General features: G+C 72.5%; 217 protein-coding genes and 5 tRNA genes (1 of these 222 running past the window's edge). 172 read left to right on the top strand and 50 right to left on the bottom strand.

Features of this window, described 5'->3' with window-relative positions; all coding sequences use genetic code 11:
- Positions 1 to 224: 224 nt before the first annotated feature.
- Positions 225 to 908, top strand: coding sequence for a metal-dependent transcriptional regulator (locus B056_RS0128730; RefSeq protein ID WP_020572759.1), 684 nt, complete (start codon positions 225 to 227; stop codon positions 906 to 908).
- Between the two features lie 201 nt (positions 909 to 1,109).
- Here B056_RS0128730 and B056_RS0128725 read toward each other — a convergent pair whose 3' ends face one another.
- Positions 1,110 to 2,372, bottom strand: coding sequence for a C40 family peptidase (locus B056_RS0128725; RefSeq protein WP_018505292.1), 1,263 nt, complete (start codon positions 2,370 to 2,372; stop codon positions 1,110 to 1,112).
- A 470-nt stretch (positions 2,373 to 2,842) separates the two neighbouring features.
- Here B056_RS0128725 and B056_RS0128720 point away from each other — a divergent pair, with 470 nt between their 5' ends.
- The 4 genes from B056_RS0128720 (at position 2,843) to B056_RS0128705 (ending at position 7,208) form a co-directional block, all read left to right on the top strand.
- Positions 2,843 to 4,126 (top strand): ammonium transporter, encoded by a 1,284-nt coding sequence (locus B056_RS0128720; RefSeq protein ID WP_026240250.1) that lies wholly within the window; start codon positions 2,843 to 2,845, stop codon positions 4,124 to 4,126.
- Positions 4,123 to 4,461, top strand: a complete 339-nt coding sequence (locus B056_RS0128715; protein ID WP_020463624.1) for a P-II family nitrogen regulator — start codon at positions 4,123 to 4,125, stop codon at positions 4,459 to 4,461. The genes B056_RS0128720 and B056_RS0128715 overlap by 4 nt, the downstream gene beginning before the upstream one ends.
- 165 nt (positions 4,462 to 4,626) lie before the next feature.
- A complete protein-coding gene (locus B056_RS0128710; protein WP_018505289.1) occupies positions 4,627 to 6,972 on the top strand; it encodes a [protein-PII] uridylyltransferase in 2,346 nt (781 codons plus the stop codon).
- A gap of 145 nt (positions 6,973 to 7,117) precedes the next feature.
- Positions 7,118 to 7,208, top strand: a tRNA-Ser gene (locus tag B056_RS0128705).
- Positions 7,209 to 7,797: 589 nt separating this feature from the next.
- Here B056_RS0128705 and B056_RS38360 read toward each other — a convergent pair.
- Complete coding sequence (locus tag B056_RS38360; RefSeq protein WP_018505287.1) at positions 7,798 to 8,442, bottom strand: DUF302 domain-containing protein; 645 nt, start codon at positions 8,440 to 8,442, stop codon at positions 7,798 to 7,800.
- Between the two features lie 321 nt (positions 8,443 to 8,763).
- Here B056_RS38360 and B056_RS39775 point away from each other — a divergent pair, with 321 nt between their 5' ends.
- Positions 8,764 to 9,264, top strand: a complete 501-nt coding sequence (locus tag B056_RS39775) for a hypothetical protein (protein ID WP_051105764.1) — start codon at positions 8,764 to 8,766, stop codon at positions 9,262 to 9,264.
- 35 nt (positions 9,265 to 9,299) lie between these two features.
- On the opposite strand, the gene B056_RS0128685 is transcribed toward B056_RS39775, so the two are convergent.
- Complete coding sequence (locus B056_RS0128685; RefSeq protein ID WP_018505286.1) at positions 9,300 to 9,938, bottom strand: nucleotidyltransferase family protein; 639 nt, start codon at positions 9,936 to 9,938, stop codon at positions 9,300 to 9,302.
- A gap of 51 nt (positions 9,939 to 9,989) precedes the next feature.
- Here B056_RS0128685 and B056_RS0128680 point away from each other — a divergent pair, with 51 nt between their 5' ends.
- The 4 genes from B056_RS0128680 to B056_RS0128665 are packed head-to-tail and all read left to right on the top strand — an operon-like array spanning position 9,990 to position 14,173.
- Positions 9,990 to 10,868: an AAA family ATPase gene (locus B056_RS0128680; RefSeq protein ID WP_035753104.1), complete on the top strand. Its 879-nt coding sequence runs from the start codon at positions 9,990 to 9,992 to the stop codon at positions 10,866 to 10,868.
- Positions 10,865 to 12,013, top strand: a complete 1,149-nt coding sequence (locus tag B056_RS0128675) for a vWA domain-containing protein (RefSeq protein WP_018505284.1) — start codon at positions 10,865 to 10,867, stop codon at positions 12,011 to 12,013. Before B056_RS0128680 ends, B056_RS0128675 begins: the two co-directional genes overlap by 4 nt.
- Complete coding sequence (locus B056_RS0128670; protein WP_018505283.1) at positions 12,006 to 13,154, top strand: XdhC family protein; 1,149 nt, start codon at positions 12,006 to 12,008, stop codon at positions 13,152 to 13,154. Before B056_RS0128675 ends, B056_RS0128670 begins: the two co-directional genes overlap by 8 nt.
- 47 nt (positions 13,155 to 13,201) lie before the next feature.
- Positions 13,202 to 14,173, top strand: coding sequence for an LLM class flavin-dependent oxidoreductase (locus B056_RS0128665; protein ID WP_018505282.1), 972 nt, complete (start codon positions 13,202 to 13,204; stop codon positions 14,171 to 14,173).
- A 196-nt stretch (positions 14,174 to 14,369) separates the two neighbouring features.
- Here B056_RS0128665 and B056_RS0128660 read toward each other — a convergent pair whose 3' ends face one another.
- Complete coding sequence (locus tag B056_RS0128660; RefSeq protein WP_026240249.1) at positions 14,370 to 14,609, bottom strand: hypothetical protein; 240 nt, start codon at positions 14,607 to 14,609, stop codon at positions 14,370 to 14,372.
- A 447-nt stretch (positions 14,610 to 15,056) separates the two neighbouring features.
- Here B056_RS0128660 and B056_RS0128655 point away from each other — a divergent pair, with 447 nt between their 5' ends.
- Entirely contained in the window at positions 15,057 to 15,911 is an 855-nt protein-coding gene (locus B056_RS0128655) for a helix-turn-helix domain-containing protein (RefSeq protein WP_018505280.1), read from the top strand.
- A gap of 123 nt (positions 15,912 to 16,034) precedes the next feature.
- Here the strand turns inward: B056_RS0128655 and hpnH are convergent, their stop codons facing one another.
- The 4 genes from hpnH to B056_RS0128635 form a co-directional block, all read right to left on the bottom strand.
- Positions 16,035 to 17,033 (bottom strand): adenosyl-hopene transferase HpnH, encoded by a 999-nt coding sequence (gene hpnH / locus B056_RS0128650; protein ID WP_018505279.1) that lies wholly within the window; start codon positions 17,031 to 17,033, stop codon positions 16,035 to 16,037.
- Positions 17,034 to 18,211: 1,178 nt separating this feature from the next.
- Positions 18,212 to 18,583: a hypothetical protein gene (locus B056_RS0128645; RefSeq protein WP_018505278.1), complete on the bottom strand. Its 372-nt coding sequence runs from the start codon at positions 18,581 to 18,583 to the stop codon at positions 18,212 to 18,214.
- 570 nt (positions 18,584 to 19,153) lie between these two features.
- On the bottom strand, positions 19,154 to 19,627 hold the full coding sequence (locus B056_RS0128640; RefSeq protein ID WP_018505277.1) for a peroxiredoxin: 474 nt from the start codon (positions 19,625 to 19,627) through the stop codon (positions 19,154 to 19,156).
- 810 nt (positions 19,628 to 20,437) lie between these two features.
- Positions 20,438 to 22,087 (bottom strand): NAD(P)/FAD-dependent oxidoreductase, encoded by a 1,650-nt coding sequence (locus B056_RS0128635; RefSeq protein ID WP_018505276.1) that lies wholly within the window; start codon positions 22,085 to 22,087, stop codon positions 20,438 to 20,440.
- Positions 22,088 to 22,384: 297 nt separating this feature from the next.
- On the opposite strand from B056_RS0128635, the gene B056_RS0128630 reads away from it, so the two are divergent.
- From B056_RS0128630 to B056_RS0128615, 4 genes are all read left to right on the top strand, one after another.
- On the top strand, positions 22,385 to 23,941 hold the full coding sequence (locus B056_RS0128630; protein ID WP_018505275.1) for a hydantoinase B/oxoprolinase family protein: 1,557 nt from the start codon (positions 22,385 to 22,387) through the stop codon (positions 23,939 to 23,941).
- Between the two features lie 144 nt (positions 23,942 to 24,085).
- Positions 24,086 to 24,826, top strand: a complete 741-nt coding sequence (locus B056_RS0128625) for an HD domain-containing protein (RefSeq protein ID WP_018505274.1) — start codon at positions 24,086 to 24,088, stop codon at positions 24,824 to 24,826.
- 152 nt (positions 24,827 to 24,978) lie between these two features.
- Entirely contained in the window at positions 24,979 to 25,893 is a 915-nt protein-coding gene (locus B056_RS0128620; RefSeq protein WP_018505273.1) for an ABC transporter ATP-binding protein, read from the top strand.
- The gene (locus B056_RS0128615) at positions 25,890 to 26,735 is read left to right on the top strand and encodes an ABC transporter permease (RefSeq protein ID WP_018505272.1); all 846 of its coding nucleotides are present in this window, start codon (positions 25,890 to 25,892) and stop codon (positions 26,733 to 26,735) included. Before B056_RS0128620 ends, B056_RS0128615 begins: the two co-directional genes overlap by 4 nt.
- 5 nt (positions 26,736 to 26,740) lie before the next feature.
- On the opposite strand, the gene B056_RS38350 is transcribed toward B056_RS0128615, so the two are convergent.
- Together B056_RS38350 and selA are read right to left on the bottom strand one after the other, a co-directional pair.
- Positions 26,741 to 27,379, bottom strand: coding sequence for a hypothetical protein (locus B056_RS38350; protein ID WP_195905962.1), 639 nt, complete (start codon positions 27,377 to 27,379; stop codon positions 26,741 to 26,743).
- A gap of 46 nt (positions 27,380 to 27,425) precedes the next feature.
- Positions 27,426 to 28,961 (bottom strand): L-seryl-tRNA(Sec) selenium transferase, encoded by a 1,536-nt coding sequence (gene selA, locus B056_RS0128605; RefSeq protein ID WP_018505270.1) that lies wholly within the window; start codon positions 28,959 to 28,961, stop codon positions 27,426 to 27,428.
- A gap of 409 nt (positions 28,962 to 29,370) precedes the next feature.
- On the opposite strand from selA, the gene B056_RS0128600 reads away from it, so the two are divergent.
- The 3 genes from B056_RS0128600 to B056_RS0128590 all read left to right on the top strand — a co-directional run bounded on the left by B056_RS0128600 (position 29,371) and on the right by B056_RS0128590 (position 31,646).
- Positions 29,371 to 30,096, top strand: coding sequence for a TMEM165/GDT1 family protein (locus B056_RS0128600; protein ID WP_018505269.1), 726 nt, complete (start codon positions 29,371 to 29,373; stop codon positions 30,094 to 30,096).
- Positions 30,097 to 30,150: 54 nt separating this feature from the next.
- Positions 30,151 to 30,831: a pentapeptide repeat-containing protein gene (locus B056_RS0128595; protein WP_230203236.1), complete on the top strand. Its 681-nt coding sequence runs from the start codon at positions 30,151 to 30,153 to the stop codon at positions 30,829 to 30,831.
- A gap of 440 nt (positions 30,832 to 31,271) precedes the next feature.
- A complete protein-coding gene (locus B056_RS0128590) occupies positions 31,272 to 31,646 on the top strand; it encodes a hypothetical protein (RefSeq protein WP_018505267.1) in 375 nt (124 codons plus the stop codon).
- A gap of 129 nt (positions 31,647 to 31,775) precedes the next feature.
- Here B056_RS0128590 and B056_RS0128585 read toward each other — a convergent pair whose 3' ends face one another.
- Positions 31,776 to 32,294 (bottom strand): hypothetical protein, encoded by a 519-nt coding sequence (locus B056_RS0128585; protein ID WP_018505266.1) that lies wholly within the window; start codon positions 32,292 to 32,294, stop codon positions 31,776 to 31,778.
- A gap of 506 nt (positions 32,295 to 32,800) precedes the next feature.
- On the opposite strand from B056_RS0128585, the gene B056_RS38345 reads away from it, so the two are divergent.
- On the top strand, positions 32,801 to 33,220 hold the full coding sequence (locus B056_RS38345) for an STAS domain-containing protein (RefSeq protein WP_407672431.1): 420 nt from the start codon (positions 32,801 to 32,803) through the stop codon (positions 33,218 to 33,220).
- Positions 33,221 to 33,361: 141 nt separating this feature from the next.
- Here the strand turns inward: B056_RS38345 and mshD are convergent, their stop codons facing one another.
- Positions 33,362 to 34,357, bottom strand: coding sequence for a mycothiol synthase (mshD, locus tag B056_RS0128575; RefSeq protein ID WP_018505264.1), 996 nt, complete (start codon positions 34,355 to 34,357; stop codon positions 33,362 to 33,364).
- A 429-nt stretch (positions 34,358 to 34,786) separates the two neighbouring features.
- Positions 34,787 to 35,530, bottom strand: a complete 744-nt coding sequence (locus B056_RS0128570) for a response regulator transcription factor (RefSeq protein WP_026240246.1) — start codon at positions 35,528 to 35,530, stop codon at positions 34,787 to 34,789.
- An 84-nt stretch (positions 35,531 to 35,614) separates the two neighbouring features.
- Between B056_RS0128570 and B056_RS0128565 the strand changes: the two genes are divergently transcribed.
- The 9 genes from B056_RS0128565 (at position 35,615) to B056_RS0128530 (ending at position 41,509) form a co-directional block, all read left to right on the top strand.
- The gene (locus tag B056_RS0128565; RefSeq protein WP_326828252.1) at positions 35,615 to 36,589 is read left to right on the top strand and encodes an alpha/beta hydrolase; all 975 of its coding nucleotides are present in this window, start codon (positions 35,615 to 35,617) and stop codon (positions 36,587 to 36,589) included.
- 9 nt (positions 36,590 to 36,598) lie between these two features.
- Entirely contained in the window at positions 36,599 to 36,853 is a 255-nt protein-coding gene (locus B056_RS0128560; RefSeq protein ID WP_020572758.1) for a MoaD/ThiS family protein, read from the top strand.
- 311 nt (positions 36,854 to 37,164) lie between these two features.
- The gene (locus B056_RS0128555) at positions 37,165 to 38,160 is read left to right on the top strand and encodes a hypothetical protein (RefSeq protein ID WP_230203233.1); all 996 of its coding nucleotides are present in this window, start codon (positions 37,165 to 37,167) and stop codon (positions 38,158 to 38,160) included.
- A complete protein-coding gene (locus tag B056_RS0128550) occupies positions 38,157 to 38,924 on the top strand; it encodes an LmeA family phospholipid-binding protein (protein WP_018505259.1) in 768 nt (255 codons plus the stop codon). Before B056_RS0128555 ends, B056_RS0128550 begins: the two co-directional genes overlap by 4 nt.
- An 81-nt stretch (positions 38,925 to 39,005) precedes the next feature.
- Positions 39,006 to 39,683 carry a thioredoxin family protein gene (locus B056_RS44905; protein ID WP_026240245.1) on the top strand — a complete coding sequence of 226 codons (678 nt, stop codon included), beginning with the start codon at positions 39,006 to 39,008 and terminating at the stop codon, positions 39,681 to 39,683.
- A 104-nt stretch (positions 39,684 to 39,787) separates the two neighbouring features.
- A complete protein-coding gene (locus tag B056_RS46245) occupies positions 39,788 to 39,865 on the top strand; it encodes an Ms5788A family Cys-rich leader peptide (RefSeq protein ID WP_407672432.1) in 78 nt (25 codons plus the stop codon).
- A 92-nt stretch (positions 39,866 to 39,957) separates the two neighbouring features.
- A complete protein-coding gene (locus B056_RS0128540) occupies positions 39,958 to 40,377 on the top strand; it encodes a DUF4395 domain-containing protein (protein ID WP_018505256.1) in 420 nt (139 codons plus the stop codon).
- Positions 40,374 to 41,207: a sulfurtransferase gene (locus B056_RS0128535; protein WP_018505255.1), complete on the top strand. Its 834-nt coding sequence runs from the start codon at positions 40,374 to 40,376 to the stop codon at positions 41,205 to 41,207. The genes B056_RS0128540 and B056_RS0128535 overlap by 4 nt, the downstream gene beginning before the upstream one ends.
- Before the next feature lie 2 nt (positions 41,208 to 41,209).
- Positions 41,210 to 41,509: a DUF1416 domain-containing protein gene (locus B056_RS0128530; protein WP_026240244.1), complete on the top strand. Its 300-nt coding sequence runs from the start codon at positions 41,210 to 41,212 to the stop codon at positions 41,507 to 41,509.
- 109 nt (positions 41,510 to 41,618) lie between these two features.
- Here the strand turns inward: B056_RS0128530 and B056_RS0128525 are convergent, their stop codons facing one another.
- Entirely contained in the window at positions 41,619 to 41,867 is a 249-nt protein-coding gene (locus B056_RS0128525) for a hypothetical protein (RefSeq protein ID WP_018505253.1), read from the bottom strand.
- 196 nt (positions 41,868 to 42,063) lie between these two features.
- The gene (locus B056_RS0128520) at positions 42,064 to 42,426 is read right to left on the bottom strand and encodes a DsrE family protein (RefSeq protein WP_018505252.1); all 363 of its coding nucleotides are present in this window, start codon (positions 42,424 to 42,426) and stop codon (positions 42,064 to 42,066) included.
- Between the two features lie 249 nt (positions 42,427 to 42,675).
- On the opposite strand from B056_RS0128520, the gene B056_RS0128510 reads away from it, so the two are divergent.
- Positions 42,676 to 43,317: a nitrobindin family protein gene (locus B056_RS0128510; protein ID WP_018505250.1), complete on the top strand. Its 642-nt coding sequence runs from the start codon at positions 42,676 to 42,678 to the stop codon at positions 43,315 to 43,317.
- Positions 43,318 to 43,334: 17 nt separating this feature from the next.
- Here the strand turns inward: B056_RS0128510 and B056_RS38335 are convergent, their stop codons facing one another.
- On the bottom strand, positions 43,335 to 44,021 hold the full coding sequence (locus B056_RS38335; RefSeq protein WP_018505249.1) for a helix-turn-helix domain-containing protein: 687 nt from the start codon (positions 44,019 to 44,021) through the stop codon (positions 43,335 to 43,337).
- Between the two features lie 33 nt (positions 44,022 to 44,054).
- A complete protein-coding gene (locus tag B056_RS39770; RefSeq protein WP_018505248.1) occupies positions 44,055 to 44,300 on the bottom strand; it encodes a hypothetical protein in 246 nt (81 codons plus the stop codon).
- Between the two features lie 423 nt (positions 44,301 to 44,723).
- Here B056_RS39770 and B056_RS0128495 point away from each other — a divergent pair, with 423 nt between their 5' ends.
- Together B056_RS0128495 and B056_RS0128490 are read left to right on the top strand one after the other, a co-directional pair.
- Positions 44,724 to 45,536: an alpha/beta hydrolase gene (locus B056_RS0128495; protein WP_018505247.1), complete on the top strand. Its 813-nt coding sequence runs from the start codon at positions 44,724 to 44,726 to the stop codon at positions 45,534 to 45,536.
- A 55-nt stretch (positions 45,537 to 45,591) separates the two neighbouring features.
- Positions 45,592 to 46,431, top strand: coding sequence for an alpha/beta fold hydrolase (locus B056_RS0128490; protein ID WP_018505246.1), 840 nt, complete (start codon positions 45,592 to 45,594; stop codon positions 46,429 to 46,431).
- Between the two features lie 118 nt (positions 46,432 to 46,549).
- Here the strand turns inward: B056_RS0128490 and B056_RS0128485 are convergent, their stop codons facing one another.
- Both B056_RS0128485 and mshA read right to left on the bottom strand, forming a co-directional pair.
- Positions 46,550 to 47,044 (bottom strand): type III secretion system chaperone family protein, encoded by a 495-nt coding sequence (locus B056_RS0128485; RefSeq protein ID WP_018505245.1) that lies wholly within the window; start codon positions 47,042 to 47,044, stop codon positions 46,550 to 46,552.
- A 24-nt stretch (positions 47,045 to 47,068) separates the two neighbouring features.
- The gene (gene mshA, locus B056_RS0128480; RefSeq protein WP_018505244.1) at positions 47,069 to 48,373 is read right to left on the bottom strand and encodes a D-inositol-3-phosphate glycosyltransferase; all 1,305 of its coding nucleotides are present in this window, start codon (positions 48,371 to 48,373) and stop codon (positions 47,069 to 47,071) included.
- Positions 48,374 to 48,564: 191 nt separating this feature from the next.
- Between mshA and B056_RS0128475 the strand changes: the two genes are divergently transcribed.
- Positions 48,565 to 49,392: a hypothetical protein gene (locus tag B056_RS0128475; protein ID WP_026240243.1), complete on the top strand. Its 828-nt coding sequence runs from the start codon at positions 48,565 to 48,567 to the stop codon at positions 49,390 to 49,392.
- Positions 49,393 to 49,462: 70 nt separating this feature from the next.
- Complete coding sequence (locus B056_RS0128470) at positions 49,463 to 49,969, top strand: DUF1269 domain-containing protein (protein WP_018505242.1); 507 nt, start codon at positions 49,463 to 49,465, stop codon at positions 49,967 to 49,969.
- Between the two features lie 280 nt (positions 49,970 to 50,249).
- On the opposite strand, the gene B056_RS0128465 is transcribed toward B056_RS0128470, so the two are convergent.
- From B056_RS0128465 to B056_RS0128450, 4 genes are all read right to left on the bottom strand, one after another.
- Positions 50,250 to 51,203, bottom strand: coding sequence for an aldo/keto reductase (locus B056_RS0128465; RefSeq protein ID WP_026240242.1), 954 nt, complete (start codon positions 51,201 to 51,203; stop codon positions 50,250 to 50,252).
- A gap of 99 nt (positions 51,204 to 51,302) precedes the next feature.
- Positions 51,303 to 51,773, bottom strand: a complete 471-nt coding sequence (locus tag B056_RS0128460) for a hypothetical protein (RefSeq protein WP_018505240.1) — start codon at positions 51,771 to 51,773, stop codon at positions 51,303 to 51,305.
- Between the two features lie 41 nt (positions 51,774 to 51,814).
- Positions 51,815 to 52,597: a helix-turn-helix domain-containing protein gene (locus B056_RS38325; RefSeq protein WP_035753037.1), complete on the bottom strand. Its 783-nt coding sequence runs from the start codon at positions 52,595 to 52,597 to the stop codon at positions 51,815 to 51,817.
- Positions 52,598 to 52,709: 112 nt separating this feature from the next.
- The gene (locus B056_RS0128450; RefSeq protein WP_230203232.1) at positions 52,710 to 54,053 is read right to left on the bottom strand and encodes a DUF349 domain-containing protein; all 1,344 of its coding nucleotides are present in this window, start codon (positions 54,051 to 54,053) and stop codon (positions 52,710 to 52,712) included.
- Between the two features lie 314 nt (positions 54,054 to 54,367).
- Between B056_RS0128450 and B056_RS0128445 the strand changes: the two genes are divergently transcribed.
- From B056_RS0128445 to B056_RS0128420, 5 genes are all read left to right on the top strand, one after another.
- On the top strand, positions 54,368 to 55,321 hold the full coding sequence (locus tag B056_RS0128445) for a carbohydrate ABC transporter permease (protein WP_020572757.1): 954 nt from the start codon (positions 54,368 to 54,370) through the stop codon (positions 55,319 to 55,321).
- A complete protein-coding gene (locus B056_RS0128440; protein ID WP_018505236.1) occupies positions 55,318 to 56,271 on the top strand; it encodes a carbohydrate ABC transporter permease in 954 nt (317 codons plus the stop codon). The genes B056_RS0128445 and B056_RS0128440 overlap by 4 nt, the downstream gene beginning before the upstream one ends.
- A 106-nt stretch (positions 56,272 to 56,377) precedes the next feature.
- Positions 56,378 to 57,736 (top strand): extracellular solute-binding protein, encoded by a 1,359-nt coding sequence (locus B056_RS0128430; RefSeq protein WP_018505234.1) that lies wholly within the window; start codon positions 56,378 to 56,380, stop codon positions 57,734 to 57,736.
- The gene (locus tag B056_RS0128425) at positions 57,733 to 58,971 is read left to right on the top strand and encodes an ABC transporter ATP-binding protein (protein WP_230203231.1); all 1,239 of its coding nucleotides are present in this window, start codon (positions 57,733 to 57,735) and stop codon (positions 58,969 to 58,971) included. The genes B056_RS0128430 and B056_RS0128425 overlap by 4 nt, the downstream gene beginning before the upstream one ends.
- 754 nt (positions 58,972 to 59,725) lie before the next feature.
- The gene (locus B056_RS0128420; protein WP_026240241.1) at positions 59,726 to 61,075 is read left to right on the top strand and encodes a hypothetical protein; all 1,350 of its coding nucleotides are present in this window, start codon (positions 59,726 to 59,728) and stop codon (positions 61,073 to 61,075) included.
- Positions 61,076 to 61,119: 44 nt separating this feature from the next.
- Here the strand turns inward: B056_RS0128420 and ygfZ are convergent, their stop codons facing one another.
- Both ygfZ and B056_RS0128410 read right to left on the bottom strand, forming a co-directional pair.
- Entirely contained in the window at positions 61,120 to 62,346 is a 1,227-nt protein-coding gene (ygfZ, locus tag B056_RS0128415) for a CAF17-like 4Fe-4S cluster assembly/insertion protein YgfZ (RefSeq protein WP_018505231.1), read from the bottom strand.
- 7 nt (positions 62,347 to 62,353) lie between these two features.
- Complete coding sequence (locus tag B056_RS0128410; protein WP_018505230.1) at positions 62,354 to 62,788, bottom strand: Fur family transcriptional regulator; 435 nt, start codon at positions 62,786 to 62,788, stop codon at positions 62,354 to 62,356.
- A gap of 416 nt (positions 62,789 to 63,204) precedes the next feature.
- On the opposite strand from B056_RS0128410, the gene B056_RS0128405 reads away from it, so the two are divergent.
- Entirely contained in the window at positions 63,205 to 63,942 is a 738-nt protein-coding gene (locus B056_RS0128405) for a phosphoglyceromutase (RefSeq protein WP_018505229.1), read from the top strand.
- Positions 63,943 to 64,082: 140 nt separating this feature from the next.
- Here the strand turns inward: B056_RS0128405 and phoU are convergent, their stop codons facing one another.
- The gene (gene phoU / locus B056_RS0128400; protein WP_018505228.1) at positions 64,083 to 64,727 is read right to left on the bottom strand and encodes a phosphate signaling complex protein PhoU; all 645 of its coding nucleotides are present in this window, start codon (positions 64,725 to 64,727) and stop codon (positions 64,083 to 64,085) included.
- A gap of 331 nt (positions 64,728 to 65,058) precedes the next feature.
- Between phoU and B056_RS0128395 the strand changes: the two genes are divergently transcribed.
- From B056_RS0128395 to B056_RS0128350, 11 genes are all read left to right on the top strand, one after another.
- Positions 65,059 to 66,378: a sensor histidine kinase gene (locus tag B056_RS0128395; protein WP_018505227.1), complete on the top strand. Its 1,320-nt coding sequence runs from the start codon at positions 65,059 to 65,061 to the stop codon at positions 66,376 to 66,378.
- Positions 66,379 to 66,531: 153 nt separating this feature from the next.
- A complete protein-coding gene (locus B056_RS0128390; protein WP_026240240.1) occupies positions 66,532 to 67,212 on the top strand; it encodes a response regulator transcription factor in 681 nt (226 codons plus the stop codon).
- 582 nt (positions 67,213 to 67,794) lie between these two features.
- Positions 67,795 to 68,763: a Ppx/GppA phosphatase family protein gene (locus tag B056_RS38320; RefSeq protein WP_035753093.1), complete on the top strand. Its 969-nt coding sequence runs from the start codon at positions 67,795 to 67,797 to the stop codon at positions 68,761 to 68,763.
- Between the two features lie 516 nt (positions 68,764 to 69,279).
- Positions 69,280 to 70,086, top strand: a complete 807-nt coding sequence (locus tag B056_RS0128380; RefSeq protein ID WP_018505224.1) for a sugar phosphate isomerase/epimerase family protein — start codon at positions 69,280 to 69,282, stop codon at positions 70,084 to 70,086.
- 72 nt (positions 70,087 to 70,158) lie between these two features.
- Positions 70,159 to 70,908 (top strand): class I SAM-dependent methyltransferase, encoded by a 750-nt coding sequence (locus B056_RS0128375; protein WP_026240238.1) that lies wholly within the window; start codon positions 70,159 to 70,161, stop codon positions 70,906 to 70,908.
- A 389-nt stretch (positions 70,909 to 71,297) separates the two neighbouring features.
- Positions 71,298 to 73,691 carry an acyltransferase gene (locus tag B056_RS0128370; RefSeq protein ID WP_035753090.1) on the top strand — a complete coding sequence of 798 codons (2,394 nt, stop codon included), beginning with the start codon at positions 71,298 to 71,300 and terminating at the stop codon, positions 73,689 to 73,691.
- Positions 73,692 to 73,785: 94 nt separating this feature from the next.
- A complete protein-coding gene (gene proC / locus B056_RS0128365; protein ID WP_018505221.1) occupies positions 73,786 to 74,667 on the top strand; it encodes a pyrroline-5-carboxylate reductase in 882 nt (293 codons plus the stop codon).
- Between the two features lie 117 nt (positions 74,668 to 74,784).
- Complete coding sequence (locus B056_RS41155; protein ID WP_003948845.1) at positions 74,785 to 74,883, top strand: 30S ribosomal protein bS22; 99 nt, start codon at positions 74,785 to 74,787, stop codon at positions 74,881 to 74,883.
- Positions 74,884 to 75,184: 301 nt separating this feature from the next.
- Positions 75,185 to 76,021 carry an SAM hydrolase/SAM-dependent halogenase family protein gene (locus tag B056_RS0128360; RefSeq protein ID WP_020572755.1) on the top strand — a complete coding sequence of 279 codons (837 nt, stop codon included), beginning with the start codon at positions 75,185 to 75,187 and terminating at the stop codon, positions 76,019 to 76,021.
- 172 nt (positions 76,022 to 76,193) lie between these two features.
- The gene (locus tag B056_RS0128355; RefSeq protein ID WP_026240237.1) at positions 76,194 to 77,234 is read left to right on the top strand and encodes an NAD-dependent epimerase/dehydratase family protein; all 1,041 of its coding nucleotides are present in this window, start codon (positions 76,194 to 76,196) and stop codon (positions 77,232 to 77,234) included.
- Positions 77,235 to 77,272: 38 nt separating this feature from the next.
- Entirely contained in the window at positions 77,273 to 78,358 is a 1,086-nt protein-coding gene (locus B056_RS0128350; RefSeq protein WP_018505218.1) for a lysophospholipid acyltransferase family protein, read from the top strand.
- Positions 78,359 to 78,421: 63 nt separating this feature from the next.
- On the opposite strand, the gene B056_RS0128345 is transcribed toward B056_RS0128350, so the two are convergent.
- Together B056_RS0128345 and B056_RS38315 are read right to left on the bottom strand one after the other, a co-directional pair.
- Positions 78,422 to 79,306, bottom strand: coding sequence for an HAD family hydrolase (locus B056_RS0128345; RefSeq protein WP_026240236.1), 885 nt, complete (start codon positions 79,304 to 79,306; stop codon positions 78,422 to 78,424).
- Positions 79,307 to 79,558: 252 nt separating this feature from the next.
- Positions 79,559 to 80,563 (bottom strand): sigma-70 family RNA polymerase sigma factor, encoded by a 1,005-nt coding sequence (locus tag B056_RS38315; protein WP_018505216.1) that lies wholly within the window; start codon positions 80,561 to 80,563, stop codon positions 79,559 to 79,561.
- A 338-nt stretch (positions 80,564 to 80,901) separates the two neighbouring features.
- On the opposite strand from B056_RS38315, the gene B056_RS44900 reads away from it, so the two are divergent.
- From B056_RS44900 to hemB, 6 genes are all read left to right on the top strand, one after another.
- Complete coding sequence (locus tag B056_RS44900) at positions 80,902 to 81,405, top strand: glutaredoxin family protein (RefSeq protein WP_018505215.1); 504 nt, start codon at positions 80,902 to 80,904, stop codon at positions 81,403 to 81,405.
- Between the two features lie 169 nt (positions 81,406 to 81,574).
- Positions 81,575 to 82,471, top strand: a complete 897-nt coding sequence (locus B056_RS0128330) for a redox-sensing transcriptional repressor Rex (protein ID WP_026240234.1) — start codon at positions 81,575 to 81,577, stop codon at positions 82,469 to 82,471.
- Positions 82,468 to 83,898 carry a glutamyl-tRNA reductase gene (locus B056_RS0128325; protein ID WP_018505214.1) on the top strand — a complete coding sequence of 477 codons (1,431 nt, stop codon included), beginning with the start codon at positions 82,468 to 82,470 and terminating at the stop codon, positions 83,896 to 83,898. The genes B056_RS0128330 and B056_RS0128325 overlap by 4 nt, the downstream gene beginning before the upstream one ends.
- Positions 83,895 to 84,995: a hydroxymethylbilane synthase gene (gene hemC, locus B056_RS0128320; protein WP_026240233.1), complete on the top strand. Its 1,101-nt coding sequence runs from the start codon at positions 83,895 to 83,897 to the stop codon at positions 84,993 to 84,995. The genes B056_RS0128325 and hemC overlap by 4 nt, the downstream gene beginning before the upstream one ends.
- 2 nt (positions 84,996 to 84,997) lie before the next feature.
- Positions 84,998 to 86,812, top strand: coding sequence for a bifunctional uroporphyrinogen-III C-methyltransferase/uroporphyrinogen-III synthase (locus B056_RS0128315; RefSeq protein WP_018505212.1), 1,815 nt, complete (start codon positions 84,998 to 85,000; stop codon positions 86,810 to 86,812).
- On the top strand, positions 86,809 to 87,825 hold the full coding sequence (hemB, locus tag B056_RS0128310) for a porphobilinogen synthase (protein WP_018505211.1): 1,017 nt from the start codon (positions 86,809 to 86,811) through the stop codon (positions 87,823 to 87,825). Before B056_RS0128315 ends, hemB begins: the two co-directional genes overlap by 4 nt.
- Before the next feature lie 106 nt (positions 87,826 to 87,931).
- Here the strand turns inward: hemB and B056_RS0128305 are convergent, their stop codons facing one another.
- The 4 genes from B056_RS0128305 to B056_RS0128290 all read right to left on the bottom strand — a co-directional run bounded on the left by B056_RS0128305 (position 87,932) and on the right by B056_RS0128290 (position 91,312).
- Positions 87,932 to 88,156, bottom strand: coding sequence for a heavy-metal-associated domain-containing protein (locus B056_RS0128305; RefSeq protein ID WP_018505210.1), 225 nt, complete (start codon positions 88,154 to 88,156; stop codon positions 87,932 to 87,934).
- A 144-nt stretch (positions 88,157 to 88,300) separates the two neighbouring features.
- The gene (locus B056_RS0128300) at positions 88,301 to 89,134 is read right to left on the bottom strand and encodes an ABC transporter permease (RefSeq protein ID WP_018505209.1); all 834 of its coding nucleotides are present in this window, start codon (positions 89,132 to 89,134) and stop codon (positions 88,301 to 88,303) included.
- Positions 89,131 to 90,246: an ATP-binding cassette domain-containing protein gene (locus B056_RS0128295; RefSeq protein ID WP_018505208.1), complete on the bottom strand. Its 1,116-nt coding sequence runs from the start codon at positions 90,244 to 90,246 to the stop codon at positions 89,131 to 89,133. Before B056_RS0128295 ends, B056_RS0128300 begins: the two co-directional genes overlap by 4 nt.
- Before the next feature lie 304 nt (positions 90,247 to 90,550).
- Positions 90,551 to 91,312 carry a PadR family transcriptional regulator gene (locus B056_RS0128290; protein ID WP_018505207.1) on the bottom strand — a complete coding sequence of 254 codons (762 nt, stop codon included), beginning with the start codon at positions 91,310 to 91,312 and terminating at the stop codon, positions 90,551 to 90,553.
- Positions 91,313 to 91,820: 508 nt separating this feature from the next.
- Here B056_RS0128290 and hemL point away from each other — a divergent pair.
- The 7 genes from hemL (at position 91,821) to ccsB (ending at position 99,679) form a co-directional block, all read left to right on the top strand.
- Complete coding sequence (hemL, locus tag B056_RS0128285; protein ID WP_026240232.1) at positions 91,821 to 93,170, top strand: glutamate-1-semialdehyde 2,1-aminomutase; 1,350 nt, start codon at positions 91,821 to 91,823, stop codon at positions 93,168 to 93,170.
- Positions 93,167 to 93,841 carry a histidine phosphatase family protein gene (locus B056_RS0128280; protein WP_018505205.1) on the top strand — a complete coding sequence of 225 codons (675 nt, stop codon included), beginning with the start codon at positions 93,167 to 93,169 and terminating at the stop codon, positions 93,839 to 93,841. Before hemL ends, B056_RS0128280 begins: the two co-directional genes overlap by 4 nt.
- 22 nt (positions 93,842 to 93,863) lie before the next feature.
- On the top strand, positions 93,864 to 94,775 hold the full coding sequence (locus B056_RS0128275) for a methyltransferase domain-containing protein (RefSeq protein ID WP_018505204.1): 912 nt from the start codon (positions 93,864 to 93,866) through the stop codon (positions 94,773 to 94,775).
- Between the two features lie 210 nt (positions 94,776 to 94,985).
- The gene (locus B056_RS0128270) at positions 94,986 to 95,543 is read left to right on the top strand and encodes a TlpA family protein disulfide reductase (protein WP_020572752.1); all 558 of its coding nucleotides are present in this window, start codon (positions 94,986 to 94,988) and stop codon (positions 95,541 to 95,543) included.
- Between the two features lie 7 nt (positions 95,544 to 95,550).
- Positions 95,551 to 96,519 (top strand): cytochrome c biogenesis CcdA family protein, encoded by a 969-nt coding sequence (locus B056_RS0128265; protein ID WP_018505202.1) that lies wholly within the window; start codon positions 95,551 to 95,553, stop codon positions 96,517 to 96,519.
- Positions 96,516 to 98,531 (top strand): cytochrome c biogenesis protein ResB, encoded by a 2,016-nt coding sequence (locus B056_RS0128260; protein ID WP_018505201.1) that lies wholly within the window; start codon positions 96,516 to 96,518, stop codon positions 98,529 to 98,531. Before B056_RS0128265 ends, B056_RS0128260 begins: the two co-directional genes overlap by 4 nt.
- Positions 98,531 to 99,679, top strand: a complete 1,149-nt coding sequence (gene ccsB, locus B056_RS0128255; RefSeq protein ID WP_018505200.1) for a c-type cytochrome biogenesis protein CcsB — start codon at positions 98,531 to 98,533, stop codon at positions 99,677 to 99,679. Before B056_RS0128260 ends, ccsB begins: the two co-directional genes overlap by 1 nt.
- 67 nt (positions 99,680 to 99,746) lie before the next feature.
- On the opposite strand, the gene B056_RS0128250 is transcribed toward ccsB, so the two are convergent.
- A complete protein-coding gene (locus B056_RS0128250) occupies positions 99,747 to 100,163 on the bottom strand; it encodes a PLD nuclease N-terminal domain-containing protein (RefSeq protein WP_020572750.1) in 417 nt (138 codons plus the stop codon).
- A gap of 337 nt (positions 100,164 to 100,500) precedes the next feature.
- Here B056_RS0128250 and B056_RS0128245 point away from each other — a divergent pair, with 337 nt between their 5' ends.
- The 8 genes from B056_RS0128245 to B056_RS0128210 all read left to right on the top strand — a co-directional run bounded on the left by B056_RS0128245 (position 100,501) and on the right by B056_RS0128210 (position 106,952).
- Complete coding sequence (locus B056_RS0128245; RefSeq protein WP_018505198.1) at positions 100,501 to 101,952, top strand: menaquinone biosynthesis decarboxylase; 1,452 nt, start codon at positions 100,501 to 100,503, stop codon at positions 101,950 to 101,952.
- Positions 101,949 to 102,878 carry a menaquinone biosynthesis prenyltransferase MqnP gene (mqnP, locus tag B056_RS0128240; protein ID WP_018505197.1) on the top strand — a complete coding sequence of 310 codons (930 nt, stop codon included), beginning with the start codon at positions 101,949 to 101,951 and terminating at the stop codon, positions 102,876 to 102,878. Before B056_RS0128245 ends, mqnP begins: the two co-directional genes overlap by 4 nt.
- Positions 102,879 to 102,886: 8 nt before the next feature.
- A complete protein-coding gene (locus tag B056_RS0128235; RefSeq protein WP_018505196.1) occupies positions 102,887 to 103,675 on the top strand; it encodes a UbiX family flavin prenyltransferase in 789 nt (262 codons plus the stop codon).
- Between the two features lie 18 nt (positions 103,676 to 103,693).
- A complete protein-coding gene (locus B056_RS44895; protein WP_230203230.1) occupies positions 103,694 to 104,092 on the top strand; it encodes a hypothetical protein in 399 nt (132 codons plus the stop codon).
- 140 nt (positions 104,093 to 104,232) lie between these two features.
- On the top strand, positions 104,233 to 105,381 hold the full coding sequence (gene mqnE, locus B056_RS0128225; RefSeq protein ID WP_018505195.1) for an aminofutalosine synthase MqnE: 1,149 nt from the start codon (positions 104,233 to 104,235) through the stop codon (positions 105,379 to 105,381).
- A 103-nt stretch (positions 105,382 to 105,484) separates the two neighbouring features.
- A complete protein-coding gene (locus B056_RS0128220; protein WP_230203229.1) occupies positions 105,485 to 105,751 on the top strand; it encodes a hypothetical protein in 267 nt (88 codons plus the stop codon).
- Positions 105,748 to 106,023 carry a hypothetical protein gene (locus B056_RS0128215; RefSeq protein ID WP_326828250.1) on the top strand — a complete coding sequence of 92 codons (276 nt, stop codon included), beginning with the start codon at positions 105,748 to 105,750 and terminating at the stop codon, positions 106,021 to 106,023. The genes B056_RS0128220 and B056_RS0128215 overlap by 4 nt, the downstream gene beginning before the upstream one ends.
- 68 nt (positions 106,024 to 106,091) lie before the next feature.
- Positions 106,092 to 106,952 carry a menaquinone biosynthetic enzyme MqnA/MqnD family protein gene (locus B056_RS0128210; protein ID WP_035753074.1) on the top strand — a complete coding sequence of 287 codons (861 nt, stop codon included), beginning with the start codon at positions 106,092 to 106,094 and terminating at the stop codon, positions 106,950 to 106,952.
- Positions 106,953 to 107,152: 200 nt separating this feature from the next.
- Here B056_RS0128210 and B056_RS0128205 read toward each other — a convergent pair whose 3' ends face one another.
- Positions 107,153 to 108,334 carry a helix-turn-helix domain-containing protein gene (locus B056_RS0128205; RefSeq protein WP_018505191.1) on the bottom strand — a complete coding sequence of 394 codons (1,182 nt, stop codon included), beginning with the start codon at positions 108,332 to 108,334 and terminating at the stop codon, positions 107,153 to 107,155.
- Between the two features lie 789 nt (positions 108,335 to 109,123).
- On the opposite strand from B056_RS0128205, the gene B056_RS44890 reads away from it, so the two are divergent.
- The 5 genes from B056_RS44890 (at position 109,124) to cobA (ending at position 114,729) form a co-directional block, all read left to right on the top strand.
- Positions 109,124 to 109,795, top strand: coding sequence for a response regulator transcription factor (locus tag B056_RS44890; RefSeq protein ID WP_020572749.1), 672 nt, complete (start codon positions 109,124 to 109,126; stop codon positions 109,793 to 109,795).
- A gap of 513 nt (positions 109,796 to 110,308) precedes the next feature.
- Positions 110,309 to 112,105: a nitrite/sulfite reductase gene (locus tag B056_RS0128190; protein ID WP_035753032.1), complete on the top strand. Its 1,797-nt coding sequence runs from the start codon at positions 110,309 to 110,311 to the stop codon at positions 112,103 to 112,105.
- A complete protein-coding gene (locus B056_RS0128185; protein ID WP_018505187.1) occupies positions 112,102 to 112,320 on the top strand; it encodes a hypothetical protein in 219 nt (72 codons plus the stop codon). Before B056_RS0128190 ends, B056_RS0128185 begins: the two co-directional genes overlap by 4 nt.
- Positions 112,320 to 112,991, top strand: coding sequence for a phosphoadenylyl-sulfate reductase (locus tag B056_RS0128180; protein WP_018505186.1), 672 nt, complete (start codon positions 112,320 to 112,322; stop codon positions 112,989 to 112,991). Before B056_RS0128185 ends, B056_RS0128180 begins: the two co-directional genes overlap by 1 nt.
- A 208-nt stretch (positions 112,992 to 113,199) precedes the next feature.
- The gene (gene cobA, locus B056_RS0128170; RefSeq protein ID WP_018505184.1) at positions 113,200 to 114,729 is read left to right on the top strand and encodes a uroporphyrinogen-III C-methyltransferase; all 1,530 of its coding nucleotides are present in this window, start codon (positions 113,200 to 113,202) and stop codon (positions 114,727 to 114,729) included.
- Positions 114,730 to 114,865: 136 nt separating this feature from the next.
- On the opposite strand, the gene B056_RS0128165 is transcribed toward cobA, so the two are convergent.
- Positions 114,866 to 115,423: a sirohydrochlorin chelatase gene (locus tag B056_RS0128165; RefSeq protein WP_018505183.1), complete on the bottom strand. Its 558-nt coding sequence runs from the start codon at positions 115,421 to 115,423 to the stop codon at positions 114,866 to 114,868.
- Between the two features lie 795 nt (positions 115,424 to 116,218).
- Between B056_RS0128165 and B056_RS0128160 the strand changes: the two genes are divergently transcribed.
- The 5 genes from B056_RS0128160 (at position 116,219) to B056_RS0128140 (ending at position 121,916) form a co-directional block, all read left to right on the top strand.
- Complete coding sequence (locus B056_RS0128160; protein ID WP_018505182.1) at positions 116,219 to 118,138, top strand: serine/threonine-protein kinase; 1,920 nt, start codon at positions 116,219 to 116,221, stop codon at positions 118,136 to 118,138.
- Between the two features lie 138 nt (positions 118,139 to 118,276).
- A complete protein-coding gene (locus B056_RS38295) occupies positions 118,277 to 118,621 on the top strand; it encodes a hypothetical protein (protein ID WP_018505181.1) in 345 nt (114 codons plus the stop codon).
- Positions 118,622 to 118,811: 190 nt separating this feature from the next.
- Positions 118,812 to 120,017, top strand: a complete 1,206-nt coding sequence (mqnC, locus tag B056_RS0128150) for a cyclic dehypoxanthinyl futalosine synthase (RefSeq protein ID WP_018505180.1) — start codon at positions 118,812 to 118,814, stop codon at positions 120,015 to 120,017.
- Between the two features lie 50 nt (positions 120,018 to 120,067).
- Positions 120,068 to 121,114 carry an adenosine deaminase gene (gene add, locus B056_RS0128145; RefSeq protein ID WP_026240229.1) on the top strand — a complete coding sequence of 349 codons (1,047 nt, stop codon included), beginning with the start codon at positions 120,068 to 120,070 and terminating at the stop codon, positions 121,112 to 121,114.
- A 4-nt stretch (positions 121,115 to 121,118) separates the two neighbouring features.
- Entirely contained in the window at positions 121,119 to 121,916 is a 798-nt protein-coding gene (locus B056_RS0128140; RefSeq protein ID WP_018505178.1) for a demethylmenaquinone methyltransferase, read from the top strand.
- Positions 121,917 to 121,924: 8 nt separating this feature from the next.
- Here the strand turns inward: B056_RS0128140 and B056_RS0128135 are convergent, their stop codons facing one another.
- Positions 121,925 to 122,641 (bottom strand): dienelactone hydrolase family protein, encoded by a 717-nt coding sequence (locus B056_RS0128135; RefSeq protein ID WP_018505177.1) that lies wholly within the window; start codon positions 122,639 to 122,641, stop codon positions 121,925 to 121,927.
- 584 nt (positions 122,642 to 123,225) lie between these two features.
- On the opposite strand from B056_RS0128135, the gene B056_RS0128130 reads away from it, so the two are divergent.
- The 16 genes from B056_RS0128130 to B056_RS0128055 all read left to right on the top strand — a co-directional run bounded on the left by B056_RS0128130 (position 123,226) and on the right by B056_RS0128055 (position 142,408).
- On the top strand, positions 123,226 to 124,524 hold the full coding sequence (locus B056_RS0128130) for a geranylgeranyl reductase family protein (RefSeq protein WP_026240228.1): 1,299 nt from the start codon (positions 123,226 to 123,228) through the stop codon (positions 124,522 to 124,524).
- 324 nt (positions 124,525 to 124,848) lie between these two features.
- Positions 124,849 to 125,211 carry an NADH-quinone oxidoreductase subunit A gene (locus B056_RS0128125; RefSeq protein WP_018505175.1) on the top strand — a complete coding sequence of 121 codons (363 nt, stop codon included), beginning with the start codon at positions 124,849 to 124,851 and terminating at the stop codon, positions 125,209 to 125,211.
- Positions 125,202 to 125,996 (top strand): NuoB/complex I 20 kDa subunit family protein, encoded by a 795-nt coding sequence (locus tag B056_RS46240; RefSeq protein WP_018505174.1) that lies wholly within the window; start codon positions 125,202 to 125,204, stop codon positions 125,994 to 125,996. Before B056_RS0128125 ends, B056_RS46240 begins: the two co-directional genes overlap by 10 nt.
- Entirely contained in the window at positions 125,989 to 126,678 is a 690-nt protein-coding gene (locus B056_RS0128115; protein WP_018505173.1) for an NADH-quinone oxidoreductase subunit C, read from the top strand. Before B056_RS46240 ends, B056_RS0128115 begins: the two co-directional genes overlap by 8 nt.
- 91 nt (positions 126,679 to 126,769) lie before the next feature.
- Positions 126,770 to 128,143 carry an NADH-quinone oxidoreductase subunit D gene (locus tag B056_RS0128110; protein ID WP_018505172.1) on the top strand — a complete coding sequence of 458 codons (1,374 nt, stop codon included), beginning with the start codon at positions 126,770 to 126,772 and terminating at the stop codon, positions 128,141 to 128,143.
- Complete coding sequence (gene nuoE / locus B056_RS0128105; RefSeq protein WP_018505171.1) at positions 128,143 to 128,973, top strand: NADH-quinone oxidoreductase subunit NuoE; 831 nt, start codon at positions 128,143 to 128,145, stop codon at positions 128,971 to 128,973. The genes B056_RS0128110 and nuoE overlap by 1 nt, the downstream gene beginning before the upstream one ends.
- Before the next feature lie 2 nt (positions 128,974 to 128,975).
- Complete coding sequence (gene nuoF, locus B056_RS0128100) at positions 128,976 to 130,319, top strand: NADH-quinone oxidoreductase subunit NuoF (protein ID WP_018505170.1); 1,344 nt, start codon at positions 128,976 to 128,978, stop codon at positions 130,317 to 130,319.
- 4 nt (positions 130,320 to 130,323) lie between these two features.
- Positions 130,324 to 132,825, top strand: a complete 2,502-nt coding sequence (locus tag B056_RS0128095; RefSeq protein ID WP_051105768.1) for an NADH-quinone oxidoreductase subunit G — start codon at positions 130,324 to 130,326, stop codon at positions 132,823 to 132,825.
- A complete protein-coding gene (gene nuoH, locus B056_RS0128090; protein ID WP_018505168.1) occupies positions 132,822 to 134,183 on the top strand; it encodes an NADH-quinone oxidoreductase subunit NuoH in 1,362 nt (453 codons plus the stop codon). The genes B056_RS0128095 and nuoH overlap by 4 nt, the downstream gene beginning before the upstream one ends.
- 3 nt (positions 134,184 to 134,186) lie before the next feature.
- On the top strand, positions 134,187 to 134,813 hold the full coding sequence (gene nuoI, locus B056_RS0128085) for an NADH-quinone oxidoreductase subunit NuoI (protein WP_018505167.1): 627 nt from the start codon (positions 134,187 to 134,189) through the stop codon (positions 134,811 to 134,813).
- The gene (locus tag B056_RS0128080) at positions 134,810 to 135,757 is read left to right on the top strand and encodes an NADH-quinone oxidoreductase subunit J (RefSeq protein ID WP_018505166.1); all 948 of its coding nucleotides are present in this window, start codon (positions 134,810 to 134,812) and stop codon (positions 135,755 to 135,757) included. The genes nuoI and B056_RS0128080 overlap by 4 nt, the downstream gene beginning before the upstream one ends.
- On the top strand, positions 135,754 to 136,053 hold the full coding sequence (gene nuoK / locus B056_RS0128075) for an NADH-quinone oxidoreductase subunit NuoK (protein ID WP_018505165.1): 300 nt from the start codon (positions 135,754 to 135,756) through the stop codon (positions 136,051 to 136,053). The genes B056_RS0128080 and nuoK overlap by 4 nt, the downstream gene beginning before the upstream one ends.
- Positions 136,054 to 136,260: 207 nt before the next feature.
- The gene (gene nuoL / locus B056_RS0128070) at positions 136,261 to 138,249 is read left to right on the top strand and encodes an NADH-quinone oxidoreductase subunit L (RefSeq protein ID WP_018505164.1); all 1,989 of its coding nucleotides are present in this window, start codon (positions 136,261 to 136,263) and stop codon (positions 138,247 to 138,249) included.
- 1 nt (position 138,250) lies between these two features.
- A complete protein-coding gene (locus tag B056_RS0128065) occupies positions 138,251 to 139,810 on the top strand; it encodes an NADH-quinone oxidoreductase subunit M (protein WP_026240227.1) in 1,560 nt (519 codons plus the stop codon).
- Positions 139,807 to 141,384 carry an NADH-quinone oxidoreductase subunit NuoN gene (nuoN, locus tag B056_RS0128060; RefSeq protein WP_026240226.1) on the top strand — a complete coding sequence of 526 codons (1,578 nt, stop codon included), beginning with the start codon at positions 139,807 to 139,809 and terminating at the stop codon, positions 141,382 to 141,384. The genes B056_RS0128065 and nuoN overlap by 4 nt, the downstream gene beginning before the upstream one ends.
- Positions 141,385 to 141,391: 7 nt before the next feature.
- Positions 141,392 to 142,408, top strand: coding sequence for a polyprenyl synthetase family protein (locus tag B056_RS0128055; RefSeq protein ID WP_026240225.1), 1,017 nt, complete (start codon positions 141,392 to 141,394; stop codon positions 142,406 to 142,408).
- A gap of 119 nt (positions 142,409 to 142,527) precedes the next feature.
- Here B056_RS0128055 and B056_RS0128050 read toward each other — a convergent pair whose 3' ends face one another.
- The 3 genes from B056_RS0128050 to B056_RS0128040 form a co-directional block, all read right to left on the bottom strand.
- The gene (locus B056_RS0128050; protein WP_154677278.1) at positions 142,528 to 144,120 is read right to left on the bottom strand and encodes a hypothetical protein; all 1,593 of its coding nucleotides are present in this window, start codon (positions 144,118 to 144,120) and stop codon (positions 142,528 to 142,530) included.
- Between the two features lie 335 nt (positions 144,121 to 144,455).
- Positions 144,456 to 145,517 carry a 2-oxoacid:ferredoxin oxidoreductase subunit beta gene (locus B056_RS0128045; protein ID WP_018505159.1) on the bottom strand — a complete coding sequence of 354 codons (1,062 nt, stop codon included), beginning with the start codon at positions 145,515 to 145,517 and terminating at the stop codon, positions 144,456 to 144,458.
- The gene (locus tag B056_RS0128040) at positions 145,514 to 147,400 is read right to left on the bottom strand and encodes a 2-oxoacid:acceptor oxidoreductase subunit alpha (protein WP_018505158.1); all 1,887 of its coding nucleotides are present in this window, start codon (positions 147,398 to 147,400) and stop codon (positions 145,514 to 145,516) included. Before B056_RS0128040 ends, B056_RS0128045 begins: the two co-directional genes overlap by 4 nt.
- Positions 147,401 to 148,503: 1,103 nt before the next feature.
- Here B056_RS0128040 and B056_RS0128035 point away from each other — a divergent pair.
- Together B056_RS0128035 and htpX are read left to right on the top strand one after the other, a co-directional pair.
- Positions 148,504 to 149,454 carry a Rossmann-like and DUF2520 domain-containing protein gene (locus B056_RS0128035; protein WP_051105761.1) on the top strand — a complete coding sequence of 317 codons (951 nt, stop codon included), beginning with the start codon at positions 148,504 to 148,506 and terminating at the stop codon, positions 149,452 to 149,454.
- A 94-nt stretch (positions 149,455 to 149,548) separates the two neighbouring features.
- Complete coding sequence (htpX, locus tag B056_RS0128030) at positions 149,549 to 150,421, top strand: zinc metalloprotease HtpX (protein ID WP_018505156.1); 873 nt, start codon at positions 149,549 to 149,551, stop codon at positions 150,419 to 150,421.
- 520 nt (positions 150,422 to 150,941) lie between these two features.
- On the opposite strand, the gene B056_RS0128025 is transcribed toward htpX, so the two are convergent.
- Positions 150,942 to 151,430, bottom strand: coding sequence for a YajQ family cyclic di-GMP-binding protein (locus B056_RS0128025; RefSeq protein WP_018505155.1), 489 nt, complete (start codon positions 151,428 to 151,430; stop codon positions 150,942 to 150,944).
- A 133-nt stretch (positions 151,431 to 151,563) separates the two neighbouring features.
- Here B056_RS0128025 and B056_RS0128020 point away from each other — a divergent pair.
- The 3 genes from B056_RS0128020 (at position 151,564) to B056_RS0128010 (ending at position 152,904) form a co-directional block, all read left to right on the top strand.
- Positions 151,564 to 151,648 (top strand) — tRNA-Tyr (locus tag B056_RS0128020).
- Between the two features lie 246 nt (positions 151,649 to 151,894).
- Positions 151,895 to 152,422 (top strand): orotate phosphoribosyltransferase, encoded by a 528-nt coding sequence (gene pyrE / locus B056_RS0128015; RefSeq protein ID WP_018505154.1) that lies wholly within the window; start codon positions 151,895 to 151,897, stop codon positions 152,420 to 152,422.
- Positions 152,423 to 152,460: 38 nt separating this feature from the next.
- Positions 152,461 to 152,904 (top strand): gamma-glutamylcyclotransferase family protein, encoded by a 444-nt coding sequence (locus tag B056_RS0128010; protein ID WP_018505153.1) that lies wholly within the window; start codon positions 152,461 to 152,463, stop codon positions 152,902 to 152,904.
- Positions 152,905 to 152,974: 70 nt separating this feature from the next.
- Here B056_RS0128010 and B056_RS0128005 read toward each other — a convergent pair whose 3' ends face one another.
- Both B056_RS0128005 and B056_RS45840 read right to left on the bottom strand, forming a co-directional pair.
- Entirely contained in the window at positions 152,975 to 153,760 is a 786-nt protein-coding gene (locus B056_RS0128005) for a DUF7144 family membrane protein (RefSeq protein WP_018505152.1), read from the bottom strand.
- Positions 153,761 to 153,933: 173 nt separating this feature from the next.
- Positions 153,934 to 155,886, bottom strand: a complete 1,953-nt coding sequence (locus B056_RS45840; protein ID WP_326828249.1) for a GH25 family lysozyme — start codon at positions 155,884 to 155,886, stop codon at positions 153,934 to 153,936.
- A gap of 348 nt (positions 155,887 to 156,234) precedes the next feature.
- Here B056_RS45840 and B056_RS0127995 point away from each other — a divergent pair.
- From B056_RS0127995 to B056_RS0127975, 5 genes are all read left to right on the top strand, one after another.
- A tRNA-Thr gene (locus B056_RS0127995) sits at positions 156,235 to 156,307 on the top strand.
- A 95-nt stretch (positions 156,308 to 156,402) separates the two neighbouring features.
- A tRNA-Met gene (locus tag B056_RS0127990) sits at positions 156,403 to 156,479 on the top strand.
- A gap of 94 nt (positions 156,480 to 156,573) precedes the next feature.
- The gene (gene rpmG, locus B056_RS0127985) at positions 156,574 to 156,738 is read left to right on the top strand and encodes a 50S ribosomal protein L33 (protein ID WP_026240223.1); all 165 of its coding nucleotides are present in this window, start codon (positions 156,574 to 156,576) and stop codon (positions 156,736 to 156,738) included.
- 330 nt (positions 156,739 to 157,068) lie between these two features.
- The gene (locus tag B056_RS0127980; protein ID WP_026240222.1) at positions 157,069 to 157,524 is read left to right on the top strand and encodes an FAS1-like dehydratase domain-containing protein; all 456 of its coding nucleotides are present in this window, start codon (positions 157,069 to 157,071) and stop codon (positions 157,522 to 157,524) included.
- Positions 157,525 to 157,616: 92 nt separating this feature from the next.
- Positions 157,617 to 158,045, top strand: a complete 429-nt coding sequence (locus B056_RS0127975; RefSeq protein WP_026240221.1) for a MaoC family dehydratase — start codon at positions 157,617 to 157,619, stop codon at positions 158,043 to 158,045.
- 186 nt (positions 158,046 to 158,231) lie between these two features.
- On the opposite strand, the gene B056_RS0127970 is transcribed toward B056_RS0127975, so the two are convergent.
- On the bottom strand, positions 158,232 to 159,440 hold the full coding sequence (locus tag B056_RS0127970) for a pyridoxal phosphate-dependent aminotransferase (protein ID WP_026240220.1): 1,209 nt from the start codon (positions 159,438 to 159,440) through the stop codon (positions 158,232 to 158,234).
- Between the two features lie 254 nt (positions 159,441 to 159,694).
- On the opposite strand from B056_RS0127970, the gene B056_RS0127960 reads away from it, so the two are divergent.
- The 9 genes from B056_RS0127960 to B056_RS0127915 all read left to right on the top strand — a co-directional run bounded on the left by B056_RS0127960 (position 159,695) and on the right by B056_RS0127915 (position 172,811).
- A tRNA-Trp gene (locus tag B056_RS0127960) sits at positions 159,695 to 159,767 on the top strand.
- A gap of 32 nt (positions 159,768 to 159,799) precedes the next feature.
- The gene (secE, locus tag B056_RS0127955) at positions 159,800 to 160,063 is read left to right on the top strand and encodes a preprotein translocase subunit SecE (protein WP_018505145.1); all 264 of its coding nucleotides are present in this window, start codon (positions 159,800 to 159,802) and stop codon (positions 160,061 to 160,063) included.
- Between the two features lie 230 nt (positions 160,064 to 160,293).
- Entirely contained in the window at positions 160,294 to 161,118 is an 825-nt protein-coding gene (gene nusG, locus B056_RS0127950; protein WP_018505144.1) for a transcription termination/antitermination protein NusG, read from the top strand.
- Between the two features lie 34 nt (positions 161,119 to 161,152).
- Positions 161,153 to 161,587: a 50S ribosomal protein L11 gene (gene rplK / locus B056_RS0127945; protein ID WP_018505143.1), complete on the top strand. Its 435-nt coding sequence runs from the start codon at positions 161,153 to 161,155 to the stop codon at positions 161,585 to 161,587.
- A gap of 152 nt (positions 161,588 to 161,739) precedes the next feature.
- Positions 161,740 to 162,453, top strand: a complete 714-nt coding sequence (rplA, locus tag B056_RS0127940) for a 50S ribosomal protein L1 (protein ID WP_018505142.1) — start codon at positions 161,740 to 161,742, stop codon at positions 162,451 to 162,453.
- A gap of 457 nt (positions 162,454 to 162,910) precedes the next feature.
- Positions 162,911 to 163,459: a 50S ribosomal protein L10 gene (gene rplJ, locus B056_RS0127935; protein WP_018505141.1), complete on the top strand. Its 549-nt coding sequence runs from the start codon at positions 162,911 to 162,913 to the stop codon at positions 163,457 to 163,459.
- 206 nt (positions 163,460 to 163,665) lie between these two features.
- On the top strand, positions 163,666 to 164,058 hold the full coding sequence (rplL, locus tag B056_RS0127930; RefSeq protein ID WP_018505140.1) for a 50S ribosomal protein L7/L12: 393 nt from the start codon (positions 163,666 to 163,668) through the stop codon (positions 164,056 to 164,058).
- Between the two features lie 1,240 nt (positions 164,059 to 165,298).
- Positions 165,299 to 168,724, top strand: coding sequence for a DNA-directed RNA polymerase subunit beta (rpoB, locus tag B056_RS0127925; RefSeq protein ID WP_018505139.1), 3,426 nt, complete (start codon positions 165,299 to 165,301; stop codon positions 168,722 to 168,724).
- Between the two features lie 196 nt (positions 168,725 to 168,920).
- Entirely contained in the window at positions 168,921 to 172,811 is a 3,891-nt protein-coding gene (locus tag B056_RS0127915; protein WP_018505137.1) for a DNA-directed RNA polymerase subunit beta', read from the top strand.
- Between the two features lie 178 nt (positions 172,812 to 172,989).
- Here B056_RS0127915 and mug read toward each other — a convergent pair whose 3' ends face one another.
- Positions 172,990 to 173,643, bottom strand: coding sequence for a G/U mismatch-specific DNA glycosylase (gene mug, locus B056_RS0127910; RefSeq protein ID WP_154677284.1), 654 nt, complete (start codon positions 173,641 to 173,643; stop codon positions 172,990 to 172,992).
- Between the two features lie 1,094 nt (positions 173,644 to 174,737).
- On the opposite strand from mug, the gene rpsL reads away from it, so the two are divergent.
- The 36 genes from rpsL to truA all read left to right on the top strand — a co-directional run bounded on the left by rpsL (position 174,738) and on the right by truA (position 198,465).
- On the top strand, positions 174,738 to 175,112 hold the full coding sequence (gene rpsL / locus B056_RS0127905; RefSeq protein ID WP_009740532.1) for a 30S ribosomal protein S12: 375 nt from the start codon (positions 174,738 to 174,740) through the stop codon (positions 175,110 to 175,112).
- Positions 175,112 to 175,582: a 30S ribosomal protein S7 gene (gene rpsG / locus B056_RS0127900; RefSeq protein ID WP_018505135.1), complete on the top strand. Its 471-nt coding sequence runs from the start codon at positions 175,112 to 175,114 to the stop codon at positions 175,580 to 175,582. Before rpsL ends, rpsG begins: the two co-directional genes overlap by 1 nt.
- A 6-nt stretch (positions 175,583 to 175,588) precedes the next feature.
- Positions 175,589 to 177,685: an elongation factor G gene (gene fusA / locus B056_RS0127895; RefSeq protein WP_020572746.1), complete on the top strand. Its 2,097-nt coding sequence runs from the start codon at positions 175,589 to 175,591 to the stop codon at positions 177,683 to 177,685.
- Between the two features lie 76 nt (positions 177,686 to 177,761).
- Positions 177,762 to 178,955: an elongation factor Tu gene (tuf, locus tag B056_RS0127890; protein ID WP_018505133.1), complete on the top strand. Its 1,194-nt coding sequence runs from the start codon at positions 177,762 to 177,764 to the stop codon at positions 178,953 to 178,955.
- Between the two features lie 289 nt (positions 178,956 to 179,244).
- The gene (rpsJ, locus tag B056_RS0127885; RefSeq protein ID WP_006539131.1) at positions 179,245 to 179,553 is read left to right on the top strand and encodes a 30S ribosomal protein S10; all 309 of its coding nucleotides are present in this window, start codon (positions 179,245 to 179,247) and stop codon (positions 179,551 to 179,553) included.
- A gap of 18 nt (positions 179,554 to 179,571) precedes the next feature.
- Complete coding sequence (rplC, locus tag B056_RS0127880) at positions 179,572 to 180,285, top strand: 50S ribosomal protein L3 (RefSeq protein ID WP_018505132.1); 714 nt, start codon at positions 179,572 to 179,574, stop codon at positions 180,283 to 180,285.
- A complete protein-coding gene (rplD, locus tag B056_RS0127875; RefSeq protein ID WP_018505131.1) occupies positions 180,282 to 181,001 on the top strand; it encodes a 50S ribosomal protein L4 in 720 nt (239 codons plus the stop codon). The genes rplC and rplD overlap by 4 nt, the downstream gene beginning before the upstream one ends.
- On the top strand, positions 180,998 to 181,294 hold the full coding sequence (gene rplW / locus B056_RS0127870) for a 50S ribosomal protein L23 (protein ID WP_018505130.1): 297 nt from the start codon (positions 180,998 to 181,000) through the stop codon (positions 181,292 to 181,294). Before rplD ends, rplW begins: the two co-directional genes overlap by 4 nt.
- 58 nt (positions 181,295 to 181,352) lie before the next feature.
- Positions 181,353 to 182,186, top strand: a complete 834-nt coding sequence (rplB, locus tag B056_RS0127865) for a 50S ribosomal protein L2 (RefSeq protein WP_018505129.1) — start codon at positions 181,353 to 181,355, stop codon at positions 182,184 to 182,186.
- Positions 182,187 to 182,261: 75 nt separating this feature from the next.
- On the top strand, positions 182,262 to 182,543 hold the full coding sequence (rpsS, locus tag B056_RS0127860; protein WP_018505128.1) for a 30S ribosomal protein S19: 282 nt from the start codon (positions 182,262 to 182,264) through the stop codon (positions 182,541 to 182,543).
- Positions 182,536 to 182,958 (top strand): 50S ribosomal protein L22, encoded by a 423-nt coding sequence (gene rplV / locus B056_RS0127855; RefSeq protein ID WP_018505127.1) that lies wholly within the window; start codon positions 182,536 to 182,538, stop codon positions 182,956 to 182,958. Before rpsS ends, rplV begins: the two co-directional genes overlap by 8 nt.
- The gene (gene rpsC, locus B056_RS0127850) at positions 182,958 to 183,935 is read left to right on the top strand and encodes a 30S ribosomal protein S3 (RefSeq protein WP_018505126.1); all 978 of its coding nucleotides are present in this window, start codon (positions 182,958 to 182,960) and stop codon (positions 183,933 to 183,935) included. The genes rplV and rpsC overlap by 1 nt, the downstream gene beginning before the upstream one ends.
- 6 nt (positions 183,936 to 183,941) lie before the next feature.
- Positions 183,942 to 184,358, top strand: coding sequence for a 50S ribosomal protein L16 (gene rplP / locus B056_RS0127845; RefSeq protein ID WP_018505125.1), 417 nt, complete (start codon positions 183,942 to 183,944; stop codon positions 184,356 to 184,358).
- Positions 184,358 to 184,609 (top strand): 50S ribosomal protein L29, encoded by a 252-nt coding sequence (gene rpmC / locus B056_RS0127840; protein WP_018505124.1) that lies wholly within the window; start codon positions 184,358 to 184,360, stop codon positions 184,607 to 184,609. The genes rplP and rpmC overlap by 1 nt, the downstream gene beginning before the upstream one ends.
- Positions 184,610 to 184,629: 20 nt before the next feature.
- Positions 184,630 to 184,938 carry a 30S ribosomal protein S17 gene (rpsQ, locus tag B056_RS0127835; protein WP_026240219.1) on the top strand — a complete coding sequence of 103 codons (309 nt, stop codon included), beginning with the start codon at positions 184,630 to 184,632 and terminating at the stop codon, positions 184,936 to 184,938.
- 156 nt (positions 184,939 to 185,094) lie between these two features.
- Positions 185,095 to 185,463, top strand: coding sequence for a 50S ribosomal protein L14 (gene rplN / locus B056_RS0127830; protein WP_018505122.1), 369 nt, complete (start codon positions 185,095 to 185,097; stop codon positions 185,461 to 185,463).
- Between the two features lie 12 nt (positions 185,464 to 185,475).
- Positions 185,476 to 185,793, top strand: coding sequence for a 50S ribosomal protein L24 (gene rplX / locus B056_RS0127825; RefSeq protein ID WP_018505121.1), 318 nt, complete (start codon positions 185,476 to 185,478; stop codon positions 185,791 to 185,793).
- Positions 185,794 to 185,822: 29 nt separating this feature from the next.
- Positions 185,823 to 186,392: a 50S ribosomal protein L5 gene (gene rplE, locus B056_RS0127820; protein WP_018505120.1), complete on the top strand. Its 570-nt coding sequence runs from the start codon at positions 185,823 to 185,825 to the stop codon at positions 186,390 to 186,392.
- Positions 186,393 to 186,395: 3 nt separating this feature from the next.
- Positions 186,396 to 186,581, top strand: a complete 186-nt coding sequence (locus tag B056_RS0127815) for a type Z 30S ribosomal protein S14 (protein WP_006539145.1) — start codon at positions 186,396 to 186,398, stop codon at positions 186,579 to 186,581.
- 76 nt (positions 186,582 to 186,657) lie between these two features.
- Positions 186,658 to 187,065 carry a 30S ribosomal protein S8 gene (rpsH, locus tag B056_RS0127810; protein ID WP_018505119.1) on the top strand — a complete coding sequence of 136 codons (408 nt, stop codon included), beginning with the start codon at positions 186,658 to 186,660 and terminating at the stop codon, positions 187,063 to 187,065.
- A 12-nt stretch (positions 187,066 to 187,077) separates the two neighbouring features.
- Positions 187,078 to 187,614: a 50S ribosomal protein L6 gene (rplF, locus tag B056_RS0127805; RefSeq protein ID WP_018505118.1), complete on the top strand. Its 537-nt coding sequence runs from the start codon at positions 187,078 to 187,080 to the stop codon at positions 187,612 to 187,614.
- A 10-nt stretch (positions 187,615 to 187,624) separates the two neighbouring features.
- Complete coding sequence (rplR, locus tag B056_RS0127800; protein WP_018505117.1) at positions 187,625 to 187,999, top strand: 50S ribosomal protein L18; 375 nt, start codon at positions 187,625 to 187,627, stop codon at positions 187,997 to 187,999.
- Positions 188,000 to 188,028: 29 nt separating this feature from the next.
- Complete coding sequence (gene rpsE, locus B056_RS0127795) at positions 188,029 to 188,637, top strand: 30S ribosomal protein S5 (protein WP_018505116.1); 609 nt, start codon at positions 188,029 to 188,031, stop codon at positions 188,635 to 188,637.
- Positions 188,637 to 188,822: a 50S ribosomal protein L30 gene (rpmD, locus tag B056_RS0127790; RefSeq protein WP_018505115.1), complete on the top strand. Its 186-nt coding sequence runs from the start codon at positions 188,637 to 188,639 to the stop codon at positions 188,820 to 188,822. The genes rpsE and rpmD overlap by 1 nt, the downstream gene beginning before the upstream one ends.
- Positions 188,822 to 189,316 (top strand): 50S ribosomal protein L15, encoded by a 495-nt coding sequence (gene rplO / locus B056_RS0127785; protein WP_018505114.1) that lies wholly within the window; start codon positions 188,822 to 188,824, stop codon positions 189,314 to 189,316. Before rpmD ends, rplO begins: the two co-directional genes overlap by 1 nt.
- Positions 189,317 to 189,712: 396 nt before the next feature.
- Complete coding sequence (gene secY, locus B056_RS0127780; protein ID WP_018505113.1) at positions 189,713 to 191,005, top strand: preprotein translocase subunit SecY; 1,293 nt, start codon at positions 189,713 to 189,715, stop codon at positions 191,003 to 191,005.
- Positions 191,005 to 191,658, top strand: a complete 654-nt coding sequence (locus B056_RS0127775) for an adenylate kinase (protein WP_018505112.1) — start codon at positions 191,005 to 191,007, stop codon at positions 191,656 to 191,658. Before secY ends, B056_RS0127775 begins: the two co-directional genes overlap by 1 nt.
- 407 nt (positions 191,659 to 192,065) lie before the next feature.
- On the top strand, positions 192,066 to 192,905 hold the full coding sequence (gene map / locus B056_RS0127770) for a type I methionyl aminopeptidase (protein ID WP_018505111.1): 840 nt from the start codon (positions 192,066 to 192,068) through the stop codon (positions 192,903 to 192,905).
- A gap of 233 nt (positions 192,906 to 193,138) precedes the next feature.
- On the top strand, positions 193,139 to 193,360 hold the full coding sequence (infA, locus tag B056_RS0127765; protein WP_006541558.1) for a translation initiation factor IF-1: 222 nt from the start codon (positions 193,139 to 193,141) through the stop codon (positions 193,358 to 193,360).
- Positions 193,361 to 193,415: 55 nt separating this feature from the next.
- Positions 193,416 to 193,529 carry a 50S ribosomal protein L36 gene (gene rpmJ, locus B056_RS0127760; RefSeq protein ID WP_003956441.1) on the top strand — a complete coding sequence of 38 codons (114 nt, stop codon included), beginning with the start codon at positions 193,416 to 193,418 and terminating at the stop codon, positions 193,527 to 193,529.
- 255 nt (positions 193,530 to 193,784) lie between these two features.
- Positions 193,785 to 194,165: a 30S ribosomal protein S13 gene (rpsM, locus tag B056_RS0127755; protein ID WP_018505109.1), complete on the top strand. Its 381-nt coding sequence runs from the start codon at positions 193,785 to 193,787 to the stop codon at positions 194,163 to 194,165.
- Positions 194,166 to 194,243: 78 nt separating this feature from the next.
- Complete coding sequence (gene rpsK, locus B056_RS0127750) at positions 194,244 to 194,648, top strand: 30S ribosomal protein S11 (protein WP_018505108.1); 405 nt, start codon at positions 194,244 to 194,246, stop codon at positions 194,646 to 194,648.
- Positions 194,649 to 194,683: 35 nt separating this feature from the next.
- Positions 194,684 to 195,313 (top strand): 30S ribosomal protein S4, encoded by a 630-nt coding sequence (gene rpsD, locus B056_RS0127745; protein ID WP_018505107.1) that lies wholly within the window; start codon positions 194,684 to 194,686, stop codon positions 195,311 to 195,313.
- A gap of 213 nt (positions 195,314 to 195,526) precedes the next feature.
- Positions 195,527 to 196,576, top strand: coding sequence for a DNA-directed RNA polymerase subunit alpha (locus tag B056_RS0127740; protein ID WP_018505106.1), 1,050 nt, complete (start codon positions 195,527 to 195,529; stop codon positions 196,574 to 196,576).
- A 123-nt stretch (positions 196,577 to 196,699) separates the two neighbouring features.
- Entirely contained in the window at positions 196,700 to 197,287 is a 588-nt protein-coding gene (gene rplQ, locus B056_RS0127735; protein ID WP_018505105.1) for a 50S ribosomal protein L17, read from the top strand.
- Positions 197,288 to 197,637: 350 nt separating this feature from the next.
- Positions 197,638 to 198,465, top strand: coding sequence for a tRNA pseudouridine(38-40) synthase TruA (gene truA / locus B056_RS0127725; protein ID WP_018505103.1), 828 nt, complete (start codon positions 197,638 to 197,640; stop codon positions 198,463 to 198,465).
- 33 nt (positions 198,466 to 198,498) lie between these two features.
- On the opposite strand, the gene B056_RS39765 is transcribed toward truA, so the two are convergent.
- Positions 198,499 to 200,178 (bottom strand): hypothetical protein, encoded by a 1,680-nt coding sequence (locus B056_RS39765; RefSeq protein ID WP_051105760.1) that lies wholly within the window; start codon positions 200,176 to 200,178, stop codon positions 198,499 to 198,501.
- A gap of 582 nt (positions 200,179 to 200,760) precedes the next feature.
- Here B056_RS39765 and rplM point away from each other — a divergent pair.
- From rplM to glmS, 4 genes are all read left to right on the top strand, one after another.
- Complete coding sequence (rplM, locus tag B056_RS0127715; RefSeq protein WP_018505102.1) at positions 200,761 to 201,204, top strand: 50S ribosomal protein L13; 444 nt, start codon at positions 200,761 to 200,763, stop codon at positions 201,202 to 201,204.
- A gap of 132 nt (positions 201,205 to 201,336) precedes the next feature.
- Complete coding sequence (rpsI, locus tag B056_RS0127710; RefSeq protein WP_018505101.1) at positions 201,337 to 201,744, top strand: 30S ribosomal protein S9; 408 nt, start codon at positions 201,337 to 201,339, stop codon at positions 201,742 to 201,744.
- Between the two features lie 159 nt (positions 201,745 to 201,903).
- Positions 201,904 to 203,313 (top strand): phosphoglucosamine mutase, encoded by a 1,410-nt coding sequence (glmM, locus tag B056_RS0127705; protein ID WP_018505100.1) that lies wholly within the window; start codon positions 201,904 to 201,906, stop codon positions 203,311 to 203,313.
- Positions 203,314 to 203,401: 88 nt separating this feature from the next.
- Positions 203,402 to 205,330, top strand: a complete 1,929-nt coding sequence (glmS, locus tag B056_RS0127700) for a glutamine--fructose-6-phosphate transaminase (isomerizing) (RefSeq protein ID WP_026240218.1) — start codon at positions 203,402 to 203,404, stop codon at positions 205,328 to 205,330.
- 256 nt (positions 205,331 to 205,586) lie between these two features.
- On the opposite strand, the gene B056_RS0127695 is transcribed toward glmS, so the two are convergent.
- Positions 205,587 to 206,582, bottom strand: a complete 996-nt coding sequence (locus B056_RS0127695; RefSeq protein WP_026240217.1) for a PadR family transcriptional regulator — start codon at positions 206,580 to 206,582, stop codon at positions 205,587 to 205,589.
- Between the two features lie 129 nt (positions 206,583 to 206,711).
- On the opposite strand from B056_RS0127695, the gene B056_RS0127690 reads away from it, so the two are divergent.
- From B056_RS0127690 to alr, 3 genes are all read left to right on the top strand, one after another.
- Positions 206,712 to 207,254 (top strand): SWIM zinc finger family protein, encoded by a 543-nt coding sequence (locus B056_RS0127690; protein WP_018505097.1) that lies wholly within the window; start codon positions 206,712 to 206,714, stop codon positions 207,252 to 207,254.
- Positions 207,255 to 207,355: 101 nt separating this feature from the next.
- Complete coding sequence (locus tag B056_RS0127685; RefSeq protein ID WP_018505096.1) at positions 207,356 to 208,888, top strand: NAD(P)H-hydrate dehydratase; 1,533 nt, start codon at positions 207,356 to 207,358, stop codon at positions 208,886 to 208,888.
- Positions 208,885 to 210,036: an alanine racemase gene (alr, locus tag B056_RS0127680; RefSeq protein WP_018505095.1), complete on the top strand. Its 1,152-nt coding sequence runs from the start codon at positions 208,885 to 208,887 to the stop codon at positions 210,034 to 210,036. The genes B056_RS0127685 and alr overlap by 4 nt, the downstream gene beginning before the upstream one ends.
- A gap of 93 nt (positions 210,037 to 210,129) precedes the next feature.
- On the opposite strand, the gene B056_RS0127675 is transcribed toward alr, so the two are convergent.
- The gene (locus tag B056_RS0127675) at positions 210,130 to 210,447 is read right to left on the bottom strand and encodes a hypothetical protein (RefSeq protein ID WP_018505094.1); all 318 of its coding nucleotides are present in this window, start codon (positions 210,445 to 210,447) and stop codon (positions 210,130 to 210,132) included.
- Positions 210,448 to 210,663: 216 nt separating this feature from the next.
- On the opposite strand from B056_RS0127675, the gene B056_RS0127670 reads away from it, so the two are divergent.
- The 6 genes from B056_RS0127670 to tsaD all read left to right on the top strand — a co-directional run bounded on the left by B056_RS0127670 (position 210,664) and on the right by tsaD (position 217,230).
- Positions 210,664 to 211,929, top strand: a complete 1,266-nt coding sequence (locus B056_RS0127670; RefSeq protein WP_018505093.1) for an alpha/beta fold hydrolase — start codon at positions 210,664 to 210,666, stop codon at positions 211,927 to 211,929.
- Positions 211,930 to 212,030: 101 nt separating this feature from the next.
- Positions 212,031 to 212,552 (top strand): tRNA (adenosine(37)-N6)-threonylcarbamoyltransferase complex ATPase subunit type 1 TsaE, encoded by a 522-nt coding sequence (gene tsaE, locus B056_RS38280; RefSeq protein WP_051105759.1) that lies wholly within the window; start codon positions 212,031 to 212,033, stop codon positions 212,550 to 212,552.
- Between the two features lie 720 nt (positions 212,553 to 213,272).
- Entirely contained in the window at positions 213,273 to 214,202 is a 930-nt protein-coding gene (locus B056_RS39760) for a TetR/AcrR family transcriptional regulator (protein WP_020572744.1), read from the top strand.
- Positions 214,203 to 214,798: 596 nt separating this feature from the next.
- A complete protein-coding gene (tsaB, locus tag B056_RS0127655) occupies positions 214,799 to 215,596 on the top strand; it encodes a tRNA (adenosine(37)-N6)-threonylcarbamoyltransferase complex dimerization subunit type 1 TsaB (RefSeq protein ID WP_018505090.1) in 798 nt (265 codons plus the stop codon).
- A complete protein-coding gene (gene rimI / locus B056_RS0127650; protein WP_018505089.1) occupies positions 215,593 to 216,156 on the top strand; it encodes a ribosomal protein S18-alanine N-acetyltransferase in 564 nt (187 codons plus the stop codon). Before tsaB ends, rimI begins: the two co-directional genes overlap by 4 nt.
- A 51-nt stretch (positions 216,157 to 216,207) precedes the next feature.
- The gene (tsaD, locus tag B056_RS0127645; RefSeq protein WP_018505088.1) at positions 216,208 to 217,230 is read left to right on the top strand and encodes a tRNA (adenosine(37)-N6)-threonylcarbamoyltransferase complex transferase subunit TsaD; all 1,023 of its coding nucleotides are present in this window, start codon (positions 216,208 to 216,210) and stop codon (positions 217,228 to 217,230) included.
- A 49-nt stretch (positions 217,231 to 217,279) separates the two neighbouring features.
- On the opposite strand, the gene B056_RS0127640 is transcribed toward tsaD, so the two are convergent.
- Positions 217,280 to 217,915, bottom strand: a complete 636-nt coding sequence (locus B056_RS0127640; RefSeq protein ID WP_018505087.1) for an FMN-dependent NADH-azoreductase — start codon at positions 217,913 to 217,915, stop codon at positions 217,280 to 217,282.
- A gap of 230 nt (positions 217,916 to 218,145) precedes the next feature.
- On the opposite strand from B056_RS0127640, the gene B056_RS0127635 reads away from it, so the two are divergent.
- The 4 genes from B056_RS0127635 (at position 218,146) to groL (ending at position 221,397) form a co-directional block, all read left to right on the top strand.
- Positions 218,146 to 218,859, top strand: a complete 714-nt coding sequence (locus tag B056_RS0127635; RefSeq protein ID WP_018505086.1) for a MarR family winged helix-turn-helix transcriptional regulator — start codon at positions 218,146 to 218,148, stop codon at positions 218,857 to 218,859.
- A 51-nt stretch (positions 218,860 to 218,910) separates the two neighbouring features.
- Positions 218,911 to 219,186, top strand: a complete 276-nt coding sequence (locus tag B056_RS0127630; protein WP_051105767.1) for a hypothetical protein — start codon at positions 218,911 to 218,913, stop codon at positions 219,184 to 219,186.
- Positions 219,187 to 219,310: 124 nt separating this feature from the next.
- Positions 219,311 to 219,619, top strand: a complete 309-nt coding sequence (gene groES, locus B056_RS0127625) for a co-chaperone GroES (protein ID WP_026240216.1) — start codon at positions 219,311 to 219,313, stop codon at positions 219,617 to 219,619.
- Between the two features lie 125 nt (positions 219,620 to 219,744).
- On the top strand, positions 219,745 to 221,397 hold the full coding sequence (groL, locus tag B056_RS0127620) for a chaperonin GroEL (protein ID WP_018505083.1): 1,653 nt from the start codon (positions 219,745 to 219,747) through the stop codon (positions 221,395 to 221,397).
- A gap of 481 nt (positions 221,398 to 221,878) precedes the next feature.
- On the opposite strand, the gene B056_RS41145 is transcribed toward groL, so the two are convergent.
- Both B056_RS41145 and B056_RS0127615 read right to left on the bottom strand, forming a co-directional pair.
- On the bottom strand, positions 221,879 to 222,211 hold the full coding sequence (locus B056_RS41145; protein ID WP_018505082.1) for a WhiB family transcriptional regulator: 333 nt from the start codon (positions 222,209 to 222,211) through the stop codon (positions 221,879 to 221,881).
- Between the two features lie 536 nt (positions 222,212 to 222,747).
- The gene (locus B056_RS0127615; RefSeq protein WP_018505081.1) at positions 222,748 to 223,164 is read right to left on the bottom strand and encodes a DUF5319 domain-containing protein; all 417 of its coding nucleotides are present in this window, start codon (positions 223,162 to 223,164) and stop codon (positions 222,748 to 222,750) included.
- A gap of 539 nt (positions 223,165 to 223,703) precedes the next feature.
- Here B056_RS0127615 and guaB point away from each other — a divergent pair.
- The 3 genes from guaB to B056_RS0127600 all read left to right on the top strand — a co-directional run.
- On the top strand, positions 223,704 to 225,335 hold the full coding sequence (guaB, locus tag B056_RS0127610; protein WP_018505080.1) for an IMP dehydrogenase: 1,632 nt from the start codon (positions 223,704 to 223,706) through the stop codon (positions 225,333 to 225,335).
- A gap of 173 nt (positions 225,336 to 225,508) precedes the next feature.
- Positions 225,509 to 226,639 carry a GuaB3 family IMP dehydrogenase-related protein gene (locus B056_RS0127605; RefSeq protein WP_018505079.1) on the top strand — a complete coding sequence of 377 codons (1,131 nt, stop codon included), beginning with the start codon at positions 225,509 to 225,511 and terminating at the stop codon, positions 226,637 to 226,639.
- A 118-nt stretch (positions 226,640 to 226,757) separates the two neighbouring features.
- Positions 226,758 to 227,998 carry the 5' portion of a hypothetical protein gene (locus tag B056_RS0127600; protein WP_026240215.1) on the top strand. It continues 184 nt past the right edge of the window, so 1,241 of the gene's 1,425 nt are visible here — the first part of the coding sequence; its start codon is at positions 226,758 to 226,760; the stop codon falls past the right edge of the window.

Genomic DNA, 227,998 nt, shown 5'->3' with positions numbered 1-227,998 from the left:
GCGTTGGCGGGCATCGTCGTGGGGCCGCGCGACGCCGTCCGTCGAGCGAGCGGTAGTCGCGACAAGTTGTGCTCACGTCGATACTCTGGGTGGGAGTCGGTCTGGCTGGCGACGCGGTGACGGAACGGGCATGGACATACCACACTCCGCCATCAGGACGCAGAGGAATGCGACTCCTCCTGCCAGGCGTTGCGGCGTACTCTGGTTGCGGACGAAGGAGACCGGTGACTGGACTGATCGACAGTACCGAGATGTACCTCCGGACCCTGTATGAACTACGGGAGGAGGGCATCACCCCGCTGCGCGCGCGCCTGGTCGAGCGCCTTCACGTGAGCGCGCCGGCCGCAAGTGAGTCGACCGCGCGCCTCGCGAACGAGGGCCTCGTCGCGCTCGCCGACGACCGGACCGTGCAGTTCACGGAGAAGGGCCTGGTCAGAGCAACGGCGGTCATGCGTAAGCACCGCTTGGCCGAGTTGCTCCTCACCAAGGTCATTGGCCTGGACTGGGCGCTGGTCCACAACGAGGCCTGCCGCTGGGAGCATGTGATCTCGGACGAGGTCGAGGCCCGGCTGACGGTCCTGCTCGGTGATCCGAAGCGGTGCCCGTTCGGGAACGAGATCCCGGCGCAGCTCGAGACGGCGCAGCCGCCGGGCGTGGCACCCGTGAGCCTGCTCACCTCGGCCGAGCGGAGCAACACGGGGACCAAGTCGGTGACGGTGGCCTGGATCTCGGAGCGCCTCCAGACCGACGAGGAGGCGATGCGGGTCCTGCGGGACGCCGCGATCGTGCCCGGGGCGCAGCTGTACCTGAACGCGCGCGGCGACAGGGTGTACATCGGCAAGCCGGACGGTGACAGCGAGGCCGAGATCGACCGCAGCACAGCGGCGCTCGTCTACGTCAATCACTGATCCGGGTAACAGCGGCACGTACGCACACAGCTCTCGTACGGAAGCAACTCGTACGGGAGCACCGGTAGGAATGTGGATCTGACTGTCGGGCCGGGCGCGGACGCCCGGCCCGTTTGTCTGTCCGCCGTCGGGGCCACCCGCTGTCCGGGGCCACCCCGGGGGCGGGCGCCTACCCGCCCACCGGGTGGCCTGCCGGGTGTGTCAGGCGCCCGGGCGGATGCCGCCCTGGAACGATGACCACCACACGTTCTCGATCCGTACGACCTCACCGGTCCGCGGCGCGTGGATCATCTGGCCGCTCCCGATGTAGATGCCCACGTGGTAGAGGTCGGCGCCGAAGAAGACCAGGTCGCCGGGGATCAGCTCGTTGCGGGTGACGTGCCGGCCGGCCGCCCACTGGTCGCCGGTGTAGTGCGGGATTCCGACGCCGGCCTTCCCCCAGACCCACTGGCTGAGTCCGGAGCAGTCGAAGCTGTTCGGGCCCTCGGCGCCCCAGACGTACGGCTTTCCGAGCTGGGCGCGCGCCTCCTGGACGGCGCGGGCCGCGCCGCCGCTGCCGCCGGTCGGGGGCGGCGCGGCCGGCAGGGCGGGTACCGCGGCGAAGGCGCTGCCCGCCGTCGCGACGAGGCCGGCCTCCCGGGCGAGCCGGTCGCGTTCCAGCGCGGCCTGGCGGGCGGTCTCGGCGGCGGCCGCCGCCTCGGCGGCCTTGCGGGCCCGCAGCGCGGCGGCCTCGCGTTCCCGGGCCTGGCGTTCCAGCTCCGCCTGCCGGTCGATCAGGTCGTTGAGCAGCGTGCCCTGCTCGGTGGCTGACTCCTCCAGCTCGCGCCGGCGCTCGGCAAGCGAGTCGACGAGCCGCTGGCGGCCGGCGTGGGTCTCGTCGGCGGCCTGCTTCGCCTCGGTCTGGTCGTGGCGGGCGAGCCGCAGGTCGGCTTCGGTGGCCCGCTGCCGCCGGGACAGCGCGTCGACGGCGCCGGCGCGGTCGAGCGCGGCACGGGGATCGCCGGTGAGCAGAATGGAGAGCTGTTCCAGCCCGCCGGAGCGGTAGGCCGACGTCGCCAGGCCGCGGTGCCGGTCGGTGGCGTGCCGGACGGCGACGTCCGCCGTGCGCAGCCGCTGGGTGGCCGTGGCCGCGGCGCGTTCCGCCTCGGCGAGCCGGATGCGTTCGGCGTTGTACTGCTCGGCGGCCACGGACATCTTGTGGCTGAGGTCGTCGAGGCGGGCCCGGGTCGCGGTGATCTGGGCGGCGATGCCGCCGAGATCCTCCGCGCGGCCGCCCTGTGATCCCGCGCCCGAGCTGCCGGAGCTGCCCGGGCTGCCGGGGGGCGCGTCGCCGCGGGTCTCGTCACCGCGGGTGGGCCCGCTCGGCTCCGCGCGGGCCGTCCCCGCTCCGATGCCCCCGCCCGCGCCGGTCAGGGAGGGCCCGGCGGCGAGAACGCCCAGCAACGTGATGAGGACCGGGCGCATGCCCCGCCCGTCAATGGTCCGGCGCGTTGCCGACCGGTGGGAACCTTTGTCTGTTTCGAGTGCCGGCGTACTTACATTGACGTTACCTGGTGGGTCCCCGGACGGGGACGAAACGGGCGGAGATGTACCCGATCGGGGGATAGTGCAGGCCTCGTGGGGCGGGCTGCCGGCGCTATGGCAGCCCTCCGTCGGAACACTGGTCACGACGTCGCACCGTAACTGTATGCAGTTGTACAGTCACGGAAGCACGCCGAACGACACGGAGAGTCCCGGAACGCCCACGCTGAGACCAACCTCGGGGAGCATGGGTCGCCCAATTAATCGATTTCACATGTCAGAAACAGGAAAGACACTAGATCGGAACAGATCTTATCGACTCTTCGGCCGAAGGACCGGGACGAGCGCAGCGTGGCCGGGGACCGGGGTAGCGCAGTCCGCGCGGTGCGCGCGGGGGGAATGACGGGAGAGACATGGACGAATTGAGCTCGGGCGATACCGCGTGGGTGCTCGTCAGCGCCGCACTCGTGCTCTTCATGACGCCCGGCCTGGCGTTCTTCTACGGCGGAATGGTCCGTGCGAAGAATGTGCTCGGCATGCTCATGCAGAACTTCTTCTGCATGGGAATGATCACACTGGTGTGGTCGGTCGTCGGATTTAGTGTCGCCTTCGGTGAAGGTAATGGTTTCTGGGGCGGTTTCGACTTCTTCGCGCTTCAGGATCTCACCGCGAGTGACGGGGCGATCCCGTACGTCGCCTTCGTCGCCTTCCAGATGATGTTCGCGGTCATCACGCCCGCCCTGATCACCGGCTCCACCGCGGACCGGATGAAGTTCAGCTCCTTCGCGATCTTCGTCACGCTGTGGTCGGTCCTGGTCTACTCGCCGATCGCGCACTGGGTGTGGGCGAGCAGCGGCTGGCTGTTCAAGCGGGGCGCGCTCGACTTCGCGGGCGGCACCGTCGTCCACGCGAACGCCGGTATCGCCGCGATCGTGCTGGCGATCTTCCTCGGCAAGCGGCGCGGCTGGCCGACCGGTGACTTCCGCCCGCACAACGTGCCGTTCGTGCTGCTGGGCACCGGCATCCTGTGGGTGGGCTGGTTCGGGTTCAACGCCGGGTCGGCGCTGGGCGCGAACAAGGTCGCCGCGATCGCGCTGCTCAACACCCAGATCGGCGCGGCCACGGCGATCCTCGGCTGGATCGCGATCGAGCGGCTGCGCGACGGCAAGGCCACCACGCTCGGTGCCGCGTCCGGTGCCGTCGCGGGTCTGGTCGCGATCACCCCGGCCTGTGGGTTCGTCTCGCCGATGGGCTCGATCGCCATCGGTCTGCTGGCGGGTGCGATCTGCGCGCTGGCGACGTCCGTCAAGGGCAAGGTCGGCATCGACGACTCGCTCGACGTCGGCGCCGTCCACCTGGTCGGCGGTGTGCTCGGTGCGCTGCTGACCGGCTTCTTCGCCACCCTCGACACCAACGAGGCCGGCAAGGACGGCGTGTTCTACGGCGGTCCGTGGAGCGTCGTGGGCGAGCAGGCGCTGGCCGTCGGCGCGACGCTGGGCTACTCGGCGGTCGTAACCGCCCTGCTCGCGCTGGCGCTCAAGTACACGCTCGGTCTGAAGGTCTCGGACGAGGACGAGGAGATCGGCCTCGACGAGGCGCTGCACGGTGAGACGGCCTACCGGCTGACGTCCATCGGCGGCAGCGGCTTCACCTCCGCCGTCACCGCGGCCAAGGTGCCTGAGGAGGCCAAAGCATGAAGCTCGTGACGGCAGTGATCAAGCCGTTCAAGGTGGACGACGTCAAGACCGCCCTCGAGGGCATCGGCGTCCACGGGCTGACGATCTCCGAAGTGCAGGGCTACGGACGACAGAAGGGCCACACCGAGGTCTACCGCGGGGCCGAGTACAAGGTCGACTTCGTCCCCAAGATCAAGATCGAGGTAGTGGTGGACGACGAGGCCGTGGACGAGCTCGTCACCGCGATCACGACGTCCGCGCAGACCGGCAAGATCGGCGACGGAAAAGTGTGGGTTGTCCCGGTCGACGCTGTCGTCCGTGTGCGGACGGGTGAGCGGGGCTCCGACGCCCTGTAAGACCGGGAAGAACATCCGGGGGCGCGCCTGTTACGGCGCGCCCCCTTTCTTTTCGGTTCGGTGAAGCCGCGGCGAACATCGTGGCGCGGAACCGTGAACATCGCGCGAGAAACCGCGACAGACTGCGTGGGCGGGGGATAGGACCCAGTACGACGGGGGTGGCGGGTGAACGACAGGCTCCAGGCCCTGCGGGGCAGGGTGGACGCTTTTCCCGATAAGACCGGGCCCGCGCTGCGGGAGGCACTGGTCGAGCTCGCCGACACAGCCCTCGGGGAGCTGTTCGGGGAACCGGGGCCCGGGATCGCGCTGCTCGCGGTCGGTGGCTACGGGCGGGGCGAGCCCGCGTTCGGCAGCGACCTGGACCTCGTGCTCGTCCACGACGGCCGGGAGGGCCGTGCCGGCCGCCGCGGCGACATCTCCGCCGTCGCCGACGCGATCTGGTATCCGCTGTGGGACGCCGGCGTCGGCCTGGACCACAGCGTCCGCACCGTGGACGAGGCCGTCTCCGTCGCCGACTCCGACCTCAAGGCGGCACTCGGCCTGCTCGACGCCCGCGTGCTCCACGGCGACGCGGCCCTCGCGGACACGCTGCTGGAACGGGTCCGGAGCCGGTGGCGGGAACGCGCGTCGCGCCGCCTGCCCGAGCTCGCCGAGGCGGTCGCGGAGCGGGCGCGCCGGCTGGGCGAGCTCGCCTTCCTGCTGGAACCCGACCTCAAGGAGGCCCGGGGCGGCCTGCGGGACGTCCACGCGCTGCACGCGCTCGCCGCCGCCTGGGTCGCCGAGGCGCCGCCGGAGCGGGTCCAGACGGCCTACCGGGTGCTGCTCGACGCCCGCGGCGAGGTCCGCCGGCTCAGCCACGGCCGCGCGCAGGACCGCCTGCTCCTGCAGGACGGCACGGCGGTGGCCGCGGCACTGGGCTACCCCGACTCCGTCGCGCTGTCCCGGGCCATCTCGGACGCCGGCCGCACGATCTCCTGGACCTGGGACACGACCTGGTACCGGGTGGCCGCCGCGCAACGCTCGAAGATCCGTACCCGGCTGCGCCGGCCGGTCCGCCGCCCCCTCGACGAGGGCGTGGTCGAACAGGACGGGGAGATCCAGCTCGCCCGCGACGCCGAGCCCGCCGCCGACCCCGGGCTGGTGCTCCGGGCGGCGGCCGCCGCGGCGCGCACCGGCGTCCCGTTCGGGCGTTACGCCATGGACCGCCTCGGGCGCGAGGCGCCGGCGATGCCCGAGCCGTGGCCCGAGGCCGCGCGAGACGACCTGGTGAGCCTGCTGGCGACCGGGGACGCCGCGGTGCGGGTGCTGGAGTCCCTCGACCAGGTGGGGCTGCTCGTGCGGCTGATCCCCGAGTGGGCGGCGGTGCGCAGCAAGCCGCAGCGCAACCCCTACCACCGGTACACCGTCGACCGGCACCTGATCGAGGCCGCCGCCCGCGCCGCCCCCCACACCAGGGACGTCGACCGGCCCGACCTGCTGCTGCTCGGCGCGCTGCTGCACGACATCGGCAAGGGATACCCGGGAGACCACACCGACGCCGGCATCGTCATCGTCCGGACGCTGGCGCCCCGGCTGGGCCTGCCACCCGAGGACACCGAGGTGCTGGTCGCGATGGTCCGCCATCACCTGCTGCTGACCGAGGCCGCGACCCGCCGCGACATCGACGACCCCGCCACCATCGAGTCGGTGGCGGCCGCGGCCGGCAGCGTGCGCGTGCTCACTCTGCTGCACCGGCTGACCGAAGCCGACGCGAAGGCCACCGGCCCGACCGCGTGGAACGCCTGGAAGGCCCGGCTCGTCGCCGACCTCGTCCACCGGGCCACCGCCGTGCTCGACGGCGAGGCGCCGCCGTGCCCGCCCGCGCTCACCGAGCGGCAGACCGCCCTGCTGGCCCTGCCCGACGACCTCACCGTGCAGGTCAACCCGCTCCCCGACGAGGGCATGTTCGAGATCGTGGTCGTCACCGCCGACCAGGTCGGCCTGCTCGCGACCACCGCCGGCGTCCTCGCGCTCAACCGGCTGGACGTCCGCCGAGCCTCCGCGCGGGGCGCCGACGGCCGCTCGCTGCTGCAGGCCGCCGTCGCCTCCGCGCACGGCCACCGCCCGGACCCGAGACGGCTGCGCGACGACCTGCGCGCGGCCCTGGCCGGCACCCTCGACGTCACCGCCCGCCTGGCCGGCCGGGAACAGGACTACGCCACCACCCGTCGGTGGAACACGCCGGGCGCGCCGCAGGTGATTTTCGACGACTCCGGCTCGACGACGGTCATCGAGGTGCGCGCCCCCGACCGCGCCGGGGTGCTGCACCGGATCACCGGCGCGCTCGCCGGGACCGGCCTGGACGTCCGCACCGCCATCGTCGCGACCCTCGGCCTCGACGTCGTCGACGCCTTCTACGTCGAGGACCCGGCCGCGACCGGCCTCACCGCACCACGGCTCCTGGACGGCGCGCGGCGAGCGGAGGTGGCGACCGCCGTCATGTCCGCCCTGAGCACCGAGACGCCCGGCTGATCTCCGGCGGTTCCGTGGCACAGGGCGGTTCCGCGGCGCCGGGTGGCGCCCGGTCCGCGCACGGGAGCGACATGTCGCGGCAAACGCCGGGAGGGGCGGGGTCTGGTTCGCCGCGCGGGACGCTATGCTTGGTGACGCACACTCAGGAGGCTTCGCCTAGTCCGGTCTATGGCGCCGCACTGCTAATGCGGTTGGGGGCTTATACCCCCTCCGGGGTTCAAATCCCCGAGCCTCCGCCCCTCGCGGTCGGGCCCGTCCACCTCGGACGGGCCGCTGGCCAGGCACTTCTCTTCCGCCCTGTGAAATCCCCGAGCTCTCACCACTGCTGGTGAGGACATGGTGCGGACGTCGCGTCGGGCGGGGGATCGCAGCGGCCACTGTCTCCGCCGCCTGCTGCCCCGCCGACCGCGGCAGATGGACGTACAGGTTCGCGGTGGTCGACGACGACGAGTGGCCGAGCCGCCTGGACATCAGGTACCGGAGCTGGACGGGCCCACCGCGCTCGTCGGGAAGCACCCCGTTGTCCCAGGCCGCGCCGACGGTCTCACGCTCGTCGTCCTGGACCGGCCGGTGCTTGAGATGGCTGACGAAGGCGCCGTCGAGGCTCTCGGTGAGCGCGAACCGGCGGCCGGGAGGAGAAGGAGGTGACCGTGGCGGACGTGTGGGGTTCGGCCCCTGCGGAGCTGTCAGCCGCGGTGGGTCGCGTGTGGGTCCTGGTGCTCCGTGGAACACCAGGATCGAGCCTGGTTCGCGGTGACCACGAGCCCGCGGGAGTCCCGGCGTGGTGTTCCGCGGAACACCACGATCAACTGCATGCAAACCTGTTCAGGGACGATTCCGGGAGTGCGTGTGGGCGGCTGGCCGGGTGGTGGGGCGGGCCCGGGAAGGCCCTGAGGCGCTGCCGCGGTTGTTCGGGGCCTCGGCCGCCGTTTCTGATTCGAGGGCGTCCGGGACCGGGACGTCCAGGTACTCCAGCAGCGCCGCGAGCTCGCGGTCGAGATCGGTTCCGACCTCGGTGATCGCGGGATCGCCGAAGCTCGCGAACCGGGTGCTGGGCTGGTCGACGGTGAACCAGATCCTGCCCTCGGGGGTGGTGTGTATGGCGGTGCGCAGTGGCGCGTAGAGCAGCACGCCGGGATTGTGGTGAAACATTCGCTGGGCGATGACATGATTGCCCATCAGGTACTCGACGCAGCGCCCCCGGTCGCCGGCGAGCTCCATGAGCGGCGAGCTGTCGAAGCTCCAGTAGATGATGAAACCGTGCGGCGCGTTCTCGTGGGTCGCGCGGACGACGGTCGCCCAGGCGGCGTTCTCCCGCGCGAGAGCGGCGAAACGCTCCTCGTCGAACCGGGGGACGGCACGCTCGTAGCGTTCGCGGAAGTCCTGGAACGAGGTGCCGACGTCCACCGCGAGCCTGTGCACCTCATGCGCGACGGTGTGAACCGGCTGACTGGTGATGGCGGGTCCCATGCCGTGGCTTGTACCCCGGGCACCGCCTCCTGAAGAACCGGATCAGACCCGTCCGCGCGGCGACGCACTCGTAAGTCATCGATGGATCAATGGAAGCACTCCGTTCCCCCAGGTTCCGCGGTTTTCGGCATCTTCTTGCCGTCGGTGACCATCCGCGGCGTATCGTCGCGATCGCTCTCGGTCGAGAGTCACATGCAGGGGGGTGCAGTGGGCTTTCTTCGGCGTGCCTGGCTTTGGTGCCGGCGCCATCCCAAGACCAGTGGGACGATCACGGTCCTGCTCGCTTTGTTCATTATCGTCGGTGCTACGTCTGATCCGCCCGTGAACGACGCGGCTTCCGTCCGGTCAGCCTCGCCGGCGGCGGTCACCTCGACCTCGACCTCGACAGCGCCGACGTCGTCCCCGACACCGGTGCGGGTGACGACACCCGCCGTGGTTACGTCCCCGGTGGCTACGCCGGCGGCCCCGCCGCCAGCGACCCACTCGGCGGTCCAGCAGCCGGTTCCGGCGGCCGCCGCCGCTCCGCCGGCCGCCGCCGCAGCCGCGCCCCAGCGGGTCGCCGCGCCACCGCCGGCCGCTGCCGCCGCTCCGCCCCAGCAGGCCGCTCCGCCCCAGCAGGCCGCCGCGCCCCAGCAGGCCGCCGCCGCTCCGCCGGCCGCCGCGGCGGCGGCTCCGGGCTGCCATCCGCTGAGCGGCGCCGGCAACTGCTACAAGGCCGGCCAGATCTGCCGCAACGCCGACCACGGCGTGCGTGGCGTGGCGGGCAACGGCGAGGCGATTGTCTGCGCGGACAACAACGGCTGGCGCTGGGTGGCGGCGTAAGGAGCGGCTGGCCCGGGACGCCGTCAGGCCGCGCCCTACTCCCGCCGGCCTCCGGCGCGAGCGGCGCGGCCTGACGCGGAACCGGGCCAGCGCCGCACGTCCTCCGGCGTGTCGAGGTCGGCGGGATCGCCCGGGACCGGCACCTCGTCGACCAGGTCCGGGTGCGCGGTGAGGAAGCGGCGCGCGCCCTCGTCGGCTCCGGCGAGCGCGATCGCCGCCCGCCACAGCCGCGGCGCCATGACGATCGGATGTCCGCGCCGGCCGTCGTAACGGCCGACGGCGACCCGGCCCGGCCGCCAGGCCGCGAGGACGGCGCGCACCGCGTCCGCGCCGATCCCGGGGGTGTCGACCAGCAGCACCGCCACCGCGTCCACCCCCGCCGGACCCCTCGCGCCGGCCGCGCCGGCCGCGGCGCGGTCCAGCGCGAGTGTGAGCGAGCTGCGCTGCCCGCGCCCGGGGTCGGGGTTCACGACGACGTCCGCGCCCGCGACGGCCGTGCCGTCCCGGACCACCGCGATGATCCAGGGGCAGCCGGCGTCCCGGGCGGCGGCCACCGCGCGATCCACCAGCCGGGCCCCGCCCACGACGAGCTCGGCCTTCGGCAGGCCCATCCGGCTGCCGCCGCCCGCCGCGAGCACTGCCGCGACGATCCGGGCCGGTGCGTTTCCGGTCATGCCGGCCAGTGTGCCGGGAGCCGGACGGCGGTGATGGGCATACTCGCGGTCATGCCGTTACGTGACTTCGCCGACCCGGCGGCGGTGTCCGGCGCGCTCGACGCGGCCGGGTACGTGCCGGACGACGGCGTCGCCACCGCCGCGTTCCTCGCCCTGCGGATGGGCCGGCCGCTGTTCGTGGAGGGCGACCCCGGTGTCGGCAAGACCGCGCTGGCGCACGCGCTGGCCACGATCTGCCGGGCCAGCCTGTTCCGCCTGCAGTGCTACGAGGGCATCGACGCGAGCCAGGCGCTGTACGACTGGGACTTCCCGCGCCAGGTCCTCCACCTGCGCGCCGCCGCCGGTACCGCGGACCCGGGCGAGATCGAGACCTCGCTGTACGACCGCCGGTTCCTGATCGCCCGACCGGTGCTGCGGGCGCTTGAGCGCAGCCCCGCCGTCCTGCTCATCGACGAGATCGACCGCGCCGACGACGAGTTCGAGGCGTTCCTGCTCGAGGTGCTCGCCGAGAGCTCGGTGACGGTCCCGGAGATCGGCACGATCCGGGCGGACGTCCCGCCGCTGACGGTGATCACCTCGAACCGGACCCGTGAGGTGCACGACGCCCTCAAACGCCGTTGTCTCTACCTGTGGCTGGACCATCCGGACTTCGCCCGGGAGGTGGAGATCGTCCGCCGGCGGGTGCCGGGGGCGGCGCACCAGCTCGTCGCGGACGTCGCCCGGGCCGCCGCGCGGCTGCGGGAGGCGAGCCTGCTCAAGCCGCCCGGCATCGCCGAGACGATCGACTGGGCGCTGGCCCTGCACACGCTCGGCCGGTCCCGCCTCGACGGGGCGGCGGCGCGGATGACGCTGGGGGCGGTGCTGAAGTACCGGGAGGACATCGTCCGTGTCGAGCGGGAGCTCGACGAGATCGTCGGCGGGCCGACATGAGCACCTGCCGTTCCGCCGGCCCGGACCCGCTGGTCGCCCTGACCGGGTTCGCCCGCGCGCTGCGCGGCGCCGGCGCGGCGGCGGACGCCAGCCGGGTCGCGACGGCCGTCCAGGCGCTCACCCACCTCGATCCCACCAGCGCCGCCGACGTGTACTGGGCCGGTCGCCTGGCCCTGTGCGCCGAACCGGACGACCTGGCGCGCTACGACGCGCTGTTCGACGAGTGGTTCCGTGGACGTCCCGCCGCGGGGCCCGATCGGCCTGGCCCCGGAGCCGGGGCCACCGCGCCGTCGTCCCGCGTGGTGCGGGCCTGGCCGTCCAGCCGGGCCGGCACCCCCGGTGACGACGGCGACGACAGCCGGGTCGACCCGCTGCCGGCCGGCGCGAGCGACGTCGAGCTGCTGCGCCACCGCGACGTCGCGGACCTGAGCCCGGCGGAGCGGGCCGAGATCGACAGGCTTGTCGGCCTGCTCGCTCCCCGGGTCGGTTCCCGTCCGAGTCGCCGGCGCCGGGCCGGTGGGAACCGCGGGCTCGACCCGCGTCGCACCGTGCGGGCCATGCTGCGCGACGGCGGCGAGCCCGGTGAGCTGGTCCGCGCCCGCCCACGGGTACGGCCCCGGCGGCTGGTGTTCCTCGTCGACGTCAGCGGTTCCATGAGCCCTTACGCCGACGTGATGCTGCGCTTCGCGCACGCCGCCGTCCGGGTCGCCCCGTTCGCCACCGAGGTGTTCACCTGCGGGACCAGGCTGACCCGGCTCACCCGTCCGCTGCGGCTGCGGGACGCGGGGGAGGCGCTGCGGGTGGCCGGCGAGGTGATTCCCGACTGGAGCGGGGGCACCCGCCTCGGCGAGTCGCTGCGGGCCTTCCTCGACCTGTGGGGGCAGCGGGGCACCGCCCGCCAGGCGGTCGTGGTCATCGTGTCCGACGGGTGGGAGCGTGGCGACGTCACCCTGCTCGCCGGGCAGATGGCCCGGCTGGCCCGGCTCGCGCACCGGGTCCTCTGGGTGAACCCGCACACCGGCCGCGCCGGGTTCACCCCGACCGCCGCCGGCATGTCCGCGGCGCTTCCCCACGTGGACGACCTGCTCGCCGGGCATACGTTCGAGGCCCTGCGCGGACTTGCCGAGGTGATCACCGATGCGTGACGTGCTCCCCGAGCTCGAGGGCTGGTGGCAGAGGGGGGAGACCGTGGGCCTGGCGACGGTCGTCGGCACCTGGAGGTCGGCCCCGCGTCAGCCGGGCGCCGCGATGGCGGTCGCCCCCGACGGCTCGGCCGTGGGCAGCGTCTCGGGCGGCTGCGTCGAGGGGGCCGTGTACGACCTGGCCGAGCAGTGCCGTTCGACGTCGGTCCCCGTCCTGCAGCGTTACGGGGTCAGCGACGACGAAGCGTTCGCGGTCGGCCTGACCTGCGGGGGCATCGTCGACGTCTTCGTCGAGGCGGTGAGCCGGCGGACGTTCCCCGAGCTCGGCGGGATCCTCGCCGACGTCCGGGACGGCCGGCCGGTCGCGGTCGCGACGCTGGTCAGCGGGGCGGGCAGCAGCATCGACGGTGCCGGTGCCGGCCCGGTCGGGTCCCGCCTCGTCGTCCGGCCGGGGTCGGTGGAGGGCACGCTGGGCAGCGCGCGGTTCGACGCGGCCGTCCGCGACGACGCGCGCGGGATGCTGGAGCAGGGACGGACGGGCATCGTCCGCTACGGCCCGGACGGCGAGCGGCGCGGTGACGACAGTGCCGTCTTCGTCGCCTCCTACGCGCCGCGGCCGCGGCTGATCGTCTTCGGCGCCATCGACTTCGCCGCCGCGCTGGCCCGGGTCGGCACCTTCCTCGGCTACCGGGTGACCGTCTGCGACGCGCGGGCGACGTTCGCCACCCGCAAGCGGTTCCCCGAGGCCGACGAGGTGGTCGTCGACTGGCCGCACCGCTACCTCGCCGCGACCGCGGTGGACGAGCGCACGACCGTCTGCGTGCTCACCCACGATCCGAAGTTCGACGTGCCGCTGCTGGAGGTGGCGCTGCGCCGACCGCTGGCCTACCTCGGGGTCATGGGGTCGCGCCGCACCAACGCCGACCGCGCGCGACGGCTGCGGGAGCTCGGCTTCTCCGCCGCCGACCTGGCCCGCCTGCACGCGCCCATCGGCCTGGACATCGGCGGGCGCACGCCGGAGGAGACCGCGATCTCCATCGCCGCGGAGATCATCGCGACCCGGCACGGGGGATCGGGCGCCCAGCTGCGGGAGTTGTCCGGCCCGATCCACCACGACCCGCCCGCGCCCGCCCAGGATGGCTGAGCCCCGCAGGCCGATCGCGCGGATCTGATTCCTGTTACTCTCCGGCCGTGCTGTTCGCCTTACGCTTCGACTTCCGTAATCCGGACCTCGCCGGTACGACTATGGCCGACCGTTACGCGGCGGCCCTCGACATGGCCGAGTGGGCCGACCAGCTGGGCTGCGTGACCATTGCGGTCTCGGAGCACCACGGTTCGCCGGACGGCTACCTGCCCAGCCCGATCCCGATGCTCGCGGCGATGGCCGCCCGCACCACGAAGGTGCGTTTCAATATCGCGGCGCTCATCGCGCCGTTTCACGACCCGCTGCGCCTCGCCGAGGATTTGATCTTCCTCGACAATCTCAGCAAGGGTCGCGTCGACCTGATCATCGCGGGCGGTTACGTCCGCGAGGAGTTCGCCCTGTTCGACGTCCCGATGTCCGAACGCGGGCGCCGGGTGACCGAGACGGTGACGACCCTCAAGGCCGCGTTCACCGGCGAGCCGTTCGAGTACCGCGGTCGGACGGTCCACCTCACCCCGGGTCCGTTCCGTCCCGGTGGCCCGAAGATCTCGCTCGGTGGCAGCAGTGAGCCGGCCGCCCGCCGCGCCGCGCGCATCGCCGACGGCTTCGTTCCCACGCTGCCGGAGATCTGGGAGTTCTACCGCGACGAGGTCCAGAAGCTCGGCCGGCCCGATCCCGGGCAGAGCCCGATCGGCGCCAACCGGGTCGTCGCGCTCGCCGAGGACGTCGACGAGGGCTGGAAGCGGATGTCGCCGTTCTTCCTGCACGAGACGAACGCCTACGGCATCTGGCAGGCCCAGAACAACGCGGCCTCCCCGTATCGCACGTCTCCCGACGCCGACCAGCTGCGCACGACCGGGCAGTACCGGGTGCTGACGCCCGAGCAGTTCGTGGCCGAGCAGAAGGCGGCGCCCTTCCCGTTCGCCCAGCTCCACCCGCTGTGCGGGGGAATGCCGCCCGAATCGGCGTGGGAAAGCCTCCGCCTGTTCGAGCACGAGGTGCTGCCGGCCTTCCGCTGATCCGCACCCACCTGGCCCGTGCCGGGCTGGCCCGTACCCGCTCGGACCGTGCTGATCCCTGACCCGAGGTTCCCGAAAGCCTGATGCCCGAAGCCCGAACCGGCTTCGGGCATCAGGCTTTCGGGACCCCGCAATCCCGCGTTCGGGATTCCGGCCCGCGTATCGGGTTCGTGTTCGTGGGTGGCGGCCGGTGCGGTCAGAGCTCCGTCTTGGCCGGGTCCACCCGCACCACGCGGAAGTCGGTGCCGACGATCCGCCCGTACATCTCGGCTGACATCGGGCCGGGGAACGTTCCGACGACGGAGGTGGGGGATCCGGCGTCGTCGACGAGCACGACGGCGTAGGCGCCGGGTGCCGCCCACTTCCCGCGCACGGCGTGCTCAGCGCGCCGCCAGCTCTCCTCGGACGGGGGGTGCAGAGGGCTCGGCGTCGTCACGTCGGCCTCGCTCTGCGAGAGAAAAATTCAGCTTTTTTGAATGAATTTAATGCCACTGCGTCGCCGTCGACGAGTGGGCGCCCCTTTGTCATGTATCGCTCCGGTCCGGGCGGTGTTCCTGCTGGGTGGCATCCCCTCTCCCCTCGACCAACGGTTCACCATCGCGGGTGATCGGGCGAGGGTGTGAGTGGCGTCATACTGCGGACATCCGGAGGAAGCGACACAGAGCCACCGGCGCGTCGAATGCGGCGCGGCCGATGATCCGGTCCGGTATGGCACGATCAGCGCGGGAGATCAGCGGACGAATTGTGGCGGTCCTGGCGGCCGGTGCCTCGCCCGCTTGGGTGTGACAGCAGTCAGACCAGCTGGAATCGGTCTGCGACGAACCAGAACCGAGGACCCCGGGTAGACGATGTGAAGCACATACAACCCTGTCTCGCCAGCCTGTTGGGTGAAATCGTCCAGCGCAGGAAGGCCGCCGGGCTCAGTCAAGCCCAGCTGGCCAACCGGGTGCGTTACCAACCGAGTTACCTCTCGAAGGCCGAGCGCGGCCTGCTCGGCGTGCCGTCGCAGTCGCTCGTGGCCGCGATCGACGCGGAGCTGAACGCCGGCGGTGTGCTCGTCGAGCTGCGCAGCCACGCGTGGCTGGAGGACAAGGGCGGTCAGGCTGGCGTCATCTGGCGGGGAGCCCAGGAGGAGGTGGACATCACGGATCGCCGACAGCTCATCGTCGGGGGCGGCGCCGTCGCGGTCGGGCCGGCAGCGGCCGCGGCCCTGCCGGTCGTGCCGGCATCGTCCGACGCGCCGGCATCATCGGGGCGCCCGGCACCGTCGAGCGCGCCGGGCGTGCCCGCGCCCCGGTCCGGACCGACCGGGCCCCCGGCACCGAGCCGGATCGACCTGTCGGGGCGGTGGTGGACGTCCTGGCAGACCTTCCGGGACGGTGCGGAGGTCCAGTCCTCGCAGGAGGTCAGCGTGGCGCAGTCCGGCGAGGTCCTCCACATCGAGGCGGTCTCGCGCGGGCTGGCCCTGGAGGACGGCGGCTATCTGTGGTCGGGCGAGCTGCGGGTCTTCGACAACGAGGTCGTCATGGGGTGGTACGCGGCGGTCGACGGCCCGGTCCGGTCGAAGGGCACGCTGTTCCTCTCGCTGCACCCGCACGGTGACCGGCTCACCGGTCGCTGGGTCGGCCTCAGCTACGACGGCCTGTTCATCGAGGGGTGGGGCGCGATGGCTCGTTCGGAGGAGGCCACCGTCACCCTCATCGACCGCCTCAAGAAACAGTTCCCGAAGGTGGCGTGACGGCCGCTGGAACCGGCGGGCCGCGGGCGCGTGGAGGACCTCGGCGCGGCGGTCGTCGCCCTCCGGTCGGAGGACGCGACCGCCGTCACCGAGATCGTCTTCCGCATCCGCTCGCCGAGGGTCTCAGCGCGTCGCGCGGATGGACTCCCGCAGCGAGGTCAGCGTGGCGGCGATGGCCGTCGGCTCGTAGCCGCAGTGCGCCATGCAGTTCTCACAGCGGGGGTCGCGGCCCCGGCCGTACGACTCCCAGTCGGTCGTCTCGAGAAGCTCCTTGTAGCTCGAGGCGTATCCGTCACCCATCAGGTAGCACGGCTTCTGCCAGCCGTAGAGGGAGTAGGACGGAATTCCCCATGCCGTGCAGGGGAAGTCGACCTTGCCCTCGAGGAAGTCGAGGAACAGCGGCGAGTGCTGGATGCGCCAGCGCTTGCGCCGGCCGTCGGCGAACGCCTTGCGGAAAAGCTCCTGAGTCTCCTTGACGCCCAGGAACTTGTCCTGCTCAGGGGCCTTCTCGTAGGCGTAGGCCGGCGAGAGCATCATGCCGTCGACGTTGAGGTCGTTGTTCAGGAAGTCCAGGACCTCGATGACGGTCTGCGGGGTGTCGGTGTTGAAGAACGTGGTGTTCGTCGTCACCCGGAATCCGCGTTCCTGCGCGTCCTTGATCGCGTCGACGGCCTGGGCGAAGACGCCCTTCTTCGCCACGGACTCGTCGTGGCGGTCCTCAAGCCCGTCGATGTGCACCGCGAGCGACAGGTACGGCGAGGGCTTCAGCTTGTCGATCTTGCGCGGGAGCAGCACCGCGTTCGTGCAGAGGTAGATGAACTTCTTGCGCTTGACCAGGCCTTCCACGATCTGCTCGATCTGTGGGTGCATCAGCGGCTCGCCACCCGCCAGACACACGACGGGCGCGCCGCACTCGTCGACGGCGGCCAGCGCCTGCTCGACCGGCATGCGCTGCTTGAGGACGTCCGCGGGGTGCTGGATCTTGCCGCAGCCCTCGCAGGAGAGGTTGCACGCGAACAGCGGTTCCAGCTCGAGCGTGATCGGGAACTTGTCTCGACGTGCGATTTTCTGCTTCAGCAGATAGGCACCGATCTTGATCGCCTGACGCCGCGGAATGCTCATATTCACCCTTCCGGTGTTGATCTACGTTCGCCTGGTGGGTGGAGTCGCGATGCCGTACCGCTCCCTTAAGTCTAAGGAGGCGCCTTATCTAGTTCCTGGAAAAATTCTTCGATGAGAGCTACTTAACCGGCCGGGCGAGATCTTCTTTCCGTCGGGCTATCTCGCCACCAGCCCGTTTACCGGAGTGAGATCCGGTTTTCACCTACCCGCCGGCTACCGCGGTCTCACGTCGAACTGGACCTTTGGGCCTGTCCGGGGTCGTCGTCAAGGGCCGCAGGCCCGTCGAATCGGTGGACGTCCGACTGCTCGCGCAAGCACCCGTGAAACCCGTTGCCCGGCCAGTCGGGCCCGGCGAAGCACGTCGGAGTCACGACCGTAACCCGGTGGGCGGAAATGCGCCGCGCCCGAACGTGCCGGGTCATCGGGCGGGCGGGTCACCGTGCCATCCGGTACCGGGACGGGGGCGGGCCGGCGGATGCCGCCGCCGGACTGAAGACCCCGGTCACGCGGTACGTCCCGGCGGGCACCGGCGCCGGGCTCGGGCCCCGGGGCGCAGCTGTGTCCCAGGGCGGCATCGGGGCGCCGATACCCGCACGGGGGGGCCTGCCGGAGTCGGTCCCGGCGGCCGGCGGAGGCGATCGACGTGTATGCGGGGGAGCAGACGCTCCGCCGTGGCCATCCCGGATCGGGGGAGACGGAGGAGGCCGCCGAGGCGACGGGCCCACCGGAAGGCGGAAGCCGCGGACGCGCGGAAGGCCGCGGGTGTGTGAAAGCCGAGGGCGCGGAGAAGGCGGCGGGCGCCGAACGGTGGAGAAGGTGGCGGGCGCGGAACGGTGGAGAAGGTGGCGGGCGCGGAACGGTGGAGAAGCCGGGGGCGTCGGAGGGGGACGCGTGCGCGGCGGGCCATGGATGGCCGCTCCGGTCGGGCGCGCCAGGAGGTTCGGAACCGGGGTCGCGTCGTAGCCGACGCGTTCCGGGCGGGTGCCGGACTGTGTCGTCGAGGCCGGTGGCCGGTCAGAGCCGTCGGGTGAGGGTCTGGGGTCGGTCAGTGTTGTCGGGAGCCGGTGCCGGTCAGCGTCGTCGGGGGCCGGCACCGGCGCACTCGTGGTTCGGCCCCGCCGCGGGAGCACCGCCCGGGCGGGCTGTGCCGGCGGCGGCCGACCACGAGCGGGCGGACGTCACATGTCCAGGCGCGACTCGATGGTGCGCAACCGGTGGCGGGCCATCGCCAGGTTCGCGCGGCTCTTGTCGAGCACCAGATACAGGAACAGGCCGCGCCCGGTGTGGCTGCTCAGAAGCCTGATCAGGTGGTACTGGCGACCCAGGGTGATGAGGATGTCCTCGACCGTGTCCTGCAGGCCCAGGCTCTCCATGGTGCGGATCTTCGACCGGACGACCTCGGTGTTCCCGGCGGCCGCGATCTCCAGATCGAAATTGTGGATGTTGCTCAGCTTGCCGAGCGTCATCCCACTCGTGAAGTCGACGAGGGCGACCCCGGTAGCTCCTTCGATCTCCAGCGATTCCTTCAGTGCAACGTCGACGCTGTTCATGTCGCCTCCCACGTGATCATCAACTTCTTCCAGGGCAGCCAGGTCACTGCCCTCGTCGTCGGCGGATCGGTCCGCTCGTGCAAACCACCAGGTCCCGAGCCTTATCCGCATTTCGCCCCACCTGAAAATGGGGGCACTCTCCGGGTCGTCGAGCGCCATGCCGTGGCGGCCCTCTCTCCCGGTAATGCCAACTCGCGGGTGCCTGTCAGGGTCATCTCACCAGGATTCGGGCAGATCTGACCCGTGCATTGGCGGAGCACTTCGCACAGTGATCGCCTGACTAGGCCATTAGAGTGTCGCGAGTGCATAATTTGAGAGGTCCGTGGGATTTTATACCTGAATTTGTATAATCGCAGGTCAGGTAGGTGACGAGACTCAGGAGCAGGCGGTGCTGGCGAGGCGGATGGGCGCCCCGGCTCGTCTGCCCTACGGCTGCGGCAATCGCGGCGCCCGCCGCGCGGCGCCAGGCCCCCACCCGACCGGTGATCCACAGTCGTTCCGTGGGCGGCCCGTCCGACCCGACAGCCGGACGGGCCGCCCACGACACCACAAGCCGTGCCGAGCACGCGTTCAGAACTGAGCGAGCTGTTTGGCGATCGTCTCCACATCGGAGTAGGTCACTCCGATCAGCCCGACCTGCTTCCAACGTAGTACGCCCTCCGCGTCCACGAGGAACACCGACCGGCGCAGCCCGAGCCCTGGCAGGGAGATGCCATACTGCTTCACGGCCTTGCGGTCGGTGTCCGCGAGCAGGGGGAAGCTGAGAGAATACGACCGGGCGAAGGCCTCGTGGCTGTCGAGTCCCTGCGGGCTGATTCCCCAGACCAGGGCCCCCAGGTCACGGAACACCTCGATGCCGGCGGCGTAGGAACACATCTGCTTCGTGCAGACCGGAGTGTTGTCACCCGGGTAGAAGGCGAGAACGACCGGGTGCCCCCGCTCCGCGGAGAGGGTGAACTCGGACCGGGTGGCCTCCTCTCCGGTCAGGGTCAGGCCGGGCAGCGTGAAGTCGGGCGCCGGCTGGCCGATCGCGGGCGTCGCCATCTCAGGCCTCCGCCGACTGGCCGAGCGGCCCGCCGGTCGCGGCGCGGCCGGGGTGGATCCGCCTGGTGGGATCGTCGAGGCGAGTCGACATCTGGTTTCCTTCCGGGTGCGCCGCGGCGGGACCGGGTACGGGACGCCGGTCGCTGGACCCGCACCCGTCCTGGATGACGGCCAGGCCGTGGTCGATGACTGAATTAGGTAACCGTACCGGTGTCGTAAAGCGGCGTGTCATGTTTTCGTCTGTTTCGCTGCCTTCCGTCCGTCTTCCGGTCACCCGGTCACCCGGCGGGTACGGGGGCGGGGCGGGGTTCGGCTGGAAGTGAGGCGGAGGAGCCCGGGACACCTGGGGCCGGCGCTCGTGAATCGAGAACTCGCGGGCACGCGGGCACGCGGGTGCGAGGGGGCCGCGGGCGCGCGGACCGCGGTGCGCCGACGGTGCGGAGCGCGGGGGCCTGTTCCGGGCTGGGCCGCGGCGTGGGGATTGGTGCCGCGGCAACGCCTGGTCATTGTTTCTCTGTTGCGGGACCAAGGACTCTGAACCGTGGCGATGGTCCCGGTTTCCGGGTAACGCAGTCAACTTGGCGTTCCGGGCCGGAAGAATGGCCGGCCGGGATTACCGACCTGGTACCGCTCCGGGCGAAGGCCGGCCGCTCAGGCCGGGATCCGCGGCAGGTCACCGGCACGCTGGAACAGCGGTGGGCTGGCATTTCCCGTTGTATCCGGAGAGCGTGATTCGTGGTTCCGGGGATTCCGCTGCCGCCCGGGCAGCGAGGTGTCCGGGCGGCAGCGGGACGCACGGACGCGGCAGGTTCAGAACGCGGCGGGTTGCGGAACGGCGCCGGTACGGGCCAGGAGCACGTCGAGGTCGTAGTCGTACCAGCGGCGCAGGGGTCGCGGCGAGGCCGAGCGCCCCCATTCGTACATCTGGCGCTGGGCGTCGAAGGAACCGTCGTGCCATCTGCGCAGGACGTCGCCCAGGCGCAGCGGCTCGGGCAGGAAGGCGGCGGTGCCGAGCAGGTCCGCGAGGCGCCCGACCGCCTCGGCGGGCGTCGCCCGGCCCTGCTCGACCTCGTCCAGCACACCGCCGAGCCGGCGGAACAGATCCTGGAACTCCGGCAGGTCCGGGCAGAAGGTGCCGGGGAAGGGGGCGTCGAAGAGCTGGTCGAACAGCGCCGGGTCGCCCCGCTCGAGGAAGCCGAAGTAGGTGCCGACGATCCGTGAGATGCCGAGGTTCCAGGCCATGAACCACACCTTGGACCATGCCCGCCACAGGTCGAAGTCCCGGAACGACGTGTACGAGCCGGCCACCAGCCGGTCGTTCACGTCGAGGATCGTCTGGTTGAGCTGGTCGATGGAGGCGAAGCGTTCGGCCGAGAGGTCGCCGTCGGCGAGGGCGTCCATGAGCATGGGCGCGAAGGCGTAGATGACCTGCATCGTGTTCGCCATGCCTCGGGAGAACAGCGCGTCGACGGCGCCGGCGGCATGGCTCATCATGGCCCAGCGGTCACCCACCGTCCGGGTGCTGGAGTACTGGGTGCGCCCGGTGGACACCCAGTCCCAGGTGGGCCGGGCGGCGGCGAACTGGCGCGCAACGCTGGGAAAACGGCCCAGGTAGGTCTGCCACTCCTCGTCCGCGGTGACACCGGGCTGTTTCGGGAAACGGCGGGTGTCGAGGTTGAGGCCGACGCTGCACAGCGGGTTGGTGGCGCGTTGGTGGTTGTCGAACGGGATCACCCACAGCCATCCGCCGTCGAAGATGTGGTGCAGCGTCCCCTGGTGCCAGGGTGAGGGCTGTCCGCTGGGCCGGGTCACCTCGTCGAACGGCCGCACCCCGACCATGTGGGTGAACAGCGTCCGCGAGTGGGTCCGGAACCGGCAGGGGTCCTCACGCAGGCCGTACTGGTTGGCCAGGACCGAGTTCCGCCCGGAGGCGTCGACGACGTAGCGGACCCGGATCCGCTCGCCGGCCCGGGTCGTCAGGGTGGCCGCGTCGTCGGTGATCTCCATGTGGTCGACGGAGGTCCGCTGCCGCGGGTGGGCGCCGTGGCGCACCGCCGAGTAGAAGAGGTAGGAGTCGATGTCCTGGCGGTGCATGTGCATCTCGGGCCCGTTCGGGAACTCCGAGACGCTGCACTGCGTGACCTCCTCCGGGTCCTGGACCTCCCCCTCCCGGTGGTAGACGAAGCCGAAATTGCGTTTCACGCCGCACGCGGACGAGACGTGCCGCCGGACGCCCTCGAAGCTGCTGACATGGCCGAGCTCGGGGACGTCGAAGCGTTGCGCGAGAAGTTTCAGCAGATAGGTCGTCTCGCCGATCGTCGATTCCCCGAGCGCGAATCGTGGATGTGTTCCACTGTCGATGAGTACCACGCTGTGACCGTGGCGGGCGAGGATGTTGGCCAGTGTCGAGCCGGCGATGCCGCTGCCGAGAATGGCAACCGAATAGTCGTACTCGCTCATTGCGTGACTCCCTGTACGCCGCTTTCGGAGATGATCAGCGGGTCTCGCTCCGCTTGTCGGCCCTCGAGATCCCCCGATCCCTTCACAGTCGCGTACTGAATCACTTATTCGTCCGTTGGTCTAGATAAACGCAATATAAACCCTGATGGATGGGTAGTTCTTCGGGTATCGGGTGTTATTTATCTTTTGCGGCAAAATTACCAATTGTGGCAAGTATCCAGATTTCTCGCGCCGGGTGGCGTCGTCGCCGGGCCCGGACCGGCGCTGCCGGGGCCGGCAAGCTGCCACGCTGGTGGCATGGATGCGGTGACGCTGTCGGTGGTGTCCAGTGCGCTGGGCGGCATCGCCGAGGAGATGGGGACGCTGCTCGTCCGGAGCGCGTACTCGTCCAACATCAAGGAGCGGCGTGACTGCTCGGCGGCGATCTTCGACGCGGACGCCCGGATGATCGCGCAGGCCGCCCACGTGCCGGTGCACCTGGGCGCCCTGTACGAATCGGTCCGGGTGGTCGCCGGGCGCGGGGCGCTGCCCGGCGACGTGTGGGTGCTCAACGACCCGTTCTCCGGCGGGAACCACCTGCCCGACGTCACGCTGATCTCCCCGCTCACGCTCGACGGGGAGCGCGCCGGCGAGGTCGTCGGCTACGCGGCCACCCGGGCGCACCACTCCGACATGGGCGGGATGCGTCCCGGGTCGATGCCCGCGGACTCGACCGAGATCTTCGCCGAGGGGCTGATCATCCCGCCGGTCCGGCTCGTCCGGGCGGGGCACTGGCAGGAGGACCTGCTCGACCTCATCTGCGCGAACTCGCGGACACCGGACCTGCGCCGCGGTGACCTGCGCGCCCAGGCGGCGGCGAACGGGCTGGCCGCCACCCGGCTGGCCGAGCTCGCGCGCCGGCACGGCACCGGGCTCGTCCTGGAGTCGTTCGCCGAGGTACTCCGCTACGGCGAGCGGCGCAGCCGGGCGGTGATCGCGCGGCTGCCCGACGGTGTCTACCAGGTGGAGAGCGAGCTCGAGGGCGACGGCGTCGACGACCGGGACATCGCGCTGCGGGTCGCGGTGACCATCGAGGGCGACGGCATCACCGTCGACTTCACCGGCACGTCACCGGCCGTGCGTGGCAACATCAACTGTCCGCGGGCCGTGACCCGCTCCGCCTGCTGCTTCGCGCTGCGGGTGCTGCTGCCCGACGACGTCCCGACCGGCGACGGCACCTACGCCCCGCTGACCGTGGTGACCGAGCCCGGTTCGCTGGTCGACGCGCGCCGTCCGTCCGCCGTTGTGGCGGGCAACGTGGAGACCTCGCAGCGCATCGCCGACACGGTGCTGGCCGCCCTGCGGCTGGCGGTCGGCACCGGGTCGGACGTCCTGGCGGCGCCCGGGCAGGGGACGATGAACAACCTGGTGATCGGTGGCGCGACCTGGACGTACTACGAGACGCTGGGCGGGGGCCAGGGCGCGTCCGCCCGCGGCCGCGGTCCCTCCGGGGTGCACGTGGGGATGACGAACACACTGAACACCCCGATCGAGGCGCTCGAACTGGAGTACCCGATGCGGGTGGAACGCTACGAGCTGGTCGACGGCACGGGTGGGTCCGGCCGGCACCCCGGCGGGGACGGCCTCGTGCGCTCGGTGCGGGTGCTGGAGCCGGCGACGCTGTCCGTCCTGACCGACCGGCGGCGGCACGCGCCCGGCGGGGTGGCGGGCGGTGGGCCCGGCGCGGTCGGCCACAACGATGTCGACGGTGTTCCGCTCCCGCCCAAGGCGAGCCGGCAGCTCCCCGCCGGGTCGGTGGTCACTCTGCGCACGCCGGGCGGTGGCGGATGGGGCCCGCCACCCGGCGACCTGTAGACCGGCTGGACCGGCGACCTATAAACCAGGCGACCTATAAACCAAAGGTGTGATCGACAGATCCGGGCAATCGGCTGCGAAAGGACCACGTAGCGTTCACGATCGAGGGTGACCCGACCGGGATGCGAGGGACCGGGAGGCCACATGGAGGCTGAGTTCGGTGTTGGTGTCGGCGTCGGTGGCGCCGTGATGGCGGCCGTGACCCTTCCCGCCGCGGCGGTGATCGCCCCTGCGCCACGCTCGCCGCTGGCCAGGGCGTTCGACGGCGCGCTGGTCGCGGTCGGTGCGACGGCCGACCCGGGGGAACGGGTCGCCGCGTTCGTGGATCTCGTCCGGAGGTATCAGGAACCCGGGCGGCACTACCACACCCTGCGGCACGTGGCGGAGACGACCGCCGCCTTCCACCTGCTGATCGCCGCCGACCGGGCCGAGGCCAGCGGGGTGCGGCCACCGGTCTGCCTGCTCGCCGTGCACTTCCATGACGTCGTCTACGACTCCCGCGCGCGGGACAACGAACAGCGCTCCGCCGAGCTCGCGGCCGGCGTCCTGACCCGCCTCGGCTGCCGGGCCGAGGCGATCGCCGACGTGTGCCGCCTGGTCGAGGCCACGGCGGGGCACCGGTCGGGCCCCGCCGACGAGGCGTTCGTCAACGACGCCGACCTGCGGGTGCTCGCGCGTCCCGCGCCCGCCTACGACCGGTACGTCCGCCGGGTGCGCCTGGAGTACGCCTGGGTCGGCGGCGACACCTGGGCCTCCGGGCGCGGCGCCGTCCTGCGGCATCTGTTGGACGGGGAGATCTACGCGACCTCCTGGGCCCGCCGGCACTGGGAGCCGGCCGCCCGGGCCAACCTCCACCGCGAGCTCTCGGCGCTGTCCCTGACCTGAAGGCTGTCTTTCGGCCGCCGGCCCGGATCGCCTTCCGGCCATCGTGGGACCACACGGAGACAGAGCCGGTAACGGAGACAGAGCCGGTAGTCGACGCGGAGTCGCCGTTCGGCGGATGTGCGCGGCCGGCAGCGGCCGGCACGATCATCGCCATGATTCGCGTCGAGTCGCTGACCAGACGTTACGGAGCGTCCACCGTCGTACGGGACGTCTCCTTCACCTGCGAGCCGGGGACGGTGACGGGCTTCCTCGGCCCGAACGGCTCCGGCAAGTCCACCACGCTACGGATGATCACAGGTCTGACCAGGCCGGACGCCGGCCAGGCCACCATCGACGGACATCCGTTCGCCGCGCTGCCCAACGCCTCCCGCGCGGTCGGCACGCTGCTGGACGCGTCCGCCACCCACCGCGGCCGCAGCGGCCGGGCGATCCTGCGGACGGCCGCGGACCTGGCCGGCGTCCCCCGCCCCCGGGTCGAGGAGATGCTCGAACTGGTCGGTCTGGCCGGCCCGGCGGCCGGCCGCCGCTCGGGCACCTACTCGCTGGGGATGCGTCAGCGGCTCGGCTTCGCCCAGGCGCTGATCGGTGAACCGTACGTCCTCATCCTCGACGAGCCGGCGAACGGCCTCGACCCGGAGGGCATCGCCTGGATGCGCCGGCTGCTGCGGGAGTTCGCCGCGCGCGGCGGGACGGTGCTGCTGTCCAGCCACCTGCTCGGCGAGGTGCAGGCGACCGTCGACCGGCTCGTGGTCATCGCCGCGGGCGCGGTGGTGGCCCGCGGGCGGCTGGACGAGCTGCTCGCCCCGGCCGGGGTGATCGTCGGCGCGCCGGACCGGCCCGGGCTGGCGGCGGCGCTGTCCCGGGCGGCGATCCCGTTCACCCCGAGCCCGGAGGGGACCCTGCTGGTGGACGCCTCGTCCGGCACGACCGCGGCGGACGTCGCCCGGGCCGCCGCCGGTGCCGGTGTGCTCGTGACCGAGCTGCGCCCGGCGGACCACGGAACCCTCGAGGACCTCTTCTTCTCGCTCACCACGGCCCGCCCCACGCGGACCGAGGTGGCCCGATGACCGCCGCGGCCCGCGCCACGCAGACCGCCACGACAACCGACGGCCCCGGCCCCGGCCCCGGCCCCGACGCCGTGACACCAGGGCCCGCCGCCGCACGGCCCGCCGCCGCGCCGATCCCGTTCGCCCGGCTGGTGCGGGTGGAGTGGGACAAGTGCCTGGGCACCCGGGCCACGCGCTGGCTGCTGGCCGTCGCCACCGCGGTGTCCGTCCTGTGCCAGCTGGTCCCGCTCCTGCTCCCGGACGACGTCGACCAGTGGGCGTCGGTCTACCTCGGCTTCGGCTCGGTCGGGTACGGCGTGCTGCTGCCGGTCGTCGTGATCCTGGCCCTGACCAGCGAGTGGACGCAGCGCACGGTGCTGGTGACCTTCACCCAGGAGCCGCGCCGCGCGCGGGTGCTGACCGCGAAGCTCACGGTCGGCGTGCTGTTGTCCCTGCTCGCGGTCGTCGCGACCTTCGCGATCGCGCTGGGCGGGATGGCGGTCGCCGGGTGGGGACTCGACCGCTCGGTCGTCGCCGACCACCCCTGGGGCCTGCTCGTCCTGGGATTCGTCCTCGCCTCGGTGGTCGGGACGGTCTCGGCGATGGGTTTCGCGGCGCTGTTCGGCTCGAGCGCGGCCGCGATCGTGAGCGTTTATCTCGTCCCGACCCTGTGGGGTGTCGTCTTCTCGTTCGGCGTCCTGCGGAAGCTGAGCCCCTGGCTGGACAGCGCGCGGTCGACGACCTGGATGCAGGAGGCGAGGTTCGACGGTCATCTCGGCCAGATGGCGGTCTCGTCCGCGCTGTGGGTCCTGGTGCCACTGGTGGCCGGCTTCGTCCGTACCCTGCGCCGCGAGGTCTCCTGACCCGCTCACCCGCCGCCGGCGGGCGTGCCGGCGGTCGGTGCGTCGGCGGTTGGTACGTCGGCGGTCGGTGCGTCGGCGCCGGCCGGTGTGCCGGCGGGCGGCGCGTCGCCGGTGGACCGGCGGGCCCGCCGCCGCAGGAACGCGGCGATGCCCACCCCGGCCAGCAGAACCCCGCTGAGTACCGGCCCGGCGACGAACTCAGCCGGGTCCGGTTCGAGGCCGGGCCAGACGAGGGCGAACAGCGCGAGCGAGCAGACGGCGCCGACCGTGCCGGCCCGCAGCGGGAACCGGCGGACGCCGGGCAGCCCGAGCAGCGCGAGCCCGCACAGGACACAGCCGAGGACCGTGCCGGTGAGCAGCGCCGCCCCGACGGATCGGACCACGAGGGCCGGCAGCCACTCCGGTTGCCACGACCAGGAGTCGCCGTTCCAGCGCAGGCGAGCGCCCCCGCCCGTGCCGCCCCCGCCCGCGTCACCGCTGCCCGCGCCGCCCCCGCCCGCGTCACCCGTCCCGAGCGGCGCTCCCGGCCAGACCAGCAGGTGCACCAGGCCGTGGGTGACGACGACGAATCCGCCGGCCCAGGCGGCGCCGCGGCTGACCAGGTCTCGGCTCACCGGGCCACGGCCGACCGGACCATGGCCCATCGGGCCTCCGTCGACCGGCCCGAGGGCCACGCTCATGCCGGTCCGCTCAATGCAGGGTCACCGCGTCGACGTCGGACCCGGCGTCGGTACCCGGCCCCGCCCAGTCCGCCGGCCCCGCCCAGTCGTCGGCCTCCGCGGGAGCCGCGGACCCCGGCGCGTCCACGGACAGCGCGTGGAGGTCGCCGGCGGTGGCGGTACCCGACTCGGCCGCGGCGGCCAGCACCGTCGCGGCCAGGACGGGATCCAGGTCCGGCGGAACCGACCGCAGGTCCAGCAGACAGCAGCCCTGCTCGACTCGGCCCAGAACGGACGGGCGGCCCCGGCGCAGGAAGGCGGCGAGAGTGGCGTCCAGCGCGACGGCCGCGCTCGGCAGGCCGCTCTCCCACACGTCCGGCCCCGGCCCGTAGTAGCCCGGGTGGCCGCTGTGGCCCGGTCCCGCCGTGACGGCGCCGCGGCGCACCGCGGCCCCGGCCCGGCCGGTGTCGTCGACGCCGTCCGAGCCGACGACCGCCCGGCTGGTCACCGCGGAGGCCGGGACCCCGGACTGCCGCAGCCAGGACGCCAGCCGCTCGGCCCGGTGCCGCAGCTCGGCGGGCTCGGCACGCAACGACCTGCGGACGGGGTTGTCCCCGGTGCCCAGGGTCGCCTCCAGCGCGGCCAACGTCAGCTTGCCCACCCGCAGGGCCCGGGCGAGCGGGTGCCGGCGCAGTCGGTCGACCAGGTCCGCGCGACCCAGCACCAGGCCGCACTGCGGCCCACCGAGCAGCTTGTCGCCGCAGGTGGTGACCAGGCTGACCCCGCAGCTCAGCCAGCTCGAGGCGTCCGGTTCGTCGGGCAGTACGGGCTCGGGGTGCAGCAGCCCGGATCCGGGATCGCCGACCAGTGGCACGCCGCGGCCGGCGCACAGCTCGGCGAGATCGGCGAGCGCCGGGGCCGCCGTCAGCCCGATCACCCGGTAGCTGGGCGGATGTACGCGAAGTACGAAACCGGTGCGTGGGCCGATGGCGTCGGCGTAGTCGCCGAGCGTGGTCCGATTTGTGGCCCCCACCTCGCGCAGCCGTGCTCCGGTCGACGTCAGCAGCTCGGGCAGGCGGAACCCGTCGGCCGTCTCGACGAGCTCGCCGCGGCTGATGACTATCTCCCGGTCGCCCGCGAGCGCCGCGGCCGTCAGGATGAGCGCGGCGGCGTTGTTGTTGACCACGTGCACGGCACGGGCCATCGGCACGGTCGCGGCCAGCGCGGTCATCGCCGTGCGACCGCGCCGGCCGCGCCGGCCGGTGGCCAGGTCGACCTCGACGTCGCAGGTCCCAGCAGCGGCGTCGAGCGCGGCGCGGGCCGCCGTGGACAGCGGCGCGCGGCCGAGGCCGTCATGCAGGAGGACGCCGGTGGCGTTGATCACCGGGCGTGGGCCGCCGGCCTGCCGGGCGGGCGCCACCAGCACGGCGGTCGGCGCCACGCCGGAGGCCGAACCGCCGGGGACCGGGCCGCCGGTGCGGGCCCGGCCCGGCTCGGCGCCGGGCGGCCCGGGCGTGGTGAGGAACCGCGTCGGCTCGGTAGGCGGTCGGCCTGGATCGGCGATCACCTTGAGTGATGCTAATGGTGCTTATCTGTGATGGATGGTCGGCGCTCCGTCGGGTGTCCCCGATGCGTGGCCTGGTTGTCGTCCCGCGGCGGGATTGTCACGGGTTTCCGTCAGGGCGTTGTTCGGGGTAGCTTCGGAGCCGAAGGGGAGTAGCCCCGCCGTGTGGCCACCGGCCGTGTCCGATCGCCGCCGCCCGTGTCATCGCGCTCCGTGCGCGGCGGACGAGCCGCGTCGGTCGGCTCGCTGGGCCGCCGCACGGCCCGACGTGTCGACATACTGGCCCGACCTGTGCGGGCCCGGCCGTCGGGCCTGACTTTCCGTCAGGTGGGCGAGACCTTCGATCTGGCTGTCATGCCGGGTCGAAGGCGGCTACCGTCCCGGCCCGGCTCCACTGAGAGGGACCCGAGCCGTGAGCCTCACCGCCGTACTTGTCACCTTCGGTGTGATCTTCCTGGCGGAACTACCCGACAAGACGATGGTGGCGAGCCTCGTGCTGGGCAGCCGCTACCGTCCCCTCTACGTCTGGACGGGCGTCGCGGCGGCCTTCGTGATCCACGTGACCCTGGCGGTCGCCGCCGGCAGCGTCATCTCGCTGTTGCCGGGGCGGGTCGTCGACGCGGTCGCGGCGCTGCTGTTCGCGCTCGGCGCGGCGCTGGTGCTCCGTGAGGGACGTGAGGAGACCACCGACGAGTCCGAGTCCGGCCCGGCCGAGTCCGGCCCCGCCGAGGCGTCGCCCGCGCCGACGGCCGCGGCGGTCGGCACGGGGTCGAGCCCGGCCGGCGTGGAGCCGAGTCCGGCCGGCCCGGGGGCCACGGGGAGCGCGGCCGGCGCGGGGACCACCGGCCCGTCGCGGTCCACGTTCCCGCGGGTCGCGGCGACGTCCTTCGCGGTCGTGTTCGTCGCGGAGCTCGGTGACCTCACCCAGTTCTCGACGGCGAACCTCGCCGCCCGTTTCTCCGCGCCGGTGGCGGTGTGGCTCGGTGCGGTCCTCGCCCTGTGGACCGTCGCGGCGCTCGCCATCGTGGGCGGGCGTGGGCTGCTCCGTGTCCTGTCGGTGAAGGTGATCACCCGGATCGCCGCGGTCGCGTTCACGGCGTTGGCGCTGATCTCGCTCGTGGACGCGATCCGCGGCTGACCGCCCGGCAGGGTCCGGGCTCGCCGGCGATGCGCGGCGCGACAGACTCCGCACATGCCACCGCGACGCAAAACCGACCTCTGGCAGCCGCTTCCCCCGGCCGTGGACGATCAGCCCGGGGGTGCCGCCGCGCCCGCGGGTGGTGGCCGCCGGGTCGTCCGCGGAACCGTCGACGACCTGGCCGCGGCCATCGGTGAACTCGACCCGGACGCCGGTGGCCTGACCGGGCCGACGGTGGAGTCGACCGTCCTGGCCGGCGCCCGGGTCCTCGGCGGTCGGGTCACGGGCCTGCGCCTGCGCGACGTCGTCGCCGATCAGGCCGTCCTGGCCGGCATCGTGCTCGACGGGGGCGGCGCGACGCGGGTCCGGGTCACCGGTGGCCGGGTGTCCGGCACGGTGTGGATCCGCGGGGAGCTCAACGACATGCTGTTCGACCAGGTGCGCGCGGACGGGCTCGCGCTGCGGGCCTGTCTGGTGCGCCGGGCGCGGTTCGTGAACTGTGATCTCTCCGGGCTGGACCTGACGGACACCCGGCTCGACCATGTGCGGTTCGAGGACTGTGATCTCAGCTCGGCGATCTTCTCCGGCGCGCAGATCGCGGCGGCTCAGTTGCGGGGATGCCGGTTCGACGCGGTGGTGGGAGCCGACGGCCTGGCCGGAGCCGAGATCGACTCGGCCGATCTGGCGAGTCTCGCCGGGCCGATGGCCGCCGCGCTCGGAATATCCGTGGTCTGAGCGTTTCCCCGGTACGGCGGTTGCGCCTGGTCGCGTTCGGAGTGGCGGCGATATCGCCGTGGGGATGATGAGGCGGAGCATGATCGAGAGGCCGCCCGCCGAGCGCGCGCGTGCCGGCCGGAGCCCTGGGGTACCCGCGCTCCGGAGCCTCGACCTGGGGTCCACCCAGCCACCCGATCAGGATGCTATTAGCGCGGATTCTCCTGATTCCGGGGGAAGGTGGGGAAGGTGGTGGCTCGCCGGAATGCAAAACATGATGAAAGGCGCGCGGGCCCATGAACAGGATGTTTCTGCCCTGCTGGGAGACCTCACGACGGTCCGTGCTTATATCGGTGCGTCGATCGCGCTTGTGGCGATGTGGACACGAAGAGTGCCCCAATATGCCCGATCGAACCGGTGGCGATGGGGCTCCGGCGGACAGCGGAGGGAACGGCGACGAGATGATCATGGAGGAGGGCAGCTGCGGAGCCTGGCAGCGCGTGCCCGAAGAGATAGCGATGCGGCTCGACGACGTGCCGGGGGCCGCGTACGAGGTGCCCGGCGAGGTGACCTGTGCGCTGCAGCAGGGCCACCCCGACAACCACATGGCGGTGTTGCAGGGATGGGGGAACGAGGAGGTCTGGCTGTCATGGTCCGCGCCGAGGACCGTCACGGCCCCCGGGTGCCGCGCCGAAGGGATGACCTGCCTGCTGCCGACCGGCCACCAGGGCCACCACTATGTGATCATGGCTGACGTGGTGGAGGACGAGGGCCCGTACTGGGTCGCTGACCGCGCCGATCTGGATACCCGGCGGGCCGGCGTCCCCGGGGGCTGACCTGACCCGGTAGCGCTCCGCGGCGGGAACGGCGGCCCGGTGGTTCCCGCCTCGGGCCGCGGCGGTTCCCAGGGTCGCCCGGTGGGCATCGGCGGTCTCCGGCCGCCGGTACCAGCGAGTTCAGGGCCGCTACTGGTGCGGGCTGAAGACGAGGACGACCTCGGCGTCGGTGACGAAGTCCGCCAACCGGGCCTCGGCCGGCACGGAGGCCAGCGCCTGGCGTAGGCCCGCGGCCGTTGTGCCCTCGGTCGCCACGACCGTGAGCCGTGCGCCGCCCTCGGCCAGGTCGGGTGCGGCCCGGAACAAGGCCGGCCGCGCCGAGACGATCGTCGTGAGGTGATCGACGATGCGGCGGATCTCGTCCGGTTCGAGGTCGGTGAAGGCGGCACGGCCCGGTTCCGGCGGTTCGATCCGCAGCCGCACGGTCACCTCCGCCGCGTCGTCGGGACCACCCTCGGACCCACCCGCGGGTCCACGCTCCGGGCGGCCCTCCGAACCGGGCGTCACGGTCACCGCGACGGCGGCCCCGTCGACCCGGCTGACGAAGATCGTGGTGTCGCCCGGGGACGTCGCGGTGTCGTCCGGGGGCGTGGGGGATGCCAGGGCGTCGGTCGGGGCCGTGGTCGGGCCTGGGGTGGATCGGGGCATCGTTACTCCTGTCCGCGGCCGAGGGATTGCTCGATCGCTGTTCACGGGACGACGCTCTCATGCGGATTTCGGCTATTACACCCCGCGAGGCGGGGAGTTTTACCCGGCGTTCGTCTTTCCCGACGGAGTGGCGGCGGAGGTCGGGCGGGTGGTCGCGGTCGACCGTCCCGGGGGAAACCGGCCCACAGGGAGACGTAAATTCCACCAGTCGGTTGCTCCATGTAAACCAGATTGCCTGAGGTGGCTGTTCTACGCCATCGGGTGTCGGCGTCATCGGGTGTCGGCGTCGGCCGGGAAGAGATCGCCGTGGCCGGGCCCACACCCGTCCACCGCGCGGATGCGGACGGGGAAAACGTGACGGACGCGCGGGTGTGAGCCGGATACCGCCGGGGTAGAGGCTGGATTATCGCGCTTGTCAGGAGCGCGTCGCGCCGTGGGAGGCAGGCCGGCCGTGCTTCCCGCCCCGCACCGTCGTCTCGGCCGACAGCGGAGCCATGGTCCCCAGCGTGAGTGTGGAAGTGACAGATCGTGACGCTGTCGTGGTGCACCCGGTAGGCGAGATCGACTACTCGTCACTGGAACCGCTGCGGGAGGCGTTGCTCGACGCCCGAATCGCCGGAGTTCGTGAGATCGTCGTCGATCTCGAGCAGGTCTCGTTCCTGGACTCGCAGGGGCTCGCCGTGATCCTCTACGCGCATCAGCGGCAGCGGTCCGCGGGCGGGCGGCTGATCCTGCGGAACCTGAACGAGAACACCTACCGGCTGCTCGCCGTGACCAATCTGACGACCGTGATCGATGTCGACCACGGTTCGACCGCCGTCCCGAACGGCACCCACTCCGGCACCGCGCGCCCGAACGGCACGCGGGCGAGCGGCGCGCGCGGGCTGGAGCGGTGGCCGGGAGTGGTGTCGCGCCGTGGCGCCTGAGCCGCTCGGCCGGGCGGGTCCGTCGCCGGATCCGTCCCGGCCGGTCCGGGCTCGGCCGACCGCGTAACGGCATCGGACCCGGACGGCGCCCGGCGGCCGACCGGGTACGCGGTGGGTACCCGGCTGACCGGGTACGGCAGGTTAGCCGCGCACCACGTGCCGGTAGGAGACGTCCGCGGCGTGCCGGCGGAAGCCGAGCCGGGTGTACAGGCGGACGGCGCGCGTGTTGTCCTCGTCCACGTAGAGCATCACCGCGGCCAGGCCGCTGTCACGCAGATGCCGCAGACCCACGATCGTCAGCGCCGCGCCCAGCCCGGCGCCCACCGCGGCCGAGGCCACGCCGACGACATAGACCTCGCCGATCGGCCCCGGCGGCCGGGATGACCGGTCCGGCGCGTCGGAGCGATCGGGAACCGGGTCCCGCGGGTGCACCTTCGTCCAGTGGAAGCCGAGCAGCGCGCCGGCCCGTTCGGCGAGGAAGAACCCGGCCGGGTCGAACCAGGGCTCCCGCTCCCGCGCACGCAGGTCGTCCAGTGTCCAGCGGCCCTGCTCGGGGTGGTCGGCGAAGGCCTCGGCGTTGACGGCGAGCCAGGCCTGCTCGTCCACACCCACCTCGAAGGCCCGGATCGTCACGTCGGCCGGGACGATCGGTCTGGGCAGATCATCCGGATCGCCGGAGCGGACCGGCGTCAGGGGCCGGCGCAGTTGCAGGAGCACCCGCTCCCGGTCGAATCCGTTACGCGCGGCCAGCGCGGTGGCCGCCGGTGTGTCCCCGTGCGCCCAGACGTTCAACGAGACCGGCGCCGGCCGCGCCGTGCGGTCCGTCGCGGACGTCGCCTCGAGGAGGGCGCGGACGAGCGCGGTGCCGACTCCCGCGCGGCGGTGGTCGGGATGGACGACCAGCTCGGCCTGGCGTTCGCCGGCCGTGCCGCCGAGTGCCGCGTAGCCGACGACCGCCGGGCCGGCGCGCGCGACCAGGTGCTCGACGCCACCGCCGACCGGGCCGGACCGGAGGGTGAGGCGGACGTCCTCGGAGACACCGCCGTTGCCGTCGGCCCGCTCGGCCGCGGCCAGCAGGTCGGTGATGGCGGCGATGTCCGCCACCTCGAGCGTGCGCAGCCAGCTCAGCGAGGTCACGAGTCGAGGTTAGTGCGTCCGGGCCGGACAATCGCCCGGCCCGGGGAGGTTCCCCGGAATGCCGATCTTCTCGGTACCGGCGTCAATGTGACGAGCGCCGGCGGGGGGCGCCGGCACCGGGACCTGAGTCCCGTCCGGTCAAGAGGAAGCCCGCGCCCGCAGGTGACCGTGAGGTTACGGCAGGCGTCAACGGGCGCCGGTCATGGCTGTCCGTGACCGCGACCGGAAGGCGCCGGCGACCGGCCGCTGGTGGCGGAAGACGCGTCCAGCCTCCGGAAGGGTCCGTCAGACGCCGAAAGGGTCCGGCGGCCGTCGTCACCGACGACCGTCGGACCCTTTCGGAACGCGCGCGATGGTGCTGGCGCGGGCCGTGCCTGTGGAGCGGGTGCCGCGGGTGTTACTGGTGCTGGATTGGTGCCGGTGGTGCGGTCAGACGCGCTCGGGGGTGCGGATGTCGTCCCGGTCGATGCGGCCGGCACCGGACTCGGGCAGCGGTGAGATCGGCGGCGCCACGAACTTGTAGCCCACGTGGCGGACGGTTCCGATCATCGCCTCGTGCTCGGGCCCGAGCTTCGCCCGCAGCCGGCGGACGTGCACGTCGACCGTGCGGGTGCCGCCGTAGTAGTCGTAGCCCCAGACCTCCTGGAGGAGCTGCGCGCGGGTGAAGACCCGGCCCGGGTGCTGCGCGAGGTACTTGAGCAGCTCGAACTCCTTGAACGTGAGCTCGAGCGGACGTCCACGCAGCTTGGCGGAGTACGTGGTCTCGTCGACCGACAGGTCGCCGGACCGGATGACTCCGGCCTCGGCCGTACCGCCGGCGGCGGCGACCCGCCCGATGGCCAGGCGCAGCCGCGCCTCGACCTCGGCGGGACCCGCGGTGTCGAGGACGACGTCGTCGACGCCCCAGTCCGCCGACACGGCGGCGAGCCCACCCTCGGTGACGAGAGCGAGCAGCGGTGTCGTGAGCCCCGTGGTGCGCAGCAGCCGGCACAGGCCCCGCGCGATCACGAGCTCACGGCGGCCGTCGACGACGATCACATCGACCGGCGGTGCGTCGAGCAGTGCGCTTGCCTCCAGCGGTGCCACCCGGACCGTGTGCGTGAGCAGGCCGAGCGACGGGAAGGACTCGGCTGACGGACCGGGGGCGTTGGTGAGCAAAAGGACGACGCTCAAGACGGCTCCTCCAGGTGCGGTGTGTGTTGGGGCAGCGTCGACCCAGCGATCCTTGTCTCCGGTGTCCCACGTTCCACGACCGTCATGGGCATGAAACGAGCACCGGTCCATGGGGAGGATAGCGGAGTGCCCTACTCCGCTCCTACTGTCTACCGACTTCTTCCCACCGCGGACGCTGAGATCCTGGCCACGGAGCTGCGTAATCGTGTTCCTGTGGTGACAGACCCGCACGCGGTCTGCGTCGTTCTCGTCCACGGGTTCTCCGGATCGATCGGGCGACCCGCGCTGCGTGCTGTAACAGCTGGATTGCGCCGGCACGGGAGTGTGCTGTCGATGGACCTTCGAGGTCACGGCAGATCGACCGGCACCTGCACTTTCGGGGACCGCGAAGTCCTCGATGTCGACGCGGCGGTGGGCGAGGCGCGCCGGCTCGGCTACCGCGAAGTGGTCACTATGGGGTGGTCCATGGGTGGTGCCGCGGTGGTGCGGCACGCGGGGCTCGCCGCCGGTGGCGAGCCGGTGCACGGGCACCGGCTCCGGCACCGTCCGGACGCGGTCGTCGCCGTCAGCGCCGCGAGCCGGTGGTTCGTCCGCGACACCGCGCCGATGCGCCGCATCCACTGGTTCGCCGAGACGGCGTCCGGACGGGCGGCGGCCCGGGTCGCCCTGGGCGTGCGCATCGCCGCGCGACCGTGGCCGGCGGTCCCGCTCTCGCCGGTCGAGCTGATCGGACGGATCGCGCCGACGCCCGTCCTGATCGTGCACGGTGACCGTGACTCGTACTTCTCCCTCGAGCACCCGCGCGCGCTCGCCGCCGCGGCCGGCCCGACCGGGCAGCTGTGGGTGGTCCCGGGCTTCGGGCACGCCGAGGCGGCCGCCACCGCGGGCCTGCTCGACCGCATCGGTGCCCATCTGCCCGACCTGCTGGCCGGCCGCCCCGAGTGGCCCGCGCGCGCGGGGCGCATCGCCGGGGAGACCTCCCCGATACTGGGCGAACCGTTCCCCCGGACTGAAATCGACGTGGACCGCGACGTGGACCGACTGACCGACGTGGACTGAAGGAGAGCCGTGGCACGCATCATGGTCAGGTACTGGGCCGCGGCCCGTGACGCGGCCGGCGTCGCCCAGGAGGAGCTCGACGCCGCCACGCTCGCGACCGCGCTGGCGGACGTCACCGAGCGCCGGGGCGAGCGGCTCGGCGCGGTACTGGCGCGGTGCGCCTTCCTCGTGGACGACGAGCCCGTGGGCAGGCGTGATCCCGGCAGTGTCACGCTGCGGGAGGGGGCGGTCGTCGAGGTGTTACCTCCGTTCGCGGGAGGCTGAGCCAGCCTCCCCCGGCACCTGGGACCGCGGGCCCGGCGCGGGGCCCGGCGCCGGGCGGTCGCGGCCGGCTGACGAACGGACACGTGCGGCCACCGTCGGGCCCTGGAATCTTCGCCGATCGACCGTGGCAGCATGGTGCGGTGCCCATGCCCGAGCCCGGTTCGCCCGGATCGCCGGAATCCGCCCGGCCGGTCGGCGCGGCACGCCCGGCCGAACCGGTCCCACCGGATCTGTCGATCGCGTCGGGTGAATCAGGTGAACAGGGCGAAGCGGCTGAAGCGGTCCCGGTTCTGTCGGGTGGGTCTGAGGCGGTGGCCGTCGGGGTGACGGTCGCGGTGCTGGCCACCGGCGCGGCGTTCGCGGCGGCCGCCGGTCCCTGGGTGCTGGCGGGCGTGCTGCTCGCGGCGCAGATCGTTCTCGGCTGGGCCTGGACGTGTTCCCTCGGCGCCTCGGCCGGAACCGTCGTCCTGGTCGCCGGCAGCGCGCTGGCCGGCGATCTCGCCGTGCTCTGGCCCGGCGACGGCGTGGCGGGCGGCCACGGCTACGACGACAACGGGATCGGCACGGTCGCCGGGGTCATCGGGGTCTCTCTCGCGGTGACGGTGCTCTACCAGCTCGCGCGGCGCGTGTACCGGCCCGGCCGCGCGGTGGCGTCCGCGGCCACCGCGGGCGCGGGAGACCCCGCCACCGGAGACCCCGCCACCGGAGCCCCCGCCACCGGCGACGCGGACCCAGCGGCGGCCCGGCCGTCCCGCGCGGCGGACCGGGTCAGCGGTGACATGGCTGCCGCGCTGGGCGGTGTCGCCGTCACCGCCTTCCTGACCGGGTTCCTGGTGCTGCGCTCGGAGGCCGCGGCCCCGAACCCCGCGGACAGCATGGTGATCGCCGGGCTGGTCGGGGTCGGGACGTCAGTGCTGGTCGGTCGACTGGTGGCCACGCTCGCCGACCTCGGTGGGGGTGTGGCCCGGGCCGTGGTCCTCGCCGGGGCGGCGGTCGGCGCCGTGGCCGGCGCGGGGGCGGGCGCGCTCTACGGCTCGCTCACCGACCTCGGGGCGGCCCGGGCAGCGGCCCTCGCCGCCGCCGGGGCTGTCGCCGCCGGCTGCGTGAGCCTCCTGCTGGGCCGGCCGGGGCCCGAAACGCCGTCGGGTGGGCCGGGGCCCGAAACGCCGTCAGCGCCCGACGCCGAACCACGAGCCGGGGTCCTCGCGCCGGGTGGCGCACTGGCCGGGGTGCTGCTGGGCGCGCTGCTCCCGATCGCGCTGGCCGCGCCCATGGTGTACCTGGTCGGCCGGCAGCTGCCCGGATGAGCCCCGGCGGCCGGCGCGGTCTGCGCATCTTCCTGATCACGATGGTCGTGGCTCTGGTTGTCGTCGGGGTGCTGGACCGGGTCGCCGCGCGCGTGGTCGCCGACCAGATCGCGACCAGGGCCCAGAACGCCGAGAACCTGGCCGAACGGCCGGACGTGTCCCTCGGCGGCTTCCCCTTCCTCACCCAGGTCGTCGCGGGCCGGTATCGCGACGTCGAGCTCGAGGTCCACGGCTACGAACAGGACGGCACGCGGGTCGACCGCGTCCACGCCGACCTGACGGGAGTGCGGCTCCCGCTCTCCGACGTCCTGCGCGGTGAGGTCGAGCGGGTTCCCGTCGACCGGGTCGACGCCGAGGTCGACCTGACCTTCAACGACCTGAACGCGTACCTGGCGAGCCAGAACTCCCAGCTGAAGGTCAGCCCGGCCGGTCAGGGGATCCAGATCGGCGGGACGGTCGACCTCCTCGGCACGCCCTACCCGGTCTCCGGGACGGCCGACATCGGTGTCGCGCCGGACGCCGTCACCTTCACCCCGCGCGAGCTGGCCCCCGATCTGGAGGCGTTGATCCCGCCGGGCCTGCTCGACACCGTCCGGTCGCTGCTCACGGTGCGGGTGCCCGTGGCCGGGCTGCCGTTCAACATGAAGCTGCGGTCCGCCACGGTGCGCGCCGACCGGCTGACGTTCGCCGCCGGCGGGGAGAACGTGCTGCTCGACGCCGACATCGCCCCGGCGGTCGCCCCCGCGCGGACGCCCGGCCTCTGACCCACGGCCGGGTGCCCTCCCGACCGCGCACCTGGGTGCGCGGGCGGGAAGGTTTCGTCGTCCCGGGGCGCTGCACCGGCCATGACCGGCGTGTGGGTCCTGCTGACGGCACTGGTGGCGGCGACCGGAGTCGGCCTGCTGACCAGGGCGAGAGACGGCAGGTTCCGGATGTCACGGGCCCGCGGTGGTCCCCGGGACGTCGGCGCGCGCCGTGGTGAGCGGCACGAGGAGCGGCACGAGGATCGGCACGAGGATCGGCACGAGGAGCGGCACGAGGAGCGGCACGGGGAACAGCACGAGGAGCGGCACGGAGGTGGCGAACATGAGGCTCGTCGGGACGCGGGCGCTGGTCCGAGCACGGGTCCGACGGCGGTGACCGGTGCCGGGCGCGGTGGACTGACGGCGGAGCTCGCCGCGTTGGGGCACGTGCCCGGCGAGGTCGCGACGCTGCTGCAGTTCTCGACGGCGTTCTGCGCCCCCTGCCGGGTCGCCCGGCGGGTGCTCGCCGACGTCGCCGCGATCGTGCCGGGGGTGCGCCACGTCGAGGTGGACGCCGAGTCGCACCTGGAACTGGTCCGCAGGCTGGGCGTGCGCCGGACGCCGACCGTGCTCGTCCTCGACGCGGCGGGTGTCGAGGCGCGCCGGGCGAGTGGCGCGCCGCCGAGCCGGGACGCGGTCCTGGCGACCCTCGCCTCGCTCGTCGAGCCGACACCTGACGGCCGGGCCGAGCGGACACCTGACGGCCGGGCCGACGCCTGAAGGTCACTCCGAAGACCATCGGAAGGAAGCCGACGGTGATTCGGTGGATCCTTTCCGTAACGCTTAACACAGACGTGACGTTCGCTGCTACCGTGGCAGGAACCATGTACAGCACTGAGCTGGTCAAGCGCCGCGCGGTCGACCTGTGCCGCGTGAGCAGCTGCTTGTGTCGCTTTTCCTGACAGCGCGTTGACGTAGGTCCGCGCCCGCGCCGGCCGGGTGTGGCAGCCCCGCCCGGCTGCCCGAGCCCGTTCGCACGTCAGGAGAAAGCAGCATGGTGGACCCACGTGGGCCGCGGTTCGCCGCGGCCGTGACCACTGTCGTACTCGCCATAACAATCATCACGGGCAGTCCGTGGCTTCTGCTCGCGCAGACCGTGGTCTTCCTGGTCGGCGCCGTCGCCGGGATCCGCAACGCCCCCTACGGACTGGTGTTCCGGTACCTCGTCCGGCCGCGGCTCGGCCCGCCCGCCGACCTGGAGGACGAGACGCCGCCACGGTTCGCCCAGGCCGTGGGTGCCGTGTTCGGCCTGGTGGGCACGGTCGGGCTGCTCGCCGGGCCGGCCGCGCTGGGCTACTCGGCGGCGGCCCTCGCCTTCGCCGCGGCCTTCCTGAACGCGGCGTTCGGCTTCTGCCTCGGGTGCCAGATCTACCTCGTCCTACGTTCCGCAACCGTGAAGGGAGCACGCACATGAGCCGTGAGAACGCGCTGGTCGACGCGACCTGGGTGGAAGCCCACAACGACGACCCCAAGGTCGTCCTCGTCGAGGTCGACGAGGACGTGTCGGCCTACGACAAGGGCCACATCCCCGGCGCCGTGCGGCTTGACTGGAAGTCCGAACTGCAGGACCCGGTGATCCGTGACTTCGTGAACAAGGAGCAGTTCGAGAAGCTCCTTTCGGAGAAGGGCATCGCCAACGACGACACCGTGGTGCTCTACGGCGGCAACAACAACTGGTTCGCCGCCTACGCCTACTGGTACTTCGTCCTCTACGGCCACGCCGAGGTCCGCCTGCTCGACGGCGGCCGCAAGAAGTGGGAGCTGGACGGCCGTGAGCTGACCATCGAGATCACCCCGCGCGCGGCGACCAAGTACTCCGCCTCGGAGGCGCGTACCGACATCCGCGCGTTCCGCGACGAGGTCATCACCGCGATCGGCGACAAGAACCTGGTGGACGTCCGTTCGCCCGACGAGTTCAGCGGCCGCCTGCTCGCCCCGGCGCACCTGCCGCAGGAGCAGTCGCAGCGGGCCGGCCACGTGCCGACCGCGAAGAACATCCCGTGGGCGCGGACCGCCAACGAGGACGGCACCTTCAAGTCGAACGCGGCTCTGGAGAAGCTGTACTCCGAGGCCGGGGTCGACCTGTCCAGGGACACCATCGCCTACTGCCGGATCGGGGAGCGTTCCGCGCACACCTGGTTCGCCCTGCACGAGCTGCTGGGTCTGGCGAACGTCAAGAACTACGACGGCTCGTGGACCGAGTACGGCTCCCTGGTGGGCGTGCCGATCGAGAAGGGTGCCTGATCATGTGTGGCGCGACCAGTGGTGGACCCTCGGTGGAAGGAATCGACGTGGCCAAGGAGACCGTGATCCAGGGCGTCGTGGTGCGGGACGGGTCGCCGGTCGCCACCGGCTACGCCCGGCTGCTCGACTCCGGTGGTGACTTCACCGCGGAGGTGCCGCTGTCGGCGACCGGCCAGTTCCGCTTCTTCGCCCGTCCCGGCGAGTGGACGGTCCGCGCGCTCGTTCCCGGCGGGAGCGGCGAGCGCAAGGTCGTCGCCCGGCAGGGCGAGCCGGTCGACACCCAGGTCGAGGTCGCGGCCTGACCTCGCCCGGCAGCGGTCGGGTCCCGGGGGGATCGTCTCTCCCGGCCCCGGCCGCCCCGGCCGGGGCGGGCCGCCGCCCCGGGTGGGGCGGGCGCGGCCACGGCGGTGGTCAGCTCGTGGCCTGGCGCGGGGCGGGAAACTCCGCGGCCGGCTCGGCACCGGCCGCGACGCCGAACGGGATGCTGGTGGGGACCGCGAAGGCCATCGGGCCCACGGTGAAGTGACGCAGGTCGTTGTCGACGGCGAAGGTCGCCGCGGCGCTGCGGTCGGGGAACGGCGCGACCACGCGACGGACCGTGTGCCGGCCCGCTCCCTCGAACTGCACCACGGCGAAGAGCATCTCGGACTCCGGCATCATGCGATCATGAAAGCGCATCCCGGTGTTGTGGTGAATGCGCGGCGTCGTGTGCTGTCAGTGGTCTGCCGTGCGCGTGCAGAAATGGCGCGCATTCCTGGTGCACGCGCGCCACGCATGTGCGAACAGGCATATACCGACGTCAGCGGGGCGGACGTCGGCAGACGAGCCTCGGCGGATGCGCGTCAGTAGACGAGTGTCAGTAGACGAGCGCCTGCACGTCGTCGGCGAGTGCCTCGCTCACGAAGACGGCTGCCCCGGCGATGCGGACCCCGGGCAGGACGTCGTCCGGGCCGATCGACCGGCGGGCGGCGCACTGCGTGCACAGGGTCACCCGGCCGGCGGCGAGAATCGCGTCGAGAAGATCGTTCAGCGGCGCGGCCTCCGGCAGCGAGAACTCCGCGGCGCGTCCCGGGAGCGCGAACCAGGCCGATTCGCCGGTGAGCCACAGGGAGACGTCCACGCCGGACGCCACGGCCACCGAGGCTACGGTGAAAGCCTGCGAGCAGCGTTCCGGGGCGTCGGCACCGGCGGTCACCTTGACGAGCAGCGAACGGGTCACCCGTCCAGTGTGCCGTGTCGGGCGGTCACGGGTGGGTGGCCGGTGGCGGGCGCGCGCCGGCCGGGCGCGGTACGGGGCAGGTGTCACGGAAAGCGCCGGAGTACGGCCTAGGCTGTGCTCCGTGCTGCATTACTTCATGAGCGGCCTGCTGGTGGCCATGGCGATGCTGATCGCCTGGTTCTCCGGCTACGCCGTCTACAAGCTGTACGGAGGCCAGCGCTGAGCGGCCGGGCGAGAGGTGGCAGACAGATGGCGGCGGACGCGACCGGCGACCGGGCGGCACGCGGCGACATCACGAGCGGCGGGGCGGCGAGCGGCGGGGCGCCCGGCGGCCCGGCCGGGAACACCGCGACGGTCGATCTGCACCCGAGCCTGCTGCCGCTGGCGTTCCTCGTCGGGACCTGGCGCGGCGAAGGCGTCGGCGGCTACGAGGGCATGGAGTCGTTCCACTACGGCCAGGAGATCACGTTCGCGGCGGACGGGCGTCCCGCGCTCGGCTACGTCTCGCACACCTGGTGGGCCGACGAGCCGCGGGACGGCCGGGAGCCCGGCAGCCCGCTGGCCACCGAGACGGGCTTCTGGCGGGTCCAGCCGCCGGCCACCGAGCCCGGCCCCGACGGGAAGGTGAACCGGAGCCCGGTCGTCGAGGTCATGCTCGCCCACCCGTTCGGCGTCGCCGAGATCTACGTCGGGACGGTCACCGGAGCCAGGATCGACCTCGACTCGAACGTCCTGATCAGGACGGCCACCGCCCGGGAGGTCACCCGGTCGGTGCGGCTGTACGGGCTGGTCGAGGGTGGCGACCTGGCGTACGCGATCGACATGGAGGCCGGCGGCAAGCCGCTGCAGTCCCACCTCTCCGCCCGCCTGCACCGGGCGACCTCGGCCTGACCAGGGCGGCGGCCCTCTCATCGCCCCGGGCCGGCGTCCTGGTGCAGTCGGCGCCACTCGCCGGGGCTCATGCCGTAGGCGGCTCGGAAGCGCCGGGCGAAGTGGCCCGGGTCGGTGAAACCCCACTGCCGCGCGATGGCGGCGATCGTGTCGCGCGGGGGGCTTCGCCGCAGGGCGTCCCGTGCGCCGTCCAGGCGTTGGCGGGCGATCCACCGTGACACGGTGAGGTCGCGTTCGGCGAAGACCATCTGCAGGTGGCGGACCGAGACGTTGTGCGCGGCGGCGATTCTGCCGGTGGTCAGGTCGGCCTCGCCGAGGTGCTGGTGAATGTAGGTGGTGGCCCGGGTGAAGAGCGAGTCGGCCAGCACCTCGCGCAGCTGGGACTCCTCGGCGGCCGAGACGATGAGCCCGCGTGTCAGCTCGATCGTGGCGGCGCCGACCATCGCCGCCGCCGCGCTGCCGTGGATCCGCCCGGCGACGGTACGCAGCCCGGCGATGTGCCGGCGGACCAGGCCGTAGAGCGGGCTGCCGGCCAGACGTGGCACCGCCCTGCGGACCACGTCGACCGGCAGGGCGAGCTGATCCAGGTCGACGAACACGGAGAAGGTATGGCCCGCGCTGCGGAGCTGGAAGTCGAACGCCGAGGTCAGCTCGACCAGCTCCAGCTCCCCCGGGGTGCTGGTCGCGGCGATCTCCCGGTGCACCAGGGCGCTCGTCCCGGCCAGCGGGATCGACAGCTAGATGCGCTCGGGGGCGATCACTTTCAGCTCTCTGGCGGTGCGCGCGATGCGGTGCCCGGAGGAGTGCATCTCCAGGACGTCCAGGGCCGGGCCGAGCTGGTGTCCCTCCAGCCGGCAGTGGATGCCACGCTGCTCGGTCACCACCTTCACCCGGGCCGGCATGTGGACCGAGCTGAGAGCGCCGTAGAACGCCTCGACCCGCTCGTCCGGCGCCAGCGCGGACGTGTCCAACAGCAGCGCCATTCCACGTCTCCTGCTCCGCGAACGAGGCCATGGGGCCACGGGGCCATCAGGCACGGGGCCACGAGACCACGAGGCCCGGCCGCCTTCTCCGTCTGACGGTGTCCGATCCGCGTACCGTCGTCAAGATTCGGTAATGATCTTTATTCGGTGGGGATAGTTCCTTCGCGTTCGTCCTACGGCTGTGCGCGATCAGCACATCGCACCGCCCCCGCCGGGGCCTAGGGTCCGAATCCAGGGCCCGCGAAGTTCGTCCCGGTGCCCCGTGCGGCCTGGGCGGGCTTCGAACGGGAGTCCACCGACGATGTGTCGCGGTTCATCGCGTCCTGAATCGCGCGCCTTTCAGTCCGTGCCGTCCGTGCCGTCCGTGCCGTCCGGGCGCGGGTTCCCGGCCGTCCGCGTTTCCGTGCCGAAGGAGTTCCAGCTATGTCCACCGGTCCCGACACCATCGTGCTGATTCATGGATTCTGGGTGACCCCGCGCAGCTGGGAGCACTGGATCACGCACTACGAGGCCAAGGGATACCGAGTGATCGCCCCGGCGTATCCGGGATTCGAGGTGGAGGTGGCGGCGCTGACCGCCGATCCGACACCGATCGAAAAGCTGGAGGTAGCCGAGATCATCACGAGCCTGGAGTCGGTGATCGACGGGCTGGCGGTGCCGCCGATCCTCATGGGGCACTCGGCTGGCGGGGCCTTCACCCAGATCCTGTTGGACCACGGCCGCGGCGCGGTCGGTGTGGCGATCAACTCCGCGCCGACCGAGGGCGTCAAGGTTGTTCCGCTGTCCCAGGTCAAGGCCGCGTTCCCAGTACTGAAGAACCCGGCGAACCGGCACCGGGCGGTCGGTCTCACCTTCGACCAGTGGAACTACGCGTTCACCAACGGTTTTTCCGAAGAGAAAGCCAGGGCCACGTATGAGCGCTACCATATCCCGGCATCTGGTCACGTTTTCTGGGGAAGCGCACTGGCTAACATCCATCCGGGTAAGGACGACAATTACGTCGACTACCGCAACGAGAAGCGCGCGCCGCTGCTGTTCATCTCCGGCAGTCAGGACCACCTGATGCCGCCGAGGATCCAGCGGTCGAACGCGGCCCACTACAGGGCCGCGGGCGTGGTGACCGACGTCAAGGAGTTCGAGGGCCCGCATCTGCTGCCGGCGAAGGACGGTTGGGAAGAGGTGGCCGACTACGCCCTGGAGTGGGCGGTCCGCCACGCCGGGACGTCCGGCGGCTGAGTTCCGCCGCGGCCTCGGGAACTGGACTTTTATTTTTCTGTTCAGGAGGTTTTTCGTGCGCCTGTCCCTGCTCCGCCCGCGCAGACCACTCGTCGTGCTCGTGGCCGCGATGCTGTGCGCGGTCGTCACCCTCAGCGCCTCGGCCGCCTCCGCGGAGGAGGCCGACGCCCGGCCGGGCGTCGCAAGACCCACGGTCGTGCTCGTGCACGGCGCCTGGGCGGACGGCTCCGGCTGGAACGCCGTGGTCGCCCGGCTGCAGCGCGACGGGTACCCGGTGCGCGTCCCGCCGAACCCGCTGCGCGGCCTGGCGGGGGACTCGGCCACCGTGGCCGCGTTCGTGTCCACGATCCCCGGCCCGGTCATCCTCGTCGGGCACTCCTACGGCGGGGCGGTGATCACCAACGCCGCCGCGGGCCTGGCGAACGTCAAGGCGCTGGTCTACGTGGACGCGTTCGCCCCCGCGAGGGGAGAGACCGTCCTGCCGCTGGCGGGAGCGGATTCCGCCCTGGCGGCGGATCCCACCACCGTCTTCGATTTCGTGCCCTACCCCGGTGCTCCCGAGGGCGACGTCGACCTGTACCTGAAGCGGGACGTCTTCCTGACCTCCTTCGCCAACGGCGTGCCTCGGGCGGACGCCTCTCTGCTGTACGCGACGCAGCGTCCGATCACTTACAGTGCCGGCAACGTCGCCTCGGGCGCCCCGGCCTACGAGACCATCCCGTCCTGGTACCTGGTCGGCACCAGGGACAAGATCATCACTCCGGCCCGGCAGCGGTTCATGGCCCGCCGGGCCAAGGCCACGACGGTGGAGGTCGGTGCCGGCCACCTGGCCATGGTCACCCATCCGGACGCGGTCGGGCGCCTCATCCAGGACGCCGCGCGTACCACCCGCTGAGTCGCCGGGACGGCAACGACCCTGCGCGTGGCCCGGAACCCGGGCGGCTTCGGCCACCCGGGTTCCGGGCCACGCGGATCGGGGGGCCGTCGGGGCGCCGGGCCGTCGGGGCGCCGGATCAGGTGGGGCGGGGGGCGGTGCCGGCGTCGGTGGCGAGCCTGGCGCGCCAGGCGCGTTCGCGCTCGATGGCGCCGGCGAAGCCGAGCGCGATGGCCGGGTCGAAGTTGTCGTCGGCGTAGGAGCCGACGCAGCCGAGGAGACGGTCGACCTCCTCGGCGCTGACCGCGGTCAGCGGGACCTGGCCGGTCAGGAAGATGTCGCCGACGCGGTCGATCGAGAAGTGCACGCCGTAGGTGCGGGCGTTCCGGCTGAGCAGGAAGCCGTAGGTGCCGGCGGCGTTCTCGGCGGGCGCGCGCATGAAGAACGCCTCGACGAGCAGCGTGTGGTCCTGGACCACGAGCCACGTCATGGTGCGCAGCTTGTGCTCGCCTTCGAGCGTGACCAGGAAGGCGCCGGTGTCGGGGTGCTCGTAGGCCACGCCGAGGTCGTCCAGCGCGGCGGTGATCAGCTTGTCGAGCCGTGCGCGTTCTGAGCCGTCGATGGGTGCCGTCATGCGCAGGGACGCTAGCCGACCGGGTCAGACGGCGACGGCCGCCGGTGAGATCGCCGCCTGGTAGCTCGCGAGGACGCCCTGCGCGGTCGCCGTCCAGCCGAAGCTCGCGGCGCGCAGGCGGGCGCCCGTCGACAGGTGCCGGCGCCACCGTTCCTCGGTGAGGATGCGTTCCAGGGCGTCGGCGTACCCGGCGGGCTCCCAGCCGTGGACGAGGACGCCGGACGTCCCGTGCGCGACGGCGGTGCGCAGGCCGCCGACCGAGGCGGCGACCACGGGGGTGCCGCAGGCCTGGGCCTCCACCGCGACCAGGCCGAAGCTCTCGCTGTGACTGGGGACGACGACTGCCGTCGCCGCGCGGTACCAGTGGGCGAGCTGCTCCTGGGGGACCGGCGGCTGGAAGCGGACGATGTCGGTGATGCCGAGCTCGGCGGCGAGCTTGACCAGGGAGTCCGGGCGTTCGAGCCCGGAGCCGCTCGGCCCGCCGACCACGACGACCGCCAGCCGGCCGCGGCGGGCGGGGTCGCGGTGGATGAGCTCGGCCGCGGCGGAGAGCAAAATGTCTGGTGCCTTGAGCGGCTGGATCCGCCCGACGAAGAGGAGGAGCTGGCAGTCGGGGTCGAGGCCGACCCGCTCACGGGCCGCCCGCGGGTCGCCGGGGCGAAAGACGTCGAGGTCGACGCCGGGGGCGACCACGTCCACCCGGCCCGGCGCCGCGCCGTAGAGCTGGGTGAGGTGGCGGCGCTCGGTCTCGGTCGAGGCGATGAGCCGCGTCGCCGCCTTGATGATCTCCTGCTCGCCCTGGACGCGTGGTTCCGGCTCGGGTCGGTCGCCGTCCGCGAGGGAGGCGTTCTTGACCCGGGCCAGGGTGTGGGAGGTGTGCACCAGGGGCACGCCCCACCGGCGGGCGGCCGACAGCCCCACCTGCCCGGACAGCCAGTAGTGCGAGTGGACGACGTCGAACCAGCCCGCGTCGTGGCCGGCCTCGGTGCGCAGGACGTCCGCCGTGAAGGCGCACAGCCAGGCGGGCAGCTCCTCGCGGCCGATGTCCTCGAACGGGCCGGCGGGCACATGCCGGACGATGACGCCGGGGGCGATCTCCAGGGCGGGTGGGAGCCGGCTGCTCACGGCCCGGGTGAAGACCTCCACCTCGGTGCCGAGCGCGGCCAGCTGCCGGGCGAGCTCGATGACGTAGACGTTCATCCCGCCCGCGTCGCCGGTGCCGGGCTGCTCCAGGGGCGACGTGTGCATCGACAGCATCGCGACCCGCGAGGGTGGCTTCGGCCGGACGGATTCGGGACGTTCCGGCGGCGCGCCTGGGACCAGATGCACCAACCACCTCCACACGCAGATCTACCTGACGACCGGCGCCAGAGCGGTTCAACACCGGGCGGTGGCCGTCCTATGCCCGCCCGGCACACTTGGTACGAGCTTGTATGTGCCCGGACCAGGTCGTTGCCATCCGACCGACCTTGTATGACAGGGTGCGTCGCGGTCGAGTCCTTCGAGGGGGTGTGAGGGGTGTGACAGTCGCGCGACGGCCGCCCAGGCTGGCGGCGGGGCGGGCGCGGGCCCTCGGTCTGCCCACCCGCGGCACGACGGCACCGAACCGGTTGCGCCGCGTCGACAGGTGGCTGACCTCGGCCGCCGGGCCGGTGCTGCGGCACGCGGCGGACCCGCTCGTGGTCGACCTCGGGTTCGGGTCGACACCGGTCACCACCGTCGAGATGTACGACCGGCTGCGGCCGGTGCGGCCCCACCTGCGGGTGGTCGGGCTCGAACTGGACTCGGAGCGGGTGGCCGCGGCGGTGCCGGCCGCCCGGCCGCCGGGTCTCGCCTTCGCCCGCGGCGGCTTCGAGCTCGCCGGCCTGCGCCCGGTGGTGGTGCGGGCGATAAACGTGCTGCGCCAGTACGACGAGGCGGCGGTCGGCGCGGCGTGGGCGGCGATGGCCGGACGTCTCCAGCCCGGCGGGCTGCTGGTCGAGGGGACCTGCGACGAGATCGGCCGGCGGGCGTGCTGGTTCACCGTCCCGCCCGCCGGGGTGCCGCGGACGCTGACCCTCGCGGCGCACCTGCCGAGCCTGGTCCGCCCGTCCGACCTGGCACCGCGGCTGCCGAAGACACTGATCGCCCGCAACGTGCCCGGTGAGGACGTCCACGAGCTGCTCGCCGCGTTCGACCTGGCCTGGGAACGGGCGGCCCCGCGTGGTCCGTTCGGGCCACGCCAGCGCTGGATCGGTGCCGTCGAGCTGCTGCGGCAGGACGGCTGGTCGGTGCTGGACGGCCCGCGCCGGTGGCGCCTCGGCGAGCTCACCGTCGCCTGGCCACCCCGCGCGGGGCGTTCCAGCTGACAGTAACGAGACCAGGGTGGGGCTCTCGGGGGGAAGGTCCGTTTGCCAGACGTCAACGGCCTGCGATGCGATGGAGGGCGTGGCGGAGTTGGTCGTACTCGGGTTCGACAGCAGGCGCCAGGCCGAGCAGGTCTGGGAGCTGGGTCGGCGGCTGTCCCGGCAGCGGCTGGTCGACCTGGCGGACCGGGCGGTCGCGTGGCGCGAGGACAGCGGCGCGGTGCACGTGCGGCACGGCGCGCGGCGGATCAGATCGGCGGCCGTGGGCGGCGCGGCGTGTGGGGCCACCGTCGGCGCCATCTTCCTGGCGCCGGTCGTGGGCCTGGCGATCGGCGCCGGCGGCGGGGCGCTCGCCGGCCGGCTCATGATGGCCCAGGTGATGGACACCGCCATGATCCGGCGGATCGCCGGCCACCTGCAGCCCGGCCGGGCGGCGGTGTTCGTGCTGGTCCGTGAGTCCCGGCCGGGGGCGATCGAGGCGTTGCGCGAGCACCGTCCGATGGTGATCAAGACCTCGCTGCCCCGGGAGCGGGAAGCGGCACTGGCCCGAGCCCTGCGCTTTCAGCCGGGCCTGGCCTGAGCCGCCGGGCCCGGTCTGAGCCGTAGGGGCCCTTGCGTCGGTCTGACCTGCGGGGCCGGGCGCGCCGGCCTGCGCCCATCTCGCCGTTTGGTTTCTTTCTCGCCATTTCGGGGGTCGAAGTCGGCGGATTTCGGCCTGAGAGGGCGAGAAGGAAACTAAACGGCGAGCAGGATGTCGGACAGGGCAGGCGTTTTGTCCTATAGGTGGCTATTTTTCCTGGCGATGTCGCAGGTCGCGGCGGGCCGCACGCTCCCGGGCACGCCGGGGTACACCTGAGGTGTCAGGCGCCCGGGCGGCGGGTGGGAGCGATCTTGTCGAGGACGGCGAGGTCGTCCGCGCGGGGCTGCCACTGGCCGGCCGCGGCGTTCGTTCGGACCTGCGCCGCGCTCGTCGCCCCGGCGATCACGGAGGCGACCGCGGGCTGGGCGGCCAGGCCGCCGATCGCGACGTCCAGCAGCGAGCGGTCGCGCTCCCGGGCGAAGGTCTCCAGGGTCTCCACCCGGTCGAACAGGTCGTCGGTGAGCTCGTCCTGGCGGCCCGCCATCCGGGTGCCGGCCGGCGGTGCCTCGTCGCGCAGGTACTTGCCGCTCAGGATGCCGTTCTCCAGCGGGAAGTAGGGGATGACCCCGATCCCGTACTTGAGGGCGGCCGGCACCAGCTCGGCCTCGACCTCCCGGACCAGCAGGTTGTAGTGGTTCTGGGCCGAGATGAACCGGGTGGTGCCGGAGGCACGGGCCGTCCACTCGGCGTCGGAGACCTGCCAGGCGTCCAGGTTGCACGAGCCGACGTAGCGGACCTTGCCCTCCTGGACGAGCTCGCCGAGCGCCTCCAGCGTCTCCTCGACGGGGGTGAAGGCATCCAGGTTGTGCAGCTGGTACAGGTCGATGTAGTCGGTCTGCAGCCGGCTCAACGACCCCTCGACCGCCTTGCGGATGTAGCGGCGGGAGGCGCGCGCGTTGAAGTCCTGGCCGTACATGCCGCCCATGTCGTTGCCGACCTTGGTGGCGAGGACGACGTCGTCGCGCCGGCCGCGGAGCACGTGTCCCAGCAGGGTCTCCGAGCCGCCCTTGTTCCCGTAGGTGTCGGCGGTGTCGAAGAAGTTGATCCCGGAGTCGAGGGCGGCCTCGACGACGGCACGGGTGCCGGCCAGGTCGACCCTGGACCCGAAGTTGTTGCATCCCAGCCCGACGACGGAGACCATCAGGCCCGAAGATCCCAGGGGGCGATAACGCATGCCCTTAATAGAACACGCGCACCACGAACCGCCAGCAGCCAGGGGCCGGGGTTCGTGGTGCGCGCGGTCGTTGTATTGATGTGCGTTGTTCTGTCGTTTTTAGTTCGGTGTCGCGGCGTTGCCGACGGCGCGGCCCGTGGCGGCGGCCGCCCGGCGGGTGGAGGTGCGCGCGGCCCGGGTCTGGCTGACGGCCGTCTTCGTCTGCTTCACCGCCTGCTCCGTCGCGGGGCTGCGGCGGATACCGGCGACACGCTTCTCGCCCCGGCTGGCGAAGGAGTTGTAGAGCTGGGTCGCCCGGCCCTGCAGGTCGGAGATCTGCGACCCGACGGTCACCGGAAGCGCCAGGACGGCCGAACCGACCTGGACGGGGACCCGGGCCGCCTGGGCCGGGATCTGGCTGACCCGGTCCGAGATGCGCCGGACCTCCGTCCCGTAGGCCGCGGGAAGGGTCAGGAGCTTCTCGACCGCGAGATCGGCGGCGCCGACCGACGCGTACAGGGGCTTGCGAACGTCGGAGCCCGCCGCGGGCGTCGCGCTCTTCGTCTTCGTGTCGGTGCGGGCGGTAGCCATGCGATCTCCTAGTGATCTCCGCTGGTTGTGATGGTGTTGGGTCAGGTGTTTGTCGGCCCCGCGGGCGGGGTCCGGGCCGTGGTGGCCTCGCCGGCACCGTCCTCCGGTGCCGCCGGGGCGCTCTTCGCACTGCTGCTACGCGGGCCGCGCCGGGCGTCCCCCGACTTGCGGGTCGCCGCGCGCCGCGGCGTGGACGTCGGCTCGCCCGGCGTGGTGGCGGTCCTGCGCCGGGGCGCGGCGGGCCTGGTCCGCCCGGCGGTCCCCGACCCGTCCCCGCTCGGGGCCTTCCCGTCCAGGGTGGTCCCGCCCGGAGTGGACGGCGCGGCCTCGGCCGCCGAGCCCGCCGCGGAACCGGTCTCGGCCCCGGCCCCGGTCTCGGTCGGAGCGTCGGCCGCGGCGCCGTCATCATCAACGGCGCCAGCGCCAGCGCCGGTCTTGTCGCCGGCCCCGGCCGGGCCACGCACGCCGGGGGTCAGCCCGGCGAGCGCGTTCTCCCGACGGAACGCGTCGTAGATGTCGACGATGACCTGCTTCTGGCGTTCGGTCAGCGTCTCGTCGGTGTGCACGGCGGCCAGCAGGTCCTCGCCGCCCTCGCGTTCCTCGAGGATGCCGGCCTGGACGTAGAGGACCTCCGCCGAGATGCGCAGGGCCTTGGCGATCTGCTGCAGGATCTCGGCCGAGGGCCGGCGCAGGCCGCGCTCGATCTGGCTGAGGTAGGGGTTGCTGACCCCCGCCTGGCGAGCGAGCTGGCGCAGCGAGATCTGCGCGCCACGCCGCTGCTCGCGGATGAAATCGCCGACATCCCGCACATGGATAGCCGCCACCGCCGTCGTCGACCTCCACAGGACAACCGTCAAGAGGAGGTCGACGATACGGGCTGATGCTAGCTGTGGCAAGCGGGCAGTTAGCGCAGTTGGCCCATTCGGTGCGCCGCGGTCAGCTTCCCTGCTCGGCCTGTGCCAGCCAGGCGCGCTGGGTCGCCAGCGCGTTCTCGGTCTCGGTGATCTCGCGGGCCCGGCCGGCGGCGCGGGCGCGCTCCAGCTTCGCCTCGAGCTTCGCGACCGACTCGCGCAGCTTCGTCAGGAAGGGGGACTCGGCGATGTCGCGGCGGTCCCAACGGGCGTCGGAGGCGTCGCGCAGCTTGTCGCCGATGGCGTTGAGCTGGCGTTCCAGGCTGCCGACGGCCTCGCGGGGCACCCGGCCGACCGCGTCCCAGCGCTCCTGGATCTCCCGGTACCGGCGCAGTGACCGCTCGACGTCGACCGGATCGAGCGCGGCGGCCTCGACGAGCAGCTCCTCCTTGCGCGCCTGGTTGGCGAGCAGCTCCGCGTCGCGCTCGGCGTTGACGGCGTTGCGCCGGCTGAAGAAGCCGTCCTGCGCGGCCCGGAACCGGGCCCACAGCTCGTCGTCGACGTCCTTGGCGGCCCGGCCGGCGGCCTTCCACTCGACCATCATCGCGCGGTACCGCGCGGTCGTCGGGCCCCAGTCGGTGGAGTCCGACAGCACCACGGCCTCGGCGATGATCGCCTCCTTGCGCTCGCGGGAGCGCGTGCGCTGGGTGTCGAGCGCGGCGAAGTGCGAGGTGCGGCGGCGGGTGAACTCGTCGCGGGCCGCGGCGATCCGCCGCCACAGCGCCGAGTCGGTCCGCTTGTCGACGCCGGTGATCGCGCGGAAGTCGTCGCCGATGGTCCGGAAACGCTCGCTCGTCACCTTCCACTCGGAGCTGCGGGCGAGCTGCTCGGCCTCGGTGACCAGCTCCTCCTTGGCGGTGACGGCGGCGGCGACCCGGCGGGCCCGCTCGGCGGCGAGCTCCGTGCGGCGGGTGTCCGTCGCGGTCAGGACGGCGTCGAGCCGGGCGGCCAGGGCGTCGACGTCGCCGACGACCGCGGCCTGGGCCAGCCCCTCCCGCAGCCGGCGCGCGCTGCCGGCGATGCCGCCGGGGTCGACGCCGCTCACGGTCAGCCGCCGCTCCAGCAGCACCACCTCGGCGAGCAGGTCGTCGTACCGGCGGCGGAAGTGGGCCAGGCCCTCCTCCGGGCTGCCCGCGCGCCACGAACCGACCGCGCGCTCGCCGTCGGCGGTGCGCAGGTACACGGTGCCGTCGGCATCCACCCGGCCCCAGTCGGCGCCGCTTTCGTCCCGCCCGCTGGAAGGTCCGTCCCCGTCATGGTGGTGGGCGGGCCCACCAGGTCCGGTGCCGTGGCGGCCGCTGTCATCGCGGTCGCCGTCGCTGCGGTCACTCATCGCGTTCCCGAAGATCGACATCAAGATGCCTGTCATTGTTGCAGGCATCCGGCCGGAAGGGGACCGCTGACGGCTATCGAATGAAGAAGGAGGTTCGCCGAACCTGCCCGCGCGGGTGTCACGGCCGGGCGTGTCGGTGGGCGTCGGCCGCCGGGACGTCGCCGGGATTCGGCCGGGATGTCGCGGTCGCGGGCGCCTGGCGGTGTGACCGGGCGGCGCGAGCGTCGTCACCACGGGGCGGCTCCGTCCGGTGTGTCATCAGGCGTCGGCCGGAAAAGACCTCGGGCGTTCATCTTTTTCCGCCCCCCGGTGTGTGCGGACCGGTCGCCGTCGGGCCAAGATGCGTAACCGTGGCGCAGGGGACGAGAGCCGGACGGGACGGCTGGCGGGCGGCCGCGCTGTTGACGCCGGCCTTTGTCGGGCTGTGCGTGTTCGTCATCGGCCCGGCGCTCGTGTCGGCCTTCGTCGCCGGCACCGACAAGAACCTCACCGGTCCGGACTTCCACTGGGTCGGGACGGCGAACCTGCGCGAGGCGCTGGCGGACCCCGATCTCGGGCAGGCCGTCCGCAACACGCTCGTCTACTGCCTGTTGACGGTCATTCCGTCCGTTCTGTTCGGCCTGTTGCTGGCGCTGGCGGCCGAACGGGTGACCCGCGGCCGGGCGGCCGTCCGATTCGCGTTGTTCCTGCCGGCCAGCGCGAACATCGTGGCGATGGCCGTGGTCTTCGAGTACATCTTCGACAGCAGCCCCGAGGGGCTGGCCAACACGCTCGTCGGATTCGTCGGCATCGACCCGGTGAACTGGCTCGGGGACCGCGCCACGGCGCTCCCGGTCGTCGCGCTGGTCGGTGGCTGGCGGCTGACCAGTTTCGTCTTCGTGGTCTATCTGGCCGGCCTGACCGCGATTCCGCGCTCGGTGTACGAGGCGGCCGACGTGGACGGCGTGCGCGGGCTCGCCCGGCTGCGCCACGTCACGCTGCCGCTGCTGGCCCCGACGACGGTGTTCCTGGGCGTGTTCGTCACCGTCCTGACGCTGCAGACGTTCGAGACGGTCGCGGTGCTCACCGAGGGTGGCCCGCTGGACTCCAGCACGACGATCATCTACTACATCTACAAGGTCGGTTTCACCGGTTCGTTCCGGATCGGCTACGCCTCCATGATCGCCCTGTTGCTGCTGGTCGCGGTGGTGCTCGTCGGCGCGGCCGGAGCGCTGCTGGGCCGGCGCGTCCGGGTGGCCAGGCAGCTCGACGGCGTGGGCGAGCCGGGCGCGCGGGGCGCTGTCGCCGAAGGAGGCCGGTCATGACCAGCGAGGCGGCGCGCCCGCGGCATCGCGCCGGAGCCGGCCAGGCGTCCGGCCGGGCCGGCGGACGCGGCCAAACCCACGGTCCGAAGCGTCCGGCCGGAGCGTCGCGGGGCGCCGTGCCGCGCTGGTCGTCGCTGTCGGCGGTGGGCCGGTTCGGGTTCCTCGCGGTCGGGATCACCGCCGCGCTGCTGCCGTTCCTCTGGATGCTGCGCACCGCCCTCGGGCCGCCGCAGAACGCCCTGCGGCTCTCGGCGAACCCGATCCCGTCCTCGGTGGGGTTCGGGGCGTTCGAGAACGCCTGGCAGGCGGGTGACCTCGGCCCCGCGCTGCTGACCGGGATCGGCGTGAGCCTCGCCGTCCTGGCGCTGCAGCTGCTCACCGGGATCCCGGCGGCGTACGCGTTCGCCTGGGTGCCGTTCCGGGGGCGCGGGCCGCTGTTCGCCGTCGTGCTGGCCACCCTGCTCGTCCCGCCGCAGGTGACCGCCGTGCCGAACTACGTGACGATCTCGGCGCTCGGGTTCGCCGACACCCGGGTCGGCCTGGTGCTGCCGTTCATGACACAGGCCGCCGCGATCTTCCTGCTCCGTCAGTACATGACGACGATCCCGGTGTCGGTGCTGGAGGCCGCGCGGATGGACGGCCTGGGGACGCTGCGCACCTTGCGCACCGTCGTCGTCCCGCTGAGCATGCCCGCGATCGCCACGGTCAGCGTCTTCAGCTTCCTGCTCTCCTTCAACGAGTACCTGTGGCCGCTGCTGGTCGCCCGCTCGCCGGACATCGCGACGCCGCCGCTCGCGCTCGCCGGGCTCGCCACCAGGACCTCGGCGTTCCCCGACTTCACCCAGCTCGCCGCCGGCTCGCTGATCATCAGCCTGCCCACCCTCGTCGTGTTCGTCGTTGCTCAGCGCCGCCTGACGGCCGGCATCACCGGAACCGGGCTCGCGACATGACCGCCGAGCGGCCGAACCGGCGAACCACCGACCGGCCGAACCGGCGAACCGGCGACCGGCCGAACGCCCCCGGGCCGACCGGCCGAGGCTCCCGAGAGGAAGATCCGTGATCCGATTCCGACGCGCGGTGCCGCTCGCACTGGCGGCGGCGCTGTTCCCGCTGGCCGCCTGCGGCGGGGGCGGCGGCTCGACGCCGTCCGGGCCGGCGCAGAGCCTGCGCCCCACCGCGCGCGCCGCGGCCGCCGGCGTGGACGACGTCGAGGGCGCGAAGGCGTCCCCGCAGTGCGCCGCCCAGGTGAAGACGCTGCGGATGTACGCCGTGGGGAACCTCAACGACGTGGCGAAGTCCGGCAAGGCGTACCTGGAGAAGGCGCATCCCGGCCTCACCGTCGACATCGTCGCCACCGCGCCGAACTACGTGGCGCTGGTCCAGCAGATCAGTGCGGACCGGGCCGCCCGCCAGCAGATCGACGTCGCGGTCGCCGGCTTCGACGTGCTGCCGGTGTTCGCCGACCAGCTCGGCGCGCAGGAACTCTCCCCGCGGCTGCTGCGGGCCTCCTACGACCAGCGGATGGTCCCGCTCGGCCAGGTCGGCGGCCGCCAGGTCGGCATTCCCCAGCAGGTCTCGACGCTGGCCCTGGCCTACAACCTCGACATCCTCGAGAAGGCCGGGGTCGACCCGAAGACGCTGACCACCACCGACGGCGTGATCGCCGCGGCCGACAAGATCAAGGCTTCCGGGCAGGACGTCCAGCCGATCGACATCCCGACCGGTCAGCAGTTCGGGCAGTGGGCGCTGAACACCCTCGCCAGCTCGAAGGGCGCACCGATCCAGGACGGGTCGGGCCGGCCGCGGCTGAACACCCCGCAGGCGCAGGAGGCCGCCCGGTTCCTGGCGAAGGTCGGGACGTACGGGCCGCAGTCCGACGACCCGACCAACCAGGGCCTGCTGCGGTTCGGCATCCGCAAGCAGACCGCGATGACGATGGTGACGGTCGCGGCGCTCGCCGGCGGCCTGAAGTTCATCCAGGACCAGGGCGCGCAGGGCTTCCGGGCCGGCGCGGTGCCGTTCCCGACGCTGCCGGGCGGGAAGCAGGCGCCGGTCGCGGGCGGCAACGCGCTGACCGTGCTGTCCACCGACCAGTGCCAGAAGGAGATGGCGACCGAGCTGGTCGTCTCGCTGCTCGCGCCGGACGTCCTGGCGGCGAGCACCGAGGCGTTGAGCTACCTGCCCGTCGACTCCGCCGAACTGGCCAAACTGGAGCCGTTCTACCGGCAGTACCCGCAGCTGCAGCCGTTCAACACCCTCGTCCCGTCGCTGGTCGCGCCGCCGTCGTGGGGCGGCGCGCGTGGCGGTGAGCTCCCGACCGCCCTGTCCGACCAGGTCGTGCGCATCATGGGCGGGGCGGACGTCGACAAGACCCTCGCCGCGGCGCAGGCCGAGGCCGAGACCCTGACCCGGTGACGGCGAGTCCAGTGTCGGGGAGCCCGCTGCCGGCGAGCCCGGGCACCGCGACCTCGGGGGCCCGCATCGAGGCGGTGGGCGTCGGCCGGGACTTCGGCTCCGTCCAGGCCCTGGCGGGCGTCGACCTGGCGGTCGAGGCCGGGGAGATCGTCGCCCTGCTCGGCCCGTCCGGGTCGGGCAAGTCGACGCTGCTGCGCATCCTCGCCGGGCTGGACGCGCCGACCTCCGGTGACCTGCTCTTCGACGGCGGCAGCCAGCTCGGCGTACCACCGCACCGGCGTGACGTCTCGATGGTCTTCCAGCACTTCGCCCTCTACCCACACCTGTCGGCGACGGACAATCTGGTGCTGGCCCTGCGTTACGGGCGCGGGATGTCCAAGGCGGCGGCCCGGGAACGCGCCACCGAGACGCTGCGGATGCTCGGCATCGCCGACCTCGCCCGGCGCCGCCCCGCCCAGATGTCGGGCGGGCAGCGCCAGCGGGTGGCCATCGGGCGCGCGCTGGCCACCCGGGCCCGCGTCGTCCTGTTGGACGAGCCGATGTCCGGGCTGGACGCGAAGCTGCGGGTGGAGCTGCGGGTGGAGATCGTCGGCCTGCTGCGCCAGCTGGGGACGACCGCCGTGTTCGTCACCCACGACCAGGCCGAGGCGATGGCGGTGGGCGACCGGGTGGCCGTGATGAACCGGGGCGCCATCGAGCAGATCGGCACCCCGGACGAGATCTACGACCTGCCGGCCACCCGGTTCGTCGCGACCTTCGTCGGCAGCCCGCCGATGAACGTCTTCGAGGGCACCTGGGCGGACGGCGTACTGCGCGGGCCGGGCTTCTCCGCGCCGGCGCCCGCCGCCGCGGTCGCCGTCGGGGTCCGGCCCGAGCACCTGCGCCTGGGCGGCTCCGCCGCGGACGCGTCCGGCGCCGGCTTGTCGTCCGGCGGCGGGGCCGGTGCGGGCGCGGGCGCGGGTCAGGGCCACGGTGTCGGTGCCGGGACGGCCGCCGGCGTGGGTGCGGGCGGCGGGTTCCGGGTGGAGGGCCATGTCGTCGTCGCCGAGCGGCTCGGCGCAGAGCGCACCGTCTATGTGCGATCGGCGGCCGGAACGCTCGGGGTGCGGGTGGCGGCCCAGGTCCGGGTCGCGCCCGACGAGCCGGTGACGGTGACCGCGCCGGCCTCCGCGCTGCTCTGTTTCGGCCCGGACGGCCGCTCACTGCCGATTCCCGCCGCCCGCCAGCCATCCTGACCAGACGCCACCCGGCCCGGCCCCTGCCTGCCCCGCCCGGCCCCGGCGGCCCGGGGCCCGCTCCGGGCCTGTGCCGATGTGAGTCGTCGTAGCGGCGGATGGGGCGGTTCGGTCAACTCGCTTCGACGGGCACCTCGCGGGACGCGCCCCGGGCGCGGAGATCCCCACGTCCGGGGCCTCGCCTGGCCCTGGTCGCCCCGGTCGGGCTGACCGCTTCGGTCGGGCTGACTACCTGGATCGCACTGATCGCCCGGGTCGGGCCGACTGCTCGGGTCGGGCCGCCTGTCCGAGTCGTGCTGGTTGCCCGGATCGGGCTGATCGCGCTGAGGTACCCCGAAGACTCTCGAAGTGGTCTTCCGGGGTCTTTCTGTTGTTCGGGAAGTGTGTTGACGGCCTAGGGAGCGGACCTTGGTCCCTGGTCGGAACCCGGCCGGATGGTGGAGCCTTATTTCAGGGCAAAACGATGTTTCTGGTGCGTGTTGCCGGCGGGCGAGATCCGCCGCTCCGGCCGGGCCGCCCTCGGGTGGGCGGACTTGTCTGGCCCTGTGCCGCATCTGGCGCCTACGGGACGATGCGGGCATCGTCGCAGGCGCTTCGGCGAGCGAACCGTGCAATTGCGCCGTCGAAGTGGTCCGTGCGTTACCTCTTCGCTCACATCGCACTCTCCATCGCTCTGGGACACGAAGATGTCGCGACATAGCGTTGCTAGCTGGTCACGCAAGCGACTGTGTCAGCGACTAGAGGAGAGACGTCGATGCTGACGGACAATGCCCACGCCTGCACCCATCCCCTCGCCTTCGTCCGCGCTCAGCGTGGGTGGTCCTACCAACGCCTGGCACGCGTCGTCGCGCGTCGTGCCCGAGATCTCGGCGTCGCGAACATGGCCGCGGAGCGGCAGAAGGTCTGGCGCTGGGAGCACCGCGGGGTCGTGCCGGACCGCGTCTCCCAGCTGGCGCTCGCCGCCGAGCTCGGGGTCCCCAGCGACCGCCTGGAGTCCCACCCGTGGCCGTCCTGGCTGCCGACCGGTGACGCGGTGCGCACGGAGTACCCGTGGACGGCCTCGGGCAGCGTCACCTCGCTCATGGACGTCGTCGAGGACGCGCTGACCGACCGCCGTGGCTTCCTGACCATCACCGGGCCCGGCGTCGCGGCGCTGTCGTCGGAGTGGCTCGGCCTCGAGTCGGCCCGGCTGCAGGCCGCGCTCGCCGGCGGCCGGGTGGACGAGCAGATCGTCAACCGGATCGAGCACAACATCCCCGGCCTGCGGGTGATGGACGAGCGGCTCGGCGGGGAGAGCGTGCGGCGGCTGGTGGACGCCGAGCTCGGCGTCGTCGCCGACCTGCTCGCCCGCGGCTCCTACACCGAGGGCATCGGCCGGCACCTGCACCTGGTCGCCGCCGAGCTCGCCCGGTTCGCCGGCTGGGTCTCCTTCGACGCCGGCTTCCAGACCGCGGCGCAGCGGTACTGGGTGACCGCGCTGCACGCGGCGCACGCCGCGGGGGACCGGATGCTCGGCGCGAACGTCCTGAAGAACATGTCGCTGCAGTGCGTGGACTTCGCCCGGCCGCGCGAGGCGGTCGACCTGGCGGAGGCCGCGGTCGCCAGCGCGCGGCGGGCGACCGGCCGGGTCGCGGCGATGCTGCAGATGCGCCGGGCCCGCGCGCACGCCGCGCTGGGCGAGGCGAGCGCCTGCGCCCAGGCGCTGGCCTGCGCCGAGGCGGCGTTCGTCGAGGCGCGGGCGGAGGACCCGGCCTGGTCGGCCTACTTCGACGACGCCGAGTACCAGGCACAGGTCGGCAGCTGCTACATCGACCTCGGCCACCTCGTGCACGCCGATCGCTGGTTGGAGAGCTCGCTGGCGATCCACCCGCACGCGCGCACCCGGGACCGCGCGACCTACCTGCTGCGGCGGGCCGCCGTCCAGATCGACCTGGGCAACCTCGACAGCGGATGCTCGCTGGCGAAGGAGGCCCTGCCGATGCTGGAGGCGACCCGGTCGAAGCGGAACAGCCGCCGGGCCGACGAGGTCCGGCGGCGGCTGCGCCGGCACTCGGCGGACCCGGCCGCGCGCGAGCTCGACCAGGTGCTGGCCCGCACGGCCTGAGCGCCCGGCGGCCCGCCGGAGGGGGTGGGCGGGCGGCCCGGCGGTCAGCCTCCGGTGTGCGGGTGCAGCAGGCGCCCGGCGGGCCGGGTCGGCTGCTCCGGGCCGGCCTCCGGGTCGATGCTCGCCGCCACCTGGGCACCGTCGGGATCGGTGACGACGAGCACGGTGTCGGCCGGCAGCGAGCGCTTCACCACGGCCAGCGCGATCGGGCCCAGCTCGTGATGCATCTCGGACGCCCCGACGAAACCGACGGTGCGACCGGCCGCGGTGACCGGAGTGCCCGGGGCCGCGACGGCGCCGTCCAGGTGCAGCAGCACCATCCGCCGGGGCGGTCGGCCCAGGTTGTGCACCCGGGCGACGGTCTCCTGGCCGCGGTAGCAGCCCTTGTCCAGGTGCACGGCGGCCGGCAGCCAGCCCACCTCGTGCGGGATGGTGCGGTGGTCGGTCTCCCGGCCCAGCCGCGGCCGGCGCGCGGCGATCCGCAGCGCCTCGAACGTGCTCAGGCCGGCCGGGGTGGCTCCGGCGCCCACCAGCTGGTCGGCGATCGCGGCGAGGTCCGCTCGTGCGACGAGCAGGTCCAGCCCGTAGGGCATCCGGCGGATCACGGGGGCGGCCGCCGCACTGGTGACCGGGTACGGGCCGGTGGTCACGGCACCGGCGGCGGTGCCCGCGGCCGGTGAGCCCAAGGCCGGTGAGCCCAAGGCCGGTGAGCCCAAGGCCGGTGAGCCCGCGGCCGACGGGCCGGCGGCCTCGTCCGGAAGGGCCGACGGGCCGAACACGGCCCGGGCGATGTCGTGCGCGCCCGGGCCGAGCAGCGAGAGGACGGCCGCCTCGGCGGTGGCGTCGGCCGGCTCGACGCGGAGCATGAACCGCATCGACTCCAGGAAGGACAGCAGCCGCGCGGCGCCCCCGGGCTCGACGTCGATCCAGGTGGTGCCGCCGTCGTCGGCGAGCACCAGATGGTGCTCGATGTGGCCGTGCGGGGAGAGCACCAGCGCCTCGGTGCCCCGCCCCGGGGCCAGCTGCGACAGGTGCTGCGAGGTCAGGCTGTGCAGCCAGGTGAGCCTGTCCGGACCGGTGACGCGCAGCACGCCGCGGTTCGAGCGGTCGACCAGCACCGCGGTGGTGACCGCCCGGCGCTGTTCGCGCAGCGGATCGCCGTAGTGGGCCGCGACTGTCGCGTCCGGCTCGGGGGCGGCGACCGCTCCGGGCCGCGTGAGCAGCGGAGACGGGGCCGGGGCCGGCCGGAGGGCCTGCGTGTCGGTGCTCATGTCAGCTCTAACGCCTTCCGGTCGCTGTGCACTCCGCGCACCGGCCCGCCAGTGTGAGGTGCTCCATGTCGACGGTGAAGCCCAGCTCCGCGCGCAGCTCGCCGACGATGCCCGCGAGCCGTTCGGGCGAGATCTCCAGGATGGCCCCGCAGGCCCCGCACACCAGGTGGACGTGCGGGTCGACCCCGGTGACGTGGTAGGTCGGCGCGCCGTGCGAGAGGTGCGCGTGCGAGACGAGGTCGAGCTCCTCGAGCAGGTCGAGGGTGCGGTACACGGTGGAGATGTTCACCCCGCTGGCCGTCTGCCGGACCTCGTGGACGATCGCCTCCGGGGTGGCGTGGCCCAGCCGGGCGACGGCCTCCAGCACCAGTTGGCGCTGCGGCGTCAGGCGATACCCGCGCGCCCGGAGCCGTGTGTGCCAGTCGTCGACCTTGGCCGCCATGGAGAAAGTCTAGGCCCCGCCGGGCGGATCCAGGCGGGTCGGACCACGCCGCGCTCCTCGCGGAGCGCCCGCGGGGAGCTCGCGGAAAAAACCGTTTGCGACGGCGGCCGGCCCGCGCGTAGCGTTCCCGGTACACGAGAAGGGAGGTGGTCCAGGCTTTGTATGCTCATAGGACTCGTGAGGTGACTGTCCGCTAGCCGGTCTCGTGGTCCTCACCCCTTGCCGGGTGGCCCTCGGGCACCGGCACCGGCGAGTACCAGGCAGACACCCGACCCCCGGGTGCCGTCGTTAGTCCCGACGGCCCGTCCCCGCCCTATGCGGGGCGGAGCACCCGGGGGTCGCTGCTTTTCCGGTCCCGCCCGGAGACCAGCGCGGGACACTGGCCGGGCACCGGGCCGAGCGGGCAGGATTCACCTATGCCGACGCTCGTCCTGCTCCGCCACGGCGAGAGCACGTGGAACCGTGAGAACCTGTTCACCGGCTGGGTGGACGTCGATCTGTCCGAGAAGGGCCTCAAGGAGGCCACGCGCGGCGGGGAACTGCTCCAGGAGGCCGGGGTCCTGCCCGACGTGGTGCACACCTCGCTGCTCACCCGGGCCATCCGCACCGCGTGGCTGGCCCTGGACGCGGCCGGGCGCACCTGGGTGCCGGTGCGTCGCAGCTGGCGCCTCAACGAGCGGCACTACGGCGGCCTGCAGGGGCTGAACAAGACGGAGACCCTGGCGAAGTTCGGTGACGAGCAGTTCCAGCTCTGGCGCCGTTCCTACGACACGCCGCCGCCGCCCATCGAGCCGGGCCAGCCGAGCGGCGTCGACGAGCGGTACGCAGACCTCGCTCCCGACGTGATCCCACACACCGAATGCCTGCTCGACGTCGTGATCCGCATGCTGCCCTACTGGTACGACTCGATCGTCCCGGACCTGCGCTCCGGTGCGACGGTGCTCGTCACGGCGCACGGGAACTCGCTGCGGGCGCTGGTCAAGCACCTCGACGGGATCTCCGACACCGACATCGCGAAGCTGAACATCCCGACCGGCATCCCGCTGCGCTACGAGCTGGACGACGATCTCAAGGTGCTGGACTCGGGCTATCTCGACCCGGCCGCGGCGGAGACCGCCGCCGCGGCCGTGGCGGCTCAGGGCAAGAAGAAGTAGTCGCCGGGCGGCGGCCACGGGTGGAGGGCTGGTGGCCGAGCGCGGGGGCTGAGCGCGAGAGCGGGTCGTCGAAGCCGGGTCGTCGAAACGGGGTCGTCGAAGGCGCGGGACGGGCGGCGAGAAGTCGGGCGGGCGGGTCCTCAGCCCGGCTTCTCGCCGGTGACCAGGTAGATCACCCGGCGGGCGACCGACACGGCGTGGTCGGCGTAGCGCTCGTAGTAGCGACCGCACAGGGTGATGTCGATGGCGGCCTCCATGCCGTGGGGCCACGGCTTCTCGATCAGCACGTGGAACAGGGCGCGGTGCAGCCCGTCCATCGCGTCGTCGTCGGCCTCCAGCTCCTTGGCGAGCTCGGCGTCCCGGCTGGCGATCACCGAGCCGGCCTTGGCGACGATGCGCTGCGCGACCTGGCCCATCTGCAGCATCGTGGCGTGCAGTTCCGGCGGGACCGCCCGCCCCGGGTAGCGGCGCCGGGCGACCTTGGCCACGTGCAGGGCGAGGTCGCCCATCCGCTCCAGGTCGGCGACGATGCGCAGCGTGGTCACCATCATCCGCAGGTCGGTCGCGACCGGGGCCTGCCGGGCCATCACGTCGAAGGCCCGCTCCTCGATCTCGTTGCGGAGCAGGTCGACGGTCTCGTCCGCGCTGATGACGTTCTCGGCGAGCTGGAGATCGGCGTCCAGGAGCGCGGTGGTGGCCCGGGCCATCGCCGACGCGACCATGCCGGTCATCTCGATCAGCGATTGGTTGATGCTTTCCAGTTCTTCCTGGAAGACGTCCCGCACAGACGGCTCCTTACAGCTAGGGAGGTTCGGAGCACCATTCGATCACAGTCGTTCGGTGGTCCTCTGAGGTTGAGGTCAGACGATGATGCGCAGCCGTCGCCGCCGGGTGAACATCGACGATAGGCAGGATGAACACCTGGCGACCATCGACGGTGAACCGTTGCGAGCCAGAGCGCGGACGACCTGGTGGCGCCTAGCATTCGGCACGTGGGGGACAGGTCGGACGATGACATGACAACCGGTCACGTCGCGTTTCGCGGGGGTTGGCCCGCCAGGGCTGGTACGGGTACCCCCGACGATCGGGTCGCGGCATCGTGGAGGGGACGCGGCGATGGCACGGCGGCCTGACTCGGCTGGTCGGGGCTCGGCTGATCGGGGCGGTGCGCCGCCCGCCGGCCCGCGCGGCGTCGCGGCGGCCGCCACCGGCCCGCACGCGCTGCCCGCCCACCTCGTCCGGCAGGTGATCGCCGGCCTGCCCTCGGGGCTGGTGGTGGTGAACGCCGAGGACGTGGTCGTGCTGGTCAACTCCACCGCCCGCCGGATGGGTGTCGTCGACGGTGACCAGCTCAGCGTGGGCGAGGTCGCGGACCTGGTGAAGGCCTGCCGGTTCGCCGCGGCCGAGCGCAACCGCCAGCTGGACCTGCCGCCGGTGCCCGAACCACCGCTGACCAGGGCCCGTCCGGACCAGACGGCGTTGGCCGTCTGGGCCTACGCCCGCCCGCTCGGTGACAGCGGGTACGTCTCGGTCCTGCTCGACGACATCACCGACTCGCGGCGGGTCGAGGCCGTCCGGCGGGATTTCGTCGCCAACGTCAGCCACGAGCTGAAGACGCCCGTCGGGGCGCTGCACGTGCTCGCGGAGGCGGTCAGCGAGGCCAGCGAGGACCCGGTGGCCGTGCGCCGTTTCGCGTCGCGGATGACGCACGAGTCCACCCGGCTGGCCCGGCTGGTCCAGGAGATCATCGACCTGTCCCGGCTACAGGGTGCCGAGCCGATGCCCGACCTGGCCCCGGTGCCGGTCTCGGTGGTGCTCGCCGAGGCCGTCGACCGGAACCGGTTCAGCGCGCAGGCCCAGGAGATCTCGGTCGCGGTCATCGGCGCCGGTGGGCTGCGGGTCCGCGGGGACGAGAACCAGCTGGTGACCGCGGTGGCGAACCTGCTGGACAACGCCATCAGCTACTCGCCGCGCGGCACGCGGGTCGTGCTGGGGGTCCGGCAGGTCGGCGCGACGATAGAGATATCGGTCGCGGACGAGGGAATCGGCATCGCCGAGAAGGACCTGGAACGGGTCTTCGAGCGTTTCTACCGCGCCGACCCGGCACGTTCCCGGGCGACCGGGGGAACCGGTCTCGGCCTGGCCATCGTGAAGCACATCGCGACCAACCACGGCGGTTCGGTGAGCGTGTGGAGCGCGGAGGGCCGGGGCTCGACGTTCACACTGCGCCTGCCCTCCGGTGCCGACAGGCCCAGAAAGACCGGAGTCGTCCCGGTCCGGCCGCCCGTCGAGGCGCCCGATCTCGACGATTCCGCGTCGCGCGGCCCGGTCCTGACGGAAACTGTGCACGAATCATCAGGTCCGACCCGGTCGGTGGCGGCTCCGGTCGCGTCCGAGAACTCCTCCGGAACCGGCCACGGCGGCCCCGGAACATGAGCTGGAGCCGGTATTCCGACCGGCTTTCTCGCGGTGGCCCCTGTTCCCGGCGCCGGCCGTAAAACGGTGTGGCGCAAGACGGTATGACATGGCGCGGTGAGAAATTTCGTCCCCGGAGATTCCGGCGGACGCGGGAGTACAGGGAGCGTGACGGTGACCAGGCTGCTCGTGGTCGAGGACGAGGAGTCCTTCTCCGATGCGTTGTCGTTCATGTTGGAGCGCGAGGGGTTCGAGGTCGCCGTCGTCGGTGACGGGCCGAGCGCGCTGGCCGAGTTCGACCGGCACGGCGCCGACCTGATCCTGCTCGACCTCATGCTGCCCGGCCTGTCCGGGACGGAGGTCTGCCGCACGCTGCGGGCCCGCTCGACGGTGCCTGTGATCATGCTCACCGCCCGGGACAGCGAGATCGACAAGGTGGTCGGCCTCGAACTGGGCGCCGACGACTACGTGACGAAGCCGTTCTCGGCCCGTGAGCTCGTCGCCCGGATCCGCGCCGTCCTGCGCCGCCGGGTGGAGACTGAGGAGGTGTCCGACGCCACGCTGGAGGTCGGCCGGGTGCGGATGGACGTCGAGCGGCACGTCGTCACGGTCGACGGCAGCCAGGTCGCGCTGCCGCTCAAGGAGTTCGAGCTGCTGGAGATGTTCCTGCGCAACGCGGGCCGGGTGCTCACCCGCGGCCAGCTGATCGACCGGGTGTGGGGGTCGGACTACGTCGGCGACACCAAGACCCTCGACGTCCACGTGAAGCGCCTGCGGACCAAGATCGAGGCCGAGCCGGGGGCGCCACGGCACCTGGTGACGGTGCGTGGCCTGGGTTACAAGTTCGAGCCCTGACCGGCTCCCGCCCCCCACTGGCCGGCTGGCCTGGCCGGAAACGTCACCAATCGGAAGCGGCACTAGGTTGGACGGGCGCCCGGAACGGACGGATTCCGGGGCAGGCCAGAACGCGGCCTCCCGGTCACGGGGCGTCGGCGGTGGCATACACAGGGGGGTGACCAGTCCGGTGACGAGCGGTCGTGGGACGGTCCGTCGCGGGGCCATCGGTCCGATGGCGATCCGGGCGGGAGACCGACGGTGCGGTTGAGGCCGGCGCTGGCGCGCCGGGGACCGGGCGGAGCCGCCCCAGCCGACGGGGCGCAGCGGGCGGACCGGTCGGGTCTGGCCGACCAGGCGGATCTGGCGAACCTGGTGGACATGGTCGGTGACGGCACCGCCGGCGAGGGAGGCCCGGACCCGCACGGCGCCGGCCCGCACGGCGCCGGCCCGGACAGCGCCGGCCCGGACAGTGCCGGTCAGGGCGCGCTGCGTGCGCTGGAGCGTGGTCCGCGGGCCCCGGCCGCGGACGCGGCCGGACGGGTCGTCGTCCCGGCCGCGGACGACCGGGTCGCCGCGCCACCCGGGCATCCGAACGGCCCGATGCGGCTCGGCGTGATCGACATCGGGTCGAACACCGTCCACCTGCTGGTGGTGGACGCGCACCGGGGCGGCCAGCCGCAGCCGGCCGCGAGCGTGCGCGTGCCGTTGCGCCTGGTCGAGCTGCTCGACGACGACGGGCGGCTGGCGGAGCGCGGTGAACAGGCGCTGACCGACTGCATCCAGCAGCTGCGGGCGCACGCGCAGGACCTGCATGTCGTCGACCTGGTCGCCTTCGCCACGTCGGCTGTCCGGGAGGCCCCGGACGGCGACGAGGTGCTGGCGCGGGTACGCGCCGACACCGGGCTGGAGGTCGCCGTCCTGTCGGGCGAGGCCGAGGCGCGTCTCACCTTCCTGGCGGTGCGCCGGTGGTTCGGCTGGAGCGCGGGGCGGCTGCTCGCGCTCGACATCGGCGGCGGCTCGCTGGAGATCGGCGCGGGCATGCACGAGGACCCAGAGGTCGTCGCCTCGCTCCCGCTCGGCGCGAGCCGGCTGACCAGGGACTGGCTCAGCGAGAACGACCCGCCCAAGCGTTCGGAGCTCAACGCGCTGCGCCGCTATGTCCGGGCGCAGATCGCGCCGGTCGTCGGGTCGCTGTACCACGTGGGCGAGCCGACCCAGGCGGTGGCGACGTCCAAGACCTTCCGCTCGCTGGCCCGGGTCGCCGGCTCCGCGCCGTACGGCCGCGGGCCCTACGTGCGGCGGGTGCTGCGCCGGGAGGACCTCGTCGAGGTCGCCGCGCGGGTGTGCCGGATGTCGGCCGCCGAGCGCGCGGCACTGCCGGGGGTCTCCGCGTCGCGGGCCGGCCAGCTGGTCGCGGGTGCGGTCGTGGCGGCCGAGGCGCTGGATCTGTTCAACCTCGGGGAGGTGGAGATCTGCCCCTGGGCGCTGCGCGAGGGGGTGATCCTGCGCCGGCTCGACCTGCTGACCTCGGGGCTGGACGGCCCGCGTTCACTTCCGCCGGCGCGGTAGCGATGACTTGCGTCACTGTGTGGTCTCGTCGTCGGCGAGTCTGAACGCGGGAGTGCCGCGGCGGACCGCCGGTCATCCACCGGTCACCCGCCGCCGCGTCGCTGGTCCGGCCGTCGGACCGCCGGTCCGGAGCCCGGGTTCGGGCCAGCGGTTCGCGCCGCCGGGCCGGCCCGGCGGCCGTCCTGCCCCCTCCTGGCGCAAAGGCCGGGGAGGCGGCGCGCCGGGTATGGCCTAGCCTGGATGACGGGGCCGGTTCCTCACCGGTCCGGGACGGGTCCGGTCACAACAGGCGTCCGGCCGTTCGGCCGCCGAGATCCTGATACGGGAGCCGAAGTGCAGCAACGCGGTGCCAGGGGGCGGCCGGTGGCGCCGGCGCCGCCGGCGGCGGGGTCCTCGTCGGCGACGCCTCCGTCAACGTCTCCGCCAGCCCCTCTGCCAGCGTCGGCTCCGTCCGGCCTGGTCGTCACCCCGCGGCTCGCGGCGCCGGCGGCCCCGCCCGCCGCCGGGTCGCAGCCGGTGGGCGGTGGGCTGGTGGCGCTGTCCACGGCGTCCACGTACCCGGAGTCGACGGCGACCGCCTTCGAGATGGCGGCGCGGCTCGGCTACGACGGCGTCGAGATCATGGTCTGGACGGATCCGGTCAGCCAGGACCCGCAGGCGCTGCGCCGGCTCCGCGACTACCACGGCATCCCCATCCTGGCCGTGCACGCGCCGTGCCTGCTGCTGACACAGCGGGTGTGGGGGACGGACCCGTGGGCGAAGCTGGAGCGCGCCCGGGCGGTGGCGGAGACCCTCGAGGCACCGACGGTCGTCGTTCATCCGCCGTTCCGGTGGCAGCGCGACTACGCCCGCGAGTTCGTCGCCGGCATCCACCGGATGGCCGGCGAGACGGACGTCCGCTTCGCGGTGGAGAACATGTTCCCGCTGCGGGCCCGGGGCCGGGAGGTCTCGGCCTACGCCCCCGACTGGTCGCCGATCGACGACGGCTACCGGCACGTCACCCTGGATCTCTCCCACACCAGTGTCTCCCGCTCCGACGCGCTGCTGATGGCGGACGAGCTCGGCGACCGGCTCGCGCACATCCACATGGCGGACGGCACGGGCCTGGCCAAGGACGAGCACCTGGTGCCCGGCCGCGGCACGCAGCCCTGTGCCGAGCTGCTGGAGCGCCTCGCGGCGAACGGGTTCGACGGCACGGTCGTCGTCGAGATCAACACCAGGCGCGCGGAGTCGCGTGACCAGCGGGAGGCCGACCTCGCCGAGGCGCTGGCCTTCACCCGGCTCAACCTCGCCGCGCCGGCCGAAGTGGTCCCGGTTCCCTGACGAGGCCCGCACCGTCCGTGGCGTATACCGCTGTCGGTGGCGGAACCGCGCCGTAGGGGCCACTATCGGGGCGTGTCCCCTGGATCACTCTTCGACCCGTTGGCCGACGCGTACGACCAGGCCCGGCCGGGCTATCCGGATCAGCTCTTCGCCGATCTGGAACTGCTCGCCGACCGGCCCGTCGCCGGCGCCGGCGTGGTGGACGTGGGCGCGGGCACGGGGATCGCCACCAGGGCCATGATCGCCCGGGGTGCCTCGGTGCTGCCCGTCGAGCCGGGCCCGGTGATGCTCGACCGGCTGCGGCGGCGGACCCCGGACCTGCCCGTGGTGCGCGGTGACGGGGAGGCGCTGCCGTTGCGCGCCGCCGCGGCGGATCTGGTCACCTACGCCCAGGCCTGGCACTGGGTGCGGGTGCCCGTGGCGGCGGCGGAGGCGGCCCGGGTGCTGCGTCCAGGCGGGGCGCTCGCCGCGTGGTGGAACGACGTCGACGCCGACGACTTCCACTGGTACCAGCGCCAGCAGGATCGGCTCGAGGCGATGAGCCCCGGCTACACCAGGGAGTACCGCAACCGGCCGTTCGCCGACGAACTGCGCTGGACGGGGCTGTTCGCCGAGGTGGCGACCGTGACCTGCCGGTGGCACCGGGAGCTGGACCTCGACCACTACGAGACGTGGCTGCGCTCCAAGTCGTACGTCGCCGCGATCGGCGACCGGCTGGAGGACTTCCTCGCGGCCGAGCGCCGCTCGCTGCTGCGCTCGTTCCCCGACGGCCGGATCATCGAGCCGTTCCGGACGTTGCTGGTGGTCGCGCGCGTCCCCTGACTCGCCGGTGATGCCGGCGAGGTGAACCGGTGATGTTCGCAAGGTGACTTCGTGCAGGTCGCGGCGCCGTGATGCTCTCTTGGCGTCGGACGGTCGGGCCGTTGGTGAACACCTTTCGTAGTCGTCCAACTCCTTTCGGATCCTTTAGAAACGCGTCAGAAGTATGCGACTGGAAGTCTGATATGGGGCTTCCGCTATCGTCGTGCGCGTTCGTCGGGTTCTGACCGACTCGCCCGTGCCGCCGCATGGCCGGGCGCGCCGGTCCTGATCCGGTCCATGGGGGTCGGGCACGGCGGGGCGGCCCGCGGCCGGACGGCGGTCCAGGGGTCTGCCGGGTGCTCGCACCCGGTCGCCACGTGCGTCCCTGGCTGGAGGAGGGACGCACGATCGTGAGAGCCGGTTCGCTTCCGACGACCGACGGCCTGCCCGGGGCCAGGCGGGTGCAGTCGACCCCGCGCCCCCCGGCCGGGCCAGCCGTGACCCGGCAGCCCACCGACGCGGAGGCGACGGCGGCGGCGAAGTTCTCCTACAACCCGGCGCTCGACGGTCTGCGCGTGATCTGCATCTACATCATTCTCGCCGGCCACATGGGCGCCGTCCACGCCAGCAACGTGGCCGTCGACATGTTCTGCGTGCTCAGCGGGTTCCTGATCACGACCCTGCTGCTCGCCGAGCAGGCCCGTACGGGCACCGTCTCGATCGGGCGTTTCCTCGTCCGGCGCGCGTACAAGCTGATGCCGGTGATGTGGGTCTACATCCTGGTGGGCCTGGCCATCACGGTCGCCTTCAAATGGGACGACATTCCCTACCGTGACGACTTCGTCAAGAGCGCCCTCGCGACGTTCTTCAACGTCAACAACCTGTACAAGGTCGAGAACCCGCTGGGCGGCGGGCGCTGGCTGCCCCACGTCTGGTCGCTGTCGATGGAGGAGCAGTTCTACCTGGTCTGGCCGTGGATCTTCCTGCTCTTCGTCCGTTCCGCGAAGCTGCGCCCGTACCTGTTGACGTTCCTGATCGCCTCGATCGGCCTGATCATGGGCTGGACGTACACGATGGCCGCCAACGGGGCCCCGCGCAGCCGGGTCTACCTCGCGCCCGACACCCACATCGCCCCGCTGCTCATCGGCTGCCTGGTCGCGGTCTGGCGGGACAACCGGTTGCGCGCGCTGGCCACCCCGGTGACCGGCCGGCCGGCCGGCGCGGCCGAGGGCGGCGGCAAGGGCGGCACGAAGGACGGCGGCCGGAAGGCCGCGACCGGAGCCCACACCGCGGCGACCGCCGCCGCCGTCGCGCGCTGGACGAGCGGACGGCGACTGGCCGCTCTCGGCCTGCCCGCCGGCGTCGTGCTGTTCCTGCTGGCCTTTCTCGGGCCGAACAAGGACCTTCCGGATCCGAACTGGATCGACTACGGGGCCTACGTGCCGAGCGCGGCGCTGGGGGCGCTGCTGATCATCGGCGCCGACGTCAACCGGGACGCCCGGTGGGTGCGGCTGCTCGGCTCGCCGAAGATGGCCTGGACCGGAAAGATCACCTACAGCATCTACCTGTGGCACTACCCATTCATCTCGGCCGCCGCCGGCCAGCTCGTGCCGCGGATCGGGCTCTGGCCGTCGGTGGTCGCGGCCGCCATCGGCACCACGATCACGGCCTACTTCTCGAACCGCTTCATCGAGAAGCCGATCATCGCGCGCCGTCCGAAGTGGGCGAACACCCCACGCGGCCCGGCCCGTCCCGCCACCGGCGCGGGCCCGGCCGGCGCCCCCACCCCGGCGCCCGCCAAGGCCGGCCCGCGGGAGCGGGACCTGTCCGAGCTGCCCGAGTCGCCGGAGCTGGAACCGGTGCTCGCCGGAGTCGGTACCGGTGCCGCCGGCGCCGAGCAGGGGGACGGGCGCGGTGGCCGGAGCGGCTCGCCGTCCCGGCCGGGAGACTGGTCGGACGGCGACGTCGACTGGGTGGACGAGGGCTACCCGGGCCGGGGCGGCCCGGCCGGTCCCGGGCCGGGACCGGGGCGGGCCGGCTACGCCCACGGTCCCGACTCGCAGCCGATGCCGGCCGTCGCCCACCAGAGCGGGCCGCGCGCCGGTGAGGTGGTCTACGACCGCACCGACGGCCCACCCGTGTACGAGCACGGGCCGGCGGTGGGCGCGGCGCACGCCGGCGGATTCGAGCCGACCCCCATTCCGGACTGGGCGGCCTACCCGGCCCTCAACCGCGGCCCCGGCGCCGTTCCGGACCCGGGGCCGGGGCCGGCCATGGGTGCTCTCCGGCCGGGTTCGGCGGCGCCGATGGGCGGCGACACCATGAACCTCCACCTGCCCGCCACGTTCGACCCCGGCGCGCCCCCCGGCCGCGGGACCGGGCCGCGGGCCGGCCACGACCGCCCGGGCCGGCCGGCGGATCCCGCCGGACCCGGCCGTCTGCCCGGTGTCGCCCACCCGGCCGGCCACGGCCACACCCCCGCGCCGGCGTACGGCCCGGGGAACGGGCACGGCCCGGCGCATGGTCACGGACCCTCGCACGGCCACGGCCACGGCCCGGCCTACGGGCGGGGCTCCGGGGAGAGCCGGGGCCCCGGGCACGACCCGGGCCCCGACCGTTTCCGCGGCGCCGGACACGGCTATGCCGGTCAGGGTGCCCACGCCGGTCAGGGCGCGCGTGCCGGCCAGAACGGCCCCGCCGGGGACGACGCGCTCGAAGCCGTCCGGGATCCGCGCGCCGGGCGCGAGACCGCCGAGCCCGACCCGCTGTTCGGCCCGGTCCCGGGCTCGGGCCGCGACTGGTGAGAGCGGTGGGACGTCCCGAGCACCCCGGGTCATAACCTTCATCGGCGTGGCCGCCGTCGGATGCGGCGGACACCGGAGTGAAGGGAAGTGTTCGGTGGCGGGTTCGAGCGTTGTCGCGATCGTCGGGGCCGGGCGGCTCGGCGGCGCCCTGATGTCCGGGCTGCTGCGGGCGGGGCGGACGCCGTCCGAGGTCGTCGCGGCGGAGCGTGACCCGGGCCGGGCCGCCGAGATCACCCGGCAGTACGGCGTCGAGGTGGTGGATCCCGCCGCCGCGGCGGCGAAGGCCGGCGTCATCGTCCTGGCGACCAAGCCGCAGGACATGGGCGCGGTGCTCGCCCAGCTCGGCCCGCACGTCGCGCCCGGGACGCTGGTCGTCTCGGTGGCGGCCGGGATCACCTCGGCGTTCGTCGCCGAGCGGCTGGCACCGGGCACACCCGTCGTGCGGGTGATGACGAACACGCCGCTGCTCGTCGGCGAGGCGATGTCGGCGGTGTGCGCCGGGCCCGGCGCCGGCGACGAGCACGTCGCCGCGGTCGAGGAGATGCTCCGGCCGGTCGGCCGCGTCGTCCGGGTGACGGAGGCCCAGCTCGACGCGGTCACCGCCCTGTCGGGCAGCGGCCCGGCCTACTTCTTCTACCTGATCGAGGCGATGATCGAGGGCGGTGTGCTGCTGGGCCTGCCGCGTGCGCTGGCGGCCGAGCTCGTCGTGCAGACGGCGGCGGGATCCGCGCGCATGCTGGCCGGTTCCGACCCTGGCTCCGACCCCGGCTCCAGCGCCGATTCCGGCTCCGGTAGCCCGGATGGCGCGGGCGGGGCCGCCGCCGAGCACCCGTCGCTGCTGCGGGAGGCGGTCACCTCGCCCGGTGGGACGACCGTGGCCGCGCTGCGGCAGCTTGACCGCGGCGGGGTGCGGGCGGCCGTCCTCGACGCGGTCGAGGCGGCCTGGGCGCGGTCCCGGGAACTCGGCGCCTCCTAGCCCCGTCCCGCGCCGGCCGGGATCGGCGCCGGCCGGGATCCGCACCGGTCGTCTTGCCGGGGGGTTCCGGCGGGTAGGCTCGCTCGGAAAAACCTCGTCAACAGATCGGTCGGGTACGTGGGTTCCGTAATCAAGAAGCGTCGCAAGCGTATGGCCAAGAAGAAGCACCGCAAGCTGCTCAAGCGGACGCGAGTCCAGCGCCGTAACAAGAAGTAGCGGCGGCGGGCCGGCGGACGCCGGGGCGGCACGGATCAAGGGGCGCGGATCCCGGACGTGCCGCCGCGTCGTCGGCGGGTCCCTTCCGGCTGCCGCGGTTCCCGCTGTTTCGCACGGTTCCCGCTGTCAGGCCGTCGGTGCCGCTGTCAGGCCACCGTTCCGGCGGGCTGGGTAACAGACCTGTTTCACGCTGTGTGCTCGTTCGTGCTGTCCTGGTGACCGTATGGCAGGCTGGTCGCGCGGCCGGCAACGACGCCGTCCGGGCACAGGGGGTCACATGGGCAGCGCGTGGATCACATTCATGTCCGACTACGGGGTCGACGGCGCCTGCGTCGGCGTCTGTCACGGGATCATCGCGCGGCACGCGCCGGACGCCCGGGTCCTCGATCTGTGCCACTCCATCGCGCCGCAGGACATCGGCCAGGCGGCTGTGACGCTGGTCGGCGCGGTCAGCTACCTGCCGAAGGGGATCCACCTCGTCGTCGTCGAGCAGCTCGACGCCAGCGGCTACACCCGGGGTGTGGTGGCCCGGGCCGCGGACGGATCGACGTTCGTCGCGCCGGACAACGGCGTCGCCTCGCTGGGCTGGGAGGCCCTCGGCGGTGTCGAGGAGGCCTACGAGATCTCCAACCCGGACCTCTGGCTCCCGCTGCCCACCGCCGTCTTCCGCGGCCGGGACGTCTACGCCCCGGTCGTGGCACGGCTCGCGACGGGCCTGCCCCCGGCCGACGTCGGCCCCAGGATCGACCCCGGGGAGCTGGTCGTCGTGGAGCCACGGATGTGCCACGTGGACGACGACCACGTTCACGGCGAGGTCGTCTCGGTGGACCACTTCGGGAACCTCTCGCTGAACATGACCAGGGCCGAGCTCGAGGCCGCCGGCATCCTGCTCGGGGACAGGGTGGAGGTGCGGGCCGACGGACGGCTGCTCACCATGCCCTTCGCGCACACCTACGGCGAGGTCCCGCCCGGTGAGATCGCGCTGTGCGAGGACGCGCTGCGCCAGGTGATGATCGCGGTGAACTGCGGCCGGGCGGCCGAGGTGCTGCGCCTGCGTCGCGGGGACGCCGTCGTCGTCGCCCAGGTCCCCCGGGACGGCGTCCGGATCCCGGTGAGCGCGGCGCGCGGCCTCGTCTGACACGGCTGGCATTTGGGCGTTGTGCGGCGTCCGGCCGATGTTTTGTCGCTCTCCGTATCTGTGTGGCGGGATTGAGGTTACGCTACGCAGCGATAGGGGTGGTGCGCGGCGTACGATGACCGCGCGAGGCCAGCCGCTGGCCGAGTCGGTAGGTCCTGCCGGGGAGGCGACCATGAGGCCACGTCGCGTGCTTGTGACAGGGGTGTCGCGTCCGCTGGGCGCCGAGGTCGCGGCCGCGCTCGCGGCCGACCCCGAGATCGTCGACGTGGTCGGGGTCGACACCATCGCCCCGACGGCGGATCTCGGCCGAACCCAGTTCGTCCGGGTGGACATCCGCAACCCGCTGATCGCGAAGGTCATCTCCACCGCCGACATCGACACCGTCCTGCATCTGAGTGTGCTCGCCACGCCGCTCGGCGCCGGCGGGCGCACGGCGATGAAGGAGATCAACGTCATCGGGACGATGCAGCTCCTCGCCGCCTGCCAGAAGACCCCCGGGGTCAAGAAACTGGTGGTGAAGTCGACGACGTCGATCTACGGCTCGTCGCCGCGCGACCCCGCGCTGTTCACCGAGGAGATGGAACCGCGCGGCCTTCCCGGCGGCGGTTACGCCAAGGACGCCATCGAGGTCGAGGGGTACGTCCGAGGCTTCGGCCGGCGGCGCCCCGACATCGCCGTGACGGTGCTGCGCCTGGCGAACGTGCTCGGCCCCGGAGTGGACAGCGCGCTCGCGCGGTACCTCGACCTGCCGCTGGTCCCGACGGTCCTCGGCTTCGACCCGCGGATCCAGCTGCTGCACTCCGACGACGCGATCGCTGTGCTCCTGAAGGCCACCCGGGAGACCCACGCCGGCACGTTCAACGTGGCCGGGGACGGCGTGCTCCTGCTCTCGCAGGCGATCAGGCGGGCCGGGCGGCCGCCGTTGCCGGTGCCGTTCCCCGCGATCGGCTCGCTGGGCAACATCGCCCGCCGGCTGCGGCTGGTCGACTTCTCCTCCGAACAGCTCGGGTTTCTCGCGCACGGACGCGCGGTGGACACCACCAGGCTCAAAGAGGTGTTCGGATACGTTCCTCAGTACACGACCGTCGCGACGTTCGACAGCTTCGTCCAGGACCGCGGACTGCGGTTCACCATCGACCACGAGCTGGTCTCGCGGGCGGAGCACGGCCTGCAGGGCGTGCTCACCCGCCGCCGGCGGCTCGGCACGTCCTGATGGGCACGCGCGACGCCAGTTCGGGGAGAGGGGCCCACGTGCCGATGCCACCGGATGGCCGCGCCGGTCCCCCGGGAGCGGCCGGTGTTCTGAACGGCTCGAGCGGTCCGAACGGTGCTGGCCGTCCACGTGATGCCGGCGGCGCCGCCGAACGCCCGCGCGGTGCTGACGCCGTCGACGGTCCCGGCGGGGCCGCGGGTGCCGGCACCGGGGCGGGTCCCGGCGACGGGGCGGATCCCCGTGACGGGGCGGTCGGGTCGCCGGCCGAGCCGGTCTCGGACGCCGGTGAGCTGGAGCGGGTGCTCGCCGAACTGCTCGCGTTCCTGCGGCGCCGCATCACCGGGGACTACACGGTGGACGAGCACGGCTTCGACCCCGACCTGACCGAGCACATCGTGGCGCCGCTGCTGCGCCCGATCTACCGGAACTACTTCCGGGTCGAGACCCGGGGCCTGGAGAACATCCCGGACAAGGGCGGGGCGCTCGTCGTCTCGAACCACTCGGGGACGGTGCCCCTCGACGCGCTGATGACCGCGCTGGCGATCCTCGACCACCACCCGGCCCACCGTCACCTGCGGATGCTGGCCGCGGACCTGGTGTTCGCCCTGCCGTTCCTCGCCCCGCTGGCCCGCAAGACCGGCAACACCCTCGCCTGCCAGGCGGACGCCGAGCGTCTGCTGGGCGCGGGGCACCTGGTCGGGGTGTGGCCGGAGGGCTTCAAGGGCATCGGCAAGCCGTTCAGCGACCGTTACAAGCTTCAGCGGTTCGGCCGCGGCGGCTTCGTCTCCGCGGCGCTGCGCACCGGGGCGCCGATCGTCCCGTGCACGGTCGTGGGCGCCGAGGAGATCTACCCGATGGTCGGCAACGCCAGGACCCTGGCGCGGCTGCTGGGGCTGCCCTACCTGCCGATCACGCCGACCTTCCCGTGGCTGGGGCTGCTGGGGCTCGTCCCGCTGCCGAGCAAGTGGATCATCGAGTTCGGTGAGCCGGTGGACACCACCGAGTACACGCAGGCCGCGGCCGAGGACCCGATGCTCGTCTTCGAGCTCACCGACCGCATCCGCGAGACGATCCAGCACACGCTGTACGGCCTGTTGATGCAGCGCCGCTCGGTGTTCTTCTGATCGCCGCGGCCCGACGGGGACGCGGGAGCCGCGGAAGCCCCGCGGACCCCGTCGCCCTGAGAGTCAGGTGCCGCCGTAGCGGCGGCGCAGCGCCATGCCGGCCGCGACGCCGCCGCCGAGGGCACCGATGCCGGCGGCCGTCGGGATACCGACCTTCATGGCCTTGCGGGCCGTCCGGAAGTCCTTGATCAGCCAGCCGCGCTCCTTGGCGACGGCGCGCAGGTCCGGATCCGGGTTGATGGCCACCGGATGGCCGACGAGGGACAGCATCGGCAGGTCGTTCACCGAGTCGGAATAGGCCCAGCAGCGGGACAGGTCGAGGCCCTCCCGCTCGGCCAGCGCCTGCACGGCCGCGCCCTTGGCCGGCCCGTGCAGCGGCTCCCCGACGAGGTGGCCGGTGTACTTGCCGTCCGCCACCTCGCTGACGGTGCCCAGCGCGCCGGTGAGGCTCAGCCGCCGGGCGATGATCGAGGCCAGCTCCACCGGGGTGGCGGTGACCAGCCAGACCCGCTGCCCGGCGTCGAGGTGCTGCTGGGCCAGGGCGTGCGTGCCCGAGTAGATCTGCTGGGCCATCCGCTCGTCGTAGATCTCCTCGCCGTAGCGGACGATGTCCGTGACGCTGCGCCCGGCGACGAAGGCCAGGGCCGCCTCCCGGGCGTCCCGCATCCCGTTCGGGTCCTCCAGACCACGCAGCCGGTAGCTGACGTGCTGCCAGCCGAACTTCAGCAGGTCCCGGGAATCGAAGAAGTCCCGGGCGGCCAGCCCGCGGGCGAAGTAGAAGATGGACGCGCCGGCCATCATCGTGTTGTCGACGTCGAAGAAGGCGGCGGCGGACTCGTCCGGCGGGGCCTTGGCCACTTCCTCGGCGGCCACCTTCAGCGCGGCCGTCGCCGCCGCCTCCGCGGCCTCGCGGCCACCCAGGTGATCCTTGCGTCGTCGCACTCTCATGGTCATCTCCGTGCCGGTCCGGTCGCCGTCGCCGGTGGCCGACCGGCCCGGTCGTGGCCACGCCCGCCGACATCCGGAGCGAATCTGGTTGCCCGGCCGCGTCGAGTGCCGCGCCGTGTGGCCACCCTACGACCCGCGGCGCCGCGGGGACCGCATGGTGGGCCACCCGTGGCCATCCGGTGCGAACGACCGGTTACCGCGAGCGGCTGGTCGGTGCGCGTGGTTGGTCGGCGCGAGCGGCCGGTCGCCGTCTCAGTCGGTGCGGGCCATGGGCAGGTGCCGGGCCAGCGCCCGCACGGCCCGCAGCTGCAGCGCGCGCACCGCGCCCTCCTTCTTGTTCATCGCCCGCGCGGTCTCCCGGACGGACAGCCCCTCGAGGAACCGCAGGGTGACGCACTCTCGCTGCTCCGGCCCCAGTGTCCCCAGCGCGTCGAGCACCTCGCGGACGTCCAGCGCGGCCAGCACCGCGTCCTCCGGGCCGGGGACGGCGGCGCCCGCCCCCGGGCGGCCGTCGGCCGCCGCGAGCAGGTCGGCGGTCGGGAACTCCAGCCGGGCCCGGCCCGAGCGGGCGAGGTCCACGATGTGGTTGCGGGCGATGGTGACCAGCCAGGCCCCGATGTCGCGGCCCTGCCACTCGAAGGTCGAGATCCGGGTCAGCGCCCGCAGGAACGTCTCGGAGACCACGTCCTCGGCGACCGCGCGGTTGCCGCCGACGCGGTAGTAGGCGTAGCGGTAGATGAACTCGGCGTACCGGTCGTAGATGAGGCCGAAGGCCTCCCGCTCCCCGCGGGTCGCCCGGCCGACGAGGTCGGCCTCGCCGCGCGGGTCGGGCAGGCCCAGGCCATCCGCGGGACCGTCGGTGAAGGGGTGGACGTCCTCGGCACCCGGCCCCGCCGGTTCGACGCGGGTGGAGTGCGCGGTCGCCGTCCGGGCGGTGGCCATCGCGGCGCCCAGCAGCACCGGAAGCAGGCCGAGCAGCCCGGTCCGGTGAACCCGGGCGATCTCCGCGCGCAGCACGGCGATGCCGGCGGCCAAGGGATCGTCGGGGTGGGACGGCGCGGCGCGGGACGGCGCCGGGCGGGACGGCGCGGCCGCGAGAGCCCACCGCGTCGCCGGGGGAGTCCGGCGGGGCACCGCCGGGGGAGCCCACCGCCCCGCCGCCGGGGCGAAGGCCAGTCGCGCCGCGGCCGGAGCGAGGGCCCACCACGCCACCACCGGTGCCGCCGGCAGGGTGGCCGGTGCCGCGGGCAGGCGCATGCGGGCTCCCGAACATGGACGTCGCGGGCGGTCGCGATCTTCGCGGGCGAGGGTGGCGAGGCGGGTCGGGTCGGGTCGCTGCCGTGGATCTCGACCGACCTGCCGTCGTGGCGCGGTGACTTCTCGTGTTCTCCTGGTGGCGGGTGGTGTTTTGGTGCCGGCCGGCGGGCGGAGGATGGCCGGACAACGACTCCACCATAGTCGTCGAGTAGCTGGCTGTAGCTGTTTGCGTGGCGGTGGGGGCCGGGGGCCGTACCGCGGCCCGGGCCGCCGGCGACCGGCGGGGCGGCCCCCGAACGGCGGTATCCCTGTCATGACGGGCGACTATCGTCGCTGGGATGACCGAGGCCACCGTCGGAGAGTCCGGGCCCAACCGTGAACTGGGCCCCCAAGGGGCCACATCGACCCCCGCGCATGTCGCCGGTGACCACGTCGCCGGCGGTGCCAGTGCCGCCGGCGGTGCCAGTGCCGCCGGCGGTGCCAGTGCCGCCGGCGGTGCCAGTGCCGCCGGCGACGACGGCGCGGCGCCCGGCGTCCGGATCACCCTGCTCACCCGGGTGGGCTGCCACCTGTGTGACGACGCGCGCCGGGTGATCGAGCGGGTGAGCGCCGACATCGGGGCCGGCTGGCGGGAGCTCGACGTCGACGCCGACCCGCGCACGGCGGACACCTACGGCGACCGGGTGCCGGTGATCCTGGTCGACGGCCGGGAGCACGGCTACTGGCGGGTGGAGGAGCAGCGGCTGCGGCGTGCGCTCGCCGGCGACCGGTGGTCCTGGCTGACCGGCAGGTCCGGTGGCTCAGGGCGGGCCGGCCGGAGCCCTGCCTCGGGAACTTCGTGAATCCCTTCACGAAGTCGTAGACTCGACGGGTCCGCAGACGCGGTCGTCGGCCGTGGTGACCGCTGGGCCGGGCACGCCCGCTCGGCCCGGGCCGGCATCCCGGCCGGCTTCGGGGTCGGTGCCGGTACAGCCGCCGGGCCGCACTGTCGAGCAACGTCGGGAGCCGCGGATGGGTCAACCTCGGCGGGGTGCCGGGCGGGTGCCGGGGCGGTCTCCGGTGCCCGAGGCGACGGTGGCCAGGTTGCCCCTCTATCTCCGGGTGCTGACGGCACTCGGTGAGCGCGGCCTGCACACGGTGTCATCGGACACGCTCGCCGCGGCCGCCGGTGTGACGTCGGCCAAGGTCCGCAAGGACCTCTCCCAGCTCGGCTCGTACGGCACCCGCGGAGTCGGCTACGACGTGGGTGTGCTCCTCGAATGCATATCGGCCGAGCTCGGCCTGACCGAAGACCGCTCGGTCGTCCTCGTCGGCGTGGGTAACCTCGGGCATGCACTTGCCGGATATGGCGGCTTCCATGCCCGTGGGTTCCGTATCGCGGCGTTGGTGGACGCCGATCCGTCCAGGGTGGGTGAGCGGGTCGGTGAGGTCGTCGTTCGCCCGGTCGACGAGCTGGAGGCGGTCATCGAGGACTGCCAGGTGACCATCGGCGTGATCTCCACGCCGGCGGCCGCGGCGCAGAGCGTCTGCGACCGCCTCGTGGCAGCGGGCGTGACCAGCATCCTGAACTTCGCCCCCACGGTGCTTTCGGTGCCCGAGGGAGTGGATGTGCGTAAGGTCGACCTTGCCCTGGAGCTACAGATTCTCTCCTTTCACGAAGCGCGTAAACGTCCGTCGTCAGGCCGGGCCCCCGGCGCGGGGGGCGTGGTGGTCGGCGATCAGCCGGGGTCGGGCGGGTTCGTGGATGACGAGGCTGGTGAGGTCGTGCGGATGACCCGTCGGATGGTGCCACCGTCATCACGGGTGGCACCGTCACCCCTGGCACAGCCGGTGGCGCGGCAATCGCGGCCGGCGCAGGTGCCGGAGGTGCCGATGCCGGCCGCCACGCGCAGGGGTGAGGCGCAGTGAGCCTGCTCGCGGTGGGCCTGAACCACCGGACGGCCCCCACCTCGTTGCTGGAGCTCGCCGCGGTCTCCGCCGACGACGCGCCGAAGGTGCTGCACGACCTCGTCGCCGCGGATCATCTCAGCGAGGCGGTGCTGCTCTCCACCTGCAACCGCACCGAGATCTACGCCGAGGTGGAGACCTTCCACGGCGGCCTGGCCGACATCTCCGACCAGCTGAGCCGGGTGTGCGGGGTACCGCTGACCGATCTCGCCTCGCACCTGTACGTCCATCACGAGGCGCGCGCGGTCAGCCATCTCTTCTCGGTGGTCTGCGGCCTCGACTCGATGCTGGTCGGCGAGACGCAGATCCTCGGCCAGGTCCGCGCGGCGTTCCGGCTGGCCCAGGCCGCGGAGGTGACCAGCGGCACGCTCGCCAACCTGTTCCAGACCGCGCTGCGGGTCGGCAAGCGGGCCCACACCGAGACCTCCATCGACGCCGCGGGCGCCTCGATCGTCTCGGTCGGTGTCCGGATGGCCGCCTCCGACCTGCACGCCCGCCGGCCGGACGCCCTCGTCGAACCCGTGGCGGGCCCTGGTCGCGACCCGGGTGACGCTGTGGAGGCACTGCTGCGTCCCGAGCTGACGGCGCCGGTCGAGGTGGCCGGCCCCGCCCCGCTCGCCGGGGCCCGAGTGCTGATCATCGGGGCCGGCGCGGTCGGCTCACTGGCGGCCCAGACCGTGCGCCGGGCCGGCGCCGGTGACGTCGTCGTCGCGAACCGGACGGCGACCCGCGCGGCCCGGGTCGCCGACCTGCACGACGCCCGCGCGGTCGGGCTGGCCGAGATCGCGCACGAGATCGGCCGCGCGGATCTCGTGATCTCCTCGACCGGAGCCGCCGGGCTGGTCGTCGGCCACGACGCGGTGCGCGCCTCGCTGGCGGGCCGTGGTGCTCGGCCGCTGGTCTTCCTCGACCTCGCGCTGCCGCGCGACATCGACCCGGCGGTGCGCGAGCTCCCCGGGGTGACCCTGATCGACATCGAGGCCCTGCGGGTCGCCCTGGACGGGGCGCAGGTGGCCCACGACGTGGAGGCCGTGCGGGCGCTCGTGGCCACCGAGGTGGCCGGGTTCCTCGACCGGCGGCGCGCCGAGCGGGTCGCCCCGACCGTGGTGGCACTGCGGGCACACGCGGCGGCGGTGGTGCGCGACGAGCTGGACCGGCTGCGCACCCGCCTGCCCGACCTTGACAACCGTGAGTGGGACATGGTCTCCGGCACGGTGCGGCGAGTCGTCGACAAGCTGCTGCACGCGCCCACGGTGCGCGTCCAGCAGCTCGCCGAGGCGCCTGGCGGTGACTCCTACGCCGAGGCCCTGCGCGAGCTCTTCGACCTCCCGCGTGACGTGCCGGCCATCGTCTCCGCCCCTGACCTGGATCTGGTGGAGAGAACGTGACAGTGACCCGAGGGCCCGAGGCACGAGCAGACGCGACGCCGGCGACGCGGCCGCTGCGACTGGGCACCCGGCGTTCCGCGCTGGCGCGGGCCCAGTCCGAGCAAGTGGCCGAGACGCTGCGGAGCCGACTGAACCGGCCCGTGGAGCTCGTCCTGATCGTCACCGCGGGTGATCAGTCGCAGGCGGCGATCAGCCAGATCGGCGGAACGGGCGTGTTCGTCAGCGCGCTGCGCGACGCGCTGCTCGCCGGTGAGATCGACCTCGCCGTCCACTCACTCAAGGACCTGCCGACGGCCACCCCGGACGGGCTCGTCCTGGCCGCCGTCCCGCCGCGGGTCGACCCCCGGGACGTCCTCGTCTCGCCCAGCGGCCGGCGGCTGCGCGAGCTGGGCCCGGGTGCGCGGGTCGGTACGGGCTCGCCGCGGCGGGCCGCCCAGCTGCGCGCGCTCGGCTACGGCTTCGAGGTCGTCCCGATCCGCGGCAATGTCGACACCCGCATCAAGAAGGCCATCGACGGCGAGGTGGACGCGGTGGTGCTCGCGCATGCCGGCCTCGACCGCCTGGACCGCCTGGACGCGGTCACCGAGATCATCCCGTCCGAGGTGATGCTGCCCGCTCCCGGGCAGGGCGCGTTGGCGATCGAGTGCGTGCGCACCCGGACCGGCGGCGGATCAGCGGCCGGCTACGGATCGGTATCCGGCGGTGGACCAGTTCACGGCCAGGCCGGACCAGATACGGGCCAGGGCGTCGATGAGGGACTCGCCAAGCTGCTACGGTTTGTGCTCGACGACGCAACGTCCTCCGTCGCGGTCCGAGCCGAGCGCGCCTTCCTGGCGGGCATCGAGGCCGGTTGTACCGCTCCGGTGGGTGCTCTGGCCCACGTGCTTTCGGGTAGCGACGCACACATGGTCGCGGGCGGTGACGATGCGCCCGCCGTGGGTGAGATCAGCCTGCGGGCGGTGGTCGCCGCGCCGGACGGAAGCAGGTTCCTGCGGCGCGAGCTCACCGGTTCTGCCGTCGACCCGGAGGCGCTCGGGCAGCGCCTCGCGGACGAGCTGTTGTCCGCCGGAGCACACACGCTGATGGGAACAAGCTGAGCATGGCCACCCGACGTACGAAGAAGCCCGTGTCCCCGGTCGCGCTGGTGGGCGCCGGTCCCCGTGATCCGGGGCTGCTCACGGTCCTCGCCGTGGAGACCCTCGCCGCTGCCGACGTGGTGGTCGCCGACCCGGACGTACCGTCCGAAGTGGTCGAGTCCCTGTCCGCCGAGGTGCTGTGGATCGGCGACCTCGACGCCCCGAAGCCGGTGCGTGACGCGGAGGCCGCGACCGCCGCGGTCGTCACCCGGGCCCGGGCCGGGGAGAAGGTCGTCCGTCTTTACGCCTCGGACCCGTGGCTGACCCGGATCGGCGCGGCGGACGCGCAGTCGCTGGCCAAGGCCAAGATCCCCTACCGGGTGGTCCCCGGTATCTCGACCTCCGCCGCCGTCGCGACCTACGCCGGCGTCGCGCCGGGCAGCCCGGTCACCTTCGCCAGCACGTCGGGTGTCTTCTCGTCCTCGGGCTCGGTCGCCTCGGCCTCGCCGTTCGGCGTCGGCGACCCGGTCGGCCCGCTCAACCCGCCCCCCTTCGGGGCGTCCCGTCTCGGCGGCCGGTCGATGCCGAGCCTGGGCGGCGGCCCGCTGGGGGTGGGCGGCGGCTTCGGCGCGCCCCTCGGCCTGGGCACCCCCACCGGCTTCGGTGGTCTCGGTGTGTCCCTCACTCCGGGCGACGTCGACTGGGGCGCGCTCGCGCAGGCCCCCGGCACGCTGATCGTCACCGCCGGCCCCACCGAGATCGGCAAGGTCGCGACCGCGCTGGTCGAGCACGGCCGCCCCGGCGACACCCCCGTCGCGGTCACCGTCGACGGCACGACCACCGACCAGCGCACCGTCGCCTCGACCCTCGACCGGATCGAGGCCGACGTCGCGCCGATGCTCAACGCCACCGCGAACCCGCCGAACGAGGTCATCATCTCGGTCGGCCCGGTCGTCGCGACCCGGGCGAAGCTGTCCTGGTGGGAGACCCGCGCCCTGTTCGGCTGGACGGTGCTGGTGCCCCGGACGAAAGAGCAGGCGGCGATCCTCTCCGACTCGCTGCGCGCGCACGGCGCGAGCCCGTTGGAGGTGCCGACGATCGCCGTCGAGCCGCCGCGCACGGCGGCGCCGATGGAGCGCGCCATCACCGGGCTGGTCTCCGGCCGTTACCAGTGGGTCGCGTTCACCTCGGTGAACGCCGTCAAGGCGGTGCAGGAGAAGGTCGAGGAGCGCAGCCTGGACGCCCGTGCCTTCGCCGGGGTCAAGGTCGCCGCGATCGGCGAGGCCACCGCGGACGCGCTGCGCGCCTTCGGTATCCGCCCCGACCTGGTGCCCGCCGGCCAGCAGTCCAGCGAGGGCCTGCTCGAGGACTGGCCCGAGTTCGACGACTCGCTCGACCTGCTCGACCGGGTCCTCCTGCCGCGCGCCGACATCGCCACCGACACCCTCGTCGCCGGCGTGAAGGACCGCGGCTGGCAGGTGGACGACGTCACCGCCTACCGGACGGTGCGCGCCGCGCCGCCGCCCGCGCCGATCCGCGAGGCCCTCAAGGGCGGCCGGGTCGACGCCGTGGTCTTCACCTCCTCCTCCACGGTGCGCAACCTGGTCGGGATCGCCGGCAAGCCGCACGAGACCACGGTCATCGCGGTGATCGGCCCGGCGACGGCCGCGACCGCCCAGGAGCTCGGCCTGCGGGTCGACGTCCAGGCGGCCGAGGCGTCGATCCCGTCGCTCGTCGCCTCGCTGGCGGAGTTCGCCGCCGAGCACCGCGAGGAGCTCGGCAAGGTCGGCCCGCTGGCCGCCAGGCTGCCCAAGCCGCGCCGGGGTTCCCGGCGGTGAGTGCGGGGCCCGCGCGGTCGGCCGCCGGTTTCCCCGTGGCGCGCCCGCGGCGGCTGCGCCGCGGGACCGCGCTGCGCCGGATGGTGGCCGACGTCCGGCTGCACCCCGCCGATCTCATCCTGCCGATGTTCGTCCGGGAGGGCGTGACCGAGCCGGTCCCGATCTCCTCGATGCCCGGCGTCGTGCAGCACACCCGTTCCTCGCTGCGCAAGGCGGCGGCCGAGGCGGCCACGGCCGGCGTCGGCGGGATCATCCTGTTCGGCGTGCCCGAGCACAAGGACGCCCGCGGCTCGTCCGCCGACGACCCGGCCGGCATCGTCCAGCTCGCCCTCGCCGACCTGGTGTCCGAGGTCGGCGGCGACACGGTGATCATGGCCGACCTGTGCCTGGACGAGTACACCGACCACGGTCACTGCGGCCTGCTCACGGCCGCGGGCGAGGTGGACAACGACGCGACCCTGGTCCGCTACGGCGAGATCGCGCTGGCCCAGGCCGCCGCCGGGGTCGAGATGATCGCCCCCAGCGGCATGATGGACGGCCAGGTCGCGGCGATCCGCGCCGCGTTGGACGGCGGCGGCCACACCGACATCCCGATCATGGCCTACTCGGCGAAGTACGCCTCGGCGTTCTACGGGCCGTTCCGGGAGGCCGCCCTGTGCGCCCCCCAGTTCGGCGACCGGGCCGGCTACCAGCAGGATCCGGCTCGCTCGGCCGGCGAGGCGCTGCGCGAGGTGGCGCTGGACCTGGCCGAGGGCGCGGACGCCGTGATGGTCAAGCCCGCCCTGGCCTACCTGGACGTCCTGCGCGCGGTCGCCGACTCGGTGGACGTGCCGGTCGCCGCCTACCAGGTCTCCGGCGAGTTCGCGATGGTCGAGGCCGCCGCGGCCAACGGCTGGCTCGACCGCGACCGCGTCATCATGGAGACCCTCACCGCCATCCACCGCGCGGGCGCCGACATCATCCTCACCTACTGGGCGACCGAGATCGCGCAACGGCTGTCCTCCCACCGCTAGCCGCCAGTCCGGGCGAGACGACGCGTGGCGGGTGAGTGAGCCCGCGGGCTCACTCACCCGCCACGTCAGATCGGCGTCGAAGCCCGGGCCGCGGCCAGGGCCTTGGTCAGAGGCGGCCGGTCAGGGTGTAACCGGCCTCCTCGACGGCGGCCTGGATGGCGGCGTCGTCCAGCTCGCCGGTGCTCGTCACGGCGACCCGGCCACTGGGAGCGTCAGCGTCCACGGACGTGACCACCGGCAGCCGCGAGATCTCCTCGCTGACCGCCGCGGCGCAGTGCCCGCAGGTCATCCCGGTGACGCTGTAAGTGGTCACGATGCTGGTGACGGACATGGCGACGCCTCCTCGCGATGCTTTCGTCCGAGCGATTCCCGATACTCACCGAACCCTACGCTCATACCCTCCCCCCGTAGGGTTCACCGGCGCGTCGCCCGGCCCACAGGGGGAGACCGCGAGGTTCCAGGACGACGGGGACCGTCAGAGCGAGCGTTGGTAGGCGCGGAAGGCCCGGGTGGCCAGGGCGGTGGCGGTGAGGGCGGCGGCGGCCAGGGCGGCCACGCGCCAGCCGGCCAGTGCCCAGTTCGGGTCGGCCGTGATGCTCTCCCGGGCGGCGGAGACGGCCCAGTCCAGCGGGTTCGCCAGCGCGATCGGCCGGATCCAGCCGGGCAGCAGGTCGCGGGACATCATCGCCGTCGAGAGGAAGGTAAGCGGCAGCGCGAGGAAGTTGGTCGCCGCGACCAGTGACTCCTCCCGGCGGACGAGCAGTGCCAGCGCCATGGACAGCGCGGCGACCACGGTGCCGAGCGCGATCGCGACCAGGACCAGGACCAGGACCAGGAGTCCGACGGCACCGCCCCCGTAGTCGGTTCCCAGCGCCCAGCCGAGCAGCAGGATGATCACGGTCTGCGCGGTCGTCATCAGGGCCTGGTAGGCCAGACAGCCACCGATGATCGCCCAGCGGCTCGCCGGGGCGGCGAGGATGCGGTCCATGACCCCGCGCTCCATGTCGGTGATGAAGCCCATCCCGGCCCAGCCGGCGCTGAAGAACGCCGACATCATCACCACGCCCGGTGTCAGGTAGTCGAAGTAGGAGTCGTCGCCGAATCCGGGTATGTCCGCGATTCCGCGGAACAGCGACCCGAAGAGCGGCAGCCACACCACCGCCTGGACCAGGCTGATCGACAGGTAGGCCGGCTGGCGCAGCAGCGCGCGCACGTTGCGGAGGAAGAAGGCGGAGAGCTGCCCGCCCCCGGACACCCGGACCGGTCCGGCGCTCCCCGTCGCCGGGCCCGTCAGCACCGAGCTGTTCATCGGGCGTCCTCCCGCATGCGGCGCCCCACGTGACGCAGGTAGACGTCGTCCAGGGAGGGCCGGGCGATCGTCGCCGACGCCACCGCCAGCCCGGCGCCGTCCAGCGCCGCGATGATCGCCGGCAGGGCCGCGGCGCCGCCGGACACCCGGCTGCGGACCCGTCGGCCCTCGACGGCCACGTCCAGCACTCCGGGGACGGCGGAGAGGAGCTCGCTCACCCGGGTCGCCTGCTCGGCGCCCTCGGCACTCCCGGCGCTCCCGGCCGCCCGGCCGTCCGACGGGTCGCCCGGCGGGTGGGCGGCGAGCTCGAGGTCCACCGAGTCGCCGTGCAGCTCGCCGCGCAGCGCGTCGGGGCTGCCCTCGACGACCACACGCCCGCCCTCGACGATCGCGACCCTGGCGGCGAGGCGGTCGGCCTCCTCGAGGTAGTGCGTGGTCAGCAGGATGGTCAGCCCGTCGGCGGTGAGGTCGGCGATCTCCCGCCACATGGCCGACCGGGCCTGCGGGTCCAGGCCCGTCGTCGGCTCGTCGAGGAACAGCACGGCCGGTCGGTGGACGAGGCCGATGGCGACGTCCAGCCGGCGCAGCATCCCGCCGGAGTAGGTGCGGGCGAGCCGGTCGGCGGCCGGGCCGAGGTCGAAACGGTCGAGAAGCTCGTCGACCCGACGGGTCAGCCGGGGGCCGCCCAGCCCGTACAGGCGGCCCTGCAGCCCGAGGTTCTCCCGGCCGGTGGCGTCGAGGTCCGCGCCGGACTTCTGGGTGACCAGGCCGATCGACCTGCGTACCAGGCCGGGATCGCGCCGGACGTCGTGACCGGCGACGCTGGCCGTGCCCGAGTCCGCGCGGGACAGCGTGCTGAGGATCTTGACGGTGGTCGACTTGCCGGCCCCGTTCGGCCCGAGCAGGCCGAACACCGTTCCCGCCGGAACCGTGAACCCGATGCCGGCCAGGGCCGGGACGGGCCGGGACCCGCGTCCGCGGCCGGGGTAGGACTTGTGCAGGTCGGCGACGGTTATCGCCGCGGTCGGGCCGGTCGGGCCGGTCGGGCCCGCGGCCCCCCGGGGTGTCGCGCCCGCGGCGGGTACGGCGGTCGCGTCGGACGGTGCTGCCATTCGATGTCCCTGGTGGTGATGCCGCCCGGTCGGGCGGCGGGCCCAGGCCGGCCGGGTGATCCCGGTGCGGCCGCTGTCAGGGCGTGCGCCGACCGCGTCCGGCCCCTGTCCGGGGCCGGACGCGGTCGGCGCCGCCGTTCGGGGCGAGCGGAGCCGGCCTTGCCGCGTACCAGGGACGGTTATCGTCGACCTGGGAAGGTGTCCGGTACGCGCGGTGGAGACACCGCGAGGTCGGGCGCGCTCGCCGGGCGGGTCCCCGGCGCCGGTGTTGCCGCACCGGCGCCGGGGACCCGTCGTCACGTCGTCATCGTGACCCCCCGTCGGTGGCGTCGCCGCCGCCCTCGATCGCCGCGGGCTGGCCGGAGAGCGTCTCCATCTCGGCGAGCAGCGCCGGTGTCAGCTCGCCCCACCGGCCTCCGGCGATCTTCTTCTTCGCCGCGGTGACCAGCGCGTCCATCTCCTCCGGCCGGGTGGCGTCGACGTGGAAGACGTCCCAGAGCTCGATGCCGTCCAGCTCGCGGGTGGTGATCGAGGTGATGAGGGCGTCCACGAAGCGCAGCTCGGCGTCCCGCAGGGCGTCGACGTACTCGCCCTCCAGGCGGAAGATCCGGGGCAGGTTCTCGACCTTGGCCAGCCGCGCGGTGGCCTTCGCCGCCTCCGCCTCCTCGAGCAGGCGCTGCCGCCGCTCGCTCAGCATGCGGACGGCGTCGTCCACCGGCAGCACGGGAAGCAGCGAGAGGGCAGCCTCGAAGCGGGTGTACTCCTTGACGGGAGTGCTGACGAGCTCCGCCATCCAGTCGTCCAGCTCGACCTGCCCGGCGTCGGTGATCGCGTAGATCGTCCGCTCCGGGCGGCGGCCCTCACGCACCGTCCTGGTCGCGACGATGCAGCCGGCGCGCTCCAGGCTCTCGACGACCGTGTAGAGCGAGCCGAAGTTGAGCTTGATGCTGTCGGCCTTGCGCCGCTCGCGCAGCGTCGTCGAGATCTCGTACGGGTGCATCGGCCGCTCGTTCAGCAGGGCCAGGACGGCCAGGGCGAGCGGATTCGACATCCTGCGCCGGGCCATGGGTCCTCCGACATCCATCCGCGGCGGGCGTTTTCGGGCTGCTTGGTGCCGATTACTCGTCGCCGAGTATCAGGGTTCGGATGGCTGAAGGTCAACCTCCGTTCCCGGGGCGGTGGGGGAGTCGGGCCGGTGGCCCGTGTGGGGAAGGTCGCCTAGGACAACCGCGCCTATCGATCATCGGGGTGGTCGGCGGCACCCCGGGCCCGGTTCCGGCATTATCAGGACATTCACCGGGCCCGCAAGGTCCGCCGGGCGACCGCCGAGTGCGCGGCGGGGGCATACCATCGTCACTGGCGGCCAAGCAAGACCCGGGCCGGTGAACGCTCAGGGTCTGGTTCGTCCCCGGTGCTCAGGCACCGGGTCGGGACGAAAGTTGGTAACCGGGAGCCGCCGCCGGTGGGCGGCCGGGGCAGACCCCCGTCCGCCGGCGGCCTCGGTCGGTGCCGACCTTCCCGCGCCAGCCCGGTGCCGGGCGCGGTCCCGCGGCGAGACCTGCGAGGATCGGGGCATGGTGGTTCCGTCTACCGCACCCGCATCCGATGATCTCTTCCGGCGGGCCCAGCGGGTCGTCCCCGGCGGGGTGAACTCGCCGGTGCGTGCCTTCCGCGCCGTCGGGGGCACGCCCCGCTTCATGACCTCCGGGTCCGGCCCGCGGCTCGTCGACGCCGACGGCCGTACCTACGTGGACCTCGTGTGCTCCTGGGGTCCGATGATCCTGGGCCACGCCCATCCCGACGTGGTCCGGGCGATCACGGCGGCCGCCGCCCTGGGCACCAGCTTCGGCACCCCCACCCCCGGCGAGGTCGAGCTCGCGGAGCTCATCGTCGAGCGGGTGGCCCCGGTCGAGCAGGTACGCCTGGTGAACTCCGGCACCGAGGCGACGATGAGCGCGATCCGGCTGGCCCGGGGGTTCACCGGACGTCCCACGGTCGTCAAGTTCGCGGGCTGCTACCACGGGCACGTCGACGCGCTGCTCGCGTCGGCCGGCTCCGGGGTGGCGACCCTCGGCCTGCCCGACACCCCGGGCGTCACCGGCGCGGCGACCGCCGACACGATCGTCCTGCCCTACAACGACCTCGCCCTGGTCGAGGCGACCTTCGCCGAGCGCGGCGACACGATCGCGGCGGTCATCACCGAGTCGGTGGCGGCGAACATGGGGGTCGTCCCGCCGCTGCCCGGCTTCAACGCCGGCCTGCGCCGGCTGTGCGACGCCCACGGAGCCCTGCTGGTGTTCGACGAGGTGATGACCGGGTTCCGGGTCTCCCGCGCCGGCTGGTGGGGCCTGGAGGGCGCGGTGGAGGGCTGGGTGCCCGACCTGTTCACCTTCGGCAAGGTGATGGGCGGCGGCCTGCCGGCCGCGGCCTTCGGCGGCCGGGCGGACGTGATGGCCCGACTGGCCCCCGCCGGCCCCGTCTACCAGGCCGGCACCCTCTCCGGGAACCCGCTCGCGGTGGCCGCCGGGCTCGCCACGCTGCGCGCCTGCACCGACGAGGTCTACGCGACGGTCGACGCGCGCGCCGCCGACGTCGCCGGCATCGTCTCCACCGCCCTGAACGAGCAGGGCGTCCCGCACCTGCTGAACAGCGCGGGTTCGCTGTTCAGTGTGTTCTTCACCGACGCGACGGCGGTCATCGACTACGCCGGCGCGAAACGGCAGGCCAGCGAGCGCTACGCCGCCTTCTTCCACTCCATGCTCGACGCGGGGGTCTACCTGCCGCCGTCGGCTTTCGAGGCGTGGTTCGTCTCGGCGGCGCACGACGACGAGGCGGTCGAGCAGATCGCCGCCGCGGCACCGGCGGCCGCCCGGGCCGCCGCCGCGGTGGGCGCGCCGGTCGCGGTCGGCGGGGGAGCCGAGTGAGCGGGCACCGCACCACCGGGTCCCGCAGCACCGGGCCGGAGGTCACCACCGTGCACCTCGTCCGGCACGGCGAGGTGTTCAACCCGAGCAAGGTGCTCTACGGCCGGCTGCCCGGCTACCGGCTCTCCGAGACCGGCGAGCGGCAGGCCAAGGTCACCGCCGAGTACCTGGCCGGCTTCGACGTCGCCGCGGTGGTGGCGAGCCCGCTGGACCGGGCGCGGCAGACCGCCACCCCGATCGCCGAGGCGCACGGCGTGCCGTTGCAGGTCGACCCGCGGCTGATCGAGAGCCGCAACGCGTTCGAGGGCCGGACCTTCGAGGCGGGCCCGGCGGTGTTCCGCTATCCGGCGATGTGGAAGCTGCTGCGCAACCCGCTGACGCCGTCCTGGGGCGAGCCGTACACGGAGATCGCCGGGCGCATGCTCGGCAGTGTCGCCGAGTGGCGGGACGCCTATCGGGGCCGGCACGTCGTCCTGGTCAGCCATCAGCTTCCGGTGTGGATCGCCCGGCGCGCGCTGGAGGAGCAGCACCTGTGGCACCGTCCGGACCGGCGGCAGTGCGCGTTGGCGAGCGTCACCTCGGCCGTCTACGTGTCCGGGGAGCTCCTCCGGGTGGAGTACAGCGAGCCCAACGGGCCCACCGCCAACGCGCCCGGCTCCGTCGGCGCGTGAGGGCCGCCCCCGACCGCGCCGGATGATCCATCCTGCCCTGCGCCCGCTGCGGTGCCCCGTCTGCGTGGCGCCCCTGGCCGACCCGGCCGGGTCGGCGGGCCCGGCGGGCCCGGCAGGCGCTGTGCGGTGTGCCGCGGGGCACTCGTTCGACGTCGAGCGGTCCGGCTACCTGAACCTGCGCACGGGCCGGGCCCGCCGGGTGTCCGGCGACACGGCCGAGATGGTCCAGGCCCGGGTCGACTTCCTCGGGCGTGGCCACTACGCGCCGCTCACCGCCCGCCTGGTCCAGCTCGCCACCGCCCAGGCGGTGGAAGGGAATCCACCCGGCGCGCCCGAGGTCGTGCTGGAGATCGGCGCCGGCACCGCCCACCACCTCGCGGCCGTCGTCGACGCGGCGCCGCGACGGTTCGGGATCGCCGTGGACGTGTCGAAGTACGCGCTGCGCCGCGCGGCCCGCGCCCATCCGCGGATCGGCGCCGTGGCCTTCGACGTGGTCGACCGCTGGCCGCTGCCGGACGCGTCCGTCGACGTCCTGCTGGACGTCTTCGCGCCGCGCGACCTCGCCGAGATGCGCCGGCTGCTGCGGCCCGGGGGCACGCTGCTCCTGGTGACTCCCGGCGAGGGCCACCTGGCGGAGCTGCGGGAGCCGCTCGGGCTGGTCGGCGTCCAGCCCGGCAAGCGGGAACGGCTGGCGGACGAGCTGTCCGGCCGGTTCGACCGGCTCGCCGCGGAGACGCTGACCCGCACCCTCCGGCTCGGCGTGGACGAGGCCGTCGACGTGGCTCTCATGGGCCCCACCGGGCACCACACGGGCCGGCCCGAGCTGCACCGGCGCCTGGTCGCGGCGTGGCCCCCCGGCCGGGCCACGCTGGACGTCACCGCCTCCTTCGTCCTGCACCGCGCGACCGTCGGCCCCACGGCCGCCCAGCGGTAGAACGAAGATCACGGCCATCCCCGGCCGGCCGGGTCGAAGGTCCCGGGACGGATGTCCGGGGCCTGCGCGGCCAAGCCCTGACGCGTGCGGCACACGGGGCACCTACTCTGGAGGGCGTAGTTCTACGCTTGGTCGTAGAAGGTCGGCGGCGCCGAAGGGAGCGGGCTCATCCTGGGCTGGGAGCGGGACACTGGGCGGGGACGCCGCGTGATGGCCGTGGTCGCCGTCGCACTGCTGGTCGGCGGCGGGCTCGCGGCCTGCTCGGCGAACGCGAGCAAGGTCGACGCCACGGGCGGCGGGGGCTACGGATTCGTCCAACAGGCACCCGGGCAGGACTTCGTGCCCGCCGCGGACCGCCGGGAACCGCCGGCGATGGCGGGCAAGACGCTCGACGGGAGCCAGCTCGACCTCGCCGCGCTGCGTGGCAAGCCCGTCGTGGTGAACTTCTGGGCCTCTTGGTGTGCCCCTTGCCGGGCGGAGACCCCCGGTCTCGTCACACTCGCCGGCGAGAACCCGGCCGTCGCCTTCGTCGGGGTGAACGAGAAGGACAACGCCTCCAGCGCGAAGGCGTTCACCCGCGACTTCAAGGTCGGCTACCCGAGCGTCGTCGACCGGCTCGGCACGCTGGCCGCCGGCTGGCCGGTCGCCCCGGGCCTGCCGTCGACCTTCGTGCTCGACGCGAACGGCCGCATCGCCGCGCGCTTCACCGGCGGCGTGCTGCCGGCGGAGCTCACCACCGTGCTCGACCGGCTCCGGACGGAGGTCTGAGCTCCGGATGGGTGCCGTGGACGTCGTCACCGACGGCCCGCTGCTGCTGGCGGCGCCCGTAGCGGTCGCGGCCGGCCTGCTGTCCTTCCTGTCGCCGTGCGTGCTGCCGCTGGTCCCCGGCTACCTGTCCTTCATCACCGGCCTGTCCGGCGAGGATCTCCAGCGCCGTCCGGCGGCGGCACCCCTCGCCGCCACCGCCGACACCCCTGACACCGCCGAGCTCGCCGACACCGCGGAGCCCGCCGTGGTCGGGATGGCCGCCGCGGGTGGCCCAGCGCGGGCGTCCGGTGCGTCGGCCGTCGGCGGTGGGCCGGCGTCCGGCGGTGCCGTGGCGACCGGCGGCGCGGGGCCGTCCGCGCTGGCCCGACGGCTGGGTGAGCTGCGCAGAGTCGGCCGGGTGACCGCCGGCACCGGGCTGTTCGTGCTCGGCTTCAGCGCCGTGTTCGTGACGTACGGGGCGGCGTTCGGCGGTCTCGGCCAGTGGCTGAACGTGCACCAGGTCGGGCTCGGCCAGGTGCTCGGCGCGGTGACGATCGTGATGGGACTGGCCTTCGCCGGGGTGTTCTCCAGGATGTCCTGGGCCAACCGCGAGTGGCGTCTCCACCGGCTGCCCAACCCGGGGCTGCTCGGTGCCCCGGCGCTCGGCGTGATGTTCGGTCTCGGCTGGACGCCGTGCCTCGGCCCGACCCTGGCCGCCGTGCAGGGGCTCGCCACGCTGAGCGCGACGGCCGGGCGCGGCGCCTTCCTCTCCGCCATGTACTGCCTGGGACTCGGGCTGCCCTTCCTGGCCGTCGGTCTGGCCTTCCGCCGTGCCGTCGGTGCCCTGAGCGTCTTCCGCCGCCACGCCCGACTCCTCGCGCTGACCGGCGGCGCCCTGCTGGTGACAGTGGGCGTCCTGCAGCTCACCGGAGCCTGGGCCGACCTTGTCGCCGAGCTGCGCCCCTACGCGCCCGGATTCTCGGAGACGCCCCTGTGAGCACACGTCCCACCGCACCGTCCGGGCATGTCGACGGGCTGCGCCCGGACGACCCGGCGGTCCTCGAGGCCCCCGAGGCGTTCGATCCGCCGGCTCCGCGATCGGCGTCCCGCCGCGCTCCCGCCGCCCGCGGGGCCGTCCAGCCCACCCCGGAGGCGGATCACGCCGCGGGGGCGGGGACCGGCTCGGAGCCGAAGCCGCGAACCGCCTCGGAAGCCGGCCCGGGAACCGGCGCCGACGCGCGGCCGGACGGTTCCGCGGAACCGGCGCCGCCGCGGGCGGACGGCCCGCGGCCACGGGCCGCCTGGCTCGCGCTGCTGGTCCGGTCCTGGCGGCAGCTCACCAGCATGCGCACCGCGCTGGTGCTGCTCTTCCTGCTCGCGCTGGCCGCGGTGCCCGGCTCACTCATCCCGCAGCGCAACCTCAACCCGCTGAAGGTCGAGGAGTACTCCACCGACCACCCGACGCTCGCCCCCTGGCTGGACCGGCTCTCCTTCTTCCACGTCTTCGGCGCGCCCTGGTTCGCCGCGATCTACCTGCTGCTGTTCATCTCGCTGATCGGCTGCCTCTGGTCGCGGGTGCACTGGCACGCGCGGGCGCTGTTCACCGCCCCGCCGAAGGCCCCGGCCCGGCCGGGCCGGCTGCCCGGTGGCAGCACCTGGACGAGCCCGCTCGACGCCCCGGACGCCGTGGACCTGGCCCGGGGGGTGCTGCGCGGGCGGCGGTTCCGGGTGGCGCCCGCGCCTGGTGACGCCCGCCGTCCCGACGGCTCGCCGGACCACTCGGTCGCCGCGGAGAAGGGCTACCTGCGCGAGAGCGGCAACCTGGTGTTCCACCTGGCGCTCGTCGCGCTGCTCGCCGGGATGGGGCTGGGCTCCTGGTTCGGCTACCAGGGCACCGTCCTGGTCGTCACCGGCAACGGGTTCGCGAACACCCTGATCTCCTACGACCAGTACAGCGGCGGCGAGCTGGTGGACGCGGCCGGCCTGCCGCCGTTCTCGGTCAACCTCGACCAGTTCTCGGCGTCCTACCAGGACAACGGCCAGCCCGCGGACTTCCGGGCCGACGTCTCCTACCAGTCGGACATCGACGCGCCCGTGCGCACCGACACGATCCGGGTCAACCATCCGCTGCGGATCGGCAGCGCGAAGATCTACCTGATCGGCCACGGCTACGCGCCGCACTTCGTCCTGCGTGACTCCGCCGGCGCGGTCGTCTGGGAGAGCTACGTCCCCTGCACGCCCCGGGACGGCATGTTCACCTCGACCTGCACGGTGAAGATCCCCGACACCGGCCTGCCGCCGACGGGGGAGCGCCGGGAACCGCAGCAGCTCGCCTTCAGCGGGGTGTTCACCCCGACCACCGTGCTCGACCCGGGGCACGGCTACGTCTCCACCTATCCGGCGGCGCGGGCACCCGGGCTCACCCTCACCGGCTTCGTCGGGAACCTGCACCTCAACGAGGGCATCCCGCAGAACGTCTACGCCGTCGACACCCGGGACATGACCCAGTTCACGATGACCGGGCCGGCCGGGAAGGACCGGATCGCCCAGGTCGTCGCCCTGAGCAACCCCGCGCAGCGGACGCTGACCGGCCTGCCCGGCGGCATGTCGCTCGAGGTGGACGGCCTGCACGAGTTCGCCACGTTCCAGACCAAGTCAGACCCCTACAAGGGCCTGGTGCTGGGCGCGGCCGTCGTCATCGTCCTCGGCCTGGTCGCGAGCCTGCGGGTGCGCCGGCGCCGGGTGTGGGTGCGGGCCACCCCGGTGGACGGCGGCGGCAGCACGGTGGAGGTCGGCGGCCTCTCCAGGTCGGACGCGCAGGGCTTCGCCGCCGAGCTGGCCGCCCTCAGCGAGGAGATCCGGCTCGACACCACCCCGGACGACGACCCGTCCGCGGGCGACCCGCCCGCGGCCGGCGAGGCACCAGACGGGGAGAAGCCGGCCGCCGCCATGCCGGCCGACCCCGCCACCAGCACGACCATCAGCGCCACCAGCGAACGGGAGCCTTGATGCCGGTCAATGAAGGCATGGCCAATCTGTCCGACCTGCTGTTCGGGACGTCGGTCGCCGTCTACGCGGCCGGGATGCTCGGCTTCGCGGCCGAGTTCGCGTTCAGCCGGCTCGGCGCGACGTCCGGAAAGACGGACGTCGCCGCCGGCGGTCAGCTGGACGCCGCCGGCGCGGTCGGCGCGCGGACCGACCGGCAGGAGGTCCTGGTCGGCGCCGCGCCGTCCGCCGCCGAGGTCGGCGGGGGCGCCACGGGCCTGGCCGACGCCGCCGGAGGCGCCGCGGGCTCGGCCACCGCGGGTTCGGCCCCCCCGGACTCGGGCGCCGCGGCGGGCGGCGACGATGCCGCCGGCTCCGGGTTCGCGCCCTGGATCGGCCGGATCGCGGTGGTCCTGACGATCGTCGGCTGGGTGGCGCACGTCGGTTCGGCGGTCACCCGGGCGATCGCGGCGGGCCGTGTCCCCTGGGGCAACATGTACGAGTTCTCGTCCATGATCTGCCTGATCGCGGTGACGACGTTCCTGGTCCTGATGACCCGCCAGCAGATCCGCTGGCTCGGGGTCTTCGTGATGGTGCCGGTCGTGCTCTCCATGGGCTTCGCCGGCACGGTCCTCTACGTCGCCGCGGGGCCGCTCGTCCCGGCGCTCAACTCGTACTGGCTGCGGATCCACGTCGCCGGGGCGATCGTCGCCAGCGGTGTCTTCCTGGTGTCCGCGGTGACGACGGTCCTGTTCCTGCTGAAGGACCGCTGGGAGAACCGGCTGGCGGAGGTGGCCTCCGGCCGCGCCGAGGCGTCGCGCGCCATGCGCAGCCGGGGCGGGATCGTGATGCGCCTGCCGTCCTCGGCCACCCTCGACACGATCACCTACCGGGCGATCGCGTTCGCCTTCCCGATCTGGACCTTCGCCATCATCGCCGGGGCGATCTGGGCCGAGGCGGCCTGGGGCCGCTACTGGGGCTGGGACCCGAAGGAGACCTGGTCCTTCATCACCTGGGTGATCTACGCGGCGTACCTGCACGCCCGCGCGACAGCCGGGTGGCGGGGACGGCGCGCCGCGGCGGTCTCGCTGCTGGCCTTCAGCGCCCTGTTCGTCGACTACTACCTGGTGAACCTGGTGATCAGCGGCCTGCACTCGTACGCCGGGGTCTGAGACCCGGCCGGGGGAGGTCAGCCGCGGGCGGGGGTCGCCGCCCGCGGGGAGGTCAGCGGCGGGGAGGTCAGCCGCGGGCGGGGGGCTCGGGTTCGCCGCCGCGGATGCGGTCGGCGAGCTCGCGCAGGAACTCGGGGTCGTCGTCCGGGCCGACGGGGCGGACGGCCTGGCGGCGCATCCCTGTCCGGGAGGCCCCGGAACGGGTGCGGCCGCCAGCGGCGCGCTCGGTTCCCCACGGCCCGCGGCCGCCGAACGCCGGGTGGTCGGAGGCGGCGCGGCGCTCGTAGCCGTCATAGCCGTGGGCGACGCGCGGCCGCCCGAACAGGAACCAGCAGACCGATCCGAGGAAGAAAAACACGATCAACACGATCAGCCAGATCGGTTTGGGTACAACCTTGACCGCGTCCACTGGTGTGCCGATCACGTCAATGACCGAAAACACCCAGACACCTATGATCAGGAATGTCAGCGCGAGACCCAGCACCGGCCGACCGCTCCTCTCACTCGCTGTGAGCGGCGCGCCGACGCGCACCTGCCCCGGGCACGCCGATCGGCGTGCCCCTGTCGAAGACGCACCGGCTCCTCGCGGCCACCGGTGCTGGACTGTTCACTCTCGGCCACCCGGACCCGCTCTGTCGGATCCACGGCTTCCAGGATGAACGTCTCGTGTGTCCCTAGTGTGCCTCCCGGGCGGACGCGATGTCCCGGCGGTCCGCGAAGGCGCTGTTCACCGGTCGCGAATGTGACGCGCCAGACGCTTGGAGCGCCCTGGGACAGGGTACGACCAGCGGCCGTTCCCCGGCGCTGCAAAGATGGATGCCATGGCCTGGGCCGATCTCCGTGCGTTCCTCACTCACCTCGACCGCGGTGGGGACCTTCGCCGGGTGCGGGTTCCCGTCGACCCCCGCCTGGAGGTGACCGAGATCGTCACCCGGGTCGTCCGCGACCGGGGCCCGGCACTGCTGTTCGAGAAGCCCGTCGGTGCCGACATGCCGCTGGCGATCAACGTGTTCGGCACCGAGGCCCGGATGGCCGCGGCGCTCGGCGTCGAGCGCCTCGACGACATCGGCACCCGCATCGGCGAGCTGCTGCGCCCCGAGCTGCCGGTCGGCTTCGGTGGCCTGCGCGGCGCGCTCGGCAAGGCCGCGCAGCTCACCTCGCTGCCCCCGCGCAAGGTCCGCACCGCCCCCTGCCAGGACGTCGTCCTCAAGGGCTCGGACGTCGACCTGAACCTGCTGCCCGGTGTGCACGCCTGGCCACGCGACGGCGGGCCGTTCCTCAACCTGGGGCTGACCCACACGAAGCACCCCGAGACCGGGGCGCGCAACCTCGGCATGTACCGGCTGCAGCAGCACGACGCCCGCACCGTCGGCATGCACTGGCAGATCCACAAGGACTCCAACGCGCACCACGCCGTCGCCGAGCGGCGCGGCGAACGGCTGCCGGTCGCGATCGCGTTCGGCTGCGACCCCGCCGTCACCTACGCGTCCTCCGCCCCGCTGCCCGCCGAGATCGACGAGTACCTGTTCGCCGGGTTCCTGCGCCGCGAGCGGGTCGAGATGGTCGACTGCCTGACCGTCCCGCTCCAGGTGCCGGCGAACTCCCAGGTCGTGCTCGAGGGCTGGCTCGAACCCGGCGAACGGCTGCCCGAAGGCCCATTCGGAGACCACACCGGCTTCTACACGCCGATCGAGCCGTTCCCCGCGCTGCACGTCGACGTGATGACCATGCAGCGCGACCCGGTCTTCCAGAGCATCGTGGTCGGACGTCCACCGCAGGAGGACGGGCCGATGGGCAAGGCGACCGAGCGCATCTTCCTGCCGCTGATCCGGATGATGATCCCCGAGATCGTCGACTACGACCTGCCCGAGGCCGGGGTCTTCCACAACTGCGCGATCGTCTCGATCGAGAAGCGGTTCCCCAAGCACGCCCAGAAGGTGATGAACGCGGTCTGGGGCGCGGGCCTGCTCTCGCTGTCGAAGCTGATCGTCGTCGTCGACGCCGACTGTGACGTCCACGACTACCACGAGGTCGCCTGGCGGGCGTTCGGCAATGTGGACTACGCGCACGACCTGCTCACCACGGTGGGTCCGGTCGACCACCTGGACCACGCCTCCTACGAGCAGTTCTACGGCGGCAAGATCGGGGTCGACGCGACCCGCAAGCTGCCCACCGAGGGCTACCGGCGCGACGGAGGCTGGCCCGAGGAGATCGTCATGGACGAGGCCGTCCGGGACAGGGTGACGCGCCGGTGGAAGGAGTACGGCCTGTGAGCGACGCCGCCCTGGCCCCAGGCATGCCCGGCCGGGCCTCCGGTGGCCCGACGCACGGCCCGGTGCGCGCGTTCCTGCGGCTCGTCGTCATCGAGCACTCCGTCTTCGCGCTGCCGTTCGCCTACGTGGCGGCCCTCGCGGCCTGCTTCGCGGTCTCGCGGTCGGTGCACTGGCGTGACCTGGCGCTCGTCACGGTCGCGATGGTGGCGGCCCGCACGTTCGCGATGGCCACGAACCGGATCATCGACCGGGCCATCGACGCCCGCAACCCGCGTACCGCCGGCCGTGAGCTCGTCACCGGCGCGGTGTCCGTCCGCACGGCGGTCGTCGGCTCGATCGTCGCGCTCGCGGTGTTCCTCGGCTCGGCCGCGGCGCTGTCCTGGCTGTGCCTGGCCCTGGCCCCGGTCGCGGTCGCCCCGCTCATCGTCTACTCGTACGCGAAGCGGTTCACCGACTTCCCGCAGGCGGTCCTCGCGATCGCCCAGGCCGTGGCCCCGATCGGCGCCTGGATCGCGATCACCGGCGCGTGGTCGTGGTCGGCCGTCCTGCTCGGGCTCGCCGTCGGCACCTGGATCGGCGGCTTCGACCTGATCTACTCCTGCCTGGACGCCGAGGTCGACCGGCGGATCGGGGTGCGCTCCGTCCCGGCGCGGTTCGGTGTCCGGGCCGCGCTCGCCGCCTCGATCGTCACCCACGCCGTGACCTTCGCGCTCTTCGTAGTGTTCGGCCTGCTGGAGGACTTCGGCGCCTGGTGGTGGGCCGGCCTGGTGCTGACCGCGGCGGCCTTCTGCTACGAGCACGCGATCGTCTCGCCGACCGATCTCTCCCGGGTGACCCGGGCGTTCCTCACCACCAACGGCTTCGTCGGGATCGCCCTGTTCACCTTCGCGCTGGCCGACCTGGTCAGCCGCGGCCTGGCCGCCTGATCCGCGGGATGTCCGACGGCCCCGCGGCGGCGCCCGGCGGGTTGGCGCCCGACGGCCCCGCGGCGGCGGACGAGCCGCGGCGGCCCTGGGTCGTCGGGGTCAGCGGCGCGAGCGGAACGCCCTACGCGGCCGCCGTCCTGCGCGGCCTGCTGGCCGCCGGCCGGCCCGTCGACATCGTGGTCTCCCGCGCGGCCCGGCTCACCCTGCTCGACGAGACCGGCATCGGCTGGCGGGACGGCGCCTGGCGCGAACCGCTGACGAGCTGGCTGTGCACCCGGCTCGACGGGCGGCCCCGGCCCGACGCGGCCGAGGTGGCCGGCCGCGTCGACCTGCTGGTGGACGTCCACCCGCCCGACGACATGGGCGCGCGCCCGAGCAGCGGCTCCTACCCGACCCGCGGGATGATCGTGGTCCCGGCGAGCACCGCCTCGGTCGCCGGCATCGCCCTCGGCCTGTCCAAGGACCTGCTCCAGCGCGCGGCCGACGTCACCCTCAAGGAGGGCCGGCGCCTGGTCGTGGTCCCCCGGGAGATGCCCTACACCCGGGCCACGCTGCGCCACATGCTCGACCTGGACGCCGCCGGCGCCGTCGTGGCCGCGGCCAGCCCCGGCTTCTACGCCGGCGCCCGCGCCGCCGAGGACCTGGTGGACTTCGTCGCCGGCCGGGTCCTCGACGCCGCCGGCGTCCCCAACGCGCTGTTCCGCCGGTGGACGGGCGAGCTCGGCGGCGCCCGCGCCACCCCGGCGCGTACAACAGAGCTGGGGGACGGGCCTCGGCGCGCCCCGACCAGCGGATAAGGGATGGGCGGGGACGGCATGGCGAGGAAGAAGGCCGGACAGGCACGCGGCCACGACCCGGCGTCCCCGGGGCCCGCGAAGCCCGCGCGATCCGGGGCTCCGGCGGGTTCGGGGGCGCCGGCCGGGCCGGGGGCGCCTGCGGGCTCCGGGAGCCGGCGGCGGCCGGGGCGGGGACCCGAGGTCGCGCCGGATCTGCGCGTCCAGCTCCCGTACTTCCTGATCCGGCTGGCCGTGCTCGTGATCCTCAGTGTGGTCCTGATCGCCGTCGGAATCGCCCCGCTGCTCGGCATCCTCATCGGCTTCGCCGTGGCCGGGCTCCTCACCTGGCCGCTCGGGCGCATGCAACGGCGGGCCGCGCAGCGCTCCGTCGAGCGGGCCAGGGCCGATGGCGCCGCCGGGAAACCGCCGACGTCCTGAGCGGGCACCTGGCCGAGGCGAGATCGGCGGCCGCGGCCGGGCCCGGGGGCCGCCGCGGCCCGGTCCGCGGCGGGGATCACGGCACCGGTGGCGGACCGGGACGTCATGGACTGTCGGCCCGCGGAGCTACGCTGGATCGCATGGATGCCGGGCTAAAGCGCGAGATCGAAGCCAAGGTCCACGAAGGTGCCCGGCTCAGCCGGGCCGACGGTGAGGCCCTCTACGCGAGTGACGACCTCGCCTGGCTGGGCGGTCTCGCGCACGAGGTGCGAACTCGAAAAAACGGCGACCAGACCTTCTTCAACGTGAACCGGCACCTCAACCTGACGAACGTCTGCTCGGCCTCATGCGCCTACTGCTCGTTCCAGCGCAAGCCCGGCGAGTCGGACGCCTACACGATGCGCATCGAGGAGGCCGTCCGGCTGGCGAAGGAGATGGAGCCGGCCGGCATCACCGAGCTGCACATCGTCAACGGCCTGCACCCGACGCTGCCCTGGCGTTACTACCCGCGCTCGCTGCGCGAGCTGGGGAAGGCACTGCCCGGCGTCGCCCTCAAGGCGTTCACCGCCACCGAGATCCACTGGTTCGAGAAGATCAGCGGCCTGTCCGCGGACGAGATCCTGGACGAGCTCATCGACGCGGGCCTGGAGTCGTTGACGGGCGGCGGCGCCGAGATCTTCGACTGGGAGGTCCGGCAGAGGATCGTCGGTCACGAGACCCACTGGGAGGACTGGTCGCGGATCCACCGCCTCGCGCACTCCAAGGGTCTGCGCACGCCGTCCACGATGCTCTACGGCCATGTCGAGGAGCCGCGGCACCGGGTCGACCACGTGCTGCGCCTGCGCGAGCTGCAGGACGAGACAGGCGGCTTCGCGGTGTTCATCCCGCTGCGCTTCCAGCACGACTCGGTCGGGGATCCACGCAACCGCCTGATGAACCAGCCGATGGCGACCGGCGCGGAGGCTCTCAAGACGTTCGCGGTGTCGCGGCTGCTGTTCGACAACGTCGACCACGTCAAGTGCTTCTGGGTGATGCACGGGCTGACCACCGCCCAGCTGTCCCTGAACTTCGGCGCCGACGACCTCGACGGCTCGGTCGTCGAGTACAAGATCACTCACGACGCGGACGGCTTCGGAACCCCGAACACGATGACCCGGGACGATCTCCTTTCGGTGATCCGGGACGCGGGCTTCCGGCCGGTCGAGCGGGACACCCGCTATCGGGTCGTGCGCAGGTACGACGGCCCGGACACCACCCGGCGGGACAACCCCGTCCCGATCGACGCCTGACCCGGCGATGGCGTTCGAGGAGAGTTCGACCCGGTCGGGCGGCGAATCACGGCCCGACATCCCGGCCCCGGCCGGCGGTCCGGCCGCACCCGACAGCCCTGCCGTGGCTGAGACCCGCCCCGCCCGCCCCGCCCGCCCGCAGGGCGCGCCGGGGATGGGCTCCATTTTCGTGCTCGCCTTCCTGGTCATTCTGATTCCCGGGCTGGTCGCGTACAGCCTGCTGCGCTGGTGCGGCCTGGCGATCGGTCCGGCCGGTCTGCTCGGGCTGCTCGTGATCATCGTTGGGCTGGGGTTCTTTCCCGCGGTCCTGCAACGGCTCGGTTGGGTGCGCCGCCGTCGGGGGCGTCCCGCCAGAAACCGGAGAGCATGATGTCCGCTGACGACATGTCGCCGTCCGCCGGCGGCGGCCCCACCGGCAGGGGGGACGGCGGGATCATGGGCCTCAACCTCCGGTACTTCGCACTGCGCGCGGCGATGTTCGGCGCCGTCCTCGGGGTGCTGTTCCTGGCCGGGGTGGGGGGCGTGCTGGGGTTCGCGCTCGCGGCCGTGATCAGCGGCCTGCTCAGCTACCCGCTGGCGCTGCGCCAGCGTCGGGCCGTCCTGGACAACGTCGCGTCGCGGCGCGGCGGTCGGCCCTGGTGACCCCCCCGGGCGACTCGGCCGACCACCCACCGGACACGGAGCAGCCGGAACCGGCGGAACGGCTGGAACTGCCGGAACCGGCGGAGCGGCCGGGCCGGCCCAGGGTCGGCCACATCCAGTTCCTCAACTGCCTGCCGCTTTACTGGGGTCTGGTGCACTCCGGGGCGCTGCTCGACCTGGAGCTCACCAAGGACACCCCGGACCGGTTGAACGACGCGCTGGTCGCCGGTGATCTCGACATCGGCCCGATCAGTCTCGTCGAGTACCTCCGGCACGCCGAGGATCTCGCCGTCCTCCCGGACCTGGCCGTGGGCTCCGACGGGCCGGTCCTGTCGGTCGTCGCCACCAGCGCGGTCCCGCTCAGCGAGGTCCGTACCGTCGCGCTGGGCTCGACGTCCCGGACGAGTGTGCTGCTCGCGCGCATGCTGTTCGAGCAGCGGTGGGGGCTGCGCCCGCGGTACGTGACGATGCCGCCCGACATCCCGCTGATGCTGCGGGAGGCCGACCTCGCCGTCACGATCGGCGATGTGGCGCTGCGGGCTACCTACGACGCGGAGCGGGCCGGCCCGGGCCATCCGCTGCGGGTGTTCGACCTCGGTCGCGAGTGGCGCGAATGGACCGGCCTGCCGATGGTCTTCGCCGTCTGGGCCGCCCGGCGCTCGTTCGCCGCGGCCCATCCCGGTGTGGTCAAGGAGGTTCACGAGGCATTCCGGTCGAGCCTCGACGCGGCCCTGCTCGAAGTGGACGAGGTCGCCCGGCGGGCGGCGCGCTTCGAGGTGTTCGATCCCGCGACGCTGGCCCGCTACTTCACGACGCTCGACTTCCGGCTGGGAGCCCGCCAGCAGGCCGGAATCCTGGAGTTCGCCCGCCGCGCCGCGGCACGCGGTGACGCGCCACCGCTCGACGAGATCGTTTTCGCGTCGGTGTGATGCCAGCCCACGCCGCGCCCGCCACACCCGCCACACCCGCCGCGCCCGGTCACCCGCGGCGGGCGCGGCGGGCATGAATGCCCGGGTGGTGCGCCGATGCCGGGAAGCGACCCGGATATCCGGGTCGCCGGTGATCTGTTTGATCGGCGGGGCGTCGGGCCGCACCGGTGATCTATCCGCGGGGCCGCAGTGGTGACGTATTAGACAGGTGGCCGGAATGCCTGGGAGATACCTGTCGGGGGTGTGGCCCGCTGCGCGCTGGCAGTCGCGAAACGCGCGATCCGACTTTTGACGAGAGCGATCAGCCGGGGTGGTGTCGCCCGGCCACCCGGCGCGATCAGGATCTCATCCAGGTTCGGCTGCTGCGGTGCCGCGGCCGCGGCACCGCCGACGCCTGTCGCGGATAGTGACGGTGTCCCGTCGCTCTGCCGGTGGCTCCAGGTCGAACGCGGGTCGGCCGCGCCGCCCGAAGGTGCGACACCGCCGCCGCGCCCCCGGCCTTCCATGTACCCAGCGTGGTCGGTGGTGGATTCGAGCGGGTGGTCGATTCCGTCCTGGCCGTCCGCGGCGCCGGCACGGGCCGACCGGGTGCCGCTCCGGAGGTCGGAACCGGCGGTGCGTGTCGCCACCAGCCCCTGCTCCGCTCGGCGGCCGGCGAGCCCGCCCCGACCTGTTGTGGCCCCCGGCTCGGACTCCTCGGCGTGCCGGGCGGCCGCGTCGATGAGGCTGTTGACGGCGAGTGTCCAGGCGCGCAGGCCCTCGTGGCCGGTCAGCTCGGTGAACACCGCGGCCTCCAGGCAGCAGGTGCTGGCCTTCGCGAGCTCGTCCATGTCGAGCAGGGAGATGGCCAGCAGCCCGGCCAGGTGGCCCGCGATCATGAAGAGGCGGAACTGCTGGTGCGGCAGCATCGGGGTGCGCAGGAGCTGGTCGACGAAGGCCTGCTGGTCGAGGACCTGGGCGGTGACGTCGGCCGGGTCCAGCGCGTCGGCCGCCGCGATGAGGTCGGCGGCGAGCCGGTCGAGATAGTCGAGCTCGCGGTCGGAGCGCCGGTGGTCGAGGAGATCACCGATCCGCCGGCGGGACTCGATCTCCGCGTCGGGCTGGCGGCCGTGCCGCTCGGTGCGCTCGGCGATGGCGGCCTCGCGCAGGTCGACGAGCGCGCCCCCGGCCTCCAGGGCCGCGTCGACGGCGGCGAGGACCGGCCGCGCCGGTATGCCCCGGCTGGGCTGTTCCAGCTGGCTGATGTACTGGCGGCTGTAGCCGGTCCGCCCGGCGAGCTCGTCGCGGGACAGCCCGCGTTCACACCGGCGCCGCCGGATCTCCGTCGGGAGGATGTCCTCCGCGGTACTCGAACCCTGCCGGCCTCGGCTCCGTTGCCGCATCTGCGCCGATCCTTCCGCTGCCCGGGGCTCGGTGCTACGTGGCCGCTCGACGTCCCACCTTCCGCCGGATGGCCGGAGGTGGGACGTCGGGGCCGGCCACGTAGCACCGTCGGCCGCCTGCTCACCGTTATGGGGCGCCGGCGGCACCCCTCCCGCCTGGACGCGTGGCGCAGTCGGTCGACCGCTCTCACGTACCGCACGGATCTGGTGCCTGCCGTCGTGTGCCTGGTGGGTTTCCAAGGGTGTGGCCCGTTCGGGTCACGGATACGAGACATCACCTTGTGTGATCAGAATACTCCGGCTGGCGCAGGCGACGACTAGGGGCCAAAGGTCCCGGACACGGAGAGTTGTCGTCGATCTGTTGATGTGCGGTAGCTGCGTGGTACCACTTTTGATCACGGTCCGTGACCGAAGTCTGGGCCGCCCGATCGCTCGCGAGGGGGTGCGGGGTGGGTTCCGGCGCTCGCCGGTATGCGCTCGGCGACCGGTTCGATCCCCTCCGGCGCGGGCATCCTTTTTTCTCCCGGAATCAGCCGTTCGGCATTGTGAATCGATTGTGTCTTCGGTGTTTTTGATTGACGGATCGGAAATAAAGCCTGAAAAGCCCGCGCCCGCCGCCTGGTCGCGACAATTCGCCGCACCAGCCCGGGTATCCGCTCCGGGGGGCCCGTCCGGTGCTTCCGGGCGGGAGCGAACGGGTGAGGCACCCGGCGCGGTCGGGTCATACCGCGAAACCATCCCGAATGACGATGGGCACGACTCGCCCGTGGCGCGTACAAAAGACGAGTGATGGACTGCCGGCCGTCGACGGACGCTGAAGTCGGCGCCCCCGGAGTCGGCGCCCCCGGAGTCGGCGCCCCCGGAGTCGGCGCCCCCGGAGTCGGCGCCCCCGGAGTCGGCGCCCCCGGAGTCGGCGCCACAAGCGTCGGCGCCAACGGAGTCGGTCTCCCCGGGGCTGGCATCGCGGGTGCCGGCCTCCCTGGAGTCGGTGCGGGGCTTCCCGGAATCGGTACGGGCGTCGTCGAGACCGGGGTGGGTGTCCCCGAGGTCGAGGCGGCCGTGCGCGGCCGGTTCCGGGCCGGCCCGTTCCGTGTCGTCATCGCGGATGACGCCGACGGCCTGCGCGAGCTCCTCTGCCTCCTGTTCGACACCGAGCCGGACTTCATGGTGGTCGGCCGGGCGGCGAACGGGGCGGAGGCCGTCGAGGTCGTCACCCGGACCGCGCCCGACCTGGTCCTCCTGGACGTCGCGATGCCCGTGCTCGACGGCATCGGCGCCCTGCCGCACGTGCGGATGGCCGCGCCCGACGCGCGGGTGGTGATTTTCACCGGCTTCTCGGAGAACGCGCTGCGCGACGAGGTCATGGCGCTCGGCGCGGACGAGTTGATGGAGAAGGATCTGTCCACCGGCGCGCTGCTCGACCGGCTCCGGCAGATGTGCCGGCGCCCGCGCCTCGTCTGAACCCCCGAACGAACCTGGTGGTTCGCGCGTTGTGTCTGGACTGTGACCCGGATGGGGTGTGACGACACATCCACGACGTCGGGGCGTCATCTGTGGGAACATTGCTCTCGTGACTGCCCGGGTCCACCTGCTGGAGCCGTCGGTCGGGCGAACGGTCGCCCGTCACCGGCGCGCTGGCGCGTTCCCGCCGGCCGGGTCGTCACGGTCTGGGAACGACGTCAGCTGGCGCATGCCCGTTGCCCCCGCGGTGCCGTCGGCACCGTCGGCGCACCCCGGCTTCGGCCAGTCCGACCCGTACCGTCCAGCCGGGCCGCACCGTTCGTACGGTCCGTCCGGCGTTCGCGGCGCGCTCGCGTCGCGGCCGGGTGACGTCTGCCCCGTCGACCTCCGCCTGGTCGCACGTCTGCACGTCGACCTGTTGCGCGTCTCCAGCGCCGGCTGTCGCCGCTCCCGCTGAACTCCGCCCGCGCCGGCGTTCGACGCCGTCGTGGACCCTGCTCACCGAGAGATCTCATGACTTCTCCTGCTCGACCCCCGCGTGCCGCGCGCCCGCAAAGCCCGTCCCGACCCAAGGGACAGGGCCAATGGGCGCTGGGCTACTCCGAGCCGCTCAACCCCAACGAGCGGATGAAGAAGGACCAGGACGGCCTCGCCGTGCGCGAGCGCATCCTGAACCTCTACCCGCACACGGGGTTCGACGGGATCGACCCGCAGGATCTGCGCGGCCGGTTCCGCTGGTGGGGGCTCTACACCCAGCGGAAGCCGGGAATCAGCGGCGGGCGCACGGCCGTCCTCGAGCCCGAGGAGCTCGACGACCGCTACTTCATGCAGCGCATCCGCCTGGACGGCGGGCGGATGACCTCCGAACAGCTCCGGATCATCGCCGACATCTCCACCCGTTACGGGCGGGACGTCGCCGACGTGACCGACCGCCAGAACATCCAGCTGCACTGGATCCGCATCGAGGACGTCCCGGCCATCTGGGGGGCGCTCGAGGCGGCGGGGATGACCACCGAGGAGTCGTGCGGCGACACCCCGCGTGTCATCCTCGGCTGCCCGCTGGCGGGGGTGGACGCCGAGGAGGTCATCGACGCCACCGGCGTCATCGACCAGGTGGTGGAGCGGTTCGTCGGCGACACCACGCTGTCGAACCTGCCCCGTAAGTTCAAGAGCGCGATGTCGGGCTGCCCCGACCAGTGCACCCTGCACGAGATCAACGACATCGCCTTCGTCGGCGTCGTGCACCCCGAGCTCGGCCCCGGGTACGACCTGTGGGTCGGTGGCGGTCTGTCGACGAACCCGAAGCTCGGCGTGCGCCTGGGCACCTTCGTCACCCCGGAGCGGGTGCCCGAGGTGTGGCACGGCGTCATCCGGCTCTTCCGCGACTACGGCTACCGGCGGATGCGGACCAGGGCGCGGCTGAAGTTCCTCGTCGCCGACATGGGCGTCGAGTGGGTCCGCTCGACCCTGGAGAAGGAGTACCTGGACGCGGCGCTGCCGGACGGCCCGGCGCCGCTGCCGCCCCGCAACGAGGGCCGCGACCACATCGGCGTCCACCAGCAGCGCGACGGCCTGTTCGCGGTCGGCTTCGCGCCGCGTGCCGGCCGCCTGACCGGGACGACACTGACCGCCGTCGCGAACCTCGCCGACCGGTTCGGCCAGGGCCGGATCCGGGCGACCACCACCCAGAAGCTGGTGATCCTGGACGTCCCCGGCGAGGGCGTCGACGGGCTCGAGGCCGAGCTGGCCGCGCTCGACCTGGTCGTGCGGCCGAGCGTCTTCCGCCGCGGCACGATGGCCTGCACCGGCATCGAGTTCTGCAAGCTGGCGATCGTCGAGACCAAGGGCAACGCCCGCGACCTCATCGTCGAGCTGGAGCGCCGGCTGCCCGACTTCACCGAGCCCATCGGCATCAACATCAACGGCTGCCCGAACGCCTGCGCCCGGTTCCAGGTGGCCGACATCGGCCTGAAGGGCTCGCTCGTCCCGGACGCCAACGGCGAGATGGTCGAGGGGTTCCAGGTCCACCTCGGTGGCCACCTGGGTACCCGTTCCCGGCTCGGCCGGAAGTCCCGTGGTCTCAAGGTGACCGCCGACGGCCTGCTCGACTACGTCGTGGGCCTCCTGGAGACCTACCAGGAACACCGGTCCGACGGTGACACCTTCGCCGACTGGGCGGAGCACGCGGACGAGGCGCTGCTCACCGGGGCCGGGGCCGCCGCGGGTGGCTCCGCTTCGGGTGGCCCTGCCACGGCTGGCCCCGCCACGGCCGGCCCGGCCGAGGGCCAGACCAAGGGCGGCGCGACGTGAGCGCCCGCGCCGTCCCGTTCTACTGCCCCTACTGCGGTGACGAGGACCTCGTGCCCGAGCCCGCGCCGGGCGGGACGGGCGAGGGCCACGGGCACTGGTCGTGCCGGTCCTGCCGGCGCGCCTTCCGGCTCAGTCTCACTGCGCTGGCGACAGCCAGAACAGGTTCGGCGAACGGCACCGTCGTGGCGCCGTCGGACGTGGAGGAGAAGAACTGATGGATGCCGCGCTGAAGGCCCGCGCACTGCGGGCCGGCGACGAGCTCGAGGGCGCCCCGGCGGAGGAGATCCTCCAGTGGGCCGCCGACGAGTTCGGTACCGGTCTCGTCGTCGCGGCGTCCATGGCCGAGGCGGTCCTCGTCGACATGCTCGCGCGCATCCGCACGGACATCCCGGTGGTCTTCATCGACACCGGCTACCACTTCGCGGAGACCATCGGCACCCGGGACGCGGTCGCGCACACCTACTCGTTGCCGATCATCAGCGCCAGCCCGCAGCTCACCGTCGCCGGGCAGGACGCCGTGCACGGGCCGCGGCTCTACGAGAGCGACCCGGACCTGTGCTGCCGGATGCGCAAGATCGTCCCGCTGGACCGCGCGCTCGCTCCCTACCGGGCCTGGGCGGCCGGCTCGCGGCGGGTGGAGTCCGCCGGGCGCAAGAGCCTGCCGGTCGTCGGCTGGGACCAGCGCCGCGGCAAGGTCAAGATCCACCCCCTGGCCACCTGGACGGACGAGGACGTCGACCGGTACGTCCAGGAGCACAACGTGATCGTCAACCCGCTGCTCTCCGACGGCTACGAGTCGGTGGGCTGCTGGCCGTGCACGCAGCGCGGCGCCGGCCGCGCGGGTCGCTGGGCCGGCACGACCAAGACGGAATGCGGCATCCACTAGTTCGTCGCGGAGTTCGCGGTGCTCTCGGGGTTCGCGGCGTTCGGGGAGTTCGCGGTGCTCGCCGCCGGGAGCCGGGTGGCGCACAGTTCAGGGCAGGTGGTGAGGACCACGCTGTACCGTGCACGCCGTGGCAGTCGTGACACCTGGGCCGCAAGCCCGCGGATCCGGGTCGGATCCGGCACCTTCCCAGGTCAGCCGGCCCGGCGAGGTGTGGCTGGTGGGGGCCGGTCCGGGTGATCCCGGGTTGTTGACCGTCCGCGGGCGGGAACTTCTCGCCACCGCCGACGTCGTCGTCACCGACCGTTTGGCCGCGGCCGTCCTCCTCGACGTCGCCCGGCCGGACGCCCACGTCATCCACGTGGGCAAGAGCCCGACGACCTCGCGCAGCCAGGACGAGGTCAACGCGCTGCTGGTCGAGCACGCGCGGGCCGGTGCCCGGGTGGTGCGGCTCAAGGGCGGCGACCCGTTCCTGCTGGGCCGGGGCGGTGAGGAGGCCGAGGCCTGCGCCGCCGCCGGAGTCAGCTGCACCGTGGTCCCCGGCGTGACCTCCGCGATCGCCGTGCCCGCGTACGCCGGCATCCCCGTCACCCACCGCGGGGTCGCGCAGGACCTCGCGATCATCTCCGGTCACCTGCCGCCGGGGCACCCCGACTCGACGGTCGACTGGGCCGCGCTCGGCGCGTCCCGCGCCACGATCGTCGTGCTCATGGGGGTCGCCCGACTGGTCGACATCGTCGACGCGCTGCTGGCGGGTGGACGTCCGCCCGCGACCCCGGCCGCCGTCGTCGAGCGCGGCACGACCCCGGCGCAGCGGGTGCTCCGCACGACCCTGGACGCCCTCGTCGTCGACGCCGTCGCCTTCGGACTGCGCTCGCCGGCGGTACTGGTCGTCGGCGAGGTCGCCGCGCGCCGGGACGCGGCCGTCCCGATCCCGCCCGTGGCCGCGGCCACCGCCGCTCCGGGTGCCCGCGCCGGGTCGGGGTGGCCCGGGGCGGCCGGCGGCGCCCCGCTGGCGGGCATCCGCGTTCTCGTCCCGCGCACCAGGGCACGTCAGGGCCTGCTCGCCCGCAGGCTGCGCGAGCTCGGCGCCGAGGCCGTCGAGACGGTGGTCAGCCGGCTCCTCCCGACCGGCGACGCGACGCCGCTGCGCGAGGCGCTTCCGGGCGCGGACGGCCTGGTGCTGGCCGACTCCGACGAGGTCGCCGCGGTCGTCTCGCTGCTGCGGGGCGCGGGCACCGATGTGCGGGCGCTCACCGGACTGACACTCGTCGCGGCCTCCGCCTCGGCCGCCGCCGCGCTCGACGCGCTGGGGCTGGCCTGTGTGCGGTCCTCGGCTGAGGTCCAGGTCGCCTACACGGTGGTGACGGAGGTCCCGGTGCCCGGACTGCGGGTGGTGATCTGCGGGGCGGCGGCGCCGCCGGTGGGGATCCGTACGCTGCGCCGCGTGCCGCTGCTCGTCGACGCGCCCGCCGAGGCCGACCCGCGGATCGCCGAGGAACTGCGGCACGGTGACCTGGACGCCGTCACGCTCGCGTCGTCGACCGCGGCCCGCTGCCTGGTCGAGCTGTACGGGCCGTTGCCGGACGGTGTCCTGGTCGCGGCGATGGGCCGGCGCACCGCGCAGGCCTGCGAGGCTATGGGCCTGCGGGTGGACGCGGTCCCGTCCGAGCCGGGGATCTACCCGCTCGCGGCGGCCGTGGTCGACCTCGTGGCCAGCCGGCGAGCGCCGACGGCGTAGCCCGACGGGCCCCGGCGCCGGCAGACCCGGTCGGGGGCCTGCCGGCTGCCGAGCGGGCGACGGCGACGGCGACAGCGACGGATTCCCCCCGCGGCGGCGGGAGCGCGGGCAGGCGACCAGCCGTCGGATACGCGGGTCAGGAGTGCGCCGGCGCCGTGGCGGGGATGGTGGCGACCTGGTGCAGCGCGTCCTCGATACGGGCCTGCACGGCCCGCACGACCCCCGGGTGCAGCCCGAGTGGCCGGGTGACCGTCCAGCTCGTCCCCGGGTGGTCCGCCTGCGCCGCGGCCAGGGCATCCGGAATGTCGCGGCTCGTGTGGTTCCCGTCGAACAGGAAGAAGGGATGCGCCACGATCTCCGAACAGCCGGTGCGGACCAGCGCGGCGTAGCCCTCCGCTATGTCCGGCCGGGCGATCTCGAGGAAGGCCGGCTCCACCGCGTCCCAGGCAGCGGCCGGGCCGCCGCTGCCGCCCCCGCGCTCTCCGCCGCCCCCGCGCTCTCCGGGGTCTCCGAAGGCGCCGCCCCCGTGGTCTCCGTGGCCCCCGCGCTCCCTGCCGTTCCCGCCGGCCCCGCTGTCGGGGGCTGAGGTGGGGCTGTCGGTGCTGGCACCGGCCAGCGCGCGCGCGAGCTCAACGACCGTGGCGTTCGCCTCCGCCCGCCGCGAGCCGTGTCCAATCACCAGGAGACCGCGCATGCTCTCCAGTCTGCCGCCAGCGGCGGCTGGCAGGTGTCAGCGGCGGGCGTCGGGTGTCCGAGGCAGGTGCCGACGCCGACGCCAGGGTGGCTCGGTTCCCGATAGCTGACGGGGGAACCCGTTCTCGCTGGGCCCATCCACAGCGGTTGACCGGCGGCCCAGCCTCGGCTCGTCGGCCCCGCCCGACTCCGCCCGACTCCGCCCGGGCCCGGCAGCTCGGCCCACAGCCCTCCTTCTCGCCATTCAATTTCTTACTCGCCGATTCGGGGGTGAATGACGGCGGATTCCGATCTGAAAGGGCGAGAAGGAAAACAAAAGGCGAGCAGGCTGTCCGAGGTTGCGGGATTTATGTCCGATAAATGGCAGTCTGTTCTGGCTCCATGGTCGGGGATCGCACTGACCATCGAGGTCGGAGATCGTCGAGACGGCGACTGTCCGCTCCGGCTGCCCAGCCGCCGGCGGCTGGGCAGCCGGCGGCCCGGCTGTCCGGCGGCCCGACAGCCCGGCCTGCCCGACGGCCTGGTGGTGCGGTGGTTCGGCTGGCCCGGCGCTTTGGCTGTCCGGCATTTCGGCCTGCGGGGGATGCCGTCATGGCGGGCGGCCGTCGGAAGACGGACAGCGTACGGTCGTTCGGCGCCGGGCGGGTTACCGTCGCGGGCGACGGCCGCCCGGCGCTACCCGGACCGCCGGCCTGTCGCCGGCGCGGCCGAGGCGTGATGATGGGATGCCCGCGGGTTTCCGCGGGATCGACGGTGGCGGCATGTCGCGGTGGCGCCCGAGACGAGCGGGAGACCAGTGGCGGACCGATCGGCACGCCGAACGCGGGGTGCCCCCCTGCAGCCGGGCGATCCGACGTTGATCGGGCGCTACGAGGTCGTCGGCCGGCTGGGCGCCGGCGGTATGGGCACCGTGTTCCTGGCCCTCGACCAGAGCGGCCGGCACGTCGCGATCAAGGTTATCCGCTCGGATCTCGCGGCGGATCCGGAGTTCCGGGAGCGGTTCGCCGACGAGGTCGCCGCCGCTCGCCGGGTGGCCCCTTTCTGCACAGCCCAGGTTCTCGACGCCGATCCGCACGCCCGCCGTCCGTATCTGGTCACCGAGTTCATCGACGGTGCCCGGCTCGACGAGGTCGTCGCCGAGTCCGGGGCGTTGCCGCTGTCCACGCTGCAGGGGGTCGCCGTCGGGGTGGCCTCGGCGCTGACCGCGATCCACGGTGCCGGGATCGTGCACCGTGACCTCAAGCCCAGCAACGTGCTGCTGTCGTACTCCGGCCCCCGGGTGATCGACTTCGGGATCGCCCGGGCGCTTGACGCGGCGGGCGGGCGCACCCAGTCCGGGCTGGTCCTGGGCTCGGCCGGGTGGATGGCCCCGGAGCAGATGGAGGGCACGGCGCCGGTGGGCCCGGCGACCGACGTGTTCGCCTGGGGCCTGCTTGTCGCCTACGCCGCGGGCGGGAGCCACCCCTACGGTGACGGTACCTATCTCGAGATGTCGGAGCGCATCCTCACCGGCCAGCCCGATCTGCGGCCCGTCCCGGCGCAGCTGCGTGACATCGTCGCCGCCGCGCTGCGCCGCGACCAGCGGGTGCGGCCGTCCGCCGAGCAGATCCTGCTCAGCCTGCTCGGTGACCGCGGCCGGAGCGGCAACACGCGTGCGGTGGCCAGCGAGGTCCTCGACGGAACGTGGCCCCGCGGCCGGTCCGCCGCCGCGGCGGCGGCCGGTTACGCGGCCGGTGCCGGTGCCGGTGCCGGTGCCGGTGCGGGTGTCGGTGCCGGTGCCGCGGGTCTGGGCGGCCCGGGGGAGGCGTTCGGCCCGGGCGACGCCTTTGGCGCGGCGGGCGCCGCCGGAGCGGGCGGCGGGCCCGCGGCGACCCGCGTGGCGGGTGGGACGGCTGGTGCCGGCCAGAACCCCGGGCGTCCGGTGCCCACCCGCGTCGCCGGCCCCGCGGACGGCGGCAACCGCTGGTGGGAGGGCCCGCCGGCGTCGGCTTCCGGCCGGCCGGGCGACGCTGCCGGCCCGGGCGGGCTGCCAGGGGCCCGTCAGGCCTCCCGGCCGGCGCCGGGCGGGCCGCCGCAACCCGCCCGCCGCCGCCGGAAGGGTGGATTCGTCCAGTACGGAGATGAGCCTGAGGTCGCCCGACCGGACGGGCGGTACTCGGCTGGCGCGGCCGGCGGAGCTGGCGCGGCCGGCGCCGGTGTGGCCGGTGCGGGCGCGGCCGGTCCGCCGCGGGCCCAGGGCGGCGGCGCGTGGCCGGCGGGCGCCGGGCCGGCTCCCCGTGGATACGCCCCCGCCGCGCCGCCGCCCGCGCCTCGCCCGGCCCCGCGACCAGCCCCCCGGCCGGCACCCCCACCCGCTTCGGCGCCGTACTACGGCGACGTGCACCGGCCGGCGCCCCCCGCTCCGGCGCCGTACGCGCCGAGCCGCCGGCCGCGTCGGCGGTGGCGCCTACGAATCCCGTTCAAGAAGACGATCATTTTCGTGGCGCTCGTGCTGCTTCTGCTCTCGGCGGCCGACCAGATCGCCACGATGGTGGACGACCAGCGCCAGCGGCTCTGGGACCGGGTCGTCAGCACCTTCCGCGATGACATCGGCAACCAGATCGACGATCTGTGGGGCAAGACCGACAACCTGCGCGAGCAGGCCCCCGACCTGGGTGACCAGGTCTCCGACCTGCCCTCCCGGCTGCCCGGCGGGCTCGGGAACCAGAACGGCTGACCGTGCCGGCCGTGCCGGCCGCGCGTCCCGGTCGTCCGTCCCGGTCGCGCGTCCGCCGCCGGGCCCGTCCGGGCCGCGGGCCGCGGCCGTTCGGAGGTCGTCGGCATGAAACGGGCCTGACGCAGGTACACCGTCGTCATGGCGAACTTCAGCAGCAAGGTCCAGGAGATGCTCCGCAGCCCGAAGGCCCGCCAGATGGTCGACAAGGCACGGGCCGCGGCGAACAGGCCGGAGAACCGCGAGAAGATCCGTCAGCTGTCCAGCAAGATCACCAGTCGTGGCAAGAGTGGGGCGGGCGCCGGGCATGACGCCCGTCTCGGGCCGGACCTGCACTCCGACGCGCACCGTTCCGACGTGCACCGTTCCGATCTTGGCGACCTGAACGGCGCCGGGCATTCCGGCCCCGGAACGACCGGCACGGACGGACACGGCGCCGGGGCGGGTACCGGCTCCCGCGACAGCTCGGGATACGACCGGTTCTGAGCCGGCCCGGCTCCCGGGCGGGCGTCGTCGAGTCGACGCCTCCCCGGCCGGTGCCTCCCTGAGCCCGGTGCCTCCCTGAGCCCCGCGCCGTCCTGGTCCGGGCCGTCCGGCGGGGGTCTCAGGGGTGGGTTGTCCGGGTTCGGCCGCCTGCCGGCCGGGGCCCGCCCGGCGCAGGTCGTACGATCCTGGGGTGAGCCTTGTTGATGCCGACGGTGAGTCCCCGGCGGGCCGGGCCCGCGTTCCCGACACCGAGATCCGCGCGCTGCTCGACCGGGCGGCCGACGGCGGGCGGATCTCGCCGGAGGAGGCGTTGCTCCTCTACACGTCCGCCCCGCTGCACGACCTCGGGCACGCGGCCGACGTCGTGCGCCGCCGCCGGTACCCGGACGGCATCGCCACCTACATCATCGACCGGAACATCAACTACACCAACGTCTGCGTGACGGCCTGCCGGTTCTGTGCCTTCTACCGGTCGCCGAAGCACGCCGAGGGCTGGGTCCGCGACCTCGACGACATCGTCGCCAAGTGCGGCGAGGCGGTCGAGTTGGGCGCTACCCAGATCATGCTGCAGGGCGGGCACAACCCCGAGTTCGGGATCGAGTGGTACGAGCGGACGTTCGCCGGCATCAAGGCCGCCTACCCGCAGCTTGCCCTGCACTCGCTCGGCGCCAGCGAGGTCGTGCACATCGCGCGGACGTCCGACCTGGACTTCGCCGAGGTGATCACCCGGTTGCGTGACGCCGGTCTCGACAGCTTCGCCGGCGCGGGCGCGGAGATCCTCACCGAGCGTCCCCGGCACGCGATCGCCCCGCTCAAGGAGCCCGGCCACGTCTGGCTGTCGGTCATGGAGATCGCCCACGGCCTGGGCCTGGAGTCGACGGCGACGTTCATGATGGGCACCGGCGAGACCAACGCCGAGCGCATCGAGCACATGCGCATGATCCGGGACGTCCAGGACCGCACCGGCGGGTTCCGCTCGTTCATCCCGTGGACCTACCAGCCGGAGAACAACCACCTCGGCGGCCGGACGCAGGCGACGACCCTGGAGTACCTGCGGCTGGTGGCCGTCGCGCGGCTGTTCTTCGACAACGTGGCCCACCTGCAGGGCTCCTGGCTGACCACCGGCAAGGAGGTCGGTCAGCTCACCCTGCACATGGGTGCCGACGATCTCGGCTCGGTCATGCTGGAGGAGAACGTGGTGTCCTCCGCGGGGGCCCGGCACCGGACCAACCGGACCGAGCTCATCCACCTGATCCGGGCCGCCGACCGGATCCCGGCGCAGCGCGACACGCTGTACCGGCACCTCGTCGTGCACCGGGACCCGGCTCTCGACCCGGTCGACGACCGGGTGGCCTCGCACTTCTCCTCGACCGCGCTGCCGCTGGTGTCGACCTGAGCCACGAACCGGACACGGGTGGGCCGGCCGTCGCGGGCAGTGGGCCGAAGATCGAGCTGCACGTCCATCTCGAGGGGACAGTGCGGCCGGAGATGCTGCTCGCGATGGCACGGCGCAACGACGAGGCGCTGCCGGCCCGCACCGTCGAGGGCATAGCCGAGCTGTACCGGTTCCGCGACTTCGACCACTTCCTCAAGGTCTGGGTGCTCACGACGCAGGTCATGCGCACGGCCGAGGACTTCCGCGAGGTCGTCGTCGACTACGCGGGCCGGGCCGCCGCGCAGGGCGCCGTCTACCTCGAGGGCATCTTCTCGCCGTGGTTCCGGGTGCACCGGGGCGTGCCCTGGCAGGAGATCTTCATCGGTTACACCGAGGGCGCCGTCGAGGCCCGGGAGCGGTTCGGGGTCGAGGTGCGGCTCACCCCGGACATCGACCGGGTGCTGCCGCCCGAGGTCGCGATGGACGTCGTCGGCTGGGCCGCCCGGTTCACCGACCGCGGTGTCGTCGGGATCGGCCTGGGCGGGCCGGAGGTCGGCCATCCACCGGAGCCGTACGCGCCGGTCTTCGCCGCCGCCGCCGACGTCGGCCTGCCCGCCGTCCCGCACGCGGGGGAGACGGTCGGCGCCGAGTCGGTGCGCGGCGCGCTGCACGTGCTGGGGGCGCGCCGGATCCGGCACGGCCTGCGGGCTCTCGAGGAGCCCGGGCTCGTCGCCGAACTGGTCGAGCGGGGCGTCGTGCTGGACGTCTGCCCGACGTCGAACCTGCGGACGGGCGTCGTCACCGACCTGGCGGCGCACCCGCTGCCCGCGCTGGTCGCGGCCGGGCTGCGCTGCTCGCTGGCCACCGACGACCCGGCGATGTTCGGCACGGACCTCGAACGGGAGTACGCCGTCGCGGCGGGTCTCGGGGTGCCCCTCGCCGGGCTCTACGAGGCCGGGGTGGCCGGCGCGCTGTGCGACGACCGGACCCGCTCCCGGCTGTCGGCGCTCGGGGCGGGCGCGGACTGGGACGCCGCCCAGGCCGCGGCGCTCGCCGCCGCCCCCGCGGCGTTCGCCGACCTGGCGGGACCGGTGGCCATGACGAACGCGGAGGGATGAGCCGGTGAGCCGAGCGGGTCTGGACAAGAAACCCGACCAGGTGGCCGCGATGTTCGACCAGGTCGCCCGGCGGTACGACGTGACGAACACGGTGCTGTCGGCCGGGCTGGACCGCACCTGGCGGACCGCGACCGCACGGGCCCTGGCCCTGGCGCCGGGTCTGCGGGTCCTCGACCTCGCGGCCGGGACGGCGACGTCGTCCCGGGCCTTCGCCGCCGCCGGGGCCGAGGTGGTGGCCTGTGACTTCTCCCTGGGCATGCTGGCCGAGGCCCGGCGCCGGCTCGCCGACGCGACCACGCGCGCGGGGGCGGGTGCCGGGGCCGCGAGCGCCGGAGCGGGAACGGGTACCGGAGGCGGAAGGGGCGCCGCTGGTGAAGGCCGGGTGGTGTTGACGGCTGGTGACGGCCTGCGTCTGCCTTTCGCGGACGGCTCCTTCGACCGGGTCACGATCTCCTTCGGCCTGCGCAACGTGGCCGAGGTCGACGTCTGCCTCGCCGAGCTGCTACGGGTCACCCGGCCCGGCGGCGTGCTGGCGGTCTGCGAGTTCAGCCGTCCGGTGTGGCGGCCGGTGCGTACGGCCTACCTGGAGTACCTGATGCGGGCGCTGCCCGCGGTCGCCCGGGCGGTGAGCAGCAGCCCGGACTCGTACGTGTACCTGGCGGAGTCGATCCGGGCCTGGCCGGGGCAGGCCGCGCTGGCGGAGTCGATCCGCGCGGCCGGCTGGACGAGGGTGGGCTGGCGCAACCTCAGCGGCGGGATCGTCGCCGTCCACCGGGCGGTCCGTCCCGGCGGGGACGACTGAACCCCGGGTCACTCCGGGACGTGCGCATCCATCCAGGTCAGGGTGCGCGCCCAGGCGTCGCGGGCCGCGGCGTCGTCGTAGGAGTCGGGACGCTCGTCGTTGCAGAAGGAGTGGCCCACCCCCGGGTAGCGGACGATCTCGGTGTCGACGTCGGCGCGGGCGGCCGCCGCCCGCAGGTGCTCGACCTGCTCCGCCGGGATCGAGTGGTCGAGGTCCCCGTACAGCCCCAGCCAGGGGGTCTGCAGGCCGGCGGCGAGATCGAGCTGTGAGGGCTCGCGGAACCGCCCGTCCTCGATGCCGCCCCCGTAGAACGTGACGGCGGCGCCGAGCGGGCGCCGCACGGCCGCGTGGAAGGCGATGCCACCGCCCATGCCGAACCCGACGACGGCGCAGCGGTCGACCGCCGTCCCCGACTCCGCGAGCACCATCAGCCCGGAGTCCAGATCGTCGAGGATGTCGTCACCGGCCAGCCGGCCGCGCAGCGAGACCGCCGCCGCCGAGTCGGGGTAGTCGAAGACGGGGGAGCCCTGCCGGTGGTACAGGTCGGGGGCGACGGCCCGCCAGCCGGCGTCCGCGAACCTGCGGCAGATGTCGGTCACGTGGTCGGTGAGCCCGAACACCTCGTGCACGACGAGGACGCCACCGCGGGCGGTCCACCGGGGCTCCGCGATGACCGCGGGCGTCGGGCCGTCGGCGGTGGTGAGAACGACAGTTTCTGAGGTCATGGCCGCGTCGATCTCCGATGTCGGTGGGGCCTGTCGATCGGTGCCGGGCGGTCGGCGGGCTCCGGATCCGGTGGGGGCGCGTCGATCCTTGAGACGCGGGTCCGGTGGTGTCGGCCAACTTCTGTCAGCCAACTTTGCGGAACTACCCAGCTCGGCTGGTCATGTCACTTCCTGACCGGTGACGGTCGGCCCGATCGTGCGCCCGTCGGCCCGATCGTGCGGCTGTCGGCCCGGTCGGACGCCCGCCGGCCCGATCGGCGCGGGCCGGGCCCACGCCGCCGCCCGCGGTGTGGCCTCCTGTCGGGCCGTCGCGGCTCGCGCCGCACCGCCTGGCGGGTGTTGGCCCGGTCGAGGGACCACCGAGGTGCCTATCGTCGCGGTGCCGTGGCGCTGCGTTGCGGAGTACGGGAGAAGTTGACTCGTCTGCCCATCTCGAGGTCCTGGTTGGTGCCTTGGGCCTTGGCAGGGCCTACACTCGGCGTGGCGCTCGTGAAGAATTTCACGAGCGCGCAAGCGGGAGACGTGGGACACGGCCCTGATCGGCCGACTGGCGCGGGAATCCGGAGCGGCGCGTGACCAAGCGGATGACGGAACGAGACGGTACCCAGGTGGGTGACCGCCCCGACGCCGACGTCATCGTGGTCGGAGCCGGGCCGGGTGGCTCGGCCACCGCCTACCACCTCGCGCGCACCGGGCTCGACGTCCTCCTGCTGGAGAAGAGCACCTTCCCGCGGGAGAAGGTCTGCGGCGACGGGCTGACCCCGCGGGCCGTGCGCAGCCTTGTCGAGATGGGCATCGACACATCGGCCGAGGCCGGCTGGCTGCGTAACAAGGGGTTGCGCATCATCGGGGGCGGGGTGCGCCTCGAGCTGCCGTGGCCGGAGCTGGCGAGCTGGCCCGACTACGGCCTGGTCCGCCCGCGGGCGGACTTCGACGAGATGCTCGCCCGGCACGCGGTCAAGGCCGGTGCCCGGCTGGTGGAGGGCGCCTCCGTCACCGGGCCGGTGCGCGACGACCGGACGGGACGAGTGGTCGGCGTGACCGCCCGGGCCGGGGTCGACCGGGCCCCGGCCGAGTTCCGCGCCCCGGTCGTGGTCGCCGCCGACGGCAACAGCGCCCGGATCGCGCAGGCGCTGGGGATCCGGCGCCGGGAGGACCGCCCGCTGGGGGTGGCCGTGCGGCGCTACTACCGCAGCCCGCGCACGAACGACGACTTCCTCGAGTCCCACCTCGAGCTGTGGGAGGGCCCGCCGCGCGAGAGCCGGCTGCTGCCGGGCTACGGGTGGATCTTCGGCATGGGTGACGGCACCAGCAACGTGGGCCTGGGCATGCTGAACACCACCAGCGCCTTCCAGAACACCGACTACCGGGACCTGCTCCGCCGGTGGCTGAACGGCCTGCCGTCGGAGTTCGGGTACACCGAGGAGAACGCCACCGGCCCGGTCCGCGGCAGCGCGCTGCCTATGGCCTTCAACCGTGCCCCGCACTACCAGGACGGAGTGCTCCTCGTCGGCGACGCCGGCGGGATGGTGAACCCGTTCAACGGCGAGGGCATCGCGTACGCGATGGAATCGGGCCGGATCGCCGCCGAGACGATCGTCCTCGCGCTCGCCCGGCACTCCGGGCCGGCCCGGGAGCGGGCCCTCGGGCGATATCCGGAGATCCTGGCCCAGACATACGGGGGCTATTACACCCTGGGCCGTTTGTTCGTACAGCTCATCGGGAACCCGGCCGTGATGGCGCTGGGGACCAGGTACGGCCTGCCTCGGCCCACCCTGATGCGTTTCGTCCTGAAGGTCATGGCGAATCTGACCGACCCGCGGGGAGGTGACGCCACGGACCGACTGATCAACGCGCTGACCCGGCTGGCGCCCGCCGCCTGAGCCGCGTCTCCAGTTCGCCAGGCCGCCGGTCGGTACGCCGACGCGCGACCCGGCACGAGACGGCTCCCGATACTCGCGCGTGCCCCGAAACAGGACGCTCCGGGCTGTGTCGGACGTTCGAGGGAGATCCCTCCGTCGGTGCTGCGGAGGGGAACAATCCCGGTGCGACCGGGAAATCAGAGGTCGCGTAGGCTGCACCCGCGCTCGGCACCCGCGGGGGCAGGAGCACGAAGCACCGGTTGGCTCGGGAGGCCCGTTCGGCCCACACCCGGCGAACCGCCACCAAGACGTCCGCACCAAACTTTCGAAGGAGAGGAGTTCGGCATGCTCGACAGTTATGTGCCGATCCTCGTTCTGCTCGCGATCGCCATGCTGTTCGCGGTCGGCTCCGTGGCGGTGAGCGCGCTGGTCGGCCCGAAACGGTTCAACCGTGCCAAGGTCGACATCTACGAGTGCGGTATCGAACCCGAGCCGACACCGGCCGGGCCGCACCGGTTCCCGGTGAAGTACTACATCACCGCGATGCTCTTCATCGTCTTCGACATCGAGATCATCTTCCTGTTCCCGTGGGCCGTCACGTTCGACGGTCTCGCGGTCTTCGGTCTCGGCGCGATGGTGTCGTTCATGGCGACGATCTTCGTCGCCTACGCCTACATATGGCGCCGGGGGGGTCTGGAATGGGACTAGAAGAGAAGCTGCCCGGTGGAGTTCTGCTGACCACCGTCGAGAAGCTGGCCAACTGGTCGCGCAGGTCGTCGCTGTGGCCGGCGACCTTCGGCCTGGCCTGCTGTGCCATCGAGATGATGTCGACCGGCGCCGGCCGCTACGACCTCTCCCGCTTCGGGATGGAGGTCTTCCGGGCCAGCCCGCGCCAGGCCGACCTCATGATCGTGGCGGGCCGGGTGAGCCAGAAGATGGCCCCGGTGCTGCGCCAGATCTACGACCAGATGCCCGAGCCCAAATGGGTGCTGTCGATGGGCGTCTGCGCGAGCAGCGGCGGCATGTTCAACAACTACGCGATCGTGCAGGGCGTCGACCACATCGTGCCGGTGGACATGTACCTGCCGGGCTGCCCGCCGCGTCCCGAGATGCTCATGGACGCGATCATCAAGCTGCACGAGAAGATCCTCGCCGGCTCGGTGTCGGGCAAGGTCGAGCACACCAAGGCCGGCTCGTCGCCCTACCCGAAGCCGATCGAGGTGGCCACGGCGTGGTCCGGTCTGCCCGCCGGCGCGGTCGACACCCGCACGCTGTCGGTCAACGACCGCAAGCGGTTCAGCCTGCCTGAGGGCGCGCCCGTCCCGGCGGGGCGCGGTGCCGTCGAACCGGTGCTGGACGAGCGCCGCCCGGCGGCGATCGCGCCGCCGTCCGTCTTCGGCCGCGGCAAGCGGGTGCCCGTCGACGCCAAGCCGACCGACGAGTCCCGGGCCGACGGTCCCGGACCGAGCACGGAGACCCTGACCGATGACTGACCTGGTACCGGGCTCCGCCGGCGTTCCGGGCGGCCCCGGCGGCCGCCGCCGGGACGCCTTCGGCGCGCGCGGCAGCGGCGACACGTCGGGTTTCGGCGGCCTCGTGCCGCCGGTGGCCGTGCTGGCGTCGACGTCCCGGCCGTTCGGCGACGAGGCCGCCGACACCGTCTACGACACCCTCGAGCGGGTCTTCCCCGAGCTCGGTGACGCCGTCGAGCGGGTCGTCTTCGCCTACGGCGAGCTGACGATCCACGTGCGCCGCGAGCGGCTGCTCGACGTCGCGTGGACGCTGCGCGACGACCCGGGGCTGCGTTTCGAGCTGCTGTCGTCGCTGTCCGGGGTGGACTACCCCGACGACCTGACCGGCCGCCGCCTGCACTCCGTGGTGCACCTGACCTCGCTGACGCACCGGCGCCGGCTGCGCGTCGAGGTGTCCGTCGCGGACGGCGACGCGGTGCTGCCGAGCCTGACCCCGGTCTGGCCGACCGCGGACTGGCACGAGCGCGAGGCCTACGACCTGTTCGGCATCGTCTACGAGGGCCACCACGAGCTCACGCGGATCATGATGCCGGACGACTGGGTCGGCCACCCGCAGCGCAAGGACTACCCGCTCGGCGGCATCCCCGTCGAGTACAAGGGCGCGCAGATCCCGCCGCCCGAGACCCGCCGGAGCTACTCGTGACCGGGCACTGTCCGGTCGCCACCCGGGCGCGGGCCACGACGGGGTCACGCGTGACCGCCAGGCACCCCCGAGGCGACTTCCGAGGTTCGCTATGAGCACGCACACCGAGACGCCCGTCGACGGTCCGGCCGAGACCCTCACCGGCGCGCAGCCCTACGAGGCCGGGTTCACCGAGTCCTCGGCCGGCCGCGTCTACACCGTGACGGGCGGTGACTGGGAGCAGGTTCTCGGCACCGGTGAGGACGACGGCGAGCGGATCACCGTCAACATGGGCCCGCAGCACCCGTCCACCCACGGGGTGCTGCGGCTGGTGCTGGAGATCGAGGGCGAGACGGTCACCGAGACCCGCCTGGTCATCGGCTACCTGCACACCGGGATCGAGAAGAGCTGCGAGTACCGCACCTGGACGCAGGCGGTCACCTTCCTCACCCGCGCCGACTACCTCTCGCCGCTGTACAACGAGGCGGCGTACTGCCTGTCGGTGGAGAAGCTGCTCGGCATCACCGACGAGGTGCCGGAGCGGGCGACCGTCATCCGGGTGCTCGTCATGGAGCTGCAGCGGATCGCCTCGCACCTGGTGTGGCTGGCGACCGGCGGCATGGAGCTCGGCGCCACCACCGGCATGATCTTCGGGTTCCGGGAGCGCGAGAAGATCCTCGACCTGCTCGAGACGATCACCGGCCTGCGGATGAACCACGCCTACATCCGGCCCGGCGGCCTCGCGCAGGACATCCCGGACGAGGTGATCCCGGCGATCCGGGCGTTCCTCGACGACATGCCCAAGCGCATCCGCGAGTACCACGCGCTGCTGACCGGCCAGCCCATCTGGAAGGCGCGGATGGTCGACGTCAACTTCCTCGACGCCGCCGCCTGCCTCGCGCTGGGTACGACCGGGCCGGTGCTGCGCGCGGCCGGCCTGCCCTGGGACCTGCGCAAGACCATGCCGTACTGCGGCTACGAGACCTACGAGTTCGACGTCCCGACCGCCCTGGAGGGCGACTCCTACGCCCGGTACCTGGTGCGGCTGGAGGAGATGGGCGAGTCCCTCAAGATCATCGAGCAGTGCCTGGACCGGCTGCGCCCCGGCCCGGTCATGGTCGCCGACAAGAAGATCGCCTGGCCGTCGCAGCTGGCCATCGGCTCGGACGGCATGGGTAACTCGCTCGAGCACATCCGCAAGATCATGGGGACCTCGATGGAGGCCCTGATCCACCACTTCAAGCTCGTCACCGAGGGTTTCCGGGTGCCCGCCGGCCAGGTGTACACGCAGATCGAGTCGCCGCGCGGCGAGCTCGGCTACCACGTCGTCAGCGACGGCGGCACCAAGCCGTTCCGCGTCCACGTGCGCGACCCAAGCTTCGTGAACCTGCAGGCCGTGCCCGCGCTGACGGAGGGCGGGCAGGTGGCCGACGTCATCGTCGGCGTCGCCTCCGTCGACCCGGTGCTCGGGGGAGTTGATCGCTGATGCCACTGACCGAACAGACCCGCGCCGCGGCCCGTGAGATCGTCGCGCGCTACCCCGAGGGACGTTCCCGCTCGGCGCTGCTGCCGATGCTGCACCTGGTGCAGTCCGAGCAGGGCGCAGTCACCGCGGAGGGCGTGGAGTTCTGCGCCGAGGAGCTCGGCATCACCCACGCCGAGGTCAGCGCGGTCGCCACGTTCTACACGATGTACAAGCGCCGCCCGGTCGGCGACTGGCTGGTCTCCGTCTGCACGAACCTCTCCTGCCTGCTGCGCGGCGGCGAGGAGGTCTACGAGCGGCTGTCGAAGAACCTCGGCGTCGGGCACGACCAGACCACCGAGGACGGCACGATCACGCTGGAGCACGCCGAGTGCCTGGCGGCCTGCGACTACGCGCCGGTCATGACCGTGAACTACGAGTTCTACGACCAGGTCAACCCGGACTCGGCCGAGGAGATCGTCGACGCCCTGCGGCGCGGCGAGCGCCCGGCCCCGACCCGCGGCGGCCCGCTGTGCACCTTCGGCGAGTCCTCCTTCCAGCTCGCCGGGTTCGAGGACCCGCGGCCGGAGGGCATCGCCGGGCCGGGGGTCGGGACCCCGTCCCTGGCCGGAGTCCTGCTCGCCGAGGCCGCCGGCTGGAAGGCGGAGGACGGCGTGGCCGGTGCCCCGCCGCTGACCCCGCTGCCCTCGAACGCGCCGCCCTCGGCCGATTCGGCCCCGGTGGCCCCGGCGGCGCCGGCGTCGAGCAGCCCCGCATCGTCGAGTGCCGCCGCCCCGGCGAGCCCGGCGCCCGCGCCGGGGACGCCCGGCGTCCCGCAGACGAAGGTGAACTGACCATGCCTGTCACCCCGGTCCTCACCCGGCGCTGGACGGCGCCCGAGTCGTGGACGCTGGCGACCTACGAACGCCTCGACGGCTACCAGGGCCTGCGCCGGGCGCTGGCGCAGGGCCCGGACGACCTGATCAAACTGGTCAAGGACTCCGGCCTGCGCGGCCGCGGCGGCGCGGGCTTCCCCACCGGCATGAAGTGGGGCTTCATCCCGCAGGGCGACGGCAAGCCGCACTACCTCGTCATCAACGCCGACGAGGGCGAGCCGGGCACCTGCAAGGACGCCCCGCTGATGAAGGCGGACCCGCACTCGCTGATCGAGGGCATCGTGATCGCCGCCTACGCGGTGCGCGCGAACCGGGCCTTCATCTACCTGCGCGGCGAGCTCATCCACGCCGGACGGCGGCTGCGCGCCGCCGTCGCCGAGGCGTACCGGGCCGGCTACCTGGGCCGGGACATCCTCGGCAGCGGGTTCGACCTCGACCTGGTGGTGCACTCCGGCGCCGGCGCGTACATCTGCGGCGAGGAGACGGCGCTGCTGGACTCGCTGGAGGGCCGGCGCGGCCAGCCGCGGCTGCGCCCGCCGTTCCCGGCGACCCACGGCCTGTACGCGTCTCCCACGGTCGTGAACAACGTCGAGACGATCGCCACGGTTCCCTTCATCGTGAACTACGGCGTCGACTGGTTCCGGTCGATGGGCCGCGAGCGCGCCCCGGGCCCGAAGATCTACAGCCTCTCCGGCCACGTCACCCACCCCGGCCAGTACGAGGCCCCGATGGGCACGACGCTGCGCGAGCTGCTCGACATGGCCGGCGGTGTCCTCGGTGGCCGCAAGCTCAAGGCGTGGACCCCCGGCGGCTCGTCGACGCCGCTGCTGACCGCCGACCACCTGGACGTCCCGCTGGACTTCGAGGGCGTGCAGGAGGCCGGCTCGCTGCTCGGCACGGCCGCTCTCATGATCATGGACGACTCGGTCGACATGCTCAAGATCGTCCGGCGGCTCACCCAGTTCTACGCGCACGAGTCGTGCGGCAAGTGCACCCCGTGCCGGGAGGGCACCACCTGGATGGTGCAGATCCTGTCCCGGATGGAGCGCGGCCAGGGCGACCCCGACGACGTCGACACCCTCATCGACGCCTGCGACAACATCTTCGGACGCGCCTTCTGCGCGCTCGCGGACGGCGCCACCTCGCCGGTCGTCTCCGGGATCAAGTTCTTCCGGAACGAATTCCTCCCGATCACCCCGGTGGGGCCGTCGGGTTCCACCACGTCGGTAGCCGGCTCGGCGAACGGCGCGGCCGCGGGTGGCGCGGCCGCGGGCACGCCGGGCGCCTACGCGGGAGCGCACTGAGATCATGACCGTCGCCCCAGAGAAGCCGGCCGCGCCGGCCGCACCCGACCAGGTCACCCTGACCGTGGACGGGCTAGAGGTGAGCGTGCCCAAGGGCACCCTCATCATCCGGGCCGCGGAGCTGTTGGGAATCGAGATCCCACGGTTCTGCGACCATCCCCTGCTGGACCCGGTCGGCGCCTGCCGGCAGTGCATCGTCGAGGTCGAGGGCCAGCGCAAGCCGGTCGCGTCCTGCACGACCACGGTCGCCGCCGACATGGTGGTCAAGACCCAGGTCAGCTCGCCGGTGGCGAAGAAGGCCCAGGCCGGGACACTGGAGTTCCTGCTCCTCAACCACCCGCTCGACTGCCCGATCTGCGACAAGGGCGGCGAGTGCCCGCTGCAGAACCAGTCGATGGCCAACGGCTCGGCCACCTCCCGCTTCAAGGAGACGAAGCGGGCCTACCCGAAGCCGCTGGCGATCTCCAGCCAGATTCTGCTGGACCGCGAGCGCTGCGTGCTGTGCGCGCGCTGCACCCGGTTCTCCGCGCAGATCGCCGGGGACCCGTTCATCGAGCTGTTCGAGCGGGGCGCGGCCGAGCAGGTCGCCGTCAGCGACGGCCAGCCGTTCTCGTCCTACTTCTCCGGCAACACGGTGCAGATCTGCCCGGTGGGCGCGCTGACCAGCGCCGCCTACCGGTTCCGGGCCCGGCCGTTCGACCTGGTGTCGACGCCGACGTCCTGTGAGCACTGCGCCGCCGGCTGCTCGCTGCGCACCGACCACCGCCGCGGCAAGGTGATGCGCCGCCTCGCCGCCGAGGACCCGGTGGTCAACGAGGAGTGGAACTGCGACAAGGGCCGGTTCGCGTTCAACTACGCGCGCCAGTCCGACCGCCTCACCACCCCGCTGATCCGCGACGACAGCACCGGCGAGCTGGTCGAGGCCAGCTGGTCGGAGGCACTGGAGTACGCCGCCCGCGGCCTGGCCGAGTGCCGGGACCGCAACGGCGTCGGCGTGCTCGCCGGCGGCCGGCTGACCCGCGAGGACGCCTACGCCTACGCCAAGTTCGCCCGGCTCGCCCTGGGCACCAACGACGTGGACTTCCGCGCCCGCCCGCACTCCGCCGAGGAGGAGGCCTTCCTCGGTAGCGCCGTCGCCGGCACCGGCATCGGGGTCACCTACGCCGACCTCGAGACCGCGCCCGTCGTCCTGCTCGTCTCCTTCGAGCCGGAGGAGGAGTCGCCCATCGTCTTCCTGCGGCTGCGCAAGGCGGCGAGCAAGCACGGCACCGCCGTGCACGCGCTGGCTCCGCTGATCACCCGCGGCCTGAGCAAGATGGCCGGCACGCTGATCCCGGTCGTCCCCGGCGGCGAGGCCGCCGCGCTGGACGAGCTGGCCACCGGCGCCTCGGCCACCACCGAGGCGCTGCGGGCGCCCGGAGCGGTGATCCTGGTCGGCTCGCGGGCCGCCGAGTCACCCGGCGCGCTGTCCGCGGCGCTGCGCCTCGCCGAGTCCACCGGTGCCGCGCTGGCCTGGGTGCCGCGCCGCGCCGGTGAGCGCGGCGCGGTCTCCGCCGGCCTGCTCCCGTCGCTGCTGCCGGGCGGTCGCCCGGTCGCGGACGTCGGCGCGCGGGCCGAGGTGGAGTCCTTCTGGGGCGCCCGCCTGCTGGGCGCGCCCGGCCGTGACACCGACGGCATCCTGGCCGCCGCCGCGGCGGGCCGGCTAGACGCGGTCGTCGTCGCCGGTGTGGACGCCGAGGACCTGCCCGACCCCGCGGCCGCGCTGGCCGCGCTGGCCCGGGTGCCGTTCTGCGTCTCGCTGGAGATCCGCCGTTCGTCGATCGCGGAGGTCGCCGACGTCGTCTTCCCGGTGGCGCCGGTGGCGGAGAAGGCCGGCACGTTCGTGAACTGGGAGGGGCGGCTGCGCCCCTTCCAGCGCGCGCTGACCGGCACCCCGGCCCTGCCCGACCTGCGGGTGCTGCACCTGCTCGCCGCCGAGATGGGCGTCGACCTGCGGATCCCGGACGCCGGCGCCGCCGCGCGCGAGCTCAGCGAGCTCGGTCGCGCTGGTGACGAGACCGGCCGCGGCCCGGCCCCCACCGAGCCGGTGCCCGCCGCGGTCACCGCCGGCCCGGGGGAGGCCCTGCTGGCGAGCTGGCACCTCAACCTCGACGACGGGGCCCTGCAGATCGGCGAGCCGTACCTGGCCGGTACCGCCCGTCCGCCGCGGCTGCTGCTCTCGGCCACGACCGCCGCCGAGATCGGCGCGGTCGCCGGGCAGCCGGTCACCGCCAGCACCTCCCGCGGCTCGGTCACCCTGCCGCTGGAGATCGCCGCCATCCCGGACCGGGTCGTCTGGGTCCCGACGCACTCACCCGGGTCGCACGTGCGGCGCTCGCTGGCCGAGCACGCCGGAGTGCTGGTCCGGCTGCGTGCCGGTGGCCTGCCGCCGACCGAGACGGCGCCCGGCGGCGAGGTCGACACCTTCACCAGCGGAGGCCAGTTCACCAGCGGAGGCCAGGCATGACCGGGACCTCGACGCTCCTGCTCGCCGCGAACACCGGCGACCCGGACATGTCCGTCCTCACCGACGACCCGTTCTGGCTCATCCTGATCAAGGCGGTCGCGGTCTTCGCGTTCCTGCTGGTGATGACGCTGTTCTCGATCGTCTTCGAGCGCAAGGTCGTCGCGAAGATGCAGCAGCGGGTCGGGCCGAACCGGCACGGCCCGCGCGGTTGGCTGCAGAGCCTCGCCGACGGCGTGAAGCTCATGCTCAAGGAAGACATCATCCCGACGCTGGCCGACAAGCCGGTCTTCGTCCTGGCTCCGATCATCTCGGCGGTGCCGGCGATCCTGGCGTTCGCCTGCATCCCGTTCGGGCCGGAGGTGTCGATCTTCGGGGAGCGCACCACGCTCCAGCTCGCCGACCTGCCGGTCAGCGTGCTGTACCTGCTGGCGGCCGCCTCGATCGGTGTCTACGGGCTGATCCTCGCCGGCTGGTCCAGCGGTTCGACCTACCCGCTGCTCGGCTCGCTGCGCTCGGCCGCGCAGATCATCTCCTACGAGGTCGCGATGGGCCTCGCCTTCGTCGCGGTCTTCATCTACGCCGGGACGCTGTCGACCGCCGGGATCGTGCAGAGCCAGCACGACTGGTGGTACATCGCGCTGCTGCCGTCGTTCATCCTCTACTGCATCGCGATGGTCGGTGAGACGAACCGGACGCCGTTCGACCTCCCCGAGGCCGAGGGCGAGCTGGTCGGCGGGTTCCACACCGAGTACAGCTCGATCAAGTTCGCGTTCTTCTTCCTCGCCGAGTACATCAACATGGTCACCGTCTCGGCGATCGCGACCACGCTGTTCCTCGGGGGCTGGCAGCCGCCGCCGATCCCGGGCCTGTCCGGCCTGGACCACGGCTGGTACCCGCTGATCTGGTTCGTCATCAAGCTGCTGCTGTTCATCTTCGTGTTCATCTGGCTGCGGGGCACCCTGCCGCGGCTGCGTTACGACCAGTTCATGGCCTTCGGCTGGAAGGTCCTGATCCCGGTCGGCCTGGTGTGGGTGCTCGCGGTCGCGACCTTCCGCGCCTACCAGGAGCACGTGAGCGACCGGACGCCGTGGCTGATCGGCTTCGGGGTCGTGGTGGGCGTCCTGCTCGTGGTCGCGATCATCGACCCGGGAGCGTCCAGGGCGCAGCGCGAGCAGGAGGAGGCCGAGCGGGAACGCGCCGAATCGGCCCCCAGCCTGGACAGGATTCCCTGGCCGCCGCCGTCCGACGGCGCGACGAGGGCACTGGCCGGCCGCGCCGCGGCCGGCTCCGCCGGCGGCGGCGACAAGGGAAACACCACCGTCATCCCCGCGGGCCCCGGTCCGCGACAGGAGAGCTGAACCATGGGGATCCTCGACCCCTACAAGGGTTTCGGCGTCACCTTCTCGACGATGTTCAAGAAGCCGACGACCGAGCAGTACCCGGAGCAGAAGAAGGAGACGGCACCCCGCTTCCACGGGCGTCACCAGCTCAACCGCCATCCGGACGGGCTGGAGAAGTGCGTCGGCTGCGAGCTGTGCGCGTGGGCCTGCCCGGCCGACGCGATCTACGTCGAGGGCGCGGACAACACCGACGAGCAGCGTTTCTCGCCAGGTGAGCGGTACGGCCGCGTCTACCAGATCAACTACCTGCGCTGCATCCTGTGCGGGCTGTGCATCGAGGCGTGCCCCACCCGGGCGCTGACGATGTCGAACGACTACGAGCTGGCCGACGACAGCCGCGACGACCTGATCTTCACCAAGGAGCAGCTGCTCGCCCCGCTGCGGGCCGGCATGGAGAACCCGCCGCACCCGATGCGCCTCGGTGCGAGCGAGACCGACTACTACACCCGCGATCCCGACGCCCCGCTGCCCTGGCAGGTCGGCGCCGCGCCGGCCGGCGAGGCCGACGGGCCCGCCGAGGCCGACGGGCCCGACCGGGCGGCGGACAAGGTGCCCGCCCACGGCGCGGGTTCGGAGCGCCCCCGATGAATCCGCAGATTCTCGCCCAGGCGGCGGAGATCAGCAGCACGTCGAACGGCGAGGCCTGGACCTTCTGGCTGCTCGCGCCGGTGGCGCTGCTGGCGGCGCTCGGCCTGGTCCTGATGCGCAGCGCGGTGCACTCCGCCCTGCTGCTCGTGGTGAACCTGTTCTGCGTCGCGGTGTTCTACCTGATCCAGGACGCGCCCTTCCTGGGCTTCGTCCAGATCATCGTCTACACCGGCGCGATCATGGTGTTGTTCCTGTTCGTGCTGATGCTGGTCGGGGTCGACTCGTCCGACTCGCTGGTCGAGACGCTGCGCGGCCAACGGATCGCCGCGGTGATCCTCGGCCTCGGCTTCGCCGGCCTGCTGGCGTTCCCGATCGGCCGGGCGATCGACGGCGGCAAGGCGGCCGGCCTTGAGGCGGCGAACACCGGCGGCAACGTCCACGCCATCGGACGTCTGCTGTTCACCGAGTACGTCTTCGTCTTCGAGGCGATCTCGGTACTGCTCGTCGTCGCGGCGGTCGGGACGATGGTCCTCGGTCACCGCGAGCACGCCGGTGAGAAGGTCACGCAGAAGGAGCGGATGCGCGCCCGCTTCGTCGAGGGCGGCCCGGTCACCCCGCGGCCCGGGCCGAAGGTCTTCGCGACCAACCCCGGCCCGGAGCAGCCCGAGCTCGTCGCGGCCGGCGGCGGCGATGTCGCCGACGGCGGCCCGGACCTCGGCGGGCCCGGTGCCGGCCCGTCCGGCACGGGTGGTCCGGGTGGTCCGGACGACGGCGGGCCCGGTGCGGGCGGTTCCGGCGGTCCCGGCGGTTCCGGTACGGACGGCCCGGACGGCGGTGGGCCCGACGGCGGGCCGAGCGCGAACGGGACGATTGAGGACTCCGACGGCGAGACCGTCGTCGGCGGGTCGGCGCCGGTGGGCGCGGGCAGGGGGAGCGGTCGGTGAACCCGGCGAACTATCTGATCCTGTCGGGTCTGCTGTTCACCATCGGCGCGACCGGGGTCCTGGTCCGGCGCAACGCGATCGTCGTGTTCATGTCGATCGAGCTGATGCTCAACGCGGTGAACCTGACCCTGGTGACGTTCTCCCGCATCCACGGGACGCTGGAAGGCCAGATCATGGCGTTCTTCGTCATGGTCGTGGCCGCCGCCGAGGTGGTCGTCGGCCTGGCGATCATCCTGTCGATCTTCCGGACGCGCAGATCAGCGTCGGTCGACGACGTGAACCTGCTGAAGTACTGACCTCTCGATCCTCTCGACGTACTCGGCACTCCCTACTCGGGCACTCCGAGGCTTGTCTCCCGGCCGCCCTGACGCGGCCGCGACCGGGACCTCCGGTCACGGAAGAACGGACGACACTGCAGTGACGCTTTGCGCAACAGGGGCGGCGCAGCCCGGACCACCTCCGGTGGCCCTGGCGCTGGCGCACGTACCCGGAACCGGACCGCGATGAGCGCCGGAGGGGCCGCCATCCTCGCGGCCGACGAGCACGGCGGCGGGGCCGTGCACTACGCCGCCGCGTCCGGGGCGTTCTCGCTGACCTGGCTGCTCATCGCGCTTCCGCTGGCCGGGGCGGCCATCCTGCTGCTCGGCGGGCGGCGCACCGACCGGTGGGGCCACCTGCTCGGCACGCTGACCGCGGCCGCCTCCTTCGTGGTCGGCCTGATCCTGTTCTTCGGGCTGCTCGACCGCTCCGGCGACGACCGAGCCGTCTCCCAGCACCTCTACAGCTGGATCCCGGTCAACGGCTTCCAGGTCGACGTCGGCCTGCTGTTCGACCAGCTCTCCGCGGTCTTCGTGCTGCTGATCACCGGTGTGGGCACGCTGATCCACATCTACTCGATCGGCTACATGTCGCACGACCCGGGCCGGCGGCGCTTCTTCGCCTACATGAACCTGTTCCTGGCCTCGATGCTGCTGCTGGTGCTGGGCAACAACTTCCTGGTGCTCTACGGCGGCTGGGAGCTGGTCGGCCTCTCGTCCTTCCTGCTCATCAAGTTCTGGGAGTACAAGCCGGCCGCGGCCACCGCCGCGAACAAGGCCTTCTACATGAACCGGGTCGGCGACGTCGGCCTCGCCCTCGCGATCATGTTCATGTTCGCCACCGTCGGCAGCACCAACTACGACTCGGTGTTCGGTGCCGCCGCCGCGGACGTCATCGGCTACGGCACCATCACCGCGATGGCGCTGCTGCTCCTGCTCGGTGCCTGCGGCAAGTCCGGCCAGTTCCCGTTGCAGGCCTGGCTGCCGGACGCCATGGAAGGCCCTACCCCGATCTCGGCGCTCATCCACGCGGCCACCATGGTCACCGCCGGTGTGTACCTGATCGTCCGGGCCGCCCCGATCTTCGACCAGACGCAGGCCGCGCGGACCGTCGTCCTGATCATCGGCGCGGTCACGATCCTCATCGGGTGCGTCATCGGCTGCGCCTACGACGACATCAAGAAGGTGCTGGCCTACTCGACGGTCAGCCAGATCGGCTACATGTTCCTCGCCGTCGGGCTCGGCCCGGCCGGGTACGCGCTGGGCATCATGCACCTGCTCGCGCACGGCTTCTTCAAGGCCGGCCTGTTCCTCGGCTCCGGCTCGGTCATCCACGCGATGGACGACGAGCAGGACATGCGCCGCTACGGCGGCCTGTGGCGGCACATGCCGATCACCTGGGTCACCTTCGGCCTCGGGTATCTGGCGATCATCGGCTTCCCGGGCCTGTCCGGGTTCTTCACCAAGGACCGCATCATCGAGACGGCGCTGGCCAAGGGCGGCACCAGCGGCTACATCTACGGCGGTGTCGCGCTGCTCGGCGCCGGGATCACCGCGTTCTACATGACCCGGCTGTTCCTGATGACCTTCCACGGCAAGGCGCGGTGGGAGCACGACGGGCCCGAGGCCAAGCACCCGCACGAGTCGCCGGCGACGATGACCGGTCCGATGATGCTGCTGGCCGTCGGCTCGGTCTTCGCCGGTGGGCTGTTCGTCCTCGGCAGCTCGATGCAGAACTGGCTCGCCCCGGTGGTCGGCGAGCACGGTGAGGCGCACCACGACATCTCGCCCGCGGTCGTCACCGCGCTGGTGCTGGTCGTCTCCGCCGGCGGGTTCGCCGGTGCCTACCTGCGTTACCAGCTCCGCCCGGTCGAGGCCGTCGCCCGCCCGGACGCCGAGGTCGGTGTGGTGACCGTCGCCGCGCGCCACGACCTCTACGCGAACACCTTCAACGAGGCCGTCGCCATGCGGCCGGGCCAGTACCTGACCCGTTTCCTGGTCTGGGCGGACAACGTCGGCATCGACGGCTTCGTGCGCGGGAGCGCCGCCGCCGTGGGCGGACTGTCCGGCCGGCTGCGACGCACCCAGACCGGCTTCGTCCGGTCCTACGCACTGTCGATGTTGGGAGGTACCGTCCTCGTGGTCGGTGCTCTGCTGCTCACCAGGGCCGGTTGACGTGAGCACAGCCCCCTGGCTGACGATCATGCTGATCGTCCCCGCGGTCGGTTCGCTGGTCGTCGCGGCACTGCCGCGCCGGTACGGCACGCTCGCCAAGCAACTCGCGCTCGCCACCTCGCTGGCCGTCCTGGTGCTCGCCGTGCTGGCGACCGCCGCGTACGACCCGGGCAAGGCCGGCTTCCAGTTCGGCCAGTCCTATGACTGGATCAAGGAGTTCGGCGTCTCCTACTCGGTGGGCGCCGACGGCATCTCACTGGTGCTGATGCTGCTCGCCGCGCTGCTCGTCCCGGTGGTCGTGCTGTCCTCCTGGGACGAGGCGGACGAGGGACGGCGTTCCGTCCCCGCCTTCTTCGCGCTGCTGCTGGCGCTGGAGACGGGCATGATCGGGGTGTTCGCCGCCACCGACGTGTTCCTCTTCTACGTCTTCTTCGAGGCCATGCTCATCCCGATGTACTTCCTGATCGGGAGCTACGGGCCGGTCGAGGAGAAGGCGCAGCGGTCCTACGCGGCGGTGAAGTTCCTGCTCTACAGCCTCTTCGGCGGGCTGCTGATGCTCGCCGCGGTGATCGGCCTGTACGTGGTCGCCGCCGACCAGCTCGGCACGGGCACCTTCGACTTCGCCACCCTGCGCCAGCTCGACATCACCCCCGGCGTGCAGAAGCTGCTGTTCCTGGGCTTCTTCATCGCCTTCGCGATCAAGGCGCCGCTGTTCCCGTTCCACACCTGGCTGCCCGACGCCGGCGCGCAGTCGCCGACCGGCGGCGCCGTCCTGCTCGTCGGCGTGCTGGACAAGGTCGGCACGTTCGGCCTGATCCGGTACTGCATCCCGCTGTTCCCGGACGCCGCCGAGTACTTCGCGCCGATGGTGCTGGCCCTGGCGGTGGTCGGCATCTTCTACGGCGCGCTGCTGGCCATCGGCCAACGCGACATGAAACGCCTGGTCGCGTACACCTCGCTGGCCCACTTCGGGTTCATCGCGCTCGGGACGTTCGCCTTCACCTCGCAGGCCGGCACGGGTGCCGTGCTCTACATGGTCAACCACGGTCTGTCGACCGGCCTGCTGTTCGTGGTCGTCGGCTTCCTGGTCGCCCGGCGGGGCAGCCGGGACGTCAGCGCCTACGGCGGCCTGGCCCAGGTGACGCCGATCCTCGCCGGGGTGTTCCTGATCGCCGGGCTCTCGTCCCTGGCCCTGCCGGGCACGAACAGCTTCGTCAGCGAGTTCCTGGTGCTGGTCGGCACGTTCACCAGGTACCGGGCGCTGGCGATCGTCGCGACCTGCGGCATCGTGCTCGCCGCGATCTACATCCTGTACCTGTACCAGCGCACGATGACCGGTCCGGTCAAGGACGAGAAGATGCGCCTCGTCAAGGACCTCAGCGTGCGGGAGACACTGGTCGTGGCGCCGCTGGTCGCACTGATCATCGGGCTCGGCGTGTACCCGAAGCCGCTGCTCGACATCATCACGCCCACGGTGACCGCCACGTTCGCGGACATCGGGAAGTCTGACCCGGCGCCGACGGCCCCGGTGGCCGCGCCGGAATCCGGAGGCCATTCGTGAGCGCCGCAACGACTGTGCTGGCGCAGGGCGCCGCGCAGAAGATCACACCGCCGTCGATCGAGTACTCGTCCCTCAGCCCGATGCTGATCCTGTTCGGCGTCGCGCTGGCCGGGGTCCTCGTCGACGCCTTCGCGCCGCCGAAGGCCCGGCGGGTGCTCCAGCCGCTGCTGGCCGGCGCCGGGTTCATCGGCGCGTTCGTCGCGGTGGTGCTGCTGCACGCCCACCGCCAGGTGCTCGCCGCCGGCGCGGTGGCCATCGACGGGCCGACGCTGTTCCTGCAGGGCACCATCCTGGTGTTCGCGCTGCTGTCGGTGCTGCTGGTCGCCGAGCGGCGGCTGGACTCCTCCGGCGGCGCGCTGGTCGCCTCCGCCGCGGTCGTCCCCGGCTCGCGCGGCTCCACCGCGCAGCGCACCTCGCCGGACGTCCAGACCGAGGCGTACCCGCTGATGGTCTTCTCGGTCAGCGGGATGCTCCTCTTCGTCGCCTCGAACAACCTGCTGGTCATGTTCGTGGCGCTGGAGATCCTCTCGCTGCCGCTGTACCTGCTGTGCGGGCTGGCGCGGCGCCGCCGCCTGCTGTCGCAGGAAGCCGCGATGAAGTACTTCCTGCTCGGGGCCTTCTCGTCCGCGTTCTTCCTGTACGGCGTCGCGTTCGCCTACGGCTACGCCGGCAGCGTCGAGCTCGGCCGGATCGCCGACGCGGTCGGCACGGTCGGCCAGAACGACACCTACCTCTACCTGTCGCTCGCGCTGCTCGGCGTCGGCCTGTTCTTCAAGATCGGCGCCGCCCCGTTCCACTCCTGGACGCCGGACGTCTACCAGGGCGCCCCGACCCCGATCACCGCCTTCATGGCGGCCGGGACGAAGGTCGCCGCCTTCGGCGCGCTGCTGCGGGTCTTCTACGTGGCCTTCGGTGGCATGCGGTGGGACTGGCGGCCGGTGATCTGGGCTGTGGCCATTCTCACCATGGTCGTCGGCGCCGTCCTCGCGCTCACCCAGCGTGACATCAAGCGGATGCTCGCCTACTCCGCGGTCGCCCACGCCGGCTTCCTGCTCGTCGGGATAGCCGGCTCGAACGTCGACGGCCTGCGCGGCGCCATGTTCTACCTGGTGACCTACGGCTTCACCACGATCGCGGCGTTCGCGGTCGTCTCCCTGGTCCGCACCGGTGACGGGGAGGCCAGCGACCTCTCCCAGTGGCAGGGCCTGGGCCGGACGTCCCCGCTGCTGGCCGGCATCTTCGCCTTCCTGCTGCTCGCGCTCGCCGGCATCCCGCTGACCAGCGGGTTCACCGGCAAGTTCGCGGTCTTCCAGGCGGCGATCGACGGCGACGCCACCCCACTGGTGATCGTGGCCCTGGTGTGCAGCGCGATCGCGGCGTTCTTCTACGTCCGGGTCATCGTGCTGATGTTCTTCTCCGAGCCGCTCGCCGACGGACCGGTCGTCGTCACCCGGCCGACTCTTACCTTCGCTACGGTGGGTATAGGTGCACTCATGACCCTGCTGTTGGGCGTGGCGCCGCAGCCGCTTCTCGATCTGGCGACCACCGCGGCGACCTCCGGCTTCGTACGCTGATGGCGGTATGAGCGCTATCGGGCTGGAAGTGATGGGGATCAGGGCCGACCCTGATCTCGAGAAGTCGATGCGGGTCGGGCTCGCCTCGGTCGAGGAACTGCTGCGCGGGTCCGTCCGCAGCGAGTTCTCCTTCGTGACCGAGGCGTCCCGGCACCTCGTCGACGCGGGCGGCAAGCGGTTCCGGCCCATGGTCGTGCTGCTGGCCGCCCAGTTCGCCGATCCGGACGCGGCCGGTGTCGTGCCGGCCGCCGTGGCGATCGAGCTGACCCATCTGTCGACGCTGTACCACGACGACGTGATGGACGAGGCCCCGCTGCGCCGCGGAGCCGCGTCCGCGAACGCCCGGTGGACGAACACGGTCGCGATCCTCACCGGTGACTTCCTGTTCGCCCGCGCCTCCGAGATCACCGCCGACCTGGGGCCCGAGGCGACCCGCATCCTGGCGCGCACGATCGCGACCCTCTGCGAGGGCCAGATCCGCGAGACGGTCGGGGTCGGGCCCGGGCAGGACCCGATCGAGCACTACCTGCGGGTCATCACGGAGAAGACGGCCTCGCTGATCGCCACGTCCGCCCGCCTGGGCGCCATGCTGGCCGGCGCCGACCCGGTCACGACGGACATCCTGGCCGCCTTCGGGGAGCGTTTCGGGGTGGCCTTCCAGCTCTCCGACGACCTCATCGACGTGGCGTCGCCGAGCGAGGACTCGGGCAAGACCCCGGGGACGGACCTGCGCGAGGGCATCCCGACACTGCCGGTGCTCTACGCCCTGCAGGGCGAGGACGCGGCGGCCCGCCGGCTGCGCGACCTGCTCGGGGCGAACCCGCGTACCGGGGCCGGGGTCACCGAGTCCGGGGTCGTGGAGGCACTGGAGCTGCTGCGCGAGCATCCGGCGATGGGCCGGGCCCGCGCCGAGCTCATCCGCTGGTCGAGCGAGGCCCGCGAGTGCCTGGCGCCGCTGCCCGACGGCTCGGCCAAGACGGCGCTGGAGTCGCTGGCCGACTTCGTGATCGACCGTACGAGCTAGGAAGCCAGAACCGGACTCGGCCCCGGGCCGGCCACCGCGTGCTCTGCGCGGCGGTGGCCGGCCCGGGGTTCTCGCACGCCGGGAGGGGTCTGCCCGCACCCTCCCGGCGGGAGCCCGACTTAGGAGCCGGCGCCGGTACTCGAGGACGCCGTCGGCGCGGGCGTCGCCGAGGAGCCCGCCGGGGCGCTGGACGACGTCGACGTGCTCTGGCCCTGGGCGGGGAAGAGCAGGTCCCAGATCGGGGTGACCTCGACCGGAGTCGGGTTGAACGGCAGCGAGCCCGCGCGCGACGGCGCGGGCGCCGGAGTGCTCGAGCTCGACGTGGTCGGCCGGGTCGTCGTCGGGGCCGGCGACGACGTGGTGCCGTGCGTGGGCGAGGCCGTCGCTCCCGGCTGGGTGGGCGTCGTGGTACCGGGGGCGGTGCTGCCGGGGGTGGTCGTCCCCGGTGCGGTGTTCCCGGGGGTGGCGGTGCCTGGCGTGGTGGCCCCCGGCGCCGTCGTGCCCGGGTTCGTCGTGCCCGACGTGGTGCTGTCCGGCGTGGTCGTGCCGCCGGCGGCCGGGGACGGCGTCGCCGTGGACCGCGGGGTCAGCGGGACGAACGGGATCTCATAGCCGGACAGGCCCTGCTGCTGCGTGCCGGACCCGGTGTACGCCGGTGCCGACGGGCCGCTCGGTGAGCTCCAGTACCCGCTGTCGCTCCGGTCGGTCGTGCCGGAGCCGCCCGTCGTGGCCGGCGCCGCCGTCGGGTAGGTCGGCAGCGGGGCGCGCCCGTCGCGGGAGGCCTGGGTGTCGTCCGAGCCGAACGCGGCCGGCCGGGCGCCGGCGACCTGCACGAGCGGCGTGGCGCCCGTGGTGGGCCCGGCCGCGGTGACCGGCTGGTCGCCGCTGAGCGCGACACCGGTCACGATCGCGGAGAGGCCGGCGAGGGACGCGGTACCGGCGACCACCATGCGGGTCCGGCTCGGCCCGCGCCGCGGCGCGGGTGCGCGGTGCGCGCCGCGGCCGGTGGTCGAACCGGTGGGCCGCGCCACGGGGCGTGAGGCCGCCGCGCGTGAGGCCGTCGTCGAGCGGGTGCCCTCGGCGCGGGCGCCGGAGCGGGGAGCCGTGTCGAGCCGCAGGGATCCGGCCGGGCGGGCCGGTTCGAACAGCGAGGACCGGGATGCGTCGGGCCCGCCCGCGGCCCGCGCCTCGTCGCCGACCCGCTGCGGGTCGAGCTCTCCGGGCCGGCGGACGCCGAGGTCGGCGGTGTCGTCGAGGCGCCCACCGGGCCGTCCGCCGCCCGCGGACCGCGCTCCCCGCCGCGTGGAGCGGCCGTAGGCGTCGGCCTGGCCGGGCCGCGGGTCGTCGCCGAACAGCTCGCGGCGCTGGGAGGTGCTCATCGAGATCGGGCCGGTGACGGTGTCCAGCTCGCCGGGGGGCCGCGTCGCCGGGCGGGGCGGGGGGCGTCTCGGCAGCGAGGCCGTGGCCGCGGACGGGTTGCTGCTCCACTCGCTGGCGACCCAGCCGGATCGCGGCGCGCCGCCCGGCGGGTAGGGAGTCCGCGCGCGGGAGGTGAGCGCCTGGTCGGGCCGGGGGGTCTGGTCGGGCCGGGGAGCCTGGTCGTCGATCGGCCGCCCCTGGTCGGAGGCCGGGCCGGGGACCGGGGCGCGGTTCCGGCGATCGGTCGCGGTGGAGCCCGCGCGGGAGTGCCGACCGGCCGAGTGGCTACCCACGGTGGCCGCCAACGCCCTGCGGAACCTGGTGCCGGGCGTGACCCGACCCCGACGGCGAGCCCCGGTGACGGACTCGGTGACCTCGCGCTGCGTTACCCCGCACTGCGCCTCCGCCTGCTTCGGTGTTGTGAGCCCCCCCGGGCCACACGGCACCCCCACCGGCGCACACGATACCGCATGCTGATCAGAAAGCGGCAAGTGCTGCGTTAGCGTCTGTAACAGGGCAATAGGTGCGGATAGCGCGATGGTGGTGGGATGCCCGCGCTCCGAAACGGCGAGGGGCCGGGGTGGCAGTCGTGCCCACCCCGGCCCCTCGCACTGAGGTCAGCCCGCTGTCAGTCGATCGTCCAGGTCTCGCTGCCGGAGATGAGGGCCATCAGGTCCCCCGTCCCCTGCCGCTCCCGGGTCTGCTCGACCTGAGCGTTGAGCGCCTCGTCGTAGGTCGGGATGTCGACGTTGCGGAACACGCCGATCGGGGTGACGCCGTGGTCGTCCCCGGTCAGCCGGGACAGCGCGAACGCCTGGCTCGGGTCCGTGTTCGCCGCGTCGTGCACGAGAACGCCCTCGTCGGTCGCCGCGCAGATCTCGAGGCCGCCGGACGCCGCGCGCCGGATGCCCTTGTCCCGCTCGGCGCCGAAGATCAGCGGCTCGCCGTCGACCAGCTTCAGCGTGGCGTCGTCCCGGGTGCCGCGGTCCTTCAGCGCCTCGAACGCACCGTCGTTGAAGATGTTGCAGTTCTGGAAGATCTCCACGAACGCGGTGCCCGGGTGCTCCGCCGCCGCGCGCAGCACCGACGTCAGGTGGGCCCGGTCCGAGTCGATCGACCGGGCGACGAACGTCGCCTCCGCGCCCAGCGCCAGCGACGCCGGGTTGTACGGCCGGTCCAGCGAACCGAACGGCGTCGACTTGGTGATCTTGCCGACCTCGGACGTCGGCGAGTACTGGCCCTTGGTCAGGCCGTAGATCCGGTTGTTGAACATCAGGACCTTGATGTTCACGTTGCGGCGCATCGCGTGCAGCAGGTGGTTCCCGCCGATCGAGAGCGCGTCGCCGTCACCGGTGACCACCCAGACCGACAGGTCCGGGCGCGACGTCGCCAGGCCCGTCGCGATCGCCGGCGCCCGCCCGTGGATGGAGTGCATCCCGTAGGTCTGCAGGTAGTACGGGAAGCGCGAGGAGCACCCGATGCCCGAGATGAAGGCGATGTTCTCCCGGGCGATCCCCAGCTCGGGCAGGAAGCCCTGGACGGTGGCCAGGATGGCGTAGTCGCCGCATCCCGGGCACCACCGGACCTCCTGGTCGGAGGTGAAGTCCTTACGGGTCAGCTGGCTCGGCGTGGCGGGTACCAGGTCCAGGAGTCGGTTGGTAATCCCGCTGCCGTTCGTTGTGACGGTCACTGGTTGATCACGTCCTCCAAGACGCCCGCGAGCTCCGCGGCCTTGAACGGCAGTCCACGGACCTGGTTGTAGCCGATCGCGTCCACCAGGAACTGCGACCTGATCAGCGTGCGGAGCTGGCCGAGGTTCATCTCGGGGATCAGCACCTTGTCGTAGGAGCGCAGCACCTCGGCGGTGTTCGCCGGGAACGGGTTGAGGTGGCGCAGGTGCGCCTGGGCGACGTGCAGCCCCTTGGCCCGGACCCGCCGGCAGCCGGCGGCGATGGGGCCGAAGGTCGAGCCCCAGCCGAGGACCAGCACGCTCGCCATGCCGGACGGGTCGTCGACCTCCAGCGGGGCGATGTCCCGGGCGATGCCGTCGATCTTGGCCTGGCGCAGGCGGACCATCCGGTCGTGGTTCGCCGGGTCGTAGGAGATGTTGCCCGAGCCGTCGGCCTTCTCCAGGCCGCCGATCCGGTGCTCCAGACCCGGGGTGCCGGGAACCGCCCAGGGGCGGGCCAGCGTCTCGGGGTCGCGCTGATAGGGCCAGAACTCCGGACCCTTCGGCCCCTCGTGGTTCGGCTCGGTCGTGAAGGTCACCGTGAGGTCGGGCAGCTCCTCGCGGGTCGGCAGCAGCCACGGCTCGGAGCCGTTGGCCAGGTAGCCGTCCGAGAGCAGGAAGACCGGCGTCCGGTACTTGGTCGCGATCCGGGCGGCCTCGACGGCGGCGTCGAAACAGTCGCCGGGCGAACGCGGCGCCACGATCGGCACCGGGGCCTCACCGTTGCGGCCGAACATCGCCTGCAGCAGGTCGGCCTGCTCGGTCTTGGTCGGCAGACCGGTGGACGGGCCGCCGCGCTGGATGTCCACGATCAGCAGCGGCAGCTCGAGGCTGACCGCCAGGCCGATCGTCTCGCTCTTGAGCGCGACACCCGGGCCCGACGTGGTCGTCACGCCCAGCGAGCCGCCGAACGAGGCGCCGAGGGCGGCACCGACACCGGCGATCTCGTCCTCGGCCTGGAACGTCCGGATGCCGAACTGCTTGTGCTTGCTCAGCTCGTGCAGGATGTCCGAGGCCGGGGTGATCGGGTAGGTGCCGAGGAACAGCGGCAGCTTCGTCAGCTCGCCGGCCGCGATCAGCCCGTAGGACAGCGCGATGTTCCCGGTGATCCGCCGGTAGGTGCCCTGCCGCATGCGCGCCGGGGCGACCTCGTAGGTGACCGAGAACGACTCGGTGGTCTCGCCGTAGTTGAAGCCGGCCCGGAACGCGGCGATGTTGGCCGCCGCGATCTCCGGCCGCTTGGCGAACTTCTTCTTGAGGAAGCCCTCGGTGCCACCGGTCGGCCGGTGGTACAGCCAGCTCATCAGCCCGAGCGCGAACATGTTCTTCGCCCGCTCGGCTTCCTTCTTGTTCACCGAGCCGGCGACGTCCTCGGCGGCGTGCACCGCGTTGATCGTCATGGACGTCAGCGGGACCCGGTGGACGGTGTAGTTGTCCAGGGTCCCGTCCGTCAGCGGGTCGGCCGCGTAGCCGGCTTTCTTCAGGTTGCCGCCGGTGAACGCGTCGGTGTTGACGATCAGGTCGGCGCCGGGCGGCAGATCCTTCAGGTTCGCCTTCAGCGCGGCCGGGTTCATCGCCACGAGGACGTCCGGGGCGTCGCCCGGGGTGAGAATATCGTGATCGGAGAAATGTAGCTGGAAGCCAGAAACTCCGGCCGGGGTGCCGGCTGGCGCCCGGATTTCCGCGGGAAAGTCCGGAAGCGTGGACAGATCGTTGCCGAATGCCGCTGTCTCGCTTGTGAACTGTTCTCCGGTGAGCTGCATACCGTCGCCTGAGTCGCCCGCGAACCGCACGACGACCCGGTCGAGCCGGCGGGTCTCCCTCTCCCTGACCTGCTCAGACACCTTCAGTAACCTCCTCAGGTACCACCCCAGCGTACCGGGCGGTTCAATACACCACGGGGATCGTGACGCCTGACCGACTCCGGGAAGGGCGGTGGGACGCCGCTCGGGACCGGATTATCCCCGTCACCCACCCTGCCTGGCAGTGTGCGGCTGGTTGCCGTATGCGTTTTCTGATAACGGACGTGAGTGCGGCACGGCGGGCTGGACCGACCCCGCCGTGGGGCCCTCCGAGGCCGTCCCGACCGGGGCGAACCATCGGCTCCGGTGGCGGGGAGGAGACGGCCGGACATCGACGGGCGGACCGCGCGGCGAGGGCCGCCGGTTCCCCCTTCGGGCCGCGGACATGCTGCGTCACCTGCCCGCGGGAGCCCCGACGGGTGTCCGCAGGCGGACACCCCGGCCGGCGCCGCGACCCGGGCCCGAATCCCCCGGTCGGTGGGGCGCACCGCGGGACGCGTCCCGGGGCGGCGGTCACCCGGGGCGCGCACGGGCGACGTCCACACCGTTCGGGGCGCCTGTGTACAGCACGGGCCGTATTCAGGTGACCTCCGCCCAGAGATCGGCATGCCGGTGTTGTCGTGGAAACGAGGGTACCGGCATCGTGGTGGTATCGCGGCGATCATCCCCGCCGTGCGGCCGACGTCCACAGATAAGTGTGTTCCCGGCCCCGGTCGGATGGGGATGGCGCCCCGATGTGAACACTATCGATTAGCCGGACCGGCGGTGCGGGTGGCGTCCGGCGATTTCGTATGGCGCGATAGGCGCCGCGCCGACACAGCCTCCCGATGACACCGAGCGGGCACGGATCGACGCGGACGTGTCGCAGCATCACTGATCGGTCACCAGGAGATGAACGGTGTGTTCCAGCGGAGTTCCCGCTGTGTGGCCGTGGCCGTTCATTGCGGGGCGGGGTGGTTCGGTCGTGAGCTCCGACGGAGTTCGGCGCCGCCGTGAGCCCGGTCACCGTCGTGTACCCGGCGCCGGTGGTACTTCCGACGATTGGATCGGTGCGTGAGGTCACTGCGGCGGGTCGCGAGCGGAGGCGGCGGGGGCGACGACCGTGGCGGTCCGCTCCGCGTGGGTGGGCGGGGGAGGGCGGCCAGGTGGCGGGGACAGTCGCGGGGATAGCGGCGGGCCCGGCCCGCACGGTGGCGGTCATCGGGGTCGGCCGGGCCGGTTCGGCGCTCGGCGCCGCGCTCGCCGCCGCCGGTCATGAGGTGAGCGCCTTCTACACGCGTTCGCCCGCCGGCCGGGAACGGGCCGCCGAGCGCTTCCCGACGGCCACCGCCTGCGCCACGCCCGCGCAGGCCGCCGCCGCCGCCGAGGTGATCCTGCTCGGCGTTCCCGACGACCTGATCGAGACCGTCGCCGCCCAGGCCGCCCCCGGTCTGACCCGCTCCGTCCCGGGGGGCTCGCTGCTCCCGCTCGTCGCGCACCTCAGTGGACGGCACGGGATCGCTCCGCTGGCACCCGCCCGAGCCGTCGGTGCGCGGACCGCCGCCATCCACCCGATCATGACCCTCACCGGGACGCCGGCCGATGTCGACCGCCTCACCGGTGCCACCTTCGGCGTGACCACGGTCCCCGGCGACGAGCCGGCGGCCGCGCTCGTGCGCCGGCTGGTGACCGACGTCGGCGGGCGGGTGGCGGTCGTCCCCGAGGAACAGCGGCCGATCTACCACGCCGCCCTGGTGCTGGGCGGCAACTTCCTGGCGACTCTGGTGACGGCCGCCGGGCGGCTGATCGCCGAGGCGGGCGTTCCCGACCCGGCCGGCGCGCTCGGCCCGCTGCTGCGCGCGTCGCTGGAGAACGCGCTGGACGGCGGCGCGGCCGCGATGACCGGCCCGGTCCGGCGGGGGGACGTCGGCACGGTCACCGCACAGCTGGCCGGGCTGGAAGCGCTCGACCGCCATCTCGCGGACGCCTACGCCGCGCTCGCCGTCCTCACCGCGGACCGGCTCGAGCAGGCCGGCCTGCTCGAGCCGCCCGTCGCCGCGGCGGTGCGCGCCGCGGCGACGGACGCCCCGGCGGCGGGCGACCGCGGGTGGGTGTGACCGTCGCGGGGAAGGATCGCCGCTGGGAACAGGGAGAGCGCGTTCCTTCGTTGAAGCGGGTGCGACAGGTCGACAGGACGGATACGCGACAGCCATGCCTCATCGCAGTCTCAACGGGCTGAAGACGGCGCTTCTCCTCGGCGTTCTCTCCGCCGCGATCGTGTGGATCGGGTCGCTCTTCGGCAGGAGCGGCCTCATCATCGCCGTCGTTCTCGCGCTCGCGATGAACGGATTCTCCTACTTCTACTCGGATCGGATCGCCCTGCGGGCGATGCGGGCGTATCCGGTGAGCCAGGTTCAACAGCCCCGGCTCTACGCGATCGTCCAGGAGCTCGCCACCCGGGCGCGCATGCCGATGCCCAGGCTGTACCTCAGTCCCACACCGTCTCCGAACGCCTTCGCGACCGGGCGAAACCCCCGTAACGCGGCCGTGTGCTGCACCGAGGGAATCATGGAGCTCATGGATGACCGTGAGCTGCGCGGTGTCCTCGGGCACGAGCTGAGCCATGTCTACAACCGTGACATCCTCATCGCCTCGGTCGCGGGCGCGCTCGCGGGCATCATCGTTTATCTGGCAAATATGTTGCAGTGGTTTGCCATTTTCGGTGGCGGTCGCGACGAGGACGGCCCGGGAGTGCTGGAGATGCTGGCGCTCATCGTCGTCGGCCCGATCGCCGCGACGATCATCCAACTGGCGATCAGCCGGGCCCGCGAGTACCAGGCGGACGAATCAGGGTCGACCCTCACCGGCGACCCGCTCGGCCTGGCCAGCGCCCTGCGCAAGCTGGAGGCGGGCACGGCCGCCAGGCCGCTGCCAGCCAACTCGCGGCTGGGCCCGGCCGCCGCCCTCATGATCGCGAACCCCTTCCGTGGTGGCGGTGTCGGCCGGCTCTTCTCGACCCACCCGCCGATCGCGGAGCGGATCGCCCGCCTGGAGCAGCGCGCCAGGATGAACCCGTACCGGTGACCCCACCCAATCCGCCTACTCGGTCCATCCGTACCGCCGCCGGCACGGTTCCACCCGGTGGAATCGGCTCCCGGTCGCTTTCCCGGCCGGGAGTGGCGCGCCGGATCGGCTGATTAAGGCCGTGACGTCGGTATTCCCGTCATGGTGCGGGCCGGATGGGCCACTCGCGCCCGCGGGGCTCCATGCGGGTTCGGCGCGGAAGGAACATGTCGGGAACGCGGAGTTCACCGGCGCGTCACGACGAGACCCGGGGAAGGCACGCTGAAGCGCTGGATAGCGAGTAGTCTCAAAGCTCCCAAGACAGCGGCGGAGCGTACCCCCCAGGTTCCGCCGCACGCACCCCGCCCGAAACCCCCCATCGGGCGGGGTGCACTTATTTCGGACATGTGCGCCGGATGTACCTGACGCTTTCTGTCCCGGGGCGGCGATCGTGCTTCTTCCCGTGCATACGCCCGTGAAATGTGGTGTCAGCCCGGTCGGCCGGTCGCCGTCGCCTGCCGGCACCGGCGGGCGGGGGTGGTCACCGGTAGTTGACGAACTGCAGCGGTACGTCGAAGTCCTCGGCCTTGAGGAGCTGGATGACCCGCTGCAGGTCGTCCCGCTTCTTGCCGGTGACCCGGAGCTGGTCGCCCTGGATCTGCGCCTGCACGCCCTTCGGTCCGTCCGCGCGGATCTTCTTGGCGATGGTCTTCGCCTTCTCGTCGGCGATGCCCTGCTGGACGGTCACCGTCAGCTTGTACTCCTTGCCCGACTGTCGCGGCTCGCCATGCTCGAGCGACTTGAGCGAGATGCCGCGCTTCACGAACTTCTCCTGCAGGACGTCCAGGACGGCCTTCACCCGTTCCTCGCTGTTGGCCTGCAGCAGGATCGACTCGCCGGACAGCGCCGCGGAGGCCCCGGTGTCCCGGAAGTCGAAGCGGGTCTTGATCTCCTTCGCCGTCTGGTTGACCGCGTTGTCGATCTCCTGGGTGTCGACCTTGCTGACGATGTCGAAGGACGGATCTGCCACGGGCACGGACCTCCTGGTCGAGTCGTACGGGGGCGGGCGCCGGCCCGTGACGCGCGGGCCGGGCGCGGGCCGGAGTGTTGGGGGGACCCTCCCCGTCAGCACACTCGGTGCAACCGGTATGCTTGCCGAACACGGCAGGTTGCCCGAGTGGCCAAAGGGAGCGGTCTGTAAAACCGCCGGCTCAGCCTACGATGGTTCGAACCCATCACCTGCCACCACCCCCGGGGTTACCCGGGGACAAAGCTGCGACACAGGCCCCGGAGGACACTCCGGGGCCTGTGTCATGTCCCTCGCCCGTCCGTTCGTCAGCGAGTCGCCGCGGCAGCGCCTGGCGGGGCCCAGCCAGCACGCTTCGACCAGGTGCCACCGCTCGGCCGTCCGCCTCCGCCGCCGGCGGTTCCGCGGTCCGCGGTCGGGCCGAAGTCCGGTTGGCCGCACTGGGCGGGGCCGTAGAGTCGGCAGACGTGGCCGACATCGAAGCGCTGGCCGCCCGGGTGCGGGCGGCGTCCCACCTGACTGGGACGTTCCTCCTCCGGTCGGGTCGTACGAGCACCGAGTACTTCGACAAGTACCTGTTCGAGGCCGAGCCGGCGCTGCTCGCCGACATCGTCGAGGCGATGGCGGCGCATCTCCCGCCGAGCACCGATCTCCTCGCCGGCCTGGAGCTGGGCGGCGTTCCGCTGGCCACGCTGCTCTCGGCCCGCACCGGGCTGCCGGCCAGGTTCGTCCGCAAGAAGGCGAAGGAGTACGGAACCCGGCGCGTCGCCGAGGGCGGCGAGGTCGAGGGCCGGCGGATCGTGCTGGTCGAGGACGTCGTGACCAGCGGCGGGGCCGTGCTCGACGCCACCCGGGTGCTGCGCGAGCAGGGCGCGGTCGTCGAGGACGTCCTGTGCGTCATCGATCGTCAGGAGGGTGGCCGGGAGCGGCTCGCCGAGATCGGCCTGACCCTGCTCCCCACCCTCACCCGGGCCGACCTCGACGCGGCTCGCTAGCACCCGGACAGCCTGACGTCGGACACACGGAACGCGGGATGACCTCGGACGTGGCCGGAGCGTTGTTCGTCTACGGGACGCTGCGTTTCGACGCGGTCGTCGACGCGCTGCTCGGCCGGGTGCCGACCATCACGCCGGCGGTGGTCGGCGGCTGGCGGGCGGCGGCGCTGCCGGGGCGGAGCTATCCGGGACTGGTCCCCGCGCGTCCCGGCGACGTGTGCGCGGGCCGGTGCCTGAGCGGTCTGACCAGGGCCGAACGCGAGCTGCTCGACCTGTTCGAGGGCGATCCGTACGAGGCCCGCGAGCTCGCGCTGGTCGGGGGCGGCTCGGCGGTCGCCTATCTCTGGCGCGACGTGACCGACGTGCGGACGTCCGACTGGGATCCGGACCGCTTCGCGGCCGAGCACCTGGCCGGCTTCGTCCGCCGCTGCCGGCTGTGGCGTGCGCGGGTCGTGGCGGCCCCGCCAGACCCGCCGCGGTGACAGGCGGGCGCGTGGGTCGTGCCGGGGCCGCCGCGGTGACAGGTCCGCGGCGGCCCCGGCGGTCACACCGTCACCGGACGTCGGGCGAGGCACCCCCGAGGCCGTCCTTCCGGCCCGGGTCCCGGTAGCCGGGGTCGCCCGGCTCCAGGCCCGGTCCGCCCGACCGGTGACCGGGGTCGTTGTGGCCCGACGGGTAGCCCTCGCCGCGGCCGGTCTGGCCGGTCTGACCCGGCTGGGCGTAGCGCGGCTGTGAGGTGTAACCCTGATCGCCCTGGGCCGTGCCGGTGCCGGTGCCGGCTCCGCCCTGGCCGCGCCCGTAGCCGCCGGTCTCGTAGCCACCGGCCGAGCCCGGCCCGGCGCCCACCGTGGCCCGCGCGCCGCTGCGAGCCGTCGTGCCCGCGCCGCGGGCCATCCCACGGTCACTCGGGTAGGGCTCGACGGCGCCGCCGCGACCGCGGGTCTGGTACGTGGCCAGCGCGTAGATGACGAGGATGTCGATGGCGATGATGATCACTGACCAGACGGGGAAGGCGGCCATGAACGCGAGCTGGCCGATCGCGTTGAGCGCGGCGATGACGATGCCGACCCAGCGGGCGAGCTCGTTGCCGGCCGCGATACCGAACGCGATCCCCATCTGGATGATGCCGACGACGATCCACAGCCAGCCCCAGAAGGTGGTGTTGGCGTAGATCACCCCGGTACCTGTCGAGGTGGAGTAGAGGTTGTCCACGATCACGATGTAGTCGCGAAGCGACGCGATGCCGTAGATGAGGTTGTGGAATCCGACGACGAACATGATGACGGCCGCGAAGATCAGCCAGCCATCCGTGTTGCGTACCTGCCGCAGATCTGCCATCTGGTCCTCCCGGCTGTACGACGGCGCAGCGTGTGGCCAAGTGGACACAGTCCGTCGCACTCGGCGTCAGATACCCCGCGTAGGTCTTCGTCACTCCTCGCGTTCGTTTCGGATGGGTGCGGCCGGGCGCCGGCGCCGGCGCGGGTGGGGGGACGGACGGCGTCAGGGCGCCGTCAGGACGCCGTCGCGGGCAGCAGGGTCACCGCGTTCGTGGCGGCTGTCCAGCGCAGCCTGCCGAACTGGAAGGCGCTCTCGCGCCCGCCCGGTACGGAGTACTCGTCCGTGATCGGAAGACCCAGGCTGGACGTCGAGCCGCCCAGTTCCAGATAGCGACGCAGGATCAGGCCGTGCACCTCGTGCGCGCCGGTCGCCGGGTGCCAGTAGATCCAGCCACCCTGGAAGATCGCCTGGTGGGCACCGGGCGCGGTGGCCCACTCGACGTCGCCGAGCGGACGTCCGAGGAAGCTGTTGGTCCCGCCGAGGCCCAGGTACTTCGTCGCGATGTCGCCGTGCAGCACCCGCGGTCCGGTCGCGACGGACCAGTAGATGAGCCCGTTCGTGAACGGGCGCCAGCGGCCGCCGCCGCCCGCGACGACCTCCGGGCCGGTGGGCGCCCCGAGGGCGACCTGCAGCAGCCCGGCCGCCGCGTACCGCTTGTCGATCTCGGACAGCGTCCCGTCGGCGAGTCCGGTCAGCGCGGGCGCCGAGCAGCACACGACGTTCATGTCGACGTTCCCGATGATGCCTGGGACCACGCCGGAGGACGTGTACTGCCACAGGGCCCAGCCGGGCCAGCCGCCTGGCAGCCAGCCCGGGGCGGACTCGCTGTTGTAGATGGCGAACCAGAACGGGTACCGGGCGAACTCCTTCGTGTCGGCCATGCTGTCCGTCCAGAACGACCGGTACGTGTACAGGACGGGCGCCCGGCCGGTCTGGGACTCGACCTCCTCCAGGAAGGCCCGGGTCCAGGCCGCGAGAGCCACCGGATCGAGGCCACCGGTGGTCTCCAGGTCCAGGACCGGGGCGAGCTGACCGGCCGCGCGGGTGAGGCCGGTGACGGCCAGGAAGTGCCGAGCCTGGTCGACGGCGGTGGAGAGCGGGGCCGCCGGGCGGGCGTAGTGGTAGGCGCCGACCACGAGTCCCGCCTTGCCGGCCGCGTCCCGGTCGCCGACGAAGAAGGGATTCGTGTAGTTGGTTCCTTCGGTGGCCTTCACGATCGCGAAGCTCATGCCGGCGGCCTTGACCGCGTTCCAGTCGATCGGCGCCGACCCGGGGTGCTGCCACGAGGCGATGTCGACGCCCTTGGGCCAGGCGGGGGACGGCTCCGCGAGCACGACGCGCTCGGCCGTCCCCGGCCCGGACACCGGTGTCACACCGGCCGCCGCCGGCGGGACGGTTCCAGGCTGCGTGGGTGGGGCGGCCTCGGGTGGGGCGGCCTCGGGGGGAACAGATGGAGCCGTCCCAGGTGGCGCGGGTGGGGTCGTCCCAGGTGGCGCCGGCGCGGGCGCCGCGGTCGTGGGTGTGGGCACAGCGGGTGTCGGCGTGGCGGATGCCGCGGCCCCGGGTGCCGCCGCGGCCGGTGCGATCTGTGTCGCGGGCGAGGCCTGCGTCGACGGGGTGAGCTGAGCCTGGGGTGTGGCCTGAGCCTGTGCCTCCGGTGTGGCCGGTGTGGCCGGTGTGGCTGGTGCGGATGGTGCGGATGGTGCGGAGACGGGGGTTGGCGGGGTGGAGAGCGCGCCCGCGGCCGGCGCGGAGAGCGCGACGGCGGTGACGGCCACCGTGGCCGCGCTGAGGACCCGCGCCGAGAACCGTCCGCCATTGCGCAGGCGCCAGACGGCCAGCGCCTCGTCGACCGTCAGCCGACCGGCCGCCGGGCCCGCAACCCCGGCGGCGACATCCTGTGGTCTCGTTGGTGCCGGTGGCCTCGGGCCGGGCCGGTCCGGGAACGCGGCGCGCAGCGTCGCGTAGGACGTTCCAGGTGGCAGTGAGGTCCCGGCGGGGACGGGTACCCCGGCGCGGGGGATCGGCGGCGCGGTGGCCGGCTGGCTTCTCCCCGGCGCACGCGGGACGATGGGCGCCGCGTCCGGAGTCTGTGGATCTCGGGAGTGACGGTACGTGAGCGGCATGAGCAACCCTCGATGCTGGGAGGCGCGGCGGCGGCTGCGGTAGCACCTGTGAGGCGCGCGTCCACGGCCAAGCAACACGCTAGGCACTCATGCGATTACTTACAGCTATCAGCGAGGGGTGCGTGTCGGGCCCGACGTCACCGTTGGTTCGCCGTGTCGGCCTTCTGGCCGTGTTCGCGGGGTCTGGTCACCCGCGCGCCGTCGAGGGCGGTCGGCGCGGTCCCCGGCCGGCCGGGCCGGCCCCGCGCGGGGGCGCGTGAGCCGGCCGGGAGGCGCGGGGCGGAAGTGTGGGGGGGTGCCCGCCACGAAGTCGCCGGAGTCGTGTAACGTAAGTCCCGCGCGAGCAACGCCCCTTTAGCTCAGTCGGCAGAGCGTCTCCATGGTAAGGAGAAGGTCTACGGTTCGATTCCGTAAAGGGGCTCAGGCGGTCCGGTATCGGGCAGGATCGTGATCGGCAGTTGGTGGTCTGTCCGCTTATACTGTCAGTCGGGTCTTCGCTCACTGGTGATCCGTCATGGCGGTGTAGCTCAGTCTGGCAGAGCAAGCGGCTCATAATCGCTGTGTCGCCGGTTCAAGTCCGGCCACCGCTACCATCGGGTCGCGGCACACCGTGTCACCCTCCAGGGGTCTGGTGAGTCGCGGCCCCTTGGCCTGCAGAGAATTCGAGACAGGAAGAGGCATCTCGCCGTGGCTGCCACCGACGTTCGTCCGAAAATCACAATGGCGTGTCAGGTGTGCAAGCACCGCAACTACATCACGCGCAAGAACCGGCGGAACGACCCCGACCGTCTCGAGCTGCGCAAGTTCTGCCCGAACTGCCGCTCGCACACCGAGCACCGCGAGACGCGCTGACCCGTCGGCCGACCACGGCTGGTGAGGCGCCGTCCACCGGGCGGGGCGAGCCCCCGACGCGGGCGGTGACAGCGACACGTGAGTTACACCGGGCGGGTCCATGACACACGGACCCGCCCGGTTTCGTCGTTCCGCCGGCCGGTGGCACGCCGACCCGGCGGCGGCGCGGTCCGCGTGATGCGCGGTCCGCGTGATGCGCGGTCCGCGCGGCGAGGCTGTGCTCGCGGGCGCGGGCCCGATAAGGTCTCGAACCGGTCCGGTAAGCCCGGGTTCCGGCGCTCTCGGGATCGGGTGACCTCGGGATCGGCAACGTCGAGATCGGAGCGTGTGGTGCCACTGAACCAGGACTTCGTCGGACGCAGTTACACCTCCGACGTCCCGTTCCAGGTGGGACGTGAGCACATCCGCCAGTTCGCCCGCGCCATCGGCGACGGCAACCCGCTCTACCACGACGTGGAGGCGGCGGAGGCCGCCGGTCACGCCGATCTGCTCGCCCCGCCGACCTTCCTGGTCACGGCGATCCCGGGTGACCTCGGGCTGCCGACGGACGACCCCGCTCTCGGGCTGGACTACTCCCTCGTCGTTCACGGTGACCAGCGATTCACCCTGCACCGCCCGGTCGTCGCGGGCGACGAGTTCGTGGTGCGCTCGACGCTGGCGTCCATCCGCTCGATCGGCCGCAACGAGGTGCTGGTGACGGCCTACGAGTTCACCACGACGAGCGGTGAGCTGATCGCCGAGGGAACGTGCAGCCTGGTCTCCCGCGGCACCGCGCCGCCCCGCTGACCGCGCCGACCCGCCACCCCACGCCGCCCCGCGCGGCTGACTACGCCGCCCCGCTGACACGGCGTCCCGCCAGGGGTTCGATTGGAGCCGGCATGCCCACCACCGTCACCTATGACGCCGTCGACGTCGGTACCGAGATCGGTGATCGGGTCTTTCCGCTCCGGCGGGCCGATCTGGTGCGCTACGCCGGCGCGTCGGGCGATTTCAACCCGATCCACTGGAACGAGCGGGCGGCCGCCGAGGCCGGGCTCCCCGGTGTGCTCGCGCACGGCATGCTGACGATGGCCACGGCGGGCCGGCTGGTCACCGACTGGGTCGGCGACCCGGCGGCCGTCGTCGAGTTCGGTGTGAAGTTCTCCTCACCCGTGGTCGTGCCGGACGACGGCGAGGGCGCACAGGTCTCTGTCCGGGGCGTTGTGGAGAAGAAGCTCGACGGCCGGCGGGTCGTGGTCAACCTCACAGTCCGACACGAGGGTGCCAAGGTTCTCATGGCGGCGCGGGCGACCGTCCAGCTCGCCTGACGCCGTCGGCGCCGGCCCGACACGGCAGCGGGCCCCGCGGAGGTGATCCGCGGGGCCCGCTGCCGGCTGTCGTCGCTACGACGGCCGGATGCACGTCGGTCGGCCGGTGTCCGTCAGGCGGACCTCGTCGCGACCAGGGTGCGGGTGGTGGAGGCGGACGGTGCGCTCAGCTGACCTGAGCCGGCCTCAGACAGCCTCGGACAGCAGGGCGCCGAGTCGGCGGACACCCTCGACCAGGTCGGTGTCCCCCAGGGCGTAGGACAGCCGGGCGAAACGCGGGGTGCCGAAAGCCTCTCCGGGCACGATCGCGACGCCGGCCTCCTCCAGGATGAACTGGCACAACTCGGCCGAGGTCGCCGGCGTGCGGCCACGTAGCGTCCGGCCGAGCACACCCTCCAGCGACGGGTAGGCGTAGAAGGCGCCGTCCGGCAGCGGGCAGCGCACGCCGGGGATCTGCACGAGCATCTCGTGCATGGTCTTGCGGCGGCGGTCGAAGGCCGTCCGCATCTCGTGGACGGCGTCGAGCGGGCCGGCGACGGCGGCGAGCGCCGCGGCCTGGGCGACGTTCGAGACGTTCGAGGTGGCGTGCGACTGCAGGTTGGTGGCCGCCTTGACGACGTCGAGCGGGCCGATCAGCCAGCCGACCCGCCAGCCGGTCATCGCGTAGGTCTTGGCGACACCGTTGACGACGACCCAGCGGTCGGCGAGCTCGGGTGCCTCGACGGGCATCGAGGCGAAGCGGGCGCCGCCGTAGACCAGGTGCTCGTAGATCTCGTCGCTGAGCACCCAGATACCGGCCTCCGCGGCCCAGCGGCCGATCGCGCGGACCTCCTCCGGGGTGTGGACGGCGCCGGTCGGGTTGGAGGGGGAGCAGAACAGCAGGACCTTGGTGCGGGGGGTCCGGGCCGCCTCAAGCTGCTCGACGGTGACGCGGTACCCGGCCTCGGGCCCGGTCACGACGTCGACGGGCACTCCACCGGCGAGGCGGATCGCCTCGGGGTAGGTCGTCCAGTAGGGGGCGGGCAGGAGAACCTCGTCCCCTGGGTCGAGCAGTGTCGCGAACGCCTGGTAGACGGCCTGCTTGCCGCCGTTGGTGATGAGGACCTGGCTTGGCTCGACGACCAGGCCGGAGTCGCGCCTGGTCTTCTCCGCGACGGCCTCCCGCAGCTCGGGGAGGCCGGCAGCCGGGGTGTAGCGGTGCATGCGCGGCTCGCGGCACGCCTTCTCCGCGGCGGCGACGATGTGTTCGGGAGTCGGGAAGTCGGGCTCGCCGGCACCGAAGCCGATCACGTCCCGGCCCGCGGCGCGCATCGCCTTGGCGGTCGCGTCGACGGCGAGGGTCGCGGATGGCGCGATGCCCGCGATGCGGTGGGAGATCCTGCTCATGGCAGCCATGCTGCCACGTGAGTAGGGGATCGGGCCGGCCCGTCCGGCCCCTCCTGGGGCGACCTGCGGACGTCTAAGAGCACCGTGCGGACGGCTTCCGGTCGATGAAGGGGTATGCTCGTTCCGCTCGGCCTGTCAGCCCCCGCCTGCAGCTGGAAGCTCCACCGAACGGCCCACCCGAAAGATCTTCTGGAGATCATCGGAAGCCTGGCGGAGAGCGAAGGCGACAAGGTGGGAACCAGGCGGCGGTCCGGGTACGTCTAAGGGGCGTGGCTCAATTGGTAGAGCACCGGTCTCCAAAACCGGCGGTTGCAGGTTCGAGTCCTGTCGCCCCTGCGTTGGACCGACGAACGAGTGGGTGGAGCTGAGTGGCGACCGATACGCGTGACGCGGCACCGCGGGCCGGCAGGTCCGCGCGGGCTGACCGTCGACGGTCGCCGTTCTCGATTGTCCGCAGGATTCGTCAGTTCGTCCGCGAGGTCATCGCGGAGCTTCGCAAGGTCGTCTACCCGGGTCGGAGCGAGCTGATCACGTACGTGATCGTCGTGCTCGTCTTCGTCACGGTGATGACGGCCTTCGTGGCCAGCCTCGACTTCGGCCTGACGAAGGCGGTCCTCGCGGTCTTCGGCTGACACCGGAGCCATCGCGGGCACCGGTCCGCGCCGACCGATCGTCGGTGCGGCACGGCGCCCGGCCCGGGTACCGGCCCGCGCCGTCGTTCCGGCTCTGTGCGATCGGGGCGCGTCTCGTTGGTACGGGTCGCGGCGGGCGACCCGGTCGCCGGTCGACCGCCCGGCGGGTCAGGTCCGCCGGCGAGAGAACCACCCACTGTCCACCCGTCCACGAGAGAAGGAACGACCGCGTGTCCCAGTCTCCCGAGCACGCCTCCTCCGAGCAGGGAGAGGCCCTCGACCGTCTCGACCCCCTTGCGGCGTTCGAGCGCGACGAGGTCGCGAGCACGGACGCCGCGGCCGCACCTGAGAAGGACGACCTCGAGGACGACCTCGGGTCCGACGGCGGCTCCACCGCCGACACGGCGGCGGCCGAGGCCGTGCCGGCCGCTGGCGCCGTGCCGGCCGCCACCGTGGTCGTGACGCCCGAGCCCGAGCCTCAGGACGACGGCGACGACCTGCTCCGGGCGCTCGAGGACGCTCCCGGCGAGTGGTACGTCGTGCACTCCTACGCGGGCTACGAGAACAAGGTCAAGACCAATCTCGAGACCCGGATCTCCAGCCTCAACATGGAGGACTACATCTTCCAGATCGAGGTCCCGACCGAAGAGGTCCCGGTCGTCAAGAACGGCAAGCGCCAGCTCGTCCAGCAGAAGAAGTACCCCGGCTACATCTACGTCCGGATGGATCTGACCGACCAGTCGTGGTCGGCGGTCCGCAACACGCCGGGTGTGACCGGGTTCGTGGGCCTGACGAACCGGCCGTCGCCGCTGCGCCGCGAGGAGGTCGTCTCCATCCTCGCGCCGGCGGCGCCGAAGGAGAAGAAGGTCGAGACGGTCAAGGCCCAGGAGTTCGAGGTCGGGGAGTCCGTCACCGTCATGGACGGCCCGTTCGCCACCCTGCCGGCCACCATCAGCGAGATCAACCTCGACGCGCAGCGCCTGAAGGTACTCGTCTCCATCTTCGGTCGGGAGACACCGGTCGAGCTCCAGTTCAACCAGGTCGCGAAGATCTGATCCGCCCGTAGAACCCCGGTAGGAAGACGAACAGATGCCTCCCAAGAAGAAGAAGATCACTGCGCTGATCAAGCTCCAGATCAACGCCGGCAAGGCGACCCCGGCGCCGCCGGTCGGTCCCGCCCTGGGCCAGCACGGCGTGAACATCATGGAGTTCTGCAAGCAGTACAACGCGGCCACCGAGTCGCAGACCGGCAACGTCGTGCCGGTCGAGATCACCGTGTACGACGACCGGTCGTTCACCTTCGTCACCAAGACCCCGCCCGCCGCCCGGCTGATCCTCAAGGCCGCCGGCGTGGACAAGGGCAGCGGCACGCCGCACCGGGTCAAGGTCGCGAAGCTGACCCCGGCCCAGGTGCGCGAGATCGCCCAGACGAAGCTGCCGGACCTCAACGCGAACAGCATCGAGGCCGCGGAGAAGATCATCGCCGGTACCGCGCGCTCGATGGGTATCACCGTCGGCGAGTGACCGTGTCCGGACGACTGTGTCCGGACGGCGGTGTCCCGCGCGAACACGCGGGTGAACGCAGGTATGTGGGAGGGCTCGTCGCTGCCACGGCCCGGGTGGAGCCCGGGTCGGACGGCGCGGAGCGGGACCCGCCAACACCACGAGGAGAACTCATGAAGCGCAGCAAGGCCTACCGCGCCGCGGCCGAGAAGATCGACGCGACCGCTCTCTACAGCCCGCTCGACGCGGCCCGGCTGGCCCGGGAGACGTCGTCCACGAAGTACGACGCCACCGTCGAGGTCGCCCTCCGGCTCGGCGTCGACCCGCGCAAGGCCGACCAGATGGTGCGTGGCACGGTCAACCTGCCGCACGGCACCGGCAAGTCCCCGCGGGTCGCGGTGTTCGCCGCCGGCGAGAAGGCCGCCGAGGCCACCGCCGCGGGCGCGGACGTCGTCGGCAGCGACGACCTGGTGGCCCGCATCCAGGAGGGCTTCCTCGACTTCGACGCCACGGTCGCGACGCCCGACCAGATGGCCAAGGTCGGCCGGATCGCCCGCATCCTCGGGCCTCGTGGGCTCATGCCGAACCCGAAGACCGGCACCGTCACCCTGGACGTCGCCAAGGTCGTCGGCGACATCAAGGGCGGTAAGATCAACTTCCGGGTCGACAAGCAGGGCAACCTGCACATCGTCATCGGCAAGGTGAGCTTCTCCGAGACCCAGCTCATCGAGAACTACACCGTCGCCCTCGACGAGATCGTCCGGGTCAAGCCGTCGGCGGCCAAGGGCCGGTACCTCAAGAAGATCACTTTCGCCACGACGATGGGCCCCGGCATCCCCGTGGACCCGAACCGGACCCGGAACCTCCTCGAGGAGGTTCCGGCCTGACCGGAACGGCACCGACCGCACGACCGGAAGACCGCACGACCGGCAGACCGGACGAGTTCGACCGGAATCGTACGACCGGGCCGGACCAGTTCGAATCGAACGGCACGACGAGGGCACGCACCGTCCGCGGTGGGTGCCCTTCGTTCGTTCCGCGTTGCTCCTGCTACGATGATGAACAGTTCCACACCGAAGACCGCTGGTCGTACTCCGGCCGTCGGGTCCCGAGTTTTTCGGAGATCTGTCGTCGGAGGCCGAAGGCTCGGTTTCCCCGAGCGGCCCGCGCAGGTGGCGGACGGGAAGTGGCTCACGCATCGCCGCTCTGCCGGCTCCGAACTCACTCAGATGGGTACGGCCGGCGGGTGAAGATCGTCGCCCTTGACGCCCCGCGCCTCCTGCGCCGGGGCGTTCGTCGTTTCCGGGTCCTTCGGTATGGCCGGCCGACCATTGAAGGAGCCCGATGGCGAACTCGGAGAAGACCGCCGCGGTGGCGGAGATCGCCGAGGAGTTCCGTGGTTCGACCGCCGCGGTGCTGACCGAGTATCGCGGCCTGACGGTGAGTCAGCTCACCGAGCTGCGCCGCGCCCTCGGCGAGACCACCCGCTACGCGGTGGTCAAGAACACCCTTACCAAGATCGCCGCGGCCCAGGCCGGCGTGTCCGGCATCGACGACCTGCTCGTCGGTCCGACGGCCGTCGCGTTCGTCGGCGGCGACCCGGTCGAGGCGGCCAAGGGCCTGCGGGACTTCGCCCGCGCCAACCCGGCCCTGGTCGTCAAGGGCGGGGTCGTCGAAGGCAAGGCGTTGAATGCGGACGAGATCCGCAAGCTCGCCGACCTGGAGTCCCGCGAGGTCCTGCTCGCCAAGCTGGCCGGAGCCATGAACGGCTCGCTGGCCAAGGCGGCTGGCCTCTTCGCCGCCCCGCTGTCGCAGGTGGCTCGGCTCGCCGAGGCCCTGCGCGCGCAGCGGGAGGAGACGGCCGGCGCCGAGCCGGTCTCCGTGGACGCCTGACGAGCGACGCCTGACGGGACCCCCGTCCCGCGGGCGGTGTCCCGGTGCGGCCGCGGCTGGCCCGCACCGAGCCGCCCTCGCGGGGTGGTGCCCCGGCGGGGCCGCGTCCCACGGGACGCGACGACCGACCACCCACCTGACGACACCCCCCGGCATGGCCGGGCGCCGGATCATCTGATCGGCATTACAAGGAAGGAACCGCCACCATGGCGAAGCTTTCGACCGACGAGCTCCTCGGCGCGTTCAAGGAGATGACGCTCCTGGAGCTCTCGGAGTTCGTGAAGCAGTTCGAGGACACGTTCGGCGTGACCGCGGCCGCCCCGGTCGCCATCGCGGCCGGCCCGGTGGCCGGTGGCGCGGGCGGCGAGGCCGCCGCCGTCGAGGAGCAGGACGAGTTCGACGTGATCCTCGAGTCCGTCGGTGACAAGAAGATCCAGGTCATCAAGGAGGTCCGCGCGCTCACCAGCCTGGGCCTCAAGGAGGCCAAGGACCTCGTGGACGGCGCCCCCAAGCCCGTCCTGGAGAAGGTCGCCAAGGAGGCCGCGGACAAGGCCAAGGCGGCCCTCGAGGGCGCCGGCGCCACCGTCACCGTCAAGTAGTTCGGTACCGGTGCCGCCTGCCGGCACCGGTCCGCCGTGGCCCCGGCGCCGGCGCGCTGTCGTCGCGGCGGACATCCCGCTCCCCGGCCGGCCTCCCGCCGGCCGGGGGCGGATGACCTTGAGCCCCGTCCCGGTACGTCCGGGGCGGGGCTTCGGCGTGTCCGGCGCTGCGCGACCGGGTGCGGCGCGGCGGCGCGGTCCGGTGGCACGGCGGTCCGCGGTCCGGTGGGGCGGCGCGGCGGGTGGTGATCCGACTGGCGGGCGGGGCCGGTGGTGGTAAGACTTCGGTGTCGTCGTCGGGCCGTGGAGTGGGCCCGCGGGACGGCCGGAGAGACCGTGATCGGCCGTTCGGGCGGCCGGTCGGTGGCGTGATCAGGGCGGCGCCTTCGCCCGTTTCATGCATGAATGGCCTTCTCACGGGGCATCTTCCGCGGGACGGGCCGGCCGGGGCGCTCGGTCGGCGGCGGTCCGGCCCACCCGGAGCGGCGTGTCAACGGCGAGATCGGGCCGAGACGATGTTGCCCTTGAGGCCTTGACTAGCTCCGGGGCTACGGAGTTCCATCATTTCGCGAACCTTCGTAGGGAAGCGGCGCGCGACGTGATCAGGTCTCGTCCTTGCCAGCAGTGAAGCCGTCGGCTACACTGCTAGTTTGCGCTGTCTTTCTCGTTGCAACGGGCTCGTCGGTAACACGTTCGACATCGGGATCCGATCCCCTGGGGTGATCGGATTCGCGCCGCGGGGCGGTCCGCGGTCCTTCGGCCCATTGGCCGGGCACCTGCCGCCTCAGCGGGTTCGGGGTGACGCGAGAGCGGCGTGGCCGTGTCTCGCTTGCGGGCACGGCGGCCCGGCTGTCCGAACCGAGACCCGAACGAGACTCTTCGCCTTTGCTGCACCGACACGTCGATCCGAGATCGCCGCGCCGGCGCCGTGTGGCCGTGCCACACGCGTGCCGACCAGACCCGCGGCCGCTCCGTCATGCCCCGAGCCAGTGGACTCCGGGTGTCACGCGGGCGCTCGGCCCCACAGTTCCGCCCGCGTCGGCGTCCGCGCGGGCGGTCGCCGCCCCGCTGGTTGCCGCATCCGCGACGCAGTCTCCATCTCGGGATCCTCGCATTGCCGGGGTACCCCCCGCCGACGTTCCGCACAACCGTAGCGAGACACTGATCACCTGACCACCCCCTTACGGATCCTTGACATCCGCGACGCCAGCCCCACGATCAGGCCACCGGAAGGACCACCTTGGCCGCCTCGCGTTCCGCTTCCCGCATCTCGTTCGCAAAGATCATCGAGCCTCTCGAGGTCCCGGATCTTCTCGCCCTGCAGACGCAGTCATTCGATTGGCTGATCGGCAACGACATCTGGGCGGAGCGGGTCCAGGAGGCCATCGACGCCGACAGGAACGATGTCCCCATCACCTCCGGGCTCGAGGAGGTCTTCGAGGAGATCTCCCCGATCGAGGACTTCTCCGGCTCGATGTCCCTGTCCTTCCGGGATCACAGGTTCGAGCCTCCCAAGTACTCCGTAGAGGAGTGCAAGGACAAGGACATGACCTACTCGGCGCCGCTGTTCGTCACCGCCGAGTTCACCAACAACACCACCGGTGAGATCAAGAGCCAGACGGTGTTCATGGGCGACTTCCCGCTCATGACCCCGAAGGGCACGTTCGTCATCAACGGCACCGAGCGCGTGGTGGTCAGCCAGCTCGTCCGGTCCCCGGGTGTGTACTTCGAGAAGGCGATCGACAAGGCGTCCGACAAGGACCTGTTCTCCTGCAAGGTGATCCCCTCTCGTGGGGCCTGGCTCGAGTTCGAGATCGACAAGCGGGACACCGTCGGCGTCCGCATCGACCGCAAGCGCCGCCAGTCGGTCACCGTCCTGCTCAAGGCTCTGGGCTGGGACGAGGCCCGCATCCTGGAGCGCTTCGGCGACTTCCCGTCGATGCGGGTCACCCTGGAGAAGGATCACACCTCCAGCCAGGACGACGCCCTGCTCGACATCTACCGCAAGCTGCGCCCGGGCGAGCCGCCGACGCGGGAGTCGGCGCAGACCCTGCTGGAGAACCTCTTCTTCAACCCGAAGCGCTACGACCTGGCCAAGGTCGGCCGCTACAAGGTGAACAAGAAGCTGACCCTCGAGGTCGCGCACGACGTCGGCGTCCTCACCGAGGACGACGTCGTCCGCACGATCGAGTACATCGTCAAGCTGCACGCGGGCCAGGACCCGGACAACTACGAGGTCGACGACATCGACCACTTCGGCAACCGGCGCCTGCGCACGGTCGGCGAGCTCATCCAGAACCAGGTCCGCCTCGGCCTGGCCCGGATGGAGCGTGTCGTCCGTGAGCGCATGACGACCCAGGACGTCGAGGCGATCACGCCGCAGACCCTGATCAACATCCGGCCGGTCGTCGCCTCCATCAAGGAGTTCTTCGGCACCAGCCAGCTCTCCCAGTTCATGGACCAGACGAACCCGCTGGCCGGCCTGACCCACAAGCGCCGCCTGTCCGCGCTGGGCCCCGGCGGTCTGTCCCGGGAGCGGGCCGGCTTCGAGGTCCGCGACGTGCACCCCAGCCACTACGGCCGGATGTGCCCGATCGAGACGCCGGAAGGCCCGAACATCGGCCTGATCGGCTCGCTGTCGACGTTCGCGCGGGTCAACCCGTTCGGCTTCGTCGAGACCCCGTACCGCAAGGTGGAGAGCGGCCGGGTCACCGGCCAGATCGACTACCTGACCGCGGACGAGGAGGACCGCCACGTCAAGGCGCAGGCGAACACCCCGCTGAACGCGGACGGCACGTTCGCCGAGGACCGCGTCCTGGTCCGCCGCAAGGGCGGTGAGGTCGAGTTCATCCCGCCGGACGAGGTCGACTACATGGACGTCTCGCCGCGGCAGATGGTGTCCGTCGCGACGGCGATGATCCCCTTCCTCGAGCACGACGACGCCAACCGCGCCCTGATGGGCTCGAACATGCAGCGCCAGTCGGTGCCGCTGCTGCGTTCCGAGGCGCCGCTGGTCGGCACCGGCATGGAGGCCCGTGCGGCCAAGGACGCCGGCGACGTGGTCGTCTGCGCCCAGTCCGGCGTCGTCGAGGACCTCTCGGCCGACTACATCACCGTCATGCACGACGACGGGACGCGGCGCACCTACCGGCTGGCGAAGTTCCGCCGGTCGAACCAGGGCACCTGCATCAACCAGAAGCCGATCGTGTTCGAGGGCGACCGCGTCGAGGCCGGCCAGGTCATCGCCGACGGCCCGTGCACCGACAACGGCGAGATGGCCCTGGGCAAGAACCTCCTGGTGGCCTTCATGCCGTGGGAGGGGCACAACTACGAGGACGCGATCATCCTCTCCCAGCGCCTGGTGCAGGACGACGTCCTCTCCTCGATCCACATCGAGGAGCACGAGGTCGACGCCCGCGACACCAAGCTGGGCCCGGAGGAGATCACCCGGGACATCCCGAACGTCGCCGAGGAGGTCCTCGCCGACCTCGACGAGCGCGGCATCATCCGGATCGGCGCCGAGGTGTCGCCCGGTGACGTGCTGGTCGGCAAGGTCACCCCGAAGGGCGAGACCGAGCTGACCCCGGAGGAGCGCCTGCTGCGCGCCATCTTCGGTGAGAAGGCCCGGGAGGTCCGGGACACCTCGCTGAAGGTGCCGCACGGTGAGTCCGGCAAGGTCATCGGTGTCCGCGTGTTCTCCCGCGAGGACGGCGACGAGCTGCCCCCGGGCGTGAACGAGCTGGTCCGCGTCTACGTGGCCCAGAAGCGCAAGATCACCGACGGTGACAAGCTCGCCGGCCGGCACGGCAACAAGGGCGTCATCGCCAAGATCCTGCCGGTGGAGGACATGCCGTTCCTCCCCGACGGCACCGCGGTCGACGTCGTGCTCAACCCGCACGGTGTGCCGCGCCGGATGAACATCGGCCAGATCCTGGAGACGCACCTCGGCTGGGTCGCCAAGACCGGCTGGCAGGTCGACTCCGGCACGGAGGACTGGAAGGAGCGGCTGCGCGGCATCGGCGCGGACGCCGCCCCGCCCGGGACCAACGTGGCGACGCCGGTGTTCGACGGTGCCCGCGAGGAGGAGATCACCGGCCTGCTCGACGCCACCCTGCCCAACCGGGACGGGCAGCAGATGATCGGTTCCTCCGGCAAGGCCGAGCTGTACGACGGCCGCACCGGGGAGCCGTACCCGTACCCCGTGGCGGTCGGCTACATCTACATCCTCAAGCTCCTGCACCTGGTCGACGACAAGATCCACGCCCGGTCGACCGGCCCCTACTCGATGATCACGCAGCAGCCGCTCGGTGGTAAGGCCCAGTTCGGTGGCCAGCGGTTCGGTGAGATGGAGGTGTGGGCGCTCGAGGCGTACGGCGCCGCCTACGCCCTGCAGGAGCTCCTCACGATCAAGTCGGACGACGTCGTCGGCCGAGTGAAGGTCTACGAGGCGATCGTCAAGGGCGAGAACATCCCGGAACCCGGTATCCCGGAGTCGTTCAAGGTCCTCATCAAGGAGATGCAGTCGCTGTGCCTCAACGTCGAGGTGCTGTCCAGCGACGGAGTCTCGATCGAGATGCGGGACACCGACGAGGACGTCTTCCGCGCGGCGGAGGAGCTCGGAATCGACCTGTCACGGCGCGAGCCCAGCAGCGTCGAAGAGGTCTGACGTGACGGGGGGTCCGCCCGACGGATGCGCCGACCGGCTGCTGTCGGTCGACTGGCCGCTGTCGGTCGACCGGCCGCGGCCGGTCATGGCGGGCCCCCGCCCCCGTCCACTCGTGCCACCCGGGTAGGAGCCCACAGGCCCCGGCCCGGGGGCCCCGGCAGCGTCCCGACTGAGAAAGAGAGAGCAGGCGACAGTCTTGCTGGACGTCAACTTCTTCGACGAGCTGCGCATCGGCCTGGCCACCGCGGACGACATCCGCCAGTGGTCGTTCGGTGAGGTCAAGAAGCCGGAGACGATCAACTACCGCACCCTCAAGCCGGAGAAGGACGGGCTCTTCTGCGAGAAGATCTTCGGTCCGACCCGGGACTGGGAGTGCTACTGCGGGAAGTACAAGCGGGTCCGGTTCAAGGGCATCATCTGTGAGCGCTGTGGCGTCGAGGTCACCCGCGCCAAGGTGCGCCGCGAGCGGATGGGCCACATCGAGCTCGCCGCCCCCGTCACCCACATCTGGTACTTCAAGGGTGTGCCGAGCCGGCTCGGCTACCTGCTCGACCTGGCGCCGAAGGACCTCGAGAAGGTCATCTACTTCGCCGCCTACATGATCACCAAGGTCGACATCGACGCGCGGCACCGCGACCTGCCGACCCTCGAGGCCCGTATCGGCGTCGAGAAGCAGCAGCTCGAGGACAAGAAGAACGCCGACGTCGAGACCCGCCAGCGCAAGCTGGAGGAGGACCTGGCGCAGCTCGAGGCCGAAGGTGCCAAGGGCGACGCCCGCCGCAAGGTGCGTGAGTCGGCCGAGCGTGAGATGCGCCAGATCCGGGACCGCTCCCAGCGCAAGATCGACGACCTGGACCGGGTCTTCGACCGGTTCAAGAACATGAAGGTGCAGGACCTCGAGCCCGACGAGCTGCTCTTCCGCGAGCTGCGCGACCGGTTCGGCCAGTACTTCGAGGGCGGCATGGGCGCCGAGGCGCTGCAGCACCGGCTGGCCGACTTCGACCTGGCCGCCGAGGCGGAGTCGCTGCGCGAGACCATCCGCAGCGGCAAGGGGCAGAAGAAGGCCCGCGCGCTCAAGCGGCTCAAGGTCGTGTCGGCGTTCCTGAACACCCGCAACTCCCCGATGGGGATGGTGCTCGACTGCGTTCCGGTGATCCCGCCGGACCTGCGGCCGATGGTCCAGCTCGACGGTGGCCGGTTCGCCACCTCCGACCTGAACGACCTGTACCGCCGGGTGATCAACCGGAACAACCGGCTCAAGCGGCTGCTCGACCTCGGCGCGCCCGAGATCATCGTCAACAACGAGAAGCGGATGCTGCAGGAGGCCGTCGACGCGCTGTTCGACAACGGCCGCCGCGGCCGGCCCGTCACCGGGCCCGGCAACCGTCCGCTCAAGTCGCTGTCCGACATGCTCAAGGGCAAGCAGGGCCGGTTCCGCCAGAACCTGCTCGGCAAGCGCGTCGACTACTCGGGCCGTTCGGTCATCGTGGTCGGTCCGCAGCTCAAGCTGCACCAGTGCGGCCTGCCCAAGCAGATGGCGCTCGAGCTGTTCAAGCCGTTCGTGATGAAGCGCCTGGTCGACCTCAACCACGCGCAGAACATCAAGTCGGCCAAGCGCATGGTCGAGCGGGCCCGTCCGGTCGTGTGGGACGTCCTCGAAGAGGTCATCACCGAGCACCCCGTGCTGCTCAACCGGGCGCCGACCCTGCACCGCCTCGGCATCCAGGCCTTCGAGCCGCAGCTGGTCGAGGGCAAGGCCATCCAGATCCACCCGCTGGTCTGCACCGCGTTCAACGCGGACTTCGACGGCGACCAGATGGCGGTGCACCTGCCGCTGTCCGCCGAGGCGCAGGCCGAGGCCCGGATCCTGATGCTGTCGAGCAACAACATCCTGTCGCCGGCGTCGGGCCGTCCGCTGGCCATGCCCAGCCTCGACATGGTCACCGGGGTGTACCACCTGTCCCGGGTGTCCGAGGGTGCGATCGGCGAGGGCCGGCTCTTCTCCAGCGTCGCCGAGGCCCAGATGGCCTTCGACGCGCGGGAGATCCACCTGCAGGCCCGCATCCAGGTGCGGCTGCGGGAGAGCACGCCCCCCGCCGAGTGGGCGCCGCCCGCCGACTGGCTGCCGGGTGACCCGTTCACCCTGGAGACCACGTTCGGGCGCTGCCTGCTCAACGAGGCGCTGCCGGAGGGCTACCCCTTCATCAACGCCCAGCTGAACAAGAAGGCGCAGGCGGCGATCGTCAACGACCTCGCCGAGCGGTACCCGAAGATCCAGGTCGCGGCGACGCTGGACGCCCTCAAGAGCGCCGGTTTCTACTGGGCCACCCGGTCCGGTGTCACGGTGGCGATCGAGGACGTCGTGGCCCCGCCGAACAAGGCCCAGATCCTCGACGAGTACGAGCAGCGGGCCGAGCGGGTCGAGAAGCAGTTCGGCCGCGGTTTCCTCTCCGACGAGGAGCGCCGTAGCGAGCTGGTGCAGATCTGGACCGAGGCGACGAACAAGATCGCCGAGGCCATGGAGGCGAACTTCCCGGAGACCAACCCGGTCTACACGCTGGTCAACTCCGGGGCCGCCGGAAACATGATGCAGATCCGGCAGCTCGCCGGCATGCGTGGACTGGTCTCCAACCCCAAGGGTGAGATCATCCCGCGGCCGATCAAGGCGAACTTCCGTGAGGGCCTCACCGTCGTCGAGTACTTCATCTCGACGCACGGTGCCCGTAAGGGTCTCGCCGACACCGCCCTGCGGACCGCCGACTCGGGTTACCTGACCCGTCGTCTGGTGGACGTCAGCCAGGACGTCATCGTCCGCGAGGAGGACTGCGGCACCGAGCGCGGCATCCTGACCCGGATCGCCCGCAAGGGTCCGGACGGGGTGCTGGTGCGCGACCGCTACGCGGAGACCTCCGCGTACGCTCGCTCGCTCGCCTCCGACGCCGTCGACGCCCAGGGCGAGGTCGTCGTCCCGGCAGGCGCCGACGCCGGCGACGTGGTCATCGGCCAGATCATCGAGGCCGGGATCGAGTCGGTGCGGGTGCGCTCGGCGCTCACCTGCGAGTCGCGGATGGGTGTCTGCGCGCACTGCTACGGCCGCTCGCTGGCCACCGGCAAGCTGGTGGACGTCGGTGAGGCCGTCGGCATCGTCGCCGCCCAGTCCATCGGTGAGCCGGGAACCCAGCTCACGATGCGTACCTTCCACAGCGGTGGCGTCGCCGGTGACGACATCACCCAGGGTCTGCCGCGTGTCGTCGAGCTGTTCGAGGCCCGCAGCCCCAAGGGCAAGGCCCCGATCAGCGAGGTCGTCGGCCGGGTCAAGATCGAGGAGACGGAGAAGACCTTCAAGGTCGTCATCGTCCCCGACGACGGCAGCGAGGAGATCGCCTACCCGGTCTCCCGTCGCTCCCGGCTGCGGGTCCGCGAGGGCGAGCGGGTCGACGTCGGCGCCCAGCTGATCGACGGCGCCGTCGACCCGCACGAGGTGCTGCGCATCCTCGGCCCGCGCCAGGTGCAGCTGCACCTGGTCGACCAGGTGCAGGAGGTGTACCGGTCGCAGGGTGTGTCGATCCACGACAAGCACATCGAGATCATCATCCGCCAGATGCTCAAGCGGGTGAACGTGCTGGAGTCGGGGGAGACCACGCTGCTGCCGGGTGAGCTCGTCGAGCGGGCCCGCTTCGAGGGCGAGAACCGGCGCGTGGTGGAGACCGGCGGCCAGCCGGCCTCGGCCCGCCCGGTGCTCATGGGCATCACCAAGGCCTCGCTGGCCACCGAGTCGTGGCTGTCGGCCGCGTCCTTCCAGGAGACCACCCGGGTGCTCACCGACGCGGCGATCAACGCCCGCTCGGACTCGCTGGTCGGCCTCAAGGAGAACGTCATCATCGGAAAGCTCATCCCGGCGGGTACCGGCATCTCCCGGTACCGCAACATCCGGGTGGAGCCGACCGACGAGGCGCGGGCGGCGATGTACTCGGTCAGCGGCTACGAGGACGGCGGCTCGGTCGAGTACGGCGCCTTCGGCACCGGATCCGGCCAGGCCGTCCCGCTGGACGAGTTCGACTACCGCAGCTCGGGCGACTACCGCTGAGCCAGGGCGCCTGACGCCGACACCGGGCGTCTGACGCTGTGACCGGGACGGCCCGGTGAACCGTGCGGGTACGCGGTTCACCGGGCCGTTCGGCGTTTGGGCGGGGCGGGGGCGGGGGCGTGTGCGGGGCGCGGGCCGGATCGGCGGCCGCGTCGCCCTCAGCCGCCCTCAGCCGCCCTCAGTCGTCGCTGTGACCGGATCCCGGGTCCGGACCTGAGCCCGGGTCCGCCGCCGGCGTGGTGGCCGTGACAGGCCCGAAGGCGGCCTCCCGCAGTTCGCCGTAGACCCGGACAAGGTCGGGCAGCTGGTAGTGCGCGTTCAGCCCACTGGGGTTCGGTAGCAGCCACACCCCGGCGGGCCCGAGGCGTTCCGGCTGCCGGCCGACCTTCGCCGTCCGCCGCCCGAAGCCGAGGCGGTACGCGGCGAGCCCGAGAAAGGCGACCCATTCCGGGCGGATCCGTTCGACAAGCTCAATGAGTACCGGCACGCCGGCTCTGATTTCGTCATCGGCGATCTCATCGGCGCGAGCGGTCGAGCGGTGCACCAGATTCGTGATTCCGATGCCCCGGGCCCGCAGCTGCTCGGTCTCGGACGGATGCAACCGGCGCCCGGTGAACCCGGCGAAGTGCAGGACCGGCCAGAGCCGATTACTGGGCGTCCCGAAATGGAACCCGGTGGCGCCGGACTCCAGCGACGGATTGATGCCACACAGCAGCACCCGGGTCTCCGGGCCGACGAGGTCCGGGACGGTCTTCCCATAGGCCGCGAGAAGCTCCGCACGGTCCGGCCGGGGCCGTCGCGGCGGCTTCGGTGACCTCAGCGCCGCCGGCACGGCCTTCTGCGGGTCGGCGGCCTCCTGCGCGGAGGTGGCTTCCCGCGCCGGCGCGGCCTCCTCCGTTCCCGGCGGAGTGTCTTCCGTTCCTGCCGGCGCGTCTTCTCCTGGCAGCGTGCGGCCCGTGGACGGGGTGATTACCGGCGACGGTGTGTCTTCTGGTGTCTGGTTGGCCGGGGTCGGCTGGTCCGGCGCGGTGCCCTGGCTGGGCGGTCTGGTGCTGGCCATCCTGGCATCCTCGTGTGTCACCACCCCCGCGGATCATCCGCCCCACCCGGGACCCTGTTCCCCCTCCCAACAGCCCGCCGGACCTCAGGCGGCCCCTACCGGCCCACCACGCATCCCCATGGGGCGTCGGGGGAGAGGGGGGCGGGTTTTGGTCAGAGTGGTTTTTATGGCCGACGGTGGGGTTGTGATGGTGGTCGGATGGTCGATGCCTCGGTCTGGGCTTGGGTCTCGGCGGCCGGCTTCGCGGGCCCGTGGCCCGGGCGGGGAATTGGCGGGTGCCTTTCGGCCGGGCGTTCGTGGAGGCCGGAGGGGTCGGCGGTAGGGTTCGCCCTGGCTGTTTTCCCGGTGGGAGGACGGTTGTGTCGGTACCGGTCCGGCGGGTTGGCGGATACCGGTCCGTCCGTGGAGCGCGCAACGGCCAGGCGCAGGCAGGACGTCCGTCGTCCGGTGGCGCCTGTCGTGGTCGTCGGGTGATACCCCGTTCGACACTTGACGTGGGCGTGGAGTAGTGTTGGCGCCTGTGGCCGGAGTCCACGTGACTCTGGCGTGTGTCCTGCGCCCAGACGTGGCGCCGTGGCGCCGAGAACCGACCGCTCAGGTCAGGTACTCAGGCCGCCGTCGGTGACAGTCGGGTTCGGTCCGACAGAGTCGGGCGGGTAGGCGCGCTCCTTCTGGGACGTATCGGGCTTCCGGTACTTACCGAGGGCGCGACACGCCCGACCGCGTGGGTCGGGGACAGACACTCCGGCGCTCACGCTCCGTGCCAACCAGGCGAGGAGCGGCACCGCGACACAGCAGGCAGACAGGCCGGCCATCCGGGATGGCTGCCGGCGAGTACGACGAGGCACGAAGGAACGGGAGCGGCGTTGCCCACGATCCAGCAGCTGGTCCGCAAGGGCCGGCAGGACAAGGTCGAGAAGACCAAGACCCCGGCACTCAAGGGGAGCCCGCAGCGTCGTGGCGTGTGCACCCGCGTCTACACGACCACCCCCAAGAAGCCGAACTCGGCGCTGCGCAAGGTGGCTCGCGTCCGGCTCAACAGCGGGATCGAGGTCACGGCCTACATCCCCGGGGTCGGTCACAACCTGCAGGAGCACTCGATCGTCCTGGTGCGTGGTGGCCGTGTGAAGGACCTCCCGGGCGTTCGCTACAAGATTGTCCGGGGCGCTCTCGACACGCAGGGCGTCCGTAACCGGAAGCAGGCTCGCAGCCGCTACGGCGCGAAGAAGGAGAAGGGCTAATGCCGCGCAAGGGGCCCGCGCCCAAGCACCCCGTCGTCGTCGACCCGGTCTACGGCTCGCCGCTGGTGACCGCCCTGGTCAACAAGGTGCTGTTGAGCGGCAAGAAGTCGGTCGCGGAGCGCATCGTGTACGGCGCGCTCGAGGGTGCGAAGAACAAGACCGGCAACGACCCGGTCGTCACGCTCAAGCGTGCGCTGGACAACGTGAAGCCCACGTTGGAGGTGCGCAGCCGCCGAGTAGGTGGCGCCACCTACCAGGTTCCGGTCGAGGTCCGCGCGGGCCGCAGCACCACGCTCGCGCTGCGCTGGCTCGTCGGGTACTCCCGCGGTCGTCGTGAGAAGACGATGACCGAGCGCCTGATGAACGAGCTGATCGACGCGAGCAACGGCCTCGGCGCGAGTGTGAAGCGCCGGGAGGACACCCACAAGATGGCGGAGTCCAACAAGGCCTTCGCCCACTACCGCTGGTAACTCATCATGGCTGCTGACGCACGTGCCGCACTGGCCGCGACCCGAAACATCGGGATCATGGCCCACATCGACGCAGGCAAGACCACGACCACCGAGCGCATCCTCTTCTACACCGGTGTGAACTACAAGATCGGTGAAGTCCACGAGGGTGGCGCCACGATGGACTGGATGGAGCAGGAGCAGGAGCGGGGGATCACCATCACCTCCGCCGCCACCACCTGCTCCTGGCGTGACCACACCATCAACATCATCGACACCCCGGGCCACGTCGACTTCACCGTCGAGGTGGAGCGGTCGCTGCGCGTCCTCGACGGAGCGGTCGCGGTGTTCGACGCCGTCGCCGGCGTCGAGCCGCAGAGCGAGACGGTCTGGAAGCAGGCCGACCGCTACGACGTCCCGCGGATCGCGTTCGTCAACAAGATGGACCGGGTCGGCGCCGAGTTCCACCGCTGCGTCGACATGATGGTCGACCGGCTGGACGCGACGCCCGCCGTCATCCAGCTGCCCTGGGGTGTCGAGGCGGACTTCCGCGGCGTGATCGACCTGATCCGCATGAAGGGCCTGCTCTGGCACACCGAGGACAAGGGCGCCTCGTTCGAGACCGTCGACATCCCGAGCGACCACGCCGAGGCCGCGCAGGAATGGCGGGAGAAGCTGGTCGAGACCGTCGCCGAGAACGACGACGAGCTCATGGAGCTCTACCTCGAGGGCGTCGAGCCCACCGAGGAGCAGCTCATGGCGGCGCTGCGGCGGGCCACGGTGGCCAGCAAGATCAACCCGGTGCTCTGCGGTTCCGCGTTCAAGAACAAGGGCGTGCAGCCCATGCTCGACGCGGTCGTCGACTTCCTCCCCTCGCCGACGGACATCGGCTCGGTGACCGGTCACGCGGTCGGGAAGGAAGAGACCGAGATCGTCCGCGAGGCCGACGACGACGCGCCGTTCTCGGCGCTGGCCTTCAAGATCATGTCGGACCCGTACGTCGGCAAGCTGACCTACATCCGGGTGTACTCCGGCAAGATCACCAGCGGTACCGCGGTGCTGAACTCGACCAAGGACCGCAAGGAGCGCATCGGCCGCATCCTGCAGATGCACGCCAACCACCGGGAGGACCGGGACGGCGTGGGCGCGGGTCAGATCGTGGCCGTGGTGGGCCTGAAGAACACCACCACCGGCGACACGCTCTGTGACCCGAACTCGCCGGTCATCCTCGAGTCGATGATCTTCCCTGCCCCGGTCATCGACGTCGCCATCGAGCCGAAGACGAAGGCTGACCAGCAGAAGCTGGGCACCGCGATCCAGCGGCTCACCGAAGAGGACCCGACCTTCCAGGTCCGCACCGACGAGGAGACCGGTCAGACGGTCATCGCCGGGATGGGTGAGCTGCACCTCGAGGTCTTCGTCGACCGGATGCGCCGTGAGTACGGCGTCGAGGCGAACGTCGGCAAGCCGCAGGTGGCCTACCGCGAGACCATCCGCCGCAAGGTGGAGAAGGTCGACTACACCCACAAGAAGCAGACGGGTGGGTCCGGCCAGTACGCCCGGGTGATCATCGACCTGGAGCCCTCCGGCGGCGACGGCGGCGGCTACGAGTTCGAGAACAAGGTGACCGGCGGCCGCATCCCACGGGAGTTCATCCCGTCGGTGGACGCCGGCTGCCAGGAGGCCATGGAGTTCGGTGTCCTGGCCGGTTACCCGCTCGTGGACGTCAAGGTCACGCTGCGGGACGGCCAGTTCCACGAGGTCGACTCCTCCGAGCTCGCGTTCAAGATCGCCGGCTCGATGGCCTTCAAGGACGCGGCACGGAAGGCCGACCCGGTCATTCTCGAGCCGCTGATGTCGGTCGAGGTCACCACGCCCGAGGACCACATGGGCGACGTGATCGGCGACCTGAACTCGCGTCGTGGGCAGATCCAGGCGATGGACGAGCGGGGCGGTTCCCGGATCGTCAAGGCCCTGGTGCCGCTCTCCGAGATGTTCGGGTATGTCGGCGACCTGCGGTCGAAGACCTCCGGCCGGGCGAGCTACTCGATGCAGTTCGACTCCTACGCCGAGGTTCCGCAGAACGTGGCCAAGGAGATCATCGCGAAGGCGCGAGGCGAGTAGCGGGCCCCCCGGGCCGGCCTGCCGGCACCACTGACGACTACACAGCACGACACCACCCGTCCTTGGAGGGACACCAGTGGCGAAGCAGAAGTTCGAGCGGACCAAGCCGCACGTCAACATCGGCACCATCGGTCACATCGACCATGGCAAGACGACGCTGACGGCCGCGATCACGAAGGTCCTGCACGACGCGCACCCGGACCTCAACCCGTTCACGCCGTTCGACCAGATCGACAAGGCGCCGGAGGAGAAGGCCCGCGGGATCACGATCTCGATCGCGCACGTCGAGTACCAGACCGACGCGCGGCACTACGCGCACGTCGACTGCCCTGGGCACGCCGACTACATCAAGAACATGATCACCGGTGCCGCGCAGATGGACGGCGCGATCCTGGTGGTCTCGGCGACCGACGGCCCCATGCCGCAGACGAAGGAGCACGTGCTCCTGGCCCGCCAGGTCGGCGTGCCGTACATCGTCGTGGCGCTGAACAAGGCCGACATGGTCGACGACGAGGAGATCCTCGAGCTCGTCGAGCTCGAGGTCCGGGAGCTCCTGAACACCTACGAGTTCCCCGGCGACGACGTCCCGGTCATCCGTGTCTCCGCGCTCAAGGCGCTGGAGGGTGACAAGGAGTGGGGCGCCAAGCTCCTCGAGCTCATGGCCGCGGTGGACGCGTCCATCCCCGAGCCCGAGCGTGACATCGACCGGCCGTTCCTCATGCCGATCGAGGACGTCTTCACGATCACGGGTCGTGGCACGGTCGTCACGGGTCGTATCGAGCGTGGAATCGTCAAGGTCAACGAGACCGTGGAGATCGTCGGCATCAAGCCGGAGACCACCACGACGACCGTGACCGGCGTCGAGATGTTCCGCAAGCTGCTCGACGAGGGCCAGGCCGGTGACAACGTCGGCCTCCTCCTGCGTGGCATCAAGCGCGAGGACGTCGAGCGCGGCCAGGTCATCGTGAAGCCGAAGTCGATCACCCCGCACACGGTGTTCGAGGCGCGCGTCTACATCCTCAACAAGGACGAGGGTGGCCGGCACACGCCGTTCTTCAAGAACTACCGCCCGCAGTTCTACTTCCGCACCACCGACGTGACCGGCGTCGTGACCCTCCCCGAGGGCACCGAGATGGTCATGCCGGGCGACAACACCGAGATGACGGTCGAGCTGATCCAGCCGATCGCCATGGAGGAGGGCCTGCGGTTCGCCATCCGTGAGGGTGGCCGGACCGTCGGTGCGGGCCAGGTTCTGAAGGTCATCAAGTAGTGGTGGCGGGCGGCGGGTGCCCCACGGGGTCCCCGCCGCCCGCTGTTGCCGGCCGGCAACGCCGGGGTGTCACGCCCCGTGCCGCGACCGGGATCGCAAGCCGCCCACGTCGGCCGCGTACTCGCGGCCGACGGGGCACCAGACAAGGCGGTACACCCGGCACGAACCCGGACCCGCCGGGCCGCCAGCCCCTTCCGGCGGCGGCCCGCGCCGCGGAACGGGAAGAGGTCGACGGGGACCCGGTAGTGATACCGGCCGGACGAGACAGACAGGACAGGCGAAGCCCACCATGGCGGCACAGAAGATCCGCATCCGGCTCAAGGCCTATGACCACGAGGTCATCGACAGCTCGGCGCGGAAGATCGTCGAGACCGTGACGCGTACCGGTGCGCAGGTCGCGGGTCCGGTGCCGCTGCCGACGGAGAAGAACGTCTACTGCGTCATCCGGTCGCCGCACAAGTACAAGGACAGCCGCGAGCACTTCGAGATGCGGACGCACAAGCGGCTGATCGACATTCTTGACCCGACGCCGAAGACGGTCGACTCGCTGATGCGCCTCGACCTGCCCGCCGGCGTGGACATCGAGATCAAGCTGTAAGAGGGGCCGGCGCCAGTCATGCTCAACCGCAATTACAGAGGGCTCCTGGGCACCAAGCTCGGGATGACCCAGGTATGGGACGCGAACAACCGCGTCGTGCCGGTCACCGTCATCCAGGCCGGCCCCAACGTCGTGACCCAGGTCAAGACACCCGACTCCGACGGCTACTCGGCCGTCCAGCTCGGCTACGGCGAGATCGACCCGCGCCGGATCAACAAGCCGATGCGTGGTCACTTCGAGACCTCCGGTGCCACCCCCCGGCGGCACCTCGTCGAGCTGCGCACCGCGGACGCCGGCAACTACCGGCCCGGCCAGCAGCTGACCGGTGAGGTGTTCGACGCCGGCCAGGTGGTCGACGTCACCGGCACCTCCAAGGGCAAGGGCTTCGCCGGTGTCATGAAGCGACACGGCTTCAAGGGCCTGGGCGCCGGTCACGGTGTCGAGCGCAAGCATCGCTCCCCGGGTTCCGTCGGCGGCTGCGCCACTCCGGGACGGGTCTTCAAGGGCCTGCGGATGGCGGGCCGGATGGGGCACGACCGCGTGACCGTGGCCGGGCTGACCATCCACGCCGTCGACACCGAGCGTGGCTTTCTGCTGATCAAGGGCGCGATTCCCGGCCCCGACGGCGGTCTGGTCTTCGTTCGCAGCGCGGCCAAGCGCCCCGCTCCGGAGCCGGCCGCTCCGGTGGCGGCCGCCGTGGCCACCGGCACCGGTGAGGAGGCCTCGGCATGAGCCCGACGGCGACGATAACGAAGGAAGCCCCCGCCGAGGCGGACGCGCCGGTGGACCGCACGGTCCCGGTGCACGCCCCCGCGGGCGGCGACGCCGGCAGCGTCGAGCTGCCCGGCGCGGTGTTCGACGTGCCGGTGAACGTGCCGCTGATCCACCAGGTCGTCGTGGCGCAGCTCGCCGCGGCCCGGCAGGGCACGCACTCCACGAAGACCCGTGGCGAGGTCCGCGGCGGTGGGCGCAAGCCCTACCGCCAGAAGGGCACCGGCCGGGCCCGGCAGGGCTCGCTGCGCGCGCCGCAGTTCACCGGTGGTGGCATCGTCCACGGCCCGACGCCGCGAAACTACGACCAGCGGACGCCCAAGAAGATGAAGGCCGCCGCGCTGCGCGGGGCCCTGTCGGACCGGGCCCGCAACAACCGGCTGCACGTGGTCTCGTCGCTGGTCACCGGGGACACCCCGTCGACCAAGTCGGCCGTGGCCGCGCTGACCAGCCTGGTGGACGCGCGCCGCGTCCTGGTCGTGGCGCTGCGCTCGGACGAGCTGACCTGGCTCAGCCTGCGCAACGTGGCCGAGGTCCACCTGCTCGACCCGGGCCAGCTCAACACCTACGACGTGCTGGTGAGTGACGACGTGGTGTTCACCGAGGGCGCGCTCACCGCGTACCTCGGTCGGGCCTCCCGTCCGGCGACCTCAGCCGGCGAGGAGGAGGACAAGTGATCCCCGACCCGCGAGACATCATTCTCCGGCCGGTCGTCTCCGAGAAGAGCTACGGCCTGCTCGACGAGAACGTCTACACGTTCATCGTTCGCCCCGACGCGAACAAGACCCAGATCAAGCTCGCCGTACAGAAGATCTTCAACGTGCGGGTGACCCGGGTCAACACGATCAACCGGGCGGGCAAGCGCAAGCGGACCAAGCACGGCTGGGGACACCGCTCGGCCACCAAGCGGGCGCTCGTCAGCCTCGCGCCCGGTGACAGCATTGAGATCTTCGGAGGCCCCGGTGCCTGACACCCGCGTGGGGCGTACCCGGGTGCCGCTCGGCCCGGCGTCGGATCGGAAGTAGAACATGGGTATTCGCAGGTACAAGCCGACGACGCCGGGGCGTCGTGGCTCGAGCGTCGCGGACTTCGTCGAGATCACCCGTGATCACCCGGAGAAGTCGCTCGTCCGCCCGCTGCACTCCAAGGGCGGTCGCAACGTCCACGGGCGGATCACGACCCGGCACCAGGGCGGCGGTCACAAGCGCGCCTACCGGATCATCGACTTCCGGCGGGACAAGGACGGCGTGCCGGCCAAGGTCGCGCACATCGAGTACGACCCGAACCGCACCGCGCGGATCGCTCTGCTGCACTACGTCGACGGCGAGAAGCGCTACATCCTCGCCCCGGTGAAGCTGCGCCAGGGCGACCTGGTCAGCTCGGGTGTCGGCGCGGACATCAAGCCGGGCAACGCCCTGCCGCTGCGCAACATCCCGACCGGCACCGTGGTGCACGCCATCGAGCTGCGTCCCGGCGGCGGCGCCAAGATCGCCCGCAGCGCCGGCACCAGTGTGCAGCTCGTGGCCAAGGACGGGCCGTACGCGCAGCTCCGGATGCCCTCCGGTGAGATCCGCAACGTCGACGTGCGCTGCCGCGCCACCGTCGGCGAGGTCGGCAACGCCGAGCAGAGCAACATCAACTGGGGCAAGGCCGGCCGCATGCGCTGGAAGGGCCGTCGGCCCACCGTGCGTGGTGTCGCGATGAACCCGGTCGACCACCCGCACGGTGGTGGTGAGGGCAAGACCTCCGGTGGCCGCCACCCGGTCAACCCGAAGGGCCGTCCGGAGGGCCGCACCCGCCGCACCAAGAAGTCCAGCGACGCGCTGATCGTCCGGCGCCGCAAGCAGAACAGGCGGCGCTAGTCATGACTCTGCTCGCCCGGCCGCCGGCCAGCCCGAGCCACACCCACCACTGAGCAGGAAGGAGGAGACACAGCCATGCCACGCAGTCTTAAAAAGGGCCCGTTCGTCGACGACCACCTGCTCAAGAAGGTGGACGTACAGAACGAGAAGGGCACCAAGCACGTCATCCGGACCTGGTCTCGTCGTTCGACCGTGATCCCCGACATGCTGGGCCACACGATCGCCGTGCACGACGGGCGCAAGCACGTCCCCGTGTTCATCACCGAGGGAATGGTCGGGCACAAGCTCGGCGAGTTCGCGCCCACGCGCACCTTCCGCGGGCACGTCAAGGAGGACCGGAGGTCACGCCGTGGCTGACGACCTCGTCGACGGCCTGACCCGCGCCGGTCTGCCCGGCGCGAAGGCGACCGCCCGCTACGTGCACACCTCGCCGACCAAGGCCCGCCGGGTCGTCGACCTGGTCCGCGGCCGGTCCGCGAGCGAGGCGCTCGACATCCTCCGGTTCGCCCCCCAGGCGGCGAGCACGGATGTCTACAAGGTCGTGGCGAGCGCGGTGGCGAACGCGGAGAACAACCACAACCTCGACCCGGCGACGCTCTGGATCGGCGCCGCCTACGTGGACGAGGGGCCGACGCTCAAGCGCATCCGGCCGCGCGCGCAGGGCCGGGCCTACCGGATCCGCAAGCGCACCAGCCACATCACGGTCGTGGTGGAGAGCCGGGAACCGGTGTCCACTGGCGCCGGCGCCAGGACTACAAGGAGGGCCCGGTAGTGGGGCAGAAGGTAAACCCGCACGGGTTCCGACTTGGCATCACGTCGGAGTTCACCTCCCGTTGGTACGCCGACAAGCAGTACAAGGCGTACGTCGGTGAGGACGTCAAGATCCGCAAGATGATGTCCAAGGGCATGGAGCGGGCGGGCATCAGCCGGGTCGACATCGAGCGCACCCAGGGTCGGCTGCGGGTGGACATCCACACCGCCCGCCCGGGCATCGTGATCGGCCGGCGTGGCGCCGAGGCCGACCGCATCCGCGGTGACCTCGAGAAGCTCACCGGCAAGCAGGTGCAGCTCAACATCCTCGAGGTGAAGAACCCCGAGGTCGACGCGCAGCTCGTGGCGCAGGGCGTCGCCGAGCAGCTCTCCAGCCGGGTCAGCTTCCGCCGCGCGATGCGCAAGGCGATGCAGTCCGCGATGAAGAGCGGTGCCAAGGGCATCCGGGTCCAGTGCTCGGGCCGCCTCGGCGGCGCCGAGATGAGCCGGTCGGAGTTCTACCGCGAGGGCCGGGTGCCGCTGCACACGCTGCGCGCGGACATCGACTACGGCTTCTACGAGGCCCGGACGAACTTCGGCCGGATCGGCGTGAAGGTCTGGATCTACAAGGGCGACATCGTCCAGAGCCGGGCGGAGCGGGAGGCCCAGGAGGCCCTGCTGCGTCAGCAGCGCCGGGAGCGCCCGCGCCGCGGGCCGCGCTCGGGCTCGTCCGGCACCACGCAGGGCGGCACGGACGCCGGTCGGGCCGCGGCCCGCGCCGGCGACCGCCGCGGCCGTGGTGGCAGCGGTGGCGGTGGCGGCTCGGCCGAGAAGGCCTCCGGCGCCGAGAAGGCCACGGCGGAGAAGCCGACGACCGAGTCGGCCGCGGTCGAGGGCACGCCGGTGGAGACCCCGGCGGTCGCGCCCGAGACCACCGCGGCCCCGGCCGCCGTGACGACCGCCGAGGCCCAGGGCGCGCCGGAGAAGGCGGAGGGTTAGGAAAACATGCTTATTCCCCGGAAGGTCGCGCACCGCAAGCAGCACCACCCGAAGCGGACGGGCGCGGCCAAGGGCGGCACGAGGATCGCCTTCGGTGAGTACGCGATCCAGTCGCTGGAGTCGGCCTACGTGACGAACCGGCAGATCGAGTCGGCGCGTATCGCGATGACCCGGCACATCCGGCGTGGTGGAAAGGTCTGGATCAACATCTATCCGGACCGCCCGCTGACGAAGAAGCCCGCCGAGACCCGGATGGGTTCCGGCAAGGGCTCGCCGGAGTGGTGGGTCGCGAACGTGAAGCCCGGACGCATCATGTTCGAGCTCTCCGGCGTGGCCGAGCCGGTCGCCCGTGAGGCGATGCGGCGCGCCATCCACAAGCTGCCGATGAAGTGCCGTTTCGTGACCCGTGAGGGTGGTGCCTGATGGCCGTCACGACCACGGACGACCTGCGCGGCCTGTCCGCCACCGAGCTGGTCGACAAGCTGCGCGAGGCCAAGGAGGAGCTGTTCAACCTCCGCTTCCAGGCCGCGACCGGGCAGCTCCGCAACAACCGCCGGCTGCGTGACGTCCGCCGGGACATCGCCCGGATCTACACCGTCATGCGTGAGCGCGAGCTCGGCATGAGCGGTGATCCGGCCGTCGCGGTGGACGCCGCCGAGTCGGATCGGGCGTGAGCGCAGTGAGCGGAGACGACGTGAGCGAAGTGAGCACGGACAGCACCAGCACTCCCGACACCGCGGAGGCGCCTTCCGAGCGCGGCTTCCGCAAGGTGCGTGAGGGTCTGGTGATCAGCGGCAAGATGCAGAAGACGGTGGTCGTCGCCGTCGAGGACCGGGTCCAGCACCCGCTCTACGGCAAGACGATCCGTCGTACCAAGAGGGTCAAGGCGCACGACGAGAACGGCACCGTCGGTGTCGGCGACCGCGTCCTGCTGATGGAGACGCGGCCGCTGTCGGCCACCAAGCGCTGGCGGGTCGTCCAGATCCTCGAGAAGGCGAAGTAGGTCCCTCTGGGGATCGCGGTGGATCGGCCGGTGGCAGGGCTCGCGTGAGGCGGGCCCGCCGCCGGCCGGACACGCAGACCTCGCGGTCGTCACCGGTGGCAGAGAGCAGAGCCGGTCGGCGGCGGTCGGGCGGCAACGGGTGATCAGGAGCGGAAAGTGATTCAGCAGGAGTCGCGACTTCGGGTCGCCGACAACACCGGAGCCAGGGAAATTCTGTGCATCCGGGTGCTCGGCGGCTCTGGGCGTCGTTACGCGGGGATCGGCGACATCATCGTCGGCACGGTGAAGGACGCCCTGCCCGGCGCCGGCGTGAAGCGCGGCGACGTGGTCAAGGCGGTCGTGGTGCGCACCAAGAAGGAACGGCGGCGCCCGGACGGCTCCTACATCCGTTTCGACGAGAACGCCGCGGTGCTCATCCGGGACGGGGGAGACCCCCGTGGTACCCGCATCTTCGGGCCGGTCGGCCGCGAGCTGCGGGACAAGCGTTTCATGAAGATTATTTCGCTGGCGCCGGAGGTGCTGTAGACCGTGGCCGGTATGAAGATCAAGAAGGGTGACACGGTCCAGATCGTCACGGGCAAGGACCGCGGCCTGAAGGGCAAGGTCATCCGGGCCATCCCCGACCAGAACAAGGTCGTGGTCGAGGGCGCGAACCGGATCACCAAGCACACCCGCGTCCAGCAGAGCTCGCGTGGCTCGCAGTCCGGCGGGATCGTCACCCAGGAGGCGCCGATCCACGTCAGCAACGTGATGATCGTCGACCCGTCCGACGGCCGTCCGACCCGCGTCGGTTACCGCTTCAACGACGACGGCACCAAGGTCCGGATCTCGCGCCGCACCGGTGCCGAGCTCTAGGCCCCCGGCGCAAGGCTAGGAAACGAGACATGAGTGTGACCACGGAAGCCCGGCCGGTCCCGCGGCTGAAGCAGCGGTACCGCGAGGAGATCGCCCCGGCGCTGCGGGAGGAGTTCTCCTACGGCAACGTCATGCAGATCCCCGGCGTGGTGAAGGTCGTCGTCAACATGGGCGTCGGCGACGCGGCCCGGGACGCGAAGCTGATCGACGGCGCGACCAGGGACCTCGCGGCCATCACCGGCCAGAAGCCGGCCGTGCGCCGGGCGAAGAAGTCCATCGCCCAGTTCAAGCTGCGCGAGGGCCAGCCCATCGGGGCGAAGGTGACCCTGCGCGGTGACCGGATGTGGGAGTTCCTCGACCGCCTGGTCACGATCGCGCTGCCCCGCATCCGCGACTTCCGCGGACTCTCGCCGAAGCAGTTCGACGGCGCCGGGAACTACACGTTCGGCGTGACCGAGCAGTCGATCTTCCATGAGATCGACATCGACCGGATCGACCGGGTCCGGGGCATGGACATCACGGTCGTGACCACCGCGACCAACGACGACGAGGGCCGGGCGCTGCTGAGGGCGCTGGGCTTCCCGTTCCGGGAGAGCTGAGAAATGGCGAAGAAGGCGCTGGTCGAAAAGGCCGCCCGCAAGCCCAAGTACGCCGTCCGCGGCTACACCCGCTGCCAGCGGTGTGGCCGCCCGCGCTCGGTCTACCGCGTGTTCGGCCTGTGCCGGGTGTGCCTGCGGCAGATGGCCCACCGCGGCGAGCTGCCCGGCGTGACCAAGAGCTCCTGGTAGTTCAACACACGATCGCGGTAGGCCCGCGCACCTCGTGCGCGAGCGGCGGGAACCCCCGTGAGAAAGGCGTCAAGCCATGACGATGACCGATCCGATCGCGGACATGCTCACCCGTGTCCGCAACGCCAACCGGGCTTATCACGACCGGGTGGTGATGCCGCACAGCAAGATCAAGACGCACATCGCCGAGATCCTCCAGCAGGAGGGTTACATCCTCGGCTGGCACGTCGAGGACCCCGCCGAAGGCGCGGTCGGCCGCACGCTGATCGTCGACCTGAAGTACGGCCCCAACCGGGAGCGGTCGATCGCGGGTGTGAAGCGGATCAGCAAGCCGGGTCTGCGTGTGTACGCCAAGTCGACGAACCTGCCGAAGGTCCTCGGTGGCCTGGGCGTCGCGATCATCTCCACCTCGTCGGGTCTACTGACCGACAGGCAGGCCGGCAAGCGGCGCGTGGGCGGGGAAGTCCTCGCCTACGTCTGGTAAGGAAGGCGAACGATGTCACGGATCGGGCGCCAGCCCATCAGTGTTCCCACCGGCGTGGAGATCTCTCTCGACGGCCCGAAGGTCACGATCAAGGGCCCCAAGGGTTCGCTGAGCCACACGGTCGCGGAGCCGATCGAGGTCGTCCGCGAGGACGGTCAGCTCATCGTCAACCGGCCGAACGACGAGCGGCGCAGCCGCTCGCTGCACGGCCTCACCCGCACCCTGGTGTCCAACATGGTCGTCGGGGTCACCACCGGGTACTCGAAGACCCTGGAGATCGTCGGGGTCGGGTACCGGGTCCAGGCTCGCGGCTCGGACCTCGAGTTCGCCCTCGGCTACAGCCACCCGGTACCGGTGAAGGCCCCCGAGGGCATCCGGTTCGAGGTGCAGACCCCCACCCGCTTCGTCGTGCACGGCATCGACAAGCAGCAGGTGGGCGAGGTCGCCGCCAAGATCCGCGGACTGCGCAAGCCCGACCCGTACAAGGGCAAGGGTGTGCGGTACCAGGGCGAGGTCGTTCGCCGCAAGGTCGGGAAGACCGGGAAGTAGGTAGACAGACATGGCAGTGAGCCTCAGCGCCAGCGCGCGCCGGCGGACGGCCAAGCTCCGCCGCCACGTCCGCGTGCGCAAGAAGGTGTCGGGCACCCCGATCCGGCCGCGTCTCGTCGTCACCCGGTCCTCGCGGCACATCTACGCCCAGGTCATCGACGACGTCGCCGGGCACACCCTGGCCTCGGCGTCCACGCTGGAGGACGGGCTGCGCGCCTCCGACGGGGACAAGAGCGGCAAGGCCCGCGAGGTCGGTCGGCTCGTCGCGGAGCGTGCGCGCGCCGCCGGGATCGACGCCGTGGTGTTCGACCGGGGCGGTCGCACCTACCACGGCCGGATCGCCGCGCTGGCCGACGCGGCCCGCGAGGGCGGGCTGAACTTCTGATGACCACATCCACTAGGGAGATGTTCTAGATGCCAGGCCAGCAGCGCCGCGGAGGCGGCTCCGGCGGTTCCGACCGCCGCGAGCGCCGCGACCGTTCGGGCGGTGGCCCGGCGCAGGAGAAGACCGCTTATGTCGAGCGGGTCGTCGCCATCAACCGCGTGGCGAAGGTCGTGAAGGGCGGGCGTCGGTTCAGCTTCACGGCGCTCGTCGTGGTGGGCGACGCGGACGGCACCGTCGGCGTCGGCTACGGGAAGGCCAAGGAGGTCCCCGCGGCGATCGCCAAGGGGGTCGAGGAGGCCAAGAAGCACTTCTTCAAGGTCCCGCGGATCGGCTCCACCATCCCGCACCCGGTGCAGGGTGAGGAAGCCGCCGGTGTCGTGCTGCTCAAGCCCGCCTCGCCCGGTACCGGTGTCATCGCCGGTGGTCCGGTGCGCGCCGTGCTGGAGTGCGCCGGGGTGCACGACGTACTGTCGAAGTCACTCGGGTCGTCCAACCCGATCAACATCGTGCACGCGACTGTCGCCGCGCTGCGCGGTTTGATGCGTCCCGAGGAGATCGCCGCCCGCCGTGGGCTGCCGCTGGAGGATGTCGCTCCGCCGGCGATGCTGCGCGCGCGGGCGGCCGGGGTCGGTGCGTAATGGCCAAGTTGCGCATCACGCAGATCCGCTCCGAGATCGGCGGCACCCGTAACCAGCGCGAGACGCTGCGCACGCTGGGGCTACGCAAGATCAACGCGAGCACCGTCCGTGACGACCGTCCCGAGGTCCTCGGGATGATCGCGACCGTGACCCATCTCGTGCGGGTCGAGGAGGTGGACTCCTGATGGCCGAGAAGACGCTGGAGAAGTCGGACTCCGCCACCGCGGAGGAGCGCGGCCGCGGGCTGAAGGTCCACCACCTTCGCCCGGCGCCGGGCGCCCACAAGAAGAAGCAGCGCGTGGGCCGCGGTGAGGGCTCCAAGGGCAAGACGGCCGGCCGTGGCACCAAGGGCTCGAAGGCACGCAAGCAGGTGCCGGCGCGCTTCGAGGGCGGCCAGATGCCCCTGCACATGCGGGTTCCCAAGCTCAAGGGCTTCCGTAACCGGTTCCGCACCGAATACCAGGTGGTGAACGTCGCCACCCTGGAGGAGCTGTTCCCCGACGGCGGCGCGATCGGCGTCGACGACCTGGTCGCCGCCGGCGCGATCCGGGGCAAGTCGCTGGTGAAGGTGCTCGGCGACGGCGAGATCGGCGTGGCCGTCCAGGTGACGGCGCATGCCTTCTCCGGTTCGGCGAAGCAGAAGATCGAGGCCGCCGGGGGCAGTGTCACCCAGGCGTGAGAGTGGCCTCGGGGCGGGTGGGGCGACCTAGCCGTCCCGAGGCGTTCGTGCGTTTCCGCACCGGCGCGCCGCAGTTGGCCGCCGGTGTCACCGAGGCCCGGTGGCCCTTGGGCCACCGGAGTCCAGGAGCCTGAATCGTGACACCGCGTAGTGGCCACTGTGGAGCGCGGCGGAGGGCGACAGCCGACGTAACGGCTCGCCGGTGACGCTGCAACGGGTGCCTCCTCGCTCTGCGTCTCGAGTACACCGGTGCCTACCGCGAGTGATGTCCGGACGAGTGGGCCTCGGGTGCTGTTAGAGTCGCCTCACCGCGTACGGTCGGCTTCGGCGGCCAGCGGCGATCCGTACCGGACATCGAGTCCGTCCCGTCAGCCGTAAGGATCAGCAGGAGGAGTCGTGCTCACCGCCTTCACGCGGGCCTTCCGCACGCCCGACCTGCGGAAGAAACTGCTCTTCACCCTTGGTGTCGTCGTCCTGTTCCGGTTGGGCAGCGTCATGCCCTCACCCGGTGTCTCCACGGCGGCGGTGAACGCGTGTCTGGACTCGGCCAGCGCCGAAAGCAACAACGTGTACTCGCTGATCAACCTCTTCAGCGGTGGCGCCCTCCTTCAGCTCTCGGTGTTCGCGCTCGGCATCATGCCGTACATCACCTCGAGCATCATCATCCAGCTTCTGGTGGTGGTGATTCCGCGACTCGAGCAGCTGAAGAAGGAAGGCAGCTCGGGTGAGCAGAAGCTCACCCAGTACACCCGCTATCTGACGGTCGCCCTGGGCATCCTGCAGGCCACCGGCATCGTGGCGCTCGCCCGCAGTGGCCGGCTCTTCCCCGGCTGCAGCGCCCAGATCATCCCGGACACGAGCCTCTTCCGCATCGTCACCATCGTGATCACAATGACCGCGGGAACAGCGGTCATCATGTGGATGGGTGAGCTCATCACCGCCCGCGGCGTGGGCAACGGCATGTCGCTGCTGATCTTCACCTCGATCGCCGCGGCCCTGCCCTCCCAGGGCGGGCGGATCCTGCAGGTCGCCGGTGGCGTCGTGTTCGGCCTGGTGATTCTGCTCGGTCTGGCCATCGTCGTGTTCGTCGTGTTCGTCGAACAGTCGCAGCGCCGCATTCCGGTCCAGTACGCGAAGCGGCTGATCGGGCGCCGGATGTACGGCGGGACCTCCACCTATCTCCCGATCAAGGTGAACCAGGCCGGCATCATCCCGGTCATCTTCGCCTCCTCGCTGCTCCAGCTCCCGCAGCTCGTGGGTCAGGTGTGGAGCAACCAGACCTTCCAGGACTTCGAGCAGCGCTACCTGTCGCGCGGGGACCACCCGCTCTACCTCGTGGCCTACGGTGCACTGATCATCTTCTTCACGTACTTCTATGTCGCGATCACCTTCAACCCGACGGAGGTCGCCGACAACATGAGGAAGTACGGCGGGTTCATCCCCGGGATCCGACCCGGCCGGCCCACGGCCGAATACCTGGATCACGTGCTGTCCCGCATCACTCTCCCTGGCTCGCTGTTCCTGGGGGTCATCACGGTGTTGCCGTTGGCGCTTCTCAACCTGACGAAGGACCAGCCCTTCCCGTTCGCTGGTACCTCGGTTTTGATCATGGTGGGAGTGGGGCTGGAGACCGTGAAACAGATCGAAAGCCAGCTCATGCTGCGCAACTACGAAGGATTCCTCCGGTAGTGCGCCTCGTACTGGTCGGACCGCCAGGCGCCGGCAAGGGGACGCAGGCCGCCTTCATCGCGCAGGCGAGATCCATTCCGAAGATCTCGACCGGCGACATCTTCCGGGCGAACGTCCGCGAGGGAACCGAGCTCGGTGTCCTCGCGAAGGCGTACATGGACGCCGGTGACCTCGTCCCCGACGAGATCACCATCGGCATGGTGCGCAACCGTCTCGCCGAGGACGACGCGGTCAAGGGCTTCCTCCTGGACGGCTTCCCACGCAACGTCCCGCAGGCCGAGGTGCTCGGCGGCATGCTGGACGCTATGGGCACGCGTCTCGATGTGGTCCTCGAGCTGGTCGTCGACGACGACGAGGTGGTGCGGCGGCTCTCCGGGCGGCGCACCTGTCGGAACTGCGGCCACATCTGGCACCTCGACTTCGACCCGTCCCGGGTCGAGGGAATCTGTGATCGGTGCTCGGGGGAGTTGTTCCAGCGCGACGACGACCGTTCTGAGACGGTGCGCCACCGCCTCGAGGTGTACGCCGAGCAGACCTCCCCGCTCGTCGCGTACTACGCGGCCAAGGGCGTGCTCATCGGCATCGACGCGACCGGCCCGGTCGACAACGTGACCGACCGCGCCCTCGACGCGCTACGCCACTACGGCGACTGACCGGGGCCGACCCCGGTCAGTCGCGTCGTGACACCGCCATACCTCGCGTCCGCGGCGGTTCCGGTACGGAGCGGGCCCTCGGTCCTTCGCGGCCTGCGCCGCGGTCGAGGTCGTCCGCTGGCCCGCGGTCGCCGTATGCCCGCGTTTTCCGCCGGCGACGTCCGCTCTCGACGAACGAGCTCCCATCTCCGTCACCGCGGACGGTTATCGTCGGTAGGGGACGGGCGCGGGAACGCGCCGGCGGGGCCCGTGGGCACGGCAGGCACGTGAGCGCGGCAGGGAACGTGAGCGCGGCAGGTCCGTGCCGGGGCGGCTGCGCCGGCGGGGTACGGGTCCCGGCCGGGCTCAGCCGAGGCGACGGGCAGTCGTACGTCGCGAACACTACTGAGGGACGGGACCGGTAGAGCGTGGCACGACGAGAGCACGTCCAGATCAAGACGGCATCCGAGATCGCCAAGATGCGGGTGGCCGGGCTGCTCGTCGCGAAGACCCTGGCGGCGCTGCGCGCGGCGGTGGCTCCGGGCGTCACCACGGAGGATCTCGACGCCCTCGCGGAGCGGACGATCCGCGCCGACGGCGGCATCCCCTCCTTCAAGGGCTACGCGCACCCCCCGTACCCGGCCTCGATCTGCAGCTCGGTGAACAACGAGGTGGTGCACGCGATCCCCAGCCGGCGCCGGGTGCTGCGCGAGGGGGACATCATCTCCATCGACTGCGGCGCGATCGTCGACGGCTGGCACGGCGACGCCGCGATCACCGTCCCGGTCGGCGAGGTGCCCACCGAGGTCCTGGACATGCTCCGGGTCTGCGACGAGGCGCTGTGGCGGGGCCTTGCCGCCGCCCAGCTCGGCGGCAGGCTGACGGACATCAGCAACGCGGTGGAGCGGGCCATCCTCCCCCACGGGTACGGGATCGTCGACCACTACGGCGGGCACGGCATCGGGTCGGAGATGCACCAGCCGCCGCACGTGCTGAACTACGGCCGGGCCGGCCGCGGGATGAAGCTGGTCGAGGGCGTCGCGCTGGCCATCGAGCCGATGATCACCCTCGGCTCGCCGGACACCGTCATCCTCGAGGACGAATGGACGGTCGCGACCAGGGACGGCTCGCTCGCCGCGCACACCGAGCACTCGGTCGCTGTCACCCCGCGTGGTCCGTGGGTGCTCACCGAGCCGGACGGCGGCGTGGCGAGGTTCGCGGAGCTGGGGGTGGCCTGCGGGCAGCCCGCCGACGCGCCCACCGGCTGAGCGGTCAGGCGCACCAGCCGGTCCGATCAGGGTCGTGTGGGGCCCGTGTTGGCCCTTGACGGATGCGGCACGTACACTCATGAGTCGACGGTCTACAGCGTTGTCGGTGTCCATCTTTTTGTACGGTGGCTCCGCGCGGTGATCTCGCGTGAACGCACTCTCGGGTGCGCGATCGCTCGCCCCAGGCGGGTCCGGGCCGTCATCCCAGCGTCGACGTCAGGACAGCGGAGGACATGCCGAAGAAGGACGGGGCCATCGAGATCGAAGGCCGAGTGGTGGAGCCGCTCCCGAACGCCATGTTCCGGGTGGAGCTCCAGAACGGTCATCGTGTTCTCGCCCACATCAGTGGCAAGATGCGTCAGCACTACATCCGGATCCTTCCCGAGGACCGGGTGGTGGTGGAGCTCTCGCCATACGACCTGTCCCGCGGTCGCATCGTCTACCGCTACAAGTAGTCGTCAACTCACCAGCGAGCGCGGCCCACGGCTGCGTGTGGAGGTTCGTGCGGCCGTGAAGGTCAAGCCGAGCGTGAAGAAGATCTGCGACAAGTGCAAGGTGATCCGCCGTCACGGGCGTGTCATGGTCATCTGCGACAACCTGCGCCACAAGCAGCGCCAGGGCTGATCGCGGTCGGCGGGCCAGCGGGCCTGCCGACGGTCACCGGCGGGCCAGGCGCCCGCCGGTGACATCCGGCGGGTCTGATGGGCCCGCCGCCAGAAGCGACACCAGGCCGCGTCACGCGGTCCCACCCCCGGTCGGAGGCCGGGGCCTCGTCGGTTTCACGGACCGATGCCACCCGTCAGGGAGGCGTCGCTCTCCGGGCCGAGGCGGGGGCGGTGTCGCCCGAGACCTCCGGGTTCAGGAAGGAACCACCGCGTCATGGCACGCCTCTCCGGCGTCGACCTTCCCCGCGAAAAGCGGGTTGAGATCGCGCTGACCTACATCTTCGGGATCGGCCGCAGCCGTTCTCGGGACACCCTCGCCGCGACCGGGGTCAACCCGGACACCCGGGTCCGGGACCTCACCGACGACGAGGTCCAGAAGCTTCGGGAGTGGATCGACGCCAACTACCGCGTCGAGGGCGATCTCAACCGCGAGATCAAGCAGGACATCCGCCGCAAGATGGAGATCGGCTGCTACCAGGGTCTCCGTCACCGCCGCAACCTTCCCGTCCACGGCCAGCGCACGCACACCAACGCGCGTACCCGCAAGGGCCCGCGCCGTGCCATCGCCGGGAAGAAGAAGGCCGGCAAGAAGTAGTCACCGGTCCCACCCGGGCCCCGGCGCCCGGGTTCCGCGACCGCTGATCGACGACCTCGTAGACGGAGACCACGGGCTATGCCTCCCAAGACACGCACCGCCGGCGTCAAGAAGGTCCGGCGGAAAGAGAAGAAGAACGTCGCCCACGGGCACGCTCACATCAAGAGCACGTTCAACAACACGATCGTCTCGATCACGGACCCCAGCGGTAACGTGATCTCGTGGGCGTCGGCCGGCCACGTCGGCTTCAAGGGCTCCCGCAAGTCCACTCCGTTCGCCGCGCAGATGGCCGCTGAGAACGCGGCTCGCAAGGCGCAGGAGCACGGGATGCGCAAGGTCGACGTCTTCGTGAAGGGCCCCGGCTCCGGCCGGGAGACCGCGATCCGTTCGCTGCAGGCCGCCGGCCTGGAGGTCGGGGCGATTCAGGACGTCACCCCGACCCCGCACAACGGCTGCCGCCCGCCGAAGCGTCGCCGGGTCTGAAGTCCGCGCCAGGGATACGAGAGAGAAGGACGAGCATGGCCCGTTACACCGGCGCGGACTGCAAGCGTTGCCGCCGCGAGAAGACGAAGCTGTTCCTCAAGGGCAGCAAGTGCGAGACCCCGAAGTGCCCGATCGAGATCCGGCCGTACCCGCCGGGCGAGCACGGCCGTGGCCGCACGAAGGACTCCGAGTACCTGCTGCAGAAGCGCGAGAAGCAGAAGTGCGCGCGCATCTACGGCATTCTGGAGAAGCAGTTCCGGGGCTACTACGACGAGGCGAACAGGCGTGCCGGCAAGACCGGTGACGAGCTGTTGAAGATCCTCGAGTCGCGCCTGGACAACGTGGTGTACCGGGGTGGCTTCGCGCCGTCCCGGGACGCCGCCCGCCAGGCCGTCCGGCACGGTCACGTGCAGGTCAACGGCCGCAAGGTCGACATCCCGAGCTACCGGGTCACCGAGAACGACATCGTGGAGATCGCGCCGAAGTCGCGCGAGCTCACCCCGTTCATCGTGGCCCGCGAGACCGCGGGGTCCGGCCGCACCGTCCCGCCGTGGATCGAGGCCATCCCCAGCCAGATGCGCCTGCTCGTCCACTCGCTGCCCGCGCGCCAGGTGATCGACACCCAGGTGCAGGAGCAGTTGATCGTCGAGCTCTACTCGAAGTAGTCGCCGTCGTCCGGCGCCGGTCTCGTGCCGGCGCCGGGTTGGCGTCGGTCCCCGGTCCCGTGCCGGGGTCGGGTGGCGGCCGGGCCGCGGATCATTCCCGCCCGGCGTACTGTTGTGTGGTGCGGGGGCGGACCGATGCCCCCGTGCCGGCTCCTTGTCGGGAGCTCCCACGGCGTCATATGGCGGTCGCCGTGTTCGGAAGGAAGTTCTCTCATGCTGATCGCTCAGCGTCCCTCGCTCGTCGAGGACCCGATCTCCGAGTTCCGGTCGCGTTTCGTGATCGAGCCGCTCGAGCCGGGCTTCGGCTACACCCTCGGCAACTCGCTGCGTCGCACCCTGCTGTCCTCCATCCCGGGCGCGGCCGTGACGAGTATCCGGGTGGACGGCGTCCTGCACGAGTTCTCCACGGTTCCCGGGGTCAAGGAGGACGTGACCGACCTGATCCTGAACCTCAAGGAACTGGTCGTCAGCTCCGACAACGACGAGCCGACCGTGATGTACCTGCGCAAGCAGGGCCCTGGTGAGGTCACCGCGGCCGACATCGCGCCGCCGGCCGGCGTCGAGGTGCACAACCCCGACCTGCACCTGGCCACCCTCAACGACAAGGGCAAGCTCGAGATCGAGCTGACCGTCGAGCGGGGCCGTGGCTACGTCAGCGCCGCCCAGAACAAGCAGCCGGGGCAGGAGATCGGTCGTATCCCGATCGACTCCATCTACTCCCCGGTGCTGAAGGTGACCTACAAGGTCGAGGCGACCCGTGTGGAGCAGCGCACGGACTTCGACCGGCTCATCGTCGACGTGGAGACGAAGCAGTCGATCTCCCCGCGGGACGCGATGGCCAGCGCCGGCAAGACCCTCGTCGGCCTGTTCGGGCTGGCCCAGGAGCTCAACGCCGAGGCGGAGGGCGTCGACATCGGCCCGTCCGCGGCGGACGCCGCCCTGGCCGCCGACCTGGCGCTGCCGATCGAGGAGATGGACCTGACCGTCCGCTCGTACAACTGCCTCAAGCGCGAGGGCATCCACACCATCGGTGAGCTGGTGTCCCGCAGCGAGGCGGATCTGCTCGACATCCGTAACTTCGGGCAGAAGTCGATCGACGAGGTCAAGACCAAGCTGGGTGCCATGGGCCTGCAGCTCAAGGACTCCCCGCCCGGGTTCGACCCGCGTCAGGCCGTCGACACGTACGGCACCGACACGTACAACCCGTCGTTCTCCGACCCGTCCGACGACGGTCGCGAGTTCGTCGAGACCGAACAGTACTGATCTGACCGTGTGTCCCCGGTCGCCCGGTTCCAGCCGGTCGCCCGGGGCGCACGTCCACCGGGGGCCTAGCCGTGCTTCCCGGCGGCGCCCGGAGAGCAGCGAAAGGAACGAGGAGCACCCATCATGCCCACGCCAACCAAGGGCGCCCGGCTCGGCGGCAGCCCCGCACATGAGCGGCTGCTGCTGGCCAACCTCGCCACCGCGCTGTTCGAGCACGGTGGCATCACGACCACTGAGGCCAAGGCGCGCCGGCTGCGTCCCTACGCCGAGCGCCTGGTCACCCACGCGAAGCGTGGTGACCTGCACGCGCGGCGCAGGGTGATGCGGGTCGTCCGGAACAACTCGGTCGTCCACACGCTCTTCACCGAGATCGGCCCGCGCTACGCCGACCGTCCCGGTGGCTACACGCGGATCGTGAAGCTCGGCCCCCGCCGGGGCGACGCGGCGCCGATGGCCCGCATCGAGCTGGTAGAGGCGCTGACCGTCGCGCAGACGGCCGTCGCCGAGGCCGAGCGTGCCCGTGGCACCCGTTTCGCGGCCCGCAAGGCTCCGACCGGGGCGACGGCGGAGGCCGCCGACGACCTCAAGAACGAGTCGCCGACCGCCGCCGCGGTGGCGGCCGAGGCCCAGGCGGAGCAGCCCACCGCCGAGGCCGGCGCCGCGGACGACGCGGCGACGACCAAGGCCGAGGACACCAAGCCGGAGAGCTGATGATGCCGGTCGGCCGTCGCCCGGTCCGACCGCTCACGTTGGTCTCTGGTCCAGGCAGGAGCCCGTCGCCCATCATGGGCGGCGGGCTCCTGCCCTGTGGCGCCCCGCCGGGCGTCCTGCCGCTCACGGCGGTCCGGGCCGGGGCGACCCGTGGCGGCCGTGTCGTGGGGTGGGAGAACGTGATGGGACCACCGGCCACCGGCGAGGCGCCGGAACCGGGGGCCGGTGCCCCTGGTCGCGGTGGCCCTGGTGGCGGTGGCCCTGGTGGCGACGGTGCTGGCCATGGCCCCGGGAAGGCCGTGCGCGGGGTTGATCGGCCGGCGCAGCTTCGACACGAGGGACGCGCGCTCATGAGACCGGCCGAGGGACTGATCCGGCTGCGCCTGGACCTCGCCTACGACGGCACGGCCTTCGCCGGCTGGGCCCGCCAGCCCGGCCAGCGGACGGTCCAGGGCGACGTCGAGGACGCGCTGATGCGGGTCGCGCGGCTGCCCGCGGTCCGGCTCACCGTCGCCGGGCGGACAGATTCCGGTGTGCACGCCGCCGGCCAGGTGGCCCACGTCGACATTCCCGACGACACACCGGTCGGCGGGCTCGCCCGCAGGCTGAACGGGGTGCTCGACCGCGCCGTCCGGGTGAAGGGCCTCGCCCCCGCCCCGGACGGGTTCGACGCCCGCTTCTCGGCGCTGTCCCGCAGATACGTCTACCGGATCACCGACGCCCCGTACGGCGCGGACCCGCTGCGCCGTTTCGACACCCTGGCCTCGCCGCGGCCGCTGGACGTCCCGGCGATGGCCGAGGCGGCGCTGCTCCTGCTCGGCGAGCACGACTTCGCGGCCTTCTGCCGGCGGCGTGAGGGCGCCACGACCGTGCGCACCCTGCTGCGCCTGGACGTCTCCCGTTCCCCCGGCCTCATCCTCGCCGACGTCGAGGCGGACGCGTTCTGCCACTCCATGGTGCGGGCCCTGGTCGGTGCGCTGGTGGCCGTGGGGGAGGGCCGGCGGCGCCCGGAGTGGGTGGCCGGGGTCCTGGGCCGGGGCATGCGCGACCCCGCGGTGACCGTCCTGCCGGCCCACGGGCTGACCCTGGTGGAGGTCCGTTACCCGCCGGACACCGCCCTCGCCGCACGGGCCCAGGTGACCCGGGCGGTCCGCGTGCCGACGACGCCGTCCGGCTGACGCCGCCCCGCTAGCGCCGCCCGGCGGGTCCGGTCAGCGGGTGCCGGAGGTCGGGCTGGGCGCGGTGCCGGTCCCGCCGACGAGCATCCGCTGGGCGATCGGCTCGGTGGCGATCAGCCCGAGATCCGTGATCATGTTCCGGAGGGCCGGGTCGCTGGCCGAGCCCTGGCTGCCGTCCACGTAGGCGAGCTGAGTGAGGATCATGTAGTGCCCGCGGGCGATCGCGGCGCGCCAGGAGTTGTCGCCGCCCGGGCTGAGGATCCGCGGGTTCTGGATGGAGCCCGCCGGGATCGGCGGTGCCGCCACCCCACCTCGCCCCTCCGCCGCGATCTTCGCCGCCGCCGTCGCGGTGGCCTGCTCGTCAACGACGAAGACCGAGAGGCCGGCGAGCACCTGCGGCTGACCGGCGACCGGGACGCTGACATACAGGGCACGGACGAGCTGGCGGCACACACTGCCCTTGAGCGCGGTGACGAGCTCCCCGCTCAGGTCCGGACATCCCGTGACGAGGCTGCTGGCGATGCGGGTGTAGTTGTGCCCCTGGATGGTGACCCGTTCGTCGGCGAAGAACTCGTTCGGCCGCACCGCGGTGGAGTCGGACCGCGCGCTGTTGATGAAGTTCGGGTCGACGGACGGGGCGGTCGGCCTGGCGCCGGCCGCGGTGGATCCACCGTCGCCGCCGCGAAGCACCGTGACCACTGCTCCCGCGGCGAGGACGACGAGGACGAGGCCGACGGCCACCGCGAGGACGCCTCGCGACCGGAAGGCCCACCGCCAACCCGCCGCCGGTATGTCGCTCTCCGCCGGCAGTTGGAAGCGTCTCGGCTGGAAGGCGGCGAACCGCCCGGGAACGGGCTCGTCCTCGGGATAGGGATCGTCGTGCGCGGTGTCGAATCTGGGCCCGCCCGGCGCACCCGCCGGGTGGGCATGGTCAGGGGCGGGCCTTTCCGTGGCCGCGGGCTCCGCCGACTTCGTGAGAACGGGAAGCGGACTCGTGGCGGTCCGGACCTGGAAGGAATAGCCGTCCGTCCGGGGACCGGTCGACGGGTCACCCGCCGGCCCGGCCCCGGCGCCGCCACCGCCCAGGACCGCGCCGTCCGTCGCGGGACCGGCGGCTGCCGGGCCACCCTGGCCGGTGGCGAGGACAGGGCCGGTGGCGAGGACAGGGCCGGTGGAGCTGGTCGAGCTGGTCGCGCCGGTGAACGGTTGCCCGTACGGCGGCGTTCTGTCGGCGGACTGGCCGCCGAGCGGATGCCCGCCGGTGGGAGGTCCGCCGAGCGGATGGCCGCCGGTCGGATAGCCGCCCGGCGTGTGGCCGGCGAGGGGATAGGCGCCGGTGGAGTAGGTGGGCATCGGGCCGAAGAGCGGATCCTCGACCGGAGGCGTCCAGCCGCCCGAGTCCGGCAGGCCGCCCGAGTCCGCCGCGGCCCAGCCCGCGGCGGCGTCCCCCGGGCCCGCGTCCGGGGCCGCGTCCGGGGCCACGTCCATCGGGCTCGTGCCGGGCTGGAACGGGTCCGGGGCGCCCCACCGTGGCGCCGGCCCGCCGGAAGCGGGGTCCACCGGGTCGGGCGGACCGCCCGGAGCCCCGTACCAGGGCGACGCGGCGACGGCGTTCGGATCCAGGGCCCACCGGAGGTCGTCATGGGGCGATGGGCCGCCGTGCGGCCCCGTCGCGCCGGTGGATGGCCCGCCGCTGCCGGGTTCGGGTGGCATGCGCTCCTCCTCGCTCGTCCCCCCGACGGCCTGCCGCCTGCTGCCCGGTGCCTGCTACGGCTCCGTGCGGCGCTCGGCCGGCGGAGGGCGGCGCGGCTCCCGTGGAAGCCGACGCGCCCGGCCGGTGGGCGAAAGAATATAGGAGCTAGTCATATGGGCCAGTCAGGGCTGTTCCGGTCGCCCGTCGCGGCCGCGCGACGGGCCGGGCCATGGAGATGACGCCGCCGGGCGGCCGGATCGGCCGGGTGTCCGGGGCGATCCGGCCGGGCGTCCGCCCCGCGGCCGGGAGCCGTAGGTCCTGCTCCGCCGATCGCCTGGTAACCTCAAAGACTGCTGCGGTCCTCAGCCCCCTCGTGGGTGAAGCCCCGCGTGCAGAGGGCTCGTATGCAGAGGACCCGCGTGCTGTGGGTCCAAATGCTGTGGGTCCAAATGCTGGGGGCCCGCACCCACACTTCGGGTAACGCGACTCTTGGCAATGCATCTGGCACACCTCGCCTTGCAACGCACCTCGCCTTGCAGGGCACCTCGCTAGCGACATCGACGAGGCTCCCCGCGAGTTCGTCCGAACGAGAAGGCAGACCTGTGCGCACGTACCAGCCCAAGCCCGCGGACGTACAGCGCGCGTGGCACATCATCGATGCCACCGACGTCGTGCTCGGTCGGCTGGCCAGCCAGGCGGCCCAGCTCCTGCGCGGCAAGAACAAGCCGTACTTCGCCCCGCACATCGACACGGGCGACTTCGTAGTGATCATCAACGCCGGCAAGGTCGCGATGACCGGCAACAAGCGCGAGCAGGCCAAGTACCACCGGCACTCGGGCTTCCCGGGTGGTCTGCGCAGCACGTCCTACGGCGAGCTGCTCGACACGCGTCCCCACGTGATCGTCGAGCGGGCGATCCATGGGATGCTGCCGCACAACCGGCTCGGCCGCGCGCAGGGCAGCAAGCTGAAGGTGTACGCGGGCCCGACTCACCCGCACCAGGCGCAGCAGCCCGTCCCGTACGAGATCAAGCAGGTCGCGCAGTAGTCGCGGCTCGATGGGCATCCCGAACCGCGCGGGTGGCGTTCAGCGCCCGTTCGACTGACGGCCCGACATGACCGATCGGGCCGTTTCGGGTGGCCTCGAGCGATCTGGTTACAAACAAGGAAGGAACGCGACGTGGCTGTCGTGACCGACGCCCAGGGCAATCCCCGTGCTACCGGGCGGCGCAAGGAGGCGGTCGTCCGGGTGCGCCTGATCCCGGGCACCGGCAACTGGACCCTCAACGGGCGCAAGCTCGAGGAGTACTTCCCCAACAAGGTGCATCAGCAGCTCGTGAACGAGCCGCTGAAGACCCTGGAGAAGGCTGAGTCCTACGACGTGGTGGCCCGCCTGCACGGCGGTGGCGTCTCCGGCCAGGCCGGCGCGCTGCGCCTGGCCATCGCCCGGGCGCTGCTCATCGTCGACGAGGAGGCGCGCCCCACTCTGAAGAAGGCGGGCTTCCTCACCCGGGACGCCCGGGTGAAGGAGCGGAAGAAGTACGGCCTGAAGAAGGCCCGTAAGGCGCCTCAGTACAGCAAGCGCTGACCCGCTGCCCACTGCGTGCGGTGGTCGAGCCCGGCAGGCACGTCCTGCCGGGCTCACAGTCGCGCGGTGGTTTCGTTCCATCCAGTGGTCTCGTTCCGTTGTCCGCGCGGCGTGCCGGTGGCGCGCGGCGGTGCTGCTCCGATCCCTTGGGAGGCCTCAGTGGCGAGGCTTTTCGGCACCGACGGCGTCCGCGGTGTCGCGAACGCCGACCTGACGGCGGAGCTGGCGCTCGCGCTGGCGTCCGCCGCGGTGGAGGAGGTCGCGGACCGCGGCACCCCGCCGCCCGGTCCGGTGGACGGCGTGCCGGTCGCCCGGTCCGCGAACGCCGACGGGATCGACCACCGGCCGCTCGTCGTCGTGGGGCGGGACACCCGCCCCTCCGGTGAGTTCCTCGAGGCCGCGGTCGTGGCAGGTCTGGCCCGCGCGGGCGCGGACGTCACCCGGATCGGGGTCGTGCCGACCCCCGCGGTGTCCTACGTGGTCGCCGCGACCGGCGCGGACCTGGGCGTGATGCTCTCCGCGAGCCACAACCCGATGCCCGACAACGGGATCAAGCTGTTCGCCGCGGGCGGGCTGAAGCTGCCGGACGACGTCGAGGACGCCATCGAGCGCCGGATGACCGCCCCGGCGGCGCGCCGTCCGACGGCGGCCGCGGTCGGGCGGGTCCGCGACGACAGCACGCTCGTGGACGGGTACGTCGACCACCTGCTGGCGACCCTGCCCGGCGGCCCTGGTGGGCTGCGCGGCCTGCGGGTCGTCGTGGACTGCGCCCAGGGCGCCGCCTCCGACCTCGCCCCGCGGGTCCTGCGCGCCGCCGGCGCCGACGTCATCGCGCTGCACGCGGACGGTGACGGCCTGCGCATCAACGACCGGTCCGGGGCGACCCATCTCGACAGCCTGTGCGACGCCGTCCTGGCGCACGGCGCCGACGCCGGCATCGCCCACGACGGCGACGCCGACCGTTGCCTGGCCGTGGACTCCACCGGCGAGATCGTCGACGGTGACCAGATCCTCGCGCTCTGCGCGCTGGCACTCGCCGAGCGCGGCGAGCTCGAGCGCGGCACCGTCGTCGTCACCGTGATGTCGAATCTCGGCTTCCACCACGCCATGCGCGACGCCGGCATCGACGTGGTCACCACCCCGGTCGGGGACCGCTACGTCCTGGAGGCCATGCGCTCCGGTGCCTACTCGCTCGGCGGGGAACAGAGCGGGCACGTGGTCTTCCTCCGCCACGCCGGCACCGGCGACGGGCTGCTCACCGCCCTGCAGATCCTCGGCCGGATGGCGGAGACCAGCCAGCCGCTGCACGAGCTGGCGAAGGTGATGACCCGGCTGCCGCAGGTCCTGGTGAACGTCCGCGGCGTCGACCGGGCGCGCGCGGAGAGCTCCGACGAGCTGCGGGCCGCGGTGGCCGACGCCGAGGCGGAGCTGGGCGGGACCGGCCGGGTCCTGCTGCGGCCGTCCGGCACCGAGCCGCTGGTGCGGGTGATGGTCGAGGCGCCGACGGACGAGCTGGCCCGGGACGTCGCCGGTCGGCTCGCCGACGTCGTGCAGCGCGCCCTGCGCTGATCCAACGTTCCCGCCCGGCAAAGGGACATCCCCGGCAACCGAGCGGTCCGTGCCCGGCGCCCGGACCGGACTGCGTACGCTGAGCAACATGTGCGGGATCATTGGTTACGTCGGTGATCAATCGGCCTTGGACGTCGCGCTGAGCGGGTTGCGCCGGCTGGAGTACCGCGGCTACGACTCCGCGGGGGTCGCCGTCGTCGGCGCGGGCGCGCTGCGTACCGCGCGCCGTGCCGGGCGGCTCGCCAACCTGGAGAAGGTCCTCGGCGAGGACAACGACCCCATGCCCGGCACGACGGGGATGGGGCACACCCGCTGGGCGACCCACGGCGGCCCGACCGACGTCAACGCCCACCCGCACACCGACTGCACCAGCACCGTCGCGGTGATCCACAACGGAATCATCGAGAACTTCGCCGAGCTGCGCGCCGAGCTGGAGGCGGCCGGCCACGAGCTGGCCAGCGAGACCGACACCGAGGTCGTCGCCCACCTGCTCGAGATCGAGATGGCCCGCGACCCCGGCACCCGCGCGGCCGGCGCGGCGGCGCCGAGATCGGCCGGGTCGGCGGGGTCGGCCGCCGGGGCGGCGATCGCGCACCCGCTCAGCGAGGCGGTGCGCAACGTGTGCCGCCGACTGGAGGGCGCCTTCACGCTCGTCGTCCTGCACCGCGACCATCCCGAGGTCGTCGTGGGCGCGCGGCGCAACAGCCCGCTCGTCGTCGGTCTCGGCGCGGGCGAGACCTTCCTGGCCAGTGACGTCTCCGCGTTCATCGCGCACACCCGCGAGGCGCTCGAGATCGGCCAGGACCAGCTCGTCGAGGCCCGGCGCGAAGGCGTGACCGTCTACGACTTCGCCGGTGCCGTCGTCGAGGGCCGCCGCTACCACGTCGACTGGGACGCGAGCGCCGCCGAGAAGGGCGGCTACCCCTACTTCATGCTGAAGGAGATCAGCGAGCAGCCGACGGCGCTCGCCGACACGCTGCGCGGCCGGCTCTCCGCGGAGGGCACGATCGTCCTGGACGAGGAGCGCCTCTCCGACCAGGACTTCCGCGACATCGACAAGGTCTTCATCGTGGCCTGCGGGACGGCCTACCACGCCGGCCTGATCGCCAAGTACGCGATCGAGCACTGGACGCGGCTGCCCTGCGAGGTCGAGATGGCCTCGGAGTTCCGCTACCGCGACCCGGTGCTCGACCGTTCGACGCTGGTCGTCGCGATCAGCCAGAGCGGCGAGACGCTCGACACCCTGATGGCGGTCAAGCACGCCCGGGAGCAGAAGGCCCGCGTGCTGGCGATCTGCAACACCAACGGCTCGACGATCCCGCGTGAGTCGGACGCCGTCCTGTACACCCGGTGCGGCCCCGAGGTGGGCGTCGCGGCGACGAAGACGTTCCTCGGGCAGGTGGCGGCCTGCCTGCTCGTCGGGCTGTTCCTGGCCCAGACCCGGGGTGTCCTCTACGGCGACGAGGTCGCCGCCTACGTGGACCGGCTACAGCGCGTCCCGGAGCTCGTCCGGCGCACGCTCGCCACCGTCGAGCCGGTGCGGGAGCTCGCCCGCGGCCTGGCCGACGCCAAGGCGGTGCTCTTCCTCGGCCGCCACGTCGGCTACCCGGTGGCGTTGGAGGGCGCGCTCAAGCTGAAGGAACTGGCCTACATGCACGCTGAGGGCTTCCCAGCCGGGGAGCTGAAGCACGGCCCGATCGCGCTGATCGAGCCCGGCCTGCCGGTGGTCGTGATCGTGCCGTCGCCGCGCGGGCGGGCGAGCCTGCACGGGAAGATCGTCTCCAACATCCAGGAGGTCCGGGCCCGCGGTGCCCGGACGATCGTGATCGCGGAGGAGGGCGACACCGCCGTCGAGCCCTACGCGGACCACCTGATCCGGGTGCCCGCCACGTCGTCGCTGTTCGCGCCGCTGGTCACGACGCTGCCGCTGCAGGTCTTCGCCTGCGAGCTCGCGCTCGCCCGTGGGCTGGACGTCGACCAGCCGCGCAACCTGGCCAAGTCCGTCACGGTCGAATAGCACCAGCCCAGCTCAACCTCGGTGCCGGTGCCGCCGGGGATCGCCGAACTGTGTTGGCTCAGCCTGTCTGTGCCCTGGCCCGACAACACGCTTGTCGGTCCGGGCCCGGCCCCGGGTCCGGACCCGGGGACAGCCCCGGGGCCGGGTCCGGGCCCGACCAGGGAGGCCCAGGCCCGGGTTGTCGAAGCACCGGGTTGTCGAAGCACCGGGCCGGGGAGGCGTGCCGGCGCGGTGACCGGCACGCCTCGTCCGGGTGTCAGCTCAGGTCCTTCGGCTGTCCGCCCGGCGCGCCCGTGCCGCCACCGGCTGGGCCGGGCTTCGCGGGACCGGTCGTGCCGGTGGGCCCTGAGCCGTCGCCGCCGTCCTCGGCCGGTCGGTCGGCCGCCGGCGCGTCCGCCAGGTCGCCGGCGAGGATGCGGTACAGGCCCCGCCGGGTCTCGGTGAGGAGATCCCGGGCCGCGGCGATCTGGTCGGCGTCGCCGGCCTGCGCGACCTGGACGACCGCCGCGCCGACCCCGAAGGCCAGCGTCCGCAGCGCCGTGGTCTCGTCGTCCGCGCTCGCCGCCGCGGTCTCCCACGGCTTGGCCGTTCCGGCGCGGGCCTCCACGTGGGCGCGGCCGGCGTCGGTGAGGTGGAAGACGCGGCGCCCGTCGCGCTCCTCGGCGCGGACCAGCCCCTCGTCGGCGAGCAGTGACAGCACGGGGTAGACCGAGCCGGGGCTCGGCCGCCAGACCCCGCCGCTGCGGGAGGCCAGCTCGCCGATCATCTGGTAGCCGTGCATCGGCTCCTCGGCGAGCAGCGCGAGCAGGGCCTCACGGACGTCGCCGCGGGCGACCCGGGCCCCGCGTCCGAAACCGGGCCCCGGCGGGAAGCCGCGGCCGAACGGCCAGCCGCCCGGCCCGAACCCGCCCGGCCCGAAGGGCCCGCCCGGGCGGCCGCCCCGACCCCCACGCCCGCGCGGGCCGGGGCCGGGCTCACCGCCACGGTCGCCGGGGCCGTGCTCGCCGGGGCCGTGGCCACCGGGACCGTGGTCGTCGTGCATGTGGCTGCGGTGCCCGCCGTGCGCGTGCCCGTGGTGCTCGCGGTGCCCGCCGTGAACATGGCTGTGCTCGCCCGGTCGGCACGAGCCTCTCGCCGCCTCGGCCAGTGCGAAAAGCCGGGCGGGATCCAGGAACCGGGTGGGGTCGAACGGCAGGTAGCGGCCCCAGGTGTCCCAGCGGGCATCCCATCCCGGCATGGCGTGTGAACTCATTGTGATCTCCCTTGAAAATGGATCGCGTTGCTTCGCGTACGTTCACGATATATCGCGATGGAGCGGATGGCTACCCCCTGGTCTCCACCTAGCGGGCAGACCAGGCCCGTCGTTCCGTAGGATTGGCGAATGATCATTTCGGCGTCGGAGGGCGACGGGCACGGTGAGGGGGCGGTCACCCCCCTCGAGGCCGCCTTCGAGGAACGCGCGTGTGCCCAGCGCGCGGGCACTGCCGTCTTCATGGAGGGCGTCAGCCTCGCTTTGCTCGGCCGGGTGGAGCAGCTGCGGATCCGGCCGACCAACGCGTCGGGAACCGTCGACGACGACGGGCACCAGCAGGTCCGGCTGGAGGCGGGCGAGGACGGTCCCGGCTCCACCTGTACCTGTTCCGACAGTTCGGGCGGCGTCTTCTGCCGCCATGCCGTGGCGGTCGCGCTGGTCGCCACGGGCTCGGCCGGGATGGCGGACGACGACGACGAGGAGGAGGGCCACACAGAGGACCTCTTCGCCGACGATCCCGTGCACGCGGCGATCCGGGTGTTCCTGAGCCGCGTCCCGCGGGCGGAGCTGGTGGAGACGCTCCTCGACGCCGCCGACGAGAACGAGGTCGTCGCGGACGTGCTCTGGGAGGCCACGGTCGCCTGGCACGGTCGCCAGCACGGAGCCGTCTGACCCGCCCATCGCGGTACGCGCGGTGTGGCGCCGTCCGGCAGCGCGCCGCGCCTGCGGCCGATCCGCGCGACCGGGAGCAGTTCCGGCGGGAGCATGACCGCATGCTCGAAGCACACACCGTGGCCGAGGTACGGGACGCCGAAGCGCCCCTGCTCGCGTCCCTGCCCTCCGGCGGGCTCATGCAGCGTGCCGTGTCCGGCCTCGTCTCGCACGCGGTCCGCCGTCTCGACCGGGTGTACGGCGCCCGGATCGTCGTCCTCGCCGGTTCCGGTGACAACGGTGGTGACGCGCTGTGGGCGGGCGCGCGGCTGGCCGCCCGCGGCGCCCGCGTCCACGCCCTCGCTCCCGGCCGGACCCATCCCGAGGCGACGGCGGCCCTCCGTGCGGCCGGGGGGCGGCTGCACCGCACCGGCCCGGTCGAGCCGGCCGCGGCGGGGCTGGGCATCGACGCGGCCGCCGACCTCGTCGACTCCGCCGACCTCGTCCTGGACGGCCTGCTCGGTATCGGTGGCCGCGGCGGGCTGCGCGAACCGTACGCCCGGCTCACCGCGCTGGCGCCGGCCCGGCGGACGCTGGCCGTGGACGTGCCCAGCGGGGTCGACGCGGACACCGGCACGGTGGCGGACGGGGCCGTGTGGGCGGCCAGCACCGTCACCTTCGGCACGTACAAGCGTGGCCTGCTGGTCGGGCCCGGCGCCGTCCACGCCGGGCGGGTCGAGCTGGTCGACATCGGGCTGACGCTGCCCGAGCCCGACCTACGCGCCCTACAGGACCGCGATGTGGCCCGACTGTTGCCCGTCCCGGCCGCGGCCGACTCGAAGTACTCCCGCGGCGTGCTCGGGCTCGTCGGCGGCAGCGACCGGTATCCGGGGGCCGCGGTGCTGGCGGTCGGCGGCGCGCTGCGGGGCGGAGCGGGCTACCTGCGGGTGGTCGCCGAGACCGGCGCCGCCGAGTACGTCCGCCGGGCCCATCCGGAATCCGTGCTGACGGTGATCGACGCGGGGGACGCGGAGACGATGCTCGGGGTGGGCCGGGTCCAGGCGTGGGCGATCGGCCCCGGCCTCGTACCGGACGACGCCACCCGGCGCCTCGTCGACGCGCTGCTCGAACAGTCCGGTACCGGCCTGCTCGTGGACGCCGGCGCGCTGGACGCGCTCGCGTCCGCCGTCGCGGCCCGCCCGGAGCTGCTGCGGGAGCGCAGGGGCGCTGTCGTCCTGACCCCGCACGAGGGCGAGTTCATCCGGCTGACCGGCACGGCCCTCGGCTGGGACCAGGCCGACACACCCGGACGTCTGCTGGCCGACCGGCTCGGCACGGTCCGGCAGGCGGCGCGGGATCTCGGCGCCGTCGTGCTGTTGAAGGGCAACCGGACGATCATCGCCGCTCCCGACGGGACGGCCTTCGTCAACCTGACCGGAACACCGTGGCTGGGAACGGCCGGGTCCGGTGACGTTCTCACCGGACTCGCCGGTTCCCTGCTGGCCGCGGGCCTGTCGGCGCCGTACGCGGCCGCCGTGGGCGCGTTCCTGCACGGTCGGGCGGGGGAGCGCGGGCCCGTGCCGCTCGCCGCCGCGGACCTGCCCGGGCTCCTGCCCGGGGTCATCGAGGACCTGCTTGCTAGCGTCGAGGAGTGAGCCCGCCGCCCCCACCGCACCCGTCGCACCCGCCGCGTGCCTACGCGGCCATCGAACTCGACGCCGTGCGTGACTCGGTCGCGGCCCTCGTGGCCCGCGCCGGCGCGGCGGCGACCATGGCCGTGGTCAAGGCGGACGGGTACGGGCACGGGATGCTGCCCTGCGCCCGGGCCGCGCTGGACGCCGGCGCGAGCTGGCTCGGGACGGCCTTCCTGGAGGAGGCGCTGGCCCTGCGGGCCGCCGGGATCACCGTCCCGGTGCTCTCCTGGCTGGCGGCACCGGGCGAACGCCTCGCCGCGGGCATCGCGGCGGACGTCGACCTCTCCGCGTCCGCCAGCTGGGCGCTCGACGACCTCGCCGCCGCCGCCCGCGGTGTCGGCCGGGCCGCGCGGGTGCATCTCAAGATCGATACTGGTCTCGGGCGGGCCGGGGCCACCGGCGAGGACTGGCCCGGCCTGTGCGACAGCGCCGTGGCGCTCGAGGCGGACGGGCTGATCGAGGTCGTCGGCGTGTGGAGCCACTTCGCCTTCGCCGACGCGCCCGGCCACCCGACCGTGCGGGCGCAGATCAGCCGGTTCGGTGACGCGGTGGACGTCGCCCGCAAGGCCGGGCTGCGTCCGCAGGTGCGCCACCTCGCGAACTCGGCCGCGACACTGGTCAGCCCGGAGGCGCACTTCGACCTGGTCCGGCCGGGGGTGTCGGTGTACGGGCTCTCGCCGGGGCCCGAGATCGGGCCGCCGTCCGCGTTCGGGCTGCGGCCCGCGATGACCTTGCACGCCAGTACCGCGCTGGTGAAGCGGGTGCCGGTGGGCACCGGGGTCTCCTACGCGCACCGTTACCGGACGTCGGCGGAGACCGGCCTCGCCGTCGTCCCGCTCGGCTACGCCGACGGCATCCCCCGCTCGGCCACGAACGTGGCCGAGGTGCTGGTGGGCGGCCGGCGGCGGCGCATCGCCGGCACCGTCTGCATGGACCAGTTCGTCGTGGACGTCGGTGCCGACCCGGTGCGCGCGGGCGACGAGGTGATCCTCTTCGGCCCCGGCGACCGGGGCGAGCCGACCGCGGACGACTGGGCACGCGCGCTCGGCACCATCAACTACGAGATCGTGACCCGGATCGGCCCGCGGGTACCGCGCGTCTACGTCTGACCGGCCGGCACATCTGACCCGCTTGATCCGCTGGCACGGCTGACCGGCCGACGCGACTGGTCGGCCGGTCAGGTCCGCCTCAGCGGCCGCTGGTCAGCGACAGCCGCCGGTGCCGCACGCGCCGCCGCCGTGTTCGTGGCCGGCCGGGGCGCCGCCGAACATGCCGCGTTCCATCCGGCGACGGACCGGCTGCGGGTTCGCCGCGCGCTCGGCGGCCTTCTCGATCTCGTCGCGGGTGGTCAGCGTCAGCAGCACCGGCCCGCTCTGGGCGGGACCGGCCGGCTGGGCCCCGGCCCCGGGCCCGGCCTCGGTGAGCTCGTCATCCAGCTCGTCGAGATCCTCGTCGAGGTCGACAGCGCCGCCATACGTGGGCGACGTGGTCAGTTTGCTCTTCCGCCACCGCAGTTTCACGACGCCTCCCCTGGTCGCAACCGCACGGCTGGACCAGCTCCACGCTAGCGGAGGATCTCGGACCGGTCCCGGTGGATCTCTGTGATCCCCTGTCGGGTATCCGCCTGGGTGGAGACGTGTCCTCCCGAGTCTGCTCAGGACATCGCTTTCGGGCATCAGGCACCATCGGGCATCATCGGGGTGTCGTTCGTTTCATGGCCGGAAGGTGGGCAGACGGTGGCAGGCGCACCAACCGATCGCGGTTCCACCGGCGGTGCCGCCCGTTCGACCGGTGCCGCCCGTGCCGCTCTCTCGGCCGGTTCGGCGGGGGCGGCCGGTGCCCTGACCGCGACCGCCGGCGCGGCGCGGGTGGTGGCGCGGGCGGCGGGGTCCGCCGCGGGCTCCCGGGCCGCCCGCCGCGGTGGCACGGTGGGCCTGGTCGGAGCCGCGATCGCGGCCGGCCTGATCGCCGAGCGCCGGGCCGTGCGGCGCCACCGCGCCGTACCCGACCTGCCGGAGCGGGAGCGGGTCGGCCCGATCGGCGGCCGGGTCGACCTGGTGGTCGCCGTGGCGGACGGCGTCCCGCTGTACGTGGAGGAGACGCCGCAGGATCCCCCGCCCCGTCCCGGAACCGGCTCCGCCGCGCCGACGCTGGTCTTCGTGCACGGCTTCTGCGTGAACGGCGATTCCTGGGTGTTCCAGTACCGCGCCCTGCGCGACCTGGGCCCGATGGTCTTCTACGACCAGCGCGCGCACGGCCGCTCCGGCCCGTCCGAGGCGGCGAACTGCACCATCGACCAGCTTGCGGCCGACCTCTACCAGGTCCTCACCGAGCGGGTCCCCGAAGGGCCGATCGTCCTGATCGGCCACTCGATGGGCGGCATGACGATCCTCGCGCTGGCGGGGGAGCATCCGGAGCTCTTCGGTGACCGGGTCATCGGGGTGGCGCTCATCTCGACCAGCGCGGGTGACCTCCCCCGGGTGACCTTCGGCCTGCCGGCGCTGATCACGGGGGGCGTGCGGCGGGTGCTGCCCGGGCTCGCGGTCGGCATGCGCAGTGCCCCGTCACTGTTCGAGCGGGCCCGCCGGCGCGGCAGCGACTTCTCCTGGGAGATCACCCGGCGGATCGGCTTCGGCTCGACCGACGTACCCCCGTCCGTCGTCTCGTTCCTGGAGACGATGGTGGGGGACACGCCGATCGCCGTGATGGCCGCCTTCATGTCCACCCTGCTCGACCATGACAAGCTGGACGCCGCCGTCAACCTCCGCGGCACGCCCACCATCCTGCTCGTCGGGGACGGCGACCTGATGACGCCGCTCCCGCACAGCCTGACCCTCGCCGAGCTGCTGCCCGACGCCGAGCTGCGGGTCGAGGAGGGCGCGGGGCACGCGATCATGCTGGAGCGGCCGGCCGCGGTGAACGCGGCCATCCGCGACCTGGTCGAACGGGTCCGCCCGCCGCGCCGGGCACCGCTGCGGGCACCCGACCGCGTAGGGCCGTGACGGCGGGCCGGTGACGCCCGGTGACACCGGCGGGCGGTCCCGGTCCGACGTCACCGACGACCGACCACTCACCAACCACGGACGAGGACGGATACGCACCGATGACCACGCCCGCCGTCCCCGAGATCGCGGTCGAGGATCCCGACCGGATGCGTGCGCTCGGCGCGCGCCTCGCGCCGCTGCTGCGTGCCGGTGACCTGATCATCCTGGACGGCCCGCTGGGCGCCGGCAAGACCGTGTTCGTCCAGGGGCTCGCGGCCGGCCTCGGGGTGCGCTCCCCGGTGACGTCGCCGACGTTCGTCCTCGCCCGGGTGCACACCGACGGCCGGTTGCCGCTGGTGCATGTGGACGCCTACCGGCTCGGCGGCGTCGCCGAGGTCGACGATCTCGACCTGGACGCCGATCTCGGGCGGTCCGTGTGCGTGGTCGAGTGGGGTTCGGGGCTGGTGGAGCAGCTGGCCGGGGCACATCTGCGGGTGGAGATCAGCCGTCCGGCCGGCGACGAGGCCGGCGAGGTGCGGCGCGTGCGGCTGCGGCCGGCGGGTGCCGACTGGGCGACCCGGCTGACCTCGCTCGCCGTGCCGGACCTCACCTCGCACCCGCAGGGGTCCGCGGCGGGTTAGCCGGGTCGTGCCATCGGCGCACCCGGCCTCGTCGGCGTCCGCGGGCCCGTGCCGGCCTCCTACCGGGCCGGGCGTGTGCGGGGCCGCCGTCGAGTTCGGGCCGGATCACGTCGACCTGTTGGTGCCGGCCTGTTGGTGTCGGCCGGCCCGGCCGGCGGAACCGTGCCGCGCACGACGCGCCGCCCGCGCCCGGCCCCGCGCCGGCTGTGATGCCGCGCTGTCCTGAGGGCGGGCCTGGCTTCCGCCTGCCGGCCGCCCCGGGGCGGGAACCGTCCGCCGCTGGTGGAATTCCCGGGCCGGCCGGGCACCCGGCCGGGCTCCGCGCCGTCCTAGCACCTATTCGGGTGGGCATGTTCGGGTAACCCGGCGAAGTGATTCCAGGAACATCGGGGCCCACCAACGGTGAATTACCGCTGACGTTCTGGAATGGCGTTGCCGGCCGGACGTGAGCCGCGGCATAGCAGCGAGTGACCTAGATCATGTTAAGGTCAGATGTCCCAGTGTTAATGTTCGGCCCCGGCGCCGTTCCTATACCGCGTCCCAGGTGGCCGTGTCGTGGCAAGTAGCCCTTGAGGACAAATAGTCAACGTTCTGTAGTTTGTGAGTTGTTCCGCTATATTGGCGGCGTAGGCGCGAAGTTCATGCATGTAGCGGCTCGACTGCTTCATGTGCGGCCGCGGAGAACCGGGATGGCCCGTAGTGGCCGGGAGAGGGGGGCGAGTGCGCAGCAGCACCGCTGCCGACCTTGTGGACGCTCCGGTCGAGCGGTCGACCCGGTCTCGTCGCACACGCAGTGACTTCCTCGCGAGTCGGCGTGATCTGCTCGACGCCGTGGGCCGGCTCCTCGCCCGCAACGGCCGTCGCTTCAGTCTGGTGGACCTCGCCGCGGAGGCGGGTGTCTCGACGGCGACCGCGTACCGCCACTTCGTCGACGTCCATGACGCCCTCGACGTGTACTACCTCCAGCTCATCGACGTGCTGGTGACCGACATCCGCGCCCTGGCGGTCGGCGAGGACCACCTGGGCAACTTCGAGGTCGTCTGCGAGGTGTGGGTCCGCTCGGCCGCGCGGTGGGGTCGGGCGGCGGTGCACGTGCGCTCCGCCCAGGGGTACCTCGCCCGGCTGCAGGGCCGTGACGACCTCGTCTCCAAGCTGCACCAGGTGCTCTCGCCGGTCGTGCTCGGCCTGGTGGACGGCGGTGTGCTGCCCCCCCAGGAACCGGAGTACGCGGTGCTGCTGTGGGCCTCGGTCTTCGACGAGCGGGTGATCGTCGACCTGCTCGACACCCTCGGCTGGTCGGTCGAGCAGGTCGCGCAGAAGCTCACCGCCTCGGCGCTGCGGATGCTCGGCTACACGGGCTGGACCCCCCTGCGGCCGGCCTTCCCGCCGGCGGGCTCCGGTGCGCAGGCGGCCTCCGCCGGCCCGGTCCCCCCGGTCGCTCCGGCCCCCGGGCCGGCCCTGCCGGCCTCGCCCTCCTCGCCCCCCTCGGCCGCGCGCCGCCACGGAGCCGCCGGTTCCGGCGGGATCGCGACGCGCGGTGCGGGCGCCCTCGGCGCCGGGCCGGTACTGGCTCGCACCGGCGCGTCGGCCGGCGGCGTGGACCCCCGGATCAGGCTCCGCTCCGGCGGCGCCGGCCGGCTGACCCACTAGGTTCCCTCCCGGACCGGTCCCGGCGCACCTGCCGGGACCGGTCTGACGCGTCCGGCCGCGGTCAGACCGCGGCGCGACCGTGGTGCGGGGCCGCCGCGCCACCCGGAACGTTTGGTTCCTGTTGGTTTTCCGGTGGTGGCGGTGGCCGCGCCGGCTCGGCCCCGCTCCGCTGGTCCGGCCTGCTCCGGTCGGGCCGCGTGGTTCTGGTGGTGCCTCCGTTGTGATTTCTCGGGGGTCTCGGGCCGGGGGCTCGGGGGTCCGGGCCGGCGCCGTGTTACCTCTTGTTACCGGCCGCGACTGCCGGGGAATGCGTTTCTTTCGCCCGCGCGGATTTCCGGCCCGATATTCCCGTCGGGCATACGACTGATTCTCCGGTCTTTGACGCGTCCGCGGGAGTTTCATCGTCGCCGGCGCCGTCCCGCGGGTTTTCTGCTGATTTCCGGGGAGTCGGTGGCGCGGGAGTCCTTCCGGAGGCCGGTGCGGACGCGCCGGCCGATCGGCCGAGCAGATGCTCGGCACACGGATCGATCAGCCCCGCGCGCCGGTTGCCGCGCGCCGGGTGTGGGCCCGGTCGCTCGGGTCCGTAGGCTGGTCGGGTGCTCGTCCTGGCGCTCGACACCTCGACGGCGGCCTGCGCGGTCGCGCTGGTCGAGTTCGGCTCGCCGCCCGCCGGGCCGTCGGTCCGTGCCTCCCGGGTGGTCTGGGACGCCCGCCGCCACGGTGAGCTGCTGGCGCCGCTGACGCGCGACGTGCTCGACACGGCCGGCGTCCGGCCGCCCGAGGTGCTCGCCGTCGTCGTCGGGGCCGGCCCGGGCCCGTTCACCAGCCTGCGCGTCGGCATGGTCACCGGGGCCGCGTTCGCCGCCGCGCTCGGTGTCCCCGTCTACGGCGTCTGCTCCCTGGACGGCATCGGGGCCGCGACGACCGGCCCGGTCGGCGTCGTCACCGACGCGCGTCGCCGTGAGGTTTTCTGGGCCCGCTACCAGGGCGGAACGCGCGTCGGTGAGCCGGGCGTGGGCGCTCCGGCGGCGGTCGCCGCGCAGCTGCGCGCCGCCGGCGTCGAACGGGTGACCGGACCCGGCACCGGCCTGTATCCGGATGCCTTCGCCGGCTTCGGCACTCCGCCCGCCGGTGGGCGAGGTGGAGCCGAGCCGGAGTATCCGGCGCCGGAGCTGCTCGCCGGCCTCGTCGCGGCGGACATCGCGGGTGGGCGTGATCCCGGCCCGCTCACCCCTCTCTACCTGCGGCGCCCCGACGCCGCCGAGCCCCGTGGCCCCAAGCCCGTCACCGCTTCGCGCCCGGAGCCGGCGCGGGCGCCGGCCGCCGCCACCGGGCCGACGTCCGCCGGAGGCACGCCGGCCGGAGCCGCGCCGATCGGGACGATGCCGGTATGAGCGCGGCTGCTGTCAACCCGGTGCCAGACCCGGCACCGGGCGACGTCGACCTCGTGCCGATGCGCTGGTGGCACCTGGGCGAGATCGCGTCCCTGGAACGGCAGGTGTTCGACCTGGACCCCTGGTCGGGCGAGCTCTTCTGGTCCGAGCTCGCGCAGGGTGACAACCGGCACTACCTGGCCGCGGTCGCGGACGGCTCGATCGTCGGCTACGCCGGGCTGGCACTGCAGGGCGACGAGTCCTACATCCAGACGATCGGGGTCCTCCCGGCCATGCGTGGGCGTCACCTCGGGTCGCGCCTGATGATCGCCCAGCTCCGGGAGGCGCGGCGGCGGGGCGCCCGCAGTTGCGGGCTCGAGGTCCGTACCGACAACCGGCCGGCGCGGGCCCTCTACACCCGGCTCGGCTTCGTCGATCTCGGTGTCCGCCGCGGCTACTACCAGCCGTCGGGCGGAGACGCCTACGTGATGCGCGTCCGGCCGATCGACACCGTCGGTTACGGGACGCTGCTGGACCGGATCGAGGCGGCCGTCCTGCGGGACACCAGAGCCGCCTCATGAGAGCCGGAGCCGCCTCGTGCGGGCCGTCGGCACCGTGACGGGGGGCAGGACATGAGGGCACCGGCCCGACCGCTGGTTCTGGGCATCGAGACCTCGTGCGACGAGACCGGCGTCGGTCTCGTCCGCGGTGGCGAGCTGCTCGCCGACGCGCTCGCCTCCTCCGTCGACGAGCACGCCCGGTACGGCGGTGTGGTGCCCGAGATCGCCGCGCGGGCGCATCTGGAGGCGATGGTCCCGACGATCGAGCTGGCGCTGCGCCGTGCCGGCCTGCGTCCCCGCGACGTCGACGCCGTCGCGGTGACGTCCGGCCCGGGGCTGGCCGGCGCCCTGCTGGTCGGGGTCGCCGCGGCGAAGGCCTACGCGCTGGCGCTGGGCGTCCCGCTGCACGGGGTGCACCATCTCGCCGCGCATGTCGCCGTCGACACGCTCGAGCACGGCCCGCTGCCGCGTCCGGCGGTGGCGCTGCTGGTCTCCGGCGGGCACAGCTCGCTGCTGCTGGTCCCCGACCTCGCCGCCGAGCCGGTGGAGTCGCTGGGGGCCACGGTGGACGACGCCGCGGGGGAGGCCTACGACAAGGTCGCCCGGCTGCTCGGGATGCCGTTCCCGGGCGGCCCGCCGATCGACGCGGCGGCCCGGGAGGGCAGCCCGGACATCCCGTTCCCACGCGCCAAGGCGGGGGATGGCACGTTCGACTTCTCCTTCTCGGGCCTCAAGACCGCGGTCGCCCGCTGGGTGGAGGCCCGGCGGCGGGCCGGCGAGCCGGTCCCGGTCGCGGATGTGGCGGCGTCGTTCCAGGAGGCGGTGGCGGACGTGCTCACCGCGAAGGCGGTCGCGGCCTGCCGCGCGCACGGCGTGGACACCCTGGTGGTCGGAGGCGGCGTCGCGGCCAACAGCCGGCTGCGCGCGCTCGCGGCGCTGCGCTGCGAGGCGGCGGGCCTCACGCTGCGGATACCCCGACCCGGGCTGTGCACCGACAACGGCGCCATGGTCGCGGCGCTCGGGTCGCTGCGGGTCGAGGCCGGAGTCGAGCCCTCGCCGCTGGACCTACCCGCGTCCTCGACGCTCACCCTCTGACGGTCCTCGCCGGCCCGGGACCCGTCGCGGGTCCCGGGCCGGGCGGCGCTCAGACGGCGGCGCGGTCGCGGGCCGCCTGCTCCGCGGCCTGCTGGGAGGCCTCGAACACGTCGGTGAACGCGGCGAGTGCCGGGTTCACCTTCGACAGCGTCATCACGACGGTGATGAACTCGATGTTGTCGGCGCCCAGCACCTCGAAGGCGTGGCGCAGGTAGGGGACCTGGTGGTCCCAGCCCTCCTTGGGGGCACCGGGGGCGTAGGAGCCGCCCTGCGCGGTGACGACGGTGACCTTCTTGCCCGCCAGCACCCCGTCGCCGGCCGCCCCGCCGGCCGTGCGGCCGATGACGATGACCTGGTCCAGCCAGGCCTTGATCGTCGACGGGTAGGCGTAGTTGTACATCGGCACCGAGATCACGTACTCGTCGGCGCTCTCGATCTCCTCGAGGTACTCCTCGCGGATCTTCACGGCCTCGGCCTGCTCGGGCGTGCGCTGCTCGGGGGGTGTCTGGCCGCCGGACACCAGCGCCCAGTTCAGGTGTGGCGGCGGGCTGGTGGCCAGGTCGCGGCGGGTCAGCGTCCCGTCCGGGTGCTGTTCGCGCCAGGTCTCGGCGTAGACCTCGGCGACCCCGCGGGAGACGGAGCCCTCCGGGGTGAGGCTGGAGTCGATGTGCAGCAGGTGGGGCATCGGGGCTCTCCTTGATCACGGTTGGGAGGCGGGCGCCCCCGGTCTCGGCGTGCGCCGCGCGAAAGAAACGGGCCGATCCGGCCGATCCGGCGTCGACGCCGGATCGGCCGGATCGGCCGGCGACTCCGGCGATTTTGGTGTGCGAACAGATAGTCGTACCGAGCAATAATCTCTGTCAACGCCTATCTGTTCCGCAGACTAGTTCGTGATGATCGGGGTACGGTGTTCGGGTGGAGGGGTCCTCGGGCACGTCGCCGATGCCGGCCTCCGTCGTGTTCCAGTCCGCGTCTCCAGCGGCGGAGCGACCGGCCGCGTCGTCGGCTGTCCATGGTCCGGCTGATCCGGCCATCGCCGGCTGTCCGTCCGTCGCCGCCGACGCGGAGCTTGAGCTGCCCGACGAGGTCCGTGACGACCTGCGCTGGATCGTCGGCCAGATCCAGCACGGGTACCTGGCCGCCTCGGTGAGCGCCATCGGTTCGCTGCCCGGTGGTCTCAAGGGTTTCTATGTACTGGGCGCCGCGGTCGAGGGAACGGCGCACAACCAGATCGAGGTCGCCCGCCGCTTCTCCATCGACCGGACCGTGATGGTCCGGCTGGTCGACGAGATGGAGCGTGCCGGCCTGGTCGAGCGCCGCCCGGACCCGGCGGACCGCCGGGCGAGAATGATCATCGCCACCGAGCGGGGAGTCCAGGAGCACGAGCGGGTGCGGCTGCGGCTGCGGACCGTCGACGACCACGTCCTGGCGCCGCTGGCGCCCGCGGACCGCGCGGTCTTCATCGGGCTGGCCCGGCTCGTCGCGGCCCACCTGGTCGCGATGGATCCGACCAGGGGTGCCGCCGCGTGCGCCGCGGCCGAGGCCGAGATGCGCGACACCACCGCCGGTTGTGCCGGCCCCGACGCCCCCGGTAACCCCGGTGTCGGCCGTGCCGCGCCGGGCTGCTGATCGGGTTGGTCGGGTGACCGGGTTGGTCGGGCCGCGGTGACGGTCACCTGGATGTGGGAGGCGAAGGCCGCCCCCGGCCAGGTCGCGGAGCTGGAACGCTGGGTCCGATCGGCGGTGCGCGGGCGGGCGGGCGAGATCTATCTCGGCCGCGGGGTGTCGGCGGGTCTCGTCGTGGTCCTCCTGCACCTCGGCGCCGAAGCGCCCGCGGGGGACCCCGACGGCCCGCCGCTCCCGGACCCCCCGAATGGGCTAATCGCGGGATCCGCGCATGCCTGGCAGTTCGAGCGCGCGCCGAACCGTCTTGACAGATCCGACCTTCTTGGTTGACGTGGGTGGTGCGGGTGCTAGGTTGGCACTCGGCACTTGAGAGTGCCAGCGACAGGCGCCTGTTCACCCGCGACGGCAGGCCGCCAGGGTCGCTCTCTCATCCAGCGAAGGAAGGGGGAGGTCGATCGTGACGACCGCCACCAAGGTTGCAATCAAGCCGCTCGAGGACCGGATCGTCGTCCAGCCCTCGGACGCCGAGACGACCACCGCGTCCGGCATTGTGATTCCGGACACCGCCAAGGAGAAGCCCCAGGAGGGCACCGTCCTTGCCGTCGGCCCGGGTCGGTTCGAGGACGGCAAGCGCGTCCCGCTCGACGTCAAGGTCGGCGACGTGGTGCTCTACAGCAAGTACGGCGGCACCGAGGTCAAGTACGCCGGCGAGGAGTACCTGGTGCTCTCCGCCCGGGACGTCCTCGCGATCATCGAGAAGTAGACCGGACGCCGGTAGTAGCAGGCAGGGCGTGTCCCACCGGTGGTCCCCTGGTTTCCGCCGGGGGGCCGCGGTGGGGCGCGCCCTTCTTGTTCCCGCCGGCAGCGGTGTCGGGAGGACACACAGGTATGCCGAAGATTCTCACGTTCAACGAGGACGCCCGCCGGTCGCTCGAGCGGGGCGTGAACGCCCTCGCGGACGCGGTCAAGGTGACGATCGGCCCGCGTGGCCGCAACGTCGTCATCAGCAAGTCGTACGGCGCGCCGACGATCACCAACGACGGTGTGACGATCGCGCGTGAGGTGGAGCTGGACGACCCCTACCAGAACCTGGGGGCGCAGCTCGCCAAGGAGGTCGCCACCAAGACCAACGACGTCGCCGGCGACGGGACGACGACGGCCACGGTGCTGGCCCAGGAGATGGTGCGCCAGGGTCTGCGGCAGGTGACCGCCGGCGCGGCTCCGCTGTCGCTCAAGATCGGTATCGAGGCGGCGGTCGCCGCCGTCTCGGCGGCGCTGCTGGAAGCCGCGATCGAGATCGGCTCGAAGGAGACCATCGCGCAGGTCGCCGCGATCTCGGCGCAGGACGCCCAGGTCGGCGAGCTCATCGCCGAGGCGATGGACAAGATCGGCAAGGACGGTGTGATCACCATCGAGGAGAGCCAGACCATGGGTCTGGACCTCGAGCTCACCGAGGGGATGCAGTTCGACAAGGGCTACATCTCGCCGTACTTCGTGACCGACCAGGAAAGCATGGAGGCCGTCCTCGAGGACGCCTACGTGCTGCTGCACCCTGGCAAGATCAGCGCGCTGAACGACATCCTGCCGATCCTCGAGCAGGTCGTGCAGGAGCGTAAGCCGCTGCTGATCATCGCCGAGGACGTCGAGGGCGAGGCGCTGTCGACCCTGGTCGTCAACGCGGTGCGCAAGACCTTCACGGTCGTCGCGGTGAAGGCTCCCGGTTTCGGTGACCGCCGCAAGGCGATGCTGCAGGACCTCGCGGTCCTGACCGGTGGCCAGGTCGTCGCCACCGAGGTGGGCCTCAAGCTCGACTCGATCACGCTCGCCGAGCTCGGCCGGGCGCGGCGGATCGTCGTCGACAAGGACCTCACCACGATCGTCGACGGTGCCGGTGACGCCGACGCCGTCGGCGAGCGGGTCCGGCAGATGAAGGCGGAGATCGAGCTCTCCGACTCGGACTGGGACCGCGAGAAGCTCCAGGAGCGGCTGGCCAAGCTGGCCGGCGGGGTCGCGGTCATCCGCGTCGGCGCCGCCACCGAGGTCGAGCTCAAGGAGAAGAAGCACCGTCTCGAGGACGCCGTGTCGGCGACCCGGGCCGCAGTCGAGGAGGGCATCGTGGCGGGCGGCGGCAGCGCGCTCGTGCACGCGGCCAAGGTCCTCGACGGTGACCTCGGCCTGACCGGGGACGAGCGGTCCGGGGTGCGCGTCGTGCGTGCCGCGCTCGACGCCCCGCTCACCTGGATCGCGCGCAACGCCGGGCTCGAGGGCGCTGTGATCGTGTCCAAGGTCCGCGAGGGCGAGGTCGGTCGGGGCTTCAACGCGGCCACCGGCGAGTACGTCGACCTGGTCGCGGCCGGTGTGGTCGACCCGGTGAAGGTCACCCGGTCCGCGGTGGCGAACGCGGCCTCCATCGCCGCGCTGCTCATCACCACCGAGAGCCTGGTGGCGGAGAAGCCCGAGGAGCCGGCGGAGGCCGGTCACGGCCACGGTCACGACCACGGGGGCCACGGCCACGGCCACTCGCACGGCCCGGGTTTCTGAGCCGTCGAGTGATCTGATCGTCGACAGGTGAGGCCCGGTCGGTCCGCGGACCGACCGGGCCTCGTCGCGTCCGGGGCCTCCCGGGTGTCCCGGGCTGCCCGGGTGTCCGGGGCCTTCCCGGAGCGCGGGGCGCCACTCGAGGTCAGGGATCCGACAGCGACCGTGGGGCGCTCACCCGTCGCGGGTGGTCGCCGGGGATGGGGAGACACGCCCGCATATGGCGGCGCGAATCGGCCTGGACGCGGAAGGGGTGCCGACGGCATGCCGACGGGGAACCCGTGAGCGCACCGGCGCCGCCTCGGGGTGGCCGCGGGGTGGCCGCGGGCACATGATCGTGGCCAGCCGGGCCGCGGTCGCCGACGTCCTCGTCATGCAGGCGAGCCGGGCAGACGACGAGCCGGGCAGACGAAAAGATCCCCGGGCCCGTACGTCCCGAGAGAGGGAGTACGGGGCCGGGGATCTTCGTATCCGGTGGCCGGCTTCAGCAGGCCGGAGCGAGCCCCGGCCGGGCGGGTGCGTGGCGGGCGGCGCCCCTGCGGGTGCGCCCGGTGAGGACCGCCTCCCGCTCGGACTCGCTCATTCCGCCCCACACGCCGTACGGTTCCCGGGCGGCGAGGGCATGTTCCCCGCACGCCCGGATTACCGGGCAGCGTGCGCAGATCGCCTTCGCCGCCGCTTCCCGCGCGGCTCTGGCTGGGCCGCGTTCGCCCTCGGGATGGAAGAACAGCTCGGTACTCTCACCTCGACAGGCGCCGTGGAGCTGCCACTCCCACTTCTCCGCGCCGGGGCCTGGAAGTCGTCGGACGTCGGTCATCGGTCTGACCCCCCCTTTCGACCTGAGCGGCTGGCGCCGCGACTACCCGGTCACCGTAGCCGCTCGCCATCGACTGGAGATCTTGAAATTTCACCCGGTCGACCGGCGCCGCCTCCGCGGCGAGGTCCCTGCCGCCCGGTAGGTTCACCGAGAGGCTGGGACGCCGTGGATCACCCACCGCTGACGGACCGCGCTACCGGCGCAGACTCGCGCAGACAGCGGGCGGGACGGCGCGACCAGATGGAACCGTGGACGTCCGACCGCCGGTGTCGACGCGTGCGGATCACCGCCGGTCACGGGTGGTGCGCGCCCCGCCGACAGTCCCTCGCCTACCCGCCGCCGGTGCGGGTCACACGAACCGACATCGAGTTTCCCCGCACGGTCGCCACGGGTGTACGTACGGCGGGGGGACCGCCACGCCCCGTGCGGGCCCCGACGTCGGTCGCCGGAGCCGCGGGCGGGCAGAGGAGGCCGGCCCGGGTCGGCCGGGCCGGGATCGCGCCGGCCGGGGAAGCCGGTCGGTCAGCGGGTGTCGGTCAGCGGGTGTCGGCCTCGGAGGCGGCTGAGGCCTCGTACACGCCGTCGGCGAAGCCGCGGGCGTACTCCCAGCTCACGTAGCACGCTGGATCCGGGGCGAAGGCTGGCTCGTGCACCCGTGTGCGGCCCTCGTCGAGGAGGTGCCGTAGGTTGCCGGCCAGCAGGTCCCAGTCGAAGTAGTGCGGCTCGGCGCACCCCTCGCAGTCGACGACGAGACCCCGGTAGCCACGTGGTTCGAGCAGGGTCCGGAAGACGTCGAGGTCACCCAGCTCGGCGAGGATCTCTTCCCGCTCGCGTAGGGACAGCGGTTCGAGTAGTTCCAGATCCTCGGCGGAGTCGAGCTGCGCGAGCTCGGCCGCCGGGTCCTCGGGGTCGCCCGCGAAGGGGTCGAGGGGCTCGTTGCTCACGAGGAACACGCTACGCTCGTGGCCCAAGCTTAGTGGTCCCGATACCGAGTCCGGCACTGACGTGCGGGGCATTCGCTCCAGCATGCCCCAATCTGTCCCAGCCTGGACGGCTTCCCTTCGTGCCGGGGCAGCTCGCCTGGCGTGGTGGTGACGATCCCGCGCGCATGGTCCGTGCTCCGCGTGCCGGTTGTCTGTGACCCATTCATGCGATTCCGGATACGCGGCGCCGGCACCCGTGGTACGGGCTGGTCCGTTTTGCGCCTTTGGTGGGCGTTGTTGGACGGGGTGCCCACGGACGGGTGCGCCCCGGCCCCGGCGCCCGTCCTGTGGCATGTGTGGTGCTCTCGGTCACGCCAGGGAGTTCGGAGTCGTTGCCGGGCCTCTACGATGGAGTATCACCGTCGCCCGACCGGCGGGCCGCGCGGAGCCCAGCATGCTTCACCCGCCTGCCCGGGCAGACCGGCTCGCGCCGGTTCCCGGGCGCGGGAGTCCCCAGACGTCGCGGGGGCGCTCCCGCCGGCGCCGGGCCGATGCGAACGGAAGGTGCCATGGACGGTTCCCCCGCCAACCCGACGACCTCGATCACGCGCGCGACCAGGGAACCCGACCTCGACCAGTCGCCCGGCCGGCCCGCCGCCGTCCGGCACGTTCCTGACAGCCTGGGCGCCGAGGGGCCGGTGCTCCCGCCGAAGCTCGCGATGCTCGGCCTCACCTTCGACGACGTCCTGCTGCTGCCGGCGGCGTCCGAGGTGGCGCCGTCGGGTGTCGACACGACCACGCGGCTGTCCCGCAACATCTCGCTGGCGGTCCCGCTGGTGTCCTCCGCGATGGACACCGTGACCGAGGCCCGGATGGCGATCGCGATGGCCCGCCAGGGCGGCGTCGGAGTGCTGCACCGCAACCTGTCCGTCGACGACCAGGCGCAGCAGGTCGACATGGTGAAGCGGTCCGAGTCGGGGATGATCACCTCCCCGATCACCTGCGGGCCGGACGCCACCATCGAAGAGGCGAACGTGCTCATGGCGCGTTACCGCATCTCCGGCGTCCCGGTCACCGAGCCGGACGGCCGCCTGGTCGGGATCGTGACCAACCGCGACATCCGTTTCGAGCGGGACCACACCCGCCGCGTCCACGAAGTGATGACCCGCATGCCGCTGATCACGGCGCCGGTCGGGGTCTCGGCAGACGACGCGCTCGCCCTGCTGCGGCACAACAAGGTCGAGAAGCTGCCCATCGTCGACGGGCACAGCCGGCTCTGCGGGCTGATCACGGTCAAGGACTTCACCAAGCGCGAGCAGTACCCGCGGGCGACCAAGGACGCGGACGGCCGCCTCGTGGTCGGCGCCGCGGTCGGCGTCGGCGAGGACGCGCTGAAGCGCGCCCAGGTCCTCGTCGCCGCCGGGGTGGACTTCCTCGTCGTCGACACCGCGCACGGCCACCACCACGCTGTCCCCGACATGATCGCCCGGATCAAGGCCGACATGCCCACCGGGGTGGACGGCCGTCCGCTCGACGTCATCGGCGGCAACATCGCCACCGCGGCCGGCGCCGCCGCGCTCATCGCGGCCGGCGCCGACGCCGTCAAGGTCGGGGTCGGGCCGGGCTCGATCTGCACGACCAGGGTGGTCACCGGCGTGGGCGTTCCGCAGGTCACCGCGATCTACGAGGCGGCGCGGGCGGCCCGGGCCGCCGGCGTGCCGGTCATCGGCGACGGCGGGCTGCAGTACTCCGGTGACATCGCCAAGGCGATCGCCGTCGGCGCCGACACCGTGATGCTCGGCAGCCTGCTCGCCGGAGTCGACGAGAGCCCCGGAGAGCTCATCTTCATCAACGGCAAGCAGTACAAGTCCTACCGGGGGATGGGTTCGCTCGGTGCCATGCGCAGCCGCGGCGACACCCGCTCCTACTCCAAGGACCGCTACTTCCAGGACGACGTCCTCTCCGACGACAAGCTCGTCCCCCAGGGCGTCGAGGGCCAGGTGCCCTACCGTGGCTCGCTGGCCGGGATGGCCCACCAGCTGATCGGCGGGCTGCAGGCCGCGATGGGGTACACGGGCGCGGCGACCATCCACGAGCTCCAGGAGAACAGCCAGCTCGTGCGGATCACCTCGGCCGGCCTGACCGAGAGCCACGCGCACGACGTCCAGATGACGGTCGAGGCGCCGAACTACACCCGGTGAGCCGCCACACCCGGTGATCCGCGGCCGGTGGCCGGGAGGTCCCCTTCCGCCACCGGCCGCCGGCCGTTCCCGCGGCCGCGCGGCTTCGTCGTTCCGTATCCCCGCCGCCGGACGCCGACGTACAGGCAGGATGGTCGGCGGGACCAAACGGGCTGACCAGGAGGCCGGACGCGGTGGCAGACGTCGAGATCGGAATCGGGAAGAACGCGCGGGTGGCCTACGGCCTTGACGCCGTGGGCATCGTTCCCTCGCGGCGTACCCGGGACCCAGCCGACGTGTCACTCGCCTGGGAGATCGACGCCTACCACTTCGACCTGCCGATCGTCGCGGCGCCGGTCGACGCGGTGACCTCGCCGGAGACCGCGATCACGGTCGGGCGCCAGGGCGGGCTCGGCGTGCTGCACCTCGAGGGGTTGTGGACCAGGCACGAGGACCCCGAGCCACTGCTCGACGAGGTCGCGGAGCTGGGCGCGCGCTCCGGCGCCGTGGCGGCGACCAGGCGCCTGCGTGAGCTCTACGCGGCGCCGGTGCAGCCCGAGCTCATCGGCGCGCGCCTGGTGCGGATGCGGGAGGCCGGTGTGGTCACCGCCGCCGCGCTGCGCCCGCAGAAGGTCCGGGCGCTGTGCCCGCACGTGCTGGCCGCGGGTGTGGACCTGCTCGTCATCCATGGCACGGCGGTGTCGGCCGAGCACCAGTCCCGGCGCACCGAGCCGCTGAATCTCAAGAGCTTCATAGGACAGCTCGACATCCCGGTGATCGTCGGCGGCTGCGCGTCCTTCTCCACGGCACTGCATCTCATGCGGACGGGCGCGGCCGGTGTGATCGTCGGAGTCGGCGCCGGTCTCGGTGACGAGACGGCGCGGACCCTCGGAATCGGTGTTCCGCTGGCGACCGCGATCGCCGACGCCGCCGGCGCCCGGATGCGGTACCTCGACGAGTCCGGCGGCCGGTACGTCCACGTCATCGCGCACGGCGACCTGCGCACCGGCGGGGACGCGGCGAAGGCCGTGGCCTGCGGTGCCGACGCCGTGATGGTGGATTCGCCACTGGCGCAGGCGGTGGACGCCCCCGGGCGGGGCTCGGTCTGGTCGATGGAGATCCTGCAGTCGGACCTGCCGCGCGGGCGGTGGGCGCCGGTCGAGACGTCACACACCGTCGCCGAGATCCTCACCGGTGGCGAGGTCCCGACCGAGGACGGTGTGGCGAACATCGCCGGGGCCCTGCGGGCGGCGATGGCCACAACGGGCTACGCGACGTTGAAGGAGTTCCAGAAGGCGGAGATCATGATCGCCGCTGGGCGCTAGCGGAACAGGTCCGGAGGGCCGGCGGTGGGCGTGGGTCGTGCCGCCGACCCGGACGCCTTGGGGGAAAGTGCGCCATGGCACCCTGGGAGCCGTCCGTCTCCGGATCGAAGGATGACCGATGCGCCTCGACGAGAACGGCCGCTGGGTCAGCGACGACGGCGCCTATGTCTGGGATGATGCGGCCCAGACCTGGCGGCTGGTTGGTGCCACGCCGCCGTCCGGCATGCCCGCGACCGGCTCGGCCCGGCTGGCCTCGGGCCAGTCGGGTTCCGGGCACGCGGGCGCCGGGCATGCGGCTTCCGGCCAGGCGGGCGCCGGGCACGGGGGTTCCGGCCAGGCGCCCGCCGGCCAGACCGGCGCCGGTCAGACGGGTTGGACGCCGCCGCACACGGGTCCGCTGGTCCCGGGCTCCCGCGGCTCCGCCGGCACCGGGGCGACCGGGCCGATCTACACCGGGCAGGCCTACACGGGGGCGTCCGACCCGAGCTCGTCGTACGGCGGCCGCTCCGGTTCCGGCTCCGGCCACCAGGAGCCGACCGGGTCGGATCCGGCGTGGGCGGGCCATGCGCCGGCCGCGCCGGAGACAGGCCGGCCCATGGCGACCGGCCCGTTCCCCGCCGGGCAGCTGCCGACCGGGCCGATGCCGACGGGGCCGATGCCGACGGGGCCGATGGGCACCGGGCCGATACCGACGGGGCCGATGCCGGCCGGCATCGCCGCCGCGGGCGGGCCCGGGGTCCGGGCGGATGCCGCCGTGGCCTCGGGCGATCCCGCGGAGAACACGACCGGCATCCGGCGCCGGATGGCGCAGCAGCGGGGGCCCCGGCCAGCCGGGCAGCTCGACCAGGCCGGCCCTGATCTCGACGACCCTGATCTCGACGACCCTGATCTGGACGACGCCGATCCGGACGACGCCGACCTCGATGAGGCCGACCTCGACGGCTCGCACCGGCCGGACGCCAACCGGGATCGCCGGGCCGGGGGCGAGGCCAGCCCGGGGCGCCGTGGCGGCGGGCCGGGCGGCGGTTCCGGCGGCGGCCCCGGGCACGGGGGAGCGCGGCGGCTCGTCGACGGGCTGCGGGCATCCGCGCTGGATCCCCGGGCGCGCCTGGGCGCGATGGGCCGGGGCGGGGCGGCCACCGCCGACGGGCGCGGCGGCCACCCGGCGGTCGAGGGCCCCGCACGCGGGATCGCCGCGATGCTGCGCCGGCCGACCGTGCTCGCGGTGGCCACCGCGTTCGCCCTGGTGGTCGCGCTCGGTGTGGCCGGGTTCCTCGTTCTCGGCGGGGGCGACGACGGCGATTCGAGTGTCTCCGCGTCGTCCGCCGGGGCGGGCCGGTACGACGCGTCCGTCCGGCA

The sequence above is a fragment of the Parafrankia discariae genome (assembly GCF_000373365.1).
In the GTDB taxonomy this organism is placed as follows: Bacteria; Actinomycetota; Actinomycetes; order Frankiales; family Frankiaceae; genus Parafrankia; species Parafrankia discariae.
This window is presented reverse-complemented; position numbering and strand designations above follow the sequence as displayed.

Coding starts and splice junctions, on each gene's coding strand:
- B056_RS0128725 (WP_018505292.1), bottom strand. CDS start 2,372: ATGCGCCCGGTCCTCATCACGTTGCTGGGCGTTCTCGCCGCCGGGCCC.
- B056_RS0128720 (WP_026240250.1), top strand. CDS start 2,843: ATGGACGAATTGAGCTCGGGCGATACCGCGTGGGTGCTCGTCAGCGCC.
- B056_RS0128715 (WP_020463624.1), top strand. CDS start 4,123: ATGAAGCTCGTGACGGCAGTGATCAAGCCGTTCAAGGTGGACGACGTC.
- B056_RS38360 (WP_018505287.1), bottom strand. CDS start 8,442: ATGGGACCCGCCATCACCAGTCAGCCGGTTCACACCGTCGCGCATGAG.
- B056_RS0128685 (WP_018505286.1), bottom strand. CDS start 9,938: ATGACCGGAAACGCACCGGCCCGGATCGTCGCGGCAGTGCTCGCGGCG.
- B056_RS0128680 (WP_035753104.1), top strand. CDS start 9,990: ATGCCGTTACGTGACTTCGCCGACCCGGCGGCGGTGTCCGGCGCGCTC.
- B056_RS0128675 (WP_018505284.1), top strand. CDS start 10,865: ATGAGCACCTGCCGTTCCGCCGGCCCGGACCCGCTGGTCGCCCTGACC.
- B056_RS0128670 (WP_018505283.1), top strand. CDS start 12,006: ATGCGTGACGTGCTCCCCGAGCTCGAGGGCTGGTGGCAGAGGGGGGAG.
- hpnH (WP_018505279.1), bottom strand. CDS start 17,033: ATGAGCATTCCGCGGCGTCAGGCGATCAAGATCGGTGCCTATCTGCTG.
- B056_RS0128645 (WP_018505278.1), bottom strand. CDS start 18,583: ATGAACAGCGTCGACGTTGCACTGAAGGAATCGCTGGAGATCGAAGGA.
- B056_RS0128640 (WP_018505277.1), bottom strand. CDS start 19,627: ATGGCGACGCCCGCGATCGGCCAGCCGGCGCCCGACTTCACGCTGCCC.
- B056_RS0128635 (WP_018505276.1), bottom strand. CDS start 22,087: ATGAGCGAGTACGACTATTCGGTTGCCATTCTCGGCAGCGGCATCGCC.
- B056_RS0128630 (WP_018505275.1), top strand. CDS start 22,385: ATGGATGCGGTGACGCTGTCGGTGGTGTCCAGTGCGCTGGGCGGCATC.
- B056_RS0128625 (WP_018505274.1), top strand. CDS start 24,086: ATGGAGGCTGAGTTCGGTGTTGGTGTCGGCGTCGGTGGCGCCGTGATG.
- B056_RS0128620 (WP_018505273.1), top strand. CDS start 24,979: ATGATTCGCGTCGAGTCGCTGACCAGACGTTACGGAGCGTCCACCGTC.
- B056_RS0128615 (WP_018505272.1), top strand. CDS start 25,890: ATGACCGCCGCGGCCCGCGCCACGCAGACCGCCACGACAACCGACGGC.
- B056_RS38350 (WP_195905962.1), bottom strand. CDS start 27,379: ATGGGCCATGGTCCGGTCGGCCGTGGCCCGGTGAGCCGAGACCTGGTC.
- B056_RS0128595 (WP_230203236.1), top strand. CDS start 30,151: ATGCCACCGCGACGCAAAACCGACCTCTGGCAGCCGCTTCCCCCGGCC.
- B056_RS0128590 (WP_018505267.1), top strand. CDS start 31,272: ATGATCATGGAGGAGGGCAGCTGCGGAGCCTGGCAGCGCGTGCCCGAA.
- B056_RS0128585 (WP_018505266.1), bottom strand. CDS start 32,294: ATGCCCCGATCCACCCCAGGCCCGACCACGGCCCCGACCGACGCCCTG.
- B056_RS0128565 (WP_326828252.1), top strand. CDS start 35,615: ATGGGCATGAAACGAGCACCGGTCCATGGGGAGGATAGCGGAGTGCCC.
- B056_RS0128550 (WP_018505259.1), top strand. CDS start 38,157: ATGAGCCCCGGCGGCCGGCGCGGTCTGCGCATCTTCCTGATCACGATG.
- B056_RS44905 (WP_026240245.1), top strand. CDS start 39,006: ATGACCGGCGTGTGGGTCCTGCTGACGGCACTGGTGGCGGCGACCGGA.
- B056_RS46245 (WP_407672432.1), top strand. CDS start 39,788: ATGTACAGCACTGAGCTGGTCAAGCGCCGCGCGGTCGACCTGTGCCGC.
- B056_RS0128540 (WP_018505256.1), top strand. CDS start 39,958: ATGGTGGACCCACGTGGGCCGCGGTTCGCCGCGGCCGTGACCACTGTC.
- B056_RS0128535 (WP_018505255.1), top strand. CDS start 40,374: ATGAGCCGTGAGAACGCGCTGGTCGACGCGACCTGGGTGGAAGCCCAC.
- B056_RS0128530 (WP_026240244.1), top strand. CDS start 41,210: ATGTGTGGCGCGACCAGTGGTGGACCCTCGGTGGAAGGAATCGACGTG.
- B056_RS0128525 (WP_018505253.1), bottom strand. CDS start 41,867: ATGATGCCGGAGTCCGAGATGCTCTTCGCCGTGGTGCAGTTCGAGGGA.
- B056_RS0128510 (WP_018505250.1), top strand. CDS start 42,676: ATGGCGGCGGACGCGACCGGCGACCGGGCGGCACGCGGCGACATCACG.
- B056_RS39770 (WP_018505248.1), bottom strand. CDS start 44,300: ATGGCGCTGCTGTTGGACACGTCCGCGCTGGCGCCGGACGAGCGGGTC.
- B056_RS0128495 (WP_018505247.1), top strand. CDS start 44,724: ATGTCCACCGGTCCCGACACCATCGTGCTGATTCATGGATTCTGGGTG.
- B056_RS0128485 (WP_018505245.1), bottom strand. CDS start 47,044: ATGACGGCACCCATCGACGGCTCAGAACGCGCACGGCTCGACAAGCTG.
- B056_RS0128470 (WP_018505242.1), top strand. CDS start 49,463: ATGGAGGGCGTGGCGGAGTTGGTCGTACTCGGGTTCGACAGCAGGCGC.
- B056_RS0128465 (WP_026240242.1), bottom strand. CDS start 51,203: ATGCGTTATCGCCCCCTGGGATCTTCGGGCCTGATGGTCTCCGTCGTC.
- B056_RS0128460 (WP_018505240.1), bottom strand. CDS start 51,773: ATGGCTACCGCCCGCACCGACACGAAGACGAAGAGCGCGACGCCCGCG.
- B056_RS0128450 (WP_230203232.1), bottom strand. CDS start 54,053: ATGACAGGCATCTTGATGTCGATCTTCGGGAACGCGATGAGTGACCGC.
- B056_RS0128440 (WP_018505236.1), top strand. CDS start 55,318: ATGACCAGCGAGGCGGCGCGCCCGCGGCATCGCGCCGGAGCCGGCCAG.
- B056_RS0128420 (WP_026240241.1), top strand. CDS start 59,726: ATGCTGACGGACAATGCCCACGCCTGCACCCATCCCCTCGCCTTCGTC.
- ygfZ (WP_018505231.1), bottom strand. CDS start 62,346: ATGAGCACCGACACGCAGGCCCTCCGGCCGGCCCCGGCCCCGTCTCCG.
- B056_RS0128410 (WP_018505230.1), bottom strand. CDS start 62,788: ATGGCGGCCAAGGTCGACGACTGGCACACACGGCTCCGGGCGCGCGGG.
- B056_RS0128405 (WP_018505229.1), top strand. CDS start 63,205: ATGCCGACGCTCGTCCTGCTCCGCCACGGCGAGAGCACGTGGAACCGT.
- B056_RS0128395 (WP_018505227.1), top strand. CDS start 65,059: ATGGCACGGCGGCCTGACTCGGCTGGTCGGGGCTCGGCTGATCGGGGC.
- B056_RS38320 (WP_035753093.1), top strand. CDS start 67,795: ATGCGGCTCGGCGTGATCGACATCGGGTCGAACACCGTCCACCTGCTG.
- B056_RS0128360 (WP_020572755.1), top strand. CDS start 75,185: ATGTCCGACTACGGGGTCGACGGCGCCTGCGTCGGCGTCTGTCACGGG.
- B056_RS0128355 (WP_026240237.1), top strand. CDS start 76,194: ATGAGGCCACGTCGCGTGCTTGTGACAGGGGTGTCGCGTCCGCTGGGC.
- B056_RS0128345 (WP_026240236.1), bottom strand. CDS start 79,306: ATGAGAGTGCGACGACGCAAGGATCACCTGGGTGGCCGCGAGGCCGCG.
- B056_RS38315 (WP_018505216.1), bottom strand. CDS start 80,563: ATGCGCCTGCCCGCGGCACCGGCCACCCTGCCGGCGGCACCGGTGGTG.
- B056_RS44900 (WP_018505215.1), top strand. CDS start 80,902: ATGACCGAGGCCACCGTCGGAGAGTCCGGGCCCAACCGTGAACTGGGC.
- B056_RS0128330 (WP_026240234.1), top strand. CDS start 81,575: ATGGGTCAACCTCGGCGGGGTGCCGGGCGGGTGCCGGGGCGGTCTCCG.
- B056_RS0128315 (WP_018505212.1), top strand. CDS start 84,998: ATGGCCACCCGACGTACGAAGAAGCCCGTGTCCCCGGTCGCGCTGGTG.
- B056_RS0128305 (WP_018505210.1), bottom strand. CDS start 88,156: ATGTCCGTCACCAGCATCGTGACCACTTACAGCGTCACCGGGATGACC.
- B056_RS0128300 (WP_018505209.1), bottom strand. CDS start 89,134: ATGAACAGCTCGGTGCTGACGGGCCCGGCGACGGGGAGCGCCGGACCG.
- B056_RS0128295 (WP_018505208.1), bottom strand. CDS start 90,246: ATGGCAGCACCGTCCGACGCGACCGCCGTACCCGCCGCGGGCGCGACA.
- B056_RS0128290 (WP_018505207.1), bottom strand. CDS start 91,312: ATGGCCCGGCGCAGGATGTCGAATCCGCTCGCCCTGGCCGTCCTGGCC.
- hemL (WP_026240232.1), top strand. CDS start 91,821: ATGGTGGTTCCGTCTACCGCACCCGCATCCGATGATCTCTTCCGGCGG.
- B056_RS0128275 (WP_018505204.1), top strand. CDS start 93,864: ATGATCCATCCTGCCCTGCGCCCGCTGCGGTGCCCCGTCTGCGTGGCG.
- B056_RS0128270 (WP_020572752.1), top strand. CDS start 94,986: ATGGCCGTGGTCGCCGTCGCACTGCTGGTCGGCGGCGGGCTCGCGGCC.
- B056_RS0128265 (WP_018505202.1), top strand. CDS start 95,551: ATGGGTGCCGTGGACGTCGTCACCGACGGCCCGCTGCTGCTGGCGGCG.
- ccsB (WP_018505200.1), top strand. CDS start 98,531: ATGCCGGTCAATGAAGGCATGGCCAATCTGTCCGACCTGCTGTTCGGG.
- B056_RS0128245 (WP_018505198.1), top strand. CDS start 100,501: ATGGCCTGGGCCGATCTCCGTGCGTTCCTCACTCACCTCGACCGCGGT.
- B056_RS0128235 (WP_018505196.1), top strand. CDS start 102,887: ATGTCCGACGGCCCCGCGGCGGCGCCCGGCGGGTTGGCGCCCGACGGC.
- B056_RS44895 (WP_230203230.1), top strand. CDS start 103,694: ATGGCGAGGAAGAAGGCCGGACAGGCACGCGGCCACGACCCGGCGTCC.
- mqnE (WP_018505195.1), top strand. CDS start 104,233: ATGGATGCCGGGCTAAAGCGCGAGATCGAAGCCAAGGTCCACGAAGGT.
- B056_RS0128215 (WP_326828250.1), top strand. CDS start 105,748: ATGATGTCCGCTGACGACATGTCGCCGTCCGCCGGCGGCGGCCCCACC.
- B056_RS0128205 (WP_018505191.1), bottom strand. CDS start 108,334: ATGCGGCAACGGAGCCGAGGCCGGCAGGGTTCGAGTACCGCGGAGGAC.
- B056_RS44890 (WP_020572749.1), top strand. CDS start 109,124: ATGGACTGCCGGCCGTCGACGGACGCTGAAGTCGGCGCCCCCGGAGTC.
- B056_RS0128190 (WP_035753032.1), top strand. CDS start 110,309: ATGACTTCTCCTGCTCGACCCCCGCGTGCCGCGCGCCCGCAAAGCCCG.
- B056_RS0128180 (WP_018505186.1), top strand. CDS start 112,320: ATGGATGCCGCGCTGAAGGCCCGCGCACTGCGGGCCGGCGACGAGCTC.
- B056_RS0128165 (WP_018505183.1), bottom strand. CDS start 115,423: ATGCGCGGTCTCCTGGTGATTGGACACGGCTCGCGGCGGGCGGAGGCG.
- B056_RS38295 (WP_018505181.1), top strand. CDS start 118,277: ATGGCGAACTTCAGCAGCAAGGTCCAGGAGATGCTCCGCAGCCCGAAG.
- B056_RS0128135 (WP_018505177.1), bottom strand. CDS start 122,641: ATGACCTCAGAAACTGTCGTTCTCACCACCGCCGACGGCCCGACGCCC.
- B056_RS0128130 (WP_026240228.1), top strand. CDS start 123,226: ATGACGGAACGAGACGGTACCCAGGTGGGTGACCGCCCCGACGCCGAC.
- B056_RS0128125 (WP_018505175.1), top strand. CDS start 124,849: ATGCTCGACAGTTATGTGCCGATCCTCGTTCTGCTCGCGATCGCCATG.
- B056_RS46240 (WP_018505174.1), top strand. CDS start 125,202: ATGGGACTAGAAGAGAAGCTGCCCGGTGGAGTTCTGCTGACCACCGTC.
- B056_RS0128115 (WP_018505173.1), top strand. CDS start 125,989: ATGACTGACCTGGTACCGGGCTCCGCCGGCGTTCCGGGCGGCCCCGGC.
- B056_RS0128110 (WP_018505172.1), top strand. CDS start 126,770: ATGAGCACGCACACCGAGACGCCCGTCGACGGTCCGGCCGAGACCCTC.
- nuoE (WP_018505171.1), top strand. CDS start 128,143: ATGCCACTGACCGAACAGACCCGCGCCGCGGCCCGTGAGATCGTCGCG.
- nuoF (WP_018505170.1), top strand. CDS start 128,976: ATGCCTGTCACCCCGGTCCTCACCCGGCGCTGGACGGCGCCCGAGTCG.
- B056_RS0128095 (WP_051105768.1), top strand. CDS start 130,324: ATGACCGTCGCCCCAGAGAAGCCGGCCGCGCCGGCCGCACCCGACCAG.
- nuoH (WP_018505168.1), top strand. CDS start 132,822: ATGACCGGGACCTCGACGCTCCTGCTCGCCGCGAACACCGGCGACCCG.
- nuoI (WP_018505167.1), top strand. CDS start 134,187: ATGGGGATCCTCGACCCCTACAAGGGTTTCGGCGTCACCTTCTCGACG.
- B056_RS0128080 (WP_018505166.1), top strand. CDS start 134,810: ATGAATCCGCAGATTCTCGCCCAGGCGGCGGAGATCAGCAGCACGTCG.
- nuoL (WP_018505164.1), top strand. CDS start 136,261: ATGAGCGCCGGAGGGGCCGCCATCCTCGCGGCCGACGAGCACGGCGGC.
- B056_RS0128055 (WP_026240225.1), top strand. CDS start 141,392: ATGAGCGCTATCGGGCTGGAAGTGATGGGGATCAGGGCCGACCCTGAT.
- htpX (WP_018505156.1), top strand. CDS start 149,549: ATGCCTCATCGCAGTCTCAACGGGCTGAAGACGGCGCTTCTCCTCGGC.
- B056_RS0128010 (WP_018505153.1), top strand. CDS start 152,461: ATGACCTCGGACGTGGCCGGAGCGTTGTTCGTCTACGGGACGCTGCGT.
- B056_RS0128005 (WP_018505152.1), bottom strand. CDS start 153,760: ATGGCAGATCTGCGGCAGGTACGCAACACGGATGGCTGGCTGATCTTC.
- B056_RS45840 (WP_326828249.1), bottom strand. CDS start 155,886: ATGCCGCTCACGTACCGTCACTCCCGAGATCCACAGACTCCGGACGCG.
- B056_RS0127975 (WP_026240221.1), top strand. CDS start 157,617: ATGCCCACCACCGTCACCTATGACGCCGTCGACGTCGGTACCGAGATC.
- B056_RS0127970 (WP_026240220.1), bottom strand. CDS start 159,440: ATGGCTGCCATGAGCAGGATCTCCCACCGCATCGCGGGCATCGCGCCA.
- rplK (WP_018505143.1), top strand. CDS start 161,153: ATGCCTCCCAAGAAGAAGAAGATCACTGCGCTGATCAAGCTCCAGATC.
- rplA (WP_018505142.1), top strand. CDS start 161,740: ATGAAGCGCAGCAAGGCCTACCGCGCCGCGGCCGAGAAGATCGACGCG.
- rplJ (WP_018505141.1), top strand. CDS start 162,911: ATGGCGAACTCGGAGAAGACCGCCGCGGTGGCGGAGATCGCCGAGGAG.
- rplL (WP_018505140.1), top strand. CDS start 163,666: ATGGCGAAGCTTTCGACCGACGAGCTCCTCGGCGCGTTCAAGGAGATG.
- rpsG (WP_018505135.1), top strand. CDS start 175,112: ATGCCGCGCAAGGGGCCCGCGCCCAAGCACCCCGTCGTCGTCGACCCG.
- fusA (WP_020572746.1), top strand. CDS start 175,589: ATGGCTGCTGACGCACGTGCCGCACTGGCCGCGACCCGAAACATCGGG.
- rpsJ (WP_006539131.1), top strand. CDS start 179,245: ATGGCGGCACAGAAGATCCGCATCCGGCTCAAGGCCTATGACCACGAG.
- rplC (WP_018505132.1), top strand. CDS start 179,572: ATGCTCAACCGCAATTACAGAGGGCTCCTGGGCACCAAGCTCGGGATG.
- rplD (WP_018505131.1), top strand. CDS start 180,282: ATGAGCCCGACGGCGACGATAACGAAGGAAGCCCCCGCCGAGGCGGAC.
- rplB (WP_018505129.1), top strand. CDS start 181,353: ATGGGTATTCGCAGGTACAAGCCGACGACGCCGGGGCGTCGTGGCTCG.
- rpsS (WP_018505128.1), top strand. CDS start 182,262: ATGCCACGCAGTCTTAAAAAGGGCCCGTTCGTCGACGACCACCTGCTC.
- rplP (WP_018505125.1), top strand. CDS start 183,942: ATGCTTATTCCCCGGAAGGTCGCGCACCGCAAGCAGCACCACCCGAAG.
- rpmC (WP_018505124.1), top strand. CDS start 184,358: ATGGCCGTCACGACCACGGACGACCTGCGCGGCCTGTCCGCCACCGAG.
- rplX (WP_018505121.1), top strand. CDS start 185,476: ATGAAGATCAAGAAGGGTGACACGGTCCAGATCGTCACGGGCAAGGAC.
- rplE (WP_018505120.1), top strand. CDS start 185,823: ATGAGTGTGACCACGGAAGCCCGGCCGGTCCCGCGGCTGAAGCAGCGG.
- B056_RS0127815 (WP_006539145.1), top strand. CDS start 186,396: ATGGCGAAGAAGGCGCTGGTCGAAAAGGCCGCCCGCAAGCCCAAGTAC.
- rpsH (WP_018505119.1), top strand. CDS start 186,658: ATGACGATGACCGATCCGATCGCGGACATGCTCACCCGTGTCCGCAAC.
- rplF (WP_018505118.1), top strand. CDS start 187,078: ATGTCACGGATCGGGCGCCAGCCCATCAGTGTTCCCACCGGCGTGGAG.
- rplR (WP_018505117.1), top strand. CDS start 187,625: ATGGCAGTGAGCCTCAGCGCCAGCGCGCGCCGGCGGACGGCCAAGCTC.
- rpsE (WP_018505116.1), top strand. CDS start 188,029: ATGCCAGGCCAGCAGCGCCGCGGAGGCGGCTCCGGCGGTTCCGACCGC.
- rpmD (WP_018505115.1), top strand. CDS start 188,637: ATGGCCAAGTTGCGCATCACGCAGATCCGCTCCGAGATCGGCGGCACC.
- rplO (WP_018505114.1), top strand. CDS start 188,822: ATGGCCGAGAAGACGCTGGAGAAGTCGGACTCCGCCACCGCGGAGGAG.
- infA (WP_006541558.1), top strand. CDS start 193,139: ATGCCGAAGAAGGACGGGGCCATCGAGATCGAAGGCCGAGTGGTGGAG.
- rpsM (WP_018505109.1), top strand. CDS start 193,785: ATGGCACGCCTCTCCGGCGTCGACCTTCCCCGCGAAAAGCGGGTTGAG.
- rpsK (WP_018505108.1), top strand. CDS start 194,244: ATGCCTCCCAAGACACGCACCGCCGGCGTCAAGAAGGTCCGGCGGAAA.
- rpsD (WP_018505107.1), top strand. CDS start 194,684: ATGGCCCGTTACACCGGCGCGGACTGCAAGCGTTGCCGCCGCGAGAAG.
- B056_RS0127740 (WP_018505106.1), top strand. CDS start 195,527: ATGCTGATCGCTCAGCGTCCCTCGCTCGTCGAGGACCCGATCTCCGAG.
- rplQ (WP_018505105.1), top strand. CDS start 196,700: ATGCCCACGCCAACCAAGGGCGCCCGGCTCGGCGGCAGCCCCGCACAT.
- truA (WP_018505103.1), top strand. CDS start 197,638: ATGAGACCGGCCGAGGGACTGATCCGGCTGCGCCTGGACCTCGCCTAC.
- B056_RS39765 (WP_051105760.1), bottom strand. CDS start 200,178: ATGCCACCCGAACCCGGCAGCGGCGGGCCATCCACCGGCGCGACGGGG.
- glmS (WP_026240218.1), top strand. CDS start 203,402: ATGTGCGGGATCATTGGTTACGTCGGTGATCAATCGGCCTTGGACGTC.
- B056_RS0127695 (WP_026240217.1), bottom strand. CDS start 206,582: ATGAGTTCACACGCCATGCCGGGATGGGATGCCCGCTGGGACACCTGG.
- B056_RS0127690 (WP_018505097.1), top strand. CDS start 206,712: ATGATCATTTCGGCGTCGGAGGGCGACGGGCACGGTGAGGGGGCGGTC.
- B056_RS0127685 (WP_018505096.1), top strand. CDS start 207,356: ATGCTCGAAGCACACACCGTGGCCGAGGTACGGGACGCCGAAGCGCCC.
- tsaE (WP_051105759.1), top strand. CDS start 212,031: ATGACCACGCCCGCCGTCCCCGAGATCGCGGTCGAGGATCCCGACCGG.
- rimI (WP_018505089.1), top strand. CDS start 215,593: ATGAGCGCGGCTGCTGTCAACCCGGTGCCAGACCCGGCACCGGGCGAC.
- tsaD (WP_018505088.1), top strand. CDS start 216,208: ATGAGGGCACCGGCCCGACCGCTGGTTCTGGGCATCGAGACCTCGTGC.
- B056_RS0127640 (WP_018505087.1), bottom strand. CDS start 217,915: ATGCCCCACCTGCTGCACATCGACTCCAGCCTCACCCCGGAGGGCTCC.
- B056_RS0127630 (WP_051105767.1), top strand. CDS start 218,911: ATGTGGGAGGCGAAGGCCGCCCCCGGCCAGGTCGCGGAGCTGGAACGC.
- groL (WP_018505083.1), top strand. CDS start 219,745: ATGCCGAAGATTCTCACGTTCAACGAGGACGCCCGCCGGTCGCTCGAG.
- B056_RS41145 (WP_018505082.1), bottom strand. CDS start 222,211: ATGACCGACGTCCGACGACTTCCAGGCCCCGGCGCGGAGAAGTGGGAG.
- guaB (WP_018505080.1), top strand. CDS start 223,704: ATGGACGGTTCCCCCGCCAACCCGACGACCTCGATCACGCGCGCGACC.